This window comes from Limnohabitans sp. MMS-10A-192, from assembly GCF_003063335.1.
GTDB lineage: Bacteria > Pseudomonadota > Gammaproteobacteria > Burkholderiales > Burkholderiaceae_C > Limnohabitans_A.
The window spans coordinates 114,871-338,955 of record NZ_NERX01000003.1 but is presented as its reverse complement, the minus strand read 5'-3'; the positions used below and the strand labels follow the sequence as shown (position 1 = coordinate 338,955).

Below are 224,085 nucleotides of genomic sequence, written 5' to 3'. Positions count from 1 at the left end.
ACGACGGGGACATTTTTGAAGCCGTCAAAACCGCCATCCGGCAGCTGCATGGCGCGTACGCGATTGCTGTGTTCCACAAAGACGAGCCGCAGCGCGTGATCGGCGCCCGTGCAGGCTCGCCGCTCATCTTGGGCGTGGGCCAGGGCGAAACCTTTTTGGCCAGCGACGCGATGGCACTGGCCGGTGTGACCGACCAGATTGTTTATTTGGAAGAAGGCGATGTGGTCGACATTCAGCTGGGCAAATACTGGGTGGTGGACCGCGATCACAAGGCCGTGACCCGCGCCGTGAAGACCGTGCACGCCCACAGCGGCGCGGCCGAGCTGGGGCCTTATCGCCACTACATGCAAAAAGAAATCTTCGAACAGCCCCGCGCCATTGCCGACACGCTCGAAGGTGTTGAGGGCATCACGCCCGAGTTGTTTGGCGACGGCGCGTATTCCACCTTCAAGGCCATCGACAACGTGCTGATATTGGCCTGCGGCACCAGCTACTACAGCGGCTGCGTGGCCAAGTACTGGATCGAAGCCATTGCCAAAGTGCCCTGCCAGGTCGAGATCGCCAGCGAATACCGCTACCGCGAATCGGTGCCCAACCCCAACACGCTGATCGTCACCATCACCCAAAGCGGCGAGACCGCCGACACCCTGGCCGCGCTGCGCCACGCGCAAAGCCTGGGCATGACGCACACGCTCACCATTTGCAATGTGTCCACCAGCGCCATGGTGCGCGAGTGCAAACACGCCTATGTGACCCGCGCCGGGGCCGAGATCGGTGTGGCCTCCACCAAAGCCTTCACCACGCAGCTGGCAGGCTTGTTCTTGCTGACGCTGGCGCTGGCGCAGACCAAAGGCCGCCTGAGCGACGAAGAAGAGGCCGGACACATCAAAGCCATGCGCCACCTGCCCGCCGCGCTCCAAGCCGTGCTGGCGCTGGAGCCGCAAATCATCGCCTGGGCCGAAGAATTCGCGAGCAAAGAAAACGCGCTGTTCTTGGGCCGGGGCACGCACTACCCGATTGCTTTGGAAGGCGCGCTCAAGCTCAAAGAAATCACCTACATCCACGCCGAAGCCTATGCCGCAGGCGAGCTCAAACACGGCCCGCTGGCCCTGGTGACCAGCGCCATGCCCGTGGTGACCGTGGCCCCCAACGACCAACTCTTGGAAAAGCTCAAGAGCAACATGCAAGAAGTCCGCGCCCGTGGCGGCGTGCTGTATGTGCTGGCCGATGGCGACACGAAGATCGAAAGCAGCGAAGGTGTGAACGTGATCCGCATGCCCGAGCACTACGGCGTGCTGTCACCCATCCTGCACGTGGTGCCGCTGCAGCTGCTGAGCTATCACACGGCTTGTGCAAGGGGCACTGATGTGGACAAGCCGCGTAACCTGGCCAAGAGCGTGACGGTGGAGTGACGGGACGGGGGATTGGCGTGAAGCAGTACCGTGTTGTGCTGTTTCGCTGCCAAGACCCCTTTCTCGAAAGTCGTATATTCGCGGCATCAGATCTCGTTCATGAGAAAGTCCGCGATGAAATTTTTGAAGTGTTTTCTGACCCTCGCCAGCATGTCGATTTTGTTTGCTTGCGGGGGTGGCGGTGGCACTGCCGTGACGAGCAGCCCTCAATTGGCGCCGTCGGTGATGGATCTGTCTTTGTACAAGAACACCTTTGCCGATACGACGCTGGTCAACGGCCAGGTGATCACCGCTGGATTCAGCCTGGAGTCCTGGCTGGCACGCTTGAAGATCCGTGATTTATTCCCTTCGGCCTTTGCCCAAAGTCTCACCAGCTGCAACGACAACGTCAAACCCGTGGCGATCGACAGTTCCTCGGTCACCAAGCAATACAAAAAACTGCCGTTGACCGCCAAGGAGGACGACAAGCCGTGCTTCACCAGTTCGCAAGAGGTCGGGCCTTACATCGCCGCGCAGGCCAAAAATATTTACCAGGGCAGCAAGAAATGTGACATCGTTTTGATGCCCAAGGCTGGCGGGAAGTTGCACTGCCTGGAGGTGGGCATCCCTGCGAGCGTGAGCGCAAACGCGGGAGCGCCGGAGTTCAAGTTCAGCCAGGCGTTTGCAGGCTTGGCGAGTTTGAAATCGCTGGGCGGAAAAATCACGGACAACAGCAAATACTTTTTTGTGGCGTTCAGTGACGATGGCACCCGCACAAAGGGCTACGACGGTGTCTACAGGATCGACCTGAGCGCGGCCGTGCCTGTGGGGCAGCTGGCCTATTTGTCCGAGGGGGGCAATCCGCGCACCTTGTCATTTGACGGTTATCAGCAGTTGGAAAACGGTGACATGATCGTCAGCCGCATGGACTTGGTTGCCCCGATGGGCTCGCGCCGCTACTTCACTTATTACGTGGGGGTTAAAGATGTCTTCCCCGGCGTAGCGGCTCAGCAGGTCGTTCTGATCAACAATGCGGTCGAATATGGCTATGACGGTGTCAATTCCCCCATCTTCACTTGGGCCAAAAACAATTTGGCAGTGGGGGGTGAAGCCATCACCGATGGGGGCTCGCAAAACATTGCTTTTTCAGGCTCGCAAGACCCCAGTGTCAAGGTTTTCTATTACGTCATCTCCGTCAACCGCTACCAAAGATTTGCCGGGGCGTACTACAACAGTTTGTTGATCAAGGGCACTGTGCGGGGCGATGCCATCGATTACGAAGACCATGGGCCCACCAGCATTTCGTTCTTTGGCACTGCGGGTGTGAAAAGCGATTTGTCGACAATTTACTGGGTCAAGGATTGGACACCCGGGCAGATGACGGTGGTGACCCGCAGCTTGGCCAAGCAAGTGGATGCATCGGACCGGACCTTCATGCCTGACACCGAGTCTGCACTGAACGTCAGCATGCCCAGCAATTACAGACCGACCTTGCTGTACACGACTCAAAACAAGATTTTTGTTTCCACCATCCAGCCTGATTTCTATGACAGTCAGGGTTTGATGAATCTGAAAATTTTTGCCGCTGACAAGGTGGTCAACGGGGTGGAATGGACAGACCGACCCGATGGTTTCAGGGAAATCGATTTGACGGGTTACACCAGCAACAATTTCAGACTGACCTCGGTCATCCCGAGTTTGGTGTCGGACAAAGTCACGCTCAGACTGACCCGCCTTGCGGACGGCAATCAGTTCAGTCTGGATGCCAGCAGCGCGGGCATCGATGTGATCGATCTGGGCGCGCGAGGTGCGGTTTCGGGCAAACATGCCGTGGTCAGCGGGCGATGAGCCTCGCCCAGCCTCTGGCGCATGTGGCCGTTGAAATCTCCCCCGTCCACGGCAAAGGCGTGTTCGCCACGCGCCACATGGCTGCGGGCGAGACGGTGATCGAGTATGTGGGCGAGATGATCTCGATGGCCGAGGCGATTGCGCGTCATCCGCATGACCCCAGCGATCCGAACCACACGTTTTATTTTCAGCTCGACGACGAGCGGGTGATCGATGCCGTGCGCGGCGGCAACGATTCGCGTTGGATCAACCATTCGTGCCGTCCCAACTGCGTGCCCGACGAGGTCAAGGGCCGCATCTTCATCAAGACGCGCAGGCCAGTGTTTCGCGGGGAAGAGTTGACTTTTGACTATGGCTTGGTCAGCGACGAACCGATGAGCGATGCGCTCAAGGCGCGTTATGCCTGCCGATGCGGCGCAAACAAGTGCCGTGGCACGATGTTGGCCACGCAGAAACCTTCAAAAGCATGAATCCTCTTTCCGAATGGTTGGCGCAGCGGTCTGACGTCCGGTTTTTGTGTGGCGCCGGTTCCCGGGTTTGGCGCGGCGCGGCCGATTGAGCCCATCACATGCTTGGTGCAAGGGTTTGTGGTGCAGTGCACTGACGCAGGGGTGTGCACTTTCTATGCTGGTTTGACTTGGGTGTTGACTGCGGCATGGGCTTTGGTCGGGCCCAGGCATTCATCACCACAAGGAGTTACGACATGCACACCGCTCAACACATCGTTCGCACGGCCAGAGCCGCAGCGCTGGCCGCAGCCGTCATGGGCCTGGCCGCTTGTGCCGGCATGACGCAGCAAGAAAAAAGCACGGCCATTGGTGCTGGCGTGGGCGCCATTGGCGGCTCCATCCTGACGGGGGGCAGCACGGCAGGCACGCTCGGCGGCGCCGCAGTGGGCGGCGTGATTGGCCACGAAGTCAACAAAAAGTGAGCTGCCGCCATGCTTGAAACCATTGCTGTTGTTTTCCTCTTGCTGTGGGTGGTGGGCCTGGTCTCGTCTTACACGATGGGCGGCTTGATCCACATCCTGCTGGTTGTCGCTGTGGTGGTGGTTCTGGTGCGTGTGATCCAGGGCCGGCGTCTTTAAAGACCATCTGCACACGTTCAAAAGCCTGCACCTCGTCAGAGGTGCAGGCTTTTTTCGTGGGGGCGATCAGCGTTGCTGTTGCGAGCCCATCACATCCACTTCAACCCGACGGTCTACCCGCAAGCAGGTGATCAGGGCCTGGGTGGCCTTGGAGCCCTTGCATTCGCTCGCTTGGGTCTCGGGTTGGCTGGAGCCCACGCCCATGGCGGTGACTTTGCTGGCCGGGATGCCACCGACTTGCACCAGGTAGGCTTGAACGGCTTCTGCCCGGCGTGTCGACAGTTTGGCGTTGTAGGCCTTGGTGCCCAGACGGTCCGTGTGGCCGGTCACGGCAATGCTGTCGATGTTGACGGTCTGCAGTTCCATCAGGAGTTTGTCCAGAGCCAGTTTGCCATCTGACTGCAATTGGTCTTGGTCAAAACCAAACAGTGAGTCGGCTTCCAGTTTCACCTTGACCCAAGGCTTGGGTGCTGGTGCCATGGGTGCGGGCGCAACCGGTGCTGCGGCCACCACCACAGGCGCTGGCGTTGGTGCTGGCGGCGGGGCGACATAGGGGGTGTAAGCCGTCTTGGTGGCGGTGGGGGTGGAGCCGCCAAAGCGGTAGACCAAGCCCAGCGAGACCAGGTCCACATCGCCACGGTTGCCCACAGCATCGTTGATTCGGTAGCGCTCGGCCTCCAGGCGCAAGGTCAGTGCTGGAGTGAAGGCGTATTGCGTGCCGAAGCCGTATTTGTAGTTGGTCTCTCGCTTGCTGGGGGAGGGGTCGCTCACGCTGACCGCACCCGTGCCGCTGAAGGTGTCTTTGGTCAGGGCATAGGCCGCGCCCACCCGGCCCAGCAAGGACCACTTGTCTGTGATGGGCAAGGTGCCCACCAGATCCAGGTTCAAGCCTTTGATGCGGGCAGAACCGGTCAGGCTGCCAGCGGGTGTGGTGTTGGCGGTGAAGCCAAAACGACCCAAATCAAAGTAGCCGGTTTCTACCGCCCAGTAAGGGTTGATCGGGAAACCGACAAAGGCTTTGTATCCGGTGTCCTTGCGGTCTTCGGTCAGGCTGTCGGTGACCAGGCCGGCACCCAGCAAGCTTTGCGTGATGCGGGCATTGTCAATGTGCGCCTTGGATTCGCCAGCGCTGATGCCCACGTACATGCCTGTGTTGGTGGCGCCCTCTTGTGCGTGCAGCAAAGGGCTGGCCAACATGGCCAAAGCCAGCAGGGTGGGGCGGGGGTGGAAGTTCAGTTTTTTCATTTCTCTTTCTCCAAAAATAGGCGAATTGCCTGTGTCAAAAAGTGTGTTCGAGGCTCATGGGGTGGGCAAAGTGATCGTGCAGGCATCGCAGGTGATCGCCGCTGCGGCCGCACCTTGGTTGAGTGCCCGGCCTTCGAGGTTGGCGCCGGTTTGCAGCGTGATCGCGGTGCTCGCCAGCATGGAGCCCTTCATCACCGAGCCGGTGCCCAAGGTGATGGCGCTGCCTGCGGACCAGAAGACATTGCTGGCTTTGGCGCCGCCGCTGAGCACGATCTGGCTGGTCGACAAAGTGTTGATGCTGGTGGCACTGCGGATCACGAACACGGCGTTGGGGTCGCCTTGTGCGTCGAGCGTCAAGATGCCGCCGGCCGACAAATCGAGGGTGGTCAGCGATTCGTACAAACCGGGGTAGAAGGTCAGGCCCGCCAGGTTGGTGCTGACCGGGGTGGGCGTGCCGCGTGCTGCGCCCGTGGCGTTGACAAAGGCGGCGAGTGCATCGGTCTTGGCGTTGCTCAGCAGCGTGGCGTCGATCAAGGCGCAGGCGGGGCCTGCACTGTCCACGGCGTAGACATGGCCGACCACCTCGGGGCAAGAGGCCGGGGTGCTGAAGCCGGTGATGTTGGCGCCCGTATCGGGTGTCAGGCCCACATCGCCCGTGATGAGGGAGGTCGGGATGTTGGTGATGGCGGCCGAGCCCAAGATTGCGAAATTGGACGATGAACCCAAAGCCACAGGGGCCTGGCATTCGCTGGTGCCGGTGGTGAATTGCCACACTTTGTTGGCCACCATGGCATTGTTGGCCAGGTCTTTCACGCCTTCAGTGCCGCTGAGCACGGTGGCGGTGTAGGCGGTGGAGGGCAACAAGTTGGCGCTGGGTGCGATCGATGCGATCTGTGTGCCCGCGTCGTAAGTGACCACGGCCAGGACCGGCGTGCCCAAGCTGCTGGAGGGGGCCAAGGTCAGTGTGGTGGTGGTCAAGCTCAGTGGCGCCATGGCTTCGCTGAAGGTGGCGTTCACGGTTTTGTTGAGGCACACCGCTGTGCTGCCATCCGCTGGGTTGGTCAGCGTCACGGTGGGTGCTGTGCTGTCGATCACATCGGCCGTGCTGAAGGTCCAGACTTTGTCGGCGGCCATGGGGTTGCCCGCCAAGTCGGTGGCGGCGGTGCTGACGGTGGCAGTGAACGAGGTGTTGCTGGGCAGGGGCGATGGGCTGCTTGGCGTGAAGGTTGCTGTTCGTGCGCCGACCGCATAGCTCACCGTGCCGACCACTGGGGTGTCGCCCACGGTGGTTTTGAGCGTGAAGCTGCTGGCGTTCACGCTGGCGGGGGCCATGTCTTCGCTGAAGGTGGCGGTGACCAGGGTGTTGGTGGCGGCCACCGCGCTTTGTGCGGGGATCTGGCTGGTCACGGTAGGGGCGATGTCGTCGATGGCCGAGCCGGTGTCGAACGACCAGACAAAGTCCGAGGCCATGGGCGTGCCCAAAGTGTCTTGCGCGCCGGTGGTGACCGTGGCCACACAACGCGTGCTCAGGGGCAAGTTGGCGGCGGGGGTGAAGGTGGCCACGCGGCTGTTGACGTCATAGACCACGCTGCCGGTCACCGGCGTACCCGCTGGGCAAGCCAAGCTGAACGTGCTGGTGGTGATGGTGCTGGGGTTCATCGCCTTGTTGAAGGTGGCGGTGACCTGGGTGTTGATGGCCACACCCGAGACCGCCGGATTGCGCGCCAAGGGGGCTGTGGCGCTGACGCTGGGTGCCAGCGCTGTGCCGCTGCTCGCGCCCAAGATGGGGTCTTTGCCGCCACCGCAAGCGGCGAGTGTGCAAACGAAGCTCAGCAAGCCGAGCATGGTGCTGATGCGGGAGGTGAACGGGCGCATGAGGGGACTCCTGTCTCTGTGCTCTGAGGTCTCAGAGTGGGGGTGAAATGAACGTCGCGACCAAGGGCCGTGTGGTGGAACTCAGCTGGCGGCCCCAAAGGTGCTGCCTGGCCTGTTCAGTCTGGTGGGCGGGTGGGGAAAGTTCAGTGCGCTGGTTCACACGCCGGGTGGGCGGTGTGATGGGGCTTGGGCTTTGCCGGGGGCTTTGGCTTGAAGCCAGCGTTGCACCAGCAGCAGCCAAGCCGGGTCCTGCAGGGCCTGCGCCAAGCGGGCGCGTGAAATCGCCAGGCGCTGCACAGGTGTCAAATCGCTGCTCATGACGCGCGTGCTTGCTGAATGGCCAGGATGTCCAATTGGATTTGTTCCTGGATGTCGTTCAAGAAGGGGCGTGTGCGCAAGCGTCTGGCCCAGGCCCACAGCAAGGCGGCGAGCGCCAGCAGCGTCAAGGGCAAAACCGGCAAGACCCAGGCATGGCGTGGGTCGATGCTGGGCAATGCACTCCACAGCAGCACAGCCACGCCAGCCAAGACCAAGCCCAGCATGAGGCACAAGCCGCTGAGTGCGTACATCACCCAGCGGTTCTTGAGCGTGCACAGGTGGTCTGCCCAAGCCTGGCTTGCCAAATCTGCATAGCCTTGCGCATGCATTTTGAGCAATTCAGGCGGCAAGACCAAGAGTTTGAGCAGCAGCTTGACCATCAGTTTTTGCGCAGATGCATCAACCACGAAACCGCCAAGGCGGTGGCCGCACCGGTGCCCGCTGCGATCAAGACCGATCGGATGGGCGCGTGCACGATGAGTTGTTCTGCCGCATGCTTGGCGTGCAAGCCGCGCTTGTGCAGGGCGTGTTCGGCGTCCAGTGCGGCATCCCGGCCTTGTTGGCTCAGCTCGTTGAGCTGGTCTGTGACGCGGTCTGCGATGCGGCCCATCACCGGGCGTGCTTCATGGAGCGCTTCGTTGACGGTGCTGGAGATGCCAGCACCCAGGGTATGGAGTTTTTCCTGAGGGGTTTTGTGATCGGTCATGGAGAGCCTTTGCAGTGAATGAAACCAAGAGAGGTGTTCACTGTAAAAACTTCAAAACCGCTTGTCTGTGGTGCAGCGCACCTCGGTGAGCTCAGTCCTGTGTGCCAGTGCCCTTGGCATGGCGCTTTTGCTCGCGCAGCATGAACAGGTACAAGCTTTCGACCTTGTCGCGCGCCCAGGGCGTGCGCCGCAAGAATTTGAGGCTGGAGCCCACACTGGGCTCGTGCGTGAAGCATCGAACCGGGATCAGCGTGCCCAGCTCCTGCCAGCCGTAATGGTCGGCCAGCTGCGTGACGATCGCCTCGAGGGTCAGGCCGTGCAGGGGGTTTCGGGGTTGGGCCGCGGGCTGGGGCATGTTCATGGCGTGATTGTCTTCGTAATGGGCGTGTATTTGGGCGGCTTATATGCGCCAGGTCAATGAGCTGACTTGTGGTTGTTGCATCATGGTCAGCGCTGTGTGGCGCTTATTTTAGTTTTGCCCTCGCCCCGGCGCTGATGACAGGTGACAGATGAAACGATATGCAGACGCTCTGGTGATGTGCCCATGAGCACAGCGAGTCACCAGCCTTTGAACCAATTGCTGGCGTGTTTGCCTGAGGAGGAATGGGCGCGTTTGATGCCTTTTCTGGAAAGTGTGCATTTGCCGCCCGGGCAATCGTTGTACGAATCGGGCACAACCATTCGCCATGTGTTTTTCCCGCTGTCTGGTCATGTGGCTTTGCATGGCATGACCGAAAGTGGTGACTCCTCTTTGCTGTCTTTGGTGGGGCGAGAGGGGGTTGTGGGCGTGTCCAGTTTCATGGGCGGCTTGTCGGTGACCAGCTATGCCACGGTGTTGGCCGGTGGCGATTTCTTGCGCATGCGCGCCGATGATTTGCGACGTGAGTTTGAACAGTCGGTGCCGTTGTTGCATTTGTTGCTGCGCTATACGCAAGCACTCATTGCGCAAATGGCACAGACCTCGGTGTGCAACCGCCACCACACTTTGGAAAAAGCTTTGAGCCGCTGCTTGCTGCTGTGTCTGGACCGCTCAAGCGGTAACGAATTGCTGTTGACCCATGAACAAATGGCCAATTTGCTGGGGGTGCGCCGTGAGGGGGTGAGCGAGGCTGCGGCCCGCTTGCAGCGTCAGGGTTTGATCCGTTATGCGCGTGGGCGCATCGAGGTGCTGGATCGCCCGGGTCTGGTGCACAGCACCTGCGAGTGCTACGGCGTGATCAAAACAGAATACGATCGCTTGCTGCCCATGCGTTTGGCGGTGTGAGTCCTGTTGCATCCTGGAGTCTTGTCATGAATGTCCGTTTTGTCTGATTTGCCGGCCGCTGTGCCTGAGCGCGATGGCCCCCGCATCGTGGGCATCGGTGCATCGGCAGGCGGACTGTCGGCGTTGGAAGCTTTTTTTGCGCAGCTGCCGCTGGACACGGATTGCGCTTATGTGGTGGTGCAACACATGGCGCCCGACCACCCCAGCTTGCTGGGGACCTTGCTCCAGCGGGTGACGGCCTTGCCTGTGTCCGATGCGCAAGATGGCGTGGTGTTGGCGCCCAACACGGTGCACGTCATGCCCTGTGACGGTGCTTTGACGGTGGAGCGTGGTTGTTTGCATTTCCGTGCGACGCACAAGGTGCCGGGTGTGCGCGGGCCGCATTTGCCGATCGACGGCTTGTTGACCTCTCTGGCACAAGACCAGGGCCCGCGTGCGGTGGGCGTGATCTTGTCGGGCATGGGGCAAGACGGCATGCTGGGCCTGCAAGCCATCCACAAGGGCGGTGGCTTGACGCTGGCGCAGCAACCGGACACCGCCGCTTTTGCGTCCATGCCGCAAAGCGCGATCGATGCCCAGTGCGTGAATGTGGTGGCACCGCCGCAAGACATGCCGGCGCACATCGTCCAGTGCTTGCAGGCGCCAACGTCCAAGGCGGTGTCAACACCGCTGCCCAGTGATGCGCCGCCTGCCGATGCCTTGCAAGCCATCGTGCGTTTGCTGCACCAGCAGCACAAACACGACTTGTCGCTTTACAAACCCAGCACTTTGCGCCGCCGTATCGAGCGGCGCATGCATGTGCACCAGCTGCCCACGATGGCGGCCTATTGGCAGCACTTGCAAACGCACCCGCAAGAGCTGGCCTTGTTGTTTGCCGAAATGCTGATCGGTGTGACCGCGTTTTTCAGGGACCCGCAGGTCTGGCTGGATTTGTCGCAAGAGGTTTTGCCGGGCTTGCTGCAGCAGCCGCGCACAGGCCCCGTGCGGGCCTGGGTGTTGGGTTGCTCCACCGGTGAAGAGGCCTACAGCCTGGCCATGGCCTTGCAAGAAGTGCAAGATGACTTGGCCTTGGCCAGCCCCGCCAGGGCGCCCAGTTCGGTGCAGATTTTTGCGACCGATCTGAATGCCGCCGCCATCGCCGTGGCGCGCAAAGGTTGGTACAGCGCGCAGGCGCTGGCCGACATGGACCCCGTGCGCCGGGAGCGCTTTTTTGTGCCCCATGACGGCGGCCACCTCATCCGGCCCGAGATCCGGTCCATGGTGCTGTTTGCGCAGCATGACGTGGTCCAGGACCCGCCCTTTACCCAGCTGGATCTTTTGTCCTGCCGCAATGTGTTGATCTACTTCAATGCCACACTGCAACGGCGTTTGATGCCCTTGTTCCACTTCAGCTTGCGGCCCGCAGGCGTGCTGGTGCTGGGCAGCGCCGAAACCGTGGGGCGCTCGCAAAGCCTGTTTGCAGCGCTGCATCCCAAATCCCGCATTTACCGCCGCAACGAGCAAACGCTGTTGCCGGGCTCGGTGGACTTCCCCATCCACCGCGCATTGAAAGCACGCGCCGCCGTGCAGGAGTTGTCTGTGCCCATGTCTGTCTCGAATTCATCTTCCAATTTGCAAGCCCTGGCCGATCAGGTGCTGCTGCAGGCGTTTTCACCGGCGGCGGTGCTCGTCAATGCCGAGGGTGACATCCTCTACATCAGTGGACGCACAGGTCGTTACCTGGAGCCTGCTGCGGGCAAAGCCAACTGGAATGTCCACGTCATGTTGCGTCCTGCCTTGCGCGCACAAGTGGCCATGGCCTTGCGCCAGGCTTTGCAGGAACGTCAGCCCGTGGCCTTGCATGGTCTGCCGCTGGAAGGCGATGGCCACCGCCAATTGCAAGTGACGGTGCAGCCCTTGCAAGAGCCCCAGGCCCTGGCGGGCATGGCCATGCTGGTGTTCAAGGAGGTGGTGGCCGCCGGTGCAGCGGGCCCCCAGTCGGCCCAGCCCAATGCTGCCTTGGTGGCCGAGTTGCAAAGTGCCCGTGAAGAAATTCAGGCCCTGCGCCATGAGATGCACACGTCCAAAGAAGAGTTGCAGGCGCTCAATGAATCCATGCAAACGGCCAACGAAGAGTTGCAGTCCTCCAACGAAGAGCTGACCACCTCCAAAGAGGAGGCGCAGTCGATGAACGAAGAGCTGCAAACCATCAATGGCGAGTTGCAAACACGCCTGGACGATTTGGCGCTGGCGCAAAGCGATATGCAAAACCTCCTCAACAGCACCGACATCGCCACGCTGTTTCTGGACAACGATTTGAATGTGCGCCGCTACACCGAGCAGGCGGTGGGCATCTTCCATTTGCGCGAAGCCGATGTGGGCCGCCCCTTGAGCGATCTGGCCAGCACACTGGACTACCCGCAGCTGCAGACCGATGTGAAAGAAACCTTGCGCACCTTGGCGCCTTGCGCCAAATCGGTGCTGGCCAGCGATGGGCGCTGGTTTTCGGTGCGCATCATGCCTTACCGCACCCTGGCCAACATGATCCAGGGCGCGGTGTTGACCTTTGTGGACATCAGCGTGGCCAAGGCGCTGGAGTTCCGTTTGCGCGAAGCCCAAGTGGGTGCGCCATCTTCAGGAGTTGCGCCATGACATCCCGTCCCGTTTCCATCCCCTCCCAGTTGCATTTGCGCGAACGCGCACAGGCCTTGCTGGAGGCCAAAGGGGCCAGCCTCACGTCTGCTAAAGACCCGAGCCAGGCCTTGCGCGTCTTGTTCGATTTGGCCTCGTCCCCCGACACGGCGCCCGATGCGCTGGCTTTGCTGCACGAGTTGCAGGTGCACCAGGTGGAGCTGGATTTGCAAAACGAAGAGCTGCAGCGCTCGCGGGCCGAGCTGGAGGCCGCCTGGGCTTACCAGCTGCAGTGGCACGATGCCTCGCCCAGTGCCCAGTTGGTGCTGGATGAATCGGGGCGCCTGATGGAGTGCAATGCGGGCGCCTTGAAAAGCCTGAACCAAGACATCCAGCAGGTGCTGGGCAAACGCCTGGACAGTTGGCTCCTGGCCGCCGATGTGTCGGGTGTGCAGGCCTGGCTGTCGCGGGCTGGGCAAAGTGCCGAGCCCTTGTCCTTGCAATTGAAAGTGCAAGGACAAGGGCAGGCCTTGCACGGCGTGTGTGCGGCGGCGCGTGCCAACCCGATGGCGCCCGGTGTGTTGGTGGCGTGGGTGGATGAGCCGAGCGCGTCTTGATGCGCGGTGACCAGAGTCCCCGCGTGCGTGAGTGTGACTTGGCACACTGACGGACGCGCCAGGCGGCTCTATCGTGGACTTGTCTGGGCTGGCGTCACCAAGGTGTTGCAGGCCCGGACCGGTGGCCAGGCATTGCCCAGGCCAGTCTGACACTTTGCACAACAGGACTGCACCATGACACACAAAACTTTCTGGGCCGCGATGGCCACTTCTTTGGTTCTTTTGGCGGCTTCGGGCTGCGCCGTATCGCGCGGTCAAGAGACCGTGGGGGCCTATGTGGATGACGCCGGCATCACCACTTTGGTCAAGTCCCGCTTCTTTGAGGACAAGGATGTGGCTGGCACCTCCATCAGCGTGGAGACCTTGAAGGGCACCGTGATGCTGTCGGGCTTTGCCAAGAGTGCGTTGGAGCGCAACAAGGCCGAGAGCATTGCACGTGGCGTCAAGGGTGTGACCGCCGTCAAGAACGAGATCGCCATCCGTCCCTGATCTTGCATGCACGCCAGCATGGGCGTTGCCCTTTGCATGAGAGATCGCAAGGCGCTTTGACCCATGCCGATCCAGGAGCTCACGCCCGGAGACTTGTGCCTGCGCATCGATGCGTCGTCCTTGGGTTTTTCCGATACGGCCGAGCTGTTGCACCTGCCTTTGCCCTGGATCGGCCAAGCGCGCGCCGAAGAAGCCGCGCGCTTTGGCATGGAGATGGCGCAGCCCGACTACAACCTGTTTGTGCTGGGCGAGGTGGGCAGCGGCCGCACCACCTTGCTGGCGCAGATGATGCGCGCACAGGCGGCCACGCGGCCTGTGCCGCCCGACCTGTGCTACTTGCACAACTTTGACGAGGTGGAGCACCCCAGAGCTGTGCGCATGCCGGCAGGGCAGGGGCGTCAGTTTCGACAGCTGATGGGCCAGTTGGCCAAGCGCTTGCAGGCAGAAATCCCCAAGCGACTGGCGCAAGACGATTTCAAGGCCGAGAGCCAGCGCATTGAACAATCCTGCGCCCTTGAAAAAGACCGAGGCTATGTCGCTTTGAGTGCGTATGCACAGGCGCATCACTTTGGCTTGATGCGCGATGAGGGCCACATGGTTTTTTCGCTCAAGGATGACAAAGGCGAGCCCGTCACGGCGGGCAAGGCTTTGTCCTTGAGCCCGGAGCAGCGTGTGGCCATGGACAAAGCCGAAGAAGCGCTGCGCGGCGAGATCAGCGCTTACCTTGAAAAAAGCCAGTCCATGGATCGGGTGATGAACGAAGGATTGGCGGCATTGCGACGGCAAACCATCAAGCCTTTGCTCGAGCATGAATTGAGCCTCGTCCATCAGGGGGTGCAACACAACAGCCAACTGACGGGGGGCGATGAACCCAAGCTGAGCCTTTTTTTGGCGCAGGTGCAGCACGAGGTGCTGGAAAACCTGGCGCTCTTTCAGCCTGGCGAAGACGAGGAGGTCCGGCTGGACGACTTGGAGGCAGTGCTGGGCCTTTTGCGTGTGAATGTGGCGGTGGACAACCATGGCTTGTCGGGCGCCCCTGCGATTTTGGAGGAGAACCCTTCGTTTCGGAACTTGCTGGGCAGCATCGAGTACGAGTCCGATGGGCACGAGTTGGTGACGGACTTCTCACACATCCGCGCCGGCAGTTTGATGAAGGCGCACGGCGGCTTCTTGATGCTGCACTTGCGCGATCTCCTGGCCGATGAGCCGGTCTGGGAAAAGTTGCGCCGCTTCATGCGTCACGGGCGTTTGCAGATCGAGGAGCCAGGCATGATGGCCGCGCCTGTGGCGGCTGTCTCCTTGGAGCCCGAGGCGGTGGACTTGCAAGTGAAGCTCGTGTTGATTGCCTCGGTGGACGAGTATTACGCGGTGCAGGCTGCCGATCCGGAGTTTGCAAGACGCTTTCGTTGCAAGGTGGATTTTGCGGAGAGCTTTGTCGCCACACCGGAGTCGGCCTATGCCACGGCGATCTTTGTGGCCCACACCTGTCAGCGCCAGGGCTTGCTGCATTTTTCGGCCGAGGCCGTCGCTGCCTTGATTGAAGAAACCCATCGGCAGGCGCAGGACCAGTCGCGACAAAGCGCCATCTTCGCCTTGTCGGAAGCGCTCGTGATGGAAAGCTGCAATGTGGCCAGGCGCCGCGCGACCCGCGTGGTGCAGACCTCTGATGTGCAAGCCGCCAGACAAGCGCGCATGCATCGCCTGAACTACCCTGAGCAGCGTTTGCAGGAAAGCATTGCCGATGGTGAGCGCTTGATCGTTTTGCGCGGCGAACGTGTGGCGCAGGTCAACGGGCTGTCGGTGGTGGACTTGGGGGACTACAGCTTTGGCTTTCCGGTGCGCGTGACAGCGCGCACGTATGCCGGGGAGGATGGCTTGCTCAACATCGAGCGTGAAGTGGCTTTGTCAGGCCCCATTCATGACAAAGGCGTGCTGATTTTGCACAGCCATCTGTCGGCCTTGTTTGCCCACCTGGCGCCTTTGGCCTTGAATGCCGCGGTGGTGTTTGAACAAGAGTACGGCGGGGTCGAGGGCGACTCGGCTTCGTGTGCCGAGTTTTATGCCTTGTTGTCGAGTCTGGCCGATGTGCCGATCCGGCAAGGCATCGCGGTGACGGGGGCGATCAATCAGCACGGCGAGATATTGCCGGTGGGCGGCATCAACGAAAAGATAGAAGGCTACTTCCGTTGCTGTGAGCGCTTGGGACTTGATGGCCATCAAGGTGTCTTGATGCCTGCGCGCAACCGGCGCAACTTGATGCTGGACGAGGCGGTGGTGCAAGCGGTGGCGCAGGGCCTTTTTCACATTTACACCGCCAACGAAGTCGGTGAAGGCATGGCTTTGCTCACGGGGCTGGATTTCGGTCAGCCGTGTGCTTTGGCGTATGCGGCAGACACGGTGCTTGGACGCGCGCAAAAAAAGCTGGAGGCCTTTCGCCGTGCCTGCATGGCGGCCGATGTTCGTCCTGTGTCTGCTGCCCGCAAAAGATTGCGGCATCCGGGGGCATGAAGGTTTCATGTCAGCGCACTACTGGTTTGGAAGTAAGTGCGCTCACCAATTCAGAGGATTCCATCTGCAGTATGCGGCCTCTAAGCTGAAGGCATGGTGGGTACTGGCTCCAAAGAAGCAGTGCCTTGTAATTTGGCGATGCACAGCTTGGCAGCCATGGATCGCTGAGAACTTCTGAAAGAAGGATGACACGATGACCATTGATTTGGTGCTTGCAGACCCTTACCCCGTCATGTTGGATGGCTTGAGCCATGCGTTCCATGACTCACCAGAGTTTTCGGTCAAGACCTGTGTGCATCATGGCGATGCGGCTTTGCTGGCGGTCAAGCACCACAGGCCACACATACTGGTCATGGATTTGTCATTGACCCAAAGAAGTGGACTGGCCTTGCTGGAGGCCTTGCGTTCGCCAGAGCACCAGACGCTGCCTGTGGTTTTCACGGACGCGCCGATCGGTGAGGTGATGCAAGCCATTGACTTGGGTGTGCAGGGCCTGGTGTCCAAGGAAAAGTCCAAGCAGGTGCTGGCGCGCTGCATCAAATCGGTTCACGAGGGTGGACAGTGGCTGGACCGCGATTTGACGATGAAGACCATGTCACTTTTGCTCGAGCAGAAAAAGAAAAACGCACAGGCTTCGCATGTGCTCACCCCCCGTGAGTTGACGATCGCGCGCATGGTGACCGAGGGCTTGCCCAATAAAAAAATCGCCAACAAGCTGTTCATCAGCGAAGGCACGGCCAAGTTGCATCTGCACCATGTTTACCAAAAACTCAATTGCCCGGGGCGCATGTCGCTGCAACGCTTCATGCAAGACCAGGGTTTGATGTGAATGTCACCACGCAGGAGATGCCCATGAGCGATGACCACCATTTGATTGAAACGGCCTACGCCTTGCATGTGAGCGAACATTACCGCAGGGCCTCTGAAGAATTGCTGCATGCCTACCAACGCAACAAAGAGGCCAACCGCCATCACGAAGCCGGTGCATACAAAGCCGCATTGCACCATGTCAAATTGTCCAAGCACCATGCGTTCAATGCGCACGAGCATTTGAAAGAGGCCTTGGTCATCAGCGAGAAGATCAGTCAGTCGGATGCCTCTTTTTCCCAGAGGGCAGGCATTTTGGGAAAGTCAGGACTTCAATGAAATTTTTCTTAAATAGCGCAAATCACAGCGCTATGTGTTAACTCGCACATTCATTGCGTTCGCGCTTGCGTACACTGAAAACCGTATATGAGCAATGCATGAGAAGCAACGCATAAGAAGGACGCTCTACCTTTTTGCGATGGGCTGATACCCGATAGAAGATTGATCGCCAAAGGATTGAACATGACGATACGCGTTTTACTGTCTTCCAAACACAAGGTGGTGTCTGAAGGCATCGCTGCTGTTTTGCGAACCCATCAGGACATGGAGCTGGTCGGCATCGCCGACAACGCCGAGAGCACGCCAGCGCTGTGCCATGCGACCCACCCTGATGTGGTGCTCGTCGGTATTTTTTCGACCGACAGCCAAGAAAAAGATTTGATTCGTCTGTTGAGCCATCCACCTTTACCTCACGCCATCGTGGCCTATTCGGGTGTGTCTGACCGCAACAGTGTCATGGAAGTCCTGGATGCCGGCGCCAAGGCTTATGTTTCCACCACCAGCAGCATCGATGAGATGATGGCGGCGATCCGTGCTGCTGCGGCTGGCCATACATTTTTGTGCCAATCTGCAGCCAGTGAAATGATGGACAGTGTGCGCCAGTTCCGATCAGGTCAAGTGGCTGTTCGCTCTCACCTGGGCGGGCGTGAAGAGCAGGTGCTGCGCTTGATTGCCGATGGTTATTCGTCCAAAGAAATCGCACGCAATTTGCAGATCGCGCCCAGCACGGTGGAAGTGCACCGCCGCAACATCATGCGCAAGGTGGGCCTGCACAAGGTGGCGGATTTAACGCGTTACGCGATCCGCAATCAGATGGTGTCGGTGTGAGGTGCCAGACTGAGGTGTCAGTGGCGGCAATGCGGGGACTGGGGTAACAGCCGCTCGTATTCCTGGTGGATGACGCCGTAGCATTCGCAGGCGCGCTGTGCCAGTCTCGCGCGGTCCAGCACAGTGATGCGCCCGCGTGCATAACGGATGATGCCTTCGTGCATCAATTTTTGAGCGGCCATGGTCACACCTTCGCGCCGCACACCCAACAAGCTGGCCATGACTTCATGGGTCATCACGATGGTGTCGCCATCGATGCGCTCAAGGGTCAAGAGCAGCATCCGGCACAACTGCTGGTCCAGCGTGTGGTGTCGATGGCACACGGCGATTTGAGCCATCTGTGTGATCAAGGCCCGTGTGAACAGCCAGAAGATGCTTTGCACTTCATGACCTTGGCTGAATGTGTCCAGCACCACCTGCACCGGCAGGCGTATGGCCTGCCCTGCGGTTTGCACGATCCCTTGGTTTTGAGTTTTGCCGCCGCCCATGAGCATGTACATGCCCAACACGCCCTCGCGACCGGTCATGGCGATTTCGGTGGTGGCACCGTTTTCCAGCATATAGACCCAGGACACGATGGCCGAGGTCGGAAAGTACATGTGGCTCAGCGTGCTGCTGGGGTCGTAAAGCACTTTGCCCATGGGCAGTTCAACCGACTCGAAATAGGGTTCCCAGGCGCTGTAAGTGGCATCAGGCAACAGGTTGAGAATGTTGTTTTGAGTGATTTGTCTCGTCATTTGGATGTTTTTTATGAATTTGACATCCTTTGAATTTATCAGGCGCGAGACTTCCTATGTTTGATTTTGAACACTGTGTAAAAAAAGATACTGGATACGCAGGTTCAACTCGGCATTCATGCGGGTGCGCGAGTACGGGCTTGTTGGACAAGCCCTTCCATGTTGAGGATGTTGATGGACCCTCTCTTGTAGTCCAGCAAACCCTGCTCTTTGAACGCCATGGCGGCCAACGTGACGCTGACGCGCCGCACGCCCATCATGCGTGCCAGTTGATCGTGTGTGAGCTTGAGTTGGGTGGCGTGTGTGCGTTGCGCGCACAGCACCAGCCAGGCGGCCATGCGGGTGGGAATGTCGTCACCCTGGATGGAGGCGGCCATGTTGGCGATGTCGTGCGTCATTTGCCACAGATAACGGGCCACCGCCCAGAGAATGGTGGGGTGGGTTTGCAGCAAGCGTTGCAGTTCTTGGCTGTCTGCGCACCAAGCTTGGCCTGAGTTCTGTACTTCAAATTGGAGGTGGGCTGCGTGTTGTCCCAAGGCTGCGCCGAGGCCAACTGCACCTTCTGTGCCGATCAATCCAACGGCCAGCCGGGCTTGATCGGGATGGTTGACCCACAGGGTCACACAGGCACCGGTCAAAAAATACACTTTGGCAGGAGAGTTCGATTTTGGCGGGCACAGGCACTGCCCCTGATCCAAAGAAACAGTTTGGCAGATTTGCTGCAAGCGGTTTTGATCTTCCCTGGGCAGCTGAAAGACAAGACCGTTGGTGGAGAAATTCACAAAAGCATCCGGCGACACGGTTGAACGGCGTGTCATTCTGCGAATACCCAAAAGTCAGCAGAAATCACGCAGATTGAACGGTTATCGAGTATATGCCTCAATGATTCTGAAGATAACCATGATTTGATCGAATTTATGTTCGGTATCGAACATAGAATGTGGATAGTTGTAAAACCATCAAAGGCTTGGTCTGTGGCGTTCAGCGGCCAAGCCTTCAAAAATTTGACTTCAGTGACTCAAAATTCTCTGCTCGATTTGATGCTGCAGACGGCACCGCCGACCTTTGCGGTGCAGCTTGAGCGGGTCTTTTTGCAACAAGGCCCCATGGACTTGGTTGCATCGGCTTCGTTCGTTTATTTCCCCCAGGATGCCTTGTTGAGTTTGGCGCAAGTCAGTCGTGTCCATGATGCGGTGAATGTGGCCGTGGTGGGGCGACATGCTTGTGCCGGGCCCGCAGAGTTGTGGGCTGCACAGATGCAAGCGGTGGTCATGGTGCCCGGGCATGTCTATCGCTTGGATTGGTCACAGGTCAAGCAAGATGCCCATGTGTATGGGCATTGGTTATGGCACACCACGGTCATCACCCACGGCTTGATCGAGCAAATGGCGCAAACAGCTTTTTGTGTACGGCACCACAACGCGACGCAGCGCTTGGCCAGCTGGCTGTTGATCGCGTTGGCTCAGCATGGCGGTTCATCGCTGCAGCTGCCTTTGGATGCGGTGCCCCTGAGCATTCGTCAGCCAACGCATTCATGGGCCGATGTTCTGGACACCCTGCAAAATCAGCAGGCCATTGAGGTGCACGGCGCGGGCATGCGGGTGTTGGATGCAGGGCGCTTGGCAGGCACTGCATGCCGCTGTCACACCATGGTCACGCACTCAGCCGAGCAGCGACAGCCTCGGCCACTTTGATGCCGTCCACCCCGGCCGACAAAATGCCGCCTGCGTAACTGGCGCCTTCGCCTGCCGGGTACAGGCCACGCGTGTTGAGGCTCTGGAAATCAGCGCCACGCGGAATTTTCAGGGGCGATGAGGTGCGGGTTTCCACGCCGGTCATCACCGCATCCGGCATGTCGTAGCCTTTGATCTTGCGACCGAACACCGGCAAGGCTTCGCGCATGGCGGTGATGGCGTAGTCAGGCAGCACTTCGGCCAGATCGACCAGCTTGACGCCGGGCTTGTAAGACGGCACCACGCTGCCCCATTGGGTGGAGGGGCGCTGCGCCAAAAAGTCGCCCACCAACTGGCCGGGCGCTTCGTAATTGGCACCACCGACTTCAAAGGCCCGTGTCTCCAACTTACGTTGCAACACGATGCCAGCCAGTGGATGCGGCGCAGGCGGTTGCTGTTGCGACATGGCCAAAGCTTCTTGCGCCAACTGCGCGCCTTCCACTTCGCCAAAGGCCGCTTGCCAGGCGCTGGTGTCCAGCGGGTAGTCGGGCGGGTCGATGCCCACCACCATGCCCGCGTTGGCATTGCGTTCGTTGCGCGAGTACTGGCTCATGCCGTTGGTCACCACGCGACCGGGCTCGCTGGTGGCGGCCACCACCGTGCCGCCTGGGCACATGCAAAAGCTGTAGACCGCACGGCCGTTTTGAGCGTGGTGCACCAGTTTGTAATCGGCCGCGCCCAGCAAGGGGTGGCCTGCGTGACGGCCCCATCGGGCTTGGTCGATCACGCTTTGCGGGTGCTCGATGCGCACGCCGATCGAAAACGCCTTGGCCTGCAAGGCCACCTGGCGCTTGTGCAGCACCACAAAGGTGTCGCGCGAGCTGTGGCCTAGGGCCAGCACCACATGGCGCGTGGCCAGGGTGTGGCTTAGTCCGGTTTTCTGGTCCAACACTTGCAGGCCCGTGATCTGCTGGCCGCTCGCAGCTGGCGAGATCAGCACATCGGTGACGCGTTGCTCAAAGCGGATCTCGCCGCCCAAGGCGGTGATTTGTTCGCGGATGTTCTCGACCACCTTGACCAACTTGAAGGTGCCGATGTGCGGGTGCGCCGCAAACAAGATGTCGGCAGGGGCGCCTGCCTTGACGAACTCGTCCATGACTTTGCGGCCCAGATGGCGCGGGTCCTTGATCTGGCTGTAGAGCTTGCCGTCAGAGAAGGTGCCCGCTCCGCCCTCGCCAAACTGCACATTGCTCTCGGGGTTGAGGGTTTTCTTGCGCCACAGGCCCCAGGTGTCCTTGGTGCGTTCGCGCACGGGTTTGCCCCGTTCCAGCACGATGGGCTTGAAGCCCATTTGCGCCAGGCTCAGCGCGGCGAACATGCCGCAAGGCCCAAAGCCCACCACCACAGGCCGCTCACCTTTTGCCGAGCCAAAGCCTTCAGGCGCTTGGCAAGGCGGGTGCCAAGTCATGTCGGGTGTGGGCTGGATGTGCGGGTTCTTCTCGAACTGCAGCAGCAGCGCCGCTTCGTCGACGGCTGGATGGAGCGTGATGTCGACAATGAACACCGCGAGCAGTTCGGCCTTGCGCGCGTCAAAGCTGCGCTTGAACACCTGCAGCTTGGCGATGTCGGGTTCGGCGATGCCCAGCGCCTTGGCCGCCAACTGGCGCAAGGCGACTTCGGGGTGTGGCGGCGGGATGCGGTCTTCGTCGGTTTCAGAAGGTGCATCGGCTGCGCGGCGCACTTCCACCGGCAGGGCCGACAGGGGGAGTTTGAGTTCAGAAATTCGGATCATGGTCGTGGCTTGTGGTTATCAAGCAAGAAGCAGTGATTATCCCCGCACTGAGCGCTGTCAGCCCAACGGTCAGCAAGCTGTCACCCCAACGCTGAGCGCCACTGTCACCCCGGACTTGATCCGGGGTCCATGGTGGTGCCGTCATGGATCCCGGATCAAGTCCGGGATGACATGTTGAGAAGTCTGGCGGTTGAGATGTTGACGTGTCGGTGCTGGACCACTCAAGCAGGCAAGAAGCCTTCGATCGACAAATAGCGCTCACCCGTGTCGTAGTTGAAGCCGAGCACCGTCGCGCCTGCAGGCAGCTCGGGCAGTTTTTGCGCAATCGCCGCCAAGGTGGCGCCTGACGAAATGCCCACCAGCATGCCTTCTTCGCGGGCCGAGCGGCGGGCGTATTCACGGGCGACTTCGGCGTCGACCTGGATCACGCCGTCCAGCAAGCTGGTGTCGAGGTTCTTGGGGATGAAGCCCGCGCCAATGCCCTGGATCGGGTGGGGTGCCGGCGCGCCGCCGGAGATCACGGGCGAAGCCGCAGGCTCGACGGCAAACACCTTGAGGTTCGGGAACTTGGCTTTCAGCACCCGGGCTGTCCCGGTCAGGTGCCCGCCTGTGCCCACGCCGGTGATGAGGGCGTCGATGCCATCGGGAAAGTCGGCCAGGATCTCTTGCGCCGTGGTGCGCACGTGCACATCGATGTTGGCGGGGTTTTCAAACTGCTGGGGCATCCAGGCGCCGGAGGTGCTGGCCACCAGTTCTTCGGCGCGGGCGATCGCGCCCTTCATGCCTTTTTCGCGAGGTGTCAGGTCAAATGTGGCGCCATAGGCCAGCATCAGGCGGCGGCGCTCGATGCTCATGCTGTCGGGCATGACCAGCACCAGTTGGTAACCCTTGACGGCCGCCACCATGGCCAGGCCAATGCCGGTGTTGCCCGAGGTGGGCTCGATGATGGTGCCGCCGGCTTTCAGTGCGCCGCTTTTTTCGGCGTCTTCGACCATGGCCAGCGCGATGCGGTCCTTGACCGAGCCGCCTGGGTTGCTGCGCTCGGACTTGATCCAGACATTGGCGCCCGCGCCAAACAGGCGGTTGATGCGCACATGGGGGGTGTTGCCGATGGTGGCGAGGATGTTGCTGGCTTTCATGTGAGGTCTCCGTGTGAAAAACGCTGAAAAAATCATTGTGCGTGAAAGTTCAGACCTTTTGCGGCATGAGCTTATGCCCACAGGCGATAATCCAACGGTGAAGCTCGCCAGACCGCCGCTGGTGCAATCTCCGAAAGGAGGCACTGGAGGAACGTCCGGACTGCACAGGACAGCGTAGGAGGTAACTCCTCTCCACCGTGAGGTGAGGATCAGAGCAACAGAGACGAGTCGGACCGGGGCAACCCGGTTCGGGTGAAACGGGCAATCTCTACGCGCAGCAATACCAAGTAGGCCAGCGTTGATGTGGTTCCGCAGAGTTGGCGGGTAGGTAGCATCGAGCCGGGTGGGCAACCCCCGGCCCAGAGTAATGGCGGTCACGCAGCGGGCAACCGCTGTGCACAGAATCCGGCTTATCGGCGAGCTTCACACTTTTTTCAGACAACAAAAAACCCGCCGAGGCGGGTTTTTTTGTGGGCGCCTGAAAAAGACTCAGCCGCGGGAAGGCATCAAGGTGCCGGCCAAGGCAAACACCGAGTTGGGGGCCGTGATCTTCAAGGTGCTTTTGGGCTTGGCGAACACGCCGCGCTTGACAAGGGGTTGTGGCGCGGGCTCTACAGCAACGCCTTTGGCGCGTTGCTCGGCCACCAGCTGGCGCAGGCTGATCGACTTGAGGTGGCTCAGCATTTTGTCGTTGAGGCTGGCCCACAAATCGCTGCTCATCCAGCCGCCTTCAGCGGCCAGTTCTTCTTCAGACGGGGCGTCGACTGCGCCAACGATGTCGGCCATGGTGATTTTTTCGGCGCTGCGGGCCAGCGAGTAACCGCCGCCAGGGCCACGGGTGCTCTCGACCAGGGCCTGCTGGCGCAGCTTGCTGAAGAGCTGCTCCAGGTAGGACAGTGAAATTTGGTGGCGCACGCTGATCGCGGCCAAAGACACGGGGCCGCGGTCTTCGCGAAGCGCCACGTCGATCATGGCGGTCACCGCAAAACGGCTTTTGGTGCTCAAACGCATGGTGTGTTCCTTTCTGCGTAAAGAAGGCTTTCTGGGCCTTCTGCGTTGCCTGACTGCGGGATATGCACAGGCAACAGATGACTGATTTTCTCAGACAGACACAATATATTGGGATAGCCCGTGGCAATTCAAGGGTAAATCCTGTGTCAATTTGTCGGAAATCAAGCGGTCCCTCTTAAAACCGCTCGTAGCCCTCGAGTTGCCGCCATTGTCCTGGCTCCAGTGGCGCCAGGCTCAAGCGGCCCACACGCTGGCGGCGCAGGTCTTGCAGAGGGCATTGCTCGTCCAGCCAGCGGCCCAGGTCCAGGCCGTCAATGTCCTTGCCAGCGATGCGCAGCACGGTCACGCTGTCGGTTTGGCGGTTGATGCTGGCGCGGATCCCCGGTCCGTTCAGGGCCTTGATCAGGCTTTCGGGCACTTCACCGCCCACGGTGGCCATCCATTCCTGCTCCATCGGGCTGCGGCGGTCTTCCAGGTGGCGCAACACACCGACATCGTCCGAAAAAATACACAGGCCGCTGGCCGGCTTGGCCAGGGGCAAGGGCATTTGCATTTTGGCCAAACGCTCGGCACCCCACAGCCCAGGCTGTGGGGCTTTGAGGCCCACCGTGTCTTGCAGCCAAGCCAGATTGGGCACCCGGTGCGCGGGTTTGAACAACACCAAGGTCAGGGGCGCCAGCGCGGCCATCGACACCATGCGGTTCACCTGAACAGCCTGTTCTGCTTTTACACGCCGGGCCGGGTCGGTGACCACTTTGCCCGCCACCTGCACGCCACCGGCCACGATCAGCGCTTCGGCTTCGCGGCGCGAGCAGTTTTGCTCGGCGGCCACGCGTTTGGCCAGGCGAATGCCTTCTTCAGAGGAAATCATCGATGCTTTCAAAAATGCTCAAAGCGAATCAAGACAGGGCTTGTTCGCGGATGTGGTCCACATGCGCTTGCAGGGAGCGCGCCGCCACCGGCCACAGGCGAGGCGGCACGTTGTCGTAGGCTTTTTCGACCCATTCCTGCAGGCTGCCATGGGGCAGGGCCTGCATGGCGGCGGCGATTTTGGCCTCGCGCTTCAAGCGGTGCGCCTTCAAGTGCGTGATGGCCTGGTGGGCAAAACCCAGCACATGGCCGTGCGCGGGCAAGATGAATTCGATGCCACCCGCCTCGCAGGCCGCAGCCAATTTGTCCAGCGAGTCCAAATAGTCGCCCATGTGGCCGTCGGGCGGGTCGATCACGGTGGTGCTGCCGTTGAGCACGTGGTCGCCCGAGAACAACAGGCCGTCTTCTTCGAGCACCAGGCACAGGTGGTTGGCGGCATGGCCGGGGGTGTGCACCACGCGCAGGGTGTGGGTGATCGCGCCTTCCACGCCAATGCCTTGCAAGACCAGTTTTTCGCCATCGGCCAGTTCTCGCTCGGGTGTGAAGCGGCTGTTGGCGCGTGCCGTGGGTTTGGAGGCCAGCCCCAAAATGGGCGGCTTGTTCGTGCACAACGCTTGCAGTGGGGCCGCGCCAGGGGAGTGGTCCGGGTGTGAGTGGGTGCAGACAATCGCTTTGATCTGCCCACCTGCGGCACGCCACAGTCGCTGCAGGTGCTTGTCGTCGGCCGGGCCTGGGTCGATGGCGATGTAGCCCGTGTTCGGATCGCCCACCAAATAGCTGTTGGTGCCGGGGCCGGTCATCACGCCGGGGTTGGGGGCAGTCAGCCGCTGCAGGTTTTTGAGCAGGGGCACCGCTTGGTCGGTTTGCCAGTCCAGGTGGTGCTGGATCTGACCGTCGGGGCTGACCAGGGCCAGCTCTCCAAAAGGCGGCTCGTGCTCCATGTAGCGCGCTTCGTTGCCTGCCAGCCAGCCAGCACGGGGGCAGCTGGTCCACAGCGGTTCGTCGTTGACGGCGCAGGCTTGCAGCACGTCGTCCACTTTGGCAAAGGCCTTGAGGCGCTCCAGCGTGCGGATGGTCGGAAAGATGATGAAAAACTGACCCGCTTCGTGGCGCGTCAGCGCATCGACCGGGCGCACCCAGACCGGCTCGAACTGCTCGGCCTCGTCGGCCACCGGGGTTTGGCCTTCGGGCATGCGGGCCACCAAAAAGGGCACATCAAAGCGGCGCGGCAGGTCGCGGTCGGTGATCCAGTGGGCCAGCACAAACACCTGGTCGGCGGCCAAGCTCAAGCCCTTGGCCTGGCATTGCGTGGCAAATGGGGCTTTGCGGTCGATGTGGGCAATGTCCGTGTTGTCGGCCCAGCGCCCATCGGCATGGCGGGCGAACAAGATGCCCAGCTCTTCAAAGCTTTCGCGGATCGCGGCAATGGCTTGTGTCAGGTGCAAGTCGCTTTGCTTGGGGCGGCGGGTGGACAGGCTGTGGGCCTGTGCGTCTGCCGCATCGACGCCGCCGCCCGGGAAGACATAGGCGCCGGGCGCAAAGCTGGCGGTCATGGAGCGGCGGGTCATCAAGACCTCGATGCCTTGCGGCCCGTCGCGCAGCAGCAGCACGGTGGCGGCTGGGCGCAGGGGCGCAGGTTCACGTTGGGGGTGCAGGAGTTGGGATGTGCGTGCCATGCCCCATTATCAGGGGCGCATCGTCCTTGGGCTGTCGTTCCCGTGTTGACCACGGGCGATAATTGCGGCCATGCACATCCGCTTTACCAAGATGCAAGGGGCCGGCAACGATTTTGTCGTGCTCGACGAGACCCGTGGTCGCCTGGGCTTGAACGCCGCCCAGTACCGTTTTTTGGCCGACCGCCACTTTGGCGTGGGCGCCGACCAAATTTTGACGGTGCGGCCTTCGCCTGGACCCGGGTTGGACTTTGAATACGTGATCCACAACGCCGATGGCGGCGAGGTGGAGCATTGCGGCAACGGCGCCCGCTGCTTTGTGCGCTATGTGCGCGACAAAGGCCTGACCGACAAAACCACCGTGCGCGTGAAAGTCCAGCAAGGCGAGATCGAGCTCTCCATGAACCCCGATGGCCGCGTGACGGTGAACATGGGCGCGCCCGTGTTCGATTGGGAGCGCGTGCCGTTTAACCCCATCGGCCTGATCAGCGACCAGGTCAATGGCTGGCCGGTGTTTGACCTGGCGCTGGGCGAGCAGGGCATGGCCCGGGTGGCTGTCGTTTCCATGGGCAATCCGCATGCGGTGCAACGTGTGGACGATGTGGATGCCTTCCCGGTGCTGGCCCAGGGCCCGCTGATTGAACACCACCCGGCCTTCCCCAAGCGGGTGAACGCGGGCTTCATGCAGATCGTCTCGCGCAGCCAGATCAAACTGCGCGTGTTCGAGCGCGGCTCGGGCGAGACCCTGGCTTGCGGCACTGGCGCTTGTGCGGCCGTGGTCGCGGGCATTCGACAGGGGTGGTTGGACAGCCGTGTCGATGTGCAGACCCATGGCGGTGTGCTGACCATCGAATGGGCCGGCCAGGCCGACAGTAAGGTCATGATGACCGGTCCCGCCACACCGGTCTTTGATGGCGACATCGATGTGCCCGACACCCTTTCCTGAATTTCTGGAGACAAGAACATGACCACGCCTGAACCCATGAGCCCGATCACAGAAGACGACATCGCCGACTATCTGGTGAACACGCCGGACTTTTTTGAGCGCCATGCCTCGCTGCTGGCCACGGTGCAATTGACGCACCCGCAAAGCCACCGTGCCGTGGGCCTGCAAGAGCGCCAAGCGCAGATGCTGCGCGACAAGATCAAGGGGCTGGAGCACCGCATCATGGACATGATCCGGCACGGCAACGAGAACATGATCCTGACCGACAAGCTGCACCGTTGGTCCTGCGACTTGCTGGTGGCGCAGCCCGAGCATCGGGCGGAGTCGGCGCTGGAGAACATCCGCGAGCTGTTTCAGGTGCCGCAATTGGCTTTGCGTTTGTGGTCGCTGGACGCAGCGCACAGCCAGGCCCCCTATGCGCAGGGCGTGACCGAGGCGGTGCAAGAATTGGCCGCATCACTGGACACGCCTTACGTGGGCCCCAACACCGGTTACGAAGCGGTGCAATGGTTGGCCGAACCTGCCCAGGCCGCCTCGCTGGCCTTGCTGGCTTTGCGCGCAGCACCGGGCCAGGCGCCGTTTGGTTTGCTGGTGCTGGCCTCGCCCGATGCCCAGCGTTTCAACAGCCAGATGGGCACCGATCTGCTCGAGCGCCTGGCCGAGCTGGCTGGGGCCGCTTTGTCGGTGTTGCGCGCCTGACGCGAAAGCGCTTGCATGGCAAAGCCCACCGCTGACGCGCCCTGGCAAGTTGAAGACGTGGTCTTGCCCTGGCCAGCCCGTCTGGAGGGTCTGTCATCGCGAGCGACGACCGGAGCCCCTTCAGAGCGAGCCAAGCCCGAGGATCTGTCATGGCAAGCGAAGCGCGGCAATCCATCTTCAACGGAGCCTCCAACCGACCCGCTGGTGACCCGCTACCTGGACCACGTGCGTTTTGAAAAGCGATTGGCCGAGCGCACCTGCACCCTGTACCGGCTCGATCTGATCCGCCTGGCCGACATGTCCGAGGCATCGCAAGTGCCTTTGCTGCAGGTGCAGACCGGGCACATCCGCCGCTGGGTGGCGCAGATGCACAGCGCGGGCCGCACGGGGCGGGGCATTGCCCTCATCTTGTCGGGCTGGCGTGGTTTTTACACTTGGCTCGGGCGTGAAGGGCTGATTGGCCACAACCCCGTGGTGGACGTGCGGGCACCTCGTGTGGCCAAGCCTTTGCCCAAAGCTTTGGGTGTGGACGAGGCGGTGCAATTGGCCGAGCACGAAGAAAACGATGACGATCCCTGGTTGGAGGCGCGCGATGCGGCCATGGTCGAGTTGCTTTACGGTTGTGGCTTGCGGGTGGCCGAGCTGACCGGCCTGGATGTGCTGCCCAGTGCCGATGCCAGCCGTGCCGGGCGCGGCTGGATCGATGTGCAAAACGCCGAGGTGCAAGTGCAGGGCAAAGGCGGCAAGCGCCGCAGTGTGCCGCTGGGCAGTGCTGCCATCGAGGCGCTGACGCATTGGTTGGCGGTGCGCACGCAGGTGCCGGGCATGTTGACACAGGCCACGCCGGGCGCGTCGCCCGCATCGCTGGCGCTCTTTCCGGGGCACCGTGGTACGCGCTTGACGGCCCGCTCTGTGGAGCTGCGCCTCAAGCGCCGCAGCCAGCTCGCAGGTTTGGCCACGCCGGTGCACCCGCACATGCTGCGCCACTCCTTTGCCAGCCATGTGCTGCAGTCCAGCGGCGACTTGCGGGCGGTGCAAGAGTTGTTGGGGCACGCCAACATCACCACCACGCAGGTCTACACGCGGCTGGACTTTCAGCATCTGGCCAAGGCCTACGACGCGGCGCATCCTCGGGCCAAGCGCAAATAAAGTTTGAACCCGTCGTTGCAGGGAGCGCAGCGACGCGGCCATGACGGCGAAAGCCCTGCCGCGCTGGAGCGGGACAGTGCCCGACAATAGCCCCCATGAAAACCATTCGACTCAAAGACGGCAAAGAACGTTCCTTGCTGCGCCGCCACCCCTGGGTGTTTGACTCTGCCATTGCCAAAGGCGGCGGTGACCCTGGTGAGACAGTGCGTGTGGAATCGCACGCCGGCCAGTTTCTGGGCTGGGCATCGTTCAGCCCCAGCTCGCGCATCCGGGCGCGTGTCTGGAGTTTTGACGAAGCCCAGCGCATCGACGCGGCCTTCATCGAGGCGCGCATCGCCCAGGCCGTGGCCGCCCGCCAGTGGTTTGACATCCAAAGCGACGGCGTGCGCCTGGTGCATGGCGAGTCGGACGGTTTGCCGGGCCTGATCGTGGACCGCTACGCCGACACGCTGGTGGCCCAGTTCACCAGCTGCGGCACCGAGCGATTCAAGCAGGTGATTGCCGATGCCTTGCTCAAAATCACAGGCCTCTCGCGTCTGTATGAACGATCCGATGCCAACGTGCGCAGCCTCGAAGGCTTGCCCGAAGTCACCGGCTGGCTGCGCGGCGAAGGCCCCACCGAGATCACCATCCGCGAACACGACTGGCAGCTGACGCTGGACATCGCCACCGGCCACAAGACGGGTTTTTATCTGGACCAGCGGGACAGCCGCCACCGCTTTGCCCAGCACACCCGCCACCGCCAATTTGGCAAGGTGCTCAATTGCTATTGCTACACCGGCGGCTTCACCGTGGCGGCGCTGGCCGGTGGGGCAGGGCATGTGACCTCGATTGATTCTTCTGGCCCGGCACTCGAGCGTGCCCGCGCCCATGTGCGCTTGAACGGCTTTGACGAGTCCCGTGCCACCTTCATGGACGCCGACGTGAACGCCAGCCTGCGTGCATTCATCGAAGCGGGCGAAACCTTTGACGCCATCGTGCTCGATCCCCCGAAGTTCGCTCCCACAGCGGCGCACGCGGATCGCGCAGCCCGCGCCTACAAGGACATCAACCGCTTGGCTTTCAAGCTGCTGGCGCCGGGCGGCGAGCTGTTCACCTATTCCTGCTCAGGCGGCATCAGCGCCGACCTGTTCCACAAGATCGTGGCCTCGGCCGGGACCGATGCGGGCGTGGACGGTTACATCAGCGAACGCCTGCAAGGCGCACCCGATCACCCGATGACGATCAATTTCCCCGAGGGGGAATACCTCAAAGGGTTGGTGGTGGTGCGCAAGTAAAGCCGCAGTTGGCCCGCACTTGCATGGCCTGTGTACCTCTGGCCGCGTCTTCGCTTTGCCTGTCACCCCGGGCGAAGACCGGGGGTCCATCGTGCACAAACCAACAGCCTGGATGCCGGATCAAGTCCGGCATGACAGCCAGAGCGGTATTCATCGCTAAACTCCCCACCTCTTGTTGTCGACCTTTTCTCGGAGCATTTCATGGCACTTATTCCTGCAACCATCTTGACCGGCTTTTTGGGCTCAGGAAAAACCACCTTGCTCAAGCGCGTGCTGACCGAAGCGCATGGCCAAAAGATTGCCGTGATCGAGAACGAGTTCGGTGAGGAAAACATCGACAACGACATCCTGGTGTCTGACACCAACGAGCAGATCATCCAGATGAGCAATGGCTGTATTTGCTGCACCATCCGGGAAGACCTGCGGGCCACGCTGCAATTGTTGGCCGCCAAGCGCCGCAAGGGCCTGCTGACGTTTGACCGCATCGTGATCGAGACCACCGGCCTGGCCGATCCTGGCCCGGTGGCGCAGACCTTTTTCATGGACGATGAGATCGCCGAGACTTTTTTGCTCGACTCCATCTTGACGCTGGTAGACGCCAAGCACGCGGCGCAGCAACTCAATGACCGCCAGGAAGCGCGTCGCCAGGTGGGCTTTGCCGACCAAATTTTCATCAGCAAGGCCGACTTGGTCTCGCCCCAAGACTTGGACGCTTTGCAGCACCGCCTCAAGCACATGAACCCGCGTGCACCGCAAAAGGTGGTGCATTTTGGTGAGGTGGCTTTGAGTGAGGTCTTTGACCTCAAGGGCTTCAACCTGAACGCCAAGCTGGACATCGACCCTGATTTCCTGAGTGAAGAAGAGCACGACCATGTCCATGGCGAGCATTGCGATCACCCCTCGCGCCAGCATGAACATGAACACGGTGAGCATTGCGACCACCCTTCACATGACCATGAAAACAGCCACGGCCATGGTCACCACCATCACCATGACGATGACGTGAAGAGTTTTGTGTTCCGCTCTGAGCGGGCCTTTGATCCGGCTAAGCTGGAAGATTTCCTGGGCGCCATCGTCAACATCTACGGCCCCCGCATGCTGCGCTACAAAGGGGTGCTGAACATGCGCGGCACCGAGCGCAAAGTCATTTTCCAAGGCGTGCACCAACTCATGGGCAGCGATCTGGGCCCGATGTGGGCTGAGAGCGAGCCAAAATTGAGCAAGATGGTATTCATTGGCATCGATTTGCCCAAGGATATTTTGTTGCAGGGCCTGGATCAGTGCCTGATTTGAGGCTGTTCGGCGCAGCACCCGTTCTGCGCTTTGCGAGCGAACTTGTCTTTAATCCGCATGTTGGCGTTTTTTGCGCTTTCTTGTCGCTACAATCGCCGCCCTGACGGCACCCTCTTTTGGAGGGGCGTGCGAACCCCAGAAGGTCTATAACAAGGGTTTGAGATGTACATGTACGGGTTGGGTAATGGATTTGCCTTGTGCAGGCCTTGCTTGACTTGCCCTTCAACACGGCCAGGAGACAAGGCGTGAAGACCTCGAAGAAACCAGCAGCCAAAGTGGCTCAAAAGAAGACCCCGGCCAAGGCCCAAAAACCTGTCGCAGCAGCTAAAAAAGCAGCGCCGGTCAAAGCCAAGTCGGCACCTGTGAAGGCCGCTGCCAAGGTCAAAGTGACTGTCAAGCCCAAGGCCCCGGCGAAAGCTCCTGTCAAGGCCAAAGTGGCCGTGACCGCCAAAGTCTCCAAGTCAGCTGCCAAGACGCCAACAAAAGCGGCGCCCAAAGTGGTAGCAAAAGCCCCTGTTAAAGCTGTGCCAGCAAAAAAACCTGCCAAGACTTTGACTGGCAAAAAAGCGGCTGTAGCCCCCAAAGTGGCTGCAGTCAAAACGAAACCGGTGGTGCCTGCCGCTTCTCCCAAAGCGGTTGTCGCCACCAAATCCAGTCCCGCCACCAAGGCGAAGGCTGCCCCTGTACCGTCCGCTAAAAAGGCCGATGCAGTTTCTCAAGCGAAACCTATGCCCGTTACCAAAGCGGAGCCTGTCAAGGCTCCTGTTGTGCCAGCTCCTGTGGCCACTTCCCCCGATCAGCCTGTGCGTGCTGCACGTCCTTCTGCCCGTTTGGCCCAAATCACCGTGCCTTCATTGCCGCAAGCCGTGGCCTCTACAGCGGCCAAAGCCAGTTTCTTGCCCAGCGCACCTGCGCCTGTGGCGCCGTCGTTTACCCCGATCAAAAAAGACGCCAAGTTGGCCAACAATTGGAAGACCAAGAAGCTTGAGGAGCTCAGCGATGCCGAAATCATCGCCATGTCCGATGCCGAGTACATGAACGATGTGCAGATGGCTTACTTCCGTCGCAAGTTGGTTTTGCTCAAGCAAGACATTCTCAACAGTGCTGGCGAGACCACCGAGCATCTGCGTGAAGACACAGTGGTGGTGCCCGATCCCGCAGACCGTGCGACGATCGAGGAGGAACACGCCTTGGAATTGCGTACACGAGATCGTGAGCGCAAATTGCTCAAGAAGATCGAGCAATCCATCATCCGCATTGATGCGGGTGATTACGGTTTTTGCGATGAGACCGGCGAAGCCATTGGTGTGGGCCGTTTGCTGGCCCGTCCCACGGCCACCTTGTCCTTGGAGGCGCAGCAGCGCCGTGAACTCAAGCAGAAGATGTTCGGAGATTGATGCTTCGGCTCGCGTTCTGCAAGAACCCCTTTCGAGGGGTTTTTTTATGCCTGATGGAATATGGCGAATTTGATTTTTATGATTTTCAAGTTCTCGTTGGCAATTTTTACAATTTTTAATTCCTTTAGACATCACTTTCATTGACCCTTGTAAGTGCCTAATTTTGAAAGAAATTTACCCTTTGTTGGCTTCTAATTTGCGAGCTAAGCTGTTGATTTCATTGAAAAAAATCTACAAAGACACCTTGTAGTGGGTGGATTTCCTGATACAGTGCAAAAAAGTGCAATTAAGTGGGGAAAAGTGCCTCCGATTGCGGTTTGCAACTGAAAAAGGTCATTCACGTGTTTCAAGGGGCTTCATCGCTGAGTCTGGATGCCAAGGGGCGGCTGTCTGTGCCGACCCGGCACCGTGACGTCTTGAGCGCGATGGCACAGGGCCACTTGACCATCACCAAGCACCCCCATGGGTGCCTGATGGTTTTTCCTCGCAACGAGTGGGAAAAATTCCGTGAGCGCATCGCTCAGCTGCCCATGTCGGCCCAGTGGTGGAAGCGTATTTTTCTGGGCAATGCCATGGATGTGGAGATGGATGGCACAGGCCGTGTGCTGATCTCGCCCGAGTTGCGCCAAGCTGCCGGTATTTCCAAGGACACCATGCTTTTGGGTATGGGTAACCACTTCGAGTTGTGGGACAAAGCCACCTACGATGCCCAAGAAGCCCAAGCCATGCAGGGCGAGATGCCCGATGTGTTCAAGGACTTTTCGTTCTGATGTCCATGACCGAGACCAAGCCTGCTCACATCACCGTACTTTTGCAAGAGGCGGTTGATGCTTTGCTGCTGGCCAGTGCGGGTGAAAACGGTGCTTATGTCGATGCGACATTTGGCCGCGGTGGTCATTCCCGTTTGATCTTGTCTCGCTTGTCGGCGCAAGGCCGTTTACAAGCTTTTGACAAGGATCTGGAAGCGATTGCTGAGGCGGGTCGCATAGAAGATCCTCGTTTTTCTATTCGGCACGAAGGCTTTGCCAACTTGAGTGACTTGGCCGAGGGCAGTGTCGATGGTGTGCTGATGGATTTGGGTGTCAGCTCACCCCAGATCGACAGCCCCGAGAGGGGTTTTTCTTTTCGTTTTGCTGGCCCTTTGGACATGCGCATGGATACCACGCGCGGCGAGAGCGTGGCCGAGTGGCTGGCAACGGCTTCAGTGGATCAAATCACGGAGGTGATACGTGACTATGGCGAAGAACGGTTTGCTTTTCAGATTGCAAAGGCGCTTGTGGCTCGCCGACAAGAGCGGGGCCCAATTTCAACCACCACCGATTTGGCCCAGCTCGTGGCTGACACGGTCAAAACCCGCGAGCCGGGCAAGGACCCTGCAACGCGGACATTTCAGGCTTTTCGGATTTTCATCAATGCCGAGCTTGAAGAGCTCGAACAAGCGCTAGAAGCCAGTTTGCGTGTGCTCAAGCCCGGCGCGCGTCTGGTGGTGATCAGCTTCCACTCGCTGGAAGACCGCATCGTCAAACAGTTCATGGCCAAGCATTCCAAAGAGGTGGTGGACCGCCGCGTGCCGTTTGCTGCGCCTGTGCAGATGCGCCTGAATGCACTGGGCCGCGTCAAGCCCACGGCCGATGAAGTGGCGGGCAACCCTCGCTCTCGCAGTGCCATCATGCGCATTGCTGAGCGCACGGAGGTGCCTGCATGACGCGACTCAATGTGCTTTTGGTTTTGACTGTGCTTGCCAGTGCCTTGGTTTTGGTGCACAGCCAGTACGAATCGCGACGTTTGTTCATGGCGATGGAATCTGCGCGCAAGGATGCGCACCGCCTTGAGATCGAGCGGGATCGTTTGCTGGTCGAGCGCAGAGCTCAGGCCACGCCTTTGCGTGTGGAAAATATCGCGCGTCAGCAACTGCAAATGAAAACGGCAACGCCTGCCATCACGCAATACGTGAGTTTGTCGGGTAAAGCGTCTGCGCCTGTCACCCCTGTGGCTGCACCTTCCCGGGAGGCTCACCCATGAGCAACCGCAGCGTGCAGTTGAGCTCCAGCCCCTTATTGGCCAGCAAGACGCCAGTTTGGCGCAGCAAATTCATCGTGGCTGCGATCGCTTTGGGCTTCTTGGGCTTGGTGGCGCGCGCGGCTTATGTGCAGGTGATTGCCAATGACTTTTTTCTTCGCCAAGGTGAGGTGCGTTTTGCTCGCACCTTGAGTTTGCCTGCAAACCGTGGACGCGTGCTCGATCGCAATGGCATGTTGCTCGCTTCGAGCGTGCCTGCACCCAGTGTCTGGGCCAGTCCCGAAGACATTGAACGCGATCCGGTCAAGCTGCGTGAGTTGGCTCGCCTGTTGCAGATGAGTGCTGCAGAGCTGGACAAAAAACTCAAGGACGAAGAAAAGACGTTTGTCTGGCTACGACGCCAAATGGATGAGCCGGTGGTCAAGGAAATTTTGGCCTTGAACATCAAGGGCGTTTACGACATCCGGGAGTACAAGCGTTTGTACCCTGAAGGTGAAGCTGCAGCCCACATCGTGGGCTTTACCAATGTGGAAGACCAAGGCCAGGAAGGTGTGGAGTTAGTTTTTCAAAAGCAGCTCGCCGGCAAGCCAGGTTCGCGTCGTGTGATCAAGGACCGTTTGGGCCGTGTAGTGGAATCGGTGGGGGAGACCATTCCTCCCGAAGACGGCATGGATCTGCAGTTGAGCGTGGACAGTAAAGTCCAGTTCTTTGCCTACCAAAAACTGCGTGAGGCTGTGGTGGACAACAAGGCCAAGGCTGGCAGCGTGGTCGTGTTGGATGCGCAAACCGGTGAAATTTTGGCGCTCGCCAATTACCCCAGTTATTCGCCCGATAAGCGGGTCAATTTGAGTGGTGAGCAATTGCGCAACCGGGCGCTGACCGACACATTCGAGCCTGGCTCGACGATGAAGCCTTTTGCCGTAGCGCTGGCGCTTGAAAAAGGCTTGGTCAAACCGGAAACCCCCATTCAGACAGCGCCGGGGCGAATCACCATCACGGGCTCGACCATCACAGACGCCCACCCCCATGGCGTGCTGACGGTCAATGAAGTGATTCAGAAGTCGAGCAACGTTGGCACCGTCAAGATGGCGATGCAGATGCAACCTCGCGAAATGTGGGAAATGTTCACCCAGGTGGGCTATGGTCAAAAACCGCAATTGCCGTTTCCCGGTGTGGTCAGTGGCCGTTTGCGGCCCTACAAAACATGGCGCCCCATTGAGCAAGCCACCATGAGCTACGGCTATGGCATTTCGGCCAGTTTGTTCCAGGTGGCAAGGGCTTACACCGTGTTTGCCCGAGATGGCGAGGTGGTACCTGCCACCTTGATGAAAGCGAACGGTCAAGTACAGGGTGCACGGGTGATCAGCAGTGAAAATGCCAAAGCCATGCGCAAGATGTTGCAAATGGCTGCCGGCCCTGGCGGAACGGCGCAAAAAGCCCAAACCATGGGCTATTCGGTGGGGGGTAAAACCGGCACTGCACACAAGCAAGAAGGCAAGGGCTACGCGGGCAAAAAATACCGTGGCTTTTTCGTCGGCATGGCGCCCATTGAGGCGCCACGCATCGTTGTGGCAGTCATGATCGATGAGCCCACCAATGGCCGTTATTTCGGTGGCGATGTGGCCGCACCAGTGTTCAGTCAGACGGTGCAGCAAACCCTGCGTTTGATGGGTGTGCAACCTGATATGGCGGTCAAGCCACAAATTGTCAGCAATGCGGTGGAGGAGTCTTTCTGATGAAGACCCTTATGACACCCTTGGATGCAGCACGCTGGTTGCGTCAACGCGTGACCGGTGAATTGCGCACCGACAGCCGTTTGGTGCAGCCCGGTGATGCATTCATCGCCTGGCCTGGTGCGGCAACCGATGGGCGCCTGTATTTGGCATCGGCTTTGCGGCAGGGCGCACATGCCTGCATCCTTGCTCTGGAAGGCAGCGAGCCATGGCAGTCCTTGAGCGAACAAGACCAGACGCAGCATAAGTTCGAGCGCATGGCCAGCATGTCCAGCCTCAAAGCTCAGACGGGTTGGTTGGCCGATGCCTATTACGAGAATCCCAGCGACGATATTTCTGTTTTGGCGGTTACAGGAACCAACGGCAAAACATCGACCGCATGGTGGCTCGCCCAAGCACTGTCTTCGCCAGTTCTGAAAAGCACTTGCGGTTTGATCGGTACTTTGGGTGTGGGGCAATTGCCTCAGTTGGTGAGCACGGGCATGACGACCCCCGATCCGGTGGTGCTGCAGCGGCAATTGCGCGAGTTTGCCGATGCTGGACTGACGCATTGCGCGATCGAAGCCTCTTCGATCGGTTTGGCGGAGCACCGCTTGGATGGCGTACGCATCCGCGTGGCGGTTTTCACCAATTTCACCCAAGACCACCTGGATTACCACGGCAGCATGGATGCCTATTGGGCGGCCAAGGAGGCACTGTTCAACTGGCCAGGTCTGCAAGTTGCCGTCCTCAATGTGGACGATCCTCAAGGGGCTCGTTTGGCCCAGCAATTGCAGGCACGCGGTCTGGATGTCTGGACTTGTTCTCGCCAAGGTGCTGCTCGCTTGCAGGCTCGTCCATTGCCAAGCAATGAAGGTCTTTCTTTCGAGGTCAGCTTGGCAGGTCAGACGCTCACGCTGCAGACGGGCCTGATTGGTGACTACAACATTGACAATTTGTTGGGTGTTATCGCGACGGTGTGTGCGCTGGGTCATTCCTTGCAAGAAGCCGTACAAGCCTGCAGCTATCTGACGGCGGTGCCAGGACGCATGCAGCGCGTGGCGGCACTCAAAACCGACGCGCCCTTGTCGGTGGTCGATTACGCCCACACACCGGATGCCGTTGAGAAAGCCTTGAGCGCTTTGCGCACTTTGGCAGATCAACGCGGTGGTCGTTTGTGGTGCGTCCTCGGTTGTGGCGGTGACCGCGATCCCGGCAAACGCCCTCTGATGGCGGCCGCCGCTCAAGCGGGCGCAGATCATGTGGTGCTGACCAGCGACAACCCACGCACGGAGTCGCCCGAGGCCATCTTGGCGGCGATGGCACAAGGCTTGAAGCAGGCTGATCAGGCCACCTGTTTGGTGGACCGTGCGCAAGCCATCGCCTGGGTGATGGGCCAAGCTCAGAACGAAGACGTGGTTCTGGTGGCAGGTAAAGGCCATGAGACCTACCAGGAAATCCAAGGTGTTCGGCAGCCCTTCTCGGATGTCGAGCATATAGAGCAAGCTTTGCAGCGACGTGTCGCCTGTTTGCCCCTTGCCGCGAAGGAGTGCAAGGCATGAGCGCGATGAATCTGTCTTTGCAGCAAGCACACAGTTGGCTGAGCAACGCCCGTTGCGTGGGGGATGCTCATCTGGTGATGGACCGTGTCCACACCGACACCCGAACACTGCGATCCGGTGATTTGTTTGTGGCCTTGCGTGGCGAAAAATTTGATGCCAACCAGTTCATCGACCAAGCCAAGGCGCAAGGCGCTGCAGCGGTGTTGTGTGAGCCGCAAGGCGAAGCCTTGGCGTTGGCTCAGGGCTTGAGCGCGATCGTTGTTCCCGATGCACGTATTGCTTTGGGCGAATTGGCAGCCGGTTGGCGTGCCCAGTTCGACTTGCCCCTGATCGCCATCACGGGCAGCAATGGCAAAACCACGGTCACGCAAATGGTCGCTTCGATCTTGCGTGCCCATGCGCCTGAGCACAGTTTGTCGACACAAGGCAACCTCAACAACGACATTGGCGTGCCGCTGACTTTGCTTAACCTGCGTGCGCACCACCGCATCGCCGTGGTGGAGCTGGGCATGAACCACCCCGGCGAGATCGCTTATCTGGCGCGCATTGTCAAGCCTACCGTGGCACTGGTGAACAACGCCCAGCGTGAACACCAAGAATACATGGGCACGGTAGAGGCGGTTGCGTATGAAAACGGCGCGGTGCTGCAAGCTTTGCCGCCACAGGGCGTAGCGGTCTATCCCGCCGACGAAACCTACACCCACATTTGGACGAAATTGGCCGCGCCTCGTGCCTGCTGCACTTTTGCCTTGCAAGATGCCCAAATCAGTGCTGCTGTCGTGCTCTGGACGGCGGGTGCCTGGCAATTCACCTTGAAGGCAGCCGAGGGCACTGCGCCTGTTCGTTTGCACATCGCTGGTCGCCACAACGTGAAAAATGCATTGGCTGCAGCCGCATGTGCTTTGTCGGCAGGCTTGAGCTTGGGTGCTGTGGTGCAGGGCCTGCAAGCCTTTGAGCCAGTCAAGGGCCGTTCACGCGCCTTGATGATTCAGCAGGGCGAACGGGTGCTGTCCTTGGTGGACGATACCTACAACGCCAATCCCGATTCGGTACGTGCAGCGATCGACGTGCTGGCCGAGTTGCCTGGTCCACGGCTGATGGTGCTCGGTGACATGGGCGAGGTGGGCGACCAGGGTCCGCAGTTCCACGCCGAAGTCGGCGCTTATGCCGCTGAGCGTGGCATTGAAGCCTTGTACACCTTGGGCGAGTTGTGCATCGATGCGGCCAAGGCCTATGGCCCAGCCCGTCATTTTGAAAGCATGGCCTCGCTGCGCGAAGCCGTGTTGGCGCAAGCGATGGACTTCCAGAGCATCGTCATCAAGGGCTCGCGCTTCATGAAGATGGAGCAGGTGGTGGAAGCATTGGTTCAGCAAGCGACAAACATCAACAACAAAAAAGGGGAGGCCCATGCTGCTTAGTCTGGCGCAATGGTTGCAAACTTTGTCTCCGGAGTGGGGCTTTTTGCGCGTATTCCAATACATCACCTTCCGCGCGGTGATGGCGGCTTTGACCGCTTTGCTGATCGGTTTGGGTGCAGGTCCTTTTGTGATCCGTCGCCTGACCGCGCTCAAGATCGGTCAACCGATCCGTGGGTATGCCATGCAGTCGCACTTGGCCAAAAGCGGCACGCCGACCATGGGCGGCGTCTTGATCTTGCTGTCGATCGCTGTGTCGACCTTGCTGTGGTTTGACCTGTCCAACCGCTTTGTCTGGATCGTGTTGATCGTGACTTTGGGTTTTGGTGCGATCGGCTGGGTCGATGACTGGCGCAAGGTCGTCAACAAAGACCCCGAAGGCATGCGTTCACGCGAAAAATATTTCTGGCAATCGGTGATCGGCCTTTTGGCCGCGTTGTACTTGGTGTTCAGCATTTCCGAAAGTTCCAACCTGCGCGTGCTGGACCTCTTTGCCAAATGGGTCATGTCCGGGTTTGATGTGAACCTGCCACCCAAAGCCGGTTTGATGGTGCCCTTTTTCAAGGAAGTGAGCTATCCGCTGGGCGTGTTCGGTTTTGTGATCCTGACCTACCTGGTCATCGTGGGCGCCAGCAACGCGGTCAACCTGACCGATGGTTTGGATGGCCTGGCCATCATGCCGGTGGTCATGGTGGGCTCGGCGCTGGGCGTGTTTGCGTATGTGACCGGCAGTTCGGTGTATTCCAAGTACCTGTTTTTGCCGCACATTCCGGGTTCGGGTGAACTGATGATTTTCTGCGCGGCCATGGCCGGTGCCGGTTTGGCTTTCTTGTGGTTCAACACCCACCCTGCACAAGTGTTCATGGGCGATGTGGGCGCGCTGGCCTTGGGGGCCGCATTGGGCACTATTGCGGTGATCGTGCGCCAGGAAATCGTGCTGTCCATCATGGGGGGCATCTTTGTGGTCGAGGCCTTGTCGGTCATGGCCCAGGTGGCCTACTTCAAGTACACCAAAAAGAAATACGGTGAAGGCCGCCGCATCTTGAAGATGGCGCCTTTGCACCACCACTTTGAAAAGAGCGGCTGGAAAGAAACGCAGGTCGTTGTGCGTTTCTGGATCATCACCATGCTGCTGTGTTTGGTCGGTTTGTCGACCCTGAAGCTGAGGTAAGCCATGCAACAGCTCCACGGTCAACACGTTCTGATTCTCGGTTTGGGTGCTTCGGGCCTGGCAATGGCCCGTTGGTGCGCCCGCGCCGGTGCAGAGGTGACCGTGGCCGATACGCGTGAGACCCCGCCGCAACTGGCCGCACTGCAGGCCGAGTGGCCAGCCGTGCGCTTTGTGGCAGGCCCCTTCGCCGCCAGCTTGGTGGAAGGCCGCTCTGTGCGTGCCGTGTTCCGCAGCCCGGGTCTCTCGCCCGAAGCGGTGGCCCCTGTGGTGGATGCCGCCAAGGCGATCGGCCTGTGGCAAGGGGGGGAGTTGAGCTTGTTCGCGGCAGGCCTGCAAGAGTTGAAGCATGAATATGGCTATGCCCCGCAGGTGCTGGCCATCACCGGCACCAACGGCAAGACCACGGTGACCTCGCTGACAGGCCAACTGGTTGAGCGTGCCGGCAAGACCGTCAAGGTGGCGGGCAACATTGGTCCCACATTGCTCGACACATTGGCCCAATCGCTGGTGGAGGCCCAAGCCTTGCTTGAGCAACAGGCCCAAGAGCTGGCCGAGCAAGAGGCCCAAGAAGCTGCGCAAGCGGTGAGCGAGACGGTGGCAGAAGCATCGTCAACGCCTGTCGTGACGCAGGTCAAAACACCCGATGTTCAAAGCGCTGGCGAAGCCGAGGTGGATGCTGAAGCCGTTGTGGACGAAGACGCTGAAAAGGACGCCTACAAGGACGAGCAAGAAAGCGCCGAAGCAGACGCCGAAGAAAGCGTCAACACCGTGCTGCCCGTGGTCGCCCCCCTTGTGGTACACCCCATGGCCAAGGCCCTGCCGCAAGTCTGGGTGCTGGAGCTGTCGAGTTTCCAGCTCGACAGCAGCGAAGGCTTCGAGCCCACGGCCGCTACCGTGCTGAACATCACGCAAGACCATCTGGATTGGCATGGTTCGATGGCCGCCTATGCGGCGGCCAAGGCCCGCATTTTTGGTGACCAAGGCCTGATGGTGCTCAACCGCGAAGACGCGCAAGTCATGGCCATGCGACCTGCGCCGATCAAGGTCAAGTTGCAGCGCCCGATTGAACGGGCTTGCCTCACGTTTGGCGGTGACATGCCTCAGCGCCCTGGTGACTTTGGCATTGAAGTGATGAACGGCATGACCTGGCTGGTGCGCGCCCTGGAGGCCGACGAAACCCGCCGTCGCCGCAAGGATGCCGAAGAAGAGTTGCACATTCAGCGCCTCATGCCTGCCGATGCTTTGCGCATTCGCGGTCGCCACAACGCGGTCAACGCCCTGGCCGCTTTGGCTTTGGCCAGCAGCGCGGGTTGTTCTTTGGCACCCATGTTGTACGGCTTGCGCGAATACCGTGGCGAGCCACACCGCGTTGAACCGATTGCCGTGGTCAATGAGGTGGAATACTTTGACGACAGCAAAGGCACCAATGTGGGGGCCACTGTGGCGGCCTTGCAAGGGCTGGGCGCTGACCGCCGCGTGGTGGTGGTCTTGGGCGGTGATGGCAAAGGGCAAGATTTCTCGCCACTGGCCGAGCCCGTGTCGCGTTTTGCGCGTGCCGTCGTGTTGATCGGTCGCGATGCTGCGCTGATCCGCGAAGCCTTGAGCGGGGTGGACGTGCCCGTCGAGGATGCCGCTCACATGGCGGCAGCGGTGGAAAAGGCCACCGCCTTGGCACAAAGTGGTGATGCGGTTTTGATGTCGCCAGCCTGCGCCAGTTTTGACATGTTCAAGGACTACGAGCACCGTGCACGTGTGTTTGTGCAGGCTGTCGCCGATCTGGCGGAAGCGGCCGGTGCCAGCATGGAGGGCGCGCTGTGAGCGAAAGCCAAGGCCTCATGCAAACCGTGCGCGGCAGCTTTGTGCGCTTGGCTGGCCAGTTCACAGGCGGCCAAGCCAAGGCCGAGGTGGCCGCAGCACAGGGCTTGCCAGTGAATCTGGGCGGCTATGAATTTGCCCGCCAGTCACCCGGTTCGGCAGCTCGTTTGCAGGGTGTGGACCAGGCCTTGGTCTGGGTGGTCGTGGCATTGCTGATGTGGGGCATGGTCATGGTGTATTCGGCCTCCATCGCCATGCCCGATAACCCGCGCTTTGCGCGTTATGCGCAGACGCATTTTTTGACGCGGCACATTGTCTCTTTGGTCATGGGTTGTGCGGTGGCTTTGTTGGCCTTCCAGGTGCCCATGGAAACTTGGGAAAAATTAGCCCGCCCCATGTTCGTTTTGGCACTGGTGCTGTTGGCGCTGGTGCTCATCCCCTACATCGGCAAAGGCGTCAATGGAGCCCGCCGCTGGATTTCGTTGGGTATCACGAACTTCCAGCCATCCGAATTGGCCAAGTTGGCGACCATCATCTATGCGGCCGATTACATGGTGCGCAAGATGGAGGTGAAAGAGCATTTCTTCCGTGCGGTATGGCCCATGGGTGCGGCCGTCGCACTGGCCGGTGTGTTTTTGCTGGCTGAACCTGACATGGGTGCCTTCATGGTGATCGCCATCATCGCCATGGGTATTCTGTTCCTGGGGGGCGTTAATGCCCGCATGTTCTTCCTGATTTTTGCGGTGCTGGTCGGGGCGTTTGTGGTCATGATCGCTGCATCGCCTTGGCGGCGCGAGCGCATTTTTGCTTACCTCGATCCCTTCAGTGCCGAGCACGCTTTGGGCAAGGGCTACCAGCTGTCGCACTCTCTGATCGCGATTGGCCGAGGCGAAGTCTGGGGGGTGGGGCTGGGCGGCAGCGTTGAAAAACTGCATTGGCTGCCGGAAGCCCACACCGACTTTTTGCTGGCTGTGATTGGCGAAGAGTTCGGTTTGGTCGGTGTGACCTTGGTCATTTTCATGTTCCTGTGGCTGGCCCGTCGCATCATGGTGATTGGCCGCCAATCCATTGCGCTGGACAAAGTGTTTTCGGGCTTGGTGGCACAAGGTGTGGGCATCTGGATTGGTTTTCAGGCCTTCATCAACATGGGCGTGAACTTGGGCGCTTTGCCCACCAAAGGTTTGACACTGCCGCTGATGAGTTACGGCGGCTCGGCCATCATGATGAACTTGGTGGCGATTGCCATCGTCTTGCGCATCGATGCCGAGAACAAACAAATGATGCGCGGAGGTCGGTCATGACCGAACACCAACAGAAATGCGCATTGGTCATGGCCGGTGGCACCGGAGGACACATCTTCCCCGGCTTGGCTGTGGCCGAAGCCTTGCGCGAAGCCGGTTGGCGCGTGCACTGGTTGGGCGCACCGAACAGCATGGAAAGCCAGCTCGTGCCGCCACGCGGTTTTGCGTTCGAATCCATCGATTTTGGCGGGGTGCGTGGCAAGGGTCTGAAAACCCTGGCGCTGTTACCGCTGCGTTTGCTCAAGGCTTTCTGGCAGAGCCTGCAGGTGGTGCGCCGCGTCCAGCCCGATGTGGTGCTGGGCTTGGGCGGTTACATCACCTTTCCAGGCGGCATGATGGCCAGCCTGTGCGGCAAACCCGTGGTCTTGCATGAGCAAAATTCGGTGGCCGGTATGGCCAACAAGGTCTTGGCCCAAGTGGCTGATCGGGTGTTCACCGCTTTCCCGCAAGTTTTCAAAACCGGCCAATGGGTGGGCAACCCCCTGCGCCAGGCTTTCACGCAACAAGCCACCCCGGCAGAGCGCTTTGCTGGCCGCAGCGGTCCATTGCGCGTGCTGGTTGTCGGCGGCAGTCTGGGCGCCAAGGCGCTCAATGACATCGTGCCGCAAGCGATGGCCCTGATCCCTGAAGCACAGCGTCCGCAGGTCATCCACCAAAGCGGCGCCAAACAGATTGATGCACTGCGCGCCAATTACCTGGCCGCTGGCGTGCACGCCGAGTTGACCCCTTTCATCGACGACACCGCTACGGCTTTTGCCCAGGCCGATCTGGTGATCTGCCGTGCAGGCGCCAGCACCGTGACCGAATTGGCTGCGGTCGGTGTGGCGGCCTTGTTTGTGCCCTTCCCCTTCGCGGTGGATGACCACCAGACCACCAATGCGCGGTTCTTGGTCGAGCAAGGTGGTGGTTGGCTGGTGCAGCAGTCCGAATTGACGGCAGAGTCCTTGGCGGCACGTTTGAAAAATCTGGACCGCAGCCAGTTGTTGGCTTGCGCCCAAAAAGCCCATGAACAGAAAAAAACAAATGCAACTCGGGAGGTTGTGATGGCTTGTGAGGAGTTGGCAGCATGAAACACGCCATTCGAAAAATTCATTTCATCGGCATTGGCGGCTCAGGCATGAGCGGCATTGCCGAGGTGTTGCTCAATTTGGGTTATGCCATTTCGGGCTCTGACCTGTCGGACAGCGCCACCTTGCGCCGTCTGGCTGGCCTGGGCATCCAGACGCATGTGGGTCACAGCGCCGACAACGTGCGCGATGCCGATGCCGTGGTCACCTCTACCGCCGTCAAGGCGGACAACCCCGAAGTGCTGGCCGCGCGCGAGCGCCACATCCCGATCGTGCCGCGTGCGGTGATGCTGGCCGAGTTGATGCGCATGAAGCAAGGCGTGGCCATTGCCGGTACACACGGCAAAACCACCACCACCAGTTTGGTCGCCAGCGTGCTGGCCGAAGCCGGGCTGGACCCGACCTTCGTGATCGGTGGCCGTCTGAACAGCGCAGGCGCCAATGCCAAGCTGGGCACCGGTGACTACATCGTGGTCGAGGCCGACGAGTCGGATGCGTCTTTCCTGAACCTGCTGCCGGTGATGGCGGTGGTGACCAACATCGATGCCGACCACATGGAAACCTATGGCCACGATTTGGCCCGCTTGAAAGCCGCCTTTGTGGACTTTCTGCACCGCATGCCTTTTTACGGTACGGCCATCATGTGTGCCGACGATCCAGGTGTGCAGACCATCCTGAATGACATCGCGCGTCCGGTTACCACCTATGGTTTGAACGAAGGCGCGCAAGTGCGCGCTGTGGATGTGCGCGCCGTGGACGGCCAGATGCATTTCACCGTGCAGCGCCGCAACGGCGTGGTCATGGCCGATATGCCCATCGTGCTGAATCTGCCGGGCAAACACAATGTGCTCAACGCGCTGGCGGCCGTGGCCGTGGCCGTCGAGTTGGGCGTGGACGATGCTGCTGTGCAGCGTGCCCTGGCTGGTTTCAAAGGTGTGGGCCGCCGTTTCCAACGCTATGGCCAGGTGCGCACCGCCGATGGGCAAGGGCAATTCACCTTGATCGACGACTACGGTCACCACCCCGTGGAGATGGCCGCGACTTTGGCGGCCGCCCGAGGGGCATTTGCTGGTCGCCGCTTGGTCTTGGCCTTCCAGCCCCACCGCTACAGCCGCACGCGTGATTGTTTTGAAGACTTTGTCAAAGTCATTGGCAATGGCGCCGATGCCGTTTTGTTGTCCGAGGTCTATGCCGCCGGTGAAGCGCCAATTGTGGCCGCCGATGGCCGGTCCTTGGCACGTGCTTTGCGCGTGGCGGGCAAGGTGGAGCCGGTGTTTGTCGATGACATCATCGAGATGCCTCAAGCGGTGTTGACCAACGCACGTGATGGCGATGTGGTGATTTGCATGGGTGCGGGCACCATCGGTGCCGTGCCTGCCAAAGTTGTAGAGATGGGAGGTGCTGCATGAGCACTTCAAAATTGGGAAAAGTGGCTGTGCTGATGGGCGGACGTTCCGCTGAGCGCGAGGTGTCTTTGATGTCCGGTCAGGGCGTGCTCCAAGCCTTGCAGGCTTCGGGTGTGCAGGCGCATGCGTTTGATCCCGCCGAGCGCGACCTCAGTGAGCTCAAGCGCGAGGGCTTTGACCTGTGCTTCATTGCTTTGCATGGTCGTTATGGCGAAGACGGTACTGTGCAAGGCGCGCTGGAGTTGCTGGGCATCCCTTACACCGGCTCCGGCGTGATGGCTTCCAGCATCGCGATGGACAAGACCATGACCAAGCGTGTCTGGATCGCCGAGGGCCTGCCCACACCGCGTTATGAACTGGTGCACCGCGAACAATTGGCCAGCGTTTCGGCTGAAAAATTGATCGCTGCCTTGGGTTTGCCCATGATCGTCAAGCCAGCACGCGAAGGCTCCTCGATTGGCGTGACCAAGGTCACCCGCGCCGACGAGTTGCCCGCCGCATTGACCCAGGCCGCGCAATGCGATGCCGACATCTTGTGCGAGCAATGCATTGTGGGTGACGAAGTCACCTGCCCGGTGCTGGGCGCAGGCGAATCCGCCAAGGCCTTGCCGGTGATCCGCATCGTGGCGCCAGAAGGCAATTACGACTACCAGAACAAATACTTCACCGACGACACCCAGTACCTCGTGCCCAGTGGTTTGCCCGCTGCCGAGGAAGCCGCCATCGAGGCGCTGGTGGTCAAGGCTTACCAGGTGCTCGGCTGCCGCGGCTGGGGCCGCATCGACGTGATGATCGATGGCCAAACCCGTCAGCCTTATTTGCTGGAAATCAACACCTCGCCGGGCATGACCGGCCATTCGTTGGTGCCCATGTCGGCCCGTGCCGCAGGCATCAGCTATGAGGCGCTGTGCGCCCAGTTGCTGGCCACTGCAGCGTTGGACCATCAGGAGGTGCGCGGGTGAAAAAAGCCATGCCTTTGCCGATGGACGTCCGGCTCATGAACTTCACCGCCAATTTGCTGGTGGTGGGGGTCGTGTTGTTGGCGTTGGGCGCTGGGGCATGGGGTTTGCTGCGACATTCGGTGTTTGCCATCGATTCAATCAGTGTGCAGGGTGAAGTCAGCCGCAACAATGCAGTGACCTTCAAGGCCAATGTGATGCCTCGACTGAATGGCAACTTTTTCACACTCGATCTGGATGTCGCACGTCAGGCCTTTGAGTCTGTGCCATGGGTCCGTTCGGCTGTGGTTCACCGCGACTTTCCCAATCGTCTGCGTGCTGTTTTGCAGGAGCACCATCCCATGGCTTTGTGGGGTGAGGAAGGGGCCTCCACCATGGTCAATCAACAAGACCAGGTTTTTGAAGCCGAATTGGATGACGTGGATGTCGAGCACCTGCCGCGCATGAAAGGCCCGCAAGGTCAGTCGGTCGACGTCATGAGGATGTACCGCTACTTGAAGCCTCTTTATCAGGCCGTGGACATGGACATTGAACAATTGGAATTGACGCCGCGAGGCAGCTGGCGGGTGCTGACCAAAACCGGTGCTTTGATGGAGCTGGGGCGAGGCACGCAAGCGGAGTTGGGCGCTCAATTGCAGATGTTTTTTAAAACTTTGTCGCAAGTAACGGCGAGGTATGGACGAACACCAGTGTCGCTGGTGGGGGCCGATTTGCGCCACAAAGATGGTTACGCCTTGCGTTTGCGGGGCGTGAGCACAGTAGAAGACAAGAAAAAACCTTGAGCGATCAAGCAGGACTACAACGGAAACGGTGATTCATATGGCAAAAGAGTACAAAGATCTGGTGGTGGGTTTGGACATTGGCACCTCCAAGGTGATGGCGGTGGTGGCCGAGGTTTTGCCTGATGGTCAGCTCAAAATTGCTGGTCTGGGCATTGCGCCAGGCAATGGTCTCAAGCGCGGCGTGGTGGTCAACATCGACGCGACGGTGCAAAGCATTCAGCAGGCCTTGAAAGAGGCCGAGCTGATGGCCGATTGCAAGATCACCCGTGTGAACGTGGGCATCACCGGCAGCCACATCCGCGGCATCAATTCCAGTGGCATGGTGGCCATTAAAGACAAAGAGGTCTCGCCTGCCGATGTGGCCCGCGTGATGGAAACAGCCCGCGCCATCAACATCTCGACCGACCAGCGTTTGCTGCTGGTGGCGCCACAAGAATTCGTGATCGATGGCCAGGAAGTCAAAGAGCCGATCGGCATGAGCGGCATGCGCCTGGAGGCCAAAGTGCACATCGTGACCGGTGCCCAAAGCGCGGCCGAGAACATCATCAAATGCGTACGCCGCTGTGGTCTGGAAGTGGACCAGTTGTTGCTCAATCCGCAGTCGTCCAGCCTCGCTGTGCTGTCTGAGGATGAACGCGAACTCGGTGTGGTGTGTGTCGACATCGGTGCAGGCACAACAGACGTGGCGATTTTTGCCAACGGGTCGATCCGTCACACAGCCGTGATCCCGATCGCGGGTGACTTGATCACCAGTGACATCGCCATGGCGCTGCGCACCCCGACCAAGGACGCGGAAGACATCAAGGTCGAAAGCGGTTATGCCAAGCAATTGTTGGCCGATCCGGATGCCCAAGTGGAAGTGCCGGGTCTGGGGGATCGCGGTCCACGCATGCTGAGCAAGCAGGCGCTGGCCGGTGTGATCGAGCCACGCATCGAAGAAATCTTCTCGCTGGTGCACCAGGTCATCCGCGAGTCCGGTTACGAAGAAGTGTTGTCCTCAGGCATCGTGCTCACAGGCGGCAGTGCCGTCATGCCCGGCATGATCGAGTTGGGTGAAGACATCTTCCTCAAGCCAGTGCGCCGTGGCTTGCCCAAGTACTCGGGTGGCTTGGCCGACATGGTCAGCCAGCCGCGCGCCGCCACCGTCATGGGGCTGCTCGAAGAAGCCCGCATGGCTCGCCTGCGCGGGTTCAAGGTCACGCAAAAGAAGAGCTCCGTCAACAACGCTTTCGGTCGCTTCAAAGACTTCATTGTGGGGAACTTCTGATGAACTGGAAAAAACGCTTTCTGGCCCGAGGCAGCCCCCCGCTTTCGAGGCCTTGTCGATGTTGACAAACCCTTCACTTCACTCAAAACAAGATTCACAAAATTCAGGCAACTGCAGATATTTAGGAGTAGCACCATGTCCATTGAAATGATCCAAACCGAAGAATTCAACCAAGGCACCCAGATCAAAGTGATCGGCGTCGGCGGTGGCGGCGGCAATGCCGTTGAGCACATGATCGAGCGCAACGTCCAAGGCGTTGAGTTTGTTTGCGCCAACACCGATGCCCAGGCTTTGGCCCGCAGCGCCGCGCACCGTTTCATCCAGCTCGGTCAAACCGGCTTGGGCGCTGGCAGCAAGCCAGAAAAAGGTCGCGAAGCCGCCGAGAGCGCAGAAGCCGACATCCGCGCTGCCATCGAAGGCTCGCACATGTTGTTCATCACCGCGGGCATGGGCGGTGGCACAGGCACTGGCGCGGCGCCCGTGATCGCACGCATTGCCAAAGAGATGGGCATCCTCACCGTGGGCGTGGTCACCAAGCCTTTCGAGTTTGAAGGCGGCCGCCGCATGTCCAATGCCGACATCGGTATGCAGGAACTCGAAGCCAATGTCGATTCCCTGATCGTGGTCTTGAACGAAAAACTGCTGGAATTGCCCGGCGGTGAAGACATGACCCAGGACGAGGCTTTCGCCCACGCCAACGACGTGCTGAAAAACGCCGTCGGCGGTATCGCTGAAATCATCAACGTGCCGGGCCATGTGAACGTCGACTTTGAAGACGTGCGCACCGTGATGGGCGAGCCTGGCAAAGCCATGATGGGCACGGCAGCAGCCAGCGGTCCTGACCGCGCGCGCATCGCCGCCGAACAAGCCGTGGCCTGCCCATTGCTCGAGGGTGTGGATTTGTCGGGTGCCAAGGGCGTGCTGGTGCTGATCAGCGCCGCCAAGGGCTCGCTCAAGCTGTCCGAGTCCAAGCAGGCGATGAACACCATCCGTGCTTATGCTTCGGAAAATGCCCATGTGATCTACGGTACCGCTTACGACGAAAGTCTGGGCGACGAGATCCGTGTGACCGTGGTGGCTACGGGTTTGTCCAAGCAAGGTGCACGCCGCACAGCCCCTCCGCTGCAAGTGCTGCGCACAGGCACTGACAATGCCCCCTTCATGATGGGCGGTCAGGACGCTGTAGCACCATCATTGAACGCCGCAACACCTGCAGCGGCCAATGGCGTGAACATTCCAGCCTACTGGCGCAACAACCGCACCCACGCGGCAGCCCGTGTGGATGGCATGGCCAATGCCGGCATGGACGACATTGAGATTCCGGCCTTCTTGCGCAAGCAAGCCGACTGATCTCTGGCCAGCTGAATCATTTCTGGTGCTTTGAAGGCCAGACGGGCATGTCCCGTCTGGCCTTTTTTGCTTTGACGTGACGATCCTCTGGTCGCGGAGGTGGTTGCGTGACCGCCAACCCTGTAAGAGCAGGGAAAAGCATGCACCTTTAAAATGCAGTGATGCTCGCACAACGTACCCTCAAAACCCTGACCAAAGCCGTTGGCGTTGGCCTGCACAGCGGCCAACGGGTCGAGTTGACCCTGCGCCCGGCAGCACCCGACACGGGCATTGTGTTTCGGCGTGTGGACCTGCCCGAGCCCGTGGACATCCCGGTCAAAGCCGAATCGGTGACCGACACGCGCTTGGCTTCAACCATTTCGGTGGGCCAGGCCAAAGTGCACACGGTCGAACACTTGATGTCCGCTTGTGCCGGTCTGGGGATCGACAACCTTTATGTTGACATCACCGCCGAAGAGGTTCCCATCCTGGACGGCTCGGCTTCTTCGTTTGTCTTCTTGTTGCAAAGCGCGGGGGTGGTCGAGCAAACAGCACCCAAGCGTTTCATCCGTGTGCTCAAACCCGTGCAAGTGAGCGAAGGCGAAGGCCAAAACATCAAATGGGCGCGCCTGGAGCCTTATCACGGGTACAAGCTGAGTTTTGAGATTGAATTTCATCACCCCGCAGTCGATTCGACAGGACAGCAGGTGGTGTTTGACATGTCCGAAGGCGTGTACGCCCGAGACATTGCCCGTGCGCGCACCTTTGGCTTCACCAAAGACGTTGAGATGATGCGCGCCAACGGCCTGGCCTTGGGCGGTGGTCTGGACAATGCCATCGTGATGGACGATTACAAAGTGCTCAATGCCGATGGTTTGCGTTACGACGACGAGTTCGTCAAACACAAAATCCTTGACGCGATGGGTGATCTGTACATCGTGGGTCATCCCTTGTTGGCCGCCTACAGCGCTTTCCGCTCAGGTCACGCCATGAACAACCAACTGCTGCGTGCGCTTCTGGCGCAACCAGACGCTTATGAAATCGTGACTTTCGACAAGTCCAGCCAGGCGCCCAAGGGTTTTGCCGCCTTGCAGCCCGCGTGGTGATGTCGGCTGTGCAGGGCATGCCGCGCACCACCCACCTTCTGTACCTCCACGGTTTCAGGTCGTCACCCCAGTCGGCCAAAGCCCAAAAAATGGCCAACTGGGTGCAGGCAGATCATCCGGGCGTCACTTGGTGCTGCCCTCAGTTGCCCGCTTCGCCACGGCAAGCCATCGACGACTTGCGCTCGCTTGTGGCCGGTTGGCCTGTGCAAGGCATGGCGGTGGTCGGGTCGTCTTTGGGCGGTTTCTATGCCAGCTGGTTGGCTGGGCACTTGGGGTGTCCAGCGGTGCTGATCAACCCGGCAGTGCATCCTTCGCGTGATTTGGCCAAGTACATCGGTGAACAGCCTGTTTGGCACGATCCGGCGCAAAGCATCTTTTTTGATGCGGCTTATGTGCATGAGTTGCAAGTGCTGGAGGCGCAAGCGCCTGGCACTCAGCCCAAGACCCTGGCCTTGATCGCCAAAGGGGATGAAGTGCTCGACTGGCGCGAAATGCTGGCGCGCCACAAGGCCGGTCAGGTGTATCTGATCGAGGGCGGTGACCATGCACTGAGCGATTTCGATCTTTACAAAGCTGAAATCCTGGAATTTCTTCGCTTGGTCTGAAGCCTCGGGGTCGGAACGGCGGGCAGGCGTGGGAAAATCTGAGCATGTACGTATTATTTGAAGAAGCCGGCAAATTCATGGCCGGGAGGGTCATGTCCGAAGCCGAGGCTTCCGCGCAGGTCGAGCTGGACTCGGGCAAGCGGGTCAAAGTCAAGGCGGCGCAAATGCTGCTCAAATTCGAAAAACCCGCACCCGCTGCTTTGCTCAGCGAGGCGACGGCTTTGAGCCCGAGTATTGAGTTGGAGCTGGCCTACGAGTTCGCCTCGGACGAAGAGTTCGGTTTTGCCGATTTGGCGCAAGACTATTTCAGCAGCGCGGCCACCACGGTGCAGCAAGTCGCTGCCTTGATGCGCCTGCACGAGGCGCCGCATTATTTCCGCCGCGCGGGCAAAGGCCGATACCGCAAGGCCCCGGCCGAAATCGTGCAGCAAGCCTTGGCCGCGATCGAAAAGAAAAAACAAATCCAGGCGCAGATCGAAGCTTGGGCGGCTGACTTGGTGGCGGGCACTTGCCCTGAGCCGATCCGCGAGCAGCTCTACAAGATCCTGTTTCGCCCAGACAAAAACACGCCCGAATACAAAGCCGTGGTCGAGGCCAGCAAAAGCAGCCAGACCGCGCCATTGGACTTGCTGCAAAACGCAGGTGCCATTGCTTCGGCCTGGGACTTCCATTGGCAGCGCTTCCTGTTTGACCTGTTTCCCAAAGGCACGGGTTTCCCGGCCTTGCAGGCCCCGGCCATCACGGACGACTTGCCCTTGTCGCCCGTACAGGCGTTCTCCATCGATGATTCGCACACCACTGAGATCGACGATGCCTTGTCCTTGCAGGGCTTGGGCAGCGGCACCGTCACCGTGGGCATCCACATCGCAGCGCCAGGCTTGGCCCTGACGCCCGGCAGCGCCATTGACCAGCTGGGCCGCTCGCGCTTGTCCACGGTCTACATGCCGGGCTACAAAATCACCATGCTGCCCGACAGCGTAGTGCAGACCTACACCTTGATGGAAGGCCGTGCCTGCCCGGCGGTGTCCTTGTATGTGACCTTCAGCGAAGACACGCTGGACGTGCAACACACCGAAACCCGCCTGGAGCGGGTCAACATCCTGGCCAACCTGCGCCACGACCAGCTCGACCAAACCATCACTCGCGAGTGGTTGGAAGCCGATCAGGCCGACACGCCTGCCGATTTGCCGGTGGACCGCGCAACCCTCGCATTCTTTTGGCGTCTGGCCCAAACCCTCAAAGCACGCCGCGAAGTGGTGCGCGGCAAGCCCGAGAGCTTCAACCGGCCAGATTACAGCTTCAAGCTCGACCGTCCCAGCAACGATGCACCGCCCACAGGCGAAGAGACCGTGTTGATTGGCGTGCGCCAGCGCGGTGCGCCGCTGGATTTGATGGTGGCCGAGGCCATGATTTTGGCCAACAGCACTTGGGGCCAATGGCTGGCCAGCCTGGGCGTGCCCGGCATTTACCGCAGCCAGGCCAGCATGGCGCCCGGCGTCAAAGTGCGCATGGGCACCAAGGCTTTGCCGCACGCCGGCATTGGCGTGCCCAGCTATGCCTGGAGCACATCGCCCCTGCGCCGTTACACCGATTTGGTCAACCAGTGGCAGATCATCGCCTGTGCCAAGCATGGCGCGACAGCTGCACTGGCGGCGCCCTTCAAGCCCAAAGACGCCGAGCTTTTCTCCATCATCAGTGGTTTTGATGCGGCCTACAGTGCCTACAACGCCGTGCAGTCCAGCATGGAGCGTTACTGGACGCTGCGCCACGTGCAGCAGCAAGGCATCACCGAGTTGGATGCCAGCTTGGTCAAGGAAATGGGCGGGGGTATTTGGCTGGTGCGCGCCGACAGTCTGCCCCTCATGTTCAGTGTGATGGGTGCACAAGCCCTGGCGCGTGGTGCCCGTGTGCGTGTTCAGCTGGGTGAGGTGGATTTGATGGCGCTGGATGTCAAAGGCACCGTGACGGCACACCTGGATGCACCGATGGCCGCTGCAGAAGACGCTTCTGATGAGGCAGACGATGAAGAAGCCATGGGTGCAGGACCCTTGACGATTGCGGTTGATCTGAATGACAGCACGCAAAGTGATGGCGCTTGATTGAACATGATTCGAATGGCACCTTACCGCACACTTCAGTGGACTTTGGGTATTTCACTGGCGCTGCATCTGGCGCTGTTGACCTTGCGCTTTGCTGCCCCAGAAACCTTCAACCGCGTGTTTGAAGATACGCCTCTTGAGGTGGTGTTGGTCAATGCGCGCAGCAACGAACGGCCAGCCGAGGCGCAAGCCTTGGCGCAGGTGAGTTTGGCCGGAGGCGGACAGGTGGTCGAGGTGAGCATGGCCGCATCGCCCTTGCCTGCAGCTGTGACCACTGAGCAGGGCACAGACATCACGGAAGTTCAGCGCAAGATCGAGGCGCTCAAGGTGCAGCAAATGCGTTTGCTCACGCAGCTCAAAGCCGAATTGTCCGATTTGTCGCGCGAAGACCCCGGTGACAAGAGCACGGCTACCGAGCGCCAGGCCCGCGAAGAGCGCAAGCAGCAACTGACACGCCAGTTGGCTCAAATTGAGCAGCGCGTGGAAAAGACACAAGGCTCTCCGCGCAAGCGCTACATCAGCCCTGCCACCAAAGAGACGGTGTATGCCTTGTATTACGACAAGCTGCGTCGCACCATCGAAAGCCAGGGCACCTTGAATTTTCCTCAGGCACGTGGCGAAAAGCTGTACGGCAAGTTGACCATGGTGATCACGGTCAACAGCCAGGGTGAGCTGTTACAAACTGAGGTGGCCAGCTCATCGCGCAACCCTTTGCTGGATGAGCGTGCGGTGGCCATCGTGCGCAGTGCCGGCCCCTTTGATCCTTTTGGCGCCAAAATGCGCAGCCAGGCCGACCAGATCGTGGTGGTGTCGCGATTCATGTTCTCGCGCGACGACACCTTGTCCACCCGCATGCTGGCCCCAGACCAATGAAAAACACGGGCGGGATGCCAATTTCTGAACGAGGAATTCCATGAAAGCCTTGGGTCGTTGGTGTGTGCTCCTCGTGTGTGCTGTGTTGTGTTTGCAGTTGTATTTCGCCTTGCGCATCGTTAGCATGAATGGCATGGCGCCTGAGTCCACCAGTTTCGAGCGCTCACAAATTTGGCAAGTTTTGACCCAGCAAGGTCGTTTGCCTTGGCGTCAGGTGTGGGTTGATCAGCGCCAGATTTCGACATCCCTCAAGCGTGCCGTGTTGGCCTCTGAGGACAGCGCGTTCCCCCAGCACAACGGCATCTGGTGGGACTCCTTGGAAAAAGCGTGGGGCAAAAATGCCAAAGCCAAAGCGCAGGCCGAGCGGCGCGCCCAGCGTCAGGGCTATGCCAAACCGGTTGAGCCCAAAATTGTGGGGGGCTCGACCATCACGCAGCAATTGGCCAAAAACTTGTTTTTATCGGGTGAGCGCACCTTGCTGCGCAAGGCTCAGGAGATGGTCTTGACCTTGGAGTTGGAGCTCTTTTTGTCCAAAAGTCGCATCCTCGAGATTTACCTCAACAGTGTGGAGTGGGGTGAGGGTGTGTTCGGTGCCGAGGCTGCTGCACAGCATTACTTTCGCAAATCGGCATCGGCCTTGAGCGCTTGGGAAAGCGCACGCTTGGCGGTCATGCTGCCGCGTCCACGGTATTTTGAACAACGCCCCCAGTCCCCATATTTGGCCAACCGCGCCGAAGTGATCGTGGGCCGCATGAACGATGTGGCGCTGCCATGAGTGCGCCTGCGACCGTCCGCATTTTGGGGATTGACCCAGGTTTGCAGACCACGGGCTTTGGTGTGTTGGACATGACCGGATCACACCTGCAGTACGTGGCCAGCGGCGTGATCCAGACCACGAAGGAAGAGATGGGCAATTTGCCCGCACGCCTGAAAGTGATTTATGACGGTATCCGTGAGATCCACGAACGCTACCAGCCCGATGTGGCTTCGGTGGAAATCGTGTTCGTGAACGTCAACCCGCAGGCCACCTTGCTGCTGGGTCAAGCTCGCGGCTGCTGCGTGACGGCCCTGGTGTCTTGCGGCTTGCCGGTGGCCGAGTACACCGCTTTGCAAATGAAGCAGTCTGTCACGGGTCATGGCCGGGCGGACAAATCGCAGGTGCAGGAGATGGTCAAGCGCCTGCTGCAGTTGCCTGTGGTGCCCAGGCAAGATGCGGCCGACGCTTTGGGTTTGGCCATCACCCACGCGCACGCCAGCCCCTCGATGAACAAGTTGGCCGCGCAAGGCGTGCTCAACCGCAAAACCCATGGCATGTTCCGCAGTGGCCGCAGCCATTGAGTGCGCTCAGTTTTGATCAGGGGATAATCGCACCATGGTTGCAGTGATTCAAAAACCCTCGTTGGGTCAACGTTTGATGGGCTTGGTCGAAGGCTTCGACGGGCCTTTGGCGTTTGCCGTTTTCATGCTCGCTTGCGTGGGCATGCTGATCATGTATTCCTCGGGTTATGACCATGGCAGTCGCTTTGTGGACCATGCTCGCAATATGGTGTTGGCTGGTTTCATCATGTTTGTGGTGGCCCAGGTGCCGCCGCAAAAACTCATGGCTTGGGCAGTGCCGGTGTATGCGGTGGGTGTGGCCTTGTTGATCGCAGTGGCCTTGTTTGGGCTCACGAAAAAAGGGGCGCGGCGCTGGCTGAACCTGGGGGTCGTGATCCAGCCCAGTGAAATCTTGAAGATCGCGATGCCGCTCATGCTCTCGGCTTGGTTTCAAAAACGTGAAGGGCGGCTCAGGCCGCTGGACTTTGCGATGGCGATGCTGATTCTGGGTGTCCCCGTGGGCCTCATCATGAAGCAACCTGACCTTGGCACGTCATTGCTCGTGTTGTCAGCCGGTTTGTCGGTCATCTTTTTTGCCGGGCTGAAATGGCGTTGGATATTGCCGCCAGTGGCACTGGCCTTGGCGGGCATGGTGGTGCTGGTCATCATGGAGCCCACTTTGTGCCAAGCGGATGTGGACTGGCGTGTCCTGCATGAGTACCAACGTCAGCGGGTTTGCACTTTGCTCGATCCTGCCCGAGACCCCTTGGGCAAAGGCTTTCACATCATCCAGGGCATGATCGCCATTGGCTCCGGTGGTTTTTGGGGCAAGGGTTTCATGCAAGGCACCCAAACCCACTTGGAGTTCATTCCGGAACGTACCACCGATTTCATTTTTGCGGCCTTTGGAGAAGAGTTCGGATTCATTGGCGGGCTGGTTCTGATTTCGGGCTTCTTCTTCCTGGTCTACCGAGGCTTGGTGATCGCCTCACAAGCCCCCACCATGTTCAGCCGCTTGCTGGCAGCCAGCGTGTCCATGATCTTTTTCACCTACGCGTTTGTGAACATGGGCATGGTCAGTGGCATCTTGCCGGTGGTGGGCGTGCCTTTGCCCTTCGTCAGCTATGGCGGTACAGCCATGGTCACCCTGGGCTTTGCCCTGGGCATCCTGATGGCGATTGCCAAGTCCAAACAGCTGGTTCAAAGCTGACCGGTCCCGGCCTGCGGACAAGGGGATTGCGCAATCCCTACAATGAGGCCCATGATTTCACGCGAACCCACCATCGAACGCCTGGCCACGGCCAAGTCCCTGCTGCTTGACCCGTTTGGTCTGAACGAAACCCATCTGAGCCAGGCGCTAAATGCCATCAAGGCGCATGCGGTCGATGATGCCGATCTGTACTTTCAATACACCCGCTCCGAAGGCTGGAGCTTGGAAGAGGGCATCGTCAAGACCGGCAGCTTCAGCATCGACCAAGGCGTGGGCGTGCGGGCGGTATCGGGCGAGAAAACCGCCTTTGCTTATTCGGACGACATCTCAGAAGCTTCTTTGATGGACGCGGCCATGACGGTCCGATCCATCGCCTCGGCGGCGCAAAACAAGCGCATCAAAGTGCCCGCGCGCAAGATTTCGGCCAGCCGCTCGCTCTACCCCTCGCTGGACCCGATGTCCACGCTGGACAGCACGGCCAAAGTGAATTTGCTGGGCCGCGTGGAAAAGATCGCCCGCGCCAAGGACCCACGCATCGTGCAGGTCATGGCTGGCCTGGCCACCGAATACGACGTGGTGATGGTCGCCCGTGCCGACGGCACACTGGCCGCCGATGTCCGCCCTTTGATTCGCCTGTCGGTCACGGTGATCGCCGAGCAAAACGGCCGCCGCGAGGTGGGCAGCGCGGGCGGCGGTGGCCGCTTCGGTTTGGCCTATTTTGACGATGGCATGGTCGAGAGCTATGTGCAAGAAGCGGTGTCTGCCGCGCTCATCAACCTGGATGCCCGCCCCGCGCCTGCGGGTGAGATGACGGTGGTGCTGGGCAATGGCTGGCCCGGCGTGTTGCTGCACGAAGCCGTGGGCCATGGCCTGGAAGGCGACTTCAACCGCAAGGGCTCGAGCGCCTTCAGCGGCCGCATTGGCCAGCGCGTGGCCGCCAAGGGCGTGACGGTGCTGGATGACGGCACGATGGCCGACCGCCGCGGTTCGCTGAACGTGGACGACGAAGGACACGCCAGCCAGAAGAACGTGCTGATCGAAGACGGCATCTTGCGCGGCTACATCCAGGATTCGATGAACGCCCGCCTGATGGGCGTCAAGCCCACGGGCAACGGCCGCCGCGAAAGCTATGCCCATGTGCCCATGCCGCGCATGACCAACACCTACATGCTGGGCGGCGACAAGAGCGCCGAAGAAATTGTGGCCAGCATCAAAAAAGGCCTCTACGCCACCAACTTTGCAGGTGGCCAGGTGGACATCACCAGCGGCAAGTTCGTGTTCTCGGCCAGTCAGGCCTACTGGGTGGAAAACGGCAAGATCCAATACCCTGTCAAGGGTGCCACCCTGATCGGCAGCGGTCCGGAATCGCTCAAGAAGATCAGCATGATCGGCAACGACATGAAGCTGGACTCGGGCGTGGGCACCTGCGGCAAAGAGGGCCAAAGCGTGCCGGTGGGCGTGGGGCAGCCGACCTTGCGCATCGATGGCCTGACCGTTGGGGGCACGGCCTGAACATCAAACCGAGCCTGAAAAAGGGCCTGCGGGTTTGTCCCCGGATCGGTCTGTCAGGAACTGTCATTCAGCTGTGATACATTGAACAACATGTTTTCGCGTATCTCTTTTTACTTTTTTTATTTTTGGTTCTCAGTCCCCGGCGGACGAGAGGCGAGCGCATAAGCACCCGAACATCTCGACACACACCGCCGGAGCCCCAAAGCCCGGCGGTTTTTTTTCACCTGTCTTTTTTCAATCTTAGGAGCCCACGATGAATGCCAAAACCACAGCCACAGAAGCTTGGTATCCGAATGCAGTTGACCGCACCGGCCAGACCGACGACGAACGCATCAAGGACATCACCGTGCTCCCGCCTCCAGAACATTTGATCCGCTTCTTCCCGATCGCCGGCACGGCGACGGAAACCCTGATCTCGCAAACCCGCAAGTCGATTGCCAACATCGTGCACGGCCAAGACGACCGCCTGCTGGTCATCATCGGCCCCTGCTCGATCCATGACCCTGCAGCGGCTTTGGATTACGCCCGCCGCCTGAAGCCCTTGCGCGAGAAGTACGCCGACACGCTGGAGATCGTGATGCGCGTGTACTTCGAAAAGCCCCGCACCACTGTGGGCTGGAAGGGCTTGATCAACGACCCCTACCTGGACGAGAGCTACCGCATCGACGAAGGCCTGCGCATCGCACGCCAGCTGCTGATCGAGATCAACCGCCAAGGCCTGCCCGCAGGCAGTGAGTTCCTCGACGTGATCTCGCCCCAGTACATTGGCGATCTGATCAGCTGGGGCGCCATTGGTGCGCGCACCACCGAAAGCCAGGTGCACCGCGAACTGGCTTCGGGCTTGTCGGCGCCCATCGGCTTCAAGAACGGGACGGATGGCAACATCAAGATCGCGACCGACGCGATCCAGGCCGCAGCCCGTGGCCACCACTTTTTGTCGGTCCATAAAAACGGCCAGGTCGCCATCGTGCAGACCCAGGGCAACCAGGACTGCCACGTGATTCTGCGCGGCGGCAAAGCCCCCAACTACGACGCCGAGAGCGTGGCCGCAGCCTGCAAAGAGCTGGAGGCCGCCAAGTTGCCTGCCACTTTGATGGTGGACTGCAGCCACGCCAACAGCAGCAAGAAGCACGAGCGTCAGATCGATGTGGCCAAAGACATTGCTGCGCAAATCAGCGGCGGTTCACGTCAGGTGTTCGGCGTCATGGTCGAAAGCCATCTGGTGGATGGGGCCCAGAAGTTCACGCCCGGTCAGCACGATGTGGCGAGCTTGACCTACGGCCAGAGCATCACCGATGCCTGCATTGGCTGGGACGACAGCGAAGGCGTGTTGCAGGTCTTGTCGGACGCGGTGAAGGCCCGCCGTTCGCGCTGAAGCGCGTAGCCTGTGGGTCAGCCCACAGGCGCTGCACTTGCGCTCATGGGGCGGGTGATGTGGTCTTGACCTGGAACTCGCGCCACAACAAGAACAGGCCACTGGCCACCACCACGCAGGCGCCCAGCAGCACAGCGCGGTCGGGCACTTGGCCAAATACCAGCCAGCCGCCCAAGGTCATGTAAATGATCTGCTGGTACAAAAACGGCCCCAGCACTGCGGCCGATGCAAAACGGTGCGCCTGCGCTGCGAAATAATGCCCCGCGCCGCCACTGAGCCCGGCCACGCCGAGCATCAGCCATTGCCAGCCGGTGCTGGGTGTTTGCCAGCTCCACCACGCAAAAGGGGTGAGCACGGCCGTGGCCACCAGGGCCGAGGCCAGTTGCATGGTGGCCGGATGTTCACTGCTGGCCAGACGGCGTGTCAGCAGGTTGAACAGGGCGTACAAAATGGCGTTGCCCGCCGACAGCAAGATGGCCGGGTGGAACGCTTGGCTGCCTGGTCGGATGATGATCAGCACGCCGATGAAGCCTGCCGCGATGGCCGCCCAGCGCTGGGCATCGAGCCGCTCGCCCAGCCACCAAGCCGACAACACGGCAATCAGGATCGGCACAGAAAACTGCATCGCCCCCGTTTCGGCCAGTTGCAGGTATTGCAGGGCCCAGAAGTTCAGGCCCGTCATGCTGGCCAGCATCATGCCGCGCAACAGTTGCAACTTGGGGTGCTGCCAACGGACCAGGGACAAGCCCATGCTCGGGCCGAAGACCGCAAGCGAAAACAGCGAATGCGTCAAAAAGCGCAGCCACACGACCTGCAACACCGGCAAGCTGAGCACCAGCCACTTGGCGGTGGTGTCCAACACCGCGAACATCAGGGTGGTGAGGGTGACCAGCCCGATGCCAAGCCGCCGGTGGCTGTCGTTGTGCATGCGGCTCAGTCGGTTTGCAGGGCTTGCAGCAGCTTGGCGTGGATCCCGCCAAACCCGCCATTGCTCATGCACAGCAGGTGGTCGCTGGGTTGAACTTGCGCCATCACTTGCGCGATGACTTCATCGATGTTGGCGCCCACTTGCGCACGCGCACCCATCGGCGCAAGGGCTGCTTCTGCGTCCCAGCCCAGGCCACCGGAATGGCAAAACGCCAGATCGGCTTCTTCCAAGCTCCAAGGCAGCTGGGCTTTCATGGTGCCGAGCTTCATGGTGTTGCTGCGCGGCTCAAAAATCGCGAGGATGCGCGCATCGCCCACCTGACGGCGCAAGCCGTTGACGGTGGTGCGGATGGCGGTAGGGTGGTGGGCGAAATCGTCGTAAACGGTGATGCCGTTCACCGTGCCGCGCACTTCCATGCGGCGCTTGACGTTTTCAAATGTGGCCAGCGCCTGCGCCGCCACAGCCGGGCGCACGCCCACATGCTCCGCAGCGGCAATACTCGCCAGCGCGTTGAGCTGGTTATGCACGCCACCAATGGCCCATTGCACGTCGGCCACGGGCTTTCCGGCCTGCAAGACCTTGAAATGCGAGGGCTCGCCTTCGGCCACAAAGTCGCTCACTGCGCTGCCAAAGGTGCGCACTTCGCTCCAGCAGCCCTGGCCCAGCACGCGGGTCAGACTTTCTTCCAGGCCATTGACCACCACGCGGCCCGAGCCGGGCACGGTGCGCACCAGGTGGTGAAATTGCCGCTCGATGGCCGCCAGATCGTCAAAGATGTCGGCGTGGTCGAACTCCAAGTTGTTCAAGATGGCTGTCCGGGGCCGGTAGTGCACAAACTTGCTGCGCTTGTCGAAGAAAGCGGTGTCGTATTCGTCGGCTTCAATGACGAAGTATTGGCCGCCACCCAGCCGGGCCGAGACACCAAAGTTCAGCGGCACACCGCCGACCAGAAAGCCCGGTTGCAGCCCGGCTTGTTCGAGCACCCAAGTGAGCATGGAGGTGGTGGTGGTTTTGCCGTGCGTGCCCGCCACAGCCAGCACATGTCGGCCTTGCAGCACATGCTCAGACAGCCATTGCGGGCCGCTGGTGTAAGCCGCACCGGCTTCCAAAATGGCTTCCATCAGCGGAAATTTGGGGCTGCCGTCGGCCAGGCGCGAACGGCTGACCACGTTGCCGATCACGTACATGTCGGGCTTCAAGGCCATTTGGTCGGCGCCAAAGCCTTCGATCAGCTCGATGCCCAAGGCGCGCAGCTGATCGCTCATCGGCGGGTAAACGCCAGCGTCGCAGCCGGTGACCCGATGCCCGGCTTCGCGTGCCAGAGCTGCCAAACCACCCATGAAGGTGCCACAAATGCCCAGAATATGAATATGCATGGGCTGATTTTAGGTGCCACCAGTACAGATGACCTTTTCTTGGCCCAGACTTTCTCAGTCCTGATGTGCCGGAGGTGTTCCTGCCTGAAGGCACAATCGTGACCATGAACGATGCAGGATTTGAAATCGCAGCCACTGCGGCCCGTTTGGTGGTGGAGGAGGGCCTGGCATTTGGCCCCGCCAAGCACCGGGCGCTCAAGGCATTGGGCTTGCCAGGGCGCACGGCCTTGCCCTCCAATGACGAGGTCGAGGTGCAAGTGTTGGACTACATCTCGCTGTTTTGTGCCGACACCCAGCCTGGCGAATTGCTGGCATTGCGTGAGCATGCGCGGACCTGGATGCAGCGCTTGGCGGAATTTCGCCCGCATCTGGGCGGTGCTGTCTGGCAGGGCTGGGCCACCCGCTTGTCGGACATTGATCTGGCCTTGTTTTGTGACGATCCCAAATCGGCTGAGATTGCATTGATCAACCAGAATCTCCGTTACGAAGTGCAGACAGTGCGCGGCATGCACGGTGACGATGTGGATGTGTTAAGCCTGCACAGCTTTTGCCCCGACTTGGACGAAGACATTGGCGTGCACCTGCGCATTTACGATCTGGACGATCTGCGCGGCGCCTTGTTGCCCGATGCCCAAGGCCGTGCGCCACGCGGCGACCTGGCCGCTTTGACGATGTTGCTGTCACGATGAAAGACCATTCCCCCATGTTGAAAGCCCAACAACCCTCCTCCCGTCGCCACCTGATGCTGGCTGCAGGTGCTGCAGCCGGCTTGGCCGGTGCCGGCTTGGCTTGGTGGCGCATGACGCCGCAGCCGGCGTCCGGTGCTGCGCAGCATGCTTTTTGGGGGCACAGCTTTGACACGCCCACGGGCGAGTCGTTGTCCATGGCCTCATTGGCTGGGAAACCCTTGCTGGTGAACTTTTGGGCCACCTGGTGTCCACCTTGCGTGGAAGAGTTGCCTTTGCTTGATCGCTTCTGGCGTGAAAATGCAGCCAACGGCTTGCAAGTGCTGGCCTTGGCCATTGACCAGCCCAGTGCCGTCAGAAAATTCTTGCAACGCCAGCCCTTGGGTTTTCCGGTGGGTTTGGCCGGGTTGGGGGGCACGGAGCTGGCCAAATCCTTGGGCAACGCCACAGGAGGCTTGCCATTCAGTGTATTTTTCAAGGCAGATGGATCGATTTGGCAACAAAAGCTGGGTCAATTGAATCTTGATGCTTTGAACGAGTGGCGTTCAAGCGGCGTTTGAGCGGCTCATGGTGGCTGGTAGTGCCTCAGTAGCATCTCTGTTGGAGGAATTTGGTCGTGGATTTCTCCAAAATGCGAGTTGTTAGATGGTTTTTTGAGGGTTTTTACTGAAAATTGGTGTAAATTCAGGCCCTTACGTTGGCTTACGCAATGGAGGTCCTATGGATTTGCGCAAACTCAAAACCCTGATCGATTTGGTATCAGATTCGAATGTCTCCGAGTTGGAGATCACCGAAGCCGAAGGCAAGGTCCGCATCGTCAAGAGCATGGGCGTGGCTGCCCCCGTGATGGTTCAGCAAGCCCCAGCAGCAGCCCCTTTGGCTGCATCACCTGTGGCCGTGGCGGCACCTGCAGTAGCAGAAGCACCCGCAGCGCCTGCTGGTCACGCCGTCAAGTCGCCCATGGTCGGTACCTTTTACCGTTCTTCGAGCCCTGGTGCTGCGCCTTTCGTGCAAATCGGCTCGGTCGTCAAAGAAGGCGACACCCTGTGCATCATTGAAGCGATGAAGATCCTCAATGAGATCGAATCCGACAAATCCGGCACCGTGACCCAAATCCTGTGCGAAAACGGTCAAGCGACCGAATACGGTCAGCCTTTGTTCATCGTCGAATAAACCAAACGGGGATTTCATGTTCAAGAAAATCCTGGTCGCCAACCGCGGTGAGATCGCTTTGCGAATCCAGCGCGCTTGCCGCGAGTTGGGCATCAAAGCGGTGATGGTGTATTCCGAAGCCGACAAAGAAGCCAAATACGTGAAGTTGGCCGAAGAAGCGGTCTGTATCGGACCTGCAGCTTCGCCCCTGAGTTACCTCAACATGCCCGCGATCATTTCGGCTGCCGAAGTGACCGACGCTGAAGCCATTCACCCCGGCTATGGCTTTTTGAGCGAGAACGCCGACTTCGCCGAGCGCGTCGAAAAAAGCGGTTTCCAGTTCATCGGCCCCACACCCGAGTCGATCCGCATCATGGGCGACAAGGTCTCGGCCAAGCAGGCCATGATCCGCGCAGGCGTGCCTTGCGTGCCTGGCTCAGAGGGCGAGTTGCCCGACGATCCAGCCCAGATCCGCCGCATCGCCAAGAGCGTGGGTTACCCCGTGATCATCAAGGCCGCGGGTGGCGGCGGTGGTCGCGGCATGCGTGTGGTGCACACCGAAGCCGCCTTGATCAATGCGGTTCAAATGACCAAGGCCGAGGCCGGTGCCGCGTTTGGCAATCCTGCGGTCTACATGGAAAAGTTCCTGCAGAACCCACGGCACGTCGAAATCCAGATCCTGGCAGACAAGCACAAGAATGCGGTCTATCTGGGTGAGCGCGATTGCTCCATGCAGCGTCGCCACCAAAAGGTGATCGAAGAAGCCCCTGCACCAGGCATTCCGCGCAAACTGATCGAAAAGATCGGAGAGCGTTGCGTGGCCGCTTGCAAGAAGATCGGTTATCGCGGTGCTGGCACTTTCGAGTTCTTGTACGAAAACGGCGAATTCTATTTCATCGAGATGAACACCCGTGTTCAGGTGGAGCACCCCGTGACCGAATGGATCACCGGTGTGGACATCGTCAAGACCCAGATCATGGTCGCTGCCGGTGAGAAATTGCCATTCACGCAAAAGCAGATCCAGATCCGTGGTCATGCCATCGAGTGCCGTGTGAACGCCGAAGACCCCTTCAAGTTCACACCTTCGCCCGGTCGTATCACTTCTTGGCATATGCCTGGCGGCCCCGGTGTGCGCGTGGATTCACACGCCTACAACAACTACTTTGTGCCACCGAATTACGACTCGATGATCGGCAAGATCATTGTGCACGGCGACACCCGCGAGCAGGCCTTGGCCCGCATGCAGACCGCCTTGGCCGAAACCGTGATCGAAGGCATCAACACCAACATCCCGCTGCACCGCGAGCTGATGGTGGACGCCAAGTTCATGCAAGGCGGCACCAACATCCATTACCTTGAACACTGGCTCAGCCAACACAAACGCTGAGATCGGATCGCACCATGTTTGAACTGAGCTTGCTCTGCCCGGAGGAACGGGTTGACGTTTTGAGCGACGCGCTCGATGCCCTGGATGCCTTGAGCGTGTCGGTCGAAGATGCCGACGCCCAGACCCCTGCCGAGCAGGCTTTGTTTGGCGAGCCTGGCATGCCGCCACCCAAAGACGGCTGGCAGCGTTCACGCATGGTTGCCTTGTTTGCGCAAGAGTCCGGCGCCAAGGAGGCCGCCACCTTGCTGCAGGCGCAAGACTTCTTTGAAGGTTGCCGATTGCTCGGTATTCAGGCGGTGGCCGATCAGGACTGGGTGCGTTTGACCCAATCGCAATTTGCCCCGGTGGAAGTGACTTCTGATTTTTGGATCGTGCCCACTTGGCATGAACCACCGGCGCAAGCCAAACAGATCATTCGGCTGGATCCGGGCCTGGCTTTTGGCACCGGGACACACCCGACCACCCGCATGTGTCTGCGCTGGATTGCCCGCAACAATGTGCAAGACCAGCGCGTGCTCGATTACGGTTGTGGTTCCGGCATTCTGGCCATTGGTGCCGCCAAGTACGGAGCTGCTCGCATCGATGCTGTGGACATTGACGAGGCTGCGGTCACATCGACCGAGTTGAACGCCGAAGCCAATCACGTGACTTTGATGGCTGGCTTGCCAGACAAAGCCCAAGGGGTCTACCAAACCGTGCTGGCCAACATCTTGGCGACACCCTTGAAAGTGCTGGCGCCGCTGCTGTGTGCGTACGTGCAAAGCGGTGGTTCTTTGGTGTTGGCGGGCATTTTGGAGCGCCAGGCCGATGAGCTCAAAGCGGCTTACGCACCTTGGGTGCAACTTGAAGTGGCCGATGCGGAAGACGGCTGGATCTTGATGACCGCCAAGAAGTCTGCAGCCGCAGTTTGAGCGGAGACTTGACCCTGTCTACAATCGGGTCATGAACTGGATCACACGCTGCCCTGAATGTGCCACGGTCTATCAGGTCTTGCCTGATCAGCTCGAGGTGGCCAAAGGCTGGTTGCGCTGTGGGGAGTGTCAGCATGCGTTCGACAGCACGGGCCTGATTCTCTCTTGGTCGGGCACCTTACCACCGCGGCTGGATATTGGAGACTTGCTCAAGCAAGAAGACCGCTCGACTTTGGATGTGCGGACCCAAGCTTCTGAGGATTTGAGTTCGTTTGAAAAAGCCCTGTCGAGCTTTCAACCAGAAATCGACAAAGCCATCGTGAGAATGGCTGCATCCCCACCTCAATCGCAGGATCCTGCAGACGACCTCGATGTGTCGACAATCGACGAAACAACGTCCCGGGAGTCGGTGCGTCGTCGTTGGCCGTCGATTTTGGCCTTGTCCGCTTTGGTCCTCGCCTTGCTGAGCCAGGTGATCTGGGTGAACCGCTTCGCTTTGGTGGCCAAGTTTCCAGTGATGGCGCATCACGTTCAGCGAATCTGCAATGCATGGGCTTGTGAATCAGCACATGCGCGAGACCTTCATGCGGTGGTGATCGACACATCCAGCTTCATACAACGTGACGACGCTTTTGAGTTGCAGTGGGTGGTTCGCAACACCTCTGCTCAGAATGTGTTGATGACTTCACTGGAGGTCACGCTGGAGGATGTGCAAGGCAAGCCATTGGTGCGCCGTGTGTTTGGAGCGGACCAGTTGGATGCACCCGAAACACTGTCTCCCGGACAAGTGTGGCAAGGCCTGATGCGCTTGACGGTCGCCCGTGACTTGGCTGTGACCGGATACCGTATTGTGAGTTTTTACCCCTGAGTGGCTTCCCAGGAAAAAAGCCCAACACCGTTGCCAGTGTTGGGCTTTATTGCTAGCGTTTGCCAGCTGAATCAGGGCTTGGCGGCCGAAGGAAACGGCCAGGCAGCTTGAGGATTCAGTGTGGTTTGAGCAGCAGGGGCAGCGGGTGCTTTGGATGCCTTCTTTGCAGCAGGCTTCTTGGCAGCTTTTTTCACAGCGGGCTTTTTGGCTGCTGGCTTTTTGGCTGCGGTTTTCTTAACAGCTGCTTTTTTAGCGGGTGCGGCTTTTTTGGCTGCTGGCTTTTTAGCGGCTGCTGCTTTAGGAGCTGCTTTTTTAGCTGGAGCGGCTTTTTTGGCTGCTGGCTTCTTAGCGGCTGCTACTTTTTTAGCTGCTGGCTTTTTCGCTGCAACGGCCTTTTTGGCTGGAGCGGCTTTTTTAGCGGCTGGCTTCTTAGCGGCTGCTACTTTTTTAGCTGCTGGCTTTTTGGCCGCGACGGCTTTTTTAGCTGGAGCGGCTTTTTTAGCAGCGGGCTTCTTGGCTGCGGCTACTTTTTTAGCAGCAGGTTTTTTGGCCGCGACGGCCTTCTTTGCGGGAGCAGCTTTTTTAGCTGTTGCTTTTTTTGCAGTTGCCATGATTTTCTCCTTGATCAAGTTGAGAACTCAACGGAAAGGGAACGCTTGGTGCTTGTTGGATTGCACAAAGCGATCCATGGTGCTGAAGCATGCCTCAACACCATGAACGCGGAAAAGCCACACCGCCCAACCCCCGTAGGGATCACGCGTTGTGGCTTGCAGAAGGGTGACATGTGAAGGGTGTTCAGAAGATCAGTCCCAAGACAAGGCCCCGCCAGATTGGTATTCAATGACCCGGGTTTCAAAGAAGTTGCGTTCTTTCTTCAGGTCAATCATTTCGCTCATCCATGGGAATGGATTCTCTTCGTTCGGGAACAAAGGTTCAAGTCCAATTTGCGTGGCACGGCGATTGGCGATGTAGCGCAGATAGCCTTTGAACATGGAGGCGTTCATGCCCAGCACGCCGCGTGGCATGGTGTCTTCGGCATAACGGTATTCCAGTTCGACAGCTTGCAGGAACAGGGCCTTGATCTCGGCCTTGAATTCGGCGGTCCACAGCTGGGGGTTTTCCAGCTTCACGGTGTTGATCAAGTCGATGCCGAAGTTGCAGTGCATGGACTCGTCGCGCAGGATGTATTGGTACTGCTCGGCAGCACCTGTCATCTTGTTTTGGCGACCCAAGGCCAAGATTTGTGTGAAACCCACGTAGAAGAACAGACCTTCCATCAGGCAAGCAAACACGATCAGCGACTTGAGCAAAGTCTGGTCGGTTTCCAGCGTGCCGGTCTTGAAGTTCGGATCCATGATCGCGCTGATGAACGGGATCAGGAACTCGTCCTTGTCACGGATGGATTTGACTTCGTTGTAGGCGTTGAAGATTTCGCTCTCGTCCAGACCCAGCGATTCCACAATGTATTGGTAGGCGTGGGTGTGGATGGCTTCTTCAAAGGCTTGGCGCAACAAGAACTGGCGGCACTCAGGCGCTGTGATGTGGCGGTAAGTGCCCAATGTGATGTTGTTGGCTGCCAGCGAATCGGCGGTGACAAAGAAGCCGAGGTTGCGCTTGACGATGCGGCGCTCGTCTTCGGTCAGGCCGTTGGGGTCTTTCCACAAAGCGATGTCGCGGTTCATGTTCACTTCCTGCGGCATCCAATGGTTGGCGCAGGTGGCCAGGTATTTTTCCCAAGCCCATTTGTATTTGAAAGGCACCAACTGGTTGACGTCGGTCTGGCCGTTGATGATGCGCTTGTCAGCGGCATTCATGCGGCGAGCAGGCGCTGCTGGAGAAGACACCGATGCCGATGCAGGTGCTGCACCCGTGCCAGGCATTGGAGGCATTGCAGGTTGCAATGCGGGTTTAACTTGATCGTCCCAAGACAACATAAAAATTTCCAGTTCTCAAATTATGAAAGCATGCGCGCGAATTGCAAAGCAGTGATTCGTTTTCTGCGCATGCATGGGCTCGAAGTGTTGTTCAATTGCATCGCACCACCATGTTGGCATGTGTGTGCGATGCATTCAGATCACTGGCAAGCTTCGCAGCCGACGTCGTCGATCGCGGTGAATTGCACATCGGTCGCAGGTGTAGCGCTCAGCGGTGCCTGCGATGCCGATGCATCGTGTGCGCTCATGCCGGCAGTCGGCATGCCTGAAGACACAGCGTTATGCGAGCCCGCTTGCACAGTGGACTTCTCCACTTGCGTGGCACTCGATGTGCGCAGGTAGTAGGTGGTCTTGAGACCACGCAACCAAGCGAGCTTGTAGGTGTCGTCGAGTTTCTTGCCCGAAGCACCAGCCATGTAGATGTTGAGCGATTGCGCTTGGTCGATCCATTTCTGGCGACGAGCAGCAGCTTCCACCAGCCAAGTGGTCTCCACTTCAAAGGCGGTGGCGTACAAAGACTTGACCTCTTGCGGCACGCGGTCGATAGGACGCAGGGAACCGTCAAAGTGCTTCAGGTCCATGACCATCACGTCGTCCCACAGGCCCAAGCGCTTCAAGTCACGCACCAAGTAGCTGTTGATGACAGTGAACTCGCCCGACAGGTTGGACTTGACCGACAGGTTGCCAAAGCAAGGTTCGATCGAGGCGTCCACACCGATGATGTTGGAGATGGTGGCCGTTGGCGCAATCGCCACGCAGTTGGAGTTGCGCATGCCGTCTTGCGCAATCTTCTTGCGCAAAGCATCCCAGTCCAAGGTGGACGAGCGGTCCACTTCCACATAACCGCCGCGCTCGCGCTCCAGCAGGTCCAGCGTGTCCAGCGGCAAGATGCCCTGATCCCACAGCGAGCCTTTGTAGCTGGAGTACTGACCGCGTTCTTTGGCCAACTCGGTCGAAGCCCAATAAGCGTAGTAGCAGATCGCTTCCATGGACTGGTCGGCGAACTCCACGGCCGCTTGCGATGCGTAGGGGATGCGCATTTCGTACAGCGAATCCTGGAAGCCCATCAGGCCCAAGCCCACAGGGCGGTGGCGCATGTTGGAGTCACGGGCTTTCTTGACGGCGTAGTAGTTGATGTCGATCACGTTGTCCAGCATGCGCATGGCGATCGAAATCGTCTTTTGCAGCTTGGCGCGGTCGATGACCTTGCCGTTGGGGCCGTCTTTCAGGTGCTTGGACAGGTTGACCGAGCCCAGGTTGCAGACCGCGGTTTCAGTGTCGCTGGTGTTGAGTGTGATCTCGGTGCACAGGTTGGATGAGTGCACCACACCGGCGTGCTGCTGGGGCGAGCGCACGTTGCAAGGGTCCTTGAAAGTGATCCAGGGGTGGCCGGTCTCGAACAGCATCGACAGCATCTTGCGCCACAGGTCATTGGCTGGAATTTTCTTGCTGGGGCGAATTTCGCCACGCTCGGCTTTTTGCTCGTAAGCCACATAGGCTTTTTCGAACGCTTGGCCGAACAGGTCGTGCAGGTCAGGCACATCGGAGGGCGAGAACAAGGTCCAGTCGCCTTTTTCCATGACGCGGCGCATGAACAGATCGGGGATCCAGTTGGCCGTGTTCATGTCGTGCGTGCGGCGGCGGTCGTCGCCGGTGTTCTTGCGCAGCTCCAGGAACTCTTCGATGTCCAGGTGCCAGGTTTCCAGGTAAGTGCAGACCGCGCCCTTGCGCTTGCCGCCCTGGTTCACCGCCACAGCCGTGTCGTTGACGACTTTGAGGAAAGGCACCACGCCTTGTGATTCGCCATTCGTGCCCTTGATGTGCGAGCCCATGGCGCGCACACGCGTCCAGTCGTTGCCCAGGCCGCCTGCGAACTTGGACAGCAGAGCGTTTTCCTTGATCGACTCATAAATGCCGTCCAGATCGTCGGGCACAGTGGTCAGGTAGCAGCTCGACAGCTGTGAACGCAAGGTGCCGCTGTTGAACAAGGTGGGGGTGGACGACATGAAGTCGAACGAAGACAGGATCTCGTAGAACTCGATGGCGCGGGCTTCGCGGTTGATCTCGTTGAGTGACAGACCCATGGCCACACGCATGAAGAAGGCTTGAGGCATCTCGATGCGGGTCTTGCGCACGTGCAGGAAGTAGCGGTCGTACAGGGTTTGCAGGCCCAGATAGTCGAACTGCATGTCGCGCTCGGGCTTGAGGGCCTCGGCCAGGCGCTTCAGATCGAACTGCAGCAGCTTTTCATCCAGCAGGTCGTTGTCTACGCCCTTCTTGATGAACTGGGGGAAGTAGTCCAAGTACGCTTGACCGAGCTGGTCGGCGGTCACTTCCTTGCCCAGGATTTCCTTGGCGATGGTGTGCATCAGCAGGCGGGCAGTCACATAGGTGTAGTCCGGGTCTTTTTCAATCAGGGTACGCGACGCCAGGATCGACGCTTTGTAGACCTCTTCCATGGGTACACCGTCGTACAGGTTGCGCATGGTTTCGGCCACGATGGGCTCGGCGCTGACGTCTGGGCCCAGACCCGCGCAAGCATTGACCATCAAGGACTTGAGGTAGTTCAGGTCCAGTTCCACGCGCTTGCCGCCGTCGATCACATGCAGGGCGGGCTCGCTGGAGGCGGTTTCTGTGGCCACTTGTTGTTGCTGTTGCGCACGCTCTTGCGTGCGGCGCTCGCGGTACAACACATAGGCACGTGCCACTTCGTGGTTGCTGCTGCGCATCAGGCCCAGCTCCACCTGGTCTTGCACGTCTTCAATGTGGAAGGTGCCGCCGCCTGGACGCGAGCGGACCAAAGCACGCACCACGTTCTGGGTCAACTCTTCCACGACCTCGCGAACGCTGGCCGATGCCGCACCTTGGGTGCCGTGAACGGCCAAAAAGGCTTTCATCAAGGCCACGGCGATCTTGTTGGGCTCAAAAGGCACCACGGCACCATTGCGTCGAATGATCTGGTAGTTGGCCAGTGCATGGGTCGATGCGGCGTTGAGGCGTTCAGTTTCTGGTAGACCGATAAGGCCTGAGGGGTGGCTCGAGATGTTCAGATCTGTGTGCATGGTCATGTTCTTGGTTTGTTGCAGGGCGTTGGATCTTGAGGGCTTGAAAGAGGCTGAAAATTCAAATGTGAAAATTTGTAAGGGACACTATATCTGGTGTCTGGGCATCCTTCAAGCCACTACCTATAGTGTACCGAGGTCCTTGGGGGACTTTTTGTGAAAGCTTAGATTCATCTTGAAATCACAGGCACTGTTTTGGGCTTTTCAGCAGTTGAAAAGTGCCAGAGCGAAGCTCTGAATCACGCGACTTGTGACCACAAACTCAAGCCAGCATTGGGTTTCGGCGGGGTTTTGTCGCTACAGGCTTGATTTGTCTAGCTTGCAGATTTTGGACAAATCGCCAGCGAACGCTTAAAACTCAACCGTATGTACCAAATTGGGGCTGGAAAAATATTTCTCAGTTGTAACGGCGGCACATCAAACCAAGGGAAAACACCGATCTGAGAAATCCAACAAAGATCGCAAAAGTGGCCAATCGAACCCGGGTCCTGGATCCTGTTTGCGGCCGGGGGCGATGTGCTCGTGCCCCGCCACGTGGGCAATCGGGTATCGGGCCGCCAGCGCTGTGCACAAACGGGCCAGGCTGTCGTACTGCGCCGCTTCAAAGCACTCACCCTCCAGGCCTTCCAGCTCAATGCCGATCGAGTCGTCATTGCAATGGGGTCGGCCCCGGTATTCGGACTGGCCGGCATGCCAGGCCCGGTCATCGCAGCTGACAAACTGCCACAGCGAGCCATCGCGCCGGACATAGAAGTGCGACGACACCTGCAGCCCTCGGATCTGCCCAAAGTAGGGGTGCGCGTCCCAGTCCAGTTGGTTGGTGAACAAGGCCAGCACCTCGTTGCCACCGTATTGGCCTGGCGGCAAGCTGATGGAGTGGATCACCAGCAAGTCGATGCATGCGCCCGCAGGTCGCGGCCCGAAGTTGGGCGAGTCCAGCCGCTGCGCTGGCGTGTACCAGCCTTGTTGCCAATCGGTCGTGGAGCTTGGGGTGTCGGCGGCGGTGTCGTTCACGCGCAAAACTTTGGCAGGGCTCAGGCGGGGTTGCTGTCTTGAGCAGCGCTGCGGTGCTCGGTGCTGCAATACAAGCCCTTTTGACCCGACACCGCTTCAGCGCGCGGCAGGTGAATGCCGCAGTGCGCGCAGGCCACCATCTCGGTGGGCGAGGGCGATGGAGCTTGGGCCGATTCTGCCGGGGGCTTCACGCGGGAACGCTTGACCGCCCAGATCACGACCAAGGCCAGCAGCAACAAAAACAGGTATTTCATCCCGCACGCCCCAACAAAACTTCCAAAACAAAACGCGAGCCTGCATAAGACAACAGCAGCAAACCCGCACCCATATAAAGAACCCGCACCGCACGGCGGCCGCGCCAGCCCCACTGGCTGCGCCCGACCAGCAGCACCGCAAAGGTCAGCCAAGACAGCAGGGCAAAAATCGTCTTGTGGTCCCAGCGCCATTGGCCCCGGTCCTGGCCATAGAGGGTTTCACCAAACAAGGCACCAGCCACCAAGGTGGCCGTGAGCAGCATGAAGCCCGCCGCCACAAAACGGAAGGTGAGTTTTTCCAGTGTCAGCAGGGGCAAGCCACTGTCGGCTTCTTGGCCCAAGCGGATGTTGCGCTCGGTGCGCGTCATCATCCAGGCGTGGATCACGGCCGCGCCAAACAGGCCATAGGCCGACAGGCCCAGCGCCCAATGCAGCGGCAACCAGGCCGAAGCTTGCGCATGCAACAAGGTGCCCGGAAACAACCAGGCCAGCGTCACGGCCACAGCACCCAGGCCGCCCATGGCCCAGCGGGCCTTGAGCTGCGGGAAGATCTGCCGCTCCACCACATAAGCGGTGACCACCAGCCAGGCGGTGACAGACATGGCCGGCGCAAAGCCAAAGCGCACCGGCCCTGCCAGCAAACCCAGCAAAGCCAGCGCGTGCGCCGCCCAAGCCAGCCCCAGCAAACGGCGTGCGTTGACTTCGCCCATGCGCGCACCGGTCACCGCTGCCAGGCTATAGGCCAGGGCGGCCACCGCGGCGGCGGGGTGCATCCAGAATGGGGGACTCGCTAAAATCATGGGTCCGAGTTTAGCCTTTCAGGTGCAGCCACAGGGGTTTCACCACACGCTGGACCGGTTTTTCTGGATTTGCACGCATGGCCTCCGCCCTGACCGACAAACTTTCCCGCCTCGTCAAAACCATCAGCGGACAGGCCCGCATCACCGAATCGAACGTGGCCGACATGCTGCGTGAGGTCCGCATGGCCTTGCTGGAGGCCGACGTGGCGCTGCCGGTGGTGCGCGACTTCATTGCGCGCGTGAAAGAAAAAGCCCTCGGCCAAGAAGTCATGGGTTCGCTCAAGCCGGGCCAGGCCTTGGTGGGCGTGGTCAACCGTGAGCTGGCCGCCACCATGGGCGAAGGCGTCGCCGACATCAACCTGGCCGCGCAGCCGCCCGCCGTGATCCTGATGGCCGGTCTGCAAGGTGCCGGTAAAACCACCACCACCGCCAAGCTGGCCAAGCACCTGATCGAAAAGCGCAAGAAGAAAGTGCTGACGGTTTCGGGTGACGTGTACCGCCCCGCCGCCATCGAACAGCTCAAGACCGTCACCGCCCAAGCCGGTGCCGAATGGTTCCCCAGCACCCCCGACCAAAAGCCAATCGACATCGCCCGCGCTGCGATCGACTACGCCCGCAAACACTTCTTTGACGTGCTGCTGGTCGACACCGCCGGCCGCCTGGCGATTGACGAAGCCCTGATGGCCGAAATCAAGGCGCTGCATGCTGAACTGAAACCTGTTGAAACCCTGTTCGTGGTCGATGCCATGCAAGGTCAGGACGCGGCCAACACCGCCAAGGCCTTCAGCGAAGCGCTGCCGCTCACCGGCATCGTGTTGACCAAGCTCGACGGCGACTCACGCGGTGGTGCAGCCCTGTCTGTGCGCCAGGTCACCGGCGCGCCCATCAAGTTTGCCGGTACCAGCGAGAAGATCGACGGCCTCGAAGTGTTCGATGCCGAGCGCCATGCCGGCCGCATCTTGGGCATGGGCGACATCGTTGCGCTGGTCGAGCAAGTCACCGCGGGTGTGGACATGGAGGCCGCGCAAAAGCTGGCCGCCAAGGTCAAGAGCGGCGGCGGTTTCGATCTGAACGACTTTTTGGCCCAAATCCAGCAGATGAAACAAATGGGCGGCTTGTCCAGCCTGATGGACAAACTGCCCAGCCAGCTGACCGCCAAGGCCGGCGCGATGGACATGGACAAGGTCGAAAAAGACATCGCCCGCAAGCAAGGCATCATCCACAGCATGACGCCCAAAGAGCGCAGCAAGCCCGAGCTGATCAAGGCCACGCGCAAACGCCGCATCGCGGCCGGTGCTGGTGTTCAGGTGCACGACGTCAACCGCATGCTCAAAGAGTTTGAGCAAATGCAGGACATGATGAAAAAGATGCAGGGCGGCGGCCTCATGAAAATGATGAAGCGCATGGGCGCCATGAAAGGCATGATGGGCGGCGGCGGGGGCTTCCCCGGCATGCCGCGCTGATTCAATACTGGCTTGCAGGCAGCGTCACCTGCAGGCCGTCCAGTTCTGGCGTCAACATGATCTGGCACGACAAGCGGCTGCTTGGCTGGCGTGCTTGGGCGGTGAAGGCCAGCATGCCGTCTTCGTCACTTGAAACAGGCGGCAGCTTGGACTGCCAATCGCCTTGAACCACCACATGGCAAGTGGCGCAGGTCAGCAGTCCGCCGCAATCGGCCTGGATGCCGTCCAAGTTGGCATCGACGGCCGCTTGCATCAGGCTTTGGCCGGGCTGCACTTGCAGGCTGTGCGCGGCTTGGGTCGGGTCGTGGGGTTGCAGGTGGATCGTGATCATCAGTGCATCGCGCTCAAACGCGCTTTCTAGGGTTTATCAAATTCGGCCGAAGTATTCACGCTTGTGAAACTCCGTCGCATCTTCGGCTTGCACTAGGCGTTGGTGCTCGGCCCGCTTGATGGTGCTGTAGTAGTCCACGAAGGATTCGCCGAGCGACTGGCACAAGGCCGCATCTTGCTGCAGCGCCTGCACCGCATCGGCCAAAGACGTTGGGATGGAGGCGGCCCCTGCGGCATAAGGCGTTTCGGTGGCTGGCGGCGCTTTCAGTTGTGTATCCAAGCCATCGAGTCCCGCGTGGATTTGCGAGGCCATGTACAGGTAGGGGTTGGCTGCAGGCTCGCCCAAGCGGTTTTCAATCCGGGTGGCCTTGTCGCCGGGTTCGCCGATGACGCGCAGCATGGCTCCTCGGTTGTCGCGACCCCACAAAATCGACTGAGGTGCCATGGCGTTGGGCCTGAATCGCCCGTAGCCATTGCTGGTGCTGGTGCACAGGGCGGTGAGCGCCGGGGCGTGCGCCAGCAGACCGGCCAGCCAGGACGCACCTTCATCGCTCAGCACCTGCCGCGCATCCAGCGCACCGACACCCGGTGCGGAAGCCTCGCGCATGAACACATTGTGGCCCGTGGCCAACGCGCAGACCGATTGGTGCAAATGCCAGCCGCTGGACATGATGTGTTCAAACGGCGGGCGGCACATGAAGGTGGCGTGGTAACCGGCGCGACGCAGGGCTTGGCGTGTGGCGTTGCGAAACAGCACCATCTGGTCGGCAGCGGTGAGCGCATCGCTCACGTCAAACACCGCTTCGACCTGGCTGGGGCCCAGTTCGATTTCGAGCGAGATCAACGGCAGGCCCAGCGCTTGCGCGGTGCGTTGCACGATGCGCAGGGGCTCCTCGGCCCGGTCCATCCAGCCTTCGGTCAGCAGGTTGTAGCCCGGGTGGATCAGGCTGACTTCGGGTGCGGGGCCGGGCCATCCCGCACGGTCCGGGTCCAGGTCTTGCCCGTACAACGGGTCTTTGAGGCGGTAAATGTGAAACTCAACTTCCAGCCCGCAGCGCATTTGCCAGCCGCGATCGGCCAGGCGCTGCACGGCTTGCTGCAGCACATGGCGCGAATCGAGCGGCACGATGCGCCCATCGGCAAAATAGGGCTGGCACTGCAGCGAGCCGGTCTTGTCGGCCCAGGGCAGCACATGCCAGCTGGCCGGGTCGGGCATGAGCGTGAAATTGCTGGCCCCGGCAAAGCCGGGCAGGGTCTCTTCGATGCCCGACTCGAACACCTTGAAGGCGGTGCGGTCTGAGCTGTCCTTGAGCAGCAAGGTGCTGACCATGCCGATGCCGTTGGCCAGCGCTTGGCGCAGTTGCGAGGCCACGATCGTCTTGCCGCGCACCACGCCGTGCAGGTCACACCAGCCCAGGCGGATCAGCTCGATGCCTGAGGCCTCGACTTGCCGCACCAATTGCTCACAAGCTGCCTGGCGTTCGCGGCTGTGCAGGCCGCAGCGTTCAGCGAAGCTCATGCCGCGCTCGTGTCGGCGGGGGTGTCCGCTGGGGTGGGCGCATGGCCGGGCAGGGCGGCATCCCACGGCGCGCCGCTGCGTTTGGCATCGCAGGCTTCGCGCCACCACTGCGGCCATTGCCCGCTGGGCGCGATGCCATCCACCGTGTCGGGGCCGATGCGCTGGCTGGCCACGGCATCTTGTGCAAAGCCGGGCGGCAAGCCCCCGGCCTGCACCGTCTCGATGGCTTTGAGCAGGGTGCGGCGGTTGGCCATGATGACCTTGTCGCTGGTGCCCAGGTGTTCGCGGGTGCGGTCCTGGATCGGGCCCATGCTCTCGCAGGCCCACTGGTCGTGCACGTTGATGTCGTCTTCGCCCATGCCCAGGTAGGTGCGTGAAACTTGCTCTTCGGGGTTGAAGCCCCAGTGGTTGTGTTTGCCCGCCTTGGGGATGTAGTCGGGCAGGGTGACCGAGGGCAGGCGTTGCTTGCGCATGGCCTCTTTGTCCACCGGCCCGGCAAAGCTGGTGAACACCGAATACCAATAGGTGTGCGTGTCGTCCACCGGCACATGCATCTGCGTGATGGTCATGGTCTCGGACAGTGGAATCACAAAGGTGTGCGGGAACAGCGCGTTGGTCACCCGCACATGCGTGAGCGCCTCGTTGATCGGGCGCAGGGCCGTCAGGCGCAGGCCCGCATCGGTGGGCTCGAACGAAATCTCGGGCTGGTCCAACTCGCGCATCACGCGCGTCATGGGCCAGCGCTCACCTTGCACATCGCCCGCGCTCGCGCCCCGGAACTGGCGGCCATAGCTGCCTTCGAGCGATTCGTCCTTGAAGAAGCGGTGCAAATAAGACGCGTGCGCCGGGTCAATGCCCACCTCAAACGCTTGCAACCAGTTGCAATGCCACAGCCCTTTGAAAGCGAAGGTGTGGGTGGCCGGAGCGCTGAAGGCATCGATGCTTGGCAGTGGCGGCGGTGTCTGGCCTTCTGGGCCGAACCAGCCAAACACAATGCCGCTGCGCTCGATCAGCGGATAGTTGCGCTGGCGCACACGGTTGCACAAGGTGCTGCCGGTCGGCTCGGCGGGCGTTTCGATGCACTGGCCCGTGACGTCAAACTTCCAGCCATGAAAAGGGCAGCGCAGGCCATCGCCTTCGTTGCGGCCAAAGGCCAGGTCGGCCCCCCGGTGCGGGCAGTCGCGGTCGAGCAAGCCGTAGTCGCCCTGCGCGTTGCGAAACAACACCAGGTCCTGGCCCAGAATGCGCACGGCTTTGACGGGGCGAATCGCCATGCGCGGGTCCAGCGCGGGGTTGAATTCGTCCACCAGGGCGACGGGCTGCCAATAGTGGCGCATCACCGCGCCGCAGGGCGTGCCCGGGCCAATGCGGGTGATGAGTTCGTTTTGTTCTGCTTTCATGGGGGCCTCTGGCTTGCGCCGTGTGTCTGCCGGGTGCGTGCGGGCCACGCTTGTCTCTGTCAGAACAGTTTAAACCTTGGCGCAGTGCTGGAATCCGTTTTCATGTCCCCTGGCGTACGGCAACGCCCTTCATCGCAAGGAGCTTGCGCGGGCACTGGATTGCCACGCTTCGCTCGCAATGACGAGATGCCCCGTCATCGCGAGGAGCCTGTCACATGGCAGTTCACAAACCCCGTCATCGCGAGGAGCTTGCGACGCGGCGATCCAGTGGGGTGCTTGCGCAGACACTGGTTTGCCACGCTTCGCTCACATGGGCGCAAAATCCAGCGCATGACACACGCTCTTTTCATCTACGGCACCTTGATGCCCGGCCTGCGCCTGGAGGCCGAAATGCATGGTGCCCGATTCATGGGCCCCGCCCAGGTGCCGGGTCGCTTGGTCGATGTGGGCCGCTACCCCGGTTTGCTGCACGGCGATGGGCAAGTCACAGGTGAGGTCTACGAAGTCGATGACGCGCACCTGGCCCGACTCGATGGGGTGGAAGACATGGTGCCCGGCGACCGCGCCGCCTCGCAATACTGGCGCGAAGAAGTGACCGTGCTCAGTGGCTCGCTGCAAGGCCAGACGGTGCAGACCTATGTGTACAACCGTCCAGTGGACGGCTGCACACCCATCCCGCACGGCGACTACCGCCGCTACATCCGCGAAGTCGGGCGCGAATCCTGAAAACCCAGCGGGTCAGTCCTTGATCACCAACTCGCCGCGCAGCGAGTGCGACAGGCCTTGGGTGATGCGCACATCGGCCATCTGACCGATCAGGCGGTCCATGTTCGGGCCGCCGGGGAAGTTCACCACCCGGTTGCACTCGGTGCGGCCCGCCAGCTCGGTCGCGTCCTTGCGTGAAGGGCGCTCGACCAAAATGCGCTGCACCGTGCCCACGCGGCTCTCGCCAATGCGCTGCACGTTTTCTTCGATGGTCGCTTGCAGGTGGTGCAGGCGGCGCAGCTTCACGTCGTGCGGCGTGTCGTCGTGCAAGTTGGCCGCAGGCGTGCCGGGGCGGGGGCTGAAGATGAAGCTGAAACTCGTGTCAAAGCCCACATCGGTGATCAGCTTCATCATCTTGTTGAAGTCGTCCTCGGTCTCGCCCGGGAAGCCCACGATGAAATCGCTGCTGAGCGACATGTCGGGGCGGATCGCCCGCAGCTTGCGGATCGTGCTCTTGTATTCCATGGCGGTGTAGCCGCGCTTCATGGCCATCAGGATGCGGTCCGAGCCGTGCTGCACCGGCAAGTGCAGGTGGCTCACCAGTTTGGGGATCTTCTCGTAAGCGTCAATCAGGCGCTGCGTGAACTCGTTCGGGTGGCTGGTCACGTAGCGGATGCGCTCGATGCCTGGCATGTCGGCCACGTATTCCAGCAACAAGGCAAAGTCGGCAATCTCGCTCGTTCCCCCCATCTTGCCCCGGTAGGCGTTCACGTTCTGGCCCAGCAGGGTGATCTCTTTCACGCCCTGCGCGGCCAGACCGGCGATTTCGACCAGCACATCGTCAAACGGGCGCGAGACTTCTTCGCCCCGGGTGTAGGGCACCACGCAGTAGCTGCAGTATTTGCTGCAACCTTCCATGATCGACACAAAGGCGGTGGCGCCTTCCACCTTGGCGGGTGGCAGGTGGTCGAACTTTTCAATCTCGGGGAAGCTGATGTCCACCTGCGGGCGCTGCTTGCGCTCGCGCTCGGCCAGCATCTCGGGCAGGCGGTGCAAGGTTTGCGGGCCAAACACCACGTCCACATAAGGCGCACGCTTGATGATCTCGGCACCTTCCTGGCTGGCCACGCAGCCACCCACGCCAATCAGCACGCCCTTGGCTTTCAGGTGCTGCACCCGACCCAGATCGCTGAAGACCTTTTCTTGCGCCTTCTCGCGCACCGAGCAGGTGTTGAACAAAATCAGATCGGCCTCGTCCACATCTTGTGTGGGCTCGTAACCCTGGGCCGCGCCCAGGACATCGGCCATCTTGTCCGAGTCGTACTCGTTCATCTGGCAGCCAAAGGTTTTGATGAAGACCTTCTTGCTCATGCGGCCTCCACGGCGTTCAGGGAGGTGATGAGTTCAAGGCAAAGCAAAGCACGCCCGCGAAGGGCCAGAGTGCAGCGGTTCATGGTGTAGATCCAGAGGCTGTGAAAAAGAAAAGCGCTGATGCGCTTTAGGAGTTGATGATTATCGCAGGCGATGCCCTGCATTCATTTTGAGTTGTTAGGGGGCTTAAAGCGTGTTCCGTGCAAGAGTGACTTGCTCATGCAGGTAAGGCAAGTCAGATTCAATGGTTTTCCAGACGACGACCAGGTCCACTTTGTAATAGCCATGCGCCAGCACATTGCGCATGTCATAGGCAAATGACAATGGCAGTTCAGGGTGGGCGGTCACGAAGTCGGGCGCAACGCGCTCGATGTTGCGGCTGGCTTCTCCAATGATCTCGAAGTTGCGGATGACGGCGTCTTGGACCAGAGGGGTGGACAGGAATCCTGTTTCGTCCAAGTCTTCGCAATAGTTTTGGATGCGGTGGATGGCTTCCAGAATGTGGTCCAGATAGTCTGGCAAGCGCAAAGGATCACGGCTCATACAGGGCGGGCCTCGGCGATCACGGCTTTGCGGAACTTGTCCGGCAGGGCGCCAGGGGTCAGCACATCGACGGGGACACCGAGCAAGTTGCGCAGTTTGTAGCGAATGGCTCCCAGGTCAAACAAGGTGGTATTGGCTGTGGTGTCCACCAAGATGTCCAAATCACTTTCGTCAGTGTCCAGGCCATGCACGACCGAGCCAAACACGCGTGCATTCACCGCTCTGTGCGCCAGAACGATGTCACGTATTTCGCTGCGGTGGGCCGCCAGTGCTGCTGAGGGTTTCATGGTGGGGGTGAGCCTTTGTTGTCAGATTTTATGCACGAGCCCTGGGAATGCCAATCTGGCTTGATCAAGAACCCTCCACCACCTTCGGCTTGAAAAACATCGGATAAGCCCTCTGCACCGTCGGGCTGTCATAGGCCCAGCTGTGGCATTGGCCCAGGTGGAAGGGGGGCTTGGCGATTTCGGGTTGGGGCTCGCCGGCCACTTCGCGGCGGTGCCATTGGCCTGCGGGCAGGGTTTGGTAGGCGGCGGTCGCCATGTTGAACAGCATTTCGCGCAGGTGGGTGCAGCCTTCGGTGCCGCCCACGTGTTCGTTGATGACTTTGCGCCAGCCCGGGCCCATGGTCTGGCCGATCAGTCGGTGCATGCCGTGGGGTGCGCCCGCGCACTCGGGGTGGGGGATGTCGTCCATGGCGGTGACGATGTCCTGGATGACCATTTTGTTGTTCAGCGTGACGCGGATCTTCAGGCCGTGGATGGGTTCATTGGCCGGAAAGGGGCGTTCGTTGGGCACCTTGAAGCCAAAGGTCTTGACGTCGGTCAATTCGGCTTCGATGTCCCACAGGCCGTCTTCGCGGTCATAGCCGCTGTAAACGACGGTTCGCGTATGTGACAGTTTTCGGGGGGAGGGAGGGGGAAGTGCCAATGGAATTCTCGCGGGTCTGGTGTTCAATCTTCCGATCATATCGATGCAGGAGCCCGCACCATGTCCCACGCCCCCCAAACTGCCATCCACCCCGCCGTCCGCCGCCAGACCATCGCCGATGCCCTGCGCCGCACCGCGATCCGCTTGCCCGCCAAGACCGGCATCGTGTGCGGCAGCACCACCTGGACGTATGCCGAGTTCGATGCGCTCGTGACGCGCCTGGCCGCAGGCCTGGCCAGCATCGGTGTGTCCGAGGGGGACAAGGTGGCTGTGCTGGCCCGCAACTCGCACGGCTTTGCCGCGCTGCGCTTTGCGCTGGCCCGCCGGGGCGCGGTCATGGTGCCGATCAACTTCATGCTCAAGGCCGAAGAAGTCGCCTACATCTTGCGCCACGCAGGCGCCAAAACCTTGGCCACCGACAGCGGCCTGGCCGAGCTGGCGCAGGCTGCAGCCAAGCTCGACACGCAGGTGCAGCAGTTCATCTGGCTGCCGTCCGAAGACCCGAGCCAACCGGTGGCGGGCATGCACAGCTTTGACACCTTGGCCGCTTGCACCGATGCACTGCCCGAGTTGCAGTTGGGCAGTTACGACGTGGCGCAGATCGTCTACACCAGCGGCACCGAGTCCTCGCCCAAAGGCGCGCAGCTCACGCACGACGCCGTCATGTGGCAGTACGTCAGCTGCGTGATCGACGCCGAAATTGCCGAGGCCGACGTGGCCCTGCACGCGCTGCCGCTGTACCACTGCGCCCAGCTCGATGTGTTCTTTGGCCCGGCCATTTACATGGGCAGCACCAACGTCATCACGTCCAAGCCCACGCCCGACAACCTGCTGCCGATGATCGAGAAGTTCGGCATCACCAGCTTCTTTGCGCCGCCCACGGTGTGGATCGCCTTGCTGCGCTCGCCGCTGCTCGATGCCGACAAACTCTCCAAGCTGGCCAAGGGCTACTACGGCGCGTCCATCATGCCGGTGGAGGTGCTCAAAGAGTTGGCGGCACGTCTGCCCAAAGTGCGCTTGTGGAACTTGTACGGTCAGACCGAAATCGCGCCGCTGGCCACCATGCTCGGCCCAGACGACCAACTGCGCAAACCCGGCTCGTGCGGCAAGGCGGTGCGCAACGTCGAGACCCGTGTGGTCAACGACGACATGCAGGACGTGGCCGTGGGCGAAGTGGGCGAGATCGTGCACCGCTCGCCGCATTTGATGCTGGGCTACTTCCACGACGACGAGCGCACCAAGGCCTCGTTTGAGGGCGACTGGTTCCACAGTGGTGATTTGGGCATCATCGACGACGAGGGCTACATCACCGTGGTGGACCGCAAGAAGGACATGATCAAGTCCGGCGGCGAAAACGTGGCCAGCCGCGAGGTGGAAGAGATGATTTACCGCCTGCCGCAAGTCAGCGAAGTGGCGGTGATCGGCTTGCCCGACCCCAAGTGGGTGGAGGCCGTGACGGCGGTGATCGTGGTCAAAGTCGGGCAGACGCTCGATGAAGCAGCGGTGATCGCGCACTGCAGCCAGCACATGGCGGGTTTCAAGACACCCAAGCGCGTGGTCTTCACCGATGCGCTGCCCAAGAACCCCAGCGGTAAATTGCTCAAGCGCGATTTGCGGGTGCGTTACGCATGAAGGGCTGATTGCCCTTCTTTGTTATCCCGAGCGCTAGGGTCATCCCGGTCCTAACTAAAGCTTTGTCACCCCGGGCTTGACCCGGGGTCCAGAACCCGCAGTCATGGATCCCGGGTCAAGCCCGGGATGACATTTGAAGAGCCCGGGGTGACAAAGGACTTCGGGTGAGAGAAGCCTTGTTCACGCACCCCAGCGGGTGTGGAACTTGCCCGGCTTGTCGGTGCGCTGGTAGGTGTGTGCGCCAAAGTAGTCGCGCTGGGCTTGCAGCAAGTTAGCGGGCAGGCGGGCGGATCGGTAGGCGTCGTAATACGACAGGGCGCTCATGAAGGCGGGCACGGCCACGCCGTTCAGGGCGGCCATGGCCACCACTTCGCGCAGGTCTTGTTCGCAGTCGGCCATCACGCGGGCAAAGTGATCGTCGATCAACAAATTGGGCAGGTCGTTGTTTGCGGCAAAGGCGCGGCGCATGTCTTCCAGCAGGTGGGCGCGGATGATGCAGCCCGCACGCCAGACCGAGGCCACCTTGGCCATGGGCAGTTGCCACTGGTGTTCGCGGTCGGCGGCTTTGAGCAGCGCAAAGCCTTGCGCATAGGCGCACAGCTTGGCGGCCAGCAAGGCGCGCTGGATCTTGGGTAACACTTCGGCGCGCTCGCCCACCGCCTTGGGCGCAGGGCCTTTCAAGATTTTGGACGCCGCCACGCGCTCGGGCTGGATGGCGCTGATGGTGCGGGCAAACACCGCGTCGGCAATCGTGGGCGCGGTCACGCCCATGTCCAGCGCGATCTGGCTGGTCCATTTGCCGGTGCCTTTTTGCTCGGCGGTGTCCAGGATCACGTTGACCAAAGCGTCGCCGGTGTCGGGGTCTGTTTGCTTCAGGATGTCGGCGGTGATGCCGATCAGGTAGCTGCCCAACTCGCCTTCGTTCCAGTGGGCAAAGACCGGGCTCATCTCGGCGGCGCTCATGCCCAGGCATTGCTGCATCAGCCAATAGGCTTCGCAGATCATTTGCATGTCGGCGTATTCGATGCCGTTGTGCACCATCTTCACAAAGTGACCGGCACCGCCGTGGCCCATCCAGTCGCAGCAGGGCTGGCCATCGTCGGCCTTGGCGGCAATGGCTTGCAGCAGGGGTTTGACCAGCGGCCAGGCCTCGGGCGAGCCGCCGGGCATGAGCGCGGGGCCGCGCAGGGCGCCTTCTTCGCCGCCGCTTACGCCAGCGCCCACATACAAGATGCCCGAGCCTTCAAGCGCTGCGATGCGACGCTGCGTGTCGGTGAACAAAGTGTTGCCGCCGTCGATGATGACGTCACCCGTCGCCAGCAGGGGGCGCAGCTCGGCCAGCACCGCATCCACCGGGGCGCCTGCGGGCACCATCAGCCACACGCGGCGCGGCACTTGCAAGCTGGCCACCAGCTGGGCCAAAGACTCGGCGGTCTGGGCTTTCAGGCCCTGGGTGCGCTGGGTGAAGCTTTGGCGCCGGGTCACGTCCAGGTCAAAACCGCTGACGGCAAAACCGTTGCGCGCCAGATTCAGGGCCAGGTTTTCACCCATCACGCCCAGGCCCACCAGGCCGATATCGCTTGCTTGCATGTGACTCTTTTTCGTAATGGTCGCAGCCAGATGTAGAGAGTTCATCTGGTTTTCGGAGCCGATTTTGCAACAGCTCTTGGCCTGAGCGCTGTCGCCGCTGCGGGTCAGGTCATGCGGGAAATCCCCAATCAAATGTCCTATGGATAGAACCTGATTGTTCTATTGACAGGACATTAGGACTGATTGACGATAGCAGCCATGAACCCGAATTTGCCTTTGCCCAAGTACCACCAGATTTATCTGGTGCTGCGCGAGCAATTGCGCGAAGGCCGTTTTGATGCCGGTTTGCCCGGCGAGATGGCTTTGATGGGCCAGTTCGGCGTGGCCCGTGTCACGGTGCGCCGAGCGCTGTCGCAGTTGGCGCAAGAAGGCCTGATCAGCCGTGAGCCCGGTCGCGGCACCCGCCCTGTGCAAGCGCGGGCCAATGAAGTGCAGATGCAAGCGGCCACCATGGCCACAGGTCAGCAGGCGCGCCTGACGGGCCTGCTGGAGAACTTGGTCACCATGGGCCTGCGCACCAAGGTCAAGGTCTTGTCGGTCGAGCGCATGCGTGCGCCGGTCGATGTGGCCGCCGCCTTGCAGCTGCAAGCCGGTGCCACCGTGCAAAAAGCCGAACGTGTGCGCAGCACGCCCGAAGGGCCGCTCTCGCACATCACCACCTGGGTGCCAGAGTCGATCTCTGCGGGCTTTGGCAAACGTGAATTGATGCAAAAGCCCATCTTGGTGCTGCTCGAAGAGTCGGGCGTCAAGGTGGGGCGTGCTGAGCAAACCATTTCGGCCCGCTTGGCCGATGTGGGCATGGCCCAGCACCTGGATGTGTCCGTCGGATCGGCCTTGTTGGCGGTGCGGCGTTTGATTTATGACGAGGACGACCGTCCCGTCCAATGGCTGCATGGCTTGTACCGACCGGACCGGTACGAATACCAGATGCAGTTATCCCGCGTTGGCAGCATCGATGCCAAGGTGTGGGTAAGCCAAGAGCTGTCCGCCAACTTTCATTGACCTTCACGAAAAGGATGTTCTCATGACCACACGTCGTACCTTTATGGGCCAGTCCGCTGCTGCGGCATCGGCACTTGCATTTCCTTTGGTGAGCGGGGCGCAGCCCAAGCCCGTCAAAGTGGGTGTTTTGCACCCCGTCACCGGTGCTTTGGCTTATTCCGGTCAGCAGTGCCGCATGGGCGCTTTGATGGCCATTGAAGACATCAACAAGGCCGGCGGCATCAAGTCGCTGGGCGGCGCCAAGCTCGAAGCCATGCTGGGCGATGCGCAGTCCAACCCGCAAGCGGGCACTGCCGAAATCGAGAAGATGAACGAAGCCGGCGTCAGCGCCGTGGTCGGTGCCTTCGCATCCGCCATTTGCCTGGCCACCACACAAGCGGCCGCCAAGTACAACCTGCCCCATGTGGTCGACGTCGGTGTGGCCGACCAGATCGTTGAGCGTGGCCTGAAAAACACCTTCCGCTTTGGCCCCGGCTACAAGAAGTGCGCCGAGACGGCCGTGGCCAGCTTGCACGCCCTGAACACCGCTGCTGGCAAGCCCGCCCGCACCGTGATGATCGTGCACGAAGAGTCGCTGTTTGGCACAGGCACCGCCAACTTGTTGGCCAAAGAGTTGCCCGGCTACGGCTACGAAGTCAAAGAGATCATCAAGCACGCCAACCCCACGCGTGACTTCAACAACATCGCGCTGCGCATCAAGCAGGTCAACCCCGACATCTTGATCCCCGCCAACTACTACAACGAATACGCCTTGCTGGTGCGCACACTGCAGCAGCAAAAGATCACGCCCAAGGCCATCTATTCGGTGCTCGGCGGCGCGGCATCAAGCTACAAGTTCGTCAAGGAATTCCCAGAGGCGGCCAACGGCATCATCGACTGCAACCATTGGTTCAACCCCAAGGACAAGCGCTCTGCCGAACTGAAAAAGCGTGTGGAAGCCCAAGGCCAGTTCTTCAGCTACGAAGTGTTCATGACCTACACCGCCATGATGCTGCTGGCCGATGCGATCGAGCGCGCCAAGTCGCCAGACCGCGCCGCCATCATCGACGCGCTGGCTTCGAGCAAGTTCGCCAACCACATCATGCCCTACGGTCCTACACAGTTTGTGAACGGTCAGAACATGGGCGCACAGCCTTTGATGACCCAGGTCACCAAAGGCGACATCAAGGTGATCGTGCCGCGCGACTACCGCGAAGTCGAACCGGTCTTCCCGCTCAAGGGCTGATCTGGCATTGAACTGAAAGACTCCCGATGCTTGACTTGAACATCCTGTTTCCGTCAGTGCTCAACGGCATCACCACCGGTGCCGTGTATGCGCTGATTGCGCTGGGCCTGACGCTGATTTATGGCGTGCTGCACATCATCAATTTCGCGCATGGCGCGGCCTTGATGGTGGCGCTGTACGGCGTGTACATGCTCAAGGAAAAGCTCGGGATCGATCCTTACCTGGCCTTGCCCATCATGGTGCCGGCCATGTTCGTTCTGGGCTATGCGCTGCAGCGCGGTGTCATCAACCGCGCCAGCCATGGCAAAGACGAAAACATTCTGCTGGTCACACTGGGCCTGTCCATCGTGCTGGAAAACCTGGCTTTGCTGTTTTTCAAATCCGACACCCGAACCATTGAAACCGCTTACACCCTGAGCACGGTCGAGATCGGCCCGGCCTTCATCGCGCTGCCCAAATTGGTGGCGTTTGGTGGGGCCTTGGTGGTGTCGGCCGCGTTGTTGCTCATCGTGCAAAAGACCGACCTGGGTCGCGCCATCCGCGCGGTGTCCAAAGAAAAGCAAGGTGCCCGCTTGATGGGCATCGATGTGGACCATGTGTACGCCATGTGCTTTGGCTTGGGCCTGGCCAGTTTGGGGGCTGCAGCCTGCTTTTTGATGCCGGCTTATTACGTCAACCCACAGGTGGGCAATGGCTTTGTGCTGGTGGCCTTCACCATCGTGGTGCTGGGCGGCATGGGCAGCTTTGCCGGGGCTTTGCTCGGCGGCTTGCTGATTGGCGTGGTCGAGTCTTTGGGTGGTTTGCTGCTGGGCGAGTCGCTGGGGCAAGTGGGTATTTTTGTGATTTTCATTGCGGTGCTGATGCTTCGGCCGCAAGGATTTTTTGGAGCGAAGGCATGAAAGACTTTCGCCGCATTGCGCTGTTTGCATTGCTCATTGGCGCGGTGCCGTTTTTCACCCAATCGGGTGTGGTGCTCAACTTTGTGATGACCGCGCTGTACGCCTGCTTGCTCTCGCAAGCCTGGAACGTGCTGGGTGGTTTTGGTGGGCAATTTTCGTTTGGCCACGCGCTCTTTTTTGGCACTGGCGCTTATGTGCAGGCCATCGCGCAAATGCAATGGGGCCTGAGCCCTTGGGTGGCTTTGCCGCTGGCCATGGCTTTTGCAGCCGGTGTGGGTGCTTTTGTGGGCGCGGCCTCGTTCCGTTATGGCCTCAAGGGCTCGTACTTTGCCTTGGTCACGCTGGCCTTTGCCGAGGTGTTCCGCATCGTGGCCACCTCGGTGCCTTTCACCGGTGCCGGTGTGGGCCTGATGCTGCCGCTGCAGGAGTCGGCCGCCAACATGCAGTTCGCCAACCGGTCCGGTTTCATCTGGCTCATGCTGGGCCTGGTCACGCTGGCGCTGTGCGTCACGGCATGGCTCAAGGCTTCGCGCTTTGGCGCTTACCTGCAAGCGGTGCGTGACAACGAAGACGCGGCCCGCGCCATTGGCGTGAACCCCTTCAAGGTCAAGCTGGTGGCCACCATCTTGTCGGGCGGCCTGATGGGCGCTGGCGGTGCGTTTTACGTGCAGGTGTTCCAGTACATCGACCCAGGCATTGCCTTTGGCTCGCACACCTCGGTCGAGGCTTTGGTGGGCGCGATTGTGGGCGGTCTGGGCACGCTGTGGGGACCGCTTTTGGGCGCCATCAGCTTGCACATCCTGGCCGACCTCACGCGCAATTTGTTTGGCCAGTTGCCAGGCATCAACATGGTCATTTACGGCGTGGTGCTGATCGGCATTGTGATGTTCTTGCCCCGTGGCATTGCGGGCTTGGGCACCATCACGCCGCTGCAGTGGTGGCGTGGTGGCAAGGCTTCGGATGGAGAAAAACCATGAGCGCGCTCCTGCAAATCGACGGCGTGGGTAAATCCTTTGGCGGTCTCAAGGCCGTGCAAAACGTCAGCCTGTCGGTGACCGAAGGGCGCCTGAGCGCCTTGATCGGTCCCAACGGTGCGGGCAAGACGACCTTGTTTGCGTTGATGTCCGGCTTCATCGTGCCCGACACCGGGCGCGTGGCCTTTGCCGGGCAAGACATCACCGGCCAGGCGCCGCACCTGAACGCCCGCATGGGCCTGACCCGCACCTTCCAGATCGTGCAGCCTTTTGCCGCGCAGACGGTGCGTGAAAACATCGCGGTCGGTGCGCATCTGCACCTGCCCGGTCGTGCGCAAGCGCTCGAGTTTGCCGAGTCGGTGGCGCAGCAGGTGGGCCTGACGCCACAGCTGGACAAACTGGCCAGCGACCTCACCGTGGCCGGCCGCAAGCGCCTGGAGCTGGCGCGTGCGCTGGCCACGCGCCCGCGCCTTTTGCTGCTGGACGAGGTGCTGGCGGGCCTGAATCCGCAAGAGATTGCCGAGATGATTCCGGTGGTGCAAAGCATTGCCAAAAGCGGCGTGACGGTCTTGATGATCGAGCACGTCATGCAAGCCGTGATGAGCCTGGCGCAAGAAGTCTGGGTGCTGGCCCAAGGGCAATTGATTGCCCACGGCACGCCCGCCGAAGTGACGAACAACAAAGCGGTGGTCGAGGCCTATCTGGGCCACGGCACCGCCGAGCGTTTGCAAAAGAACGCGGCCAAAGCGCTGGCCGCCAAGGAGGCCCAGGCATGAGCGCTTTGTTGAATGTGCAAGGCCTGAAGTCGGGCTACGGTGCGGTCGAGGTTTTGCGCGGTGTGGACCTGAAGGTCATGCCCGGCGAGACGGTGGCGCTCTTGGGCAGCAACGGTGCAGGCAAGACCACGCTCAACCTGACCTTGAGTGGCTTGGTGGCCACGCGTGCCGGGCAGGTGCAGTTCGATGGGCAGGACATCACCGGCATGCATTCGCGCGAGGTGGTGACGCACGGTTTGATCCAGGTGCCCGAAGGCCGCAAGGTCTTCCCCAACCTGAGCGTGCATGAAAACCTGGAACTGGGCGCCTTCACCCGGGGCCGCGAGCGCCGGGCACAAAACCTGGACAAGGTGTACGACACCTTTCCGCGCCTGAAGGAACGTGTGACGCAACTGGCAGGCACTTTGAGCGGTGGCGAGCAGCAGATGCTGGCCATTGGCCGAGGCCTCATGGCCGAGCCGCGTTTGTTGATCCTGGACGAGCCTTCGCTGGGTTTGTCTCCGCTTTTGGTCGAAGAGATGTTCGCGCTGATCGCGCAGTTGCGCAGCACGGGCCTGGCGGTCTTGCTGGTCGAGCAAAACGTGGGCCAATCGCTGGACATTGCCGACCGCGCCTATGTGATGGAAAACGGCACGATCCGTTTTTCGGGCACGCCCGCCGACCTGTTGGCCAGCGACACTTTGCGGCAAGCCTATTTGGGCATGTGAGGCGCTGAATGAGCACGAGCGAAACCATGCCGCAAACCTTGGCACAAAAACTGATTGCCCGCGCTGCAGGCCGTACCCATGTCGCCGTGGGCGAGGTGGTGACCTGCAACGTGGACTTGGCCATGTTCCACGACTCGTCCGGCCCCCGGCGTCTCAAGCCTATGTTGGACGAGTTGGGCGCCGAGATCTGGGACAAAAACAAAGTGGTGCTGGTGCTTGACCACTATGTGCCCGCACAAGACGCGGACGCGCAAAAAATCATCCAGATCACCCGTGACACCGCCAAGCTTTGGCAGCTGCCGAATGTGATCGACAGCGAAGGCATCTGCCATGTGGTTTTGCCCGAACGGGGCCATTTGAAGCCCGGCATGTTTTGCGTGGGCGGCGACTCGCATTCGCCCACGGGCGGTGCGTTTGGCTGCTACATGTTCGGCATTGGCGCCACCGAGATGCTGGGCGTGTGCGTGACCGGCCAGATTTGGGTGCAGGTGCCGCGCACCTTGCGCATGCACTGGCATGGCCGCTTGCAAGCGGGTGTGTCGGCCAAAGACATGATGCTGCACATGATTGCCCGCTTTGGCATGAACGGCGGCCAATACCAGGCGGTGGAGTTTGCAGGCGCTGCCGTGCAGGCCTTGTCCATGGCCGAGCGCATGACGATGTCCAACATGAGCGCCGAGATGGGCGCACAAGCGGGCTTGATCGCGGCCGATGCCACGACGCTGGCGCACCTGAAATCGATTGGCGTGTCGGAAGGCCAACTCAGCGGTGCCGAGCAGTGGTTCACCGACGAAGACGCAGAGTACGAGCAACACATGTTTGACGCCTCGCGCCTGAGCCCGCAAGTGGCCGCGCCGCACAGCCCGGCCAACACGCGCGATGTGGCCGAGTTTGCCGACGTGGTGCCCAGCATTGCCTACATCGGTGCCTGCACCGGTGCCAAGCTCGAAGACCTGCGCGCCGCCGCGCAGGTGCTCAAGGGCCAGCGCGTGGCCGCTGGCGTGCAGCTCATGGTGGCGCCGGCCAGCGCCCGCGAGCAAGCCCAGGCCACGCAAGAAGGCGTGATGCAGATCCTGCAGGACGCAGGCGCCACCATCTTGCCCAACAGCTGCGGCGCTTGCGCCGGTTACGGCGCGACTTTCCCGGAAGGGGCCACCGTGATTTCGAGCACTGCCCGCAACTTCAAGGGCCGCATGGGCCCGGCCAGCGTGAACGTGTATTTGGCCTCGCCCTACACCGTGGCGGCTTCGGCTTTGCGTGGGCGCATCAGCGATGCACGCGAGGTGCTGGCATGAACACGCGCAGTTTCAAGAACGCAAGAGTTTGGCGCGTGGGCGCCGATGTGGACACCGATGCACTGGCGCCCGGCGCCTATATGAAGCATGGGCTGGAAGTGATTGGCTGGCATTGCCTGGAGGCGGTGCGTGCCGACTTCGCCTCGGGTGTGCAAGCGGGCGATGTGCTGGTGGCTGGGGCCAACTTTGGCATTGGATCTTCACGCGAGCAGGCGGCCGGCGTGCTGCGGCACCTGGGCTTGGCTGCAGTGATCGCGCCGTCTTACAGCGGTCTGTATTTCCGCAACGCTTTCAACTTGGGCCTCTTGCTGCTGACCTGCCCCGAGGCCGACAAGATCGAAGAGGGCGAGCGCGTGGCCTTGCATTTTGAAGGCGACACCCCGCAGGTGATCCGTGCCAACGGCCAGGTTTTGGCTTGCGCGGCCATCCCCGGTTTTTTGATGGACATGGTCGATGCAGGTGGTTTGCTGCCCCTGCTCAAGAATAGAAAACAAGGATGAACCCGATGGTTTCAGCTTCTCAAACTCCCGCTGCCATGAACCCGGTGACTGACCCGGTGATGGACCCGGTTACCCTGGCCGTGCTGCGCGGTCGGCTCGAACAAATCGCCGACGAGATGGACGCGACGCTGTACCGCAGCGCCTTCAACCCCATCATTGCCGAGGCGCACGACGCTTGCCACGGTCTGTACGACGCCATCACCGGCGACACCCTGATCCAGGGCAAGTCGGGCCTGCCCGTTTTTGTGGGCGCCATGGCTTTTGCCGTACGCGCCGCCATGCGCGTGGCCGCTGAGCGCGGCGGCATGCAGCCGGGTGATGTGTGGTTGTTCAACGACCCCTACGAAGGCGGCACGCACGCCAACGATTTCAAGCTGGTCAAGCCTTGCTTTCGCAACGGCCAGCTGTATTGCTTTTTGGCCTCGGCCGCGCACTGGCACGATGTGGGCGGTGCGGTGCCCGGCAACTACAACCCGGCCGCGACCGAGTGCTGGCAAGAAGCGGTGCAGATCCCGCCGGTGCGCATCTTGCGCGCTGGCGTGCTCGACGACGATGTGTTGGCCATTTTGCGCGCAAACACCCGCTTGCCCGACAGCTTGTGGGGCGACCTGAACGGCCAGTTGGCCGCGCTCGAATTGGGTGCGCGCCGTCTGGACGGCTTGCTCGACGAATACGGCGATGCCAAAGTGGCGCAGGCCCTGGTGGAGCTGCGCACCCGAGCCGTGCGCCTGATGCGCTCGCACATCGGCAGCTTGCCCGATGGCCGCTACAGCTTTGAAGACGTGCTGGACAACGACGGCGTGAAAGACGAGTTGCTGACGATTGCGCTCGACATGACGGTGGCTGGCGATCGGCTGACGCTGGACTTTTCTCGCACCTCGGCGCAGTGCGCGGGCCCGGTGAACATTTCGCGTGCCACAGCCGTGGCCGCTTGTTATGTGGCCTTGAAGCATGTGTTCCCCGATGTGCCCGCCAACGCGGGCGTGCTCGATGCGGTGGACTTCATCATCCCCGATGGCCTGGTCATCAGCGCGTCGCGGCCCCGTCCGGTGGGCGGCTACACCGAAACGATTTTGCGCATGATCGATGTGATCTTCAGCGCCACGGCCCTGGCCGACCCACAGCGGGCGGTGGCCCATGCCTACGGCACCATCAACGCCTTGTCGATTGCCGGGCACCGCACCGACGACAAGCGCAAAGGCCAGCGCTGGGTGATGTTCAGCTTTTTCGGTGGCGGGCACGGTGGCCATTCGGATGGCGATGGCCTGTCGCACGGCAACGCGCCGATCTCTACCGCCACGATCCCACCGATGGAAATTCTGGAAGCGGCCTACCCGGTGCGCTTCACCCAGTGGGCCTTGCGCCCCGGCTCGGGCGGCGATGGCCAGCACCGGGGCGGTTTGGGTGCGATTTACGAGATCGAGTTGCTCGAAGACAGCGCCGAGGCTTTCATCTTTGGCGAGCGCGGCAAGTCGGCCCCCAAAGGCATCCACGGCGGCCAATCTGCACTGCCTAACGTGTTCGAGTATTGCCAAAACGGCGAGTGGAAGACCCCGCCGATGGTCTCCAAGATGCTCGGCATCCATCTGAAAAAAGGCGACCGCGTGCGCCTGCAAACGCCAGGCGGCGGCGGCTGGGGCACTCCGGCTGAGCGCACTGAAAAAGACCGCGCCAATGACGCGGCACTCGGTTACACCAAGGAACAAGCATGAGCGAGCAGTCTGTGAATCAACCGCATTGGGTGGTCGGCGTGGACGTGGGCGGTACGTTTACCGACCTGTTTGTGTTGGATGAAAAAACCGGCCAGGCCCGCATCGTGAAAGTGCCCTCGACCCGGGGCGAAGAAGCCCGTGGCTTCATGAACGGCATCGCCAAAGTGACCGGGGTCACCGGTGCCGAAGGCGCCAAAGACATCGCCACCATCGTGCACGGCACCACCGTGGGCACCAACGCCTTGCTGGAACGCAAGATCGCCCGCACCGGCATCATCACCACACGCGGCTTTCGCGATGTGCTGGAGATGCGCCGCCGCGACCGCCCGCAAACCTGGGGCCTGCGCGGCAGCTACACGCCGGTCGTGCCACGGGCTTGGCGCTTGGAAGTGGACGAGCGTGTGCTGGCCGATGGGCAGTTGCACACCCCCGTGAATCTGGACCAGGTGCGCGAACAAGCCCGCGCCCTGCTGGCCGAAGGCTGCGAGGCCGTGTGTGTGTTCTTTGTGCACGCCTATGCCAACCCCGGCAACGAACAAGCCGCTGTGGCCGCTGTGCGTGAAATCTGGCCCAACAGCTACGTGACGGCAGCCAGCGAAGTGCTGCCCGAGATCCGCGAGTTCGAGCGCTGCTCGACGGCCACGCTCAACGCGGCATTGCAGCCCGTGGTGGGCAGCTATTTGCAGCGGCTGGACGGCGACTTGCGCGCCCAAGGCTTTGGCGGTGAATTGCTGATTGTGCAAAGCAACGGCGGCGTGATGTCGCGCCAGACCGCTTGTGACGTACCGGTGCGCACCGCGCTGTCCGGTCCCGCTGCTGGCGTGATGGCCTGCGCCGAAATCGCCCGTGCTTCGGGCTTTGACAACGTCATCACTGGCGACATCGGCGGCACCTCGTTTGACGTGTCCTTGGTGGCCGGTGGCGAGGCGGCGCTGGCCGCGCAGACGTCCATCGAATTTGGCCTGGTGGTGCGCTCGCCCATGATCCAGATCGAGACCATCGGTGCCGGTGGCGGCTCGATCGCCTCGGTCGATGCGGGCGGCATGCTGCAAGTGGGCCCCGAGTCGGCCGGCAGCATTCCCGGCCCAGCTTGCTATGGGCGCGGCAACACCCGCCCCACCTTGACCGACGCGAATGTGCTGCTGGGTCGCATCGCGGCCGACCGGCCTTTGGGTGGCGGCTTGTTGCAGGCACTCAACGCTGGTTTGTCTGAGCAAGCCATCACCCAGCATGTGGCCGAGCCTTTGGGCTTGACGGCGCTGGCCGCTGCCGAAGCCATCCTCACCGTCGCCAACGCCCGCATGGCCGGCGCGATCCGCGTGGTGTCGATCGAGCGCGGCCACGATCCGCGCCAGTTCGCCTACATGCCTTTTGGCGGTGGCGGCGGCCTGCATGTGTGCGCCATGATGCGCGAGGTCGGCGTGACCACCGGCATCGTGCCGCGTTACCCGGGCGTGACGTCGGCGCTGGGCTGCGTGATGGCCGACATGCGCCATGACGCGGTGCAAACCTTGAACGTGGCTTTGGCCGATGTGGCCTGGCCTGCTTTGCTGCAGCGCGTGGACACATTGGCCGAGGCTTGCCAGGTGCGTTTGGATTCTGCCGGTGTGAACTTTGTGCGCGTGGACGAAGTCATCAGCTTTGACATGCTCTACATGGGCCAGACGCACACACTGCAAGTGCCTGTGAAGCGCGAGCAATTGAATGCCGCCGGTTTGCTGGCCGCGTTTGAGGCCTCTTACCAACATGCCTTTGGCCGTGTGCTGCAAGGCCCGGTGATCCGCGTGATGAACCTGCGTTATGCCCGCATCGGGCGTCGTCCCAAGTTCGACTTGGCGGTGTTGGCCCCGCAAGGCGAGGGCAGCACCACCCCGGTGGGCGAGCAGCAGGTATACCACCAAGGCCAATGGTGGACAGCCCAGCGCTACGAGCGCTTGAGCCTGCCCGTGGGCACCGTGGTGCAAGGCCCGGCGATTTTGGAGCAGCCCGACACGACCGTGTGGCTCGAACCCGGCTTTGAAGGCCGTGTCGACAAACTGGGCAACCTCTTGGTGGAGCGCACCGCATGAACTTGAAGACCGCCAAATTGGGCATGGTCATCGTGGACCTGCAAAACGATTTTTTGGCGCCTGACGGAGCTTATGCCCGGGGCAACACCCTGAGCGCCGAAGCTGTGAAGTTGCCCGAGCGCATGGCCCCGGTGGCCCGCGCCATCAAAGCCCATGGCGGCTTGGTCACGGCCAGTTTGTTCACGCTGTGGCCCGACGCGCAGGGCGAGCCCATGATCTCGGCGCACCTGAAAGAGCGCCGCCCGTTTTTGCGCAAGGGCGACTTTGCGCCGGGCAGCCGGGGGCAGGCCAATGTGGATGTATTGGCCCCGCTGGTTGATGTGTCGGTGTTCAAGGTCGCGTACTCGGCTTTCTTCAACACGCAACTCGACTGGGTGCTCAAAAAATCAGGCATCGACACGCTGGTGGTGTGCGGCATTGTGACCAACGGTGGTGTGGCCAGCACGGTGCGCGATGCGCATGTGCGTGACTACCATGTGATCGTGCTGTCCGACGGTTGCGCCGCCTTCAGCGATGCCGCGCACCAAGCCGCGCTGGCCGACATGGCGTCGGTGGGCGAGGTGATGGACAGCGCCACGTTCTTGAAGCAATTGGGCTGAAGCCATGACCGACACGCTGGCACACACACGGGCACACATTCGTCCGGCCTCTCAATTACAGGCCGAAGACCACACGCCGGTGGTCATCGTGGGTGCAGGCGCTTGTGGCTTGACGGCTGCGCTGGCCTTGTACCGCATGGGTGTGGAGTGCGTGGTGTTGGAGCGTGATGCGTTTGCTGCGGGCTCAACGGCTTTGTCTTCGGGCTTCATCCCGGCACCCTGCACACAAGTGCAACAGACGCAAGGCATCACCGACAGTGTGGAAGCTTTTGCCGACGACATTCAGGCCAAGGCCCATGGCCAGGCTGCGCCACATTTGGTGCAGGCCTATGCCCAGAACATTGGCCCGGCCATGGACGCGCTGGCCAAGCACCACGGCCTGCCCTGGCAAGTGCTGGACAACTTTTTGTACCCCGGCCACAGCGCCCACCGCATGCACGCCGTGCCCGAAAAAACCGGCGCGGGTTTGATGAGCCGTTTGCAAGCGGCAGCCGATGCCGCTGGTGTGGTGGTGCTCACGCAAGCGCAAGTGACCGAGCTGCGGGCCGACGATGCGCAACGCATCCACGGCGTGGGCTTTGTGCGCCCTGACGGGCAAACCGAGCGCATCCGCTGTGATGCGGTGCTGCTGGCTTGCAACGGATTTGGCGGGGCCACGGCCATGGTGAAAGAGATGCTGCCCGAGATGGCCGAGGCCACTTATGCGGGCCATGTGGGCAACGATGGCAGCGCGATTGCTTGGGGCCAACAACTGGGTGCGCGATTGGCCGACCTGGGTGCGTACCAAGGCCACGGTTCTTGGGCCGTGCCACAAGGCGCTTTGATCTCGTGGGCGCTCATGATGGAGGGCGGCGTGCAGATCAATGCCCAAGGCCAGCGCTTTCATGATGAGACCCAAGGTTACTCGGAGGCTGCAGTGCATGTGCTGGCGCAGCCGGGCGGCGTGGCCTGGAATGTGTTTGACGATGCGCTGCTGACGTTTGCACAAGGATTTCCGGACTTTGTGTCTGCGCAAGGCGCGGGCGCGGTGCAGCATGCGGCTGATGCGAATGCACTGGCGCAACTGATTGGTTGTCCAACCGAAACCTTGCAAGCCACCTTGAACGCGGTGCAGCCCGGCACCGACCCGGCCACCGGCCGCACGTTCAAGCGCGCACTGCAAGCGCCGTTCCATGCGATCAAAGTCACTGGTGCGTTGTTCCACACCCAGGGCGGACTGGACATCGACGCACAAGCCCGTGTGTTGCGCGAAGACGGCACGCCCTTGCCCAATGTGCTGGCGGCAGGCGGCGCAGCGCGGGGCGTGTCGGGGCAAGCGGTGTGGGGTTATTTGTCGGGCAACGGTTTGCTCAGCGCCATCGCGGGCGGGCACATCGCCGCGCACACCGCGCAACAACTTTTGAAAGAGACGCCATGAGCCAGCACACCACTTTGGCCCAGCGCCTGCAACAACCCCAGGCCTTGCTCGCGCCCGGCGTGTACGACGCGCTCACCGCGCTGGTGGCGCAGCAGGCGGGTTTTGAAGCCGTGTACCTGTCGGGCGCATCGATCGCTTACACCCGCTTGGGACGCTCCGACATTGGCCTGACCACCGCCACCGAAGTGGCGCAGACCCTGGCGCACATCACCGACCGGGTGAACATTCCCGTGATCGTCGACGCCGACACCGGCTTTGGCAACGCGCTCAACACCCAGCGCACGGTGCGCGATTTTGAACGCGCTGGCGCTGCGATGATCCAGATTGAAGACCAGACATTCCCCAAGCGCTGCGGGCACTTGGACGGCAAGGGCGTGGTGCCGGTGGCTGAGATGCAGGGCAAGCTGCGTGCCGCTCTGGACGCCCGCCACGACAAAAAAACCTTGATTTTGGCCCGCACTGATGCGGTGGCCGTGGAGGGCCTGGACGCCGCACTGGAGCGAGCAGAGCGCTATCTGGAATGTGGGGTTGATGCGCTGTTCATTGAAGCGCTGAGGTCTGACGAGCAGATGAACCGCGCCTGCGCCCAGTTTGCCAAGCGTGTGCCACTGCTGGCCAACATGGTCGAAGGCGGCAAGACACCGGTGCAAAGCGCGGCCGAGTTGGGCGAGCGCGGTTTCAAGATCGTGATCTTTCCGGGCGGCACGGCGCGGGCCGTGCTGCACACGCTGCAAGGCTATTACGCCAGCTTGCACGCCCACCAAACCACACGGCCTTGGCAAGATCAAATGCTGGACTTCGATGGCCTGAATGCGGTCATCGAAACCCCCCAATTGCTGGCACTGGGTCAGCGCTACGAAGAACGCAACGGCAACTGACCCCTCTGAGAGGCGGGTCTCAGGCCTTGTTCAATCGCTCGTTTTGCGGAAACATGAACTTCTTGGCGTCCGCATCCATTTCGGCTTTGAAGGTGTATTAGGCTTTGAAGGCTTCAGCGCGTTGTGCAGCTGGGCGGGCGTTCACCAGGTCGAGCACGCGTTTGATGTGGGGGTATTGCACCCAAGTCGCGTCACCCGTGCCCAGCACATAGGGCAGCATGCGTGCCCAGCCCCACAAGGCCATGTCCACGATGCTGTAGTGCTCGCCCAGCATGTAGGTGTTTTGGGCCAAGTGCTTTTCCAGCACCGTCCAGTGGCGGTGGGCCTCAAAGTCGTAGCGGTTCAAGGCATATTCTTTGGGCTCGGGTGCGGCGTGGCGAAAGTGCACAGACTGGCCAGAAAAAGGGCCGATGCCACTGGCGATGAACATCAGCCAAGAAAGGGCGGCACCACGCTCTTTCGCTTGAGCCACGGTGGGGAAAAACTTTTGCTCGCGCTCGGCCAGGTACAACAAGATCGCGTTGCTGTCGAAAACGGTCGTCTCGCCATCGCACAGCGCGGGCACTTTGGCGTTGGGGTTGATGGCCAAGAACTCCGGCGCAAATTGTTCGCCTTTGCGTGTGTCCACGGGCACGGCTTCAAAGCTGAGGCCCAGCTCTTCGAGCATCAGGGCGATCTTCATGGGGTTGGGGGCGGCGTTGAAGAAAAATTTCAGCATGGCGGACTCCGGAAATTTGGGGTGGAAGAGAGCGAAATCAAACAGCCGCAAGTGTCGCGCAGTTGCGGGCATTGTCATGTACCCCACCAGTCATATGGGCGACTGTGCACGGCAGGGCTTGTTGTTAACTTAGCCCGCTCTGCGCTGAGCACTGCGCACACACAACAAACCAGCCTCACAGGAACACCATGACCGAACGCTTGGCCCAAATCACTTACGACGCTTTGCCTGCTGCGGTGCGTCCCTTGGCCGACGACATCTTGAAGGTCTCCAGTGCGGCATTGGGAGGCCCCTACAACGCCTTGTTGCGCAGCCCCGACATGGCACGCAAGGCCTTCGACTTTCTGGACTATTTGCGTTTCAAGACCTCGGTCAACAAACGGCTCAACGAGTTCGCCATCCTGATCCAGGCCCGCATCTCGAACGCCCAATACGAGTGGTGGGCGCACGAGCCGATCGCTCGCAAGGCGGGTTTGTCCGATGCGGTGATGCGTGACCTGCAGCAATGTCAGCGCCCCGCCAACATGCAAGCCGATGAACGCTTGGTCTATGACTTTTGCATCCAGCTGTCGCTCAACCACCGTGTGCCCGATGCCTTGTGGCAAGAAGCCGTGAGCCAAATGGGCGAGCAGGCGGTGGTGGACTTGACCGTGTTGTCGGGCACCTATGTGATGGTGTCCATGCTGCTGAACGCCACGCAAGTGGGCATTCCGGGTGGGGGTGCAGAACCCCTGCAGGTGCTGAGCCCACTGGACATTCGCCAGCGTTTGCTGGCTTGATCGGCCACACTGCGCATTTTAAAATATACAAGGAGACTTTCATGACCCATCGCTTCATCCGCACAGCCGGGGCTTTGTTGTTGGCTGTGAGTGCTGTCCAGTCCTTTGCCCAAGATTTCCCTAATCGCGCACTCACCATGGTCATGCCCTATGCCGCAGGGGGCCCGGGCGACACCATCACCCGCGTGTTTGCCGGGGCCATGCAAAAGCATTTGGGTCAGCAGATCGTGGTGGACAACACGGCGGGTGCTTCGGGCTCGATCGGCACCGCCAAGGTGGCCCGCGCCAAACCCGATGGTTACACCTTGCTGATGATCCATGTGAGCCATGCGACCAACACGGCCATGTACAAGAGCTTGCCTTACCACCCGGTGGACGATTTCGAGCCGATTGGCCGCGCCACCAGTGGCCCGATGCTGATCGCCACGCGCAACGATTTTCCGGCCAAGAACCTGCAGGAGTTTGTTGATCACCTCAAAGCCAATGGCCCCAAGGTCAGCCTGGCCCATGCGGGTGTGGGCTCGGCTTCGCACCTGTGCGGCTTGATGATGATGAACGCCCTGAATGTGAAGCTCAATGAGATCCCCTACAAAGGCACGGGCCCGGCTTTGACGGACCTCATGGGCGGCCAGGTCGATGTGCTGTGCGACCAGACCTCGGGCACCGTGCCGCCAGTGAAGACGGGCAAGATCAAGGCCATGGCGTCCGCAGGCAAAACCCGTTTGCCGCAATTGCCCGATGTGCCCGCAATTTCGGAGGCGGGTGTGGAAGGCTTTGAGATCAACATCTCATTTGGCTTGTACGCCCCCAAAGGCACGCCCAAGCCCGTGCTGGAGAAGTTGACCTCGGCCTTGCAAAAATCGGTCACCGACCCGGATGTGCGCCAGCGCCTGGAGGCCATGGGCATCTCGGCGGTGAGCGCCGATTTGGCGCGCCCCGAGGCTTTGCGTGCGCATTTGAAAAACGAGATCGACACCTTGGGTGGCCTGCTGGTCAAAGCCGGTGTGAAGGCCAACTGAGTTGAGCACGCGCACAGTGCATGGGGTGAGCGCTTCAAGGGTGCTGGAGTTGGGGTCTTGAAAAACTGGTGGCCTTTGTTGCTGACCTTGGTGATCCAGGCCATGGTGGCCATGGCCTTGCTCACTTTGCCGGTGATGGCCCCGGTCGTGGCGCAGGCCTTGCAGGTGTCACCTGCGCTGGTGGGGCTCTATGTCTCGGTGACCTATGCGGGGGCGATGGTGGCCACTTTGCTGGGGGGCGCCACGGTCGCCAGGCTGGGGGCCATCCGTGTGAGCCAATGGGGCTTGTTGCTGTGTGCACTGGGTTTGCTCTTGTGTGCGGTGCCCTGGTTTCCCGCCATGGCGCTGGGCGCCGTGTTGATTGGCCTGGGGTATGGCCCGATCACTCCGGCCAGTTCGCACTTGTTGGCCCGCACCACGCGCCAAGACCAGATGTCCCTGGTGTTCTCGCTCAAGCAGACCGGTGTGCCTTTGGGCAGCATGCTGGCGGGTGCCATCGTGCCGCCTTTGCTGTGGGTCATGAACTGGCAAGCGAGCTTGGCCGCAGTGGCGCTGGTGTGCGTGTTGTGCGCCTGGCTGGCGCAAGCCTTGCGGGCCGAGCTGGACAGTGACCGCCGCCCCGAGGCTGCGGTGCGATGGAGCAGCCTGATCCAGCCCATCCGCTTGGTGATGGCGCACCGGGCCTTGCTCACCATGGCGTCTTGCTCCTTCATGTTTTCCATGGTGCAGCTGTCGTTGACCACCTACTTGGTGACGTTTTTGCACGACGACCTGTCTTATGGTCTGGTGGCGGCGGGCCTGGCTTTGTCGGTGACCCAAATGGGGGGCATTGGCGGGCGCATTGCCTGGGGTTATGTGGCCGATCGCTGGCTGGGTGCCCGGCGCATGTTGCTGCTCTTGGCCAGCATGATGGCGCTGGGGGCCTTGGCCTCGGCCTTCTTGACGGCCCAGACGCCGCAGAGCGTGGTGGTGGCGATCCTGGTGGCCTTTGGCGCTTCGGCCATTGGCTGGAACGGGGTTTACCTGGCCGAAGTGGCGCGCCGTGCGCCTCCCGGCATGGCCAGCATGGCCACCGGCGGGACCTTGGCCTTCACGTTTTTGGGCGTGGTCGTCGGGCCGCCCATGTTTGGCGCTTTGTCGGGCTTGTTTGGCACTTACCGCGCCGGTTTTGTGGGCCTGATGGTCATGGCCTGCGTCAGTGGCACGGTTTTGTTCTGGAGCCAGCGAGCGCCGCGCCAAGCCGCATGAGCGCATCGCTCGCCGCTTGGTGCCAATCTCAATTTGAAAAAGTCATGCTGACCCGTCCCAGCGCACCGTAATCGGCGGTGGCGGTGTCGCCAGGCTCGATCTCCAGCGGCACCATGCAGGTGCCGGTGGTCACCACCTGGCCCTTTTGCAAAGTGATGCCCAGGCTCGACAACTGGTTGGCCAGCCAGGTCAGCGCGATGCGCGGATCGCCCAGCACATTGCCGCCTGTGCCTTCGCGGGCGTAGCGCGTCTGAGCGTTGTGCGCCAAATGGGCGTGCACGGGGTAGGTGCTCAAATCGACTGTGCGCCACAGATCGGGCGCAGCCGGGCCCAGCACAAAGTGCCGGGCGCAGGCGTTGTCGGCCAGCAGCTGCGCTTGGCCTGCGGCGGTGAAGGGTTCCATGCGCGAGTCGGGCACTTCGATGGCCGGGTGCAGCGTGGCCACGGCCGCCATGACTTGGTCCTGGGTATAGGGCGCGCTTTGCGGCGGCAGGTCTTGCCCCATGGCAAAGGCAAACTCCGGCTCGGCCACCCGCATGCGGTTGCCCGCCGAGGGCACGCTGGCGCCGCTCTCAAACACCTGGCCCGACAGCAAGCGGCCAGCCAAGGGCCCACTCACATTGATGTGGGCCTGGCCGTTGGTGCTGGTGGCCGCGATCTTCCAGCCCACCACCGAGCGGCCAGCCACGCCGGGCAATTGCGCTTGGGCGGCGTAGCCTTGCTGGGCGGTCTGGGGGCGGCAGGCTTCGGGCAAGGCGCTCAGCACCTGGCCAGATTGCCAGTGCGACCAGATCACCTGGGCGGCTTGTCTGGACAGATCCTGGGGTGTGGGGGCAGGGGTGTTTTGCACGGTCATCGCTGGATTGTTGGTGGGTGAGGGCAGATGTGGCCAAATCTTGTGTATAATTTTTGGCTTGACGGCGCAAGTCGTTCGCTGAAAAACAGCTTGTTTTGAAGCATCTGGTTTTCGGTGGTATAGCTCAGCTGGTTAGAGCGCAGCATTCATAATGCTGATGTCCCAGGTTCAAATCCCGGTACCACCACCATATCCAAGGGGACAGACTTTCTCTGTCCCCTTTTCTTTTGGGCTTTCGGCCCAGTGATGGCGCGGCTCGAGGCATGACCTAGAGGTCGTGGCCCAGCGAAATTCCCCCATTTTTGAGTTTTTGACGAGAGGTTCTCTCTCTTTTCTCTGTTTGTCTCGAGGTCATCTCCTCGAGACAGGCCTAGGATTCATGCGGCTTGCCGCACGGCGGTTTGATGGGAACCAAGACCATCATAGTTGCCAGGCATGCTTCAAGAAGCCTTTGGTTGTGCAAAATTTATTTGTAGTGCCACTGGGGGCCGAGGTCGCATTAGGCTAATCTTTGCGAAGGGTCACTTTGCAGCGTTAAGAGACATCGGTTTACAACGATGGCTGCCTGCTACCGGCCATTTCCGGTCGGACGATGAAACAGCCTGAAAAGCCGGATTTGCCCAAGTGCTGTCACTGAAGAGGGCAATTAATGTATCAAGTACCTAATTTTCGATATTCGAAATTCCGGTTGAGGTGCCAATGAGCAAAGCTCAAAGCCAGGGGGAAACCGGTCAGCATCAGCACTCTGGTAGCAACACAAAGTGGAAAATGCTTGCGGTTGTCGTTACCTTTCTTAATGTGAAGACCAGCCCCCCCGGCGCCCGATGCTAATGACCGAGCCGTCGCAATATGGGGCTACCGCGACGATACAGCCTTCTGCCAAGGTTGGTAGCACCGCGGTAGCGTCACCCGCGTCTCGCGCATAGCCTGGATATCGGACCGATCTCTTCAGACCGTGCGGCCACCGTCCACGGGGAACTCAACACCGCTGATGAATTCGGCGGCGTCGCTGGCCAAGTAGAGAGCTGCGGCAGCGACGTCAGATGCACGGCAGAGCCGGCCCAAAGGAATGGAGGCAATAAAGCGTTGGCGGTTCTCCGGCGTGTCGGCAACACCCATGAACTTATCGAGCAAGCCGGTCTCACCCATGACCGGGCAGATCGAGTTGACGCGGATGCGGTCGGGGCCGAGCTCGACTGCCATCGACTTTGAAAGCAGGTTCACCGCGCCCTTACTGCCGTTGTACCAAGTAAGCCCTGGCCGCGGGCGGATACCTGCGGTCGAGCCGACGTTCAGGATCACTCCTTTTTTGCGCTGGCGCATGAGGGGGACTACCGCATGCGTCATGTGATAGATCGATTTCACATTGACCGCGAACATGCGGTCAAACGTCTGCTCATCTACTTCCAGCATGGGCCTGTTAGTGTGCGTGGTACCCGCATTATTTATCACAATGTCAGGATCGCCGAACTCTCGGCTGCATGTCTGTACTAGTGAATTCACGTCCGAGCCGCTGGAGACATCGGTGCGCACAAAGCGCGCTGTTTCGCCCAGCTCAGCGGCCAGCTTCTCCCCGCGGCTTGCGTCCAGGTCAGCGATCACTACACGCGCGCCTTGCGCCACGAACAGCCGGACGATGCCTTCGCCAAAGCCCGCGGCGCCACCGGTAACGATCGCAACCTTACCTTTAAGTTGACGTTGCATGTTCGAATTCCTGAAATGAATGATCTTTTGCTGGCTGCCTGCTGGCAGCCTATAGAAATCTGAGCACGCGCTCTCAGTTTGTGTCCGCTGCCGCTGCCGCTGCCGCAGGCCAGCCGTGCGAATTTTCGGAACCTGGCCGGTTTTTCAGCCACCACGACCAGTCCCGCGGTAGCAGAGAGAAAGGGTCAGCGTGTGCAAGCTCGCGCGCCGCCCAGATCGGCCAGTGCGGGTTGGCTAATGCCGGCCGACCGAGGAATACCAGATCAACGAGTTCTTCGCGTATCACCTGATCTGCCACTGCAGGCTGGCCTAGGTTCCAGCTCACCCCCACCGGAATTCCGACCTCCCGACGGACGCGGCTTGCCCCCTCTGCCATGAAGGCGGCGCGGGAGAATGGCGGATCGCGCATGTCGTCGGTGTTCATGCCGATGCTCAGGTCCGCCAGATCTAGCCCGTGTTCCTTCAATTGGGCAACTGCCCAGACTGCGTCGTCAAACTTCACGCCGTCTTCATGGAAATCATCTGTCCCCAGGCGCATCGTGAGCGGCAGCTGCTCGGGCCAAACGGCGCGCACCGCATCCAACGCCTCGCGGTGAAAGCGAAGGCGCTTCTCGAGTGTTCCGCCATACGCGTCCGTGCGTTGATTGGCCAGGGGAGAGAAAAAACTCGCGCCGAGATAACCATGTGCGAAGTGCATCTCCAGCCATTCAAAGCCGGCAGCGATGGCCCGTTTTGCGGCAGTTGCATAGGCCCGGTGCAACTCATGAATCTCGGCGACGGTGAGTTCCTGTACGGCGTATGGGAAGCGCCCACCGTAGGGAATGGACGAGGGACCGCGCACTTGCCAGCCATCGGAGTGGTCCGGGGCAATCTGTCGTTTGCCTTCCCAAGGCTTTTGCTCGCTTCCCTTGCGGCCAGTATGGCCCAGCTGAATTGCCGGGACCGCTCCCATGTCCTTGATCATCCTGGCCACTCGGGCCAGACCTTCGATCTGATCATCTTCCCACAATCCGGCGCACGAGGTGCTGGTGCGACCGTCGGGTGTGATGGCGATCTGTTCGGCAAAGACCAAGCCGAATCCACCGGCTGCACGCGAGCCCATCAGCATCACGTGATAGTCGTTCATCTTGCCATCTGGCGTAGACCGATACATCGTCATCGGCGACATCACGATGCGATTACGCAGTGTGACACCCTTGAGCGTATAAGGGGAGAATAAATCAGGCATGGATGTACTTCTTTAATTTTTTCATTTCTTCATCGCTCATGGCTACCGGTGTCAGGGCTTGTACCTACACACTGCGCAAATTAAGCCACCCAATCGCACTTACACGGTCCGGTCGGTTCATAAGTGGGGGTGTACCGGTAGCGATCCTCCTGCTTAGGGCATTCGCCAGGACCATGTTTTCCCGTGCAACCGCTGCATCGGAAAATCCCCATGCACGATTCAAGGCTGATGCGCCACACTCCAAGTGCCGCGTTGCACCTGTACAAAGAGGAAGGGCTTGATGGCCTCACGGTCTGCGCCACGCACGACCGGCCCGAGTAAGCCCTGCGACTGCTTCATGCCCGCAAGGCCATCCCTGATCTTGCGCCGGTCTGCCGCGAGCGTTTCCGGGCGACCCATCACCTTCTGTTTCTCGATGATGTCCTTGAGGGTGAAGATATTCTCCCAAGCCGCCGCGTTGTGCAGATCCAGAGACGAATTGACGGCCTGCAGCGCCTGCGCGGCAGCGCGCGCTTCGGCCGTCACAGGCGCGAAGCTAGTCGGGATGAGCATGCCCTCGGCTTGTGCACCGCACCCGTTGAGCGTTTCCATGCTTGACGAGCTGGTCAAACCGATGATCACCTTCGGTTTGACTCCCTGGCGTTCCATCTCCTTGAGCACGCCGCAGGTCGTGAAGGGATGCGCCGAGATCGCCACGACGTCCGCGTTACCACGTTTCATCTGCCGCACCTGCGTCGAAAAACCTGTGTCTGCCAGCAGCCATTCACTATCGCCAAGAGGCTGCAACCCCGACTTGGTCGCCAGATCCTTGACCACGTTGTAGGTGGCGTTGCTGTGCGCGAAGTCCTTCTCGACTCCACCCCAAAAAGTTTTCAGCTCAGGACGGGTGGTCCGCAGCCATTCGAACAGGCTGCGGTACATCGCCGCTTCGTTCGGAACGTTTCGGAAGGACCACTCGGAAATGGAAGCGAGCCCGCCCTTGGCAGCGCCATCGGTGAAGATGGGGAACTGCAGACCCGAATCGCCTGCGTCTCCCACTCGCTTCTGCAGGATGCCAAACACCGGCTCGGCTACGTTGCTGCAGCTAGGGCCCACGGCGACCAGCGCGTCAGGCTGCGCGGCGATGCGCCGAATCACGTTGATACCCTCTTCCGCATTGCAGCGGTCGTCCATGTATTCGATCGAAAGCTTAGCTCTGCTGCCGTCACCCATGGTGATGCCGCCATTGCGGTTGATCTGATCGGCAGCCGCCTTCATGGCAGCTTCGGCGTTAAGTCCGAAGATGCGGACGACGCCGCTCTTCGCCCCGAAACCGTAGATCTTCACTGTGCGCTCCTGGGCTGCAACATGTACGCACATAAGTAAAGCTGCGATCGCAATCAAAGATGCGAAGGAATTAAAGCTAAGTCGAGCCATGAAATTGCCTTTAGACATAATCGTTGGAACGCCCATTCTGAGACTGGTGCAATAAAAGGGATATTCGAAAAACGTACAAGCAGTCTTGCCGTAGACGCAAGATCACGCTCACTGTTGATGAGGCTGCGTTTGATCCTGTTTTCGACGTCCGCTTGATTGGCGTCTATGCCGCGTCAAGCGCGCCTTCTGGTTCACCGATAGTCACCTAGGATCGTCGATTCAGTTGTCGCAGTCGGTGAATCTCCTCGTATCGAGAACGATCAACGGTAACGCTTCCAGAGGTACTCACACTAATCACAAGACGGGCGACTAACTCAATAGCAAGCCGCAACCAATGCTACAAAAAACCACGATCCCGATTCAGTAGGTTTTGTAGGATATGTAGATGGGCAATTTGGCTGTTGCTGTCCTTGCTTGACATGTTTCCAACCAGCAAAAGTCCCTCAAGTCATTGCGTGAGATGTCTGCTTTGGGTCGGTCACTGCCAGTGAGTCGCCCCCAGCGACGGGCTGCTCCCAGCCTGAAGCCGTCGAACGCGCGATGGCCATTTAAATTTTCTTGAGAATTATTTTCCGGATTCCCACTGTTGTCCCCCATTGGCCCGCTAAAACACTCAGCAAAAAGAGCGGAATTTGCATAGGATTTTGGTTCATTCTTAATCGATGAAACCACCCTAATGCAACGCAAAAATTTCAACCCTTCAAGACCTCAAGCCGAGGCAATAGTCAACAGCGGTTACCGCAACATTCTCCGAATCTTCCGTCTGCCTGCGTCAGCAGCGGCATGTCCAAGCCATATCTTGGCTTTCGCATGTAGCAGTCGCGTTTATGCAACTGGGAGAGACAAGTTCCTGGACTTCGATGGCCACCAGAGCGGCAATGACAACCCGTCTCAAAACCATGGAGTCCACGCATGAAACCACGCTCAATTTCCCTGCGCTCGAGCATCGTCGCTGGCAAAGTTGCCAAGAAAATTTCTGATCTGTCCGACCTCAAGATGCCTGAGCTTTGGCTCGAGTGGGACAAACATTTCCCGCACCGGCCGTCTGCCCCCAATCGTCTGCACATGCAGGCACGTCTGGCCTACCGGTTTCAGGAGCTGGCGTATGGCAGTTTGCCCACGGCCACACGCGCGCGCCTTGCCGATCTGGGTGAGCTGCACTCCAAAATTAAGGTCAATGCGCGTCCGGTCTTGGGTGTTTTGCCGGGCACCACGTTGCTGCGCGAATTTGATGGCCGTAGGTACACGGTGACCGTGCTCTCAGATGGTCGCTATGAATACCAGGGCCAGTCATACAAGAGTCTCTCGGCCATCGCCAAGCTGATCACCGGCACCCAGTGGTCCGGACCGGCGTTTTTTGGCATCACCGGGAAGAAAGCATGAGCGCCGCCGTGCAAGCCCTTGCCGCCAAACGGTGCGCTGTCTATTGCCGTGTCTCGTCCGATGAGCGGCTGGACCAATCGTTCAACTCTATTGACGCGCAACGCGAGGCGGGCGCGGCGTTCATTTCCAGCCAGCGCAGCGAAGGCTGGGTCCCCGTAATTGATGACTATGAAGACCCTGGGTTTTCTGGCGGGAACATGGATCGTCCAGGTCTCAAGCGCCTGCTGCAAGACATTCAGGCTGGAGTCATTGATGTCGTGATCGTCTACAAGATTGATCGCCTGTCCCGATCGCTGGCTGACTTTGCCAAGATGGTGGAGATCTTTGACAAGCACAAGGTCAGTTTCAGTTCAGTGACCCAACAGATCAATTCGGCCACCTCCATGGGCCGCTTGATGCTCAATGTCTTGCTGTCTTTCGCTCAATTTGAGCGGGAAGTCACGGGCGAGCGGATCCGCGACAAGATCGGCGCAGCCAAACGCAAGGGCATGTGGATGGGTGGCGCCATTCCGCTGGGATATCGGGTCGAACAGGGCAAGCTATTGATCGAGCCCGAAGAGGCAAAAACCATCCGATGGATCTACGAAACGTTTGCCCAATCGCGCTCCACAACGCTACTGGCCAAAGAGCTCATGGACAAGGGCATCCGTGGCAAGACCGGAAAATTCATGTGCAAACAGGGGCTCTACAAGCTCCTGACCAGCCGGCTGTACCTGGGCGAGCTTGGGCACAAAGGGGAGTATTTCCCCGGAGAGCATCAAGCCATCATTGAAACCAAGCATTGGGAGCAGGTCCAGGCGATCATGGCCACCAATTCGCGCCAGCGGGCCAGCGATGTCTGGGCTCAGCGATCCAAATATGAATATCTGCTGCGCGGCATGGTGTTCACGCAGGCGGGTGACATTTATCTGCCCACGACGACCCGAAAGAGCAGTGGCAAAGCCTACCGGTACTACGTCGTTAACAAGAACCACAACATGGGCGCCGGCACGGTCTCCATGCCTAACTTGCCCGCCGGTGATCTCGAAAAAGCGGTCATGGAGCAAGTTCTGGCTGTCCTGCGCTCGGGCCAGATGGTCAACAGCTATTGGCAACAGATCCGCGCCAGCAACGCCGAATTGACTGAGCCGCAGGCGATGGTGCTGTTTTTCAAGAACACGGCAAACATCTGGAATACGCTGGGTGCGCAGGCCAAGCAGGACATCGTGCGAACCCTGATCAAGCGTGTGACCGTCACGCCCGAGGGCATTGAACTGGCCTGGCGCTACGAGACCTGGGGGGCGCTCATTGGCGTCATGCCTAAGGGCACGGTCGGCCGTGAACTTCTTGAGATGGAGGCCGCATGAATCATGTGCATGTGATTGGTTCTGGCATGTCCAGGATGGATGAGACAGCTCAGCTGTTGACGTTCGTACCGCTGAAGTTTGCTAAGCGATCCGGCCGAAAGCAGGTCTTTTGGCCCGATGACGCGTCGGCGGAACATGCATCGCCTGCAGCTAGGCCTGACACCACCCTTCTGACGGCCTTGGCCAAGGGATTTCATTGGCAGCGACTCATCGACATGGGCATGTGCAAAAGCGGCACGGAAATCTCCAAGCGCGAGGAACTGGATCTGACGGTGGTCAATGAGTTGCTTCGGCTCACACGGCTGGATCCGCTGATCGTGGAAGACATCCTGGACGGGGCACAACCCATGGGCTTCACCTTGAATTGGTTTGCCAGGAATGCCATGCCCATTGAATGGCCCGCCCAACGGCCTTGGCTTGAGTCGATTGAGGGGGATGCCGCGGACAGCCCTTAGATGGCTCAACCCGACCTAGAAGGGGCATTGACTCCGCTCCTATTTTTATCAATCAACCAAAGAGCCTGGATCCCGGCTCTGGAAAGAACAACCATGAATTCAGCCATGTCAGCTCAGTCGGCTATTCCTGCACTTGGGGGCGTTCCCCAGGAGATTTTTGCTGCCCATCAGGTGCATTTGAGTGGAAGCGATCTTGCCTCGCGTTGGGGCATGAGCCCCAGAACCCTGGAGCGCTGGCGGATGGAGGGGCGTGGCCCCATCTACCTCAAGCTGGGCAAACGTGTGGCGTATTCCATGAGCACGGTCTTGGAGTATGAACAACGCATCACGCACATCTCCACATCCGAGCGGATCCAGCACTGACGCTGGGCAGATGCCCCTACGGCCTTAACCGCAGGCGTGACTCAACGGCTGATTTAAGCGCCTGACCTTTTAGATTTAAACCATATGCGAGCAGCGCAATCTGCTTGCAGGGAGAAACTTTTTCATGCAACAAGCAAGCTATACTGCCGGGCACCCTGTGCCAGGCATCCATTTGAACCACAAGAGCGCACGTGAAATCCATCAGCTCTATAACCATGCGGCGATTTCAAACAGCGATCAGGTGATCTTTGTCGAAGATGAGCTGTCCGCACAGATGCTCATTGAGCGGGGTCACTGTGCCACCACCATCGTGCAGGATTGGCAGCAGCCCTTGGGCTGGACAAATTGGGCGCCACTGCACGGCAAACAAGTGCTCATATGGCCCAAACGGGACAAGCGTGGCTGGGAGCTCGCCATGAAGGTGGGCCAATCTATCTTGAGGGCAGGCAGCCTGACCTGCGACATCCTGGTTCCACCGGCGAACAAGCCCATGGGATGGGATGTCGTCGAGGCCTTGGAAGAAGAATTTGATGTGAATGGCTTCCTGGCTGGTGCCGCACGCCAGGCGATGAAGCCGCTCCCACATTGGGATAGCTTGATCGAGGGCTTGTCCGAAGCCGTGGAGGGCATCGACTATGCAACAGAGAACGGTGTGGCCCAAGCGTTCACCCATCACTTTGAGCGGGATGTGCGCTACTGCCCTGCTTGGGGCAAGTGGTTGATCTGGAACGGCAAGCGCTGGGATATCGATGTGATGATGAAGGTCAAGCACTTGGCGCGGCTGGTTTGTTGCAGTGCAGCGCAATTCACCAGCAAGCCCCATGTGAAAGCCCGCATGACCAGTGCCGGTGCCATTGCGGCCATTGAGCGCATCGTGCGCACCGATCCCCGTCATGGGGTGCCTGTGGAGCATTGGGATGCCAATGTCTGGCTCCTGAACACGCCTGGCGGCATTGTGGATCTGCGCACAGGTGTACTCGGTCCTCACGACCGTGAGCAGCGCATGACGCGGATCACCAGTGCCACCCCCAGCGGCGCATCTGTAGGTTCGCCCAGCAGCCATTGCTCCGTCTGGCTAGGTTTCGTGGCCGATGTGACCGGTGGGGACCTGGCCTTCCAGGACTACTTGCAGCGCATGGTGGGTTATTGCCTGACGGGTGACATGAGCACGCACGCTTTGTTTTTCCTGTACGGCACGGGCGCCAACGGCAAGTCGGTGTTCGTTAATGTCATCTCTTCGGTCCTGGGGGGATATGCCGCCAGCGCGCCCATGGACACATTCATGCATTCCTACTCGGATCGGCATCCCACGGAGCTTGCGGGACTGCGGGGTGCGCGTTTTGTGACGGCCACCGAGACGGAGCAGGGGCGCCGCTGGAATGAGTCCCGCATCAAGGCGATCACCGGGGGTGATGACATCACGGCGCGCTTGATGCACCAGGACTTCTTCACCTACAAGCCGCAGTTCAAGCTACTCATTGCAGGCAATCACAAGCCTGAGATTCGCAACATTGATGAAGCCATGCGTCGGCGCATGCACCTGATCCCGTTCACGATCACGGTCCCACCGGCGAACCGTGACCCGAATTTGACGGAAAAGTTGTTGGCCGAGCGTGACGGCATCCTTGCTTGGGCACTCGAAGGATGCCTCAAATGGCAGGAGCGGGGGCTCGCTCAGCCGCAGTTGGTGGCAGAGGCCACCCAGGAGTACTTTGAGGCTGAAGACGCCATGGGCACTTGGCTAACTGAGCGTTGCAAGCTTAGCCGACAAGAGAAGGCTTTGACCGCCACATTGTTCAATGACTGGAAGCTGTGGGCAGAAGCCGCCGGAGAGTACGTGGGTACTCAGCGCCGGTTTTCTGACGGCCTGCTGGCCAGGCGTTTTGAGAAGTGGCGCAACTCCATAGGCGTTCGGGGCTACCAAGGTCTGAGTCTCAAAGAGCCCACTGCGTTGCCTGCGGTCGAAACACCTGGCGGGTCGACTAAGAGATGAATGCAACCCCAATGGACACAAGCATTGGGGTTGCCAATTCCATGACACATACGGCGTATGAAAACACTTGTCTTTCTCTCCTGCGCGCGTAGGCGCAAGAAAAAAGAAAAGAAATTAATAGTCAGATGCGTCGAAAACGTCAGTTTCTGCGTCAAAACCGGCCTTGACCGGTTTTGACAGACCAGCGGCGCACAGCAATATCGTCTGGACTGATGAATGTCTGGGGCCAAAGTCGATGGGGCAATCCGCTTTGCTGCTTCAGTGTCCGGGAAATTCCGGGTACAGGTCGCCACTGCTGATGTCGGCCGTGTAGGTGACTTTGTCGAATTCGTCTTCCTGTTCGGCCAGGAAGACGCCGCCGACTGATTGGATGGCCACGCCGTACTTACGGGTGAGGGCGGTCAGATCGGTGATGAAATTTCTGTAGTCGGTTTCGGTTTCGGTTTCGGTTTGGGTGAGCTTCATGGCTGGCCGTTCGTGGTGACTTGAGTCGGACATGAGGTCCGGGATGTGGCTTTGACGCCAGCGTCGTATGCAGCCTGCAGAGCAGCTTTGATTCCCCAGACGCTCACATCATGAAAATCCAGGCGATCGCTGTGCTGGGTTTGCAGCGTGTCGATGAAAAGATGTTCTTTGGCGAGCCGCTTGAACAGAACGTCAGGTGTGGGCGCTTTGTTCATTGTTTGCCCTCGATCTGGTCGGTCGTGAATCGGTCTCTTGAGTGAGTCATGTCGCTTTTCCTTGATTTACTGAGTTGATCCGGTAAGACGGATTGACGCTCTGTTTCAAGAAAAAGCCAAGTCAATTTCTTGAGGTGTTGCAGACAACTGACTGCGGGATTTTGGTGACACGCATGACCGCCAGGAAGCGTTCAGGCCCTTGGGTCGCGAGGGGATGCCGTGGCGCCAAAAGAGTGCGCTATGCATGGCTCTATGACGATGGGATCGGCATCCCAGGGGGGAGGGGGGGTTAAATCTCTACGAGGTCGCGATCAAGATGCGTTGGCCTGCGCAAATTTTTGTGCGTGCAAATTGAACTAGGGGGGGGGTTCGGTGCGGTCAGCGCTGATTTGAACTGTGCGTGATGGCAGTTCGATTCTTGACCGAGCCACCATGATTCAACGCCCAACCCCTCTCGGTTGGGCGTTTTTATTTGTGCTTCCCCCATTACACGCGGGGAACAGACGCATTCTGCGTGTGCCGGGGGGATGCCTTGGACAGGGTCCGTTACGGCCAGTTTGACTCTTTTCTGCCCTCTGTTCTCTGCAAAGAGACGCCAACTCTTTCGCCACAGCACACGCACATCGCCTTGTGCGACAACGACCTATGCGTGTGTCGATTCTTTGAGTTCGACAGACCACTTGGTGGAGCAGATGGAAGAAAAAGCGATCGGAGCTTATCTCAGCCTTTTAGCCACTGATCTAGCAAGCCGCCCACATAGGCCTTGGGCAGGTTGTGCCCGCCATCTGGGACAACGGTAACGCGAATGCCCGTCAGCATGCCAAAGGCTTGCACGTTGGCCGGAATGCTTTGCCAGTCCTCTGAGCCAACATGAATCTCAGACCTGGTAGGTGCGGGGAACTGTCCAGCTTCGGCCAATTCTTTGAGCCGCGTCGGGCGCGGTGGCGAAAACGTGGTGCGCGTTTCATCGCTCGTGAATTCGCCCACGATGGGTGAGAGCATCAGCACCCGCCCGGGAAATGGTGGCATCTGAGACTGCGCATGTAGGAAAAGGTACGAGCCGTACCTCACCCGGACTGCTTGGCAAAGTACGCGGCGGCCTTTTTTAAGATGTCGCGCTCCTTGGTCACTCGCTTGAGTTCAGCCTTCAGGCGCCGCAGCTCCTCGGTCTGGGAAAGTTCTCCTGCCGTTGACCCGGGGGCAATTGCTGCTCCTTCATCCACTTGTACAGGCTGTGGGTGCTGACCTCAAGGCGGGCAGCAACCTCTGCCACCGTGTGACCCCGTTCAATGAACTGGCGGACCGCTTCGATCTTGAATTCTTCTGGAAATCTTTTCTGATTCATGGCGCCTCCTATTAGGCCTCAGGTTGGAGGCTCAGAGGTGTCTACTGTTCCGGGTCGATTCAATTTAGGGGCTCGTGTTTCATGCACGGCAAGGCTCGCTTTGAACATTGGCAATTCCACAATGGCGGAGCAGTCGCCACAATCGAAACACAAGTTTTAAAACTGCTTTGACTGAGATGTTCATGACCAATCCGAACCGCTCCCATGCGACCCAGGCAAAAGCCCAGCCGAAACCCCTGTCGGGGCTCTTGGTGGTCGCTTTGGAGCAAGCCGTAGCTGCCCCTTATTGCTCCAGTCGCCTGGCCGATGCCGGCGCCCGTGTGATCAAGATCGAGCGCCCTGAGGGTGACTTTGCCCGGGGCTATGACCGCCATGTGCATGGCGAGTCCACTTATTTTGTCTGGATCAACCGCGGCAAGGAGTCGGTGGCGCTGAACCTCAAGCAGCCCGAAGACCTGGCAGTGCTCGAGCGCATGATCGCGGATGCCGATGTGTTTTTGCAAAACTTGGCCCCGGGTGCTGCGGCCCGGCTGGGCCTGGGTTCGGCCAAGCTGCGCGAGCGCCATCCGCGCCTGATCACTTGTGACATCAGTGGTTACGGTGAGCACGGTTCACAGCAAGAGATGAAAGCCTACGATTTGCTGGTGCAGGCCGAGTCGGGTTTGATTTCGGTCAGCGGTGCACCGGGCGATTGGGGGCGCATTGGCGTTTCGCTGTGCGACATCTCGGCGGGCATGAATGCACTGATCGGCATCCAGCAAGCTTTGTTGCAGCGCGCCGTGACAGGCCAGGGCAGCGGGGTGCATGTGTCGCTGTTCGATTCGGCGGCAGAACTGATGAGCGTGCCTTATCTGCAAGCCCAGTACGGTGGGCGTGCGCCCGACCGGGTTGGGCTCAAGCACCCGTCCATTACGCCCTATGGTGTGTTCACCTGTGCCGATGGCCGTGAGCTGGTGATTTCAATCCAGAACGAGCGCGAGTGGGCCGAGTTTTGCCGTCAGGTGCTCAAACGCCCCGATCTGCTGAAAGACCCCCGTTGCGCCAACAATGCGGCACGCTGCGCCCACCGCGAGTTTGTCGATGGTCTGGTGAGCGAGGTCTTTGCCGCGCTGGGCAGTGGCGAAGTCATTGACCGCTTGACGTCAGCGCAGACCGCGTATGGCAACGTCAATTCGGTCTATGACCTGATCCAGCACCCGCAATTGCGCACGCGCGCCATGCCTGTCGGGCAGCAGCGTGCGCGACTGCCTGCATTGCCCTGGCAGGTGGAGTGGGAGGATGCCGACTATCCACCAGCTCCACGCATCGATGAACACGGTGCGGCCTTGCGAGCCGAGTTCGCTGCCACCAAATCCTCCGTTTTTTGAACCCCTTTTTGACCCTGATTGGAGACCACCTGTGAGCACACCTAAAACCTACGTCAAACGCCTGGGCATCTTGCGATGCAAGGACGGCATGAGCCACCAGGAATTCACTGAGCACTGGCTCAAGCGCCACGCTGCCTTGTGCCTTAAGTTGCCGGGCCTGCGCCGTTATTCGGTCAACCTGGTGGATCGTGCGCGTTTTCCGCATTTCGATTACGACGGGTTTTCCGAGCTCTGGTTCGACTCCGAAGAGGCTTTGGTCAGCTCGCTGTCCAGTCCGGAAGGCAAGACCTTGCTGGCCGATCTGCCGAACTTCGCCAAGGACGTCTCGCCCATCATCTCGGTCGAGCACCAGATGCTCTGGCCCTGAAGGAGTGAACACATGAAATCCTTGCAAAACAAAATTGCGATCGTTACCGGTGGTGGTGCCGGTTTCGGTGAAGGCATTGCCCGCCTGTTCGTCGAAGAAGGCGCACGCGTGTTGATTGCCGATCTGGACTTCGACCGTGCAAAGGCCGTGGCCGCCAACCTTGGCGCCGCTGCGCACGCCGTCAAGTGCGACGTGTCGCGTGCACAGGATGTGCAAGCGGCCGTTGATGCCTGTGTGCAGCAGTTCGGTGCGCCCCAGATTGTGGTCAACAACGCAGGCACCACACACCGCAACCAGCCTATGCTGGATGTGGACGAAGCCACGTTTGACCGCGTGTTCAACGTCAACGTGAAGTCGATTTATCACATGACCCGTGCAGTGGTGCCGATTTTGCGCCAGCAAGGCCAGGGCTCGATCATCAACATCGGTTCCACGGCGGGCTTGCGTCCACGTCCAGGCTTGACTTGGTACAACGCTTCCAAGGGCGCGGTCAATTTGCTGTCGAAGTCGATGGCCGCTGAACTGGGGCCTGATGGTATACGTGTCAACGCCATTTGCCCGGTGATGGGTGCGACCGGCTTGATCGAGCAGTTCCTGGGCACAGCCGACTCGCCCGAGGCGCGTGCCCGCATCACCGCAGGCATTCCGCTGGGCCGCATGTCGACCCCGAACGATGTGGCGCAAGCGGCGCTGTATTTGGCCAGCGATGCTTCTGCCTTCATCACGGGTGTTGAATTGCCGGTGGACGGCGGACGCACCATTTGATGATGTGCCCGAGAGGCTTCCATGTCGGCGCGTGAGCGGCTGGCACTGTATGGTTGTGACGAGCCCTTGCCGCATCGCCTGTCGCTGCGCGCGGGGCCCTTGTCGCTGGAGCTGGTGGGTGGGCGTTTGGGGCCGGTGTATGCCCATGGCCATGAGGTCTGGCATGGTCTGGCTTTTTTGTTTCGGGATGCCGGTTGGGGCACGCCTGAGCCGGTGTTCGAGGTGCAGCACCACCACATCGAGGTTGCCGGTTTTGCACTGACCTTACGGGGGCACATCCCTTGTGCGCCCGAGGATGTGGCGGGCCAGCCTGCTGAGGGTGCCCGCATTGAACTGGCGTTGCAGTTGCGTGGTGATGCCGATGGGGCTGTGCATTTACTGGCCCAGGCCATGCCTAGCCACGACCTGCTGAGCAACCGCTGTGGCTGGGTCCTGATGCACCCGATGTCGGCGGCGGGTTGTGCCATTGAGGTGCGGCATGTGGATGGCCGAGTCAGCTTGTCCACCTTGCCGCAAGAAGTTCCCGCCTGGCCGCCCTTTATGGGCATACGCGGTTTGCGTCACGAATATGCACCGGGTCATTGGGCTGAAGCCTTGTTGCCCGGAGAAGATTACGAACTGGAGGACCAGCGCAACAACGCGGATGCCTCCTTCAAGACCTATAGCCGCTCCAACTGCATGCCCCGGCCCTATGTGCTGCGGCAAGGTCAGTCGTGGACGCGTGAGTTGCATTTGCGTTTGCTAGGTCAGTCGCCTGAACAGGCGTGTGCCGTGGCATCGCCACGCTTGCGTTGGCCTTTGACGCAGGATGCCGCGCCCGTCATTCGTCTGGGACTGGCCATGACCCCCGACATGACGCGCCAGCCTACGGCCTGGGTCTTGGACGTTTTGGCGCAGTGGCGTCCGGCTTTCCTGCACCTCACGTTTTGGACCGACACACGGGATGCAGGCGTGGATTGGTCAGGCATGCGCACCTTGTTGCAAGCCGCAGGTGCTTCGCTGCGGCTGGACGTGTGCGGCCTGGAGGGACTCGGTCAAGGCGGTCAGGCCGATGCGGTTTTTCATGCGCTGGCGCAGCAGTTGGCGCAGGCTGGTGTGGTGCCCGCTGCGGTGGTGGCTTTGCCTTGTGGCGCACAGGCTGCCTGTTTTTTGCGAGAGCTTTTTCCGGCCTCGGCCATCGGCGGTGGCACGCCCCATTTTTTTGCCCAACTCAATCGGCTCGAAGTCAGCGGTGGCGAAGATTTCATGGCGTTCACGGTTTGCCCCATCGTGCATGGGGCCGATGACGAGGCTGTGATGAATGGACTGCAAAGCCTACCGTCCATGCTGGAGACGGCGCGACGTCGGCATCCCGCACGCGACTGGCACCTTGGCCCCAGCGCTTTGTCTGCGCGTGCTAGCCCGCTGGGCCGTCAGCCGCGAAGCGATGGACAAAAACGCATGGCCCTGGCGTTCCGTGACCCGCGCAGTCGTGGTCTGTTTGGCGCGGCCTGGTTGCTGGGTCACCTGGCTGCGGCCGCCCATGCCCGAGTGCAAGCCTTGAGCTTGCCGCCGCTGGTGGGTGAGGATGGCTTGTTTTACTCGTCCGGTGAGGCGTGGCACATGACACCTTCGGCCGCTTTGCTACAAGTGTGTTGCCGTTGGCACACCCTGCAGAATGTCCCGCTGCAAGCGGCGGACGATCTTGGCACATCCACTCCGACGTGGCCCCTGGCCGCCATAGCAGGTCGCCATGGGGAATGCTGGCAAATCTTGGTGGCCAACCTCCGCGCGCATGCGCAGACGCTGCACTGGCTTGATGGCAATCGCTTGGCGTCATGGGCGGTGCTGGATGCCCAGTCCTGGTCGCAGCACCAAGACTCACTCATAAGCAGTCCCTGGCGCGAGCTGGGTGACTGTCCCGTCGAGCTGGTTTTGCCGCCCTATGGCCTGGCCCTCATCGACCTGCCTCTTTCATCCGAAGGCTGAACATGCTCCCCGATATTGACTCTTTGGCCTTGTTCGTTCGTGCTGCCGAACTGCGCAGCCTGACCAAGGCGGCCGAGGCCTCACACATTGGCCTGGCCGCAGCCAGCCGCCGCATGGCTTTGCTGGAACACCGCTTTCGCACCACTTTGCTCGAGCGCTCTTCACGCGGCGTGGAGATGACCGCAGCCGGGGCATCCTTGCTGCCGCATGCACGCGCTTTGCTGGTCGAACTCAACCAGATGCAGGCTGAAATGCGTGACCATGCCAACGGCCGCAAAGGCGCCTTGCGCCTGCTGGCCAATACCTCGGTGATCACCGACACCCTGCCCAACGATCTGGCTGCGTTCGCCCACCACAACCCGGATGTGAAAGTGATCATGCAAGAACGCTGGAGCCAGGAAATTGTGAGCGGATTGCAATCCGTTGAAGCCGATGTGGGCATCGTGGTCGAAGGCACCTCGGTTGAGGGTCTGGAGACCCGCCCTTATTGCCAGGATCGCCTGGCGGTGGTGATGCCCCACAACCATGCGCTGGCCGCTTTTGATACGCTGAGTTTCAATGATGTGCTGGATGATGAATTGATCACCCTGGAGGGCGGCTCGTCCATGACCCGGCTGCTGGCTTCACAGGCCGTCATTGCCCAGAGGACTTTGCAGCTGCGCATTCAGGTGCGCAGTTTCGAAGCCATTTGCCACATGGTCGAGGCGGGGCTGGGGCTGGGGCTGTTGCCGGAGCAGGCCGCACGTGTGCTGGCCAAAGGGCTGGATCTGACGGTTCGCCCCTTCAGTGACCCTTGGGCCGAGCGTCGCATGCTGCTGTGTGTGCGCAAAGACCGAGCGGGCATGCCCTCCGTGGCCAAGCTGCTGGATTTTTTGTGTGATCGAGGACATTTGCCCGAGACCGATGGGGCAGCACAAGGGAGTGCATCATGAGTCTTCAACCTTTGCAGGGCCTGTTGGTGGTATCGCTAGAGCATGCCGTTGCCGCGCCTTATTGTTCAAGCCGCCTGGCCAATGCTGGGGCTCGCGTCATCAAGGTCGAGCGGCCCGAAGGCGATTTCGCACGCGACTACGATCGTGAGGTGTACGGCGAGTCTTCGTATTTCGTCTGGATCAACCAGGGCAAGGAGTCGGTGGCGTTGGATTTGAGGCAGGAGGCCGACCATGCGCAGATGCAGACCTTGCTGGCGCAGGCGGATGTGTTTGTTCAGAACCTGGCGCCCGGTGCGGCCGAGCGATTGGGGCTGGGCTCGGCCAGCTTGCGCGAGCGTTTTCCGCGCATGATCACCTGTGACATCACGGGCTATGGTGAGATCGGACCGATGCAAGATCTCAAGGCCTATGATCTGCTGGTGCAGGCCGAAAGCGGCTTGGTCTCGGTCAACGGTGCGCCCGGACCCTGGGGCCGCATTGGCGTGTCGATCTGTGACATTGCAGCGGGCATGAATGCGGCACAGGGCATTCTGGAGGCGCTGTTCTTGCGTGAGCGCACGGGCCAGGGCAGTGCCTTGCATGTGTCCTTGTTCGATTCAGCGGCAGAGCTCATGGCCGTGCCTTATTTGCAGGCACGCTATGGCCGGGCCGCACCTCAGCGCGGTGGCCTCAAGCACCCCAGCATTGCCGCTTATGGCGCCTTCACCTGCCGGGATGGTCATGAAGTCGTTTTGGCCGTGCAAAACGATCGTGAATGGCAGGCCTTTTGCCAGCACGTGTTGCAGCAACCTGAGCTGGCGCATGACCTGCGCTTTGCCAGCAGTGCAGCAAGAGGCCTTCACCGAGACCAAATCGAAGACATGATTCAGGCGGTGATCGGCGGCCTGACCGGTGGCGAAGTGGCTGATCGCTTGACCGAGGCGCAAACGCCTTTCGGCTCCATCAATTCGGTGCTGGACTTGATACACCATCCTCAATTGCGCACGCGCCAAATTCAGGTGCGCGGCCGGACCGTCGAGGTGCCAGCGCCTGCGTGCATGACCCCTTGGCAAGATGATGGGGCCAAGCTGAGCAGCGCCCCTGCTGTGAATGAGCATGGCGTGTTGCCGGGCTTGAGCTGAAAAAAAGCACCCCACAAACCAAGAAAGGCTTGTGGGGTACTGACGCTGCTCAACAGGGCTGAGCAGGTGTGCGAGCGTGTCAGCTGGGCAGCATGCCGTCGATGACCACCATGCGGGAGTTGGCCGACAGCTGACGCAAACGTCTAGCCGGTGCGTATTCGGGCGAGTTCAGCCAAGCGTGCGCCTGGGCCACACTCGGGAATTCGAGTATGACCAGGCGCTTGGGCTGCCAGCCCCCTTCCAGAGGCGAGACTTCACCGCCACGGGCCAAGAATCGTCCGCCATAAGCCGCCACAGTGGGGGGCGACAGGCGTTTGTATTCCTCGAACCGCAGCGGGTCCGTGATCTCCATGTCATTGATGACGTAGGCGGGCACGGGGACGTCCTTTCACGCGACCTTTTGAAGGGCAGCCGGTCGTTGGCGGATTTCGATGTCCAGCTCTTTTTCGCGGATGAACATCAGGGCAGCGGTGTCGCGATCGCCCAGACCCATGGCAATGGCACGGTCCATGGTGGCTTGTGCACCGCGACCCACCGAAGCTTCAAAGCCCATTTGTTCGGCCGCTTCACAGGCCAGGCGCACGTCCTTGCAAGCCAGGCGAATGGCAAAGCCGGGGCTGTCGTCGCCCAGGAAAGCTTTCTTGGGCATGGCCACAGCAAACTGCTGGTTCCAGGCCATGGTGGTGCGCATGACTTCCTGCATCAGTTCCAGCGTTAGCCCGTTCTTGACACCAATGGCCAGGGCCTCGGTGTTGGCGACCATGATGGTGGTGGCCAACAGGTTGTTGGTCATCTTCATGGCGTGGCCGGTGCCCGGGCCGCCGCAGTAATAGGTGTCGGTGCCCATGCAGTTGAGCACGGGGGTGGCGCGCTCGATGGCGGCCTGGTTGCCGCCGACCATCAAGGTCAGGGTGCCGCTCACGGCGTGTTCGCTGGTCTTGCCCACGGGCGAGTCCACCAGTTCCATGCCGCGTGCGCGCAAGGCATCACCAACGCGGCGCGAAGTGGCCGGATCGATGGTGCTCATCTCGATGACGATGCCGCCTGCAGGCAGGCCTTCGGCCAGACCATCGGCGCCCAGCACGACTTGTTCAACGTGCTGCGGCTCGGGCAGCATGGTGACGACGATCTCGCTGGCTGCGCCCACTTCACGGGCGGTGGCCGCCGAGCGTGCACCGGCTTTGACCAGTCGAGCGACGGCCTCAGGGCTGCGATCGAACACGGTGAGTTCGTGGCCATGTTTGAGAATGTTCAGGGCCATGGGGGCACCCATGACACCCAATCCGATAAATCCGACTTTCATGTGGTATCTCCTGTCGTGGTTTTAAAAAATTTCAGCTGCGATCGGACCATTTGTCCATTTCCCAGACCGGGCGGCCGCGCAAATCGGCCACATCGGTACGGGTGAATTCAGAGTTGCCAGGCTTGGCACCCAGACGGTCATAGGCCTGGCGAATCAGCGGGGCAGAACGCGAGAAAGCGTCCTTGATCTGTGACCATTGCAAAGGCTTGTCGATGACCTTGTTGCCGGCCATGAACTTGGAGGTTTCCAGCACAGCGCGTGCATCGTTCTCCGTAGGCCAGGACCAGCCACGCGAGAACAACACATCGTCCTTGACGACTTTGGCGCCTTGCGCGGCGTCTAGCTTCCAGTAGTCCTTGACCAGTTGCGACACCCCGCCCGCATCCATGGCGGTCAGCGCAGCCACCGCTTCTTGCTGTGCCATGAGGAATGCCACCACCACTTGCGGGTGCTGGTCGATCAGGCCATTGCGGCCGATCCAGAACGAGCGATGCAGGTAGTAGCCGTCGGGGAAGAAGGGTGACTTCTTCACGCTGGCCAGCATGTGGCCTGCGCCCTTGCCTGCCGGGCCGTCGTAATGTTCTTCGGTGAAGCCAAACGAGTTGGCAACAGCCACCGTGCCGCTGGCCTGCGCAGCCAGGTAGGCGGGGTAGATGGTGCAGGTGGCATCAACACCGGTAGGCACCGACGCAGCCTGAGCGTGGGTGGGCATGTTGACGAACTTGATCCCGGTGTCCTTGATGTCCTGCACACCGAGCTCGAACATCAGCATCTGGAACAGCGCGCTTTGTGGGTCACCACCCAGCGACACGCCCACGGTTTTGCCACGCAGGTCCTGCAGGTTGCGGATCGGCGAGCCCTTGCGTGTGGTGATCAGAAAACGCAGGTGTCCTTCACCCACGCACAGCAGGCTGATCGGCAAGCCGCTGGAAATGCCGCGCGTGATGGGTGTGTTGCCCCACATGCCGATGTCCAGGTTGTTGCCCACCATGGCTTCCACCATGGGTAAGGCTGTGGGGTATTCGCGCCAGTCGATGGTGAGGTCGTAGCCGAATTCGGCCGCACGCTTTTCCATCAGCTTGTTGTTGATCATGTATTGGCTCATGGGCGAATTGCCAGCAGCCCATGGGATGCGTCCGACGGACACTTTCAGTGCCCGGCGTGCGTTTTGCGCGCGCACAAAGGCGGGTGCCACAGACAGGCCTGCGGCGGCAGCGCTGCCGATGAGCAGGCCACGGCGGGAGGTGGGAAATTGAGGTGCGTTCATGCTTGTCTCCTGTGGTTTTGTCATGGATGGATAGACCACTCAGGCGGTGGCTTCTTCAGTGGGTTTGGCAAGGGATTCGTCACCGCCGATGGCGCGGTAGGCTTCGTCGCGGATGAGTGACCAGATCTGTTCGACCAGCACGCCAAAGCGCGGGTTGGTGCGTGCGGTGCCTGCGCGTGGGCGAGGTAGGTCGATGGTGACCACCTCACGCACGCGGCCAGGGTGGCTGCTCATGACCACAACGCGATCGGCCAGCAGCACGGCTTCTTCGATGTCGTGGGTGATGAAGATGGCGGTTTTGCGTTCGGTGACCGGTGAGGTTTCACCCCAGATGCGCAGCAACTCGGCTTGCAGAATCAGGCGTGTTTGTGCGTCCAGGGCACCCAGCGGTTCGTCGAGCAAAAGGATGTCCGGACCGTTGGCCAGCAGGCGGGCCAGTGCGACACGTTGGCGCATGCCGCCCGAGAGTTGGTGCGGGTATTTGTGTTCTGAGCCGCGCAGGCCCACCAGGTCGATGAAGTGGGCAATGCGCTGGTTGCGTTGCTCTTTGTTGAGGTTTTCGCCTGGTGTGCCGTGACGTAGGCCAAAACCCACGTTGCCTTCTACCGTTTGCCAGGGCATGAGGGCGTAGTCCTGGAACATCACGCCGCGGTCTGCGCCTGGGCCGCGAACGGGGTGTCCGTCTTTTTCGATGACGCCGCCAGAGGGGACGTCCAGGCCAGCAATCATGTTCAGCACCGTTGATTTGCCGCAACCCGAAGGTCCGACGATGCAGATGAATTCACCGGTTTGGATGTCGAGGTTCATCTCGGCCACGGCCAGGGTACGTTGACCGGTGCGCGGCGCAACGAAACTTTTGGTGACACCTGTCAGGCGCAGTTTTGGGGATTGGGCGTTGTCGCTCATGGTTATGGTCTCCAGGGAATCAGGCGCTTTTCAACCAGACGGAACAGCTGGTCGATCAGCAGGGCAACCACACCGACAACCGCCATGCAGACGACGATCGCGTTGAGGTCAATGTTGTAGGCGTAGAAAACGAACATCATCTGGCCAATGCCACCCGAGCCGCCGCCGCCCGACTTGGCGCCGACGGCCAGTTCGGCTGCGATGATGGCGGTCCATGCCACACCCATGGCCAGGCGTGTGCCCAGCAAGATGGATGGCAGCGCACCCGGCAGCACCACCCGTGTGAGGATGGTCCAGCGCGAGATGCCCATGGTGTGTGCGGCCAGCACGAGCTTGCGGTCTACACGGCTGACGCCGTGCACGGTGTTGATCAACACAGGAAAGAAGGAGGCATAGGCGACGATGGCCAGTGCCGTTGGCGTGCCGGTACCCAACCACAGGATGGCAATCGGCAAGATGGCCATGGGGGCAATCGGGCGGAAGCTCTCGATGATCGGGTCCAGGTTCTCGCGCACAGCAGGGCTGGAGCCCATCAACAGACCCAGTGCAATGCCCAGCACCGATGCGACCGCGAAACCCAGCACCACACGGCCGAGGCTTTGTAGCGTGGCCGACAGCAAGGAGCCCGCACCCAGCATGTCACCCAGGGTTTGCAGCACTTTCAGAGGAGCTGGCGCAGGGCTGCCTGCGGGCAGGGTGCTGGCCCAGATATGCCACACCACGATCAGCAACACCGGCAAGGTGAGGTTGCGCACCAGCACCGATGTGCGGTTGTCGAATGTCATGTTTTTCATGATGAGGCTCCTGTGCCTTCGGCCCAGGGGGTCAGTCGGCGTTGCAGCCGACGCAGACCCAAATCGCACACATAACCGACCACACCAATCGCCAAAATGAAGGCAAAGACCTTGGGGGTCATCAGCATTTGTCGGTACCACTCGATGGCAAAGCCCAAGCCGCTGGGCGAGCCGATCAATTCAGCGGCCACAATCGCCGCCCAGCTGGCAGCAAAGGCCAGTCGGATGCCCACCATCACCGTAGGCAGTGCCGATGGAACCAGTACATGCACCAGCAAAGGCCAGCGCCCAACGCCCATGGTGCGCGCCGCGGCCAGTAACCGTGCATCGGTTTGCCGCACACCGGCGACCGTGTTGAGCAAGATGGGGAACAAGCCGACGTAGAACATGATGAACACCGGAAGCAAGTCGCCCACCCCGAAGATGAACAGCGCCAAAGGCAACCACGCGATGCCTGAAATTGGACGCAGCATTTCGACCAGTGGGTCGATGTACTGCTCGGCATGTTGTGAAAGCCCCATCAGAAAGCCCAGGGGCACGGCCACCGCGATCGACAGCGAGAGCGCCAGCAGCATGCGCAAGGTGCTGACCGACGCGTGCTCGGCGATCTCGCCTTCACGCAACAAACTCCACAAGGCTTCAAGCACTTTGAGGGGCGAGGGCAGTTGCAGCGGGTTGCCGTTCCACCAATGGAGCAGCCACCACAACAGGAAAAAAACGGTAAAGGACCGCAGTGAAACCCACAGCGTGCGGTAAGTCAACAACAGACCAGGGCCTTTGGCCACCTTGGCTGGTGCTGTGCTTGCAGGCACAAAGGGCCGTGGCGATATCGTCATGACGACTCCCATGTTTGTCTTTCAGCGGGTGACGGCCAGGAAGCCACCATCCACGTAAAGGGTTTGACCGTTGATGTAGGCTCCCGCGCCAGATGCCAGCAAGAGCGCTGCACCGCAGAGGTCTTCAGGCTGGCCCCAGCGGCGAGCTGGTGCCCAACCCGAGACAAATGCATTGAATTCCACATCTTTGGCTTGGCTGAACTCGGTTTGCGTGTAGCCGGGCGCCAGCGCATTGACGGTCACGCCAGTGCCAGCCAGGTCGGCGGCCATGGCGCGGGTCAGTGCCGAGACACCGCCTTTGGCCACCACGTAGGGCACCAGGTTCGGGCGTGCCACATGGTTCATGATCGAGCTCAGATGCACGATGCGGCCACTGCCCTGGGCCACCATCAGCTTGGCGGCGTACTGGGCCATCAGAAAACAGGCAGTCAGATCGGTGTCGATCACCTTTTGCCATTCGTCTCGCTTGAGCTGCAGGAACGGCGTGCGCACGATGACGCCGGCGTTGTTGATCAGCACATCCAGGCGACCGTGGCGTTCGATGACTTGTGCAAAGGCCTGAGCAATCTCGTTTTCATTGGTCACGTCAAAAGCCAGGGAATTCACGTCCATGCCACTCTCTCGCCATTGCGCAGCCAGTTCATGGATACGGGGGTGCAGATCGCAGACCACCAGCTTGGCACCTGCCGCTGCAAAGCCGCGAGCCAGTGCGCCACCAATGCCACCGGCAGCGCCAGTGATCAAGACCACCTGGTCTTGCAAAGAGAAAAGTTGTTGTGGTGCCAAGCCCGCGAACGGGTTCGGGGCGGCAGCCACCTGAGGGGAAGCGGTCATGTTTGTCTCATCCTTGTCGTGTCAGTGGGATGGATGCTAGGCGTCGCTTGGCTTGACCGGAATTGGAACTTGGGCAATGCACACTTCACACAAACGCAAGACCCGGCATTGCGTTTGTGTGAAGGCCCGTTTGCCGCAAATTTGATTCCCCGATGGGCGTTGGCCTCCTAGCATCGACCGCATGAACCACATCACGGCCTCACCCATGCTAGACACCCCGCACGCCTTGCAGCGTGTGGGCACACAGACCGATATCCTGGGCGAATGCCCGCTTTGGGACGACACCGCGCAGTGCCTGTACTGGGTGGACATCCGCCTGCCGGCCATCCGCCGCCTGTGCCATGCCACGGGCGAGGTGAACACCTGGCCCATGCCCGAGCTGGTCGGCTCCATCGCGCTGGTGGATGACGGGCGCTTGCTGGTGGCCTTGCCCAGTCAGATCGCCTTGTTTGATCCGGCCAACGGTGCGCTCAGTGTGTTTGTGCCGAGCTTGCCGATGCCTGAGGGGCATCGGTTCAACGATGGCCGTTGCGATGCGCGTGGTCGTTTTTGGGTTGGCAGCATGCACAACATCACACGTGCCCCCGAAGGGACGCTGTTTTGCTTGGAGGGCGCTGGGCCCTTGAAGGCCGTGCGGCACGGCATCTGCATTCCCAACAGTCTGGCCTTCAGCCCCAGTGGGGACACCTTGTATTTCGCCGACTCATTGCATTACCGCATCTATGCACACCCCTATGCGCCCGAGACCGGACTTATGGGCGAGGCGCAGGTGTTTGCCGAAAGCGCGCCACCGGCCTTTCCCGATGGTTCAGCGGTGGATGCAGAAGGCTTTGTCTGGAACGCCGAGTTCAACGGCGGGCGTCTGTTGCGTTATGCGCCCGACGGCAGCCTCGACCGCGTCATGGCTTTGCCGGTCGATCGCCCGACTTGCTGCGCATTCGGTGGGCCTGATTTGGACATCCTCTACATCACCAGCACCTCTCAGAACATGAGCGAGGCCGAGCGTCTGGCCCACCCGATGGCGGGTGCCTTGATGGCAATTCACCCCGGTGTGCGCGGTTTGCCCGAACCTCGTTTTGCCCTCAATGGCCCTCGCAGCGAATAAACCTTTTCACCGAAAGAACCTGACCATGACATCTCTGTCTTTTACCTTGACTTCGATCGAGGCCTTTTGCATCCGTGTGCCCGTCAAAATGCCCATCAAGGTGGCTTTTGGCACCTTCCGTGACCGACCCATGGTGTTGCTGCGCGTCGTTGACACAGAGGGTGTCGAAGGCTGGGGCGAAGCCTGGGCCAACTGGCCAGCCAGCGGTGCCGAACACCGTGCACGTTTGGCCATCGATCTGGGTGAGCGCGTGGTGGGCAGGCGCTTTGAATCGCCCGAAGCCATGTTCCAGCAGCTGAGCCGTGAGCTGGAAGTGCTGGTGCTGCAAACCCTGGAGGTCGGCCCGATCGCACAGGTGATCGCGGGCCTGGACATCGCCTGCTGGGATCTGGTGGCGCGGCGTGCTGCCAAGCCCTTGCACCAAATGCTCAGTGACCGCGAGGTCAGCCGTGTGCCGGTTTATGTCACCGGCATCAACCCTGACCAACCCGAAGTTTTTGCCGCAGCGCGTCAGGCCGAAGGCTTTAAAGCCTTCAAGCTCAAGACCGGCTTTGGACACGACAAGGACGTGCACAATCTGCAGGCCATGCGAGAGGTGCTGGGCCTTGATGCCGTACTGACCTGTGACTCCAACCAGAATCTGGACTTGCCGTCTGCAGTGGCCTTTGCGCAGGCGATTGCGCCTTTGAATCTGAGCTGGTTCGAGGAGCCGTTGCGGGTGGATGCGCCCGAGGCCGACTGGCAAGCGCTGGCCCGCGCCAGCAGCACGCCGCTGGCGGGGGGTGAAAATTTCCACGGCCTGCAATTCGATCAGGCGCTGGCCAGCCCTGTCTTGCAGGTGATTCAGCCCGACATCACCAAGTGGGGTGGCATCAGCGGCAACGCTTCTGTAGCGCGCCGTGCGGTGGCTGCAGGCAAGCGGTACTGCCCGCATTATTTTGGTGGCGGCATTTCGCTGTTGGCCTCGTTGCAGGTGCTGGCGGCGGTGGGTGGCGAAGGCTTGCTGGAATTCGATGCCCATCCGAATCTGGGGCGAGAGGCCGTTGTAGGCGATTTATTGCCGGTGCAAGACGGCAGTGTCCCCGTGCCTACAGGACCCGGCTTGGGTGCGGTACCCGATCTGGCCCGATTGGTGGGCCACCAAACCTGGACTGGAAGGATTCAAGCATGAACACCCATCAAACCGTGTTGACTTTGCCAACCGATGTCGCTGGTGTGCGCATTGGCTTCATTGGTGCCGGCCGTCTGGGCCAGGCGCTGGCCTGGAGTCTGGCCCATACGGGTTTGAAGGTGGTGGCGGTCAGCAGCATGCTCGAAGAACATGCCCGTGCGCTGGCCGCCCCCATCGCGGCGTGTGTGTGCATGTCACCTCAGGCGGTGGTGGACGCCTGTGATCTGGTGTTTGTGACCACGCCTGACAGTGTCATTGGTGCCACTTGCGACAGTTTGACCTGGCATTCGGGGCAGGCCGTGGTGCACTGCAGTGGCGTGACCGACGTGGGCGTGTTGACGCATGCGCTGACACAAGGTGCCAGCATTGGCGGTTTTCACCCAATGCAGACCTTTGGCGATCCCCATGCGGCTGCGCAATCATTGCCCGGCTGCACCATCACGGTCGAGGCCGGGCAAGCTGAGTTGATGCAACTCTTGCTGGCGTTGGTCGAGCGACTGCATTGCGTGCCCAACCGCTTGCCCGCGGGCATGCGCGGGCGTTACCACGCCGCAGCCGGTTACACCTCACAGTTCATCAATGCACTGTTTGATCAAGCCGTCCGCTTGTGGCAAACCTGGGGTGCCACCGAGGAAGAAGCCTTGCGTGCGTTGCTACCGTTGGCGCATGGCACGCTCAGCGCCATTCAGACTGCCGGTGTGGCATGTGGCATGCCGGGTCCGGTTTCGCGTGGCGATCTGTCGTCCATCGACAAGCATCTGAGCGCGATCACACCGATGGGCCCCGAGATGCTCGACTTTTACAGAACCTTGTGCTCGGTTACGGTGCCATTGGCCCGTCAGGCGGGAGGCATCGACGAGGTGCAGGCGCAAAAATTCATCGATTTGCTCAAGGCTTGACGCCACTGTTTCATCACTTTATTCATGACGCATTTCTCATCTCTCGATTCCGCCCGTTCCTTCTTGTTTGTGCCGGGCAACCGGCCAGAGCGTTTCCTCAAAGCCATCGACAGCGGTGCCGACGTCGTGATCGTCGACCTCGAAGACAGCGTGCCTTTGCAGGGCAAGGATGCCGCCCGCTCAGGCGTATGCCAGGCATTGCCAATGTTGCCTACCAGTGCCTGCTTGGTGGTGCGCATCAACAGCCCCGAGACAAGCATTGGTTTGCAGGATGTGCAAGCGCTGGCCGCTTGTCCTCAGTTGGCGGGCTTGATGGTGCCCAAGTGCGAATCTGCCCAAACGCTGCAGACCGTGTCCACACGGTTGCCGGGTCTGTCCTTGTTGCCGATCATCGAAAGCGCGGCCGGTTATCTGGCCTTGCCGCAGATCGCTTTGTCCCCCAACGTGTCGCGCCTGGTGGTGGGCCACATTGACTTTCTGGCCGACACCGGCATGGTCTGCTCGCACGACCAGCGCGAACTGGATGCACTGCGTTTTCAGGTGGCCATGTGCACCCGCGCAGGCCAGTTGGCGCCGGCCGTGGACGGTGTGACCGTTTCGGTGGACGATGAAGCTGCGCTGCGCGCCGATACCGAGCGTGCGGTGCGTTTTGGCATGGGTGGCAAATTGTGCATCCATCCCCGTCAGGTGCCGGGTGTGCATGCGGCGTTCAGGCCCTTGGCCGCCGAGCAAGACTGGGCGCAGCGTGTGCTCGCCGCCATGACCGCTTCGGAGGGCTCGGCGGTGCAGCTCGATGGCAAGATGATCGATACCCCTGTTTTGCTGCAGGCGCAGCGAATTCTTTCGCGTGTGCGCTGATCTTGCGCTGAAAGAATTCGGGGCCTGTGACACGTCATCACTGATGGCGTCACAGGCCCCTTTGGGGACCTGAGGGCGGACCTTGTTTTCTATCCGTGGTAATGCACCAAAGTCTTGGTGGTGCTGACTTCTTCCAGGGCGAGGAAGCCTTTTTCACGGCCGTGGCCGCTGCGCTTGGTGCCACCAAAAGGCAACTCCACACCGCCGCCAGCGCCATAGCAGTTCATGAAGACCTGACCCGCTTTCACCGACTTGGCCACGCGGTGCAAACGCCCTGCGTTTTCAGTCCACACAGCGGCCAGCAGGCCGTATTCGGTGCCGTTGGCCAGCGCGATCGCATCGGCTTCGTCTTCGAAAGGCATGGCGGCCAGCACAGGGCCGAACACTTCTTCGCAGGCCAGTGCGGCGGTGCGTGGCACGGGGCCAAACAGGGTGGGTTTGACAAAGTGGCCGGTGGTGGGAGCATCGGCCGCGATCTGGCCTTCGGCCAGCACCGGGATACCTTGCTCGCGTGCCTGGTCGATGTAGCGCTGCACGCGTTTGTGTTGGGCTGGGTTCATGACCGGACCGCAGTCCAGGTCCATTTCGGGCGTGCCCACGCGCACCTTGGCAAAGGCTTCGGCCACGCGCTTGACAAACGTGTCGTAGATCGAGCGCTGCACCAGCAGGCGGCTGCCGGCGGTGCAGGTCTGGCCTGCGTTTTGCACGATGGCGCGCACGATGATGGGCACAGCACGCTCGACGTCCACATCGTCAAACACGATCTGGGGCGATTTACCGCCCAGTTCCAGAACGCATTTGACAGCGTTCTTGGCAGCGGCTTGCTGGATCAGGGTGCCGACTTCGTTGGAGCCGGTGAAGGAGATGAAGTCAATGCCAGGATGGCCTGACAAAGCGGCGCCCACTTCTTCGCCCAGACCGGTCACGATGTTGAGCGCGCCGGCGGGCAAGCCAGCTTCCAAAGCCAGTTCTGCAAAGCGAAGGGCGGACAGGCTGGTGTCTTCGGCAGGCTTGAGCACGGTGCCGTTGCCCATGGCCAACGCGGGGGCCACGGTACGACCCAGCATTTGCGCGGGGTAGTTCCAGGGAATGATGTGTGCTGTCACGCCCAGCGGCTCGCGCAGCAGACTGACCTGATGGCCGTTGAGGAAGGGGATGGTCTCGCCGTGCAGCTTGTCGGCGCCACCAGCATAAAACTCGAAGTAGCGTGCCAGCACTTTGATGTCGTTGCGTGCGGTGCTCAGTGGCTTGCCGGTGTCTTTGGCTTCGATCTGTGCCAGCTCTTCTTCGTGGTCGAGAACTTTTTGAGCAATGCGCATCATGATGCGGCCACGCTCCATGGCATTGAGCTGACCCCAGGGGCCCGTCAGCGAGGCGCGCGCGGCCTGCACGGCGCGATCGACATCGTGCGCTGTGCCTCGAGGAATCTCGTCAAACGCCTGGCCATTGCTGGGCGATACAACACTCAGGGTGCGACCATCGCTGGCACCGACCCATTGGTCTCCAATCAACATGTTTTTCATAAGTTTTCCTGGTTGGTTCAGATCAATACACGATGGGCTGACTATAGGCAGCGTTGTACGTCAGGGGAATTGGAAAGTGGGCAACGGCGCGTTGCGTCCTCTGCAAGTCAAAGTCGAGCCAAATCGATAGAATCCTTTCATGCTCCCAGACATTGACTCACTGGCGCTGTTCGTCAAGGCGGCCGATTTGCGCAATCTGACGCGTGCTGCCGAGGCCTGCTTCATCACGGTGCCTGCGGCCAGTCGCCGCCTGTCGCTTCTGGAGCACCAGTTCAAAGTCCAGTTGTTCGAGCGCCATTCGCGCGGCTTGCAGCTCACGCCTGCAGGCGAGCACCTGCTCAAGCATGCGCGTGAGGTCATCGCTGACGTCATTCACATGCGCGCCGAGATGCTCAACTACGCATCGGGACGCAATGCGGTGTTACGCATCTTGGGCAACACCTCGGCCATGGCCCAGTTCCTGCCATCGGACGTAGCGCAGTTCCAGAACCTGCACGAGAACGTGCGCATCGTGCTCGAGGAATCCTGGAGCGATGAGGTGGTTCGCCGCGTGCGCTCGGGCGAGGCCGATCTGGGCGTGGTGGTGATTGGTGGCGACACGCAGGGGCTGTGGTGTCAGCCATACCGCAGTGATCAATTGGCCGCCGTCTTGCGCAAGGATGACCCGCTGGATGGCCAGGCCGTGCAGTTTGCGGACTTGATCGAGCGTGACCTGGTGGGACTGGAGGCGGGCAGCACCTTGACCCGCTTGCTGACCTCGCAAGCCGAAGTGTTGATGCGTCCCATGGCCTTGCGGGTGCAGGTGCGCAGTTTTGAAGCGGTGTGCCGTGCTGTGCAAGCGCAGCTGGGCATTGGCATCTTGCCGCTGGCCGCAGCGCGCAGTCTGGCGCACGCCATGCAGCTCAAGGTCTTGCCGCTGTCAGACGGCTGGGCGTTGCGCGGCATGCAAATTTGTATGCGCAGTCGCCCGGCACAGCAAACGCCGCTGGGCCAGTTGGCCCAGCACCTGCAGGCCATTGCGGCCGCAGACGACGCCCAGCCGCCCGGTTGAGCAGCAGGGCGGCGAGGCTTCAACGGGGCAAGGTCTGTGCGAAGGATGCCCGTTCGCGCAGAGCTTGCGACAAGGCCTTGAGCGCCGGGGTGGCCGGCAGCCAAGGCTGGTCGCCGTAGCGAAATTGCTGGTAGTCAAACAGCACCACGGCACAGATAGCGTCCAGGCCGGGTGCTTTCTGAGCGACATTGGCACCTGACATTTCAGCCGCCACGGCTTCCAGGCGTTGCATGCCCTCGACCATGGTGCGGCGACGCCGCAGACCCACGGGTGTTTCGTCAAACAACACGGGTGCCGTGACTTTGCGCGTGATGATGGTGTGTACCGACGCTTCGATGGCACCCAGTGCGATGCCTGCACGCGAGAGCACGCCTGCGATACGCTGTGGGTCAGCACCCAGCAAGCTGGGCCATTGTGGCGCTGGGCGTGTGGCTTCAAGCCATTGCACGATCAACAGACTTTCGGTCAGTGGGATGCCGTTGTCCAGCACCAGGGTGGGCACGCGTGTGGCAGCGTTTGCCTCGCGCAGACGTACATCGTCGGCCCAGGGGTCAACCAAGATGGGTTCAAGCTCCAGGCCTTTTTCGATCATCGCGATGCGGGCGATGCGCACAAAAGGGGAGGTGGTGTTGGCCAGTAATTGCATGAGTATCTCCAAAATAGGACCAAATTACTGCGGCAAAGCGCCCAGTTGTTTGAGCATGCCCAGGTTGTCGAGCAAGGCCCAGTGTTCGACCAGCACGTCGTCCTTGAACTGGAACAGATCGAGCACGTCGATGTCGATCTTCTGGCCGGTGGCGGCCATGTCGCCGAACGCACCGGTGTGTGTGCCTTGTACTTTCAGCCGCACCAGCACCTTGTCGCCTTCGGCCACAAAGTCCAGCAGCGGCAGCGTCATGTCGGGGAAGGCGGGCAGCAGAGCGTCGTGCAACTCGGCTACGCCCTTGGGGCCTCGCACTTCAAAAGGCAGGCCAGGGTCGTGGCGCACAAATTCGGGCGCGATATGGCGCGCCATCCAGGCGGTGTCGCGGGCCAGAAAGGCTTTGAAATAATCGCGGCACAGTTGCTTGTTGCTGTCTTGAATGCTCATGCTCGTCTCCTGATTGAATGCAATGAAGGGGTGAGATCAAATCGCCTCGAGCGTGTAGCCCAGGCGAGGAAAATGGATGTGCAGATCACCTGCCCGCTCATCGCGGCGGTGAATCACGACTTCAAAAGCATCGGCTGCCACCAGCGTGCCTGTCACCGGCACGCGGGCGTTGTCGTCAGGGGTCACACGCACGGCCGTGCCGGCTTGCAGGCCGCCGGGATCGCCGTTGGGGTTCAGGTGCGTGACGGGCGCTGGCGTGGCTTTGGAGGCGACTTCGAAAGCCTCTTCGGGGCTCATGGGGGTGGACTGACCGTGGCCAAACGCCAGGATGCGGTCGTACCAACTCAGGATCGGGGCCAGCCCCAAGAGCTTGTCCACATCGGGCGGACAGTTTTTGCGTAACAGGAAAATCGTCTGCCAGCAGGCCAGGTCAGCGGCGCTGGGCGCATCGCCAAACAGGAAGCGTCGTCCGGCCAGCGCTTGCGCCAGCCAGGCGATTTGCGCGCGCACGAATTGCGCATGTTCCTGAAACTGCGGTGCCATGGCGGCCTGCGAGATGTCGATGCCCAGATAGCCTTCCTTGCGGTCCTTGATGAATTCGGTCGGAATGTGTTCGCCGATGTAATGCACGAGCACGCCGATGGTCGGAACCCACATCTGACGCTCCCAAGCAAAGCCCAAGCCTTGGACCAGACCTTCGCAGCCTGCTGGCTGTAGGCTGGGGCTCACTGGCAGACGGTCCAGCGCGGCCAAAATCACATGCGTGTCGCAATAGATGTCAGCGCCCAGTTGCAGCACCGGTGCACGGCGGTAGCCGCCTGTCAGCGGCGTGAGCCAGGGGCGTGGCGGCATGCCGGGGATGTCCACCGAACGCCAGGCTAGCTGCTTGAGGCCCAGCGCGGTGCGGATCTTCTCGGAAAAAGTCGAAAACTCGTAGTGGTGCAGGATGATGTTTTGCATGTTTGTCTCTTTGGTCTGAATGGTGTTCATGCGGTGTTGCATTCAAAGTTGTGACTTTGAATGCAAAGGGGGCATCAGTACATGATGTGACCGCCGTCGACCACGATGGTCTGCCCGGACACGAAGGTGGACAGGTCCGACAGCAGGTACATGGCGGTGCCCACCAGGTCGTCGGGGCGCTGCTCGCGAGCGATCGCGCGAGCCTTGAGGAAGCTTTGTTGCCACTCGATGGGACGGTTCTTGGTGGCGTCGGTCAGCACAAAGCCCGGGGCGATCACGTTCACACGTACGTTGCTGGCACCACACTCCTTGGCCAGACCTTTGGTCATGGACAGCACGGCACCTTTGGAGGCCACGTAGTGCAGGTAGCCAGGTTGTCCGGCCACAGCCACCACTGAGGCGATGTTGACGATGGTGCCGCTGTTTTGTGCGCGCATGGCGGGCATCACCGCCTTGCAGCAGTTCCACACGCCCTTGACGTTGACCTGGAAGATGCGGTCCCAGATCATGGGATCGATTTCCTCGAAGGGGGTGAGTTTGACTTCGCGGAAATAGGCGGCGTTGTTGATCAGGCCGTCGATGCGGCCAAAGCGTGCCACAGCGGCAGCGGCCATGGCGTCCACGGAGGCTTGGTCGGCCACATCGACCTTCACGGCCAGGGCCTTGCCGCCTGCTGCTTCGACCGCGGCCACGGTTTCGGCAGCGACGTTCATATCCGCCACGACCACGTTGGCGCCTTGGCTGGCGCATTGCACAGCAAAAGCCTGGCCGATGCCGGTGGCAGCACCGGTGACGATGATGGTGCGTTGGTCAAGAAGAGGGGTGTGCATCATGCAAGTTCCTTGGAGAGGTGTCAGAAAAAAGAGACCGTTTCAGGATTGGTCTGCCATGGCTGTGGAAACTGTGTGGTGCCGGCTTTGCCATGCCGATCTCAAGCGGCAGACCAGTGTTTCGTCCAGCAGGCCGCGTGGACGCCAGCGCAGGAAGACGGCGACCAGGGTGCCAAACAGCACCATGCGCCAACCTTCAAACCAGCGGGTGGCTTCGAGCAGGCCCAGGTCCAACGCTGCGCCCAGCAAAGGCCCCAGCGGTGTGGCCAGGCCGCCCAGCATCGAATAGCCCACGGCATGGATGCCCAGCATGGGGTCAAACAGCGCTGGTTCGATGTAGGTCAGTTGGTGGGCATACAGGCCACCTGCAAAAGCGGCCACAGCGCCCGCCAGCGCGGTGGCCAAAAGCCGCAGTCGGTGTACGGGCAGACCTTGGCTGGCGGCCAGAGTTTCATCGTGGCCGACCATCTTCATGGCCAGTCCCAGGCGGGTGCGCGAGAGGGCCACCAAGGCCAGCACCACGGCGATCAACACCGCGCTGGCCCACATCAGGTAGTCGAACTGGCTGATCTGGTGGTCAAACAGCCAGCGGATGTCGCGAAAACCGTGCACGCCGTCAGGGCCGACTGGTGTACCTGAGGGGCCCGGCACCTGATACTGCCAGCCCGACAGGCTCAGGCGGAACAGTTCGGCCACGGCCAGAGAAGCGACGGCGTAATGCAGTCCTGGCAAACGCAGCAGGGGCCATGACATCAGGGCCGCTGCGATCGCGCCGCCCAAGGTGGCGGCCAGCAAGGCGATATCCAGCGGCCATTGGCCCACCGTAGTCAGCAAGGCGGTGCAATAGCCGCCGATGCCGAAGTACGCTTGTTGGCCCAGCGAGATGCGGCCCACGCGCAGCACCAACCAGGCCGACAAGGCCACCAGGCACAGCACGATCATCTGGATGGCCAGCCCGATGCCGGGCTCGCTGGCGCACAAGGCGTCACGCATGCAGGCCTCCCGCAGGTGCCCAGGAAGTCTTGCGGGCAGACCTGAGCAGCAGGGCGAGCAACAAAAGGCCCCAAGTGGCTGCATCACGGCCCAGTGGACCGAACAGGGCCTGCGCATGGGCTTCTGCCACGCCCAGCAAGGCGGCACTCCACAACAAACCGCGCAAATTGCCCAGGCCACCGATCATGGCGGCGGCCAGTCCTTTCATGAGCATCCACATGCCAAACATGGGGGTGACTTGTCCTTCCAGGGCGAGCACGGCGCAAGCGGCCACGCCCGACAGGCCGCTGGCCAGCACAAAGCCCCACCGTTGCAGCTGGGGCACGCGCAGACCGCTGAGGTGGGCAGCCAGCGGGTGGTCTGCCGCAGCACGCAGGGCCAGGCCCGTGCGGTTGGTGTGTATCCAGCGGGCCACCCACATTACCAGGCCCGCTGCGGCGATGCACATCACCAGGCGATCGGGGCGCAGACCCAGCGGGCCCAGTGACCATTCGTGGGTGGAGGCGATATCCGGAAAAGGGTTGAGGTGGCGCGGCAGCAGGTTCACACACAACTGTTCGAGCTGCATCCAGACGGCAAAGCTGGACGCCAGTGCCACCACTTCACGCGAATCGGCACCACTGACCACTGAGCTGGCGCGCTGGACTGAGCCGGTGGCCCGGTCAGTATCCGGAAAGCACAGCCACTGCACATACAGCCCGGCCAGCGCAGTGGCCAGCACCACGCAGGGCAGCACCGCCCAGACGGGCCAGTCCAGCCGCACATGCAGCCATGAGCCCGCATAGGCCCCCAACATGGCGCTGGCACCATAAGCCAGATTCACCCGGTGCAACAGGCCGAAACCCAGCGTCAGGCCCAGGCCGACGAGGGCATACGGTCCTGCCTCCAGCAAGCCGTCAAGCGTGCGTTGGAGGAAGTCCATCAGGCCTCGGTGGCTTCAGGTTTGCGCTCGGCACCGGCCAGGTAGGCGCGCTGGATCACATCGTCTTCAGCCAGCTCGGTGGGCGTTCCCGAGAAAGTCACGCGACCTTGCTGCAGCAGGAAGAAGTGCTGTGCCACCTTGAGCGCCATGTGCACGTTCTGCTCGACCAGGAAGATGCTGGTGCCTTCGGCGTGCAGTTGGCGCACGATGCCAAAGATCTCCGCCACCACCTTGGGTGCCAGACCGACCGAGGGCTCGTCCATCAGCAACAGGCGTGGACGCGACATGAGTGCACGGGCCAGTGCCAGCATCTGCTGCTCGCCACCCGACAGGGTGCCGGCCAGTTGGTCGATGCGTTCGCGCAGGCGCGGGAAGCGTTCGAGCTGGTGTTCGATGTCGCTGGCAATCGCCGCGCGGTCCTTGCGGCGGTAGGCACCGGCCATCAGATTTTCACGCACGCTGAGCGCGGGAAACACCAAGCGGTTTTCAGGCACCAGTGCCAGGCCGCGGTCCACGATCTGCGCTGGGGAAAGACCCAGCAGGCTTTCACCTTCAAAGGTGATGCTGCCGTGTGTGGGTTGCAAGATGCCCGCAAGCGTCATCATCAGCGTGGTCTTGCCGGCGCCGTTGGGGCCCAGCAGACAGGTCACTTCGCCGGCCTTGGCCGACAGGCTCACATTGCGCAGCGCTTCGATCTTGCCGTAGGCGCAGGCCAGTTCACGTATTTCGAGCATGGCACTTGTCTCCTCAGGCCGCGAGTGCGGCGTTCATCAGTTCGTCGTTATCGTCGGCGCCCAGGTAGGCGGCGCGCACTTGCGGGTCGTTCTGCACTTCTTGCGGTGCACCTTCGGCGATCTTGCGGCCGAAGTTCAGGACCACCACGCGGTCGCACACGCCCATGACCAGCTCCATGTGGTGTTCGATCAGCACCACCGTGCGGCCCTGGTCGCGCAGGGCACGTATGCGCTGGTCCAAGTCTTCGATTTCAGATGCGTTCATGCCAGCGGCCGGTTCGTCCAGCAGCAAGAGCGGCGCGCCCGACACCGCCGCGCGGGCCAGCTCCAGGCGGCGCTGTTCGCCAAAGGCCAGGTTCCCGGCCAGCACATCGCGCTTGCCCTGCAAGCCGCTGAATTCGAGGATTTGCTCGGCCTGTTCACGGCCTTGGTTGGATCCTGCGAGCCAGCGAGCCTTGAAGCCGTCCCAGCCGCTGCTGCGTTCAACGCGTGCGGCCCAGAGGTTCTGCCACACGCTCAGTTGCGAGAACAGGCGGATGTTCTGGAAGGTGCGGGCAATCCCACGCTGGGCACGCAGGTGGGTGGGCAGGGCCGAGATGTCTTCGCCCTGAAACATGACGCTGCCGCCCGATGGCGTGTACAGGCCCGAGATCAGGTTCACGGTGGTACTTTTGCCTGAACCGTTGGGACCGATCAGGCCCAGGATTTCACCCTGGCGCACCTGCATGTCCAGGCCGTCCACGGCTTTGACGCCGCCAAAGTGGCGGGACACATGGCGAAGTTCAAGCATGGCGGGTCCTTTCGGCAGAGATCATGAGGTCAGTGGTCGATGCCGCAGCGTGACGCTTGAACGAGGGCCAGCGCAATGGCGCACCCAGCACGCCACCGGGGCGCACCAGCATCACCAGCAGGATCAGCGCGCCAAACAGCAGGCTGCGCCAGTCGCCCAAAAAGCGCAGGCCTTCGACCAGCACGCCCTGAATGAACACCACAGCCACCAGCGTGCCCGCCAGGCTTTTGAGACCGCCCAGGATGGGGTAGGCGATGGCAAAGGTGGCCAGCAAGATGGTGAAGTTGCCGTGCTCGATGTGGGTGGTGTTGTGGCTGAACAGGCCACCTGCCAGACCTGCGATGGCCCCGCCGATGCCAAAGGCCGAAACCTTGGCCGCCGTCAGGTTGATGCCCGCGCTTTGGGCGGCCACTTCATCCTCACCCACGGCGCGCCACAGCGTGCCGATGCGGGTGCGGTCCAGCGACCACAACAGCAGCATCACGAGTGCCACCAGGCCCCAGATCAACAGCAACACCTGCACGCTACTCCAGGCATTGGCCTGAAAGTAACGGATGCCACCAAAGCCCAGACCACCGTCCGGACCGATCAGGCCCTGCGGTGTCTTCACCTTCCACGAGAGGTTGAAAAACACCAGGCGCACGATTTCGGCAAAGGCGGTGGTGGCCACCACCAGCATCAGGCCCTTGACGCGCAGCGCGGGGAACCCCACTGCCACCGCCACAGCGCCTGCCAGCAAGGCAGCGACCAGCAAGGCCCAGCCCAGTGGCCAGCCGAACATGGTGGTCAGCATGCCCGCGCCATAAGCGCCAATGGCAAAGAAACCACCCTGGGCCAGGCTGACCTGACCCGTGTGCAGCACGCACCAAGCCGACAGGCCCAGCAGTGAATGCACGCCAATGACTTGCAACAAGCCGAGGTAAAAATCCATGATTCGAATTCCGGATGAGGGTCTGGTTCAGTCGCGACCGCCGGGTGCCGCAAACAGGCCACCGGGACGGAACACCAAGAAGGCGAACAGCATGAGCATCACGTAGATGTCGCGCTCGCTGACGCCGCGCAAAAATTGAAAGAGGTTTTCCACACCACCCACCACCAGGCCCGCGATGATGGCACCGGGGATGCTGCCCAGGCCACCGATGACGGTGACCACCAGACCCTTGATGGTCATGGGCAGTGTCAACAGGGGCGAGAGCACACCAATCGCTGCGCCAGTCATGGCGCCAGCCGTGCCACCCAGAAAGCCCGCGATGATGAAGGTCGTGGCGTTGGTGGTGGACACACTCATGCCGCACAGGCGCGCAGCCACTGACTGCTGCGCCACGGCACGCGTGGCCAGGCCCAAACGGGTTTTCTCCAGCATGAGCTTGAGGCCCACCATCGCGGCGCAACCCAGTCCGAAGACGAACAGCAAGTCGCCGCGCACCATGAAGGGTCCCACATCGAACACCACACCGGCAAACAGCGAGGGGTAGTTTTGCGGCATGCCCGCGGTGGCGTGCACGATGGCTTCTTCGAGCAGAAGCAACATGCCCACGGTGGACATCAGTGTGGCCAGCGGCTGGTTCAGCGGCAGGAAGCGAAAGCACACCAGGTACACCAACGCACCAAGCACACCGCCCAGCAGGGCGGCGCTCAGGTACACCAGGGGTGTGGGTGCAATCTGGACGACCAGCAGGCTGAGGTAGGCCGCGCCGATGGAGGCGGCGGCATAAGACAGGTTGATCTTGTGCATCACGCCAAAGATGAGCGTGAAGCCGATGCCAATCAGCGCATAGGTCGTTCCAAACATCACGCCGTCAAACACGGACTGCACAAGGTCCAGCAGGTCGATCCAGGTCATTGTCTTCTCCTGTCAGGCGCAATCAGTTGGGCTTGTGGGCCACGGCCCATTCGCCCTTTTTGGCCTGCACGAACAGGAAAGGCTTGATGGCTTCACGGTCATCCATGCGACCGATCTTGCCCAGCAGGCCGTTGGTTTCCTTCATGCCGGCGAGGGCTTCGCGGATCTTGTTGCGATCAGCCTGGGCGGTGTCGGGCTTGGCCATGATCTTGGCTTTTTCGATCAGGTCCTTCAGCGTGAAGATGTTTTCCCAGGCGGCGGCGTTGTGCAGGTCCATGTTGGCACCGGCTGTCTGGACGGCTTTGGCCGCTTGACGCGCCTGGTCTGTCACGGGTGCAAAGCTGGTCGGGATGACCAGGCCTTCGGCTTGAGCAGCGCAGCCTTGCAGGGTTTCCAGGCTGGAGGAGCTGGTCAGGCCCACCAGCATTTTGGGCTTGACGTTTTGGCGCTGCATTTCCTTGAGCGCGCCGCAGGTGGTGAAGGGGTGGGCCGAGATCATAACCAGGTCGGCTTCGCCACGGCGCATTTCACGCACTTGGGTGGAGAAGCTGGTGTCAGCCAGCAGCCATTCGCTTTGGCCTTTGACTTCAAAGCCAGCCTTGGTCGCGAAGTCTTTCATCACGTTGAATGTGGCGTTGCTGTGTGCAAAGTCTTTTTCGACACCGCCCCAGATGGTTTTGACTTCCGGACGTGTGGCTTTGATCCACTCGAACAGGCTTTTGTACATGGCCGCTTCGCTGGGCACGTTGCGGAAAGACCATTGCGACATCGAGGCCAGACCGCCTTTGGCGGCCACGTCGGTGTAGATCGGGAACTGAAGACCCGAGTCGCTGGCGTCGCCCACTTTCTTTTGCAGGATGCCGAACACCGGTTCAGCCACGTTGCTGCAAGTGGGGCCGACCGCCACGAAGGCATCGGGTTGTGCGGCGATGCGACGCAGAGCGTTGATGCCTTCTTCGGCGTTGCAACGGTCGTCCAGGTATTCGATGGCCAGCTTGCCTTTGGCGCCGTCGCCCAGCGTCACGCCACCCGCTTTGTTGATCTGCTCTGCAGCGGCCTTCATGGCCGCTTCGCTGTTAAGACCAAAGATGCGCACCACGCCGCTCTTGGCGCCGAAAGCGTAGATTTTGACTTCGCGGGTCTGGGCTTGAGCGGCGCTGCTGATGAGCGCTGCGACTATAGGCACGAGGGAAAGTGCACGGCGGATGGAACGGGATGTCATCGGTTTGTCTCCAGGTTATGTGATGGAGGCGTACTGTGCTGGAGCGCTCATGGCTGCGCAATTTCAAAAACGTTCACGCTGTGTTGCCGCCGCCGCAACAGCTGACGAATTCAGAAAAAACATCCGGCTGGGCATTCTGGATGTATCGCGATACCTCATCGTTTTCGAGCAACTTAGTGAGATAGCGCAGAACACCTCAAAACCGAAGAGGACATGGCGCTTTATCTGGAGGCATGCCTGCAAGAGGCGGGGGATGAGGCGGCCTTTATTGCCAAGGCTCTAGGCACCATTGCCCGAGCCAAGGGCATGTCACAACTTTCACGCGATACGGGGCTGGGCAGGGAAAGCCTCTACAAGGCGTTGTCAGGGGAGGGCAACCCCAGCTTTGCCACCATCTTGCAAGTCACGGCTGCGCTGGGAATCAAGCTCCACGCACAGCCGTTGCATGTGGGCTAAGTGCGGTAGTTGTGGATTTGGGTTCAATTCCAGTGAACGGATTTGAAGCTGAGTAGGTACAGTTCGTTGATGTAAGTCTGATCTATCGGTTGGCTAAGACACTACCGCGCATTAACGCCCTAGTACTCTCTGGCACGCATGAGTGCCAATAGAAAGTTCCTGAGTGGTGAGCCATTCACCACCAAGTACAAAACCCCAACTCCAAGGAGTTGGGGTTTTTTGCTTTGGGGCCCTGGTGTTCAGGGCCCTCACGCATCAGCCGTTCACAAAGTTCGGTGCGCGCTTGTTCAGGAAGGCGTCCATGCCTTCTTTCTGGTCGGCGGTGGCAAACAGGCTGTGGAACATGCGGCGCTCGAACATCACGCCATCGCTCAAGCCGCTTTCAAAGGCGCGGTTCACGCTCTCTTTGGCGGCCATCACCGACAGCTGGCCGTAGCCGCAGATCATCAGGGCGGCGCCCAAGGCTTCGTCCATCAACTTGTCCAGCGGCACCACGCGGCTGACCAGACCACCGCGCTCGGCCTCGGCGGCGTCCATCATGCGGCCAGTCAGCACCAGGTCCATCGCTTTGGATTTGCCCATGGCGCGGGGCAGGCGCTGCGTGCCGCCTGCGCCGGGGATGATGCCGATCTTGATTTCAGGCTGGCCAAATTTGGCGTTGTCAGCGGCGATGATGAAGTCGCACATCATGGCCAGCTCGCAGCCGCCACCCAAGGCAAAACCGGCCACGGCGGCGATCACGGGCTTGCGGATCGAGCGGATGGTTTCCCAGTTGCGGGTGATGAAGTCCTGTTTGTAGACCTCGTGGAAGTTGTACTTGGCCATGGCCGAGATGTCGGCGCCAGCGGCAAAGGCTTTTTCGCTGCCGGTGACGATGATGCAGCCGATCGCTTCGTCGGCGTCAAAGGCCTTGAGCGCGGCACCCAGCTCGTCCATGAGCGGGCCGTTCAGGGCGTTGAGTGCCTTGGGGCGGTTGAGGGTGATGATGCCGACTTGGCCGCCTTCGGTGCGGACTTCGATGTTTTCGTAGCTCAAGGACTTCTCCAAAAGGGATGTGAATTGCAAAGGCCACTATAACCAAGGCAGCTGCCGCCAGTCTGTCAAACCGGGCGCAGCGCAGCACCAGCCAAGTCGACTCACTAGGGGAAAACATTAACCAACCGCTCGGTCGGTTAATGGTAAATTCGCAGGTTAAGGAGAAATTCCATGACCGAATCCGTGATCCCGTCGGTGTTGTACGAAGTGCGAGGCGCAGTGGCGCTGGTCACCCTCAATCGCCCGCAAGCCCTCAACAGTTTCACCCGCGAAATGCACCAGACCCTGTGGACCGCGCTGGACCAGGCCGAAGCCAATCCGGCTGTGCGCGCCTTGGTATTGACCGGTGCGGGTCGCGGCTTTTGCGCCGGTCTGGATTTGTCCGAACTCGATTTCACCCCTGGCCCCGGCTTGCTCGAGCGCGCCGACCCCGGTCCGGTCATCCACGATGCTTTCAACCCGACCACGCGCCGCCTGCAGTCGCTGCGCATGCCTGTCATTTGTGCGGTCAACGGCGTGGCCGCTGGCGCGGGTGCATCGGTGGCCATGGCCTGCGACATCGCGATTGCCGCACCTGCGGCCAGTTTTGTGCAGGCCTTCAGCAAGATTGGTTTGATCCCTGATGCGGGTGGCAGCTGGCTGCTGGTCGAGCGCCTGGGCCTGCCCCGCGCCATGGCGCTGGCCATGACGGGTGACAAGCTGAGCGCCGACAAGGCCAAGGAGTGGGGCTTGATCTGGGATGTGGCCGAGGACTGTGTGGCCGCTGCGCTGGCGCTGGCCGACAAACTGGCCGTGATGCCGACCAAGGCGCTGGTCGCCACCCGCCACTTGCTGCGCGACGCGGGCACACGCTCGCTGGACGCGCACCTGAATGTCGAGCGTGACACGCAATCGGCACTGGGCAAAACGCACGACTACATGGAGGGCGTGAACGCCTTCTTGCAAAAACGCGCACCGCAATTCAAAGGCGAATGATGAGCACGCTGGACCCCCAAACCCTCGCTCGCCAAGTGGGCGAAACCATGTTCGCCGTGGACGTGGCCTCCAAAGACACCATGGGCATGCAGCTGCTGGCCTGCGAGCCGGGCCGCGCCGTGATCCGCATGGAAGTCAAAGCGTTGCACCTGAACGGCCACCAAATTTGCCACGGCGGCTTCATCTTCACGCTGGCCGATTCGACCTTTGCCTTTGCCTGCAACAGCTACAACAAGAACGCGGTGGCTGCGGGCTGCAGCATCGAATTTTTGAAGCCCGGCAAGTTGGGCGATGTGCTGACCTGCGAAGGCATCGAGCAGACCCTGAGCGGCCGCCATGGCATTTACGACATGAAGGTCACGAACCAAAACGGCGAAGTGATCGCCATGTTCCGTGGCAAGAGCGCGCAGATCCCGGGCACCGTGGTGCCGGAATGAATTGAATCTTTGGAGTTTTCATGAGCCAAAAAGCCTTCCCCTTAGAGCCGATTGAAAAGGCCAGCATCGACGAGCTGCGCAGCCTGCAGCTCAAGCGCCTGCAGCAAACCTTGCAGCACGCTTATGCTAACTCGCCGGTGTACCGCGCCAAGTTTGATGCAGCAGGCGTGCACCCCGACGACTGCAAGAGCCTGGCCGACATCGCCAAGTTCCCCTTCACCACCAAGTCAGACCTGCGCGACAGCTACCCCTTTGGCATGTTTGCCGTGCCGCGTGAAAACTGCGCCCGCATCCACGCCTCCAGCGGCACCACCGGCAAGCCCACGGTGGTGGGCTATACGCTCAAGGACATCGACACCTGGTCCACCGTGGTGGCCCGCAGCATCCGGGCAGGCGGTGCCCAACCCGGCGACATGGTGCACATCAGCTACGGTTACGGCCTGTTCACGGGCGGCATGGGCGCGCACTACGGTGCAGAAAAACTGGGCCTCACCGTGGTGCCTTTTGGCGGCGGTCAGACCGAGCGCCAGGTGCAGCTGATCCAGGATTTCCAATCCAACATCATCATGGTCACGCCCAGCTACATGCTGGCCATTGCCGACGAGTTTGAGCGCCAAGGCATCGACCCCAAGAGCAGCTCGCTGCGCATCGGCATCTTCGGCGCTGAGCCTTGGACCAACGACATGCGCGCCGCCATCGAAAAACGCATGGCGATTGACGCGGTGGACATTTATGGCTTGTCCGAAGTCATGGGCCCGGGCGTGGCCAGCGAGTGCATCGAAACCAAAGATGGTCCGACCATCTGGGAAGACCATTTCTACCCCGAGATCATCAACCCCGAAACCGGCGAGCCCGTGGCCGACGGCGAGATGGGCGAGCTGGTGTTCACCAGCCTCACCAAAGAAGCGCTGCCCATCATCCGCTACCGCACGCGCGACCTGACGCGCCTGTTGCCCGGCACGGCCCGCACCATGCGCCGCATGGAAAAGATCACCGGCCGCAGCGACGACATGATGATCATCCGTGGCGTGAACGTGTTCCCCAGCCAGATCGAAGAGCTGATCTTGAAGCGCGCCGAACTGGCACCGCACTACCAGTGCGTGTTGACCCGTGAAGGTCCGATGGACGATTTGAAAGTCGTCATCGAGACCAAGCCCGGTGTGTCACCCGAGAGCATCGAAGCCCGTGCTGCTGCCAAGATGCTGCAGCACGAAATCAAGGTCTACATTGGCTCCAGCGTGGCGATCGAGCTCAAGGCCGAAGGCGGCGTGGAGCGCAGCCAGGGCAAGGCCAAACGCGTGGTGGATTTGCGCGGCAAGTGAAGCGTACCCGTCAGGGCAGGGCTCCAAGAAAAACCCCGACCGGCCCAGTCGGTCGGGGTTTTTTCATGGGCTGTCTTGCAGCGTTTTTTCAAACGCCCGCAAGCGCTTGAACACCGACACCAGTTCCACAATGCTGGACCAGCTGCGCACCAGGTACTGGAAGGACTCTTGCACTTGCGAAAACGCACGGGCAATCTGCTCCATCACACCCAACGTGAAAGCGCCCGCCACGATGCTGGGCGCCAGCGCGATGTAGGGCACCAGCACGCCCGCTTGCAGGTAGCTCCACTTGGCGGCATCGAAATACATGTAGTGAAAGTACATGCGAAAGTGGTTGGTGCGCACGGCGGTGAACAAGGCCTTGAGTGTGGGCGGCGCGGCGCGCAGTGGGTCGTCTTCGCCGATCACCAGTTCCTTGCGGTAAGCCGCTTCCACGCGTTGGTTGGCGTATTCCAGACCGGGCAATTTGCCGCCCACGCCGGCCAACAGCACGGTGCCCAAAATCGCGAACAGCAAAGCCACATAGACCAGCGAATGTGGCACCGGGCCGATCCAGGGCAAAGCCGTGACTTTCTCGGACAGTGTCCACAAGATGGGCAGAAAGGCCATCAAGGTCAGCAGGCTGTCCATCAGGCCCAGGCCCAGTGTTTCCATCAGGCGTGCAAAGCGCATGGTGTCTTCTTGGACGCGCTGTGAGGCGCCTTCGATCTGGCGCAGCCGTGACCAATGCGCCACATAAAAGTCGTTCATGGCGGTGCGCCAGCGGAACACGAAGTGCTTGGCGAAAAACTCTTGCAGCACGGCCACCAGCACAAAAATGCCAGCGATCTGGAAGAAGCTCAGCAGCAAGCCCAGATAGCTCGCTTCGGTGATGGAGCCGGGTTGGCTCAGGGCCTTTTGCACCGAGTCGTAGAACGCCCCAAACCAGTCGTTGATCTGCACGCTCAGTTGCACCTTGTACCAGGTGCCCAGCAAGATCAAGGCGCTGCCCAACCAGGCCCAGACCCACCAGCGTTTGTGGCCAAAAAATGCACGGAACATCGAGATGCCTTTCAGGCTGCCGGCCAAGGGCTGGTGCGGTCTTTGGCCATTTCGAGTCGCCAGACCGAACTTTGCTGCGGCACTGTGAGCGGCAGGCGAAGCAGTTGCCGGTCGCGCGAGACCAGTGCGGTGAGTTGCCGTTCTTTGCCCAGCAATTCGGGCACTTCGGCGAGTTTGGCAATGCGCCAGCTGCCGCCCTGGCCTTTGGCGCCGACGTCCATGCCCAGCCATTCGTCACGGGCGGCCAGGCCCGCCTGTTCGGCGGCGCTGCCGCGTTGCACCGCTTTGATCTGCACGCCGCTGGCGCTGTCGGTGTGGCGCAGGCCCAGGCGGTCGGCAAAGCTGCCGGTCTCCACATGGATCTGGACGCCCTGGCCTTTGAGCAGTGGCGCCACGGGCAATTCGGCGGTGGCGTGCACCCATGCGGCGATTTCGGCTTGCCAGCTGCGGCCGGTCTGGGCTTGCAGTTCGTCCAGCAGGTCTTGCTCGCGCATGGGTCCGGCTTTGCAGCGCTTGTACAGGCCTCGCATCACATCGTCGAGCGTGTGGCCTTGGCCTTCCTGGCGCAAAGACAGGTCCAGGCACAGGGCCACCAGCGCCCCCTTGGTGTAGTAGCTCACGGTGGCGTTGAGGGTGTTTTCGTCCTGGCGGTAGTACTTCACCCAGGCGTCGGCACTGGCCTGGGCCACGGTCTGCACATGGCGGCCTGGCGTTTGCTGCACTTGGGTGATGGTTTTGTTCAACAGCTGGATGTAATCGGCATCGTCGATCAACCCTGCGCGGCGCAGCAGCAGGTCGTCGTAGTAGCTGGTGAAGCCTTCAAAGAACCACAGCAGCTGGGTGTAGTTTTCTTGTGTGTAGTCGTAGCGCGCAAACGCATCCGGGCGCAGTTGCTTGACGTTCCAGGTGTGGAAGTATTCGTGGCTGATCAGGCCCAGCAGCGTGGTGTAGCCCTCGCTGCTGCGGGGGCCGTTTTGCCGTGGCAGGTCGGCGCGCTTGCAGATCAGCGCGGTGCTGTTGCGGTGCTCCAGGCCACCGTAGCCGTCGTGCACCGCGTTGAGCATGAACAGGTAATTTTTGTAGGGGGCTTTTTGCCCAGCCGATTTGCCTTGGCCGTGCCAAAAGCGGATTTCGGCTTCGCAGATTTTTTGCGTGTCGGCCAGCAAGCGGTCGCCGTCAAACGATGGCAGGGCACCCGCCACCACAAAGCGGTGCGGTATGCCGCAAGCGTTGAAGCTGCCCGACCAGAAAGCGCCCAGCTCTACCGGGCAGTCGACCAGTTCGTCGTAGTCGGCGGCGGTGTAAAGCCCGAAGCCGCGCTTGTCGACTTTGACCGGTGTCAGGCCGGTGGCCGCTTGCCACGGGGCTTGGCCTTTGACGGGCAAGAGCTGCACGTGGTGCGCTTGTGCTTCTTGGCCATGCACCCGCAGGCACAAGCTGGTGCCGTTGAAAAAGCCGCGTTGGCTGTCCAGCCAGGCGGTGCGCACCGAGTTGTCGAAGGCATAGACCTCGTAGCGCAGCACCAGCGGCTCACCTGCGCGGCAAGCGATGTGCCAAGTGCATTTGTCGTGTTGCACCAGCGCAGGCTTGCGACGGCCTTGTTGGGTCTTCAGGCCCTGCAGGTTTTTGGAAAACTCGCGCACCAGATAACTGCCCGGAATCCAGACTGGCAGTGATACGGTTTGCTGCGCCGCAGGCTCAGCAATGGTCAGCGTCACCCGAAACAGGTGGGCGTGCAGGTCGGCGGCTTCAATGGCGTAGTGGATGGCGGGCATGTGTGATTTCGGTTGACAGTGGGGTGTCGCAGGCCTGGGCAGCAGACGTCACGGCAAGGCGCTCGCCTGGGTGGCTGTGCTCAGCTCAGGTTGCGCCCGCTGCCAAAAAGCAGCTGAGCGCAGACACGATGGTCAACTGCAAGCGCATCGGCAGCCAAGGTGCCAAGCCTGCGGCAGGCCAGGTGCGGCGGTCCATCAGGTAGCAGCCGATCAGCACAAAACCCAGCAGGGGCAAGCCCGCAAAGGCCGGCATCATCACGCCCACCCACGCGAGGATGGAGGGGGCCACGCCCCAGGTGAAATGGATGCGTGGCGCTTCGGGAGTGATCAGTGCGTTGCGAAAGCCCACGCCCCAATGGATGCCGCCCAAAAACGACACGATCACCGCGCCATAGCCTTGCATGGCCAGCGCCACATAGGGGTGCAAATCAGGCCCGACCAGCCACAGGCACAGGGCCAGAAACACAAAAGGAATCAGGCCACCAAAGCCCAGGCGGCGGATCAGGCGCCAGGTGGCGTCTTCGGGGTGCTTGAGCGTGTTCATTTGATGTCAGCCAGGAGTTTCTCGACTTGCGCGATCGGCACGGCACCGGGCACGCGTGTGCCATCGGCAAAGAACAAAGTGGGTGTGCCGGTGATGCGGTTTTTCTTGCCAAACTCGACGGTGGCGTCAATGGCAGCGGTGTCGCAATTGGCGTTGGCGGGCGTGGTGTTGTTGATCATCCAGTCGTTCCAGCTTTTGGCCTTGTCTTTGGCGCACCAGATGTTTTTGGATTTGACTTTGGAGTCTTCGCCCAGGATGGGGTAGACCAGGTGGTGGATCGTCACGTTGTCGAGTTTTTGCAGGTCTTTTTCAAAGCGCTTGCAGTAACCGCAGTTCGGATCGGCAAACACGACCAGTTTGCGCTTGCCGTTGCCACGCACTTGGGTGAAGGCGTTTTTCAAGGGCAGTTGGTCAAACGCGATGGCCGAGAGTTTCTCCACGCGTTCTTCGGTCAGGTTGCGACGCTGTTTGACATCGATCAGCGTGCCCTGGATCAGAAAACTGCCGTCGGCATCGCTGTACATGATGTCGCTGCCCATGCGCACTTCGTACAGGCCGTTCATGGGGGTTTTGCTGATCTCGTCGATCTTGGGCAAATTGGGCAGGCGTTCGCTCAGGCTTTTGCGGATGGTGGCTTCTTGCGCAAAGACCGGGCTGATGGCCAGTGTCAGGAGTGCGATCAGCAAGGGGCGTACAAACTTCATGTGGCTCTCTTTCGGTGTCGGTGTTCGGTAGCAGATGCTCAGGCGGCAGCGTCTTGGCCCATGGCCTGGCGGGTCATCCAGTTTTTCAAAGGGCCGCTGCGGTCAAAGCCGCGCATGCCCCAGTTGCGCAGGTTTTGCCAGACCGGGCCGGGCTGTGCAAACAGGCGCTGCAGGCCATCGGTGACAAAGCCCATGGCCTGCACATCGGCTTGGCGGGCGCGTTCGTAGCGGCGCAGCAGCTTGCTGTCATGCAGAGGGCGCCAGAATTCTTTGGCCTGGATCACGCGTACCAGCTCGGCCACATCGGCCAGGCCCACGTTCAGGCCTTGGCCTGCCAGGGGGTGCATGGCGTGGGCCGCATCACCGGCCAGAGCAAATGCCTGTTTCGTGGTGCCGGGCATCTCGCCAATCCAGCGTGAGGCACGGGCCAGTTGCAAGGGCCAGACCGCTCGTTCAGCGCTCAGCGTCATGTGGCCAAGGGCCATGCGGCATGCTTGGCCGAGTTCGCTGGCAAAGTCTTCGGCGCTCAGGCCCATCAGCTGGGGCACGCGCAAGGGGTGGACGGACCACACCAGCGCCACGTCGTGGCCGCCTTCGCCGTCCAGTGGCAGCAGCGCCAAAATCTCGGCCTGGGCTTCGGACCGGCCTGGCACCTGACCCCAGGTGAACCATTGCCGAGCCACGCCGCCGTGGGGCAGTTCGCAGCGCAAGCGGGTGGCCACCGCGTGTTGTTCGTAGGCGGTGATGTCAAACGCCACGCCCAGCTCGGCGCGCGTCTGGCTGGCACGGCCTTCGCAAATCACTGTGAGCGGCGCGGCGACGGGGGCCTGCACCACTTCGATCTGGGGTTGAAACTGCACAGCAGCGGTCAGACGCGCTTCGAGCACGGGCACGTCCACCATCCAGTTGAGCTCACCTGCGCCCATGGCTTGGGCGCCAAAGGTCAACTCTCCGCCCTGGTCGCCAAAGACCTGCATCTGGTGCACCGGGGTGACCGCCGGAGCGTCTGGCCAGCAGCGCAGGTCTTGCAGCATGCGCTGCGCAGCGCTGTTGAGCGAGTAGGCCCGCACATCGGCGCCGCAGGCCGGAGCGGGCGCCTCGACCAGCGCCACGCGCAGCCGTTCGCGGGCCAGCAACAGGGCCAAAGTGCGGCCCACAATGCCGGCGCCTCGGATGCAAATATCGGGTTGGTTTGCCATGGCTGCATTGTAGGTGGCGGACTCGGCCCGGCGAGCCGGCAGGCTCTTGGCACCTCAGGCTGCGCGGGTCTTTTGCATTCAAGCCGCAGTGGGGCCAGGGGCGGCAGTCCCAGCCGTTAAAATCATCGGTTATCTCCCGAATCACCGAAAGCCTTCCATGAGCCTCAAATGCGGCATCGTGGGTTTGCCCAACGTTGGCAAATCCACCCTTTTCAACGCCCTGACCAAAGCCGGCATTGCCGCTGAGAACTACCCCTTTTGCACCATCGAGCCCAACACCGGTGTGGTTGAGGTGCCTGATCCTCGCTTGCAGCAGTTGGCCGAAATCATCACGCCCGAGCGCATCGTGCCGGCCATCGTGGAGTTTGTGGACATCGCGGGTTTGGTGGCAGGGGCCAGCACGGGCGAAGGCCTGGGCAACAAGTTTTTGGCGCACATCCGCGAAACCGACGCCATCGTCAATGTGGTGCGCTGCTTTGAAGATGACAATGTGATCCACGTTGCCAACAAGGTGGACCCGATTGCTGACATCGAGGTCATCCAGACCGAGCTGTGCCTGGCCGACCTGGCCGCTGCCGAAAAAGCCATCCACCGCGTGAGCAAAATCGCCCGCTCGGGCGACAAGGAAGCCGTCAAGCAAATGGCGATCCTGGAAAAGTGCCAAGCGGCCCTGAACGATACCCAGCCGGTGCGCACCATCGACTTCAGCAAGGAAGAGCGCGCCGAACTCAAGCAGTTCTTCTTCATCACGGCCAAACCCGCCATGTTCGTGGCCAACGTGTCGGAAGACGGCTTTGAGAACAACCCCTTCCTCGACCGTCTCAAGGCCTTTGCCGCCAAGCAAAACGCGCCCGTGGTGGCCATTTGCGCCAAGATCGAAGCCGAGCTGTCCGAGATGGACGACGCGGACCGCCTGGAGTTCTTGAAGGAGCTGGGTCAAGAAGAGCCCGGCCTGAACCGCCTGATCCGCTCGGCCTACAACTTGCTGGGCCTGCAAACTTACTTCACCGCTGGCGTGAAAGAAGTGCGCGCCTGGACCATCCATGTGGGCGACACCGGCCCGCAGGCCGCTGGCGTGATCCACACCGACTTTGAAAAAGGCTACATCCGCGCCCAGACCATCGCGTTTGACGACTTCATCGCCTTCAAGGGCGAGCAAGGCGCCAAGGATGCGGGCAAGATGCGCGCCGAAGGCAAGGAGTACGTGGTCAAGGACGGCGACGTGATGAACTTCCTGTTCAGCTCCTGAGCTGATTCACGACGTCCAAAAAGCCGCTTTAAAGAGCGGCTTTTTCATTTGCGGAGCAACGTTTCAGGCGTGACCGGGAAACACCCAGAGCAAGGCCCCTGTCATCATCAAGTAACGCGCGAATTTGCCAATGGCCATGTACAGCGTGCAAGGCCACAAAGGCATCTGCAGCCAGCCAGCCACCGCACACAAGGGATCGCCCACCCCGGGCAGCCAAGACAGCAAGCAGGCCTTGGGCCCCAGTTTTTCCAGCCACGCCAGCGCCCTGACATGCTGGGCCGAGTTGCTCCAGCGTTTGGACACCTTGCGCGAGCCCCAGCCCATCCACCAACTGAACATGCCGCCCAAGGTGTTACCGACAGTGGCTACGGTGATGGCTGACCAGAACAAGTCGGGGTTGAGCTTGATCAGCCCAAAGACCGCAGGCTCAGACCCCATCGGCAGCAGCGTGGCTGAGATGAAAGATACGACAAACACGGTGCTCAGACCGAATTCAGGCAGCGCCAGCCATTGCAGGAGTTGAGTGAGCCAAAGTTCCATGCGGGCCAGTGTAGCGGTCCTTGCTGCTTGCAGCATCGGCCACGGATGACTCCGAACATTGCAAAGTTGTGATGAATTAAATTTGTTGAATTGATCAGTTTTTAGATTCCTTTATGCACTTAAAAATCTACAAATGTAAAATCTAATGATTGATATGGGTCAGGCCCAAAACCCCGCAGGGAGCTGTTGATGATTCAAAAAAGGATAAGTGGCACGCCATTCTGGCGATGGTCACTTCTGTCGTTGGCTGTTCAGGCCACAGTTGCCTCGGCGGCGAGCAACGAGTTCCTGGACATGTCGCTTGAAGAGCTGGTGGATTACCGCCTGATGTCGATGTCCAGAAAAGAGCAGCGTGTGGCCGATATGGCGGCCGCAGCGTATGTGATTTCGGCGGAAGAAATCCGTCGCTCTGGTGCGCAGTCCATTCCCGAGGTCTTGAGCTTGGTGCCTGGGCTCAACGTGGCGCAAATTTCCCGCAACCGCTGGGCCGTCAGCTCACGGGGCTTCAACGAGCGCTTTTCCAGCAAGTTGCTGGTGCAGGTGGACGGTCGCAGCGTTTATTCGCCTTTGTTCTCCGGTGTGCTGTGGGAGACGCAAGACGCCGTGATGGAGGACATCGAACGCATCGAAGTCATCCGTGGCCCTGGTGCTGCGTTGTGGGGCACCAATGCCATGAATGGGGTGATCAACATCGTGACGAGGTCCGCTGCTGCGAGCCAAGGCTCGATGGTCAGTGCCACATTGGGCTCAGGCCAATTGGCGTCAACTTCGTTCACCCATGGTGACGCGCTTGCTCAGGGGGGCTATTTCAAGCTGTATGGCAAAGTCGGCACTGCAGGTGCTTCGCTTGAGCGTGATTCTGGTTTGATGGGCGTGGACAGTGCTCGCCAAAAGCGCTTGGGCGTGAAGCTCGAGCCACGGGTGGACGGTGGGCAGTTGATGGTGAAAGCCGAGGTCTACCAGGATCGTTCCAAAGATTATTGGGGGACCCCGTCGGTGCTGGCCTACAGCGATCCGACCACACCGTTTGCCCGCAGCAGTGCACTCTCAGATGTGGGTGAGGGCGCTGCCGTACAAGCCCGCTATGCATGGAAGACAGCTGGGGGCTCGGAGAATGTGTTGCAGGCGTCCCTGGACAAAGACCGGTCCATCCACACCGGTATCTGGGGCTCGGGTACCGGCGCCACCCAACCGTTGGCTGTCGCGCCTTACCTGCTCCAGATGGGCGGGGAGAAAACCGATGCCGATGTGGATTTCCAGCAGCGCAACATCCGAGGTGATCACGACTTCATCTGGGGCCTGAATCTGCGTTACACGTCAGACAATTTGATTTTGCCTGCCTCGCCCTACATGTTGCTCGAGGGCAAAAGCCAGCGCTTGAACTACAGCGCGTTCGTGCACGACGAAGTGACCCTTGTGCCCGAGCGGTTCAAACTGATTTGGGGCTCCAAGTTTGAGAAAGACGGCTTGACCGGCTTCAACATCCAGCCCAATGTGCGTGCGCTTTACACGCCAGGCCAGAACGAAGCTTATTGGGGCGCCTTGTCGCGGTCGGTGCGCTCATCGCGCCGCACCGAGAGTCTGGCCACGCTGGACATCAGCGCGCAAGATGCTGCCAATTTGAATGCGATGACGGGTCTTAACTTGCCCGCCAACATGCTGACAGCCGTCACGCAGGTGTCGCCACGTGCCCATGCTTCATTGCAGGCCGAGCAGGCCCTCAGCTTGGAGGGCGGCTGGCGCAAGCAGTTTTCCAACTTCTTCAGTGTGGACACGTCGCTGTTCTTGACCGATTACAGCCATCTGCGTGGTGCTCGCATGTTGAGCAATCCTGTTTCCGGCTTGCCTGAAGCTTTGGGCTGCGCCGCCGTGTATGGACCAGGTGTTTGTTATTTCACCTTGGCAGGCTACAACACCAACGTGGACAAAGCCCGTTCTTGGGGCGCAGAGGTCTCGGTCGAGTGGCACCCTCAAACATGGTGGAAAATCCAATCTTCTTACAGCCACTTGCGCGTCAAGGGCGAGTATTCGGGCGATTCCCTGGGGGATATTCAGGTGCGGGCGTTTGAAAACAGCGCGCCCCGTCACCAGTTCTCGCTGCAGAACAATTTCAGTCTTGGCAACGATCTGAATCTGAACGTCCGCTTGCGGTACAACTCGGAAACCCGGCACTACACACTCAACAGCACGGACATGACCCGTCTGGCGCCCTACACTGGGCTGGACATGCGCTTGGCCTGGCAATTCAACCGCAATACGGAGTTGTCCGTGCAAGGGCGGAACCTGCTGAAAGACCGCCACACCGAATTCATCAACATTTTCCCCGTGACCCGAGCCTACGACATACAACGCAGCGCGATGGTTCAAGCGGTGGTGCGTTTTTGAAGGACATGACCATGAACATGTACCTTCAATTCTTGTTGACCGCAGTACGTTTTCTGGCTCGCAGTCTTTGCGGCCTGATCGGTACTTTCGCGCTGACCGTGAACGCCCAACCGGACATGCAAACAGCTGACCGCATCAAGGCGGCGTATGTGTATAACTTCGCCAAATTTGTGGAAATGTCTGGGACCGATGACAAGGCGATCCGGCTCTGTGTGGTGGGCAAAGATGACCTCAATGGGGCCATGCTCAGTTTGAACCGCCGCATGGCGCAAGGCCGTGAAATCCTGGTGCGCAAAGATGTGCCCATGGACCAGATCAAGGATTGCGCCATGGCTTTTATCGGTGAGAGCGATGCACGTCTTTTGTCTGCTGCCGCACGCCAACTGGGCAACTCGCAAGTTTTATTGGTCAGCGATGCTCGCCAGGCCATGGACTTGGGTGCACACTTGTCACTGGTTTTCAGCGACGACCGTGTGGGATTCGACGTGAACTTGCTGAACTTGCAAAAATCTAACATCAAAGCCAGCAGTCAAATGCTGAAATTGGCCAGGGCCGTGATCCGGTAAAAAACTTCGTACAGTATTGCGCATGAATTTCTGGCGTCGAGAAAGACTTTTGCATCTGCCCATGCAGCAGAAGCTCAACCACATCTTGGCATTGGGAATTTGGTGCGTGTTGCTGTTGTTCTTCGTGGTCACCTCACTTTGGCAAGCCAGTCAGACCTTGCAAGCCACGCAGGCGGCGGCCAAAAGTCTGGCTGAATTGGCCGCCGAGAGCAATGCAGCCGCTGTCCGTTTTGATGACCAAGATGGTGCTCAAAAACAGCTGGAAATTTTCCGGCACATCAAGAATGTGGAGATGGTGGACATCTATGTCGACCCCTCCCGCGCCAAACCCTTTGCGCATTACCCCTTGGTTAAGGACGGCGCGCGTCAGCCAGAACCGGTGCCCTCTGACCTGATCAAAGGTGAGCGTTCGTCGCTGCTTTCGTTCAGCCGCTACACGATCCGATTGCCCATCGTGCAAGACGGTGAGCAAATTGGTGTGGTGGTGGTGCGCACGCGTTTGGATAACTTTTGGTGGGACATTGCCATCACCTTGTTGGTGGCTGTGGTGGCCATGTGGCTGGCTTACACCTTGGTTCGCCACTTTTTGGGGCGCTGGATTGCGGTGATCATTCAGCCCGTTTTGGATTTGGCCGATGTGATGGGGCGCATCACCCGGGTGCACGACTACAGCCAACGTGCCCAAGTCCAGAGCCAAGATGAAATTGGGGAGCTCGTGGCAGGTTTCAACTCCATGCTGGACCAGATTGAACACAAGGACAAAGCCTTGGGCCAATACAGCCAGGAGCTGGAGTCTGAAGTACAAGCCCGCACGGCCGAATTGCTGCTGGCCAAAGAGCATGCCGATGCGGCCAACCGAGCCAAGAGCCAATTCCTGGCCAACATGAGCCATGAGATTCGCACACCACTCAATGGTTTGATCGGTGTGTCGGAGTTGTTGGGCTCGACTGACCCCAGTGAGCAGCAAAAGAAACTCATCAGCATGATCAGTACATCGTCGTCGACGCTTTTGTATTTGATCAACGATATCCTTGATTTTTCGAAAATCGAAGCGGGCATGTTGCACCTGGAAAAAGTGCCGTATGCGCCCGAGCTGGCGGCCAGGCAGGTCAGCGCCTTGTTTGAGCCGCATGCCCAAGACAAGGGGCTCAAGCTGGTCTTTGAGCCGCCGGCCGATGGCGCTGCTTTGATGATTTTGGGTGATCCACATCGCTTCACGCAAATCATCAGTAACCTGATTTCGAATGCTGTCAAATTCACCGAACAAGGGCAAGTCACGGTGAGCTTGACGCACACCACCCAGGCCGACGGCCAAATCCGGGTGCGCTGCACCGTGCAGGACACCGGCATCGGCATCAGCGAAGAGGACGCGCAGCGGCTGTTCAGTGCCTTCTCGCAAGCAGACATTTCGATGGCCCGGCGTTACGGCGGCAGTGGTCTGGGCTTGGTCATTTCGCGCCAGTTGGCTGAACTCATGGGGGGGCAGGTCGGCTTTCGCAGCCATTTGGGCCAAGGCTCGTGTTTCTGGTTCGAGGTGTGTGGTCCGCGCCTCAAGGACATGCCTGTGGAGCAAAACACCCTGGCTGCGCAGGTGCCCCTGTCGCTCGATTGCACAGTGCTGATTGCGGAAGACAACGATGTGAACCGTGAAATTCTGGTCACCATGCTCAAGACCGCAGGTTGCCGTGTTTTGCAGGCCCACAATGGTCAGGAAGCGGTTGAGCTGAGCGCGGTCGAACCCTACGACATCATTTTGATGGATGTGCAGATGCCCCAGATGGACGGCATCGCGGCGACCAAGGCCATCCGTGCCAGAGAAGTGGCGCTGGGCACCGTGCGCAGACCCATCTTGGCGTTGACCGCCAATGCCTTGGCCGATGACAAGGCCAATTGCCTGGCTGCCGGTATGGACGATTACCTGACCAAGCCCTTCATGCGCAGGCAGATACTTGAGTTGATGGGACGGTGGTTGCGTCAGCCGCAAGTGGCGGAGCCCTCGAGCCGTTCTTGAGTTCTTCCGCCTCGTTCTGGGGCGGCTGTTTTGCCTAACACACCCAGCTTTCATTTGCTGAAATATTAAGCAATTACAATCGTGCCTCCTTTTTAAGCAAACCCCCTTCGAGCCCACTCCCAGTCATGCAGATTGGTCCTTACCTATTGCCGAACAACTTGTTTGTCGCCCCCATGGCCGGGGTGACGGACAGGCCGTTTCGCCAGCTGTGCAGGCAGTTCGGGGCGGGCTACGCGGTGAGCGAAATGGTCACTTCGCGGCCTGATTTGTGGGCTTCGCTCAAAACATCGCGCCGCGCCAACCACGAGGGTGAACCCGGCCCGATTGCGGTGCAGATCGCAGGTACCGAGGCGCAGATGATGGCCGACGCCACGCGTTACAACATCGACCGGGGTGCGCAGATCATCGACATCAACATGGGCTGCCCCGCCAAGAAAGTCTGCAACAAATGGGCCGGCTCGGCCCTGATGCAAGACGAGCCGCTGGCGCTGGACATCATCTCGGCCGTGGTGGAGGCCGCCTTGCCGCACGGCGTGCCCGTGACGCTGAAGATGCGCACCGGCTGGTGCGACGCCGAAAAGAACGCCCTGAGCCTGGCCCGCGCCGCCGAAGCCGCAGGCGTGCAGATGGTCACCGTGCACGGCCGCACCCGCGAGCAGGGTTACAAAGGCTTGGCCGAATACGACACCGTGGCCGCCGTCAAAGCCGCGCTCAAGATTCCGGTGGTTGCCAACGGCGACATCGACTCCCCCGAAAAAGCCCGCGACGTGCTCCGGTTCACCGGTGCCGACGCCGTGATGGTTGGCCGCGCCGCACAAGGCAGCCCCTGGATCTTTCGCGAGATCGGCCACTTCCTGGCCACGGGTGAACACCTGGCCCCGCCGCTGGTGGCCGAGGTGCGCCGCGCCCTGCTCGAGCACCTGCAAGACCACTATGGCCTGTATGGTGAATACACCGGCGTGCGCTCGGCACGCAAACACATTGGCTGGTACGTGCATGCACTGCCAGGCGGTGACCTTTTCAGAAAACACATGAACACCCTCGAAACGGCGCAGCAGCAGCTGGACGCGGTGGCGAGCTTTCTGGATGGCCTGGCCAGCCAGATGGACCGCTTGCCCGTCATGGCAGTGCAGCCGGTTTTGGAGACATTGGCATGAGCGAACCACAATCGATTGAACACTGCATCCGGGGCAACCTGGAAACCTATTTCCGCGACCTGGACGGCACCGACCCTGCCGGTCTGTATGACATGCTGGTCAAGCTGGTCGAAAAGCCCTTGCTCGACGTGGTCATGGCCCAGTCGGGTCAAAACCAGTCGCGTGCCGCCGAATGGCTGGGCCTGAACCGCAACACCCTGCGCAAGAAATTGCTGGAGCACGATCTCCTCAAATGAATTCAGGCTGAGCGCATGCCCAGCCGCCGCACACCCTAGGCCGTAACCCTGTACCTCGGCCACCTACCGCATACCTTTTAAATTTTGAAGAAAGTCCCCATGAGAGCCCTCATCTCCGTCTCTGACAAAACCGGCATCGTCGACCTGGCCAAAGAACTGCACGCCCTAGGCGTAGGCCTGATCTCTACCGGCGGCACTGCCAAGCTCTTGGCCGAACAAGGCTTGCCCGTGACCGAAGTGGCCGAAGTCACAGGCTTCCCCGAAATGCTCGATGGCCGTGTGAAAACCTTGCACCCCAAAGTGCATGGCGGACTGCTGGCCCGCCGTGACACACCTGAGCACATGGCGGCTTTGAAGGCCCACAACATCGACACGATTGATTTGTTGATTGTGAATTTGTATCCGTTTGAAGCCACCGTGGCCAAGTCCGGTTGCACGCTGGCCGACGCGATCGAGAACATCGACATCGGCGGCCCCGCCATGGTGCGCTCTGCCGCCAAGAACTGGAAAGACGTGGGCATCGTCACCGACGCCAGCCAATACGCGGATGTGATCGCCGAGCTAAAAGCCAACGGCAAGCTGAGCGACAAGCTGCGCTTTGCCCTGTCCGTGGCCGCGTTCAACCGCATCAGCCAATACGACGGCGCGATCAGCAACTACCTGTCGAGCGTCAATTTTGAAGCCGAGAAGCTGAGCGAAGACTACGTGCCCGAGCGCGCCCAATTCAGCGGCCAATTCAACGAGCAATACGTCAAAGTGCAAGACCTGCGCTACGGCGAAAACAGCCACCAGCAAGCCGCTTGGTACCGCGACTTGGCACCTGCGGCAGGTTCGCTCGCCACCGGTGTGCAGCTGCAAGGCAAAGAACTCAGCTACAACAACATCGCCGATGCCGACGCGGCTTGGGAATGTGTGAAGAGCTTTGACACGGGAGCCAACGGCGACCCTTCACAGTCCGCAGCGTGCGTCATCGTCAAACACGCCAACCCCTGCGGCGTGGCCGTGGGCGCGAACCCCCTTGAGGCCTACAGCAAGGCTTTCCAAACCGATCCCACCAGCGCCTTCGGCGGCATCATCGCCTTCAACCGTCCTGTGGACAAAGCTGCAGCCGAGGCGGTGAGCAAGCAATTCGTTGAAGTGCTGATGGCCCCTGACTTCAGCGCCGAAGCGCTCGAAGTGTTCAAGAGCAAAGTCAACGTGCGCTTGATGAAAATCGCGCTGCCTGCCAATTACGGCGATGTGCGCAACGCTTTGGAAACCAAGCGCGTGGGCTCAGGCCTCTTGCTGCAAAGCGCCGACAACCACGAGTTGGCTTTGGCCGACTTGAAGATCGTCACCGTCAAACAACCCACCCCCGAAGAACTCAATGACTTGCTGTTCGCGTGGAAAGTGGCCAAGTTCGTCAAATCCAACGCCATCGTGTTCTGCAAAAACGGCATGACCATGGGCGTTGGCGCCGGCCAAATGAGCCGCCTCGACTCAGCCCGCATCGCCAGCATCAAGGCCGAAGCCGCCAAGCTCAGCCTGCAGCACACCGTGGTGGCCAGCGACGCCTTCTTCCCCTTCCGCGACGGCCTCGACGTGGTGGTGGACGCGGGTGCCACCTGCGTGGCCCAGCCCGGTGGCTCCATGCGCGACCAGGAAGTCATTGATGCGGCCAACGAGCGCGGCGTGGCGATGGTGTTCACTGGCGTGCGCCACTTCCGCCATTGATTCGCGCCATTGATCGGACCATTTTGAACTTTGACCAACTCGGCTTGACCCCCACGCTCTTGCGTGCCGTGGGTGACATGGGCTTGTTTGCCCCTACCCCCATCCAGGCCGAGGCGATTCCTGCGGTCCTGAAGTCGGCCGACGTGTGGGCCACTGCGCCCACCGGCTCGGGCAAGACGCTGGCTTTTGCTTTGCCTTTGGTGCAGCAGCATTTGCTGCAACCACGCCAAACCAACTTCCGCCGACCCATCCGCACCTTGGTGCTGGTGCCCACGCGCGAGCTGGCGGTGCAGGTCGGCGACATCCTCACCCACCTGGCTTACCAGCCGGGGCTCAAGGTGGCGGTGGTCTATGGCGGTGTCTCGATCAACCCGCAGATGATGGGCTTGCGCGGTGGTGCCGACATCGTGGTGGCCACGCCCGGCCGCTTGCTCGATCTGGTCGACCACAATGCGGTGCACTTGGCCAATGTGCAGCACCTGGTGCTGGACGAGGCCGACCGCCTGCTGGACTTGGGCTTTGCCGACGAGCTGCAGCGCGTGCTGGCCTTGCTGCCCGCCAAGCGTCAGACCTTGTTGTTCTCCGCCACCTTCGCCCCCGAGGTCGAAGCGCTGGCGGCCAATTTGCTGCATGACCCTGTGCGCATCACGGTGGAGGCCTTTGACGGTCACAAGCCCGACATCACCCAGCGCGCCATTGCGGTGGACGAGAAAAGCCGCACCGCCTTGCTGCGCCACCTGATTGCCGAAAACGGTTGGAAGCAGGTGCTGGTGTTTGTCGCCACGCGCTACGCCTGTGAGCATGTGGCGAACAAGCTTTACAAGGCCGGCATCTACGCCACGCCGTTCCATGGCGAGATGAGTCAGGGCGCCAGGCAAGATACGCTGGCCGAATTCAAGGCTGGGCGTTGGGACGTGGTGGTCACCACCGATCTGGCCTCACGCGGCATCGACATCGCCATGCTGCCCGTGGTGGTCAACTACGACCTGCCACGCTCGGCAACCGATTACACCCACCGCATCGGCCGCACAGGCCGTGCGGGCGCGCATGGCGACGCGGTGAGCTTTGTGACGGCCCAGGCGCAAGCGCACTGGCAGCTGATCTGTAAACGGGAAAGCCTGGAATTGACTCTGGAGCAGGTGCCGGGCTTTGAGCCGGTGGATGAACCGCCAGCACCCCAAGGCAATGGCGGCATCAAGGGCAAGCGCCCGAGCAAGAAAGACAAGTTGCGGGCAGCGGCTTTGGGCCATCGGCCAAACTGAACAGCGTTTGGGCCATCGGCCGACCTCAACAGCGGCCCGAGTGGGCAAGCGCTTTTTCTGCCTTGGGTCATCCCGGGCTTGACCCGGGATCCAAGTGTCCATGCCTTCGATGGATCCCGGGTCAAGCCCGGGATGACCTCAACAGGGCCAATGACCGTCTTCAGGTGCGCTAGCGAACCCCCTCAGATTTCCGAGGGCTCTTGATCAGAACCGGTGTCTTGTGCCTTGATCACCCGCACGCCGTGCTTGCTCAAAATCTCCACATACACCGAAGCGGCGCCCGACTTGGCGGCAGCGTCCACAGCTTCGATCACCGCACTCACGCGCACCATGTCTGCGGTGTCTTCGGTCAGGCCTACTTTGCAATCGAAGTCCCAAAAATCAGCGCCTTTGGGCACAGCGCGGTTGCGTTCGCGCTTGAAGTATTTGCGGATCTCGTGCTTGACGGCTTCGAGCACGCGGTCGGGGTGCTTGCCTTCGGCTTGCAAGGGGAAATTCTTTTTCATCGGTCGTCCTAAATGGGGGAGGCAAGCGCCCGGTCCGGACGTGAATGCAGGGGCGGATTATCGCCGGTTTGCCTAGGCACTTCTTTCGATGGGCTTCTATGGTAGCATGCTAACCATTGATTTTTTGAGGGTCAACCCATGGACATTGCACTCGTCGGAGCCGGAATTGGTGGTTTGACAGCCGCCGCTTGTTTGCTGCGTGACGGACACCGTGTGCGCATCTATGAGCAAGCCGGGCAGGTCAGCGAGGTGGGCGCAGCGGTGCAAATGAGCGCCAACGCCGTGAAGGTGCTGTACCACTTGGGGCTCAAAGAGCGGCTGGAGTCGGTGTCGGTCAAGCCGAGCGCGTTCGAGTTCCGCCGATTTGACACGGGCGAGCTGCTGCACGAGATCAAACTGGGGCAAGACCATGAGGCGCGACATGGTCACCCTTACTACCAAGTGCACCGGGTCGATTTGCATGCGGCCTTGATGGAGGTGGTGCACCAGCTTGACCCACAGGCTTTGCAGCTGGGCTACCGCGCAGCCCGCGTGCAAGAGGACGGTCAAGGTGCCGAGGTGTTCTTTGAAGACGGTCGGCACGCGCGTGCGGAGTTGCTGATCGGCTCGGACGGCATCAAGTCGGTGGTGCGCAAACATGTGGTGGACACCGAGCCGCCCGTGTTCACTGGGCAGGTGGCCTGGCGCTTGGCCATCCCGATCGAGCGGATTGCGCCAGACTTGCGTCCCGCCATGGTTTCATCCATTTGGTGCGGTCCCAAAAACCACGCAGTCATGTATTACATGCGCTCGGGGCAGGTGCTGAACTTCGTGGGCTGTGTGGAGCGGCCTTGGGAGGAAGAGTCCTGGACCTCGCGCAAGCCCTGGGAGGAGCTGGACCAGGATTACGCAGGCTGGCACCCAATTGTGCGTGCCGCCATTGAAAACGCAGACCGCGACCAGTGTTTCCGCTGGGCGCTGAACAACCGTCAGCCCGTCATGAATTGGTGCACCGACCGTGTGGCTTTGCTGGGCGATGCGGTGCACCCGACTTTGCCTTATATGGCCCAGGGTGCAGCCATGGCCATTGAAGATGCCGCCGTGCTCAGCCGCGCCTTGCAGCTGAACATGCCCTTGGCGCAAGCCCTGCAGGTGTTCCAGAACCACCGGGCCCCGCGTGCCGCACGCGTGGTCAGGGAGTCCACCGAGATGGGTGACCTGTACCACATCGCCGATGCGCAGCAGATGAAGCAAGCCTTCAAGGACCGCAACATCGCCGCTTCACGCAACAATTGGTTGTACCCCTACGACCCGATGCATGTGGATTTGATGAACCCTGCGGGTTGACACCAGGTCCTTGGGTACTTCAGGCTCAATCGGCTTTGATGCCCTGGGCTTTGATCACGCGGGCCCAACGCTCGGCATCGCGCTCGACCAGTTGTGCAAAAGCCTGGGCCGTGCTGCCACTGGGGTCCATGCCTTGCGATACAAAGGCTTTCTTCACATCCTCGCTGCCGAGCAACTGGTTGATTTCGCTGTTGTAGAGGTTGACGATGTCGGCTGGCGTGCCCTTGGGCGCAAAGACGCCAAACCACATGCCCACATTCACATCGCCCGCCTTGGCTTCGGCCAAGGTAGGCAGTTCGGGCAGCAGGGGGTGGCGTTTGTCGCTGCCAATGCCCAGTGCCACCAGGCGCCCAGATCGGATATGCGTCAAGGCCACATGGATGGGCAAGAACATGGCATCCACTTGACCCCCAAGCAAGTCCGTCACCGCAGGGCCAGTGCCTCGGTAAGGAATGTGGGTCAGAAACACACCTGCCGTGCTCTTGAAAAGCTCCATCGACAAATGGTGCGGTGTCCCCACACCGGGCGAGGCGTAATTGATGCGGCCTGGTTGCTTGCGGGCGGCTTCTACCAGTTCAGTGGCCGTTTTGTAGTTCGACTTCGGATGGGTGACCAGCAGCAGCTGTCCCCAGCTGGTTTGCGAGACAGGCACCAGGTCTTTGACAGGATCAAAACTCATGCCGGGATAAAGCGCACGGTTCATCACCAAAGTGTTGACACTCACGAGCAAGGTAGCACCGTCCGGTGCGGCCCGCACCACGGCTTCGGTGCCGATGTTGCCGGATGCGCCGACACGGTTTTCAACCACGACGGGCCGGTTCAGGCGTTGTGACAGTTTGGGCCCCAGTGTGCGTGCAATCAAATCAATGCCTGTGCCCGGTGTGAAGGGCACGATCAACTTCAGTGGTGCGGTGCCTGTGTTGGTTTGAGCCCAGGCGATGGGGGCCAACCCCCAAAGCACCAGGGCTGAGGCCAAAAGCGCGGACAGGTGTCGTCGAGATGAGGGCATCGTGGGATCTCCTTGCGTTAGTATGCAAACAATTATTCACCATCCAACCGCGTTCGCTTATTCAGGGAATCCCTGCCCTATGCCCATACAAACCATTTACCAACGTCCGGGTTTTTTGTTGCGCAGGGCGCACCAAATATCGGCCTCGATCTTTGAGCGTGCTTGTGCTGAGCTTGCGCTCACGCCCGCTCAATATGGGGTGTTGTGCATCATTCAGGAACAAGCAGGCATTGACCAGTCCAGTTTGGCCCGTGCTCTGGCTTTTGACAAAGTGACGGTGCTCAGGGTCCTCAAGGGTCTGGAAGAGCGGGGTTTTTGCCAGCGCACGATCTCATCAGAAAACCGTCGGCAGATGTCCGTGAGCTTGACCGCCGCAGGTCGGCGCTTGCTGCAGGAAGCGAACGAGCCGGTTCAAAAAGCGCACGACATGCTCCTGAGTCCTTTCAGTGCGGCCGAGCGTGCGCAATTCATGGCTTTGCTGCAAACACTCACCACGCAACTGGATGGTGAGGCCCGTGCCAGTTTTGTGCCGATGTCGGCTCAAACTTGAGCGGAACTCGCCAAAGACATTCAGTCCTGAAAACGAAACTTCAGCTGAAAGCTCAGGGCGCCGTAGAGCCGGTCTTTGAGCGGTGGCACCAGCGCCACGTTCAGGCCCCATTGACCGCTTTCGATGCTGGCTGCCGGGATGGCCGCAGGGAACCAGCCGCCGTTGAAGGCCTTGGGGTAGCCGTTGAAGGCCCCTGCGACCACGCCCAGCTTCATGGTGCCCCAGCGCCAGGGCTGGTAATAGACCCCGATATAGCTGGAGCGTGCGTCGTCGCTGTTGATGAAGCGTCCCGCTGTGGCGCCCCAGTCATCGCTGATGCGGTATTCAAAGCCCAAGCCTGGGTTGGCGTTGCGCAGGCCTTTGTCGGTGTCAAAGTGGGCGGAATAAAAGCCTGCGTTGAGCCACAGGCGGCTGGCGTCGACGTCGGCGCGGGCTGAGCCCAAGGCCGAAACGGCGCAGATCAGGCAGGCCAGCCGTTTCATTTGATCAAAGTGTTTTGAACACCTCGCTGGCCACCCGCACGGTCTCGGCGATGTCGGCGTCGGTGTGGGCTGCGCTCACAAAACCGGCTTCGTACAGCGCAGGCGCGATGTACACACCACGGTCCAGCAGACCGTGGAATAACTTGTTGAACTTGGGGCTGTCGCTGGTCATGACCTTGGCGTAGTTTTGTGGCAACTCAGGCAACAAGAAGAAGCCAAACATGCCGCCCTGGCAATCGGCGGCAAAAGGCACACCAGCTTCAGCGGCAGCACCTTTGAGGCCATCGACCAGACTTTGGGTGCGGGCGCTCAAAGCGTCAAAGAAGCCAGGCTTGGCAATTTCACGCAGCGTGGCCAAACCGCAAGCCGTGGCCACGGGGTTGCCACTCAGGGTGCCTGCTTGGTAGACCGGGCCGGTGGGCGCCAACTGGCGCATGATTTCGCGCGGACCACCAAAGGCCGCCAGGGGCATGCCGCCGCCAATGACCTTGCCCAATACCGTCATGTCAGGTTTGAAGCCAGGGATCAATTGGGCGTAAACGCTTTGGGCAGAACCGAGCGCCACACGGAATCCAGACATCACTTCGTCAAACACAAACAGCGCGCCGTGTTCGGTGCACAGCTCGCGGCAGCGCTTCATGAAGGGCACGGAAGCGCGCACAAAGTTCATGTTGCCCGCGATGGGCTCGATCATCACGCAGGCCAGTTCCTTGCCGTGCAACTTGAAGGCTTCTTCGAGTTGCTCGATGTTGTTGTACTCCAGCACCAGCGTGTCACGCACCACCTCGGGCGGCACACCCGCGCTGGTGGGGTTGCCAAAGGTGGCCAAGCCCGAGCCGGCTTTGACCAGCAGCGCATCGGCGTGGCCGTGGTAGCAGCCTTCGAACTTGATGAACTTGTTGCGGCCTGTGGCGCCGCGTGCCAGGCGCAGCGCGCTCATGCCCGCTTCGGTGCCCGAGCTGACCAGGCGCACCATTTCCATCGAGGGCACGTGCTTCAAAATTTCTTCGGCCAGCTCAATCTCGCGCTCGGTGGGTGCGCCAAACGAAAAGCCATCGAGCGCGGCTTTTTGCACCGCTTCGAGCACCACCGGGTTGCCGTGGCCCAGGATCATGGGGCCCCAGGAGCCGATGTAGTCGATGTATTTCTGACCGTTGGCATCCCAAAAATAAGCGCCTTGCGCACGTTGCACAAAGCGGGGTGTGCCGCCCACGGCGCGGAAGGCGCGCACAGGCGAGTTCACGCCACCGGGGATCACTTGGGCGGCGCGGTCAAACAGTTCTTGGTTGCGGTCGGTCATGTTCGGTCTCCTGAATCAGTGTTTGGTTTCGTTGAAAGGCACTTCGAAGTAATCCGCGCCGGGGTGGGCATCAGGGTCTTCATCGTCCTCGTCGGTTTCTTCGCCTTCGGGCAGCGCCCAGAACAGGCGGTCCGGAATGACCTGGCCCATGCCAGGGCGAAAGCCTTCGTCCAGGCAACGGTCCAGGTAGTGCAGCGCTTCGCTGGTGGCTTCGGGCAGATCCATGCCGGTGGCCAGCAGCGCCGCCAGTGCGGCCGTCAGCGTGTCGCCAGCGCCTGCAAACACCGCTTCGATGCGCTCAAACTTCTCGTGGCTGATCACCGTCTCGGGCGAGGCCAGCGCGTTGTCGATGTGTTGTTCAGGCAAGGGCAGGCCGGTCACCAATGTGAACGGCACGCCCAGCTCTGCGGCCGCTTTGGCAATGTCGCGTGGACCGGGGTTGCGCTCGCCCGTCCAGTCGGGCAGCAGCCAGCGGCGCAAGGTGCTGTGGTGGCCCACCAGCACGCTGGTTTGGGGCAGCAGCAATTCACGGAAGGCGTCCAGATATGCGTCGATCTTTTGGTCTTCCCACCAGGACAGGTTGGGCATGTAGGCGACGACTGGCACACCGTCGTAATCGTCGGCCAGCTCGGCAATCGCGGCCAGGTTTTCAGGGGTGCCCACAAAGCCGACCTTGATGACCTGCACCGGCATGTCTTCGGCCACGGTGCGGGCCTGATCGTCCACGGCTTCTTCGTCCAGCGGGTAAAAGTCGGTGATGTTGCTGGTGTCGCGCACATAGGCGCCAGTGCACACCGGCAGGCAATGCGCGCCGACCGAGGCCATGGCCGTGGCGTCACAGGTCAGGCCCCCCGCGCCGCTGGGGTCGTTGGCGTTGAACGACAGGATGCAGGCCAGACCGGCCGATTCTTCGGCATCCGGTGCATCGTTGTCGGGGGTAGGAGATTTGGGGTTGTGATCGGTCATAAAAGCGAATGGCAGTGGGCTTCAGAAGGTCTTCAGCCGGGCCTGCGATGCGGCCCGATACAATCCAATTCATTCTATTCGACTCTCTGATTGCGACACTGTGATGGAACACAAAACCTGGATGTGCCTGATTTGCGGCTGGATTTACGACGAAGCCGAGGGCGACCCCGAGCATGGCATTGCGCCCGGCACCAAATGGGAAGACGTGCCCATGAACTGGACTTGCCCCGAATGCGCGGCCCGCAAAGAAGATTTCGAGATGGTGGCGATCTGATCGCTCAGGGATGAGGGTCATCGCGAGCGAAGCGTGGCGATCCAATGTGTGAACAAGCGCAGCAGCTGGATGGCTACGTCGCTGCGCGCCTCGCCATGACAAGCATCAAGTCAGACAAGCCGCCTGATCACGCGGCTTTTTTCTTGACCACCGCATAGCGCGCCAGCGTTTTTTCGCGGGCTTCGGCGTGGTCCACGATCGGTGCCGGGTAGGTCTTTCCGATCACCACCTCGGCAGTTTGCAACTCCAGCGGCTTGGCCAGCCAGGGCGCGTGCAGCGCTGCCGAGGGCAACTGTGTGAGCTCGGGCACGTAGCGGCGGATGAACTTGCCCTCGGGGTCAAACTTCTCGCTTTGGCTGATCGGGTTGAAGATGCGGAAGTAGGGCTGTGCATCGCATCCGCTGGAGCTGGCCCACTGCCAGCCGCCGTTGTTGGCCGACCAATCGAAGTCGTTCAGGTGCTCTGCAAAGTAGCGTTCGCCCCAGCGCCAGTCGATGCCCAAATCCTTGACCAGAAAACTCGCCACCACCATGCGCAGGCGGTTGTGCATGTAGCCGGTCTGGTTCAGCTGGCGCATGGCCGCGTCCACCAGCGGGTAGCCGGTGCGGGCTTCGCACCAGGCGTCAAACAACTTGTGGGCATGCGTGCCGTGCTCCCATTGGATGGTGTCGTATTCGGGCTTGAAACTCTGGCCATGGCCCACCTGCGCAAAGTTGTGCATCACCTGCACATAAAAGTCGCGCCAGATCAATTCGGACAGCCACACCGCTGCGCCCGCACTGCCCGCCGCCATGCGGGCATGGGCCTCGCGGGCCAGTTGGCGGATCGATACGGTGCCAAAGCGCAGATGCACGCTCAGGTAGCTGGGGCCTTTGACCGCTGGGAAGTTGCGCGTGTCTTCGTATTGGTCGATGCGGGTCAAAAAATCGCTGAGCAAAGCCTGACCGCCGGATTCCCCCGTCGGGATTTTCAGGGCCTTCAGGTTGGTGGCCTCGAAATCGAGATCCTGCAAGGCGGGCACAGGCTGGGCCAGGTTGTCCGGGCGCGGGGCCAGGTGATGGGCGTACTGTTCGACCGGGTAGGCCTGCAGGTCATCGGGGGTGACTTTCTTGAGCCAAGCGTTTTTGTAGGGGGTGAACACGGCAAATGGCTTGCCCATCTGGGTCAGCACCTCGTTGCGCTCAAAAATCACATGGTCTTTGTAGGTGTGCAGCACGATGCCGTGGTCCGCCAGGTGCCCGCGCACCTGGATGTCGCGCGCCAGCGCATCGGGCTCGTCGTCGTGGTTGGCAAACACCGCTTGCACCTGCAGGTGATGGGCCAGCTTGGGGATTTTGTCTTGTGCCACGCCGTGCCGCACGATCAGGCCGGCCTGCGGGTGCCCGGCCAATTGGCGCAGCTGTTCATCGACCTCCACCAGCGATTCGCGGATGAACTCGACGCGGCGGTCCGCGCGGGGCAGTTTGTCCAGGATGGCGGTGTCAAACACAAAGGCCACATGCACCCGTTGGCAGTGTTTGAGCGCGTGGTACAGCGCAGCGTGGTCGGCCACGCGCAGGTCGCGCCGCAGCCAGACCAAGCCGCTCGAAAATGTGGTTTCCATGAGAGGCCGCCTGGTTGGATCAATAAGTGCGCTGGCTGGCCATTCCTCGGGGGCAGGGCCGTTAAAATCAGCGCATGACCGATTGTGCCTCCATTGACCTCAAGCATCATTTCCTGATCGCCATGCCCGGGTTGGAGGACGAGACTTTTGCCCGCAGCGTGGTGTACATGTGCGAACACAGCCCACGCGGTGCCATGGGCCTGATCATCAACAAACCCGCCGACATCAGCATGCGCCACCTGTTCGACAAGGTGGACTTGCCCCTGCGCCGTGAAGACCTGATGCAAAGCCCGGTCTCGCAAGGCGGCCCGGTGCAGACCGAGCGCGGCTTTGTGCTGCACGACCCGATCCGCATGGAAAAACCTCAGGAAGACGGCGGCTCGATTTACGCCTCCACCCTTGCTGTGCCCGGAGGTCTGGAGATGACCACTTCGCGCGATGTGCTCGAAGCCTTGTCCTCAGGCGCAGGCCCGCGCCGCGTGTTGGTGACCTTGGGCTATTCGTCCTGGGGTGAAGGGCAGCTCGAATCGGAGTTGGCCGAAAACACCTGGCTGACCGTGCCCGCCTCGGAGGAAGTGATCTTCGATGTGCCCATGGCCGAGCGCTATGACCGCGCCCTGGACTTACTCGGCCTGAAAAGCTGGATGCTCTCGCCAGAAGCGGGGCATGCATGAGCGATACGCCCGTCACTGTCCCGGCATCGCAACAAAGTTTTTTGGCCTTTGACTACGGCCTCAAGCGCACCGGCGTGGCCGTGGGCAACCGCTTCATGAAAACCGCCACCCCGCAAGGCACGATTGCCGCCGAGGGCGATGCCCGTTTTGAGCACATCGCCAAACGCATCAAAGAGTGGCAGCCCGACGCGCTGGTGATCGGCGTGCCGACCCACCCCGACGGCGGCGAACACGAAAACACCTTGCGAGCCCGCAAGTTCGGTCGCCAGTTGCGCGGCCGTTTTGGCCTGTCGGTGTACGAGGTGGACGAGCGTTACACCACCACCGAAGCCCATTCCTATGGCGCCAAAGATGCCGATGCCGCGGCAGCCGCCATCATTCTTGACCAATTTTTGAGGAGCCTTCCATGAGCGCATTGGCCCTGAACGCCGAGGCCTTGTACCTGGAGCTGTTGCGCAGTGTGCGCAGCTTGTGCCAGGCCAACACCCGCCTGGTCGGCATCACCTCAGGCGGCGCCTGGCTGGCCGAACGATTGCAGCGCGACTTGGGCTTGCCCGGCGAGTCGGGCCAGGTGTCTTCGGTCATGCACCGCGACGACTATGCCCAGCGTGGCCTGTCGGCAGGTGGCCAGACCAGCCTGCCCTTCGAGGTGGACGGCGCCGACATCCTGGTGCTCGACGATGTGCTCTACACCGGCCGCACCATCCGTGCAGTGCTCAACGAGATTTTTGACTACGGTCGCCCCGCCCGTGTGCAGCTGGCGGTGCTGGTCGATCGCGGCGGGCGTCAGCTGCCGGTGCAGGCCGACTACGCCGCTGCCCGCGTGACTTTGCCCGAGACGCAATCGCTGGCGCTGGCCCGCGACGCGGCGGGCAATTTCAGTTTTGACGTGGAGAACAAAGCCTGATCGAGGTGAGAACAAGATGCTCTACAAACGCAACAACCCCCAACTCAACAAGAACGGCGAGCTGATCCACCTGCTCTCCACCGAAGGCTTGTCCAAGGACATCCTCACGCACATCCTCGACACCGCATCGAGTTTTGTCAGCGTCAACGACCGCGAAGTCAAAAAGGTGCCTCTCTTGCGCGGCAAGAGCGTGTTCAACCTGTTCTTTGAAAACAGCACCCGCACCCGCACCACTTTTGACATCGCGGCCACGCGCCTCTCGGCCGACGTCTACACGCTCGACATCGCCCGCTCTTCGGCCAGCAAAGGCGAATCGCTGCTCGACACCATCGCCAACCTGAGCGCCATGGCTGCCGACATTTTTGTGGTGCGCCACAGCGAATCCGGCGCGCCCTATCTGATTGCGCAACACGTTGCCCCCCATGTGCACGTGGTCAACGCGGGTGACGGGCGCCACGCCCACCCCACGCAAGCGCTGCTGGACATGTACACCATCCGGCACTACAAAAAAGACTTTGCCAACCTCACCGTGGCCATCGTGGGAGATGTGCTGCACTCGCGGGTGGCGCGCTCGGATATTCATGCCCTCACCACCTTGGGTTGCGCCGAAGTGCGCGTGGTCGGCCCCAAGACTTTGGTGCCTGCCGATATGGCCCAGATGGGCGTGCGCGTGTTCAACAATCTCGAAGAGGGCATCAAGGGCTGCGACGTGGTCATCATGCTGCGCCTGCAAAACGAGCGCATGAGTGGCGCGTTGCTGCCCTCCAGCCAGGAATACTTCGAGAGCTTTGGCCTCACGCCGGAGAAACTGCAACTGGCCAAGCCCGACGCCATCGTCATGCATCCCGGCCCGATCAACCGCGGCGTCGAAATCGACTCGGCCGTGGTCGACGGCCAGCAAAGCGTGATCTTGCCTCAGGTGACCTTCGGCATCGCCGTGCGCATGGCGGTGATGAGCATCGTCGCGGGCAACGAGGCATAAGGACAAGAACATGAAGATCCTGATACAAAACGGCCGCGTCATCGACCCCGCCAGCGGCTTTGACCAAAAAGTGGACCTGGCCATTGCGGCAGGCCGCATTGTGGCCATGGGCCAAGTGCCTGCTGACTTCACCCCCAAGCGCGTGATCGACGCCAAGGGCTGCATCGTGGCGCCCGGACTGGTGGACCTGGCGGCACGCTTGCGTGAGCCCGGCCAGGAACACGCGGGCATGCTGGAAAGCGAAATGGCCGCTGCCGTGGCCGGTGGGGTGACCAGCTTGGTCTGCTCGCCCGACACAGACCCGGTGCTGGACGAGCCCGGCTTGGTCGAGATGCTGCGCTACCGTGCCGAAAAATTGCACCAGGCCCGTGTGCTGCCTTTGGGCGCATTGACGGTCGGCCTGAAAGGCGATGTGCTGACCGAAATGGGTCAGCTCACGGCCGCAGGTTGTGTGGGTTTTTCTCAGGCCGAGGTGCCGATCCCCAGCACGCAGGTGCTGCAACGCGCCCTGCAATACGCCAGCACTTTTGGCTTCACGGTCTGGCTGCGTCCGCAAGAGCTGCACCTGGGCAAAGGCGTGGCAGCCAGTGGCCCGTTGGCCACACGCATGGGTTTGTCGGGCGTGTCGGTGGCCGCCGAGACGATTGCCCTGCACACGATTTTTGAGCTGGTGCGCAGTACCCGTGCCCGCGTGCACCTGTGCCGCATCAGCAGCGCCCAGGGTGTGGATCTGGTGCGTCAGGCCAAGGCCGAGGGCCTGCCGGTCACGGCCGATGTGAGCATCAACTCGCTGCACTTGACCGATGCCGACATGGGCTACTTTGACAGCCGTGCGCGCCTCACGCCCGTGCTGCGCCAACAACGCGACCGCGATGCGTTGCGTGTAGGCCTGGCCGATGGCACGCTCGACGCGCTGGTGTCGGACCACACCCCGGTCGATGCCGACGCCAAGGCCTTGCCTTTTGCCGAGGCGGAGCCCGGTGCCACCGGCATGGAACTGCTCTGGAGTCTGGCCCTCAAGTGGGGTCAAGACGCGGGCGTGCCTTTGCCCCAAGTGTTATCGCGCATCACGGCCGAGCCGGCCCGTGTGCTGGGCGCGTCGCTGGGCACCTTGCAGGACTCGGTGGGTCAGTTGGCCGTTGGCGGTGTGGCCGATGTGTGCGTGTTGTCGGACGAGGGCCACTGGCTGGTTTCGGGCGAGGTCTTGCGCAGCCAAGGCAAGAGCACACCGTTTTCGGGCTACGAGTTGCCCGGCCGCGTGCGCGCAACAGTGGTCGGTGGGCATGTGGCGTTCGAGGCTTGACCTCGAACCTGGGTTGACCAGCACTTGTGCATGAAATCCTTGCGTGCGATTTGGAAACTCTTGCGCGGCCTGTGGCACGTGGTCGTGGGCATGTGGTGGATTCATGCGCACTTTCCGCAGCTCAGCGTTGAGCAGCGGGAAATGCGCGTTCAGGCCTGGTCCTTGCAGTTTCTGGCGCTGTGGGACATCCACCTGAAGGTGCTTGGGCAACCGGTCTTGAACGGCCCTGCGCTGATGGTGGCCAACCACATTTCCTGGCTGGACATCTCGGTCATTCATGCAGCACGGCATTGCCGCTTTGTGGCCAAGTCCGACATCCGAGACTGGCCCTTGATTGGCATGTTGGCCACCGGCTCTTCGACCTTGTTCATCGAGCGCAACAGCCGCAAAGACGCGCTGCGCATGGTCAAGGACATGGCCGATGCGATGAAGGAGGGCGACGTGGTGGCCGTATTCCCCGAAGGCACCACCAGCGATGGCCGAGACTTGCTGCCCTTTCACGCCAACCTGATCCAGTCAGCCATTCAGGCCGATGCCCCGGTGCAGCCGATGTCACTCAAGTTCATCGATGCCGATTCTGGCGAGCCCAGCTATGCCCCGTGCTACATCGGAGATGACACACTGATCGGCTCCATGTGGCGCACCTTGACCGCATCGCGCATCATGGCCGTGGTGCATTTTGGCGAAGTCCAAACCGCCAACGGCCGCGATCGCCGCGCTTGGGCGCAAGACCTGAGACAAGACATCATCCGCTTGCGCGACGCATCCTAGTTCGGCTTGTCATGGCCTGTCTTGTGCCCTGTGCAGCGCAGGCTGTTGGCCCTTGCATGATTTGTTACAACAACAAATCGGCACCACATTTCGAGACTTTAAAATTAACTACTTTTGTTTATTTTTATGGAGAGACAATGAAGTGGTTTTTTTTGGCCTTGAGTCGCTACGCCGTGTTTTCCGGCCGTTCTCAGCGGTCTGAGTTTTGGTATTTTGTGTTGTTTGAAATTCTGATCGAGTGGGCTTTGTTCATGGTCGATCACGCGATGGGTTGGACGCAATCGTTCGGTGGCATGGGCTTGTTGACTGGGCTGGCCGGTTTGGTTTTCCTCTTGCCGTCCATCTCGGTGGCCACGCGCCGCTTGCACGGCATCGGTAAGTCGGGCTGGTGGCAGTTGTTGGCTTTTGTCCCGGTCTTGGGCATCCTGGTCTTGATCTATTGGTTGGCCCTCAACGGACATGCGGGCGCGAACGCCTATGGCCCGAACCCGAAAGAAGTCGGGCATTTCTGAGAAGACTTGAGCTGTCGAAATCGGCGGTTACGGCCGCCGAGCTGTCATGCCGTCAGGCTTAAACCAGCTTGATGGGCTGGTATTGCGGCGCGGTGTGCTCGCAAGACTCGGCCTTGGCGCAAGGCATCTGGCACAACTCGCGGTGGTTCACCGGGCAGGCGCGGTTGAAGGTGACGACGTGGTCCACCTCGGCGCGTATGCCGATCCACTCGCCCAGCTTGTGGTCGTGGTGGCTGGGCACATGGGCCATCAGCAAGTCGCCGCTGGCCAAGCGCAAGGTGTACAAAAATTCTGATCCGCGAAACGCCTTGCGGATGATCTCGGCTTTCACAGGTGCATCGTCGTCGTGCACGATGTCGTCGGCGCGCAGCAGCACATCGCACTGACCCCCTTCAAACGCGCAGGGCAGGGGGCATTCGGCCATATCGGTCAACTCGCCCACCGGGGTGTCGACCACCACTTGGCCGTTGACCTCGCGCAGCGTGGCCGGGGTGAAAACGCCGTGGCCAATGAAGTCGGCCACAAAGCGGGTGGCCGGGCGGTGGTACAGGCTGTAGGCGTCGTCCCATTGGTGCAGCCGGCCTTCGTTCATCACGCCGATCACATCGCCGATGGCAAAGGCCTCAAGCTGGTCGTGTGTGACCAGCAGCGCCGTGGCTTTGGCCGCCTTGAGGATGTTGCGCACCTCTTGCGCCAGGCGTTCACGCAGGTCGATGTCGAGGTTGGAAAACGGCTCGTCGAGCAAGAGCAAATCGGGCTGGGGTGCCAAGGCGCGTGCCAGGGCCACGCGCTGTTGTTGGCCGCCCGACAGTTCGTGCGGAAAGCGCTTTTCAGCGCCTTCGAGGCCGACCAAGGTCAGCACCTCGGCCACGCGCCGTGCGCGCTCGGCTTTGGGCAGGTGCTCAATGCCAAAGCCCACATTGCGCCCGACATCCATGTGGGGGAACAGCGCGTAGTCCTGGAACACCATGCCGATTCGGCGTTGCTCGGCGGGCACGGTGTGGCCCGGCTCGCTGACCACGCGTTGGGACAATAAGATCTTGCCGCCTGAGACCGGCTCCAGACCCGCCACAGCGCGCAGCAAAGTCGTCTTGCCGCAGCCCGAGGGCCCGATCAGCACACCAATTTCACCCGCGCGCAGACCCAAGTTCACGCCCTGCACGGCAGGCGTGTTGCGACCAGGGTATTGGATGTCCAGTTGGCTGAGCTCGAGAAACATGGTCTTGATTGTAGGGAGGTTGAGTCCCCCCCGGGCTGAGGCATTCAGTCATCGGTCATCCCGGACTGGATCCGGGATCCATGGTTGAAGCGGAGATGGACCCCGGGTCTTCGCCCGAGGTGACAAGTTCTCGTCGGTGAACGCCTTCTACAATCCTTGCGATATGTTGCGAACTTTGGCGCGCCGTTCATCGGGCATTCTTTCCTTGCTTTACGCCTTGCTGGCACTGGCTTTGGCCTTGCCGGTGTTGACCGTGCTCGGCTCTTGGTTGCAGTGGAGCCCCCAAAGCGCAGACATCTTGTTGGAAATGGGCCGCACGGTGCTGCCCGATTACGCGCTGACCACGCTGGGCCTGTGCCTGATGGTGGCGGTGGGCGTGACGGTCCTGGGCCTGGCCACGGCGGCGCTGGTCACGCTGTTTGATTTTCCGGGGCGCGGCATTTTTGAATGGCTGCTGCTCTTGCCACTGGCCATGCCCGCTTATGTGGTGGCCTACGCGTACACCGACTTTTTGCAGTTCAGCGGCCCTTTGCAAGTGGCCTTGCGCGAAGGCTTGGGGCTGCAAGGTCGTTTGTGGCCCGACGTGCGCAGCGTCTGGGGTGCGGCGCTGGTGTTCACGTTGGCGCTGTACCCGTATGTCTATTTGCTGGCCCGCACTGCGCTGGTGGAGCGCGCCGCTGGTTTGATGGAAGCGGCCCGCTTGCTGGGTGCGCCACTGTCCCGCCGCATCCGCGAGATTGCGTTGCCGCTGGCGCGGCCTGCGGTGGCGGCCGGCGTGGCCTTGGCCCTCATGGAGACGCTGGCCGACTTTGGGGTGTCCAGCTACTTTGGCATCCAGACCTTCACGGCGGGCATCTACAAAGCTTGGCTCTCGATGGACAACCGCATCGCGGCAGCCCAGTTGGCCACGGTGCTGTTGGCGGTGGTGGTGGTTTTGTTGCAGCTGGAGCAACGCGCCCAAAAGCGCATGCGTTTCAACCAAGGGCGCGGCGGTCGTCAGGGCTCGGCCGAGGCGCAGCCTGTGCGGCTGGTTGGTTGGCGCCGTCTGCTGGCCTGGACGGTGTGCACCTTGCCGGTCTTGCTGGGCTTTGTGTTGCCGGTGCTCATCATGCTGCGGGCTTTGCTGGGGGAGTCCACCGAGCTGCCTTGGGAACGTTTTGTGCAATGGGCCTTGACCAGCTTGCGCCTGGGCGCAGTGACCGCTGTGCTGGCCGTGGGCGCGGCGCTGGCGCTGGCTTTCAGCGTGCGCACGCGGGCTGACCGCATCAGCCGTTCGGCGATCCAGTTGGTCGGATTGGGGTATGCCATTCCCGGTGCGGTGGTGGTGGTGGGCTTGCTCTTGCCCGTAGGTTGGATTCAGCAAAATTGGCCTGCATCGTCGGCTGGGGCTTGGATCACGGCCACGTCTTTGGGCTTGGTGTGGGCCTATTTGGTGCGCTTTTGCGCGGTGGCTTTGCAGTCGGTGCAAAGCGGTTATGCCCGCATCCCGGCCAGCTTGGATGATTCGGCCCGCATGCTGGGCGTGACGGGCTGGGGCTTGTTGCGCCGGGTGCATGTGCCTTTGCTCAAGCGCACCACGGTGGCCGCCGCATTGCTGGTGTTTGTGGACGTGATGAAAGAGTTGCCCGCCACCATGGTGCTGCGGCCGTTCAACAGCGACACATTGGCCGTGGTGGCCTACCAGCTGGCGCGCGATGAACGCCTGGGCGAAGCGGCTTTGCCCTCGCTGGCGCTGGTGCTGGTGGGCTTGATCCCGGTGATTTTGCTCAGCCGAACCTTGCGTCAGCCGCAGGGTTGAAGACGGGCGGGCAGGGATCCCGGGTCTTTGCCCGGGGTGACTTGTGGAGACCGGTCAGGTGGCTTTCAGCGCTTGGATCAAACGCTGCGCATGCGCTTGCAGCACGTCGCGGGGCGGCTCCTTGCGCGGCCAGGTCAGCGCGATGCCATCATGGGCATGGCGCGGCACCACATGCATGTGGAAATGGAACACGGTTTGCTCGCCTTCTTTGCCATTGGCTTGCAGCAAGGTCAGGCCGGGCGGGTCAAAGCTGGCCGAAATCGCTTGCGCCACCCGGTGTGCGGTGCGCATCACGGCGGCCGCTTCGTCGGGCGTCAAGTCCAGCAGTGTGGCTGCATGGCGCTTGCTGGCCACCAGCACATGACCCGGGTTGACCTGTCCCAAGTCCATGAAGGCCAGTGTTTGATCGTCTTCGAACACGATGGCGGCCGGAATCTCTTGGCTGACCAAGCGGCAGAAGATGCATTGTCCGGGGGCTGAGGTGTCCACAAAAAACGGCATGGCTGGCTCCTGTGCTTGGGCTGTAGGGTGCTGGAGGATTCTGCACGCGTGGCTGACCTGGGGCTGGCGATGCCCCAAGAAAAAAGCCACTGGGTACAAACGTATCCAGTGGCTTTTTGGTATCGGTGGTGGGACCAGCGGGGGTCGAACCCACGACAAACGGATTAAAAGTCCGCTGCTCTACCAACTGAGCTATGGTCCCACACGAAGCCGTCGATTCTAAAGGGCCAAGCAGGCTTTTTCTGAGGCAGCGCTTAAATTTTTCAGTGGCTTTGGCAAGCTGGATGGCCCAACGGGGGCCTGCTTCCGGTGGCGCAGCACACCGAAGCCGTTGTCGCGTCGGTTTAATCTGGCCTCAGGGCAGCGAGGTGAAGGCGGCTCGGCGAGCGGCTGAGCGTTCAATTTGGCGGGTGATGTTGCCGCAGACCAGATCGCACAGCGCAAAGATGGCCGGGTCGGCGATTTTGTAAAAAGCGCTGGTGCCACGGCTTTCCCGCTCAACCAGACCTTGTTGTGTCATCAGGGCCAGGTGGCGTGACACGTTGGCGGCGGTGAAGCCGCACATCTGGGCCAGCTCGCCTACATTGCGCTCGCCCGTTCGCAAGAGGTTGAGGATCTGCAGCCTTGTGGGCTCGGCCAAGACCTGAAAGTAGGCGGCGACTTCTGTCAGGGCACCCTCGGGCAGCTGCATCATGGGCTTGCAGTCTGGCTGATCTGGGGGGGAGACTTTTTTCATCGCGAGGTTCCTGGCAGGTTGCTTTTTTCATTGTATCATTAGATAATTAATCAATCAGTTAAATAAGCGTAAAGCTAAGTAACAAAGGACAAGACGATGAAGCGCAACTCCCTGTTGACCCTGGCCACATTGGCAACCTTGTTGTCGCAAGGGGCTGTCTGGGCTGCTGATGGTCAGCCGCTGAAAGCGATCGCAGTGCAAGGCGCAGGCCTGTCGCAGGCCGACAGCAGCTTGGACGGCGTGGTGGAAGCGGTGCGTCAAACCATCTTGTCCACACAGGTGGCTGGCGCTGTCGTGGCCTTGCACGTGAAAGCCGGTGACCGGGTCAAGGCCGGACAGGAGCTCTTGCGCATCGATGCCCGGGCAGCTCAGCAAAATGTGATCGGTGCCAGCGCACAGGTCGAGGCTGCGCAGGCCAATCTGGCCGTGGCCAGCAAAGAGCTGGAGCGTCAAAAGCAGCTGCTGAGCAAGCAATACATCAGTCAGGCCGCTTTTGACCGCGCACAGGCGCAGTGGGATGCGGCCCGGGCGCAGGTGAAAGCATTGCAGGCAAACAACCAAGCGGCGCAAACCCAGTCCGGCTTTTTTGTGCTGAATGCGCCTTATGGCGGTGTGGTCAGCGACGTGTCCGTGACCTTGGGCGACATGGCCATGCCGGGCAAGCCCCTGCTGACCGTGTATGACCCTTCTGCATTGCGTGTGACAGCGGCTGTACCACAGGCCTTGTTGGTCGCGGCCCATGCACAGCCCAAAGCCGTCCGTTATGAATTACCGGGCCTGGCCGCATACAGCACGCCTCAACTGCCGCTACAAATTCAGGTCCTGCCCGCCGTCGATCCGGTCACACACACCGGTCAGATCCGGCTGAGTTTGCCTGTCGGCGTGGAAGGCTTGGCGCCAGGCATGTTTGCCCGCGTGTGGTTGCCGGGCGTGGCGGTGAGCAAGGCCGGTCCTGAGCGGCTCTTCTTGCCAGTGAATGCCATCGTGCGCCGCGCAGAAATGACGGGTGTGTATGTGCTGGATGCTCAGGGCAAGCCCAGCTTGCGCCAGGTGCGTTTGGGCCAAACCTCGGGCGACCGGGTGGAGGTCTTGAGCGGTCTTCGCAAGGAAGACAAAGTCGCTGCCGAACCGCAGTTGGCTGGCGCTGTGCGCTGACAGGGGCCCGATATGAACGAGCCAAAGAATTTGAGCATTTCCGGACGCATTGCGGCCCTGTTCCAAAGCGCACAAATCACCCCGCTGCTGGCGCTGGTGGCTTTGCTGTTGGGCATCTTTGCGGTGTTTGTGACGCCGCGTGAAGAAGAGCCCCAGATCAACGTGACCATGGCCAATGTGCTGGTGCCTTTCCCCGGCGCGGCCGTGCGAGATGTGGAGCAGATGGTGGCCATCCCGGCCGAGCAGGTCTTGTCCAAAATCGCGGGCGTTGAACACGTCATGTCGATGTCTCGCCCGGGCGTGGCGGTGCTGACGGTGCAGTTCAAGGTGGGCGTGCCGCGCACCGAAGCGCTGGTGCGCTTGCACGACACGATCCGCGACAACGCGGACTGGCTGCCCAAGGGCCTGGGCGTGATGGACCCACTGATCAAGCCCAAGGGGGTGGACGATGTGCCCATCGTGACCTTGACCTTGTTCAGCAAGAGCGAGGGCGCCAGTGCCTACAACTTGGAGCGCGTGGCGCACAGCATGGAGGCCGACCTCAAGCGCGTCAAAGGCACACAAGATGTGCAGACCTTGGGTGGCCCGGACCGTGCCGTGCTGGTGCAGATCGACCCACAGCGCATGTCCGGATTTGGCGTCACGGTGCAAGACCTGCGCATGGCATTGCAGTCGGCCAACATGGGTTTGCCTGTCGGCGAGTTGATCGCGGGCAACAAGAGCGTGAGCATCGAGGCCGGGCCATTCCTCTCGCAAGCCAGTGATGTGGCTGACCTCGTGGTGGCCGTGCAAGGCGGCCGTCCGGTGTTTTTGAAGGACGTGGCCAAAGTCGAAGAGGGCCCTTTGCCTGCCACGCGTTATGTGATGCACGGCTTGGGCAAAGAAGCCGGTGGGGGTGAGTACCCTGCTGTGACATTGACCATCACCAAAAAGGCCGGCGAAAACGCCATCGACGTGGCCAACGCCGTGATGGACCGCGTGGCGGCGCTGCGCGGCACGGTGATCCCGGCCGAGGTGGAAGTGGCCGAAACCCGCAATTACGGCGCCACGGCCAACGACAAGGCGCAAAAGCTGATTCAGAAACTGCTGTTTGCCACGGCAGCGGTGGTGGCGCTGGTGTTCATCGCACTGGGCAAGCGCGAAGCGGCGATTGTGGGCACGGCCGTGATCTTGACGCTCACGGTGACGCTGTTCGCCTCCTGGGCATGGGGCTTCACGCTCAACCGCGTGTCGCTGTTTGCGCTGATTTTTTCCATTGGCATTTTGGTGGACGATGCGATTGTGGTGGTGGAAAACATCCACCGCCACCAGCAGCTGTTTCCGGGCAAGACGCTGGCCGAGATCATTCCCGGTGCGGTCGACGAGGTCGGCGGCCCGACCATTTTGGCCACGATGACCGTGATCGCCGCGCTCTTGCCCATGGCCTTTGTGAGCGGTTTGATGGGCCCCTACATGAGCCCGATCCCGATCAATGCCAGCATGGGCATGTTGTTGTCGCTGGCCATCGCCTTTGTGGTCACGCCCTGGTTGGCCCGCATCTGGATGAAACCCTCGCATGCGGCAGATGCGCATGCCGCGCCCACGGGCTTGGCTGCGAAGTTGGGCCCCTTGTTTGAGCGGATGTTCGAGCCCTTGTTGCACAAGGAGCAGGGCGCGCGCAACCGCAAGCTGCTGGGTCTGGGTATTGCGGGTTTGATTGCCTTGTCTTTGGTGCTGCCTGCAACGGGTTTGGTGCTGCTCAAGATGCTGCCCTTCGACAACAAGTCGGAGTTTCAGGTGGTGGTCGACATGCCTGTTGGCACACCTGTGGAAGAAACCGCCGCTGTCATGCGCGAGCTGGGTGCCCATTTGGCGCAGCAGCCCGAGGTGACCGACTACCAAGCGTACGCAGGCACCTCGTCGCCGATCAATTTCAACGGCTTGGTGCGTCAGTACTACCTGCGCGCTGGCGGTGAGGTGGGCGACATGCAGGTCAAGCTGGTGGACAAGAGTCACCGCTCGGACAAAAGCCATGTGATCGCCACCCGTTTGCGCCCCGAGTTGCAGGCCATTGGCCAGCGCTTCGGTGCCAACGTCAAAGTGGTCGAGATGCCGCCTGGCCCGCCGGTGCTGGCGCCCATCGTGGCTGAGATTTATGGGCCTGACGCCGAAGGCCGCCGCCGCGTGGCCAAGGCCGTGCGGGCGATCTTTGAGAAGACCGACAACGTGGTGGATGTGGACGACAGCAGCATTGCCGCCGCACCGCGCAAGCTGCTGCTGGTGGACCGCCGCAAGGCCGCGGCCCAGGGCATTCCCCAGCAGGCGATCGTGACCACCTTGCGTGCTGGCCTGGCGGGAGAGGCCACCACCTATTTGCACGACGGCAGCAAGTACCCGGCTGCGGCTTTGATTCAGCTGCCCGCCGAGCGGCATGGCGATTTGTCGGCCTTGCTCCAACTCACCGTGCGTGGGGCTTCGGGCAAATTGGTGCCGATCCGCGAGCTGGTCACGGTGACCGACAGCGAGCGCGAGCAGCCCGTGATCCACAAGGACCTGTTGCCGGTGAACTTTGTGACCGCTGATATGGCGGGCAAGCTGGACAGTCCGCTGTATGGCATGTTCAAGATGCGCAGCGACATTCAGAAAATCCAGGCACCCGATGGTGCGGCCCTGAATGAGTACTTCATCAGCCAGCCGTCTGACGCTTGGCGCGGCTACGCCCTTAAGTGGGACGGCGAGTGGCAGATCACTTACGAGACCTTCCGCGACATGGGTGCGGCTTATGCGGTGGGCCTGGTGCTGATTTATTTGTTGGTGGTGGCGCAGTTTGGCTCGTACCTCACGCCGCTGATCATCATGGCCCCCATCCCGCTGACCATCATCGGCGTGATGCCTGGGCATGCGCTGCTGCAGTCGCAGTACACGGCCACCAGCATGATCGGCATGATCGCGCTGGCCGGCATCATCGTGCGCAACTCTATCTTGCTGGTGGACTTCATCAACCTGCAAGTCAAAGAGGGCATGCCCTTCAAGCAGGCCATCGTGCAGTCGGCCATCACCCGTGCCCAGCCCATCATGCTCACGGGCTGCGCGGCCATGCTGGGCGCCTTCTTCATCCTCGATGACCCGATCTTCAACGGTCTGGCCATCTCGCTGATCTTTGGCATCTTTGTCTCGACCATCTTGACCTTGGTCGTGATCCCCACGCTTTACTACACGGCTTACCGCCGCCAGTACGAAGCGGTCTGATTTTTAACTTGAAACTTTTGGAGAACTACTCATGAAATCCTGGCAAATCGTTCGCCTCGTCGCTGGCACCTTCATCCTCTTGTCTTTGGCCTTGGGCATCGAAGGCAGTCCCATTTTTGTCAGCCCTTGGTGGTTGGCATTCACCGCCTTTGTCGGTGCCAACTTGCTGCAAAGCGCGCTGACCAAGTGGTGCCTGATGGAATCCATCTTGCGCAAGTTGGGTGTGCAGTCAGGTTGCTGATTTCAAAACACACACCACGGAGTGTCCAGATGATTCCTCGCACCTTATGGGCTGGCGCTGTTTTGGCACTGTGCGCGAGCACAGCGAGTGCCACCGACTTGCTGCAAGTCTGGGATGCCGCGCAAAAGCATGATCCCCAGGGCACCATCAGCCAGGCCAGCCGTGCAGCAGGGTCGACCCGTCTCGATCAGGCCCATGCCCTGTGGCGCCCCACGGTGGGCTTGAGTGCCAGCGCGGGCTGGGCCGGTGCGCAAAGCCAGATGAACGGCGCGCAGTTTTCGATGCCTGGTTCAGCACCTGTCACGGGTGCGGGCTTTGGCACATCGGTCAACGGTGGCTCCGCCACGCGCTGGTCCTTGAGCGCCAGACAAGCGCTGTACAACCCCGAGCGTCGTGCCCAAAGCGCACAGCTGGACATCGCTGCGCAAGCCAGCGAGCACGAGTGGACGCTGGCGCAGCAAGACTGGATGCTCCAGACCACGCAGCGCTACTTTGATGTGGTGTTGGCCGAGCAGCGACTGGCCCTGATTGCTCGGCAGCAACAAGCCGTGGACAAAGCATTGACCGAAGCGAAGGACCGTTTCGCCATGGGCGACGCACCGGTCACCGACACGCACGAGGCCACTGCGCGCGCACAAGCCCTCAGTGCTCAGGCCATCGCGGCCAACAACGATCTGGCGATGGCACGCCAGGTGCTGGCAGATGTCACTGGCTTGTCAGCCGACGCACTGAAGCTGCAGGCGCCTGGGCGCCAAGGCTTGCCACTGGAACAAGGTGACTTGCGCACTTGGTTGCAAAAAGCAGAGCACAGCAGCCCCATGCTTGGCCTGCAACAGGCCCAGGCAGATGCAGCGCAGCAAGAGGTGCGCAAGCACAGCGCCATGGCTTCTCCCACTCTGGACATGGTGGCGCAAGCATCGCGCGACCGCATCAGTGGCACGGGCGATTTTGGTGTGGCCAGCAACACGCAAAGCCAGCAGATGGTGGGCCTGATGCTCAACGTGCCGCTGTACACCGGTGGCTGGCGCAGTGCCAAGCTGCAGGAGGCGACGCATCTGAAAGACAAAGCCCAAGCTGAATTGGCACGCGCCCGCATGCAGGTCAGCCAGATGACCCGTGCCACATGGCTGGCTGTGCAAAGTGGCCAAGCGCGCATTGCCGCGCTGCAAGCGGCCGATACGGCCAGTCAAGCGCGCTTGGATGCCACGGCCTTGGGGCGTCAGGTGGGCGATCGCACCACCATGGATTTGCTCAACGCACAAAACGACGCCAGCGCGGCTCAGCTGTCTTTGCTGCAGGCGCGCATCGAGGTGTTGGTCGGTCAACTGCGTTTGCACGCCATGGCCGGGCAGCTGGATTCTCAAAAACTTCAAGAAGTCAACGCAGCGCTGCATCCTTGAGCGATCGCGCATTTTTTCAACACCTTCACAGCAGAACATGACACAAGCATCCGTGACCCCTTTGATCATCGACGTTCGCTCGCCCGGCGAGTTTGCGACAGGCCATGTGCGCGGCTCGCTCAACATTCCACTTGACCGGTTTGCAGACGACATTGCGAAAACGGTGCCGGACAAATCGGCCCCAGTGATTTTGTGCTGTGCCTCGGGCGGTCGCTCGGGCATGGCTTGCAGCTTCATGCAGCAGATGGGTTACCAGCAGGTCAGCAATGGGGGCTCGGCGGGCGCTGTGTCCATGCAATGCGGCTTGCCCATTGATCGTCTGTGATTCAACCTTGAAAGGAAAATCGGTATGAGCACCTTTGACCACCCCACTTTGATCCAGAACATCAACCAATCTTTGGGCGGCTTGCGCAAAGCCCAGCCAGAAGCCATGCAGGGCTTTGGCCAGCTGGCTAAGGCGGCCATGACCGAAGGTGCGGTCAGCGAAAAGCACAAGGAATTGATCGCTTTGGCCATCGGCATCACCCAGCATTGCTCGGGCTGCATCGGCTTTCACGTGAAGGCTTTGCGCCGTTTGGCATGCACCCGTCAAGAGTTGGAAGAAATGCTCACGGTTTGCGTTTACATGGGCGGTGGCCCGGCCCTGATGTACACAGCAGAAGCCTTGGCGGCTTGGGATGCGTTTGCCCCCGCACAAGCTTGAAGTGGCTTTCTGCTGGCGCCTTGGCATTTCTCTGGATGCCAATGGGTCAGAGTGTGTGCGGCAGACCCGCCGTATCATGCGCTGACGATTGCCTCAACGATTGAACCTTCAACTTGATATGCCAGCGCTTGCAAGCCACTTCCATCGCAGAACCCTCTTGCTCCTGATGGCCAGTGGCTTGCTGTCTCAGCCTTTGCGGGCTCAAGCGCCCAGACAGGCCAGACTGATGGTCATTGGTGGCGCTGAAGACCGCTTGCAAGATCGGCTTATCTTGCGCAAATTTGTGGATTACTCTGGGGGCTCTGGAGCGCGCATTCGACTCATCACTGCGGCGAGCGCTGAGCCTGATGGTGTCTGGGACAGTTATCGGAAAGTCTTTCAGGAACTCGGTGTGGCCGATGTTCAGCGCTTGGCTCTGACCGATCAGGACAGTGCCCATGCGCCTGAGTTGCAGCAAGACATTTTGCAAGCCGACGGTATTTTCATCAGCGGCGGTGATCAGGGTAAATTGATGCAGGCGCTGTGGGAAACCCCGGCCTACACCAGCCTGCACGAGGCATTTCACGTGCGTGGTTGTTGCCTTGCGGGCACCAGTGCCGGTGCGGCGGTGATGTCACGGCACATGATCGCTCAGGGTGTTTCTGTCCTGAGACCGAGCAAGGATGCCACCGCAACCGATATGGGGCTTGGCTTCATCACACAAGCGGTGGTGGATCAGCACTTTTCCGAGAGACGGCGACTGGCCCGGTTGATGTCTACATTGGCACTGCGGCCGGACTTACTTGGGGTGGGTATTGATGAAGATACGGCTTTGGTGATTGAGCGCAACCAAGCCATTGAGGTGATTGGTCGAGGTTCGGTGACGATCGTAGATCCCACCCGCATGCGCTCCAATGTGGACGAGGTTGAGGCTGCAGAGCAAATAGAAATGCTGGGGGTCGAGTTGCACATGCTGCCTGCAGGCCGTCGTTACAGCATGGACACGGCAGATATTCCTGCGCATTGGCCTGGGCATTTGAAAAAAGTCCTCATGCGTTTGGCCATGCAGGGCCCCATTCGCGGTTGATTTTTCTATTGCCGGCGATGCTTGCTTGGAACAAAGCCCGTTAAGGCATCTTTTTTGGTGCCCCCGACAGGAATCGAACCTGTATCACTCCCTTAGGAGGGGAGAGTTCTATCCATTGAACTACGGTGGCAAGAGATGAATTTTACAGGGCCAATTTTCTTGGCTACAAACGGTGCAGGTCCTGTTGGTCGGATCAATCAAAAGTTTGCCGCTGCTGACGGTCAGGCGGCTTCACCGAGGACCGCGAACGTTGCCTGGAAGCTGGGATGAACGACTATTTGATGAAGCCCTTTGAATACAAGGACCTGATCGAGGTGTTGCAGCGCAATGTGCCTGGCTGGCGCGTCAAGGCTTGATCAGTCTTTGCGCACCGTGTAAATCAAATCGAGCGCGTTGTCTTGCCCCGTTTGAGCCCGCAGGGTCAATCGGCGCGAGAGATCGTAGAACACATAGAAGCTGCCAAAGGTGCCTTTGAGGCTTGTTTCGTAAACCAGATAAAAATCTTTGGACAGGCGCTTGCCCAGCGTGACGGCGGCGCCTGTGGCGCTGGCATCGCTGCGGCTGCCGTTGGCCAGCGAAATCTCGTCCAGGCCCAGGGCGCCAGCCATCTCGCCACTCATGGTTTTTCCATTGCTGCTGAACAGGGCCAGGGCCGCTTGTTGCAAGACGGCCGATTCTGCGCCGCCATTGGCGCCTGAGCGGCCCAAAACCAGCCAAGCCAGTTTGTCGGCATCGGGCAACTCTGGGTCGGAGTACAGGCGCACCTTGGGGTTCATGGCGCTGCCACTGATTTGCACCCCCACGCGTTGCGAGAGGTTGGGGCGGATGGCCAGGATGTCCAGCAAGGGGTTGTCGTAGGGGCCGTTGAAGCGCAACAAACCGGTTTCAATGTTCAGGTTTTGTCCATATGCTTTGTAACGACCGCCTTGGGTGCTGACTTCGCCGTTCAATCGAGGAATGCCTTTGGTGCTGGCGTTGCTGAGCAAATTCAGCTGGCCAGTCAGCCGAGTCGTCAGGCCATGACCTTGAACCTGAAAGTCCGGCCCCAGGTCCAGCGTGACTTGCACGTCGGGCGTGCCGATGATGGATGGTCCCTGTGTGGGGGTGTCTGTTGTGACGGCGGCTCTGGCGGACCTGCTGCCGGTCACGACCACGTCGTTGCCCAATGTGGGGGTGCTGTCTTCGGCCAGGATGAACAGGCCTTGATTGGCCTGGATTTGGCCGCGCAATTGCAGCTGACCTTTGTGCATTTGGGCTTTGACCTGGCCGGAAATGGCCAAGCGCCGGTCGGCGCGGTTGCTCACGCGCAGCGCTTTGGCTTGCATGTTCAAGACCATGTTCACTTGGCCCAGTGGTGATGCGTTGGCCGATCCTGCAGGCGATGGCAGCCAGGTCAGATGGCCTTGGGTTTGGAGTTCGCCGCCCTGGGCCCCCGCACCGCGCAGGCTCAATTGCTCCAGGTCCACCTGTTGGCCGTGCACGCGTGCGCGCAATTGGCCTTGGCTGAATTCGATGCCTTGCACAGCCGATCGCACCGCCAGGTTGTCCGCCTGTATATGCCCTTGCCACTGTGGGTCTTGGCGGGTGCCTGTGAGCTCGAGTTGGGCGTCCAGACTGCCCTGCACGCGCCAACCGGGCGGCGCCAGCAATGACCAGGCGCCTACGCGCGGCAGTTGTGCCTTCAGTCCACCCGATATGGGGGCTTGCGCGGGCCAATGCCAGCCCTGTGCGTCATGGCTCAGACGGGTTTGTGCTTGTGCTTGCAGTTGCCCCATTTGCTCGCTGTTCCAGTTCAGTCGCAGTTGCACGTTTTCGTTGTCGATGTCCAGTGCCATGCTCGCTTCGCGCAGCCCGGAGTTGATCCGTTGCCCAGACGCGTTGTCGGCGATGATGCGCAAGTCGCCCCGGCTGCGCTCAAGGCGTGCGCGCAGCTGCAATCCCTCCGCTTGTTCCAGCCTCAAGTGGCCTTTGAGCACCAGGTCACTTTGGACTTCGGCGCCCAGTCCGACAGGCAGCCAGCCAAGGGGCAGCTCATCGATTCGAGCGGTCAACTGGCTCGCGGGTGTGCTGCGTGCTGCGCTGCTGGGGTGGGCTGCCTGTGTGCGTGTGTGCCATTGCCCGGCATCCCAATGCAGCATGGCCTGGCTTGTGGTGGGCCCCTGAACGGCGATGCGTCCCGCTTGCCATTGGGCTGCCGCGAGATGGTCTGTAGAAGACCATTGCCAGCCGACGGCCTCTTGCAGCTGAGCTTTCCAGGGCACAGTGCTTTGGGGGGATGACATCTGCGCTGTTGCACTCTGGATTTGGCCATGCCATGAGCCGCCCCACAGCGCAGTGCTGGTGGCGCTGGCCTTTGATTGGATGAGCAGCGATTGACCGGCGCCGTGCCAGCGGGTTTCCATGTCGGCCTGCAGGGCCTGCAACCGGCCTTGCACAGAGACTTGGCCCTGTTGAAGTTGCCAGCCATCGGTACTCTGACTTTGTGCGGCCCAGCGTGGCAGCGTCATGCGCAGTTGGACGGTGGTATCCGCTTGGCGGTAACCACCTTGCCATTGCGCATTCAATTGCACAGGCCCGGAGACTTGCCCGCCTTGCAGCCGCTCAGCCCAGCCCTGCCAGCGCTTGAGCCAGGCCATGCTGAGCGCTGCATCGCTCATGGCGATGTCGATGTGTCCCTGGCCTTGCTGGGGGGCCAACAAGCCTTTGGCCTGGGCTTTCATGCCGGGCAGTTGCCACTCGACCTGGCCCTGGGCTGAGGCTGTTTGGGGTTGGTACGTGAATTGCGCTTGAAGCTTGGCGTCGGCGGCCTGAATTTCAAGCGCTTCGATCTGCCAAAGCGCCGCTTGCCATTGGCCTTGCAGGTGCAGCTTGTCCCAGCGCAGACCGTTTGTGTTTTTGCCCAGCGGGCTTTCGCCGGTCAGCGCTGCCTGGATGGCCACGGTGCGGGCGTCTACCGCTTGCGCCTGGATGTGACCGTTCAGTGGGTTGGCCGCCCAAGCGGTATGCATTTGCTCGGGATGAAGTCCCGCGAGGCGAACCTGCCCTGTCCAGCCTGCGCTGGTTTGCACGCCTTCGCCTTGCACGTGCCCGCCGGCCACCTTGGCCTGCAGCTGCGTCACTTGCCACAAGCCATTGGCCTGGCGTTGCAGACGGCTTGTCAGTTGGCTCAAGGGCAGGGCGTTGCGGTCCCAGGGGCCTGGGCTGAGGTTGTTCAGCTGGGCTTGGATTTGCCAGCCTTGACCTTCGGGGGTGATGGACGCTTGGCCCGTCAGGCTCGTTTGCGGGGCACCGGGCCACAGGGCGGCCAGATTCAGGTGCTGTCCCTCTGCTTGGGCTTGTGTGATGGTTTGCGCTTGCCAGGGGCGGATTTGCGCATCCAGCTTCAACTGCATGGTTCGGCTGGGCGAGACGGGTATGAGCGGCTGCAGTTGCGCTTGCAGTGCCAGGGCCGCTTGCGGTCCGGCCAGCGTACCGGCCAGTGAGGCTTGTGCCTGCAGCGCCAAGGGCTTGCTGTTGCTTGTGGCGTTGGCCTGAACTTGCCCTTGCACACTGACCTGAAGTGCCATGGGTGATGCCGCTTGCAATTGGGCTTGCAAGCTGTAGCGGCCTTGTGCCACCTCGAAGGGCTGCATCTCCAGTCGGTGATCAAGGCCGTCGTAACGGTAGAGGCCTTTCAGCGCCCGCACTTCGAAAGCGGGCGGTCCAAGCCATTGGAGACGGTCTATTTGCCAAGGCAGGTCGACGCGCACAGGCCAGGCCCATGTCGTTGGGGCTAGGGGTTCGCTGGCGGGGGTCTGGTCGTCAATTTTCAGGTGCGCCATGCTCAATTGGCTGACAGGCGCCATGCCGCGCAACAGGCGTGACCAGTCCAGGGTGATGGATGTGTTGTGAGCCTGTATTTGCAGCGCGCCTTGTTGCCACTGCCACAGGCCCAGTTGACCGCCGTGCCGCAGGCTGCCTTCGACCTGCGCGGTCTGCAGGCTTTGTCCTGCGGGCAAGCAATGGCCTGTCAGGCGCAGCACGCTGGCCAATGAGCCTGGTGTGCCGGCCCACCACCACAAAGCGCTCACTGCGGTGACCGCACCAAGCAGCAACAGACCCAGGCGGCGCAATCCAGTGCGGGGCGGTGGGGTGCTTTCAGTGGGCGTGGTTGAGTGCATCAAAAAATGAAACCCACGCTCAGATGGAGACGCAATTTTTGAACGGCTTGGCCGTAAGCCAAATCCACACGCAAAGGACCAATGGGGCTGCGCCAGCGGGCCCCCACGCCGTAGCCGACCACGGCTTGGCGTTGGTGCATGTCATTGGACACTGCGCCCGCATCGGCAAACACGGCACTTTCCCAATCGGTCGCTTGCTGGTTCCACCGGATGGGGCGTTGCCATTCCACACTGCCCGTGGCCATGTAACGGCCAGGGGCGATGGCGCCATTGCTTTGCGCCACACCGATGCTGGACGGGGCGTAGCCGCGCACACTGTTGTCACCACCGGCCAAAAACAGCTGGGTGGAAGGCAGGCCAGAGGTGTCACGACTGAGCACGCTGCCCGCTTCAGCGCGCACGGCCAGGCGGCCTGATGTGCGCCCCAGGGGTTGCAGCCAAAGCGCCCGAGCCAGCCACCTTGTGAAGGGCTCACGCTGCGATCCCAAGCTGGTGCCCGAGCCCAGCTCGAGGCTGCCACCCAAGCCCTGGGTCGGGAAAGGCAGGCTGTCAAAGCGCCGCCAGGTCCAGGCGTAGTTGGCGCTGACCGACTCACGCTGACCGAGCAGCGAGCCTGTGCTGCTGGAGGCGTCGTATTGCGCGTAGTACGAGCGATCGGTTCGCTCTTCACGCTGGGTCCGGCCAAAGCGCCAGCGCTGGCTGTTCACGTCGTAGCCTGTGAATTGCTGGTGATCCAATTGGGCAGCGCCGTGCCAGCGCCACAGGGCGGCATCGGGCGGCGCCAGCAGGTCCAGGCTCCAGCTTTGCAAAATTTTGTCCACTGAGAGCTTCGTGACGCCGCGCCAGCCCAAGCCGGGCAGACGGTTTTGGGTGTATTCCGCCGTCAGGCGTGGGCCGCTGTCGCTGCGCACGCCCAAGCCCATGACCCATTTTTGCCGCAGTGTTTCTTTCAGTTCCACCTTGACCGGGACAGCGTCCACGGCCCCTTCCGGGTCGAGTGAGACGAACACCGCATCGTAAAAACCGCTGGCCACCAAGCGCTGCTGGGCCATCAACAGATCGTGTTGCTTGTAAACGGCCCCGGGCGTCAGATGCGCCAGGCGTTCCACCAGCTCGGTGCTGTAGCGCTCAGCGCCGGTGATGAGCAGCGGTCCGATCGTCACCTGAGGGCCGGAATCGATCGTGATCGACAGACGGACCTGGTTGGTTGTGGCGTCCACATCGGCCAGGCTATGGCTGATCTGCGCTTGCGGGTAGCGTTCGGATTGAACTTGACGCAGCGCCGTGGATTTGGCTTGACTCCACTGGCTTTGACTGAAGTCCTGGCCAGACGGCAAGGCCCAGTAGGCGACCACTTGCTCACGCTGCGCTGCAGCTTCATGGCGTTGGGCAATGTCGCCTTGCCATGCGATCTGGACTTGGCTGATGCGGGCCACAGGACCGACGTCGATGTCCAGTGTCACGCTGCGCCGGTGGTTGGCTGAGGCGGCGGCGTCCAGTTGCCAATGCAATTGGGGGTTGAAGTAGCCTTGCGTGGCCAGGAGTTCGCGGGCTTGCGCATCGGCATCGCGCATCAGTTGTGACATTTCCTGGTCATCCAAATCCGTCAGGCTCTGGTAGCGTGTCAAGGCCAAGTGCTGCGACATCCAGGGCGCGATGTCCTTTTGGTTGGACGATATGGTCAGCTCGAACGCCAGGGGTTCGCTCGCATGGGCCGTCACCTGCATGCACCACAGCGTGCATGCCAGCAACAAAGCGGTGAGGCCAGAGCGCCGACTCACTTGCTCAGCAAACGCATGGCGTCTTCCAGCCCCTTGAGGGTAAGAGGGAACATGCGTTGGCTCATCAGTTGCTGAATGATGGAGATGCTTTGGCGGTACTGCCACACGCCTTGCGGTTCAGGGTTGATCCAGGCGAACTTCGGGAAGGCGTGCGTCAAGCGCTGCAGCCATTCGGCACCGGCTTCCTCGTTGTTGTATTCCACGCTGCCGCCTTTTTGCAAGATCTCATAGGGGCTCATGGTCGCGTCGCCAATGAAAATCAGCTTGTAGTCCTTGTTGTACTTGCGCAGGATGTCGTAAGTGGCAAATTTCTCGGCGTATCGGCGCTTGTTGTTCTTCCACATGAAGTCGTAGACGCAGTTGTGGAAGTAATAAAAGTCCAGGTGTTTGAACTCGGCCTTGACGGCCGAGAACATTTCTTCCACCCGCGCAATGTGGTCGTCCATGGTGCCGCCCACGTCCATGAGCAGCAGCACCTTGACGTTGTTGTGGCGCTCCGGGCGCATCAGGATGTCCAGGTAACCGGCGTTTGCGGCGGTCTTGCGGATGGTGCCATCCAGGTCCAGTTCGTCGTGCGAGCCTTCGCGGGCAAAGCGGCGCAGGCGGCGCAGCGCCACCTTGATGTTGCGGGTGCCCAGTTCCTGCTGGTCGTCGTAGTCTTTGTAGGCGCGCTGCTCCCAGACCTTGACGGCACTGCGGTTGCCGCCTTTGCCACCAATGCGGATACCTTGCGGGTTGTGACCGCCATTGCCAAAGGGGGAGGTGCCGCCGGTGCCAATCCACTTGTTGCCGCCTTCGTGGCGCTCTTTTTGTTCTTCGAGGCGTTTTTTCAGCGTCTCCATCAACTCGTCCCAGCCCATTTTCTCGATGGCGGCTTTTTGCTCGGGCGTGAGTTCATTTTTCAGAATCTGCTCCAGCCAGTCGAGGGGCACTTCCTTGGTGAAATCGGTCAGCATCTCCACGCCCTTGAAGTAGGCGCCAAAGGCTTTGTCGAACTTGTCGAAATGCTTTTCGTCCTTGACCAGCACCGTGCGGCTCAGGTGGTAGAAATCATCGATGCTGCAAGCGTCCGATGCCGGACCGACCACATTGGCTTGCAGGGCCTCGAGCAAGGTGAGGAATTCACGCACCGACACCGGAACTTTGGCGGCACGCAGGGTGTAGAAAAAATCGATCAGCATGGCTGTGTGTCCTTGATGCTGGTGCGGCTCAATAAATGGCCCAGATGCGTTTTGACGGTGGGCCACTCGCTGGCGATGATGCTGTACACACAGGTATCGCGCAGTGTGCCGGCAGACAAAGGGTGCGGGTTGATTTGGTGGCTGCGCAGCACGCCGTCGAGCTTGGCGCCCAGGCGCTCAATGGCGCGGCGGCTTTGCTGGTTGAAAAAATGGGTGCGAAACTCCACCGCAATGCAGTTCAGCTGCTCAAACGCGTGGGCCAGTAAAAGGCGTTTGGCCTCGGTGTTGAGTGCGCTGCGCTGCACGCTCTGGCGGTACCAGGTGGAGCCGATTTCCACGCGGCGGTTGGCCGCGTCGATGTTCATGTAAGTGCTCATGCCCACGGCCTGGCCAGTGCGCAGGTCGATCACCGCAAACGGGCACATGCTGCCTTGGGCCTGCAGGTTCAGGCGCCGCTGGATCTCAGTCGCCATGCCTTCGGGCGTGGGAATAGCCGTGTACCAGAGCTGCCAGAGTTGGCCGTCGCGCACCGCTGTCACCAGTCCGTCATGGTGCGCGGCCGTCAAGGGCTCCAGGCGCACGCATTGGCCAGTCAAGGTGACGGGTGGCGCAAAGACGTTCATGACGGGGTGTCGTTTTTCTTTTGCTTGGCCCGCCAAAAGCGCGCCAGGTGCAGACCGCCGCCACCGCCCAGACCGACCAGCAGGATGGCGCCGATGCTGGCGTTGTTGTAACCAGCGCTGAAGATGTCCCAGTCCAACAGTTTGCCGATCCAGTAACCGGCCATCGCGCCGCCGACAAAACCGACAGCGTCGGACAGACCTTCCATGAGCAATTTTTGTGCTGACATGGCCTGTCTTTCAGCGGTTGCGCTGGTTCATGAAGACCAGTTTTTCAAACAAGGTCACGTCTTGCTCGTTCTTGAGCAGCGCGCCCACCAGCGGCGGCACCGACACTTTCTGGTCAGCGCTTTGCAGGGCTTCGAGCGGGATGTCTTCGGCCACCAAGAGCTTCAGCCAATCGAGCAATTCGCTGGTGGAGGGCTTTTTCTTCAAGCCGGGCAAGTTGCGCACGTCGTAAAAGGTCTTGAGCGCCAGGGCCAGCAGGTCTTTTTTGAGCGTGGGAAAGTGCACATCCACGATCTGCTTCATGGTGTCCGCTTCGGGGAACTTGATGTAGTGGAAAAAGCAGCGGCGCAAGAAGGCGTCGGGCAGTTCTTTTTCGTTGTTCGACGTGATGAACACCAGTGGGCGGGTCTTGGCCTTGATCAGCTGGCGCGTCTCGTAGCAATAAAACTCCATGCGGTCGATCTCGCGCAGCAAGTCGTTCGGGAATTCGATGTCGGCCTTGTCGATCTCGTCGATCAGGATGGCGACCGGTGTTTCCGAGGTGAACGCTTGCCAGAGCACGCCCTTGACGATGTAGTTCTCGATGTCCTTGACTTTTTCGTCGCCCAGCTGGCTGTCACGCAGGCGGCTCACGGCGTCGTATTCGTACAGGCCCTGCTGGGCTTTGGTGGTCGATTTGATGTGCCACTGCAGCAGCGGCAGGTTCAGGGCCTGCGAAACCTCCTCGGCCAGCATGGTTTTGCCGGTGCCGGGCTCACCCTTGACCAACAACGGGCGCTTGAGGGTGATGGCGGCGTTGACGGCCAGCATCAGGTCCTGGGTGGCGACGTAATTTTCGGTACCTTGAAATTTCATGATGGGGTCTCGTGGGCTACAGGAAAAAACTTGTCAGGATTATGAGGGCCAGCCCGATATAATCCGCATTTGATTTTTATCAATCATTTGGATTGTCTAAGCAAAATGAACAAGCTGTTGTCCTCGATGTTTGCCCTGGCTGTCGCCTCTGTGACCGCCATCTCCGCCCAAGCTCAAGAAGTGAAGGGCGATGCCAAAGCCGCTGAGCAAAAGATCGCCATGTGCATCGGCTGCCACGGTATCAAAGGCTACCAGGCCAGCTTTCCAGAGGTCTATCGCGTGCCGATGATTTCTGGCCAGAACGCCAAATACATCGCTGCCGCTCTCAATGCCTACAAAAAAGGCGAGCGCAAGCACCCCACCATGCGCGGCATTGCCGACAGCCTGAGCGATCAGGACATCGCCGATGTGTCGGCCTATTACGAGCAGCACGGCAAGACCGACGCTGTGGCCAAAGCTGCAGCGGCGCCTGACGCCAAAGTCGCGGCCTTGTTGCAAAAAGGCGCCTGCGTGTCTTGCCATGGTGACAACTTCTCCAAGCCTGTGGACCCCAGCTACCCCAAGATCGCTGGCCAGCACAAAGATTTCCTGTTTGTGGCGCTCAAGTCCTACAAAGTCGAAAACCAAGCCACCTGGGGCCGCAGCAACGGCGTGATGGGCGGTATTGCCAAGCAATTCTCCAACGCCGAACTCAAGGCCCTGTCGGCTTATGTGGGTTCATTGGATGGCGACTTGAAGACAGTTCCTCAATCCAAATTCCGCTGACCCTCGGGTTGGCAGACAGCAAAAAGCCCGCGTAAGCGGGCTTTTTGCATGGGGCCTTCAGTCAAGCTGAGGTCTGAAGTTAGTGCCTGGCTTATTGGAGCCGGGGATCTCCAAAGTCCTCGTCTGGCGGCGCGTCTTCGGGCACACGAAATTCTTCACTGGCCCAAGCGCCCAAGTCCACGCCTTTGCAGCGGGCGCTGCAAAACGGGCGGTAGGGGTTGGTGCTGCTGTAAAGGCTCAGGCCCGCACAGCCGGGGCAGCGGACTTGACGGGCTTGAATGGGTTCGGGCTGGTTCGAGTCGCTCATGCGCACAAAGACATCTCGAAGGGCACATCGTCGGCGCTGGCGACCAGCCGGCCATCGCTTTGCTGCTGCATCATCCGAATCACGACCAGCAAGCGGTTGCAGCTGATCTCGGGGGTGATGTTCAGCGTCGGATCGATTTTCAGGCGCAGCAACTGGAAGGTGCGGCCTTGGGGCAGGTTTTGCTGCAACTGACCGGCGGTGGCCATGACTTTTTGACTGGTGCCGGATTCGCGCAGCATTTTGAGCAGCAGCTGTATCGTTTGGGCCAGCGGTGCAAAAGGCGCACTCCATTGTCCGAGGTCGGCGATGCGGCTTTGGGCGTCGTGGTGTTGCCAGGCGTGGTAGGCGGGCAGGTCAAATTCGCAAGTGCCGCCAGGGATAACGACACGGCTGCGCAGAGACATCAGGAAATCGTTGTCGCTCAGGCCCATGCCGATTTTGCCGCTGACTTCGTTGAGCGCTTCAAAGTGCTCGTCAAGCTGGGCGATCAGTCCGTCCAGTGCTTGTTCAGAAATGGCGGGATTGCCGCGGTACCCGTTGTAGAGCTGTTTTTGACGTTCGAGGTCTTTGAGTACGTCCGATTTGAGTTCGGAGCGCGAAGCCACCTCGATGATCTCGAACAAGGTGGTCAGTGCGAAGTGGTGGTCAACCGCTTCGCTGCGGGCCATCAATTGGCCAAAGCGGTTGAACAATTGCTGCAAGCGCAAATAGGTGCGGATGCGTTCGTTGAAGGGGTATTCGTACAGTATCACGCGGCATTTTCCAGTGCCGCAATCATAGCCCGAAGTCAGCGGCCACTTGAGAGATTTGCGCCTCTAATTCGAGCAAGTTCATGCTTTGGTTCACGATCACGATGTCGGCGCAGCTCAGACGCTGCGCCCGACTCGCTTGTTGGGCGATGATCCGGTCGATTTCTTGCGCGGGCAGTCCGTTGCGTGCCATGACGCGTTGCTGCTGGGTTGAGACATCGCAGTCGACCACCATCACCCGGTCGACTTGGCGGCGCCAGCGTTCGCCCGATTCCACCAGCAGTGGCACGTCAAACACCAGGCAGCGGTGGCCTTGGTCCAAAGCGTTTTGGGTCCGCTCGGCAGTGATTTGGCTGACCAAGGGGTGAATGATGGCTTCAAGCTGACGTTTGGCCGCATGGTCTTGGAAGATGCGCTCGCGCATCGCTTGCCGGTCCATGGCACCATCGGCCCCCACCATGTGGGCGCCAAAGGTTGCGGCAATCGCCGCGATGGCCTGTCCGCCGGGTGCTGTGACGCTGCGAGAGATCGCGTCCGCATCGATCACGGCCGCACCTCGTGCCGCCAGCATGCCCGCCACGGTGCTTTTGCCACTGCCGATGCCACCGGTCAGGCCGAGGCGCCAAATGCGTTTTGAGTTCATGTTTTAAAGGTGCAAGCCAGGCAAGGGGCCCCAAGCCATGACCCACAAACCGGCCAAAGCCAAAAAAGGTCCAAACGGAATATAGCCGTCTTCGCTCAGCCGATGACGTGCACGCAAGACCAGTCCCCCTGCCAGTCCCGTGAGCGAGGCGATCAGCACCAGTGAGACCAGCGCAGGCCAGCCCAGCCAGGCACCCAGGGCGGCCAGCAGTTTGAAGTCGCCCTGGCCCATGCCCTCCTTGCCGGTCAGCAGTTTGAACAGCCAGTACACCGTCCATAAAAACAGATAGCCTGCGACCGCGCCCCACAACGCATCGCTCAAGGTCTGTCCGCTGAGGTGCCCGCTGGCGGCCAGCAAGCCGGCCCACACCAAGGGTTGTGTGATGGCATCGGGCAGCAAGTGGGTGTCGGCATCAATGGCCGCCAAAGCCACCAAGGCCGAAGCAAAGCCAGCCCACGCCAAGGCACTGGCGCCCACCCCATGCGTGGTCACACTCCAGAGGAACAGGGCGCAGGTCAACAACTCGATGGCGGGGTAGCGCCAACTGATGACGCCTCGACACTGCCTGCAGTGCCCGCGCAGCCACAGGTAGCTGAGGACGGGGATGTTGTCTGACCAGCGCAAGGCGGTGTGGCAATGGGGGCAGTGAGAGCCTGGCCAAGACAGGTTGTAGCTTGGGCGTTGGTCTTCGGTTTCTGGCTGGCTTTCGTGCGCCAGTGCTTCAGCGGCCCATTGGGCTTGCAGCATGCGGGGCAGGCGGTGGATCACCACGTTCAAGAAGCTGCCGACGGCCAGCCCTAGCAGGCCGATCGGCAACCATGTCAACAGTTCGAAGGGCATATCAAAACACCTGGCCAAGCCGAAAAATGGGCAAATACATGGCGACCAGAATACCGCCAATCAGACCACCCAGCACCACAATGATGAGTGGCTCCAGCAAGCTCGTCAGCGCGTTGATGCGGTCGTCCAGTTCGGTTTCCATCAGGCTGCCGGCCCTGGCCAATAATTTGTCCATTGATCCCGTCTCTTCTCCGGTGTTGCACAACTGCACGATCATGGGTGGAAAACGGCTGCTTTGGGCCATGGCCTCGCTCAGGCTGCTGCCTTGGGCCACTTGCCGCTGCAGTTGTTCGGTGGTGCGTGCAAAAACAGGATGATCGCACGCTTGTGCCACAGGCCCCAAAGCTTCGGTTAAAGGCACCCCAGCGGCCAGCAGCGCCGACAGGGTTTGTGTCCAGCGAGCCACCACGGCACTTTGGATCAAGGCGCCCAGCAAGGGTGCCTTGAGCAAGCTGCGGCTGAGCCAGCGCTGCGCTGCAGACTGACCGGGGGATGGTTTTTTCCACAGTCCAATCCCCAGTGCTGTGAGCAGCAAGGCCGCAGGCCCTGAGGCGCTCAAACCCTTGCTCAGGGCGACCACCCATTGGGTGGCCAAAGGCAGTTCGGCGCCAAAGCTTTTGAACACATCTTGAAACACCGGCACCACGAACACCAAAATCATCACCAGCACGGCCGAGGCGATCACCATCACGGCCAAGGGGTAAGTCAAGGCCGAACGCACCCGAGAGCGCAGGGCCTCGTTCTTTTCGAGCGTGCTGGCCAGGCGCTCCATCAAGGTGTCCAGAATGCCGGCAGACTCGCCCGCTTGCACCATGCTGATGTACAGCCCGCTAAAGTGGCTTGGGTGTTGCGCCAAAGCGGCGTGCAGTGACTGGCCTGCGGCCACGTCGTTTTGCACCGCCTGGACCACCTCGGTCAGCGCAGCCGATGGCAGGCTGCGCGAGAGCATGTGCAGGGATTGCAGCAAAGGCACGCCTGCTTTGAGCAAGGCGGCCAGTTGGCGGGTCATTTGTGCCACATCGCGTGTGCGCACGCGGGAAGCCGTGTTCCACCACAGGCGCTGCAGTTGTATCTCTTGCCAGCCTTGTCGACGCAACAGGGCTTGCGCCAGTGCAGCGTTGGCCGCCTGGATCTTGCCTTGCACTGCCCGGCCCGCGTCGTCATGGGCTTTCCACAAAAATGTCACGGGCGTTTTCATGGCGCATCCCGGACGTCATCTGGCGTGGCTGCCAGCACCTCATCCAGCGAGGTGATGCCTTGCAAGACTTTGCGCAGACCTGCTTGGCGAAGACTGGCCACGCCTTCGCGCTGTGCTTGCAGGGCCAAGGCCGGCGTGCCAGCCTCGCAGAGGACCAGTGCTTGCATGGCGGCGCTCATGGGCATGACCTGAAAAATACCGATCCGTCCCGCAAAACCTTTGTGGCAACGTGCGCACCCTTGGGGTGCGCACGCCTCGAGGGTGTCCGTGTTCAACAGTTTGTCTGGCAAACCGGCTTGCCGCAGTGCATCGGCCGGCAGTTTGATGGCTTGTTTGCAATGCGGGCACAGTCGGCGCACCAAACGCTGAGCAGTGATCAGTGTCACGCTGGCGGCGATGTTGTAGGTGGCTGTGCCCATGTTGCGCAGCCGCACCAAGGTGCTGGGCGCATCGTTGGTGTGCAGTGTGGACAGCACCAAGTGGCCGGTTTGGGCGGCCTGCACGGCAATGTTGGCGGTTTCCAGATCGCGGATTTCACCCACCATCAGGATGTCGGGGTCTTGTCGCAAGAAGGCCCGCAGCGCCACTGCAAACGTCAGCCCTGGCTTGTCCTGCACATTGACCTGGTTGACGCCTTGCAGCTGGATTTCGCAGGGGTCTTCCACGGTGGCGATGTTGACCTCTGCGGTGTTGAGCAGGTTCAGGCAGGCATACAACGACTGGGTTTTGCCCGAACCTGTCGGACCTGTGACCAGTACCATGCCGTGGGGCATACGGACTGCATCCATCAGTCGGTTCAAGTCCTCTGGTTCGTAGCCCAGTTGCCTCAAATCCAGCTGGACTTGCTGTGAATCCAGCACACGAATCACCAGCTTCTCGCCAAACAAGGTGGGCAGCGTGCTGACACGCAGATCGATCTCCCGCCCGCTGGGCAGCAGCAGTTTCATGCGCCCGTCTTGGGGCAATCTTTTTTCAGCGATGTCCAGGCGTGACAACACCTTGATCCGTGAGGCCAGCCTGTCCTTGAGGGCCATCGGGGGCGTGGCCATTTCTCGCAATTGACCATCCACCCGCATGCGCACGCGGTAGTGGTGTTCGTAAGGCTCGAAATGCAAGTCTGAAGCCTGAATCTCCACCGCCTGCTCCAGCAGCTGCTGCACATACTGGACCACAGGCGCATCTTCGCTTTGGCCATTGCCCATCCGGGTGTTCATTTCTGCCATGTCTCCTCCCTGGGTACTGAATACCTCTGTTTCAGGATGATGGGCCGTGCTGGCTGTTTTGTAAATCCTGCTTGGTGCGCAGAAACAAAAAAGCCGCTGAATTCAGCGGCTGGATGGGTCAAGCGCTTGTCGCTCAGGTCCGGCGGGTGAGCAGTTGCGACGCCAGCACCACCATGGCTTGGCGGTGCGCGTTGTCAGGCAGCTGCATGGCGGCATGGATGGCGCGTTGGGCCTCTGCCGCTGCAGCGTCGCGGGTGGCTTCCAGGGCGCCCGTCTCGCGAACAATGGCCACGATCTCGTTCAAGCGTTCCACGCTGCCGGTTTCGATGGCTTCGCGCACAGTTTGGCTTTGTGCGGGCGTGCCTTTTTGCATGGCCAAGATCAAGGGCAAGGTCGCTTTGCCTTCGCGCAGGTCGTCGCCCAGGTTCTTGCCCATTTCGGCGGCATTGCCGTCGTAGTCCAGCACGTCGTCGATGACCTGAAAGGCGGTGCCCAGGGCCTGGCCGTAGTCGGCGCAAGCGGCCTCAATGTCGGCAGGGCTGCCTGCCAGAATGGCACCCAGACGGGCGCTGGCCTCGAACAGTTTGGCGGTTTTGGAGCGGATGACCCGCAAATAGCCTTCTTCGTCGAGCGAGGCGTCGTGCATGTTCATCAATTGCAGCACTTCGCCTTCGGCGATCACATTGGTGGCGTCCGACAAGGTCTGCATGATGCGCATGTTGTCTGCGTCCACCATCATTTGGAAGGCGCGGGAATACAAAAAGTCGCCCACCAGCACGCTGGCCGGGTTGCCAAAGCTTTCGTTGGCCGTCGGGCGGCCGCGGCGCAGGGTCGACTCGTCGACCACGTCGTCGTGCAGCAAGGTGGCGGTGTGGATGAATTCGACCACCGCAGCCAGATTGTGGCGCTGGGCGCCGGTGTAGCTCAGGGCGCCGCAGCTCAGCAGCAGCAAAACAGGGCGCAGGCGCTTGCCACCGGCCGAGATGATGTACTTGGCGACCTCGCCGACCAAGGGCACACCCGAATCCAGGCGCTGGGCGATGACACGGTCCACCTCGGCCATGTCGGAGGCGACCAGTGCGAGGACGGCTGCGGTGCTGTTTTCGGAGGCAGACAAGTGGAGAATCCGGCAATGGCCCATGCGCAGCAGGCACAGGGGTCAGGAAAATGGATGGAAACTGGCGCTGATTATAGGGACAGCCCATGACGTGCCGCTGGCCAGCCTGCCTTGATGATCTGGCAATTTGCAAGGGGCGGTCAGACCGTGCTAAAATCCTCGGTTCCTTGGGGATCAGCCCTTGGAAACTTCCATTCAAAAGAGGTCATTTATGTACGCGGTCATAAAAACCGGTGGCAAACAGTATCGTGTTGTCGCTGGCGAAAAAATTAAAGTAGAACAGATTGCTGCGGACGTTGGCCAGGAAATCGTGATTGATCAAGTTTTGGCCGTCGGAACCGGCGCCGAACTGAAGATCGGCACGCCCCTGGTGTCCGGCGCCACAGTCAAAGCCACCGTGGTGGCTCATGGCAAGCACGACAAAGTGCACATCTTCAAGATGCGCCGTCGCAAGCACTATCAGAAACGTCAGGGTCACCGCCAGCAGTTCACCGAACTGCAAATCGGTGCGATCACTGCCTGAGGAGAATAGGTCATGGCACAGAAAAAAGGCGGCGGCTCTACGCGCAACGGTCGTGATTCCAAGCCAAAGATGCTGGGTGTCAAGGCTTTCGGTGGTGAACTGATCAGCGCTGGCTCGATCATTGTTCGTCAACGTGGCACCAAATTCCATGCTGGCAGCAACGTCGGCATCGGCAAAGACCACACTTTGTTTGCCCTGGTTGACGGCCACGTGTCGTTCTCCACCAAAGGCGAACTGAGCAAGCACATGGTGAACGTGACGCCGGCTGTCTAAGCCTGTCGCGCCCATTGCGAAGAGGAGCCCCGCAAGCCGGGGCTTTTCGCATTTTGGTCCGCTGTTGTTTTGACGGCGGACACCAAGCTACACTGGAAATCTCATGAAGTTCGTTGACGAAGCCTATATAGACATCTCCGCAGGTGACGGCGGGAACGGCTGCGTCTCGTTCCGCCATGAAAAGTACAAAGAATTCGGTGGCCCCAACGGGGGCGATGGCGGTCGCGGTGGGCATGTGTTTGCCTTTGCTGACATCAACTTGAACACCTTGGTGGATTACCGTTACTCGCGTCGCCACGAGGCCAAACGCGGCCAGCACGGCATGGGCTCGGACATGTTCGGTGCGGCCGGTGACGATGTGACGCTGAAAATGCCAGTGGGCACGATCATCACCGACGCCGAAACCGGCGAAGTGCTGTATGAGCTGCTGGTGCCGGGCGAGACCATCATGATCGCCAAAGGCGGCGACGGTGGTTTTGGCAACATGCGTTTCAAAAGTGCGATCAACCGCGCCCCACGTCAAAAAACACCGGGCTGGTTGGGTGAAAAGAAAGAGCTCAAGCTCGAGTTGAAAGTGCTGGCCGATGTGGGTCTGCTGGGCATGCCCAATGCGGGCAAATCCACTTTCATCGCGGCCGTCTCCAACGCCCGCCCCAAAATTGCCGATTACCCCTTCACCACTTTGCACCCCAACCTGGGTGTGGTCCGTGTGGGTCCCGAGCAAAGCTTTGTGGTGGCCGACGTGCCGGGCTTGATCGAAGGTGCGTCCGAAGGTGCGGGTCTGGGTCACTTGTTCCTGCGCCATTTGCAGCGCACCCGTTTGTTGCTGCATGTCGTGGACTTTGCACCGTTTGACGAGAACGTCGATCCGGTCAAGCAGGCCAAGGCCATCGTGGCGGAGCTCAAAAAGTACGACGCCAAGCTGTACAACAAACCCCGCTGGTTGGTGCTCAACAAGCTGGACATGGTGCCTGCTGAAGAACGTGAAGCCCGCGTGAAAGACTTCATCAAGCGCATGCGTTACAAAGGTCCGGTGTTCGAGATCTCGGCTTTGACCCGTGAAGGCTGCGAGCCATTGATCAAAGAAATTTACAAGCACATCCGTGCCCAGCAAATCATCGAGCAAGGTCCTGTGGACATTGACCCGCGCTTCAAGGAGCAGGACAAGCCACAAGAGCCCGATGCCGATGATCCGCGTTTCAAACCACTGCCCTCTGACGCCGATTGAGTTGGCGGCCTGAGCCGAAACTTTCGCCCCCTGTCCTTCACGCACAGTAAACCCCAGCATGACTTCTGCAGCCGTCTCCACCCTGTTGCGCGATGCCCGTCGCATCGTTGTCAAAGTGGGCTCCAGTCTTGTGACGAACGAAGGGCGTGGACTGGACGAGGGCGCGATCGGCGAATGGTGCCGCCAGATGGCGCTGCTCAGCGCCCAGGGCAAAGAGGTGGTCATGGTCTCCAGTGGCGCGATCGCCGAGGGCATGAAGCGTCTGGGCTGGACCACCCGCCCCAGCGAAGTGCCTGCGCTGCAAGCCGCCGCTGCCGTGGGCCAGATGGGTCTGGCGCAGATGTACGAAACCAAGCTGCGCGAGAACGGCATGGGCAGCGCGCAGGTCTTGCTCACACATGCCGATTTGGCCGATCGCGAGCGTTACCTGAACGCCCGCTCGACGCTGCTGACCTTGTTGCAGCACCGCGTATTGCCCGTGATCAACGAAAACGACACAGTCGTCAACGACGAGATCAAGTTCGGCGATAACGACACCTTGGGGGCTTTGGTGGCGAACCTGATCGAAGCCGATGTGCTGGTCATCCTGACCGACCAAAAAGGCCTGTATACCGCCGACCCGCGCAAAGACCCAGCAGCCACGTTTGTGCACGAGGCCCGTGCAGGTGATCCGGCGCTGGAGGCGATGGCCGGTGGTGCCGGCTCCAGCATCGGCAAGGGCGGCATGATCACCAAGATTTTGGCGGCCAAGCGTGCAGCGGGATCGGGCGCGTCCACCGTGATCGCTTGGGGCCGCGAGCCCGATGCCTTGCTGCGCTTGTGCCAGGGCGACAACATGGGAACTTTGCTGGTGGCACAAACGGCCAAGCAGCAAGCGCGCAAACAATGGATGGCCGACCACCTGCAGCTGCGTGGCTCCGTCACCGTGGATGCCGGGGCGGCCCACAAGGTGCTGACCGAAGGCAAGAGCCTCTTGCCGATAGGCATGACCGGCGTGGCGGGCGAGTTCTCGCGCGGCGATGTGATCGCCATCCGCGATGAGCACGGCGCAGAAATTGCCCGTGGTCTGGCCAACTACGCCAGTGCCGAAGCGCGCTTGTTGTGCCGCAAACCTTCGCACGACTATGAGGCCTTGCTGGGCTACACCGCTGAGCCGGAAATGGTGCACCGGGACAACCTGATCCTCAGCCTTTGATGGTCTGCACCTGAAGCCACAAAAAAGCCCGCACTGAGCGGGCTTTTTGCTGTTCAACCTTGTGGGTTCGGATCGAAACTCGCGCCAGGCGGCAGCTCCATGTGCATGGGCGGCTGCAGGTCGGCTTGGCCGTTGTCCATGTCGTTGCCATCACGTTGACCACGAGGCCCGCCACGCAGGTAGCGGTTGTGCCGCTCCTGGCGCGGCAGATAACGAGCCAGCTCGGTCAAAGCCATTTCATACACACCACGCTTGAACTCGACGACCACATCGAGCGGTACCCAATAGTCGTTCCAACGCCAAGCGTCGAACTCCGGGTGGTCGGTGGCGCGCAGGTTCAGGTGGTGGTCGTGACCGACCAATTGCAGCAAGTACCAGATTTGTTTCTGGCCTTTGTAAAAGCCGCGAGCATCCCTTCGGATGAAGCGGTCTGGCACCTCATAGCGCAACCAGTCGCGGGTTCGGGCCACGATGCGCACATGCTCCGGGTGGAGCCCCACTTCTTCGTGCAGTTCGCGGAACATGGCCTGTTCAGGGCTTTCGCCCCGATCGATGCCGCCTTGCGGAAACTGCCAGCTGTGGGTCCTGATGCGCTTGCCCCAGAAAACCTGGTTTCTCTGGTTGAGCAGAATGATGCCGACGTTCGGCCTAAAGCCTTCACGGTCAAGCATAATCAACCCCAAATTTTTAAATTGTGTCCATTATGCACGCCGCATTGGCGCTCGCTCTTGGATGTTTCCCTGATTCCCCTGTTTTGTTAGCGTGCCGCGATGAAAGCCTCCCAATTCCTCATTTCCACCCTCAAAGAAGCGCCTGCGGACGCTGAAGTGGTCAGCCACAAACTGATGACCCGTGCAGGCCTGATCAAGAAGCTGGGCGCCGGCATTTACAACTACATGCCCATGGGTTTGCGTGTGATCCGCAAGGTCGAAGCCATCGTGCGCGAAGAGATGAACCGCGCAGGCGCGATTGAGATGACCATGCCCGTGGTGCAACCGGCCGAGCTGTGGCAAGAGACGGGCCGCTTTGACAAGATGGGCCCTGAGCTTTTGCGCATCAAGGACCGCCATGGCCGCGATTACGTGATCCAGCCCACCAGCGAAGAAGTCGTGACCGACGTGGTGCGCCAGGAAGTGCGCAGCTACAAACAGCTGCCCAAAAACTTCTACCAAATCCAGACCAAGTTCCGCGACGAGCGCCGTCCGCGTTTTGGCCTGATGCGTGGTCGCGAGTTCACCATGAAAGACGCCTACAGCTTTGACCGCGACATGGCGAGCGCCAAGGCCAGCTACCAGGTGATGGCCGGAGCCTACCGCAAGATCTTTGACCGCTTTGGCTTGACTTACCGCGCTGTGGCCGCTGACAGCGGGGCCATCGGTGGCGACCTGTCCGAAGAATTCCAGGTGATCGCCGCCACCGGCGAAGACGCCATCGTGTACTGCCCCACCAGCAGCTACGCCGCCAACATGGAAAAGGCCGAGGCCCTGGCGCCCAGCCAGCCACGCGGCGCTGCCACGCAAGCGCTGACCAAGACGCCCACGCCCGGCAAGAGCACCTGCGAAGACGTGGCCGCCTTGCTGAACGTGCCCCTGTCCACCACTGTCAAGTCGCTGGTGTTGGCCACCGACACCCTGAACGAGCAGGGTGAAATCGTGAAATCGCAAGTCTGGCTCTTGCTGCTGCGCGGCGACCACGACATGAACGAAGTCAAAGTCGGCAAGCTGCCCGGTATGGAAGGGGGCTTCCGTTTTGCCACGCTGAGCGAAATTGAAGAGCACTTCGGCTGCAAGCCCGGCTATTTGGGCCCTGTGAGTTTGAAAAAGCCTGTGCACCTGGTGGCCGATCGCGATGTGGCCGTGATGGCCGACTGGATCTGTGGCGCCAACGAAGAAGGCTTCCACATCACCGGCGTCAACTGGGCCCGTGACCTGCCCGAGCCTGCGCTGGTGGCCGACATCCGCAACGTGGTGGCGGGCGACAAGTCGCCCGACGGCGCGGGCGAACTGGCCATTGAGCGTGGCATTGAGGTGGGCCATGTGTTCTACCTGGGCACCAAATACTCCAAGGCCATGAACGCCACCTTCCTGGACGAGAACGGCAAGCCCCAATTTTTGGAGATGGGTTGCTACGGCATCGGCATCACACGCCTGCCTGCGGCCGCCATCGAGCAAAACCATGACGAGCGCGGCATCATCTGGCCCGACGCCATTGCCCCCTTCACCGCCGTGGTCTGCCCGATTGGCATGGACCGCAGCGAAGCCGTCAAAGCCGAGGCCGAGCGCGTTTACAGCGGCCTGCTGGCCGCAGGCGTGGACGTGATCCTGGACGACCGTGGTGAGCGCCCCGGTGCCATGTTCGCCGACTGGGAGCTGATCGGTGTGCCGCACCGCATCACGATTGGCGACAAAGGCCTCAAAGATGGTGTGGTCGAGTACCAGCACCGCCGCGACACCGAGTCCAGCAAAGTGGCGGTGGCCGACATCCTGGCGCACGTTCAGGCCCGTCTGTCGGCTTGAGCGCTGGGGGCATGTCGGGCGCCCCTGATCTGGTGAGCCGCCGATGCGCCCTGGGGTGCATGGCGGCGGCCAGTCTTTCGGCCTGGCCCTGGCAGGCCCATGCAGGCTCGCAAATTGAAGAGCCTTTGTCGCACGCGGTGCGCACCGCGCTGAGCGCGGCGGTGGCCGATGCTGCGCCGCCTGAGCCCGTCCTGAGGACCGAGGCCGAGCAGCAGGCTTATGCCCAATGGCAGGCGGCCAGCAGCCAGCGTTTGACCCGCTACAAAAATCACCCCACCGAGCGGCAGGAGTTTTTGCAAACCCTGTGGTACGAAGCCCGGCGGGCGGGTTTGTCCTTGTCTTTGGTGTTGGGGCTGGTGCAGGTGGAAAGCGCGTTCCGGAAATTTGCCATCTCTTCAGCCGGTGCGCGGGGCTATATGCAGGTCATGCCGTTTTGGGCCCGCACCATTGGCGATGGCCATGAAGGCCGACTCTTTCACATGCAGACCAATTTGCGCTTTGGCTGTGTGATCTTGCGCCATTACCTGGACCGCGAAGGCGGTGATCTGTTCATGGGTCTGGGTCGCTACAACGGCTCGCGCGGGCAAGCGCCTTATCCGCAGGCGGTCTTGGCAGCGCAGCAGCGCTGGCGCCACAGCGTCGATTGAGCACAAAAAAGCCACCCGAAGGTGGCTTGTGCGCGCAGTGCAGAAGGATCAGGCTTGGCCGTTGATCACTTGCTGCAGCTCGCCCGATTCGTACATGTCCATCATGATGTCCGAGCCGCCAATGAACTCGCCTTTGACGTAGAGCTGAGGGATGGTGGGCCAGTTGCTGTATTCCTTGATGCCTTGACGGATTTCAGCGTCGTCCAGCACGTTCACGGTCTTGACGGTCTTGGGGTCCACACCGCAGGCCTTCAAGATCTGGATGGCGCGGCCCGAAAAACCGCACATCGGGAAGCTGGCGCTGCCCTTCATGAACAGGGTGATGTCGTTGCCTTTGACGAGTTCGTCGATGCGTTGTTGGGTGTCGCTCATGGTTTTTACTCCAAATGGGGCCGATTTCGAATGGGATGGATTATCCCTCTGAATGCCGTTGTCCGCCGGTGCAGCGGTCCATACCCGCCAGATCTTTGCGAGATTGCACCTGTACAAACCCCCCCTCGCGCAGCAAAGCTTGCACGGACTCGGCTTGGTCCCAGCCGTGCTCCAGCAGCAGCCATCCGTCTGGTGCAAGGTGGCTGGGAGCCTGGTCGATGATCTGGCGGATGTCCTCAAGGCCATCGGCGCCGCTGGTCAGGGCTTGCAGGGGTTCGTGCGTCAGCGCGCTCAGGTGCGGGTCACCATCGGCCACATAAGGGGGGTTGGAGACGATCAGATCGAACACGCCGGGCACAGCGGCCAGCCAGTCGCTGAGCACAAACTGCACCGGCAGATTCAAATCTTGGGCATTGGCACGGGCCACGGCCAGTGCGTCTTGGCTGGCGTCGACGGCCCAGACCTGCGCATCGGGGCGCGTGTGTTGCAGTGCCAAGGCCACCGCACCGCTGCCGGTGCCCAGGTCCAGAATGCGCAAGCTTTGTTGGGCAGGCGTGGCAGGCAGCACCGCCAAAGCCCACTCCACCAGGGTTTCGGTGTCGGGGCGTGGGTCCAGCACGCGGGCGTCCACGTTCAGGGTCAGCCCAAAAAAGTCTTTGCGACCGGTGATGTAGGCCACCGGCTCGCCCTTCAGGCGACGCTGCAGGGCCTGGTCCCAGCGGTGTTGTTGCGCCTCGGTCAACAGATCGCTGTCATGGGCCAACAGCCAGGCCCGGTCATGCAGTGGCCGCCCCAGGCTGTGCAGCAAAAGCATTTGCGCATCCACCCGGGCCAGGCCTTGTGCTTGTGCTTGGTTCAGGCATTGGGTCAGGCTGGAGGTGTTCATCATGCGGTGGCCCCGATCTCCAGCGCGGCCAGTTGCTCTGCGGCTTCGTAAGCCTGCAGCGCATCGACCACGTCTTTCAAATCACCCTCCATGATGGTGAGCAGCTTGTACAGGGTCAGGTTGATGCGGTGGTCGGTCAGGCGGCCTTGCGGGAAGTTGTAGGTGCGGATGCGGTCCGAACGGTCGCCGCTGCCGATCAGGCTCTTGCGCTCAGCGGCGTCTTTGGCGGCGCGCTCAGCCCGGTCTTTTTCCTGAATGCGAGCGGTGAGCACCTTCAGAGCCTGCGCCTTGTTGCTGTGCTGGCTGCGGCCGTCTTGGCATTCGGCCACGATGCCGGTGGGCAAGTGGGTGATGCGCACAGCCGAATCGGTCTTGTTGATGTGCTGCCCGCCCGCACCGCTGGCGCGGTAGGTGTCGATGCGCAAATCAGAGGGGTTGATCTTGATGGCCTCGGCTTCGTCCGGTTCGGCCAACACCGCCACGGTGCAGGCGCTGGTGTGGATGCGGCCTTGGGTTTCGGTGGCAGGCACGCGCTGCACCCGGTGCCCACCGGATTCAAACTTGAGTGCGCCATAAACCTGGTCACCCTCGATGCGCACCACCACTTCTTTGTAGCCGCCCAACTCGCTCACCGATTCGGACACGATCTCACAGCGCCAGCCTTGGCTTTCGGCAAAGCGCGTGTACATGCGCAGCAAGTCGCCCGCAAACAGGGCCGACTCGTCGCCTCCCGTGCCCGCGCGTATTTCGACAAACGCGGGGCGGGCATCGTCTGGGTCTTTGGGCAGCAGCATGCGTTGCAGTTCGGCTTCGAGGGTTTGAAGCTCAGCGCTGGCGCTCGTCATTTCTTCTTCGGCCATGTCGCGCAAGTCGGCATCGTCCAGCATGGCTTGCGCTGCGGCCAGGTCGGCGTTGCGCTGCTGAAAGCGGGCAAAGCGCGAGGCCACGGCGCTGACCTCGGCGTGCTCGCGCGACAGCTTCAGGAACTGGCTCATGTCGCCCATGATGTCTTCACGCGAGAGCAAAAAGTCCAGCTCGGTCAGCCGCAGGGCGTAGCGTTCGAGTTGTTGGATCAGAAAGGGTTTCATGCGGTGCAGAGGGTGAATGGACGGCGCAATTTGTGAGGGGCCTGGATGGGGGCATCGCGAGCGAAGCCTGGCGATCCAGTGTCTTGGGTCTTGGCGGCTTGAGGAGCTGGACTGCCGCGCTGCGCTCGCAGTGACGGTCAGCGGGGGTCGCCGTGACCCAATGGCCCGGGTCAGCTGAGTACAGTGCCGCTAACGCTCTTGCCGCAAAAACAGGCGCTGGACCGTGTGCATGGTCTGCTCGCGGTGGGTCGGGTCGGCGCTGCGCAGTTCGGCCAGTGCGCCGTGCAGCATTTTCTGGGTCAGGCCTTTGGCCAAGGCTTCGAGCACGGCTTCGGGGTCATCGCCTTTGGCCAGCAGCTTGCGGGCGCGGGCCAATTCGGCTTCGCGCCAGCTGTCGGCTTGTTGGTGCAGTTGCTGGATCAGCGGCACGCTGTCGCGTTGGCCCAGCCAGTGGCTGAAGCTTTGCACCCCGGCGTCGATGATGACTTCGGCCTCGGCCACCGCCGCTTGGCGCTGGGCCTGACCGGCTTGCACCACGCTGGCCAGGTCGTCTACGGTGTACAGGTACACGTCTTCCAGTGACTTGACCTCGGGCTCGATGTCACGCGGTACGGCCAGATCCACCATGAACATGGGGCGGTGCTTGCGTTTTTTGAGTGCACGCTCGACCGCACCCAAGCCGATCAGGGGCAGGGTGCTGGCGGTGCAGCTGATCACGGCGTCGAACTCGTGCAGGCGATCGGGCAACTCGGCCAGGCGCATGACCTCGGCCCCAAAGCGGCCAGCGAGCTTTTCGCCCCGCTCCAAGCTGCGGTTGGCGATCGCGATGCCCTTGGGCTGGCGGGCGGCAAAGTGCGTCACCACCAGCTCGATCATCTCGCCTGCGCCGACAAACAGCACCTTGATGTTTTTCAGGTCTTCAAACAGCTGGCTGGCCAGGCGCACCGAGGCGGCGGCCATGCTGATCGAGTGGGCACCGATTTCGGTGGCTGTGCGCACTTCCTTGGCCACGGCAAAAGTGCGTTGAAACAGCTGGTTGAGGGTGCTGCCCAAAGCGCCGGCTTGTTCGGCGGCACGCACCGCGTCTTTGAGTTGCCCCAGGATTTGGGCTTCGCCCAGCACCATCGAGTCGAGCCCGCTGGCCACCCGAAAGGCGTGCCGTGCGGCTTCGTTGCCTTCGAGCAAATAGGTGTGCGACTGCAGCTCTTGCGCTGTCACGCCACCGGCCTGGGCCAGCCAGCGCAGGGTGTCGGCGGTGGCAGCCTGGTCGGCGGCGCAATAAATTTCGGTGCGGTTGCAGGTGGACAAGATCGCCGCTTCGGGCGTCTGGTCGTTGCGCTGGGCCAAGTCGCTGCGCAAACCCTGCAAAGTGGGGGCCAATTGGTCCACGGCGAACGCAAACCGGCCGCGCAAATCCAGCGGCGCAGTCGTGTGGTTCAAACCGAGGGTCCAGACAGCCATCCTCCGATTATAGAAAGCCGCCCGCGCCGACATGACAAGGCGCGGCAGCAGAGGCCTTTCGAGGCACAATCTGGGCGCAATCCGTCACGCTGGTTGACGGCCCATATTGATCTTTTCACGCCCCCATGACTTTCTGGCAACTCATCTTGCACCTGTTCAACTTCGTGCTGCCTGCGCTGGCCATGGCCGTGCTCATGCCTTGGGCTGGACGCTGGGTGATGGGCTCTGGCGGCGCACCACTGCGCCGTCGCATGGCCATCCATGCGGTGGCTGGGGTGTTGGTGTTGGTGGCAGGCTTGGTGGTGCAAGGCCATGACGGAAAAATGAGTACCTACATGCTTTTGGTGCTGGTGGCCGCTACCGTCGAGTGGGCCCTGCACCGGGGTTGGGCCCGAAAATAAAGCCCCATCCTGCCCCAGCTTGGGCTGGCATCAGTCTGGGTCGAACACGTCCACCCGGTCCGTGATGAGGCCATCGATGCCCAAGGCCAGCAGGTGCTGCGCTGTCAATGCGTCGTTGACGGTGTAGCTCAGGCATTTCATGTCTGCGGCATGGACTTGGGCCACTGCGGCGGTATCCCACAATTTGTAGTGGCACACCACAGCCATGCAAGTCAGGGCTTGGGCGGTGGGCAGCCAGTCAGCCCACAATTTGTCGAGCAACAAGCCGCGTGGCAACAGGGGCGCTGTTTGCTCAGCCGCAGCCAAAGCTTCCGGCTTGAATGAGGTCAGCAGTGGGGGCACTTTTGCGCCTTGCCAAAGCCGAGCGGCTTCTTGCGCCACCATTTTCCCCGTGATGGCCTCGGTGCCGGGTGTGGGTTTGATCTCGATGTTCAGGTGGTAGCCGTGGGTCAGGCAAAAATGCGCCGCACTTTCCAGTGTGGCCAGGGGCTCACCCCTGTAAGGGCTTGAATGCCAGTGGCCTGCATCCAGCTCAGACAGGGCATGCCAAGGCAGATCACCGCCGACGCCTTGGCCGTTGGTGGTGCGTTCCAAGGTGGCGTCGTGCATCAGAAACACCACGCCGTCGGCGCTGATTTTGGCATCGCACTCGAACATGCGAAAGCCGTGCGCGGCGCCCACCCGCAAGGCGGCCAGGGTGTTTTCGGGGGCGAGTTGGCCAGCGCCTCGGTGGGCAATCCAACGCGGGTAGGGCCAGAGCGAGTGGGTGTGCATAAGTCGGATGGATCATAAAGTGTGCAAGATGGTGTGGTCTCCGCACAGGGATGCCTGCCCCTATGACCGGCGCGTGTTTGTTGCACTGCGGTAACATTCAGCCTCAGCCGGGTTCAAGCCAGTTTCCGTGTCTGGCTGAATGCGTATTGACACGCTGCTGACCGCGCCTACCCCTATGAATGCACCCACCACGCTCCAACATTTGATGCAAGCCGACGCCGATGCGCCGCGCCTGCGCGAGATCCCGTACAACTACACCAGCTTCTCTGACCGCGAAATCGTGGTGCGCCTGCTGGGTGAGAAGGCCTGGGATCTGCTGAACCAGCTGCGCGATGAGCGCCGCACAGGCCGCTCGGCCCGCATGTTGTACGAAGTGCTGGGCGACATTTGGGTGGTCGAACGCAATCCCTATTTGCAAGACGACCTGCTGGACAACCCCGGCCGCCGCAAGCTGCTGGTGGACGCCTTGCAACACCGCTTGGGCGAAGTGCAAAAACGCCGCACGCCGCAAGCCGATGCGAGCCGTGACGACTTGGTTGGGCAATTGCTGGGTCTGGCGGGTCAGGCTGTGGCGCAGTTCAACGAGCGTTTTGCCAACCGCGCCAAGCTGCGCAGCCAGGTGCAAAAGACGCTGGGCCGCCTGACGGCCAAAGACAACATCAAGTTCGACGGCCTGTCTCGCGTGAGCCATGTGACCGACGCGACCGACTGGCGCGTGGAATACCCCTTTGTGGTGCTGACGCCTGACTCCGAAGTCGAGATGGCCGGTTTGGTCAAAGGCTGTATCGATTTGGGCCTGACCATCGTCCCGCGCGGCGGCGGCACCGGTTATACCGGCGGCGCTATTCCCTTGACCTGGAAGAGCGCGGTCATCAACACCGAAAAGCTCGAAGCCATGACCGAGGTCGAGATGGTCGACTTGCCGGGCATCGCGCACAAGATCCCTACCATCTACACCGAAGCCGGTGTGGTGACCCAGCGCGTGGCCGATGCGGCCGAGCGCGGCGGTTTTGTGTTTGCGGTGGACCCGACATCGGCCGAAGCCAGCTGCGTGGGCGGCAACATCGCCATGAACGCGGGTGGCAAAAAGGCGGTGCTCTGGGGCACAGCGCTCGACAATCTGGCCAGCTGGCGCATGGTCACGCCCGACGCCGAATGGCTGGACGTGGTGCGCATGGACCACAACATGGGCAAGATCCACGACGCCGACGTGGCCACGTTTGAGTTGCGTTACTTCAAGGCCGACGGCAAAACACCGATTCGTACCGAAACCCTGGTCATCCCCGGCAAAACTTTCCGCAAGGAAGGCCTGGGCAAGGACGTGACCGACAAGTTCTTGAGCGGCCTGCCCGGCGTGCAAAAAGAAGGTTGCGATGGTTTGATCACCAGCGCCCGTTGGGTCGTGCACCGCATGCCCACCCACACCCGCACCGTGTGCATGGAGTTCTTTGGCCACGCCCGCGAGGCGGTGCCCAGCATCGTCGAGATCAAGGACTTCATGTTTGCCGAGCAAAAGCGCACCGGCACCGTGATGGCGGGCCTGGAGCACTTGGACGACCGCTATTTGCGGGCGGTGGGTTATTCCACCAAGAGCAAGCGCGGCGGTTTCCCCAAGATGGTGCTGATCGGCGACATCGCCGGTGACAACGCCGACGATGTGGCCAAGGCGACCAGCGAGATCGTGCGCATCGCCAACTCGCGCAGTGGCGAAGGCTTCATCGCCATCAGCCCCGAGGCGCGCAAAAAGTTCTGGCACGACCGCAAAAAGACTGCGGCCATCTCGCGCCACACCAACGCCTTCAAGGTCAACGAAGACGTGGTGATTCCGCTGCCACGCATGGCCGAGTACACCGACGGCATTGAGCGCATCAACATCGAGCTGAGCCTGCGCAACAAACTCAAGTTTTGCGCCGAGCTGGAAAGCTTCCTTGAGCGGGGCAACTTGCCACTGGGTAAGCAAGACGACGCCAGCGACATCCCTTCGGCCGAGTTGCTGGAAGACCGCGTGGCGCAAGCCTTGGCGGTGGTGCGCGAAGTGCAGGCCCAATGGCAAGGCTGGTTGACCGACGTGGATGCGCTGTTTCCCCAGTTGCAAGAGCACAGCCTGCGTGCCAGCTGGAAGACGCAAATCCGCCCGGCTTTCCAGAACATCTTCTCGGGTTCGGCTTTCCTGCCGATCCTGAATGAGGTCACCGCCATTCACCAGCGCGTGCTCAAGGGCCGCGTGTGGGTGGCGCTGCACATGCACGCCGGTGACGGCAATGTGCACACCAACATCCCGGTCAACTCCGACAACTACGAGATGCTGCAAACCGCGCACGAAGCGGTGGCCCGCATCATGGTGCTCGCGCGCAGCTTGGACGGCGTGATCTCGGGCGAGCACGGCATTGGCATCACCAAGCTGGAGTTCTTGACCGACGATGAGTTGGCCAACTTCACCGCTTACAAAGCCAAAGTGGACCCCGAAGGGCGCTTCAACAAAGGCAAGCTGCTGCGCGGTGCGGCCCTGACGGGCTTGGGCGACGATGTGCACGCCGCCGACCTGACCCATGCCTACACCCCCAGCTTCGGCCTGATGGGCCACGAATCGCTGATCATGCAGCAGTCCGACATTGGCGAGATCGCGGCCAGCGTCAAGGACTGCTTGCGCTGCGGCAAGTGCAAGCCGGTGTGCGCCACGCATGTGCCGCGTGCCAATTTGCTCTACAGCCCACGCAACAAAATCCTCGCCACGTCCTTGTTGGTGGAAGCCTTCCTGTACGAAGAGCAAACCCGCCGTGGCGTGTCGATCAAGCATTGGCAAGAATTCGAAGATGTGGCCGACCACTGCACCGTGTGCCACAAGTGCCTGACACCTTGCCCGGTGAACATCGACTTTGGCGATGTGTCCATGAACATGCGCAACTTGTTGCGCAAGATGGGGCAAAAGAGCTTCCGTCCTGGCAATGCGGCCGCGATGTTCATGCTCAACGCCACCAACCCCGAAACCATCAAGCTGGCCCGCATGGCCATGGTGGGCGTGGGCATGAAAGCACAGCGTTTTGTGGCCGGTTTGCTCAAAGGCGTGGCCCGCAAGCAAACCAGCGCACCGCCCGCCTCGGTGGGCACTGCGCCGATCAAAGAGCAGGTGATCCACTTCATCAACAAGAAGATGCCGGGCAACCTGCCCAAAAAGACGGCGCGTGCCCTGCTGGACATCGAAGACAACGACTATGTGCCGATCATCCGCGACCCCAAAGCCACGACATCGGAGTCCGAGGCCGTGTTTTACTTCCCCGGTTGCGGCTCGGAGCGCCTGTTCAGCCAGGTGGGCTTGGCGACCCAGGCCATGCTCTGGCATACAGGTGTGCAGACCGTGCTGCCACCGGGCTACCTGTGCTGCGGCTATCCGCAAAAAGGCTCGGGCCAGTTCGACAAGGCTGAGAAGATCATCACCGACAACCGTGTGCTGTTCCACCGTGTGGCCAACACGCTCAACTACCTCGACATCAAGACGGTGGTGGTCAGCTGCGGTACTTGCTACGACCAGTTGCAAGGTTACGAGTTCGACAAGATTTTCCCGGGCTGCCGGATTGTGGACATCCACGAATTCCTGCTCGAAAAAGGCATGAAACTCGAAGCAGGTGGCGCTTACCTGTACCACGACCCCTGCCACAGCCCCATGAAGCAACAAGAACCCATGAAGACCGTGAAGGCCTTGATGGGTGACAACGTGATCGAGAGCAAGCGTTGCTGCGGCGAGTCAGGCACGCTGGGCGTGACCCGCCCGGACATCGCCACCCAAGTGCGCTTTCGCAAAGAGGAAGAGCTGCTCAAGGGCGAAGCCGCCTTGCGTGCCAGCGGCGCGCTGGCCCCGCAAGCCAACGTCAAGATTTTGACCAGCTGCCCCAGCTGCCTGCAAGGCTTGTCGCGCTATGGCGATGACATGAAAAACGGCCTGCTCGAAGCCGACTACATCGTGGTCGAGATGGCCAAACACATCCTGGGCGAAAACTGGATGCCCGAGTACGTCAGCGCGGCCAATGCCGGTGGCATTGAACGCGTGCTGGTTTAACCCGCCCGAAAGCAGACCATGGCTGGATTGAAAAAAGAAACGCCTACACCCGAGTCCCTGACCGTGCACGGTCAGACCAAGGTGCTGGAAATCGGCTTTTCCGATGGGGCGCAATTTCGCATCCCGTTCGAGCTGATGCGCATCTATTCCCCCTCGGCCGAGGTGCAGGGCCATGGCCCCGGCCAGGAAGTGCTGCAAACAGGCAAGCGCGAGGTCTCGGTGATCGAGATCGAGCCTGTGGGCAACTACGCTGTCAAGCCGACCTTTTCGGATGGCCACGACTCGGGCCTGTTCACCTGGGAGTACCTGTACTTTTTGGGCGACCAGCAAGCCGCTTTGTGGCAACAATACGAAGAGCGCCTGCAAGCCGCAGGCACCGACCGTGACGCGCCCATGCTCGGAAAAGCCGGCAGCAGCTGCGGTCACAACCACTGAAGCAATCCCCATGAGCACCACCCATTTCGGTTTCAAGACCGTCGACGAAAAAGAAAAAGCCCAACACGTCCGTGGCGTGTTCGATTCCGTCGCGTCCAAATACGATGTGATGAACGACCTGATGTCCATGGGCCTGCACCGCGTGTGGAAGGCTTACACCGTGCAGGTGGCCAACCTCAAAGAAGGCGATCAGGTGCTCGACATCGCGGGCGGCACGGGTGACTTGTCCATGGCCTTTGCCAAGAAGGTCGGTGCCACGGGGCGAGTCGTGCACACCGACATCAACGAAGCCATGCTGAGCACTGGCCGTGACCGCTTGGTGGACCACGGCCTGGCCCTGCCCACTCTGGTGTGCGACGCCGAG

The 224,085-nt window shown here is 60.8% G+C and carries 215 protein-coding genes, 3 tRNA genes, 1 other RNA gene and 4 pseudogenes (2 of these 223 cut by a window edge); 128 read left to right on the top strand and 95 right to left on the bottom strand.

What is annotated here, in order from left to right; translation table 11 throughout:
* From glmS to B9Z43_RS08790, 5 genes are all read left to right on the top strand, one after another.
* A protein-coding gene (glmS, locus tag B9Z43_RS08810) for a glutamine--fructose-6-phosphate transaminase (isomerizing) (RefSeq protein WP_108324485.1) crosses the window boundary here: on the top strand, positions 1–1,412 show its 3' portion. 451 nt of this gene lie to the left of the window's left edge; 1,412 of the gene's 1,863 nt are visible here — the last part of the coding sequence; its start codon lies beyond the left edge, outside the window; it ends in the stop codon at positions 1,410–1,412.
* A gap of 150 nt (positions 1,413–1,562) precedes the next feature.
* The gene (locus B9Z43_RS08805) at positions 1,563–3,239 is read left to right on the top strand and encodes a hypothetical protein (RefSeq protein ID WP_146183887.1); all 1,677 of its coding nucleotides are present in this window, start codon (positions 1,563–1,565) and stop codon (positions 3,237–3,239) included.
* The gene (locus B9Z43_RS08800; RefSeq protein WP_108324481.1) at positions 3,236–3,709 is read left to right on the top strand and encodes an SET domain-containing protein; all 474 of its coding nucleotides are present in this window, start codon (positions 3,236–3,238) and stop codon (positions 3,707–3,709) included. Before B9Z43_RS08805 ends, B9Z43_RS08800 begins: the two co-directional genes overlap by 4 nt.
* A 233-nt stretch (positions 3,710–3,942) precedes the next feature.
* Positions 3,943–4,170: a glycine zipper 2TM domain-containing protein gene (locus tag B9Z43_RS08795; RefSeq protein WP_108324728.1), complete on the top strand. Its 228-nt coding sequence runs from the start codon at positions 3,943–3,945 to the stop codon at positions 4,168–4,170.
* A 9-nt stretch (positions 4,171–4,179) separates the two neighbouring features.
* Positions 4,180–4,326, top strand: coding sequence for a lmo0937 family membrane protein (locus tag B9Z43_RS08790; RefSeq protein WP_108324478.1), 147 nt, complete (start codon positions 4,180–4,182; stop codon positions 4,324–4,326).
* A 66-nt stretch (positions 4,327–4,392) separates the two neighbouring features.
* On the opposite strand, the gene B9Z43_RS08785 is transcribed toward B9Z43_RS08790, so the two are convergent.
* The 6 genes from B9Z43_RS08785 to B9Z43_RS08765 form a co-directional block, all read right to left on the bottom strand.
* Positions 4,393–5,571 carry an outer membrane beta-barrel protein gene (locus B9Z43_RS08785; RefSeq protein WP_108324475.1) on the bottom strand — a complete coding sequence of 393 codons (1,179 nt, stop codon included), beginning with the start codon at positions 5,569–5,571 and terminating at the stop codon, positions 4,393–4,395.
* Between the two features lie 54 nt (positions 5,572–5,625).
* On the bottom strand, positions 5,626–7,446 hold the full coding sequence (locus B9Z43_RS08780; protein WP_108324473.1) for an Ig-like domain-containing protein: 1,821 nt from the start codon (positions 7,444–7,446) through the stop codon (positions 5,626–5,628).
* Between the two features lie 156 nt (positions 7,447–7,602).
* On the bottom strand, positions 7,603–7,764 hold the full coding sequence (locus B9Z43_RS17145) for a hypothetical protein (RefSeq protein WP_158270091.1): 162 nt from the start codon (positions 7,762–7,764) through the stop codon (positions 7,603–7,605).
* A complete protein-coding gene (locus tag B9Z43_RS08775) occupies positions 7,761–8,171 on the bottom strand; it encodes a hypothetical protein (protein ID WP_146183886.1) in 411 nt (136 codons plus the stop codon). The genes B9Z43_RS17145 and B9Z43_RS08775 overlap by 4 nt, the downstream gene beginning before the upstream one ends.
* Positions 8,144–8,470: a hypothetical protein gene (locus B9Z43_RS08770; protein WP_108324469.1), complete on the bottom strand. Its 327-nt coding sequence runs from the start codon at positions 8,468–8,470 to the stop codon at positions 8,144–8,146. The genes B9Z43_RS08775 and B9Z43_RS08770 overlap by 28 nt, the downstream gene beginning before the upstream one ends.
* A 91-nt stretch (positions 8,471–8,561) precedes the next feature.
* Positions 8,562–8,831: a VF530 family DNA-binding protein gene (locus B9Z43_RS08765; protein ID WP_108324467.1), complete on the bottom strand. Its 270-nt coding sequence runs from the start codon at positions 8,829–8,831 to the stop codon at positions 8,562–8,564.
* A gap of 183 nt (positions 8,832–9,014) precedes the next feature.
* Between B9Z43_RS08765 and B9Z43_RS08760 the strand changes: the two genes are divergently transcribed.
* The 8 genes from B9Z43_RS08760 (at position 9,015) to B9Z43_RS08725 (ending at position 17,932) form a co-directional block, all read left to right on the top strand.
* Positions 9,015–9,734 (top strand): Crp/Fnr family transcriptional regulator, encoded by a 720-nt coding sequence (locus B9Z43_RS08760; protein ID WP_199222281.1) that lies wholly within the window; start codon positions 9,015–9,017, stop codon positions 9,732–9,734.
* A gap of 30 nt (positions 9,735–9,764) precedes the next feature.
* Positions 9,765–12,365, top strand: a complete 2,601-nt coding sequence (locus B9Z43_RS08755; protein ID WP_108324464.1) for a chemotaxis protein CheB — start codon at positions 9,765–9,767, stop codon at positions 12,363–12,365.
* Positions 12,362–12,961: a PAS domain-containing protein gene (locus B9Z43_RS08750; RefSeq protein ID WP_108324461.1), complete on the top strand. Its 600-nt coding sequence runs from the start codon at positions 12,362–12,364 to the stop codon at positions 12,959–12,961. Before B9Z43_RS08755 ends, B9Z43_RS08750 begins: the two co-directional genes overlap by 4 nt.
* A gap of 174 nt (positions 12,962–13,135) precedes the next feature.
* Positions 13,136–13,450 (top strand): BON domain-containing protein, encoded by a 315-nt coding sequence (locus B9Z43_RS08745; protein WP_108324458.1) that lies wholly within the window; start codon positions 13,136–13,138, stop codon positions 13,448–13,450.
* A 63-nt stretch (positions 13,451–13,513) separates the two neighbouring features.
* On the top strand, positions 13,514–15,958 hold the full coding sequence (locus B9Z43_RS08740; protein ID WP_108324455.1) for a Lon protease family protein: 2,445 nt from the start codon (positions 13,514–13,516) through the stop codon (positions 15,956–15,958).
* Positions 15,959–16,151: 193 nt separating this feature from the next.
* On the top strand, positions 16,152–16,787 hold the full coding sequence (locus tag B9Z43_RS08735) for a response regulator transcription factor (RefSeq protein WP_108324453.1): 636 nt from the start codon (positions 16,152–16,154) through the stop codon (positions 16,785–16,787).
* A gap of 23 nt (positions 16,788–16,810) precedes the next feature.
* On the top strand, positions 16,811–17,104 hold the full coding sequence (locus B9Z43_RS08730; RefSeq protein WP_233249967.1) for a hypothetical protein: 294 nt from the start codon (positions 16,811–16,813) through the stop codon (positions 17,102–17,104).
* Between the two features lie 183 nt (positions 17,105–17,287).
* Positions 17,288–17,932, top strand: a complete 645-nt coding sequence (locus B9Z43_RS08725; protein ID WP_108324722.1) for a response regulator transcription factor — start codon at positions 17,288–17,290, stop codon at positions 17,930–17,932.
* Between the two features lie 17 nt (positions 17,933–17,949).
* On the opposite strand, the gene B9Z43_RS08720 is transcribed toward B9Z43_RS08725, so the two are convergent.
* A complete protein-coding gene (locus tag B9Z43_RS08720; RefSeq protein ID WP_108324450.1) occupies positions 17,950–18,669 on the bottom strand; it encodes a Crp/Fnr family transcriptional regulator in 720 nt (239 codons plus the stop codon).
* Between the two features lie 116 nt (positions 18,670–18,785).
* Entirely contained in the window at positions 18,786–19,316 is a 531-nt protein-coding gene (locus B9Z43_RS08715) for a Crp/Fnr family transcriptional regulator (protein WP_158270090.1), read from the bottom strand.
* Between the two features lie 366 nt (positions 19,317–19,682).
* Here B9Z43_RS08715 and B9Z43_RS08710 point away from each other — a divergent pair, with 366 nt between their 5' ends.
* Entirely contained in the window at positions 19,683–20,363 is a 681-nt protein-coding gene (locus tag B9Z43_RS08710; RefSeq protein WP_146183885.1) for a hypothetical protein, read from the top strand.
* On the opposite strand, the gene B9Z43_RS08705 is transcribed toward B9Z43_RS08710, so the two are convergent.
* Entirely contained in the window at positions 20,323–22,134 is a 1,812-nt protein-coding gene (locus B9Z43_RS08705) for an NAD(P)/FAD-dependent oxidoreductase (protein ID WP_108324442.1), read from the bottom strand. The two genes, B9Z43_RS08710 and B9Z43_RS08705, sit on opposite strands and share 41 nt — an antisense overlap.
* 221 nt (positions 22,135–22,355) lie before the next feature.
* Positions 22,356–23,273, bottom strand: a complete 918-nt coding sequence (gene cysK / locus B9Z43_RS08700; protein ID WP_108324439.1) for a cysteine synthase A — start codon at positions 23,271–23,273, stop codon at positions 22,356–22,358.
* Positions 23,274–23,372: 99 nt separating this feature from the next.
* Here cysK and rnpB point away from each other — a divergent pair.
* Positions 23,373–23,702: RNase P RNA component class A (gene rnpB, locus B9Z43_RS08695), an RNA gene on the top strand.
* A 60-nt stretch (positions 23,703–23,762) separates the two neighbouring features.
* On the opposite strand, the gene B9Z43_RS08690 is transcribed toward rnpB, so the two are convergent.
* From B9Z43_RS08690 to B9Z43_RS08680, 3 genes are all read right to left on the bottom strand, one after another.
* Positions 23,763–24,284 (bottom strand): Rrf2 family transcriptional regulator, encoded by a 522-nt coding sequence (locus B9Z43_RS08690; RefSeq protein WP_108324437.1) that lies wholly within the window; start codon positions 24,282–24,284, stop codon positions 23,763–23,765.
* A gap of 175 nt (positions 24,285–24,459) precedes the next feature.
* A complete protein-coding gene (locus B9Z43_RS08685; protein WP_108324435.1) occupies positions 24,460–25,155 on the bottom strand; it encodes a S4 domain-containing protein in 696 nt (231 codons plus the stop codon).
* Positions 25,156–25,183: 28 nt separating this feature from the next.
* Entirely contained in the window at positions 25,184–26,830 is a 1,647-nt protein-coding gene (locus tag B9Z43_RS08680; protein ID WP_108324433.1) for an MBL fold metallo-hydrolase, read from the bottom strand.
* 70 nt (positions 26,831–26,900) lie between these two features.
* Here B9Z43_RS08680 and dapF point away from each other — a divergent pair, with 70 nt between their 5' ends.
* The 30 genes from dapF to B9Z43_RS08525 all read left to right on the top strand — a co-directional run bounded on the left by dapF (position 26,901) and on the right by B9Z43_RS08525 (position 61,490).
* Entirely contained in the window at positions 26,901–27,773 is an 873-nt protein-coding gene (gene dapF, locus B9Z43_RS08675) for a diaminopimelate epimerase (protein ID WP_108324431.1), read from the top strand.
* A gap of 18 nt (positions 27,774–27,791) precedes the next feature.
* Entirely contained in the window at positions 27,792–28,472 is a 681-nt protein-coding gene (locus B9Z43_RS08670) for a DUF484 family protein (protein ID WP_108324428.1), read from the top strand.
* Positions 28,473–28,487: 15 nt separating this feature from the next.
* Entirely contained in the window at positions 28,488–29,621 is a 1,134-nt protein-coding gene (locus tag B9Z43_RS08665; RefSeq protein WP_199222280.1) for a tyrosine recombinase XerC, read from the top strand.
* A 95-nt stretch (positions 29,622–29,716) separates the two neighbouring features.
* Entirely contained in the window at positions 29,717–30,898 is a 1,182-nt protein-coding gene (locus B9Z43_RS08660; RefSeq protein WP_108324426.1) for a class I SAM-dependent rRNA methyltransferase, read from the top strand.
* A gap of 201 nt (positions 30,899–31,099) precedes the next feature.
* Positions 31,100–32,191, top strand: coding sequence for a GTP-binding protein (locus B9Z43_RS08655; RefSeq protein WP_108324424.1), 1,092 nt, complete (start codon positions 31,100–31,102; stop codon positions 32,189–32,191).
* A gap of 245 nt (positions 32,192–32,436) precedes the next feature.
* A complete protein-coding gene (dksA, locus tag B9Z43_RS17275; RefSeq protein ID WP_233249966.1) occupies positions 32,437–33,588 on the top strand; it encodes an RNA polymerase-binding protein DksA in 1,152 nt (383 codons plus the stop codon).
* A gap of 341 nt (positions 33,589–33,929) precedes the next feature.
* A complete protein-coding gene (gene mraZ, locus B9Z43_RS08640; RefSeq protein WP_108324718.1) occupies positions 33,930–34,358 on the top strand; it encodes a division/cell wall cluster transcriptional repressor MraZ in 429 nt (142 codons plus the stop codon).
* A 5-nt stretch (positions 34,359–34,363) separates the two neighbouring features.
* On the top strand, positions 34,364–35,293 hold the full coding sequence (rsmH, locus tag B9Z43_RS08635; RefSeq protein ID WP_108324716.1) for a 16S rRNA (cytosine(1402)-N(4))-methyltransferase RsmH: 930 nt from the start codon (positions 34,364–34,366) through the stop codon (positions 35,291–35,293).
* Positions 35,290–35,610, top strand: a complete 321-nt coding sequence (gene ftsL, locus B9Z43_RS08630) for a cell division protein FtsL (protein WP_108324419.1) — start codon at positions 35,290–35,292, stop codon at positions 35,608–35,610. The genes rsmH and ftsL overlap by 4 nt, the downstream gene beginning before the upstream one ends.
* A complete protein-coding gene (locus tag B9Z43_RS08625; RefSeq protein WP_108324418.1) occupies positions 35,607–37,343 on the top strand; it encodes a penicillin-binding protein 2 in 1,737 nt (578 codons plus the stop codon). Before ftsL ends, B9Z43_RS08625 begins: the two co-directional genes overlap by 4 nt.
* The gene (locus B9Z43_RS08620; RefSeq protein ID WP_108324417.1) at positions 37,343–38,881 is read left to right on the top strand and encodes a UDP-N-acetylmuramoyl-L-alanyl-D-glutamate--2,6-diaminopimelate ligase; all 1,539 of its coding nucleotides are present in this window, start codon (positions 37,343–37,345) and stop codon (positions 38,879–38,881) included. The genes B9Z43_RS08625 and B9Z43_RS08620 overlap by 1 nt, the downstream gene beginning before the upstream one ends.
* Positions 38,878–40,299: a UDP-N-acetylmuramoyl-tripeptide--D-alanyl-D-alanine ligase gene (gene murF / locus B9Z43_RS08615; protein WP_108324416.1), complete on the top strand. Its 1,422-nt coding sequence runs from the start codon at positions 38,878–38,880 to the stop codon at positions 40,297–40,299. Before B9Z43_RS08620 ends, murF begins: the two co-directional genes overlap by 4 nt.
* On the top strand, positions 40,289–41,467 hold the full coding sequence (mraY, locus tag B9Z43_RS08610) for a phospho-N-acetylmuramoyl-pentapeptide-transferase (protein ID WP_108324415.1): 1,179 nt from the start codon (positions 40,289–40,291) through the stop codon (positions 41,465–41,467). The genes murF and mraY overlap by 11 nt, the downstream gene beginning before the upstream one ends.
* Before the next feature lie 3 nt (positions 41,468–41,470).
* Positions 41,471–43,285 carry a UDP-N-acetylmuramoyl-L-alanine--D-glutamate ligase gene (gene murD, locus B9Z43_RS08605; RefSeq protein WP_108324414.1) on the top strand — a complete coding sequence of 605 codons (1,815 nt, stop codon included), beginning with the start codon at positions 41,471–41,473 and terminating at the stop codon, positions 43,283–43,285.
* 17 nt (positions 43,286–43,302) lie between these two features.
* Complete coding sequence (gene ftsW / locus B9Z43_RS08600) at positions 43,303–44,583, top strand: putative lipid II flippase FtsW (protein WP_108324714.1); 1,281 nt, start codon at positions 43,303–43,305, stop codon at positions 44,581–44,583.
* A complete protein-coding gene (murG, locus tag B9Z43_RS08595; RefSeq protein ID WP_108324413.1) occupies positions 44,580–45,653 on the top strand; it encodes an undecaprenyldiphospho-muramoylpentapeptide beta-N-acetylglucosaminyltransferase in 1,074 nt (357 codons plus the stop codon). The genes ftsW and murG overlap by 4 nt, the downstream gene beginning before the upstream one ends.
* Complete coding sequence (murC, locus tag B9Z43_RS08590; RefSeq protein WP_108324412.1) at positions 45,650–47,059, top strand: UDP-N-acetylmuramate--L-alanine ligase; 1,410 nt, start codon at positions 45,650–45,652, stop codon at positions 47,057–47,059. Before murG ends, murC begins: the two co-directional genes overlap by 4 nt.
* On the top strand, positions 47,056–48,018 hold the full coding sequence (locus tag B9Z43_RS08585) for a D-alanine--D-alanine ligase (protein ID WP_108324411.1): 963 nt from the start codon (positions 47,056–47,058) through the stop codon (positions 48,016–48,018). Before murC ends, B9Z43_RS08585 begins: the two co-directional genes overlap by 4 nt.
* Positions 48,015–48,797, top strand: coding sequence for a cell division protein FtsQ/DivIB (locus tag B9Z43_RS08580; protein WP_108324410.1), 783 nt, complete (start codon positions 48,015–48,017; stop codon positions 48,795–48,797). The genes B9Z43_RS08585 and B9Z43_RS08580 overlap by 4 nt, the downstream gene beginning before the upstream one ends.
* Positions 48,798–48,834: 37 nt before the next feature.
* Entirely contained in the window at positions 48,835–50,064 is a 1,230-nt protein-coding gene (gene ftsA, locus B9Z43_RS08575; RefSeq protein WP_108324409.1) for a cell division protein FtsA, read from the top strand.
* 135 nt (positions 50,065–50,199) lie between these two features.
* Complete coding sequence (gene ftsZ, locus B9Z43_RS08570; RefSeq protein ID WP_108324408.1) at positions 50,200–51,414, top strand: cell division protein FtsZ; 1,215 nt, start codon at positions 50,200–50,202, stop codon at positions 51,412–51,414.
* 161 nt (positions 51,415–51,575) lie between these two features.
* Positions 51,576–52,499: a UDP-3-O-acyl-N-acetylglucosamine deacetylase gene (gene lpxC / locus B9Z43_RS08565; RefSeq protein ID WP_108324407.1), complete on the top strand. Its 924-nt coding sequence runs from the start codon at positions 51,576–51,578 to the stop codon at positions 52,497–52,499.
* A complete protein-coding gene (locus tag B9Z43_RS08560) occupies positions 52,499–53,104 on the top strand; it encodes a YqiA/YcfP family alpha/beta fold hydrolase (RefSeq protein WP_233249986.1) in 606 nt (201 codons plus the stop codon). Before lpxC ends, B9Z43_RS08560 begins: the two co-directional genes overlap by 1 nt.
* Positions 53,105–53,148: 44 nt before the next feature.
* Positions 53,149–55,203 carry a ribonuclease catalytic domain-containing protein gene (locus B9Z43_RS08555; RefSeq protein WP_108324406.1) on the top strand — a complete coding sequence of 685 codons (2,055 nt, stop codon included), beginning with the start codon at positions 53,149–53,151 and terminating at the stop codon, positions 55,201–55,203.
* Positions 55,204–55,209: 6 nt separating this feature from the next.
* Positions 55,210–56,076, top strand: a complete 867-nt coding sequence (locus B9Z43_RS08550) for an energy transducer TonB (protein WP_108324405.1) — start codon at positions 55,210–55,212, stop codon at positions 56,074–56,076.
* A gap of 40 nt (positions 56,077–56,116) precedes the next feature.
* Positions 56,117–56,851, top strand: coding sequence for a monofunctional biosynthetic peptidoglycan transglycosylase (gene mtgA / locus B9Z43_RS08545; protein ID WP_108324404.1), 735 nt, complete (start codon positions 56,117–56,119; stop codon positions 56,849–56,851).
* Positions 56,848–57,414 (top strand): crossover junction endodeoxyribonuclease RuvC, encoded by a 567-nt coding sequence (ruvC, locus tag B9Z43_RS08540; RefSeq protein WP_108324403.1) that lies wholly within the window; start codon positions 56,848–56,850, stop codon positions 57,412–57,414. Before mtgA ends, ruvC begins: the two co-directional genes overlap by 4 nt.
* 34 nt (positions 57,415–57,448) lie before the next feature.
* The gene (gene rodA / locus B9Z43_RS08535; protein WP_108324402.1) at positions 57,449–58,603 is read left to right on the top strand and encodes a rod shape-determining protein RodA; all 1,155 of its coding nucleotides are present in this window, start codon (positions 57,449–57,451) and stop codon (positions 58,601–58,603) included.
* Positions 58,604–58,654: 51 nt separating this feature from the next.
* On the top strand, positions 58,655–60,115 hold the full coding sequence (gene tldD / locus B9Z43_RS08530) for a metalloprotease TldD (protein WP_108324401.1): 1,461 nt from the start codon (positions 58,655–58,657) through the stop codon (positions 60,113–60,115).
* Between the two features lie 253 nt (positions 60,116–60,368).
* Positions 60,369–61,490 carry a 3-deoxy-7-phosphoheptulonate synthase gene (locus tag B9Z43_RS08525; protein ID WP_108324400.1) on the top strand — a complete coding sequence of 374 codons (1,122 nt, stop codon included), beginning with the start codon at positions 60,369–60,371 and terminating at the stop codon, positions 61,488–61,490.
* Between the two features lie 43 nt (positions 61,491–61,533).
* Here the strand turns inward: B9Z43_RS08525 and B9Z43_RS08520 are convergent, their stop codons facing one another.
* The gene (locus B9Z43_RS08520; protein ID WP_108324399.1) at positions 61,534–62,418 is read right to left on the bottom strand and encodes a DMT family transporter; all 885 of its coding nucleotides are present in this window, start codon (positions 62,416–62,418) and stop codon (positions 61,534–61,536) included.
* 5 nt (positions 62,419–62,423) lie between these two features.
* Positions 62,424–63,794 carry a UDP-N-acetylmuramate:L-alanyl-gamma-D-glutamyl-meso-diaminopimelate ligase gene (mpl, locus tag B9Z43_RS08515; RefSeq protein WP_108324398.1) on the bottom strand — a complete coding sequence of 457 codons (1,371 nt, stop codon included), beginning with the start codon at positions 63,792–63,794 and terminating at the stop codon, positions 62,424–62,426.
* 104 nt (positions 63,795–63,898) lie between these two features.
* Here mpl and B9Z43_RS08510 point away from each other — a divergent pair, with 104 nt between their 5' ends.
* The 6 genes from B9Z43_RS08510 (at position 63,899) to B9Z43_RS08485 (ending at position 68,798) form a co-directional block, all read left to right on the top strand.
* A complete protein-coding gene (locus B9Z43_RS08510) occupies positions 63,899–64,483 on the top strand; it encodes a hypothetical protein (RefSeq protein ID WP_108324710.1) in 585 nt (194 codons plus the stop codon).
* 14 nt (positions 64,484–64,497) lie between these two features.
* Positions 64,498–65,040, top strand: coding sequence for a TlpA disulfide reductase family protein (locus B9Z43_RS08505; protein WP_233249965.1), 543 nt, complete (start codon positions 64,498–64,500; stop codon positions 65,038–65,040).
* A gap of 160 nt (positions 65,041–65,200) precedes the next feature.
* Positions 65,201–65,653: an acetyl-CoA carboxylase biotin carboxyl carrier protein gene (gene accB / locus B9Z43_RS08500; RefSeq protein ID WP_108324396.1), complete on the top strand. Its 453-nt coding sequence runs from the start codon at positions 65,201–65,203 to the stop codon at positions 65,651–65,653.
* Positions 65,654–65,669: 16 nt separating this feature from the next.
* A complete protein-coding gene (gene accC / locus B9Z43_RS08495) occupies positions 65,670–67,019 on the top strand; it encodes an acetyl-CoA carboxylase biotin carboxylase subunit (RefSeq protein ID WP_108324395.1) in 1,350 nt (449 codons plus the stop codon).
* 14 nt (positions 67,020–67,033) lie between these two features.
* Complete coding sequence (gene prmA / locus B9Z43_RS08490) at positions 67,034–67,930, top strand: 50S ribosomal protein L11 methyltransferase (protein WP_108324394.1); 897 nt, start codon at positions 67,034–67,036, stop codon at positions 67,928–67,930.
* Between the two features lie 31 nt (positions 67,931–67,961).
* Positions 67,962–68,798 (top strand): zinc-ribbon and DUF3426 domain-containing protein, encoded by an 837-nt coding sequence (locus tag B9Z43_RS08485; RefSeq protein WP_108324393.1) that lies wholly within the window; start codon positions 67,962–67,964, stop codon positions 68,796–68,798.
* 71 nt (positions 68,799–68,869) lie between these two features.
* Here B9Z43_RS08485 and B9Z43_RS08480 read toward each other — a convergent pair whose 3' ends face one another.
* From B9Z43_RS08480 to B9Z43_RS08455, 6 genes are all read right to left on the bottom strand, one after another.
* Positions 68,870–69,409 (bottom strand): histone H1-like DNA-binding protein, encoded by a 540-nt coding sequence (locus tag B9Z43_RS08480; RefSeq protein ID WP_108324707.1) that lies wholly within the window; start codon positions 69,407–69,409, stop codon positions 68,870–68,872.
* Between the two features lie 192 nt (positions 69,410–69,601).
* Positions 69,602–70,732, bottom strand: coding sequence for a ribonucleotide-diphosphate reductase subunit beta (locus tag B9Z43_RS08475; RefSeq protein WP_108324392.1), 1,131 nt, complete (start codon positions 70,730–70,732; stop codon positions 69,602–69,604).
* Positions 70,733–70,872: 140 nt separating this feature from the next.
* Complete coding sequence (locus tag B9Z43_RS08470; RefSeq protein WP_369910141.1) at positions 70,873–73,818, bottom strand: ribonucleoside-diphosphate reductase subunit alpha; 2,946 nt, start codon at positions 73,816–73,818, stop codon at positions 70,873–70,875.
* Positions 73,819–74,211: 393 nt separating this feature from the next.
* Entirely contained in the window at positions 74,212–74,808 is a 597-nt protein-coding gene (gene ampD / locus B9Z43_RS08465; RefSeq protein WP_108324390.1) for a 1,6-anhydro-N-acetylmuramyl-L-alanine amidase AmpD, read from the bottom strand.
* 20 nt (positions 74,809–74,828) lie between these two features.
* On the bottom strand, positions 74,829–75,062 hold the full coding sequence (locus B9Z43_RS08460) for a PP0621 family protein (RefSeq protein ID WP_108324389.1): 234 nt from the start codon (positions 75,060–75,062) through the stop codon (positions 74,829–74,831).
* Positions 75,059–75,862, bottom strand: a complete 804-nt coding sequence (locus B9Z43_RS08455) for an inner membrane protein YpjD (RefSeq protein ID WP_108324388.1) — start codon at positions 75,860–75,862, stop codon at positions 75,059–75,061. Before B9Z43_RS08455 ends, B9Z43_RS08460 begins: the two co-directional genes overlap by 4 nt.
* Before the next feature lie 77 nt (positions 75,863–75,939).
* Between B9Z43_RS08455 and ffh the strand changes: the two genes are divergently transcribed.
* A complete protein-coding gene (gene ffh / locus B9Z43_RS08450) occupies positions 75,940–77,325 on the top strand; it encodes a signal recognition particle protein (protein WP_108324387.1) in 1,386 nt (461 codons plus the stop codon).
* Position 77,326: 1 nt separating this feature from the next.
* Here ffh and B9Z43_RS08445 read toward each other — a convergent pair whose 3' ends face one another.
* Genes B9Z43_RS08445 through B9Z43_RS08435 form a run of 3 tightly spaced genes read right to left on the bottom strand, consistent with a single transcriptional unit; the run spans position 77,327 to position 80,574 of the window.
* Positions 77,327–77,656, bottom strand: coding sequence for a 2Fe-2S iron-sulfur cluster-binding protein (locus tag B9Z43_RS08445; protein WP_108324386.1), 330 nt, complete (start codon positions 77,654–77,656; stop codon positions 77,327–77,329).
* A 36-nt stretch (positions 77,657–77,692) separates the two neighbouring features.
* Positions 77,693–79,174 carry a glutamine synthetase family protein gene (locus B9Z43_RS08440; RefSeq protein ID WP_108324385.1) on the bottom strand — a complete coding sequence of 494 codons (1,482 nt, stop codon included), beginning with the start codon at positions 79,172–79,174 and terminating at the stop codon, positions 77,693–77,695.
* Complete coding sequence (locus tag B9Z43_RS08435; RefSeq protein WP_108324705.1) at positions 79,171–80,574, bottom strand: Rieske 2Fe-2S domain-containing protein; 1,404 nt, start codon at positions 80,572–80,574, stop codon at positions 79,171–79,173. The genes B9Z43_RS08440 and B9Z43_RS08435 overlap by 4 nt, the downstream gene beginning before the upstream one ends.
* 330 nt (positions 80,575–80,904) lie before the next feature.
* On the opposite strand from B9Z43_RS08435, the gene B9Z43_RS08430 reads away from it, so the two are divergent.
* Positions 80,905–81,300 carry a gamma-glutamylcyclotransferase gene (locus B9Z43_RS08430; protein ID WP_108324384.1) on the top strand — a complete coding sequence of 132 codons (396 nt, stop codon included), beginning with the start codon at positions 80,905–80,907 and terminating at the stop codon, positions 81,298–81,300.
* A gap of 12 nt (positions 81,301–81,312) precedes the next feature.
* Here B9Z43_RS08430 and miaB read toward each other — a convergent pair whose 3' ends face one another.
* The 5 genes from miaB to B9Z43_RS08410 all read right to left on the bottom strand — a co-directional run bounded on the left by miaB (position 81,313) and on the right by B9Z43_RS08410 (position 84,123).
* On the bottom strand, positions 81,313–82,650 hold the full coding sequence (gene miaB / locus B9Z43_RS08425) for a tRNA (N6-isopentenyl adenosine(37)-C2)-methylthiotransferase MiaB (RefSeq protein WP_108324383.1): 1,338 nt from the start codon (positions 82,648–82,650) through the stop codon (positions 81,313–81,315).
* The gene (locus B9Z43_RS17365) at positions 82,647–82,814 is read right to left on the bottom strand and encodes a hypothetical protein (RefSeq protein ID WP_158270460.1); all 168 of its coding nucleotides are present in this window, start codon (positions 82,812–82,814) and stop codon (positions 82,647–82,649) included. Before B9Z43_RS17365 ends, miaB begins: the two co-directional genes overlap by 4 nt.
* A gap of 22 nt (positions 82,815–82,836) precedes the next feature.
* Entirely contained in the window at positions 82,837–83,193 is a 357-nt protein-coding gene (locus B9Z43_RS08420; RefSeq protein WP_108324382.1) for a DUF86 domain-containing protein, read from the bottom strand.
* Positions 83,190–83,480 carry a nucleotidyltransferase family protein gene (locus tag B9Z43_RS08415; RefSeq protein WP_108324381.1) on the bottom strand — a complete coding sequence of 97 codons (291 nt, stop codon included), beginning with the start codon at positions 83,478–83,480 and terminating at the stop codon, positions 83,190–83,192. Before B9Z43_RS08415 ends, B9Z43_RS08420 begins: the two co-directional genes overlap by 4 nt.
* Positions 83,481–83,544: 64 nt before the next feature.
* Complete coding sequence (locus B9Z43_RS08410; RefSeq protein ID WP_233249963.1) at positions 83,545–84,123, bottom strand: DUF2889 domain-containing protein; 579 nt, start codon at positions 84,121–84,123, stop codon at positions 83,545–83,547.
* 60 nt (positions 84,124–84,183) lie between these two features.
* Between B9Z43_RS08410 and B9Z43_RS08405 the strand changes: the two genes are divergently transcribed.
* Positions 84,184–85,755, top strand: coding sequence for an acyl-CoA synthetase (locus B9Z43_RS08405; RefSeq protein WP_199222279.1), 1,572 nt, complete (start codon positions 84,184–84,186; stop codon positions 85,753–85,755).
* Between the two features lie 180 nt (positions 85,756–85,935).
* Here the strand turns inward: B9Z43_RS08405 and gndA are convergent, their stop codons facing one another.
* Positions 85,936–87,345, bottom strand: a complete 1,410-nt coding sequence (gene gndA / locus B9Z43_RS08400) for an NADP-dependent phosphogluconate dehydrogenase (RefSeq protein ID WP_108324379.1) — start codon at positions 87,343–87,345, stop codon at positions 85,936–85,938.
* A gap of 198 nt (positions 87,346–87,543) precedes the next feature.
* Here gndA and B9Z43_RS08395 point away from each other — a divergent pair, with 198 nt between their 5' ends.
* From B9Z43_RS08395 to B9Z43_RS08335, 13 genes are read left to right on the top strand one after another with little or no spacing between them, the layout of a single operon-like run.
* A complete protein-coding gene (locus B9Z43_RS08395; protein ID WP_199222278.1) occupies positions 87,544–88,347 on the top strand; it encodes a GntR family transcriptional regulator in 804 nt (267 codons plus the stop codon).
* A gap of 22 nt (positions 88,348–88,369) precedes the next feature.
* The gene (locus tag B9Z43_RS08390; protein WP_108324378.1) at positions 88,370–89,572 is read left to right on the top strand and encodes an ABC transporter substrate-binding protein; all 1,203 of its coding nucleotides are present in this window, start codon (positions 88,370–88,372) and stop codon (positions 89,570–89,572) included.
* A gap of 26 nt (positions 89,573–89,598) precedes the next feature.
* Positions 89,599–90,471, top strand: coding sequence for a branched-chain amino acid ABC transporter permease (locus tag B9Z43_RS08385; protein WP_108324377.1), 873 nt, complete (start codon positions 89,599–89,601; stop codon positions 90,469–90,471).
* Positions 90,468–91,448, top strand: a complete 981-nt coding sequence (locus B9Z43_RS08380) for a branched-chain amino acid ABC transporter permease (RefSeq protein WP_108324376.1) — start codon at positions 90,468–90,470, stop codon at positions 91,446–91,448. The genes B9Z43_RS08385 and B9Z43_RS08380 overlap by 4 nt, the downstream gene beginning before the upstream one ends.
* Positions 91,445–92,221 (top strand): ABC transporter ATP-binding protein, encoded by a 777-nt coding sequence (locus B9Z43_RS08375; protein WP_108324375.1) that lies wholly within the window; start codon positions 91,445–91,447, stop codon positions 92,219–92,221. The genes B9Z43_RS08380 and B9Z43_RS08375 overlap by 4 nt, the downstream gene beginning before the upstream one ends.
* Entirely contained in the window at positions 92,218–92,928 is a 711-nt protein-coding gene (locus tag B9Z43_RS08370) for an ABC transporter ATP-binding protein (protein WP_108324374.1), read from the top strand. Before B9Z43_RS08375 ends, B9Z43_RS08370 begins: the two co-directional genes overlap by 4 nt.
* A gap of 8 nt (positions 92,929–92,936) precedes the next feature.
* The gene (locus B9Z43_RS08365; protein ID WP_108324373.1) at positions 92,937–94,223 is read left to right on the top strand and encodes a 3-isopropylmalate dehydratase large subunit; all 1,287 of its coding nucleotides are present in this window, start codon (positions 92,937–92,939) and stop codon (positions 94,221–94,223) included.
* Positions 94,220–94,723, top strand: coding sequence for a 3-isopropylmalate dehydratase (locus B9Z43_RS08360; RefSeq protein WP_108324372.1), 504 nt, complete (start codon positions 94,220–94,222; stop codon positions 94,721–94,723). Before B9Z43_RS08365 ends, B9Z43_RS08360 begins: the two co-directional genes overlap by 4 nt.
* Positions 94,724–94,728: 5 nt before the next feature.
* Positions 94,729–96,435: a hydantoinase B/oxoprolinase family protein gene (locus tag B9Z43_RS08355; protein ID WP_233249962.1), complete on the top strand. Its 1,707-nt coding sequence runs from the start codon at positions 94,729–94,731 to the stop codon at positions 96,433–96,435.
* The gene (locus tag B9Z43_RS08350; protein ID WP_108324371.1) at positions 96,432–98,504 is read left to right on the top strand and encodes a hydantoinase/oxoprolinase family protein; all 2,073 of its coding nucleotides are present in this window, start codon (positions 96,432–96,434) and stop codon (positions 98,502–98,504) included. Before B9Z43_RS08355 ends, B9Z43_RS08350 begins: the two co-directional genes overlap by 4 nt.
* Positions 98,501–99,103, top strand: a complete 603-nt coding sequence (locus tag B9Z43_RS08345) for a cysteine hydrolase family protein (protein ID WP_108324370.1) — start codon at positions 98,501–98,503, stop codon at positions 99,101–99,103. The genes B9Z43_RS08350 and B9Z43_RS08345 overlap by 4 nt, the downstream gene beginning before the upstream one ends.
* A 4-nt stretch (positions 99,104–99,107) precedes the next feature.
* Positions 99,108–100,520 carry an FAD-dependent oxidoreductase gene (locus tag B9Z43_RS08340; RefSeq protein ID WP_108324369.1) on the top strand — a complete coding sequence of 471 codons (1,413 nt, stop codon included), beginning with the start codon at positions 99,108–99,110 and terminating at the stop codon, positions 100,518–100,520.
* The gene (locus B9Z43_RS08335) at positions 100,517–101,398 is read left to right on the top strand and encodes an oxaloacetate decarboxylase (protein WP_108324368.1); all 882 of its coding nucleotides are present in this window, start codon (positions 100,517–100,519) and stop codon (positions 101,396–101,398) included. Before B9Z43_RS08340 ends, B9Z43_RS08335 begins: the two co-directional genes overlap by 4 nt.
* A 19-nt stretch (positions 101,399–101,417) precedes the next feature.
* On the opposite strand, the pseudogene B9Z43_RS08330 reads toward B9Z43_RS08335, so the two are convergent.
* Positions 101,418–102,116 (bottom strand): annotated as a pseudogene (locus B9Z43_RS08330) (glutathione S-transferase family protein).
* A 188-nt stretch (positions 102,117–102,304) separates the two neighbouring features.
* Between B9Z43_RS08330 and B9Z43_RS08325 the strand changes: the two are divergent.
* The 3 genes from B9Z43_RS08325 to B9Z43_RS08315 are packed head-to-tail and all read left to right on the top strand — an operon-like array spanning position 102,305 to position 105,162.
* Entirely contained in the window at positions 102,305–102,895 is a 591-nt protein-coding gene (locus tag B9Z43_RS08325) for a carboxymuconolactone decarboxylase family protein (RefSeq protein WP_108324367.1), read from the top strand.
* A gap of 41 nt (positions 102,896–102,936) precedes the next feature.
* Positions 102,937–103,914 (top strand): tripartite tricarboxylate transporter substrate binding protein, encoded by a 978-nt coding sequence (locus tag B9Z43_RS08320; protein WP_199222277.1) that lies wholly within the window; start codon positions 102,937–102,939, stop codon positions 103,912–103,914.
* A 57-nt stretch (positions 103,915–103,971) separates the two neighbouring features.
* Entirely contained in the window at positions 103,972–105,162 is a 1,191-nt protein-coding gene (locus B9Z43_RS08315; RefSeq protein ID WP_233249961.1) for an MFS transporter, read from the top strand.
* A 28-nt stretch (positions 105,163–105,190) separates the two neighbouring features.
* Here the strand turns inward: B9Z43_RS08315 and B9Z43_RS08310 are convergent, their stop codons facing one another.
* A complete protein-coding gene (locus tag B9Z43_RS08310; RefSeq protein ID WP_108324366.1) occupies positions 105,191–106,018 on the bottom strand; it encodes a 2-keto-4-pentenoate hydratase in 828 nt (275 codons plus the stop codon).
* 113 nt (positions 106,019–106,131) lie between these two features.
* On the opposite strand from B9Z43_RS08310, the gene B9Z43_RS08305 reads away from it, so the two are divergent.
* Positions 106,132–106,208, top strand: a tRNA-Met gene (locus B9Z43_RS08305).
* Between the two features lie 758 nt (positions 106,209–106,966).
* Here B9Z43_RS08305 and B9Z43_RS08300 read toward each other — a convergent pair.
* The 3 genes from B9Z43_RS08300 to B9Z43_RS08290 all read right to left on the bottom strand — a co-directional run bounded on the left by B9Z43_RS08300 (position 106,967) and on the right by B9Z43_RS08290 (position 110,276).
* Positions 106,967–107,722, bottom strand: a complete 756-nt coding sequence (locus B9Z43_RS08300; protein ID WP_108324365.1) for a glucose 1-dehydrogenase — start codon at positions 107,720–107,722, stop codon at positions 106,967–106,969.
* A gap of 73 nt (positions 107,723–107,795) precedes the next feature.
* Complete coding sequence (locus B9Z43_RS08295) at positions 107,796–108,950, bottom strand: NADH:flavin oxidoreductase/NADH oxidase (protein WP_108324364.1); 1,155 nt, start codon at positions 108,948–108,950, stop codon at positions 107,796–107,798.
* Positions 108,951–109,169: 219 nt separating this feature from the next.
* A complete protein-coding gene (locus B9Z43_RS08290) occupies positions 109,170–110,276 on the bottom strand; it encodes an ABC transporter substrate-binding protein (protein ID WP_233253954.1) in 1,107 nt (368 codons plus the stop codon).
* Between the two features lie 1,002 nt (positions 110,277–111,278).
* On the opposite strand from B9Z43_RS08290, the gene B9Z43_RS08285 reads away from it, so the two are divergent.
* From B9Z43_RS08285 to B9Z43_RS08265, 5 genes are all read left to right on the top strand, one after another.
* A complete protein-coding gene (locus tag B9Z43_RS08285; protein WP_108324363.1) occupies positions 111,279–111,749 on the top strand; it encodes a DUF2924 domain-containing protein in 471 nt (156 codons plus the stop codon).
* Entirely contained in the window at positions 111,746–113,095 is a 1,350-nt protein-coding gene (locus B9Z43_RS08280; protein ID WP_108324362.1) for a recombinase family protein, read from the top strand. The genes B9Z43_RS08285 and B9Z43_RS08280 overlap by 4 nt, the downstream gene beginning before the upstream one ends.
* Positions 113,092–113,550, top strand: a complete 459-nt coding sequence (locus B9Z43_RS08275; protein ID WP_233253953.1) for a hypothetical protein — start codon at positions 113,092–113,094, stop codon at positions 113,548–113,550. The genes B9Z43_RS08280 and B9Z43_RS08275 overlap by 4 nt, the downstream gene beginning before the upstream one ends.
* A gap of 210 nt (positions 113,551–113,760) precedes the next feature.
* The gene (locus B9Z43_RS08270; RefSeq protein ID WP_108324689.1) at positions 113,761–113,913 is read left to right on the top strand and encodes a terminase; all 153 of its coding nucleotides are present in this window, start codon (positions 113,761–113,763) and stop codon (positions 113,911–113,913) included.
* Positions 113,914–114,037: 124 nt separating this feature from the next.
* Positions 114,038–115,906 carry a phage/plasmid primase, P4 family gene (locus B9Z43_RS08265; RefSeq protein WP_108324361.1) on the top strand — a complete coding sequence of 623 codons (1,869 nt, stop codon included), beginning with the start codon at positions 114,038–114,040 and terminating at the stop codon, positions 115,904–115,906.
* 258 nt (positions 115,907–116,164) lie between these two features.
* Here B9Z43_RS08265 and B9Z43_RS08260 read toward each other — a convergent pair whose 3' ends face one another.
* The 4 genes and pseudogenes from B9Z43_RS08260 to B9Z43_RS08250 all read right to left on the bottom strand — a co-directional run.
* Positions 116,165–116,371, bottom strand: coding sequence for a hypothetical protein (locus tag B9Z43_RS08260; RefSeq protein ID WP_108324360.1), 207 nt, complete (start codon positions 116,369–116,371; stop codon positions 116,165–116,167).
* A complete protein-coding gene (locus tag B9Z43_RS08255) occupies positions 116,368–116,586 on the bottom strand; it encodes a hypothetical protein (protein ID WP_108324359.1) in 219 nt (72 codons plus the stop codon). Before B9Z43_RS08255 ends, B9Z43_RS08260 begins: the two co-directional genes overlap by 4 nt.
* 720 nt (positions 116,587–117,306) lie before the next feature.
* On the bottom strand, positions 117,307–117,615 hold the full coding sequence (locus B9Z43_RS17270) for a hypothetical protein (RefSeq protein ID WP_199222287.1): 309 nt from the start codon (positions 117,613–117,615) through the stop codon (positions 117,307–117,309).
* 33 nt (positions 117,616–117,648) lie between these two features.
* A pseudogene (locus B9Z43_RS08250) lies at positions 117,649–117,931 on the bottom strand (transposase); the annotation flags it as partial.
* A 182-nt stretch (positions 117,932–118,113) separates the two neighbouring features.
* Between B9Z43_RS08250 and B9Z43_RS08245 the strand changes: the two are divergent.
* From B9Z43_RS08245 to B9Z43_RS08220, 6 genes are read left to right on the top strand one after another with little or no spacing between them, the layout of a single operon-like run.
* On the top strand, positions 118,114–119,298 hold the full coding sequence (locus tag B9Z43_RS08245; RefSeq protein WP_108324687.1) for a CaiB/BaiF CoA-transferase family protein: 1,185 nt from the start codon (positions 118,114–118,116) through the stop codon (positions 119,296–119,298).
* 31 nt (positions 119,299–119,329) lie between these two features.
* Positions 119,330–119,665 carry an EthD family reductase gene (locus B9Z43_RS08240; protein ID WP_233253952.1) on the top strand — a complete coding sequence of 112 codons (336 nt, stop codon included), beginning with the start codon at positions 119,330–119,332 and terminating at the stop codon, positions 119,663–119,665.
* 12 nt (positions 119,666–119,677) lie between these two features.
* Positions 119,678–120,430 carry a glucose 1-dehydrogenase gene (locus B9Z43_RS08235; protein WP_108324357.1) on the top strand — a complete coding sequence of 251 codons (753 nt, stop codon included), beginning with the start codon at positions 119,678–119,680 and terminating at the stop codon, positions 120,428–120,430.
* A gap of 21 nt (positions 120,431–120,451) precedes the next feature.
* On the top strand, positions 120,452–122,398 hold the full coding sequence (locus B9Z43_RS08230) for a hypothetical protein (RefSeq protein WP_108324356.1): 1,947 nt from the start codon (positions 120,452–120,454) through the stop codon (positions 122,396–122,398).
* A 2-nt stretch (positions 122,399–122,400) separates the two neighbouring features.
* The gene (locus tag B9Z43_RS08225) at positions 122,401–123,330 is read left to right on the top strand and encodes a LysR family transcriptional regulator (protein ID WP_108324355.1); all 930 of its coding nucleotides are present in this window, start codon (positions 122,401–122,403) and stop codon (positions 123,328–123,330) included.
* The gene (locus B9Z43_RS08220) at positions 123,327–124,451 is read left to right on the top strand and encodes a CaiB/BaiF CoA-transferase family protein (RefSeq protein WP_108324354.1); all 1,125 of its coding nucleotides are present in this window, start codon (positions 123,327–123,329) and stop codon (positions 124,449–124,451) included. Before B9Z43_RS08225 ends, B9Z43_RS08220 begins: the two co-directional genes overlap by 4 nt.
* Positions 124,452–124,530: 79 nt before the next feature.
* Here B9Z43_RS08220 and B9Z43_RS08215 read toward each other — a convergent pair whose 3' ends face one another.
* The 7 genes from B9Z43_RS08215 to B9Z43_RS08185 are packed head-to-tail and all read right to left on the bottom strand — an operon-like array spanning position 124,531 to position 130,391.
* Positions 124,531–124,827, bottom strand: coding sequence for a DUF1330 domain-containing protein (locus B9Z43_RS08215; RefSeq protein WP_108324353.1), 297 nt, complete (start codon positions 124,825–124,827; stop codon positions 124,531–124,533).
* 12 nt (positions 124,828–124,839) lie between these two features.
* The gene (locus B9Z43_RS08210) at positions 124,840–125,754 is read right to left on the bottom strand and encodes an NAD(P)-dependent oxidoreductase (protein ID WP_108324352.1); all 915 of its coding nucleotides are present in this window, start codon (positions 125,752–125,754) and stop codon (positions 124,840–124,842) included.
* Positions 125,755–125,785: 31 nt separating this feature from the next.
* Positions 125,786–127,021: an ABC transporter substrate-binding protein gene (locus B9Z43_RS08205; RefSeq protein WP_158270089.1), complete on the bottom strand. Its 1,236-nt coding sequence runs from the start codon at positions 127,019–127,021 to the stop codon at positions 125,786–125,788.
* 39 nt (positions 127,022–127,060) lie between these two features.
* A complete protein-coding gene (locus B9Z43_RS08200; RefSeq protein ID WP_108324350.1) occupies positions 127,061–127,927 on the bottom strand; it encodes an ABC transporter ATP-binding protein in 867 nt (288 codons plus the stop codon).
* A 2-nt stretch (positions 127,928–127,929) separates the two neighbouring features.
* Positions 127,930–128,721: an ABC transporter permease gene (locus B9Z43_RS08195; protein WP_108324349.1), complete on the bottom strand. Its 792-nt coding sequence runs from the start codon at positions 128,719–128,721 to the stop codon at positions 127,930–127,932.
* A complete protein-coding gene (locus tag B9Z43_RS08190; RefSeq protein ID WP_158270088.1) occupies positions 128,718–129,557 on the bottom strand; it encodes an ABC transporter permease in 840 nt (279 codons plus the stop codon). Before B9Z43_RS08190 ends, B9Z43_RS08195 begins: the two co-directional genes overlap by 4 nt.
* Positions 129,558–129,578: 21 nt before the next feature.
* Positions 129,579–130,391 (bottom strand): SDR family NAD(P)-dependent oxidoreductase, encoded by an 813-nt coding sequence (locus B9Z43_RS08185; protein ID WP_108324347.1) that lies wholly within the window; start codon positions 130,389–130,391, stop codon positions 129,579–129,581.
* A 181-nt stretch (positions 130,392–130,572) separates the two neighbouring features.
* Here B9Z43_RS08185 and B9Z43_RS08180 point away from each other — a divergent pair, with 181 nt between their 5' ends.
* Genes B9Z43_RS08180 through B9Z43_RS08165 form a run of 4 tightly spaced genes read left to right on the top strand, consistent with a single transcriptional unit; the run spans position 130,573 to position 134,424 of the window.
* Positions 130,573–131,496, top strand: coding sequence for an SMP-30/gluconolactonase/LRE family protein (locus B9Z43_RS08180; RefSeq protein ID WP_233253951.1), 924 nt, complete (start codon positions 130,573–130,575; stop codon positions 131,494–131,496).
* A gap of 25 nt (positions 131,497–131,521) precedes the next feature.
* Complete coding sequence (locus tag B9Z43_RS08175) at positions 131,522–132,667, top strand: mandelate racemase/muconate lactonizing enzyme family protein (protein WP_108324346.1); 1,146 nt, start codon at positions 131,522–131,524, stop codon at positions 132,665–132,667.
* On the top strand, positions 132,664–133,566 hold the full coding sequence (locus B9Z43_RS08170) for a Rossmann-like and DUF2520 domain-containing protein (RefSeq protein ID WP_108324345.1): 903 nt from the start codon (positions 132,664–132,666) through the stop codon (positions 133,564–133,566). Before B9Z43_RS08175 ends, B9Z43_RS08170 begins: the two co-directional genes overlap by 4 nt.
* 24 nt (positions 133,567–133,590) lie before the next feature.
* Positions 133,591–134,424, top strand: coding sequence for a CoA ester lyase (locus tag B9Z43_RS08165; RefSeq protein ID WP_108324344.1), 834 nt, complete (start codon positions 133,591–133,593; stop codon positions 134,422–134,424).
* Positions 134,425–134,513: 89 nt separating this feature from the next.
* Here the strand turns inward: B9Z43_RS08165 and B9Z43_RS08160 are convergent, their stop codons facing one another.
* On the bottom strand, positions 134,514–135,947 hold the full coding sequence (locus tag B9Z43_RS08160) for an aldehyde dehydrogenase family protein (protein WP_108324343.1): 1,434 nt from the start codon (positions 135,945–135,947) through the stop codon (positions 134,514–134,516).
* Positions 135,948–136,086: 139 nt separating this feature from the next.
* Here B9Z43_RS08160 and B9Z43_RS08155 point away from each other — a divergent pair, with 139 nt between their 5' ends.
* Complete coding sequence (locus tag B9Z43_RS08155) at positions 136,087–136,998, top strand: LysR family transcriptional regulator (protein ID WP_108324342.1); 912 nt, start codon at positions 136,087–136,089, stop codon at positions 136,996–136,998.
* 19 nt (positions 136,999–137,017) lie between these two features.
* Here B9Z43_RS08155 and B9Z43_RS08150 read toward each other — a convergent pair whose 3' ends face one another.
* The 11 genes from B9Z43_RS08150 to B9Z43_RS08100 form a co-directional block, all read right to left on the bottom strand.
* The gene (locus tag B9Z43_RS08150) at positions 137,018–137,644 is read right to left on the bottom strand and encodes a glutathione S-transferase family protein (protein WP_108324341.1); all 627 of its coding nucleotides are present in this window, start codon (positions 137,642–137,644) and stop codon (positions 137,018–137,020) included.
* A gap of 24 nt (positions 137,645–137,668) precedes the next feature.
* A complete protein-coding gene (locus B9Z43_RS08145) occupies positions 137,669–138,088 on the bottom strand; it encodes an ester cyclase (RefSeq protein ID WP_108324340.1) in 420 nt (139 codons plus the stop codon).
* Between the two features lie 36 nt (positions 138,089–138,124).
* On the bottom strand, positions 138,125–139,048 hold the full coding sequence (locus B9Z43_RS08140) for a glutathione S-transferase family protein (protein ID WP_108324683.1): 924 nt from the start codon (positions 139,046–139,048) through the stop codon (positions 138,125–138,127).
* Positions 139,049–139,122: 74 nt separating this feature from the next.
* Entirely contained in the window at positions 139,123–139,878 is a 756-nt protein-coding gene (locus tag B9Z43_RS08135; protein WP_199222276.1) for an SDR family NAD(P)-dependent oxidoreductase, read from the bottom strand.
* Between the two features lie 42 nt (positions 139,879–139,920).
* The gene (locus B9Z43_RS08130; protein WP_158270087.1) at positions 139,921–140,871 is read right to left on the bottom strand and encodes a branched-chain amino acid ABC transporter permease; all 951 of its coding nucleotides are present in this window, start codon (positions 140,869–140,871) and stop codon (positions 139,921–139,923) included.
* Positions 140,864–141,793, bottom strand: coding sequence for a branched-chain amino acid ABC transporter permease (locus B9Z43_RS08125; RefSeq protein WP_108324681.1), 930 nt, complete (start codon positions 141,791–141,793; stop codon positions 140,864–140,866). Before B9Z43_RS08125 ends, B9Z43_RS08130 begins: the two co-directional genes overlap by 8 nt.
* A complete protein-coding gene (locus B9Z43_RS08120; RefSeq protein ID WP_108324337.1) occupies positions 141,793–142,527 on the bottom strand; it encodes an ABC transporter ATP-binding protein in 735 nt (244 codons plus the stop codon). Before B9Z43_RS08120 ends, B9Z43_RS08125 begins: the two co-directional genes overlap by 1 nt.
* A 13-nt stretch (positions 142,528–142,540) precedes the next feature.
* Complete coding sequence (locus B9Z43_RS08115) at positions 142,541–143,317, bottom strand: ABC transporter ATP-binding protein (protein WP_108324336.1); 777 nt, start codon at positions 143,315–143,317, stop codon at positions 142,541–142,543.
* A complete protein-coding gene (locus tag B9Z43_RS08110; RefSeq protein WP_108324335.1) occupies positions 143,310–144,248 on the bottom strand; it encodes a branched-chain amino acid ABC transporter permease in 939 nt (312 codons plus the stop codon). The genes B9Z43_RS08115 and B9Z43_RS08110 overlap by 8 nt, the downstream gene beginning before the upstream one ends.
* Positions 144,249–144,275: 27 nt before the next feature.
* Positions 144,276–145,160 carry a branched-chain amino acid ABC transporter permease gene (locus tag B9Z43_RS08105; RefSeq protein WP_108324334.1) on the bottom strand — a complete coding sequence of 295 codons (885 nt, stop codon included), beginning with the start codon at positions 145,158–145,160 and terminating at the stop codon, positions 144,276–144,278.
* A gap of 22 nt (positions 145,161–145,182) precedes the next feature.
* Positions 145,183–146,382 (bottom strand): ABC transporter substrate-binding protein, encoded by a 1,200-nt coding sequence (locus B9Z43_RS08100; RefSeq protein WP_108324333.1) that lies wholly within the window; start codon positions 146,380–146,382, stop codon positions 145,183–145,185.
* 180 nt (positions 146,383–146,562) lie between these two features.
* Here B9Z43_RS08100 and B9Z43_RS08095 point away from each other — a divergent pair.
* Positions 146,563–146,838 (top strand): annotated as a pseudogene (locus B9Z43_RS08095) (addiction module antidote protein); the annotation flags it as partial.
* Positions 146,839–147,093: 255 nt separating this feature from the next.
* Here the strand turns inward: B9Z43_RS08095 and B9Z43_RS08090 are convergent.
* Positions 147,094–147,873, bottom strand: a complete 780-nt coding sequence (locus B9Z43_RS08090) for an enoyl-CoA hydratase (RefSeq protein WP_108324679.1) — start codon at positions 147,871–147,873, stop codon at positions 147,094–147,096.
* Between the two features lie 171 nt (positions 147,874–148,044).
* On the opposite strand from B9Z43_RS08090, the gene B9Z43_RS08085 reads away from it, so the two are divergent.
* Genes B9Z43_RS08085 through paaK form a run of 3 tightly spaced genes read left to right on the top strand, consistent with a single transcriptional unit; the run spans position 148,045 to position 150,607 of the window.
* On the top strand, positions 148,045–148,848 hold the full coding sequence (locus B9Z43_RS08085) for an enoyl-CoA hydratase-related protein (protein WP_108324331.1): 804 nt from the start codon (positions 148,045–148,047) through the stop codon (positions 148,846–148,848).
* Positions 148,848–149,285 (top strand): hydroxyphenylacetyl-CoA thioesterase PaaI, encoded by a 438-nt coding sequence (paaI, locus tag B9Z43_RS08080; RefSeq protein WP_369910099.1) that lies wholly within the window; start codon positions 148,848–148,850, stop codon positions 149,283–149,285. The genes B9Z43_RS08085 and paaI overlap by 1 nt, the downstream gene beginning before the upstream one ends.
* 20 nt (positions 149,286–149,305) lie before the next feature.
* Positions 149,306–150,607, top strand: a complete 1,302-nt coding sequence (paaK, locus tag B9Z43_RS08075) for a phenylacetate--CoA ligase PaaK (RefSeq protein ID WP_108324329.1) — start codon at positions 149,306–149,308, stop codon at positions 150,605–150,607.
* Positions 150,608–150,670: 63 nt separating this feature from the next.
* Here paaK and B9Z43_RS08070 read toward each other — a convergent pair whose 3' ends face one another.
* The 5 genes from B9Z43_RS08070 to B9Z43_RS08050 all read right to left on the bottom strand — a co-directional run bounded on the left by B9Z43_RS08070 (position 150,671) and on the right by B9Z43_RS08050 (position 155,870).
* Positions 150,671–151,648 carry a putative transporter gene (locus B9Z43_RS08070; RefSeq protein WP_108324677.1) on the bottom strand — a complete coding sequence of 326 codons (978 nt, stop codon included), beginning with the start codon at positions 151,646–151,648 and terminating at the stop codon, positions 150,671–150,673.
* Between the two features lie 11 nt (positions 151,649–151,659).
* On the bottom strand, positions 151,660–153,423 hold the full coding sequence (locus tag B9Z43_RS08065; RefSeq protein WP_108324328.1) for a M61 family metallopeptidase: 1,764 nt from the start codon (positions 153,421–153,423) through the stop codon (positions 151,660–151,662).
* Positions 153,424–153,508: 85 nt separating this feature from the next.
* Positions 153,509–153,967 carry a DUF3429 domain-containing protein gene (locus tag B9Z43_RS08060; protein WP_108324327.1) on the bottom strand — a complete coding sequence of 153 codons (459 nt, stop codon included), beginning with the start codon at positions 153,965–153,967 and terminating at the stop codon, positions 153,509–153,511.
* Complete coding sequence (locus tag B9Z43_RS08055) at positions 153,964–154,671, bottom strand: DsbC family protein (RefSeq protein WP_108324326.1); 708 nt, start codon at positions 154,669–154,671, stop codon at positions 153,964–153,966. Before B9Z43_RS08055 ends, B9Z43_RS08060 begins: the two co-directional genes overlap by 4 nt.
* A 38-nt stretch (positions 154,672–154,709) precedes the next feature.
* Complete coding sequence (locus tag B9Z43_RS08050; RefSeq protein WP_108324325.1) at positions 154,710–155,870, bottom strand: FAD-dependent monooxygenase; 1,161 nt, start codon at positions 155,868–155,870, stop codon at positions 154,710–154,712.
* A gap of 157 nt (positions 155,871–156,027) precedes the next feature.
* On the opposite strand from B9Z43_RS08050, the gene ychF reads away from it, so the two are divergent.
* Positions 156,028–157,119, top strand: a complete 1,092-nt coding sequence (gene ychF / locus B9Z43_RS08045) for a redox-regulated ATPase YchF (RefSeq protein ID WP_108324324.1) — start codon at positions 156,028–156,030, stop codon at positions 157,117–157,119.
* A 63-nt stretch (positions 157,120–157,182) separates the two neighbouring features.
* Here ychF and B9Z43_RS08040 read toward each other — a convergent pair whose 3' ends face one another.
* The gene (locus tag B9Z43_RS08040) at positions 157,183–157,659 is read right to left on the bottom strand and encodes a YqaA family protein (RefSeq protein ID WP_108324675.1); all 477 of its coding nucleotides are present in this window, start codon (positions 157,657–157,659) and stop codon (positions 157,183–157,185) included.
* Positions 157,660–157,848: 189 nt separating this feature from the next.
* On the opposite strand from B9Z43_RS08040, the gene B9Z43_RS08035 reads away from it, so the two are divergent.
* The 7 genes from B9Z43_RS08035 to B9Z43_RS08005 all read left to right on the top strand — a co-directional run bounded on the left by B9Z43_RS08035 (position 157,849) and on the right by B9Z43_RS08005 (position 166,989).
* Positions 157,849–160,044, top strand: coding sequence for a TonB-dependent siderophore receptor (locus tag B9Z43_RS08035; protein ID WP_146183884.1), 2,196 nt, complete (start codon positions 157,849–157,851; stop codon positions 160,042–160,044).
* 11 nt (positions 160,045–160,055) lie between these two features.
* Positions 160,056–160,610 carry a YfiR family protein gene (locus B9Z43_RS08030; protein ID WP_158270086.1) on the top strand — a complete coding sequence of 185 codons (555 nt, stop codon included), beginning with the start codon at positions 160,056–160,058 and terminating at the stop codon, positions 160,608–160,610.
* 61 nt (positions 160,611–160,671) lie between these two features.
* The gene (locus tag B9Z43_RS08025) at positions 160,672–162,621 is read left to right on the top strand and encodes an ATP-binding protein (protein WP_158270085.1); all 1,950 of its coding nucleotides are present in this window, start codon (positions 160,672–160,674) and stop codon (positions 162,619–162,621) included.
* Positions 162,622–162,746: 125 nt separating this feature from the next.
* Positions 162,747–163,778 (top strand): tRNA dihydrouridine synthase DusB, encoded by a 1,032-nt coding sequence (gene dusB / locus B9Z43_RS08020; protein WP_108324320.1) that lies wholly within the window; start codon positions 162,747–162,749, stop codon positions 163,776–163,778.
* Positions 163,775–164,014 (top strand): Fis family transcriptional regulator, encoded by a 240-nt coding sequence (locus tag B9Z43_RS08015; protein ID WP_108324319.1) that lies wholly within the window; start codon positions 163,775–163,777, stop codon positions 164,012–164,014. Before dusB ends, B9Z43_RS08015 begins: the two co-directional genes overlap by 4 nt.
* 99 nt (positions 164,015–164,113) lie before the next feature.
* On the top strand, positions 164,114–165,727 hold the full coding sequence (gene purH, locus B9Z43_RS08010) for a bifunctional phosphoribosylaminoimidazolecarboxamide formyltransferase/IMP cyclohydrolase (RefSeq protein WP_108324318.1): 1,614 nt from the start codon (positions 164,114–164,116) through the stop codon (positions 165,725–165,727).
* Positions 165,728–165,750: 23 nt separating this feature from the next.
* Entirely contained in the window at positions 165,751–166,989 is a 1,239-nt protein-coding gene (locus tag B9Z43_RS08005; RefSeq protein ID WP_108324673.1) for a DEAD/DEAH box helicase, read from the top strand.
* Between the two features lie 182 nt (positions 166,990–167,171).
* On the opposite strand, the gene B9Z43_RS08000 is transcribed toward B9Z43_RS08005, so the two are convergent.
* Positions 167,172–167,495, bottom strand: a complete 324-nt coding sequence (locus B9Z43_RS08000; RefSeq protein ID WP_108324317.1) for a DUF6172 family protein — start codon at positions 167,493–167,495, stop codon at positions 167,172–167,174.
* Between the two features lie 138 nt (positions 167,496–167,633).
* Here B9Z43_RS08000 and B9Z43_RS07995 point away from each other — a divergent pair, with 138 nt between their 5' ends.
* A complete protein-coding gene (locus B9Z43_RS07995; RefSeq protein WP_108324316.1) occupies positions 167,634–168,821 on the top strand; it encodes an FAD-dependent monooxygenase in 1,188 nt (395 codons plus the stop codon).
* Between the two features lie 25 nt (positions 168,822–168,846).
* Here B9Z43_RS07995 and B9Z43_RS07990 read toward each other — a convergent pair whose 3' ends face one another.
* Positions 168,847–169,830: a tripartite tricarboxylate transporter substrate binding protein gene (locus tag B9Z43_RS07990; RefSeq protein ID WP_108324315.1), complete on the bottom strand. Its 984-nt coding sequence runs from the start codon at positions 169,828–169,830 to the stop codon at positions 168,847–168,849.
* 79 nt (positions 169,831–169,909) lie between these two features.
* On the opposite strand from B9Z43_RS07990, the gene B9Z43_RS07985 reads away from it, so the two are divergent.
* Positions 169,910–170,380, top strand: a complete 471-nt coding sequence (locus B9Z43_RS07985; RefSeq protein ID WP_108324314.1) for a MarR family winged helix-turn-helix transcriptional regulator — start codon at positions 169,910–169,912, stop codon at positions 170,378–170,380.
* 20 nt (positions 170,381–170,400) lie between these two features.
* Here B9Z43_RS07985 and B9Z43_RS07980 read toward each other — a convergent pair whose 3' ends face one another.
* The 3 genes from B9Z43_RS07980 to B9Z43_RS07970 are packed head-to-tail and all read right to left on the bottom strand — an operon-like array spanning position 170,401 to position 173,128.
* Complete coding sequence (locus B9Z43_RS07980) at positions 170,401–170,862, bottom strand: hypothetical protein (RefSeq protein ID WP_108324313.1); 462 nt, start codon at positions 170,860–170,862, stop codon at positions 170,401–170,403.
* Positions 170,863–170,866: 4 nt separating this feature from the next.
* Positions 170,867–172,162: a glutamate-1-semialdehyde 2,1-aminomutase gene (gene hemL, locus B9Z43_RS07975; protein WP_108324312.1), complete on the bottom strand. Its 1,296-nt coding sequence runs from the start codon at positions 172,160–172,162 to the stop codon at positions 170,867–170,869.
* A gap of 15 nt (positions 172,163–172,177) precedes the next feature.
* Positions 172,178–173,128, bottom strand: coding sequence for a bifunctional hydroxymethylpyrimidine kinase/phosphomethylpyrimidine kinase (locus B9Z43_RS07970; RefSeq protein ID WP_108324311.1), 951 nt, complete (start codon positions 173,126–173,128; stop codon positions 172,178–172,180).
* A 103-nt stretch (positions 173,129–173,231) separates the two neighbouring features.
* Between B9Z43_RS07970 and B9Z43_RS07965 the strand changes: the two genes are divergently transcribed.
* The gene (locus tag B9Z43_RS07965) at positions 173,232–173,402 is read left to right on the top strand and encodes a rubredoxin (protein ID WP_019427587.1); all 171 of its coding nucleotides are present in this window, start codon (positions 173,232–173,234) and stop codon (positions 173,400–173,402) included.
* A 127-nt stretch (positions 173,403–173,529) separates the two neighbouring features.
* Here B9Z43_RS07965 and B9Z43_RS07960 read toward each other — a convergent pair whose 3' ends face one another.
* The gene (locus B9Z43_RS07960) at positions 173,530–175,005 is read right to left on the bottom strand and encodes a deoxyribodipyrimidine photo-lyase (RefSeq protein WP_108324310.1); all 1,476 of its coding nucleotides are present in this window, start codon (positions 175,003–175,005) and stop codon (positions 173,530–173,532) included.
* Between the two features lie 74 nt (positions 175,006–175,079).
* On the opposite strand from B9Z43_RS07960, the gene B9Z43_RS07955 reads away from it, so the two are divergent.
* The 7 genes from B9Z43_RS07955 to B9Z43_RS07925 all read left to right on the top strand — a co-directional run bounded on the left by B9Z43_RS07955 (position 175,080) and on the right by B9Z43_RS07925 (position 180,154).
* Complete coding sequence (locus tag B9Z43_RS07955) at positions 175,080–175,679, top strand: YqgE/AlgH family protein (RefSeq protein ID WP_108324309.1); 600 nt, start codon at positions 175,080–175,082, stop codon at positions 175,677–175,679.
* On the top strand, positions 175,676–176,089 hold the full coding sequence (ruvX, locus tag B9Z43_RS07950; protein WP_108324308.1) for a Holliday junction resolvase RuvX: 414 nt from the start codon (positions 175,676–175,678) through the stop codon (positions 176,087–176,089). Before B9Z43_RS07955 ends, ruvX begins: the two co-directional genes overlap by 4 nt.
* Positions 176,086–176,586, top strand: a complete 501-nt coding sequence (gene pyrR, locus B9Z43_RS07945) for a bifunctional pyr operon transcriptional regulator/uracil phosphoribosyltransferase PyrR (RefSeq protein ID WP_108324307.1) — start codon at positions 176,086–176,088, stop codon at positions 176,584–176,586. Before ruvX ends, pyrR begins: the two co-directional genes overlap by 4 nt.
* A gap of 16 nt (positions 176,587–176,602) precedes the next feature.
* Positions 176,603–177,568 (top strand): aspartate carbamoyltransferase catalytic subunit, encoded by a 966-nt coding sequence (locus B9Z43_RS07940; protein WP_108324306.1) that lies wholly within the window; start codon positions 176,603–176,605, stop codon positions 177,566–177,568.
* 10 nt (positions 177,569–177,578) lie between these two features.
* Positions 177,579–178,871 carry a dihydroorotase gene (locus B9Z43_RS07935; protein ID WP_108324305.1) on the top strand — a complete coding sequence of 431 codons (1,293 nt, stop codon included), beginning with the start codon at positions 177,579–177,581 and terminating at the stop codon, positions 178,869–178,871.
* Between the two features lie 30 nt (positions 178,872–178,901).
* A complete protein-coding gene (locus B9Z43_RS07930; protein ID WP_108324304.1) occupies positions 178,902–179,642 on the top strand; it encodes a 1-acyl-sn-glycerol-3-phosphate acyltransferase in 741 nt (246 codons plus the stop codon).
* Between the two features lie 137 nt (positions 179,643–179,779).
* Entirely contained in the window at positions 179,780–180,154 is a 375-nt protein-coding gene (locus B9Z43_RS07925) for a DUF805 domain-containing protein (RefSeq protein ID WP_108324303.1), read from the top strand.
* A 58-nt stretch (positions 180,155–180,212) separates the two neighbouring features.
* Here the strand turns inward: B9Z43_RS07925 and B9Z43_RS07920 are convergent, their stop codons facing one another.
* On the bottom strand, positions 180,213–181,373 hold the full coding sequence (locus B9Z43_RS07920) for an ABC transporter ATP-binding protein (protein WP_108324302.1): 1,161 nt from the start codon (positions 181,371–181,373) through the stop codon (positions 180,213–180,215).
* A 163-nt stretch (positions 181,374–181,536) separates the two neighbouring features.
* Here B9Z43_RS07920 and B9Z43_RS07915 point away from each other — a divergent pair, with 163 nt between their 5' ends.
* Positions 181,537–183,171 (top strand): iron ABC transporter permease, encoded by a 1,635-nt coding sequence (locus tag B9Z43_RS07915; protein ID WP_108324301.1) that lies wholly within the window; start codon positions 181,537–181,539, stop codon positions 183,169–183,171.
* Between the two features lie 54 nt (positions 183,172–183,225).
* Here B9Z43_RS07915 and B9Z43_RS07910 read toward each other — a convergent pair whose 3' ends face one another.
* The 3 genes from B9Z43_RS07910 to B9Z43_RS07900 all read right to left on the bottom strand — a co-directional run bounded on the left by B9Z43_RS07910 (position 183,226) and on the right by B9Z43_RS07900 (position 184,366).
* Positions 183,226–183,672, bottom strand: a complete 447-nt coding sequence (locus B9Z43_RS07910; RefSeq protein ID WP_108324300.1) for an HIT family protein — start codon at positions 183,670–183,672, stop codon at positions 183,226–183,228.
* A gap of 126 nt (positions 183,673–183,798) precedes the next feature.
* Positions 183,799–183,874, bottom strand: a tRNA-Lys gene (locus B9Z43_RS07905).
* A gap of 153 nt (positions 183,875–184,027) precedes the next feature.
* Positions 184,028–184,366: a metalloregulator ArsR/SmtB family transcription factor gene (locus tag B9Z43_RS07900; RefSeq protein ID WP_108324671.1), complete on the bottom strand. Its 339-nt coding sequence runs from the start codon at positions 184,364–184,366 to the stop codon at positions 184,028–184,030.
* A 138-nt stretch (positions 184,367–184,504) separates the two neighbouring features.
* Here B9Z43_RS07900 and B9Z43_RS07895 point away from each other — a divergent pair, with 138 nt between their 5' ends.
* The 7 genes from B9Z43_RS07895 to B9Z43_RS07865 all read left to right on the top strand — a co-directional run bounded on the left by B9Z43_RS07895 (position 184,505) and on the right by B9Z43_RS07865 (position 192,201).
* Positions 184,505–185,563 carry an efflux RND transporter periplasmic adaptor subunit gene (locus B9Z43_RS07895; protein WP_108324299.1) on the top strand — a complete coding sequence of 353 codons (1,059 nt, stop codon included), beginning with the start codon at positions 184,505–184,507 and terminating at the stop codon, positions 185,561–185,563.
* A 12-nt stretch (positions 185,564–185,575) separates the two neighbouring features.
* A complete protein-coding gene (locus tag B9Z43_RS07890; RefSeq protein ID WP_108324298.1) occupies positions 185,576–188,791 on the top strand; it encodes an efflux RND transporter permease subunit in 3,216 nt (1,071 codons plus the stop codon).
* A 31-nt stretch (positions 188,792–188,822) separates the two neighbouring features.
* Positions 188,823–189,032, top strand: a complete 210-nt coding sequence (locus tag B9Z43_RS07885; protein ID WP_108324297.1) for a DUF2892 domain-containing protein — start codon at positions 188,823–188,825, stop codon at positions 189,030–189,032.
* 29 nt (positions 189,033–189,061) lie between these two features.
* Positions 189,062–190,432 carry a TolC family outer membrane protein gene (locus tag B9Z43_RS07880; protein ID WP_108324296.1) on the top strand — a complete coding sequence of 457 codons (1,371 nt, stop codon included), beginning with the start codon at positions 189,062–189,064 and terminating at the stop codon, positions 190,430–190,432.
* A gap of 37 nt (positions 190,433–190,469) precedes the next feature.
* Positions 190,470–190,757, top strand: a complete 288-nt coding sequence (locus B9Z43_RS07875) for a rhodanese-like domain-containing protein (protein ID WP_108324295.1) — start codon at positions 190,470–190,472, stop codon at positions 190,755–190,757.
* Between the two features lie 24 nt (positions 190,758–190,781).
* On the top strand, positions 190,782–191,135 hold the full coding sequence (locus B9Z43_RS07870) for a carboxymuconolactone decarboxylase family protein (RefSeq protein WP_108324294.1): 354 nt from the start codon (positions 190,782–190,784) through the stop codon (positions 191,133–191,135).
* A gap of 118 nt (positions 191,136–191,253) precedes the next feature.
* Complete coding sequence (locus B9Z43_RS07865) at positions 191,254–192,201, top strand: cyanophycinase (RefSeq protein ID WP_108324293.1); 948 nt, start codon at positions 191,254–191,256, stop codon at positions 192,199–192,201.
* A 55-nt stretch (positions 192,202–192,256) separates the two neighbouring features.
* Here the strand turns inward: B9Z43_RS07865 and B9Z43_RS07860 are convergent.
* From B9Z43_RS07860 to B9Z43_RS07825, 7 genes are all read right to left on the bottom strand, one after another.
* Positions 192,257–192,331 (bottom strand) — tRNA-Arg (locus B9Z43_RS07860).
* 226 nt (positions 192,332–192,557) lie between these two features.
* Positions 192,558–196,361, bottom strand: a complete 3,804-nt coding sequence (locus tag B9Z43_RS07850) for a translocation/assembly module TamB domain-containing protein (protein WP_108324291.1) — start codon at positions 196,359–196,361, stop codon at positions 192,558–192,560.
* Complete coding sequence (locus B9Z43_RS07845) at positions 196,361–198,142, bottom strand: autotransporter assembly complex family protein (protein WP_146183883.1); 1,782 nt, start codon at positions 198,140–198,142, stop codon at positions 196,361–196,363. Before B9Z43_RS07845 ends, B9Z43_RS07850 begins: the two co-directional genes overlap by 1 nt.
* On the bottom strand, positions 198,139–199,323 hold the full coding sequence (locus B9Z43_RS07840) for a VWA domain-containing protein (protein WP_108324289.1): 1,185 nt from the start codon (positions 199,321–199,323) through the stop codon (positions 198,139–198,141). The genes B9Z43_RS07845 and B9Z43_RS07840 overlap by 4 nt, the downstream gene beginning before the upstream one ends.
* On the bottom strand, positions 199,317–199,946 hold the full coding sequence (locus B9Z43_RS07835) for a GNAT family N-acetyltransferase (RefSeq protein ID WP_108324288.1): 630 nt from the start codon (positions 199,944–199,946) through the stop codon (positions 199,317–199,319). The genes B9Z43_RS07840 and B9Z43_RS07835 overlap by 7 nt, the downstream gene beginning before the upstream one ends.
* Entirely contained in the window at positions 199,943–200,173 is a 231-nt protein-coding gene (locus tag B9Z43_RS07830) for a hypothetical protein (RefSeq protein ID WP_108324287.1), read from the bottom strand. The genes B9Z43_RS07835 and B9Z43_RS07830 overlap by 4 nt, the downstream gene beginning before the upstream one ends.
* A gap of 10 nt (positions 200,174–200,183) precedes the next feature.
* Entirely contained in the window at positions 200,184–201,026 is an 843-nt protein-coding gene (locus B9Z43_RS07825) for a MoxR family ATPase (RefSeq protein WP_108324286.1), read from the bottom strand.
* Between the two features lie 105 nt (positions 201,027–201,131).
* Here B9Z43_RS07825 and B9Z43_RS07820 point away from each other — a divergent pair, with 105 nt between their 5' ends.
* On the top strand, positions 201,132–201,791 hold the full coding sequence (locus B9Z43_RS07820) for a cytochrome c (protein ID WP_108324285.1): 660 nt from the start codon (positions 201,132–201,134) through the stop codon (positions 201,789–201,791).
* A gap of 91 nt (positions 201,792–201,882) precedes the next feature.
* Here B9Z43_RS07820 and B9Z43_RS07815 read toward each other — a convergent pair whose 3' ends face one another.
* From B9Z43_RS07815 to B9Z43_RS07785, 7 genes and pseudogenes are all read right to left on the bottom strand, one after another.
* Positions 201,883–202,098, bottom strand: a complete 216-nt coding sequence (locus tag B9Z43_RS07815) for a DNA gyrase inhibitor YacG (RefSeq protein WP_108324284.1) — start codon at positions 202,096–202,098, stop codon at positions 201,883–201,885.
* Positions 202,095–202,850, bottom strand: a complete 756-nt coding sequence (gene zapD / locus B9Z43_RS07810) for a cell division protein ZapD (protein WP_108324283.1) — start codon at positions 202,848–202,850, stop codon at positions 202,095–202,097. The genes B9Z43_RS07815 and zapD overlap by 4 nt, the downstream gene beginning before the upstream one ends.
* 22 nt (positions 202,851–202,872) lie before the next feature.
* Positions 202,873–203,490, bottom strand: a complete 618-nt coding sequence (gene coaE / locus B9Z43_RS07805; RefSeq protein ID WP_108324282.1) for a dephospho-CoA kinase — start codon at positions 203,488–203,490, stop codon at positions 202,873–202,875.
* A 3-nt stretch (positions 203,491–203,493) separates the two neighbouring features.
* A complete protein-coding gene (locus tag B9Z43_RS07800; RefSeq protein WP_108324281.1) occupies positions 203,494–204,330 on the bottom strand; it encodes an A24 family peptidase in 837 nt (278 codons plus the stop codon).
* A gap of 1 nt (position 204,331) precedes the next feature.
* Entirely contained in the window at positions 204,332–205,528 is a 1,197-nt protein-coding gene (locus B9Z43_RS07795) for a type II secretion system F family protein (protein WP_108324280.1), read from the bottom strand.
* Positions 205,525–206,754 (bottom strand): annotated as a pseudogene (locus B9Z43_RS07790) (GspE/PulE family protein); the annotation flags it as partial. The gene B9Z43_RS07795 and the pseudogene B9Z43_RS07790, both read right to left, overlap by 4 nt.
* Before the next feature lie 130 nt (positions 206,755–206,884).
* Complete coding sequence (locus B9Z43_RS07785; protein ID WP_108324279.1) at positions 206,885–207,892, bottom strand: polyprenyl synthetase family protein; 1,008 nt, start codon at positions 207,890–207,892, stop codon at positions 206,885–206,887.
* Positions 207,893–208,079: 187 nt separating this feature from the next.
* Here B9Z43_RS07785 and rplU point away from each other — a divergent pair, with 187 nt between their 5' ends.
* From rplU to proB, 4 genes are all read left to right on the top strand, one after another.
* Positions 208,080–208,391, top strand: coding sequence for a 50S ribosomal protein L21 (gene rplU / locus B9Z43_RS07780; RefSeq protein WP_108324278.1), 312 nt, complete (start codon positions 208,080–208,082; stop codon positions 208,389–208,391).
* A 12-nt stretch (positions 208,392–208,403) separates the two neighbouring features.
* Positions 208,404–208,664 carry a 50S ribosomal protein L27 gene (gene rpmA, locus B9Z43_RS07775; protein ID WP_019426391.1) on the top strand — a complete coding sequence of 87 codons (261 nt, stop codon included), beginning with the start codon at positions 208,404–208,406 and terminating at the stop codon, positions 208,662–208,664.
* A gap of 103 nt (positions 208,665–208,767) precedes the next feature.
* On the top strand, positions 208,768–209,892 hold the full coding sequence (gene cgtA / locus B9Z43_RS07770; protein WP_108324277.1) for an Obg family GTPase CgtA: 1,125 nt from the start codon (positions 208,768–208,770) through the stop codon (positions 209,890–209,892).
* A gap of 58 nt (positions 209,893–209,950) precedes the next feature.
* On the top strand, positions 209,951–211,087 hold the full coding sequence (proB, locus tag B9Z43_RS07765; RefSeq protein ID WP_108324276.1) for a glutamate 5-kinase: 1,137 nt from the start codon (positions 209,951–209,953) through the stop codon (positions 211,085–211,087).
* A 53-nt stretch (positions 211,088–211,140) separates the two neighbouring features.
* Here proB and B9Z43_RS07760 read toward each other — a convergent pair whose 3' ends face one another.
* Entirely contained in the window at positions 211,141–211,758 is a 618-nt protein-coding gene (locus B9Z43_RS07760; RefSeq protein ID WP_108324275.1) for an RNA pyrophosphohydrolase, read from the bottom strand.
* Between the two features lie 99 nt (positions 211,759–211,857).
* Between B9Z43_RS07760 and B9Z43_RS07755 the strand changes: the two genes are divergently transcribed.
* Positions 211,858–213,603: a proline--tRNA ligase gene (locus tag B9Z43_RS07755; RefSeq protein ID WP_108324274.1), complete on the top strand. Its 1,746-nt coding sequence runs from the start codon at positions 211,858–211,860 to the stop codon at positions 213,601–213,603.
* A gap of 11 nt (positions 213,604–213,614) precedes the next feature.
* On the top strand, positions 213,615–214,250 hold the full coding sequence (locus B9Z43_RS07750; RefSeq protein WP_199222275.1) for a lytic transglycosylase domain-containing protein: 636 nt from the start codon (positions 213,615–213,617) through the stop codon (positions 214,248–214,250).
* A gap of 48 nt (positions 214,251–214,298) precedes the next feature.
* On the opposite strand, the gene grxD is transcribed toward B9Z43_RS07750, so the two are convergent.
* The 4 genes from grxD to hemA all read right to left on the bottom strand — a co-directional run bounded on the left by grxD (position 214,299) and on the right by hemA (position 218,057).
* A complete protein-coding gene (gene grxD, locus B9Z43_RS07745) occupies positions 214,299–214,622 on the bottom strand; it encodes a Grx4 family monothiol glutaredoxin (protein WP_108324273.1) in 324 nt (107 codons plus the stop codon).
* A gap of 40 nt (positions 214,623–214,662) precedes the next feature.
* A complete protein-coding gene (gene prmC, locus B9Z43_RS07740) occupies positions 214,663–215,508 on the bottom strand; it encodes a peptide chain release factor N(5)-glutamine methyltransferase (RefSeq protein WP_108324272.1) in 846 nt (281 codons plus the stop codon).
* Positions 215,508–216,596, bottom strand: a complete 1,089-nt coding sequence (gene prfA, locus B9Z43_RS07735; RefSeq protein WP_108324271.1) for a peptide chain release factor 1 — start codon at positions 216,594–216,596, stop codon at positions 215,508–215,510. Before prfA ends, prmC begins: the two co-directional genes overlap by 1 nt.
* 189 nt (positions 216,597–216,785) lie before the next feature.
* Positions 216,786–218,057, bottom strand: coding sequence for a glutamyl-tRNA reductase (hemA, locus tag B9Z43_RS07730; RefSeq protein WP_108324270.1), 1,272 nt, complete (start codon positions 218,055–218,057; stop codon positions 216,786–216,788).
* Positions 218,058–218,182: 125 nt separating this feature from the next.
* Here hemA and B9Z43_RS07725 point away from each other — a divergent pair, with 125 nt between their 5' ends.
* Positions 218,183–218,458, top strand: a complete 276-nt coding sequence (locus B9Z43_RS07725) for a hypothetical protein (RefSeq protein ID WP_108324269.1) — start codon at positions 218,183–218,185, stop codon at positions 218,456–218,458.
* 30 nt (positions 218,459–218,488) lie between these two features.
* Here the strand turns inward: B9Z43_RS07725 and ugpQ are convergent, their stop codons facing one another.
* A complete protein-coding gene (ugpQ, locus tag B9Z43_RS07720; RefSeq protein ID WP_108324268.1) occupies positions 218,489–219,232 on the bottom strand; it encodes a glycerophosphodiester phosphodiesterase in 744 nt (247 codons plus the stop codon).
* Between the two features lie 175 nt (positions 219,233–219,407).
* On the opposite strand from ugpQ, the gene B9Z43_RS07715 reads away from it, so the two are divergent.
* The 3 genes in view from B9Z43_RS07715 to ubiE are tightly spaced (at most 18 nt apart) and all read left to right on the top strand, a layout consistent with a single transcriptional unit that may run on beyond the window.
* Positions 219,408–223,286, top strand: coding sequence for a DUF3683 domain-containing protein (locus tag B9Z43_RS07715; RefSeq protein WP_108324267.1), 3,879 nt, complete (start codon positions 219,408–219,410; stop codon positions 223,284–223,286).
* Between the two features lie 18 nt (positions 223,287–223,304).
* The gene (locus tag B9Z43_RS07710; protein WP_108324266.1) at positions 223,305–223,721 is read left to right on the top strand and encodes a gamma-butyrobetaine hydroxylase-like domain-containing protein; all 417 of its coding nucleotides are present in this window, start codon (positions 223,305–223,307) and stop codon (positions 223,719–223,721) included.
* A gap of 10 nt (positions 223,722–223,731) precedes the next feature.
* Positions 223,732–224,085 carry the beginning of a bifunctional demethylmenaquinone methyltransferase/2-methoxy-6-polyprenyl-1,4-benzoquinol methylase UbiE gene (gene ubiE / locus B9Z43_RS07705; RefSeq protein ID WP_108324265.1) on the top strand. Its footprint extends 378 nt past the window's final position, so 354 of the gene's 732 nt are visible here — the first part of the coding sequence; its start codon is at positions 223,732–223,734; its stop codon lies beyond the right edge, outside the window.

Bases quoted from the DNA above. Each gene is read 5' to 3' on its own strand.
- B9Z43_RS08805 (WP_146183887.1), top strand. From the start codon at position 1,563: ATGTCGATTTTGTTTGCTTGCGGGGGTGGCGGTGGCACTGCCGTGACG.
- B9Z43_RS08800 (WP_108324481.1), top strand. From the start codon at position 3,236: ATGAGCCTCGCCCAGCCTCTGGCGCATGTGGCCGTTGAAATCTCCCCC.
- B9Z43_RS08795 (WP_108324728.1), top strand. From the start codon at position 3,943: ATGCACACCGCTCAACACATCGTTCGCACGGCCAGAGCCGCAGCGCTG.
- B9Z43_RS08790 (WP_108324478.1), top strand. From the start codon at position 4,180: ATGCTTGAAACCATTGCTGTTGTTTTCCTCTTGCTGTGGGTGGTGGGC.
- B9Z43_RS08785 (WP_108324475.1), bottom strand. From the start codon at position 5,571: ATGAAAAAACTGAACTTCCACCCCCGCCCCACCCTGCTGGCTTTGGCC.
- B9Z43_RS08780 (WP_108324473.1), bottom strand. From the start codon at position 7,446: ATGCGCCCGTTCACCTCCCGCATCAGCACCATGCTCGGCTTGCTGAGC.
- B9Z43_RS17145 (WP_158270091.1), bottom strand. From the start codon at position 7,764: ATGAGCAGCGATTTGACACCTGTGCAGCGCCTGGCGATTTCACGCGCC.
- B9Z43_RS08770 (WP_108324469.1), bottom strand. From the start codon at position 8,470: ATGACCGATCACAAAACCCCTCAGGAAAAACTCCATACCCTGGGTGCT.
- B9Z43_RS08765 (WP_108324467.1), bottom strand. From the start codon at position 8,831: ATGAACATGCCCCAGCCCGCGGCCCAACCCCGAAACCCCCTGCACGGC.
- B9Z43_RS08760 (WP_199222281.1), top strand. From the start codon at position 9,015: ATGAGCACAGCGAGTCACCAGCCTTTGAACCAATTGCTGGCGTGTTTG.
- B9Z43_RS08755 (WP_108324464.1), top strand. From the start codon at position 9,765: ATGTCCGTTTTGTCTGATTTGCCGGCCGCTGTGCCTGAGCGCGATGGC.
- B9Z43_RS08750 (WP_108324461.1), top strand. From the start codon at position 12,362: ATGACATCCCGTCCCGTTTCCATCCCCTCCCAGTTGCATTTGCGCGAA.
- B9Z43_RS08745 (WP_108324458.1), top strand. From the start codon at position 13,136: ATGACACACAAAACTTTCTGGGCCGCGATGGCCACTTCTTTGGTTCTT.
- B9Z43_RS08740 (WP_108324455.1), top strand. From the start codon at position 13,514: ATGCCGATCCAGGAGCTCACGCCCGGAGACTTGTGCCTGCGCATCGAT.
- B9Z43_RS08735 (WP_108324453.1), top strand. From the start codon at position 16,152: ATGACCATTGATTTGGTGCTTGCAGACCCTTACCCCGTCATGTTGGAT.
- B9Z43_RS08730 (WP_233249967.1), top strand. From the start codon at position 16,811: ATGAGCGATGACCACCATTTGATTGAAACGGCCTACGCCTTGCATGTG.
- B9Z43_RS08725 (WP_108324722.1), top strand. From the start codon at position 17,288: ATGACGATACGCGTTTTACTGTCTTCCAAACACAAGGTGGTGTCTGAA.
- B9Z43_RS08720 (WP_108324450.1), bottom strand. From the start codon at position 18,669: ATGACGAGACAAATCACTCAAAACAACATTCTCAACCTGTTGCCTGAT.
- B9Z43_RS08705 (WP_108324442.1), bottom strand. From the start codon at position 22,134: ATGATCCGAATTTCTGAACTCAAACTCCCCCTGTCGGCCCTGCCGGTG.
- cysK (WP_108324439.1), bottom strand. From the start codon at position 23,273: ATGAAAGCCAGCAACATCCTCGCCACCATCGGCAACACCCCCCATGTG.
- B9Z43_RS08690 (WP_108324437.1), bottom strand. From the start codon at position 24,284: ATGCGTTTGAGCACCAAAAGCCGTTTTGCGGTGACCGCCATGATCGAC.
- B9Z43_RS08685 (WP_108324435.1), bottom strand. From the start codon at position 25,155: ATGATTTCCTCTGAAGAAGGCATTCGCCTGGCCAAACGCGTGGCCGCC.
- B9Z43_RS08680 (WP_108324433.1), bottom strand. From the start codon at position 26,830: ATGGCACGCACATCCCAACTCCTGCACCCCCAACGTGAACCTGCGCCC.
- dapF (WP_108324431.1), top strand. From the start codon at position 26,901: ATGCACATCCGCTTTACCAAGATGCAAGGGGCCGGCAACGATTTTGTC.
- B9Z43_RS08670 (WP_108324428.1), top strand. From the start codon at position 27,792: ATGACCACGCCTGAACCCATGAGCCCGATCACAGAAGACGACATCGCC.
- B9Z43_RS08665 (WP_199222280.1), top strand. From the start codon at position 28,488: ATGGCAAAGCCCACCGCTGACGCGCCCTGGCAAGTTGAAGACGTGGTC.
- B9Z43_RS08660 (WP_108324426.1), top strand. From the start codon at position 29,717: ATGAAAACCATTCGACTCAAAGACGGCAAAGAACGTTCCTTGCTGCGC.
- B9Z43_RS08655 (WP_108324424.1), top strand. From the start codon at position 31,100: ATGGCACTTATTCCTGCAACCATCTTGACCGGCTTTTTGGGCTCAGGA.
- rsmH (WP_108324716.1), top strand. From the start codon at position 34,364: ATGACCGAGACCAAGCCTGCTCACATCACCGTACTTTTGCAAGAGGCG.
- ftsL (WP_108324419.1), top strand. From the start codon at position 35,290: ATGACGCGACTCAATGTGCTTTTGGTTTTGACTGTGCTTGCCAGTGCC.
- B9Z43_RS08625 (WP_108324418.1), top strand. From the start codon at position 35,607: ATGAGCAACCGCAGCGTGCAGTTGAGCTCCAGCCCCTTATTGGCCAGC.
- B9Z43_RS08620 (WP_108324417.1), top strand. From the start codon at position 37,343: ATGAAGACCCTTATGACACCCTTGGATGCAGCACGCTGGTTGCGTCAA.
- murF (WP_108324416.1), top strand. From the start codon at position 38,878: ATGAGCGCGATGAATCTGTCTTTGCAGCAAGCACACAGTTGGCTGAGC.
- mraY (WP_108324415.1), top strand. From the start codon at position 40,289: ATGCTGCTTAGTCTGGCGCAATGGTTGCAAACTTTGTCTCCGGAGTGG.
- murD (WP_108324414.1), top strand. From the start codon at position 41,471: ATGCAACAGCTCCACGGTCAACACGTTCTGATTCTCGGTTTGGGTGCT.
- ftsW (WP_108324714.1), top strand. From the start codon at position 43,303: ATGCAAACCGTGCGCGGCAGCTTTGTGCGCTTGGCTGGCCAGTTCACA.
- murG (WP_108324413.1), top strand. From the start codon at position 44,580: ATGACCGAACACCAACAGAAATGCGCATTGGTCATGGCCGGTGGCACC.
- murC (WP_108324412.1), top strand. From the start codon at position 45,650: ATGAAACACGCCATTCGAAAAATTCATTTCATCGGCATTGGCGGCTCA.
- B9Z43_RS08585 (WP_108324411.1), top strand. From the start codon at position 47,056: ATGAGCACTTCAAAATTGGGAAAAGTGGCTGTGCTGATGGGCGGACGT.
- ftsA (WP_108324409.1), top strand. From the start codon at position 48,835: ATGGCAAAAGAGTACAAAGATCTGGTGGTGGGTTTGGACATTGGCACC.
- ftsZ (WP_108324408.1), top strand. From the start codon at position 50,200: ATGTCCATTGAAATGATCCAAACCGAAGAATTCAACCAAGGCACCCAG.
- lpxC (WP_108324407.1), top strand. From the start codon at position 51,576: ATGCTCGCACAACGTACCCTCAAAACCCTGACCAAAGCCGTTGGCGTT.
- B9Z43_RS08560 (WP_233249986.1), top strand. From the start codon at position 52,499: ATGTCGGCTGTGCAGGGCATGCCGCGCACCACCCACCTTCTGTACCTC.
- B9Z43_RS08555 (WP_108324406.1), top strand. From the start codon at position 53,149: ATGTACGTATTATTTGAAGAAGCCGGCAAATTCATGGCCGGGAGGGTC.
- B9Z43_RS08550 (WP_108324405.1), top strand. From the start codon at position 55,210: ATGATTCGAATGGCACCTTACCGCACACTTCAGTGGACTTTGGGTATT.
- mtgA (WP_108324404.1), top strand. From the start codon at position 56,117: ATGAAAGCCTTGGGTCGTTGGTGTGTGCTCCTCGTGTGTGCTGTGTTG.
- ruvC (WP_108324403.1), top strand. From the start codon at position 56,848: ATGAGTGCGCCTGCGACCGTCCGCATTTTGGGGATTGACCCAGGTTTG.
- rodA (WP_108324402.1), top strand. From the start codon at position 57,449: ATGGTTGCAGTGATTCAAAAACCCTCGTTGGGTCAACGTTTGATGGGC.
- tldD (WP_108324401.1), top strand. From the start codon at position 58,655: ATGATTTCACGCGAACCCACCATCGAACGCCTGGCCACGGCCAAGTCC.
- B9Z43_RS08525 (WP_108324400.1), top strand. From the start codon at position 60,369: ATGAATGCCAAAACCACAGCCACAGAAGCTTGGTATCCGAATGCAGTT.
- B9Z43_RS08520 (WP_108324399.1), bottom strand. From the start codon at position 62,418: ATGCACAACGACAGCCACCGGCGGCTTGGCATCGGGCTGGTCACCCTC.
- mpl (WP_108324398.1), bottom strand. From the start codon at position 63,794: ATGCATATTCATATTCTGGGCATTTGTGGCACCTTCATGGGTGGTTTG.
- B9Z43_RS08510 (WP_108324710.1), top strand. From the start codon at position 63,899: ATGAACGATGCAGGATTTGAAATCGCAGCCACTGCGGCCCGTTTGGTG.
- B9Z43_RS08505 (WP_233249965.1), top strand. From the start codon at position 64,498: ATGTTGAAAGCCCAACAACCCTCCTCCCGTCGCCACCTGATGCTGGCT.
- accB (WP_108324396.1), top strand. From the start codon at position 65,201: ATGGATTTGCGCAAACTCAAAACCCTGATCGATTTGGTATCAGATTCG.
- accC (WP_108324395.1), top strand. From the start codon at position 65,670: ATGTTCAAGAAAATCCTGGTCGCCAACCGCGGTGAGATCGCTTTGCGA.
- prmA (WP_108324394.1), top strand. From the start codon at position 67,034: ATGTTTGAACTGAGCTTGCTCTGCCCGGAGGAACGGGTTGACGTTTTG.
- B9Z43_RS08485 (WP_108324393.1), top strand. From the start codon at position 67,962: ATGAACTGGATCACACGCTGCCCTGAATGTGCCACGGTCTATCAGGTC.
- B9Z43_RS08480 (WP_108324707.1), bottom strand. From the start codon at position 69,409: ATGGCAACTGCAAAAAAAGCAACAGCTAAAAAAGCTGCTCCCGCAAAG.
- B9Z43_RS08475 (WP_108324392.1), bottom strand. From the start codon at position 70,732: ATGTTGTCTTGGGACGATCAAGTTAAACCCGCATTGCAACCTGCAATG.
- B9Z43_RS08460 (WP_108324389.1), bottom strand. From the start codon at position 75,062: ATGAAATACCTGTTTTTGTTGCTGCTGGCCTTGGTCGTGATCTGGGCG.
- B9Z43_RS08455 (WP_108324388.1), bottom strand. From the start codon at position 75,862: ATGATTTTAGCGAGTCCCCCATTCTGGATGCACCCCGCCGCCGCGGTG.
- ffh (WP_108324387.1), top strand. From the start codon at position 75,940: ATGGCCTCCGCCCTGACCGACAAACTTTCCCGCCTCGTCAAAACCATC.
- B9Z43_RS08445 (WP_108324386.1), bottom strand. From the start codon at position 77,656: ATGATCACGATCCACCTGCAACCCCACGACCCGACCCAAGCCGCGCAC.
- B9Z43_RS08440 (WP_108324385.1), bottom strand. From the start codon at position 79,174: ATGAGCTTCGCTGAACGCTGCGGCCTGCACAGCCGCGAACGCCAGGCA.
- B9Z43_RS08435 (WP_108324705.1), bottom strand. From the start codon at position 80,574: ATGAAAGCAGAACAAAACGAACTCATCACCCGCATTGGCCCGGGCACG.
- B9Z43_RS08430 (WP_108324384.1), top strand. From the start codon at position 80,905: ATGACACACGCTCTTTTCATCTACGGCACCTTGATGCCCGGCCTGCGC.
- miaB (WP_108324383.1), bottom strand. From the start codon at position 82,650: ATGAGCAAGAAGGTCTTCATCAAAACCTTTGGCTGCCAGATGAACGAG.
- B9Z43_RS17365 (WP_158270460.1), bottom strand. From the start codon at position 82,814: ATGCAGGGCATCGCCTGCGATAATCATCAACTCCTAAAGCGCATCAGC.
- B9Z43_RS08420 (WP_108324382.1), bottom strand. From the start codon at position 83,193: ATGAGCCGTGATCCTTTGCGCTTGCCAGACTATCTGGACCACATTCTG.
- B9Z43_RS08415 (WP_108324381.1), bottom strand. From the start codon at position 83,480: ATGAAACCCTCAGCAGCACTGGCGGCCCACCGCAGCGAAATACGTGAC.
- B9Z43_RS08405 (WP_199222279.1), top strand. From the start codon at position 84,184: ATGTCCCACGCCCCCCAAACTGCCATCCACCCCGCCGTCCGCCGCCAG.
- gndA (WP_108324379.1), bottom strand. From the start codon at position 87,345: ATGCAAGCAAGCGATATCGGCCTGGTGGGCCTGGGCGTGATGGGTGAA.
- B9Z43_RS08395 (WP_199222278.1), top strand. From the start codon at position 87,544: ATGAACCCGAATTTGCCTTTGCCCAAGTACCACCAGATTTATCTGGTG.
- B9Z43_RS08390 (WP_108324378.1), top strand. From the start codon at position 88,370: ATGACCACACGTCGTACCTTTATGGGCCAGTCCGCTGCTGCGGCATCG.
- B9Z43_RS08385 (WP_108324377.1), top strand. From the start codon at position 89,599: ATGCTTGACTTGAACATCCTGTTTCCGTCAGTGCTCAACGGCATCACC.
- B9Z43_RS08380 (WP_108324376.1), top strand. From the start codon at position 90,468: ATGAAAGACTTTCGCCGCATTGCGCTGTTTGCATTGCTCATTGGCGCG.
- B9Z43_RS08375 (WP_108324375.1), top strand. From the start codon at position 91,445: ATGAGCGCGCTCCTGCAAATCGACGGCGTGGGTAAATCCTTTGGCGGT.
- B9Z43_RS08370 (WP_108324374.1), top strand. From the start codon at position 92,218: ATGAGCGCTTTGTTGAATGTGCAAGGCCTGAAGTCGGGCTACGGTGCG.
- B9Z43_RS08365 (WP_108324373.1), top strand. From the start codon at position 92,937: ATGAGCACGAGCGAAACCATGCCGCAAACCTTGGCACAAAAACTGATT.
- B9Z43_RS08360 (WP_108324372.1), top strand. From the start codon at position 94,220: ATGAACACGCGCAGTTTCAAGAACGCAAGAGTTTGGCGCGTGGGCGCC.
- B9Z43_RS08355 (WP_233249962.1), top strand. From the start codon at position 94,729: ATGGTTTCAGCTTCTCAAACTCCCGCTGCCATGAACCCGGTGACTGAC.
- B9Z43_RS08350 (WP_108324371.1), top strand. From the start codon at position 96,432: ATGAGCGAGCAGTCTGTGAATCAACCGCATTGGGTGGTCGGCGTGGAC.
- B9Z43_RS08345 (WP_108324370.1), top strand. From the start codon at position 98,501: ATGAACTTGAAGACCGCCAAATTGGGCATGGTCATCGTGGACCTGCAA.
- B9Z43_RS08340 (WP_108324369.1), top strand. From the start codon at position 99,108: ATGACCGACACGCTGGCACACACACGGGCACACATTCGTCCGGCCTCT.
- B9Z43_RS08335 (WP_108324368.1), top strand. From the start codon at position 100,517: ATGAGCCAGCACACCACTTTGGCCCAGCGCCTGCAACAACCCCAGGCC.
- B9Z43_RS08325 (WP_108324367.1), top strand. From the start codon at position 102,305: ATGACCGAACGCTTGGCCCAAATCACTTACGACGCTTTGCCTGCTGCG.
- B9Z43_RS08320 (WP_199222277.1), top strand. From the start codon at position 102,937: ATGACCCATCGCTTCATCCGCACAGCCGGGGCTTTGTTGTTGGCTGTG.
- B9Z43_RS08310 (WP_108324366.1), bottom strand. From the start codon at position 106,018: ATGACCGTGCAAAACACCCCTGCCCCCACACCCCAGGATCTGTCCAGA.
- B9Z43_RS08300 (WP_108324365.1), bottom strand. From the start codon at position 107,722: ATGCAACGTCAACTTAAAGGTAAGGTTGCGATCGTTACCGGTGGCGCC.
- B9Z43_RS08295 (WP_108324364.1), bottom strand. From the start codon at position 108,950: ATGCCTGATTTATTCTCCCCTTATACGCTCAAGGGTGTCACACTGCGT.
- B9Z43_RS08285 (WP_108324363.1), top strand. From the start codon at position 111,279: ATGAAACCACGCTCAATTTCCCTGCGCTCGAGCATCGTCGCTGGCAAA.
- B9Z43_RS08280 (WP_108324362.1), top strand. From the start codon at position 111,746: ATGAGCGCCGCCGTGCAAGCCCTTGCCGCCAAACGGTGCGCTGTCTAT.
- B9Z43_RS08275 (WP_233253953.1), top strand. From the start codon at position 113,092: ATGAATCATGTGCATGTGATTGGTTCTGGCATGTCCAGGATGGATGAG.
- B9Z43_RS08270 (WP_108324689.1), top strand. From the start codon at position 113,761: ATGAGCCCCAGAACCCTGGAGCGCTGGCGGATGGAGGGGCGTGGCCCC.
- B9Z43_RS08265 (WP_108324361.1), top strand. From the start codon at position 114,038: ATGCAACAAGCAAGCTATACTGCCGGGCACCCTGTGCCAGGCATCCAT.
- B9Z43_RS08260 (WP_108324360.1), bottom strand. From the start codon at position 116,371: ATGAAGCTCACCCAAACCGAAACCGAAACCGAAACCGACTACAGAAAT.
- B9Z43_RS08255 (WP_108324359.1), bottom strand. From the start codon at position 116,586: ATGAACAAAGCGCCCACACCTGACGTTCTGTTCAAGCGGCTCGCCAAA.
- B9Z43_RS17270 (WP_199222287.1), bottom strand. From the start codon at position 117,615: ATGCCACCATTTCCCGGGCGGGTGCTGATGCTCTCACCCATCGTGGGC.
- B9Z43_RS08245 (WP_108324687.1), top strand. From the start codon at position 118,114: ATGACCAATCCGAACCGCTCCCATGCGACCCAGGCAAAAGCCCAGCCG.
- B9Z43_RS08235 (WP_108324357.1), top strand. From the start codon at position 119,678: ATGAAATCCTTGCAAAACAAAATTGCGATCGTTACCGGTGGTGGTGCC.
- B9Z43_RS08230 (WP_108324356.1), top strand. From the start codon at position 120,452: ATGTCGGCGCGTGAGCGGCTGGCACTGTATGGTTGTGACGAGCCCTTG.
- B9Z43_RS08225 (WP_108324355.1), top strand. From the start codon at position 122,401: ATGCTCCCCGATATTGACTCTTTGGCCTTGTTCGTTCGTGCTGCCGAA.
- B9Z43_RS08220 (WP_108324354.1), top strand. From the start codon at position 123,327: ATGAGTCTTCAACCTTTGCAGGGCCTGTTGGTGGTATCGCTAGAGCAT.
- B9Z43_RS08210 (WP_108324352.1), bottom strand. From the start codon at position 125,754: ATGAAAGTCGGATTTATCGGATTGGGTGTCATGGGTGCCCCCATGGCC.
- B9Z43_RS08205 (WP_158270089.1), bottom strand. From the start codon at position 127,021: ATGAACGCACCTCAATTTCCCACCTCCCGCCGTGGCCTGCTCATCGGC.
- B9Z43_RS08200 (WP_108324350.1), bottom strand. From the start codon at position 127,927: ATGAGCGACAACGCCCAATCCCCAAAACTGCGCCTGACAGGTGTCACC.
- B9Z43_RS08195 (WP_108324349.1), bottom strand. From the start codon at position 128,721: ATGAAAAACATGACATTCGACAACCGCACATCGGTGCTGGTGCGCAAC.
- B9Z43_RS08190 (WP_158270088.1), bottom strand. From the start codon at position 129,557: ATGACGATATCGCCACGGCCCTTTGTGCCTGCAAGCACAGCACCAGCC.
- B9Z43_RS08185 (WP_108324347.1), bottom strand. From the start codon at position 130,391: ATGACCGCTTCCCCTCAGGTGGCTGCCGCCCCGAACCCGTTCGCGGGC.
- B9Z43_RS08180 (WP_233253951.1), top strand. From the start codon at position 130,573: ATGAACCACATCACGGCCTCACCCATGCTAGACACCCCGCACGCCTTG.
- B9Z43_RS08175 (WP_108324346.1), top strand. From the start codon at position 131,522: ATGACATCTCTGTCTTTTACCTTGACTTCGATCGAGGCCTTTTGCATC.
- B9Z43_RS08170 (WP_108324345.1), top strand. From the start codon at position 132,664: ATGAACACCCATCAAACCGTGTTGACTTTGCCAACCGATGTCGCTGGT.
- B9Z43_RS08165 (WP_108324344.1), top strand. From the start codon at position 133,591: ATGACGCATTTCTCATCTCTCGATTCCGCCCGTTCCTTCTTGTTTGTG.
- B9Z43_RS08160 (WP_108324343.1), bottom strand. From the start codon at position 135,947: ATGAAAAACATGTTGATTGGAGACCAATGGGTCGGTGCCAGCGATGGT.
- B9Z43_RS08155 (WP_108324342.1), top strand. From the start codon at position 136,087: ATGCTCCCAGACATTGACTCACTGGCGCTGTTCGTCAAGGCGGCCGAT.
- B9Z43_RS08150 (WP_108324341.1), bottom strand. From the start codon at position 137,644: ATGCAATTACTGGCCAACACCACCTCCCCTTTTGTGCGCATCGCCCGC.
- B9Z43_RS08145 (WP_108324340.1), bottom strand. From the start codon at position 138,088: ATGAGCATTCAAGACAGCAACAAGCAACTGTGCCGCGATTATTTCAAA.
- B9Z43_RS08140 (WP_108324683.1), bottom strand. From the start codon at position 139,048: ATGCAAAACATCATCCTGCACCACTACGAGTTTTCGACTTTTTCCGAG.
- B9Z43_RS08135 (WP_199222276.1), bottom strand. From the start codon at position 139,878: ATGCACACCCCTCTTCTTGACCAACGCACCATCATCGTCACCGGTGCT.
- B9Z43_RS08130 (WP_158270087.1), bottom strand. From the start codon at position 140,871: ATGCGTGACGCCTTGTGCGCCAGCGAGCCCGGCATCGGGCTGGCCATC.
- B9Z43_RS08125 (WP_108324681.1), bottom strand. From the start codon at position 141,793: ATGGACTTCCTCCAACGCACGCTTGACGGCTTGCTGGAGGCAGGACCG.
- B9Z43_RS08120 (WP_108324337.1), bottom strand. From the start codon at position 142,527: ATGCTCGAAATACGTGAACTGGCCTGCGCCTACGGCAAGATCGAAGCG.
- B9Z43_RS08115 (WP_108324336.1), bottom strand. From the start codon at position 143,317: ATGCTTGAACTTCGCCATGTGTCCCGCCACTTTGGCGGCGTCAAAGCC.
- B9Z43_RS08110 (WP_108324335.1), bottom strand. From the start codon at position 144,248: ATGGATTTTTACCTCGGCTTGTTGCAAGTCATTGGCGTGCATTCACTG.
- B9Z43_RS08105 (WP_108324334.1), bottom strand. From the start codon at position 145,160: ATGACCTGGATCGACCTGCTGGACCTTGTGCAGTCCGTGTTTGACGGC.
- B9Z43_RS08100 (WP_108324333.1), bottom strand. From the start codon at position 146,382: ATGACATCCCGTTCCATCCGCCGTGCACTTTCCCTCGTGCCTATAGTC.
- B9Z43_RS08085 (WP_108324331.1), top strand. From the start codon at position 148,045: ATGACCGAATCCGTGATCCCGTCGGTGTTGTACGAAGTGCGAGGCGCA.
- paaI (WP_369910099.1), top strand. From the start codon at position 148,848: ATGAGCACGCTGGACCCCCAAACCCTCGCTCGCCAAGTGGGCGAAACC.
- paaK (WP_108324329.1), top strand. From the start codon at position 149,306: ATGAGCCAAAAAGCCTTCCCCTTAGAGCCGATTGAAAAGGCCAGCATC.
- B9Z43_RS08070 (WP_108324677.1), bottom strand. From the start codon at position 151,648: ATGTTCCGTGCATTTTTTGGCCACAAACGCTGGTGGGTCTGGGCCTGG.
- B9Z43_RS08065 (WP_108324328.1), bottom strand. From the start codon at position 153,423: ATGCCCGCCATCCACTACGCCATTGAAGCCGCCGACCTGCACGCCCAC.
- B9Z43_RS08060 (WP_108324327.1), bottom strand. From the start codon at position 153,967: ATGAACACGCTCAAGCACCCCGAAGACGCCACCTGGCGCCTGATCCGC.
- B9Z43_RS08055 (WP_108324326.1), bottom strand. From the start codon at position 154,671: ATGAAGTTTGTACGCCCCTTGCTGATCGCACTCCTGACACTGGCCATC.
- B9Z43_RS08050 (WP_108324325.1), bottom strand. From the start codon at position 155,870: ATGGCAAACCAACCCGATATTTGCATCCGAGGCGCCGGCATTGTGGGC.
- ychF (WP_108324324.1), top strand. From the start codon at position 156,028: ATGAGCCTCAAATGCGGCATCGTGGGTTTGCCCAACGTTGGCAAATCC.
- B9Z43_RS08040 (WP_108324675.1), bottom strand. From the start codon at position 157,659: ATGGAACTTTGGCTCACTCAACTCCTGCAATGGCTGGCGCTGCCTGAA.
- B9Z43_RS08035 (WP_146183884.1), top strand. From the start codon at position 157,849: ATGATTCAAAAAAGGATAAGTGGCACGCCATTCTGGCGATGGTCACTT.
- B9Z43_RS08030 (WP_158270086.1), top strand. From the start codon at position 160,056: ATGAACATGTACCTTCAATTCTTGTTGACCGCAGTACGTTTTCTGGCT.
- B9Z43_RS08025 (WP_158270085.1), top strand. From the start codon at position 160,672: ATGCAGCAGAAGCTCAACCACATCTTGGCATTGGGAATTTGGTGCGTG.
- dusB (WP_108324320.1), top strand. From the start codon at position 162,747: ATGCAGATTGGTCCTTACCTATTGCCGAACAACTTGTTTGTCGCCCCC.
- B9Z43_RS08015 (WP_108324319.1), top strand. From the start codon at position 163,775: ATGAGCGAACCACAATCGATTGAACACTGCATCCGGGGCAACCTGGAA.
- purH (WP_108324318.1), top strand. From the start codon at position 164,114: ATGAGAGCCCTCATCTCCGTCTCTGACAAAACCGGCATCGTCGACCTG.
- B9Z43_RS08000 (WP_108324317.1), bottom strand. From the start codon at position 167,495: ATGAAAAAGAATTTCCCCTTGCAAGCCGAAGGCAAGCACCCCGACCGC.
- B9Z43_RS07995 (WP_108324316.1), top strand. From the start codon at position 167,634: ATGGACATTGCACTCGTCGGAGCCGGAATTGGTGGTTTGACAGCCGCC.
- B9Z43_RS07990 (WP_108324315.1), bottom strand. From the start codon at position 169,830: ATGCCCTCATCTCGACGACACCTGTCCGCGCTTTTGGCCTCAGCCCTG.
- B9Z43_RS07985 (WP_108324314.1), top strand. From the start codon at position 169,910: ATGCCCATACAAACCATTTACCAACGTCCGGGTTTTTTGTTGCGCAGG.
- B9Z43_RS07980 (WP_108324313.1), bottom strand. From the start codon at position 170,862: ATGAAACGGCTGGCCTGCCTGATCTGCGCCGTTTCGGCCTTGGGCTCA.
- hemL (WP_108324312.1), bottom strand. From the start codon at position 172,162: ATGACCGACCGCAACCAAGAACTGTTTGACCGCGCCGCCCAAGTGATC.
- B9Z43_RS07970 (WP_108324311.1), bottom strand. From the start codon at position 173,128: ATGACCGATCACAACCCCAAATCTCCTACCCCCGACAACGATGCACCG.
- B9Z43_RS07965 (WP_019427587.1), top strand. From the start codon at position 173,232: ATGGAACACAAAACCTGGATGTGCCTGATTTGCGGCTGGATTTACGAC.
- B9Z43_RS07960 (WP_108324310.1), bottom strand. From the start codon at position 175,005: ATGGAAACCACATTTTCGAGCGGCTTGGTCTGGCTGCGGCGCGACCTG.
- B9Z43_RS07955 (WP_108324309.1), top strand. From the start codon at position 175,080: ATGACCGATTGTGCCTCCATTGACCTCAAGCATCATTTCCTGATCGCC.
- ruvX (WP_108324308.1), top strand. From the start codon at position 175,676: ATGAGCGATACGCCCGTCACTGTCCCGGCATCGCAACAAAGTTTTTTG.
- pyrR (WP_108324307.1), top strand. From the start codon at position 176,086: ATGAGCGCATTGGCCCTGAACGCCGAGGCCTTGTACCTGGAGCTGTTG.
- B9Z43_RS07940 (WP_108324306.1), top strand. From the start codon at position 176,603: ATGCTCTACAAACGCAACAACCCCCAACTCAACAAGAACGGCGAGCTG.
- B9Z43_RS07935 (WP_108324305.1), top strand. From the start codon at position 177,579: ATGAAGATCCTGATACAAAACGGCCGCGTCATCGACCCCGCCAGCGGC.
- B9Z43_RS07930 (WP_108324304.1), top strand. From the start codon at position 178,902: ATGAAATCCTTGCGTGCGATTTGGAAACTCTTGCGCGGCCTGTGGCAC.
- B9Z43_RS07925 (WP_108324303.1), top strand. From the start codon at position 179,780: ATGAAGTGGTTTTTTTTGGCCTTGAGTCGCTACGCCGTGTTTTCCGGC.
- B9Z43_RS07920 (WP_108324302.1), bottom strand. From the start codon at position 181,373: ATGTTTCTCGAGCTCAGCCAACTGGACATCCAATACCCTGGTCGCAAC.
- B9Z43_RS07915 (WP_108324301.1), top strand. From the start codon at position 181,537: ATGTTGCGAACTTTGGCGCGCCGTTCATCGGGCATTCTTTCCTTGCTT.
- B9Z43_RS07910 (WP_108324300.1), bottom strand. From the start codon at position 183,672: ATGCCGTTTTTTGTGGACACCTCAGCCCCCGGACAATGCATCTTCTGC.
- B9Z43_RS07900 (WP_108324671.1), bottom strand. From the start codon at position 184,366: ATGATGCAGCTGCCCGAGGGTGCCCTGACAGAAGTCGCCGCCTACTTT.
- B9Z43_RS07895 (WP_108324299.1), top strand. From the start codon at position 184,505: ATGAAGCGCAACTCCCTGTTGACCCTGGCCACATTGGCAACCTTGTTG.
- B9Z43_RS07890 (WP_108324298.1), top strand. From the start codon at position 185,576: ATGAACGAGCCAAAGAATTTGAGCATTTCCGGACGCATTGCGGCCCTG.
- B9Z43_RS07885 (WP_108324297.1), top strand. From the start codon at position 188,823: ATGAAATCCTGGCAAATCGTTCGCCTCGTCGCTGGCACCTTCATCCTC.
- B9Z43_RS07880 (WP_108324296.1), top strand. From the start codon at position 189,062: ATGATTCCTCGCACCTTATGGGCTGGCGCTGTTTTGGCACTGTGCGCG.
- B9Z43_RS07875 (WP_108324295.1), top strand. From the start codon at position 190,470: ATGACACAAGCATCCGTGACCCCTTTGATCATCGACGTTCGCTCGCCC.
- B9Z43_RS07870 (WP_108324294.1), top strand. From the start codon at position 190,782: ATGAGCACCTTTGACCACCCCACTTTGATCCAGAACATCAACCAATCT.
- B9Z43_RS07865 (WP_108324293.1), top strand. From the start codon at position 191,254: ATGCCAGCGCTTGCAAGCCACTTCCATCGCAGAACCCTCTTGCTCCTG.
- B9Z43_RS07850 (WP_108324291.1), bottom strand. From the start codon at position 196,361: ATGCACTCAACCACGCCCACTGAAAGCACCCCACCGCCCCGCACTGGA.
- B9Z43_RS07840 (WP_108324289.1), bottom strand. From the start codon at position 199,323: ATGCTGATCGATTTTTTCTACACCCTGCGTGCCGCCAAAGTTCCGGTG.
- B9Z43_RS07835 (WP_108324288.1), bottom strand. From the start codon at position 199,946: ATGAACGTCTTTGCGCCACCCGTCACCTTGACTGGCCAATGCGTGCGC.
- B9Z43_RS07830 (WP_108324287.1), bottom strand. From the start codon at position 200,173: ATGTCAGCACAAAAATTGCTCATGGAAGGTCTGTCCGACGCTGTCGGT.
- B9Z43_RS07825 (WP_108324286.1), bottom strand. From the start codon at position 201,026: ATGAAATTTCAAGGTACCGAAAATTACGTCGCCACCCAGGACCTGATG.
- B9Z43_RS07820 (WP_108324285.1), top strand. From the start codon at position 201,132: ATGAACAAGCTGTTGTCCTCGATGTTTGCCCTGGCTGTCGCCTCTGTG.
- B9Z43_RS07815 (WP_108324284.1), bottom strand. From the start codon at position 202,098: ATGAGCGACTCGAACCAGCCCGAACCCATTCAAGCCCGTCAAGTCCGC.
- coaE (WP_108324282.1), bottom strand. From the start codon at position 203,490: ATGAACTCAAAACGCATTTGGCGCCTCGGCCTGACCGGTGGCATCGGC.
- B9Z43_RS07800 (WP_108324281.1), bottom strand. From the start codon at position 204,330: ATGCCCTTCGAACTGTTGACATGGTTGCCGATCGGCCTGCTAGGGCTG.
- B9Z43_RS07795 (WP_108324280.1), bottom strand. From the start codon at position 205,528: ATGAAAACGCCCGTGACATTTTTGTGGAAAGCCCATGACGACGCGGGC.
- B9Z43_RS07785 (WP_108324279.1), bottom strand. From the start codon at position 207,892: ATGGGCCATTGCCGGATTCTCCACTTGTCTGCCTCCGAAAACAGCACC.
- rplU (WP_108324278.1), top strand. From the start codon at position 208,080: ATGTACGCGGTCATAAAAACCGGTGGCAAACAGTATCGTGTTGTCGCT.
- rpmA (WP_019426391.1), top strand. From the start codon at position 208,404: ATGGCACAGAAAAAAGGCGGCGGCTCTACGCGCAACGGTCGTGATTCC.
- cgtA (WP_108324277.1), top strand. From the start codon at position 208,768: ATGAAGTTCGTTGACGAAGCCTATATAGACATCTCCGCAGGTGACGGC.
- proB (WP_108324276.1), top strand. From the start codon at position 209,951: ATGACTTCTGCAGCCGTCTCCACCCTGTTGCGCGATGCCCGTCGCATC.
- B9Z43_RS07760 (WP_108324275.1), bottom strand. From the start codon at position 211,758: ATGCTTGACCGTGAAGGCTTTAGGCCGAACGTCGGCATCATTCTGCTC.
- B9Z43_RS07755 (WP_108324274.1), top strand. From the start codon at position 211,858: ATGAAAGCCTCCCAATTCCTCATTTCCACCCTCAAAGAAGCGCCTGCG.
- B9Z43_RS07750 (WP_199222275.1), top strand. From the start codon at position 213,615: ATGTCGGGCGCCCCTGATCTGGTGAGCCGCCGATGCGCCCTGGGGTGC.
- grxD (WP_108324273.1), bottom strand. From the start codon at position 214,622: ATGAGCGACACCCAACAACGCATCGACGAACTCGTCAAAGGCAACGAC.
- prmC (WP_108324272.1), bottom strand. From the start codon at position 215,508: ATGAACACCTCCAGCCTGACCCAATGCCTGAACCAAGCACAAGCACAA.
- prfA (WP_108324271.1), bottom strand. From the start codon at position 216,596: ATGAAACCCTTTCTGATCCAACAACTCGAACGCTACGCCCTGCGGCTG.
- hemA (WP_108324270.1), bottom strand. From the start codon at position 218,057: ATGGCTGTCTGGACCCTCGGTTTGAACCACACGACTGCGCCGCTGGAT.
- B9Z43_RS07725 (WP_108324269.1), top strand. From the start codon at position 218,183: ATGACTTTCTGGCAACTCATCTTGCACCTGTTCAACTTCGTGCTGCCT.
- ugpQ (WP_108324268.1), bottom strand. From the start codon at position 219,232: ATGCACACCCACTCGCTCTGGCCCTACCCGCGTTGGATTGCCCACCGA.
- B9Z43_RS07715 (WP_108324267.1), top strand. From the start codon at position 219,408: ATGAATGCACCCACCACGCTCCAACATTTGATGCAAGCCGACGCCGAT.
- B9Z43_RS07710 (WP_108324266.1), top strand. From the start codon at position 223,305: ATGGCTGGATTGAAAAAAGAAACGCCTACACCCGAGTCCCTGACCGTG.